The sequence below is a fragment of the Pseudomonas trivialis genome, assembly GCF_036864995.1.
Lineage (GTDB): Bacteria > Pseudomonadota > Gammaproteobacteria > Pseudomonadales > Pseudomonadaceae > Aquipseudomonas > Aquipseudomonas trivialis.
Map to the genome: position 1 here is coordinate 2,925,113 of NZ_CP142151.1, position 230,686 is coordinate 3,155,798.

Consider the following 230,686-nt stretch of genomic DNA (forward strand, 5'->3'; position numbering starts at 1 on the left):
CTTCATGGTGGCGCTCGATCGCCCGCTGCGCGTGCGCAAGGGTGCCCTTGTCGGTTTCGGGGCCCTGCAGGAACCTGCAGTTGCGTCCGATGATTTCGTCCTGTTCAAAGCCGGTCAGGTTCACAAAGGCCTGGTTGGCAAAGATGATCGGGTTGTCGGGCTGCGCGGGGTCGGTCACGATCATCGCGCTGTGGCTGGCTTCCATGGCTGCCAAGAAGAGGTCTTTGCGGTGGGAGGACAGCGTCGCCACAGCGACACTGTCGACCACGGGCGTGTTCTTTTTTGCCAAGGTTCACCTCCGGGGCAGTGGTGCGTTTTCCATGGACCATGAAAACGCCGCGGAGTGCGACCCTGTGCCTGGCCGCTAGGCCGCTAGCCTACCTGCGTGGCAAACCTGCCCACGGCATCCACCACCCGCTTGGCGCCGTCCTGAATCTCGACAATCACCTGGCCCGCCTGCGTGGCCAGCTCCAGGCCCTGCTCGGCCTGGGATTTGCTGTTGGCCATTTCGGCAACCGTCTCATCCACCAGCTTCTGGTTCTGCAACACCACCGAGGCGATCTCTTCGGTGGCCGTGCTGGTGCGTCCGGCCAATTGGCGAACCTCATCGGCCACCACGGCAAAGCCTCGACCCTGCTCGCCCGCGCGCGCCGCTTCGATGGCCGCGTTCAACGCCAGCAGGTTGGTTTGCTGGGCGATGCTGCTGATGGTCTGGATGATCGAGCTGATCAACAGCGACTGCTTGCCAAGGGCTTCGACGCCGCCGGAAGCCGCCTGCATGTCCACCGAAACCTTGCGCATGGTATGCATCGTGTCATTGACCACCACAGCGCCGCGCTGGGCCGTCACATCGGTCTGTCGGGAGATTTCAAAGGCGGTCTGGGCCGCCTCACTGACCTGTTGTTCGCGGGCCACCTGGTCGGTGACCACCGTGGCGAACTTCACCACCTTGCACAGCGTGCCTTCGGTGTCATACACCGGGTTGTAGGTCGCTTCCAGCCATACCGTCTGACCGCGACTGTCGATACGCTCAAAGCGGCCGCCGACAAACTCGCCCTTGTTCAAGGTGGCCCAGAAATCCTTGTACTGCTGCGACGCAACGTCTTGCGGCTTGCAGAAAATACGGTGATGACTGCCTTTGGCCTGGCCCAGGTTGTAGCCCATCGCCTTGAGGAACTGTTCGTTGGCCATCAGCACATGCCCGGAGAGATCAAACTCGATCACCGCCGTCGAGCGCAGCAAGGCATCGATGAAAGAGGTGTTTTCCGAAGCTTTTTCCAGGCGGGAAGTGATGTTGGTCGCGTAGCAAGTGACGTGGCTCAAACTGCCACTCATATCGGTGATGGGCTGCCAATGGGCATGAATCCACACCAGCGAGCCGTCCGCATGCAGGTAGCGGTACTCGTCCGTGATCGACTTGCCGGCGGCAACGGCGGCGCGAAAGTTCTGATAGCACGGCAGCCTGGAAACGTACTGCGGAACGATATCGGTCATCGCCCGCCCCAGAAGCTGCTCCGGGGTGTAGCCCAGGGCATGGGCAAAGTTGTCGTTGCAGGCGGTGATTTTAAACGTCGGATCGATACTCAACGTCAGCATTTCATGGTTCAGGCCGTCGCGCAGTTGGCGCAGTTGGGCCAGCTCGGCAGCCTGGACATTGAGCTGTTGCTTGATTTTGGAGTTGAACATAGGGCAGCGCCTCTTGGGTCATACCCACGCTATCGGCAAGGTCGGCAGCTTATTGAGGCCCCGTGCAAAAGCGGCTGATGGAATGTCGGCGCACGTTGCAAGTACGATTCTTTGCGCCTATCGTGTCAAATAACTTATACAGAGCGATAAATTTTGTACAAGAAAACCCAATGGCCCCTGACCCTTTACTTTGATGGCGATTGCCCACTTTGTGCGCGCGAGATCAAGCTGCTCAGTGCCAGGGCCACGCCGGATCGCCTGCTGTTCGTTGACATCAGCGCTGAGGCGTTCGACGCGACGCGCCTGGGGTTAACCGCGGCGGACATGGCCTCGTCACTGCACGCCAGGTTCGCCGATGGAACCTGGGTCACCGGCCTCGACGCGACGCTCTGGAGCTGGCGGGCAGCGGGCCTGGGTGCCTGGGCCGCACCGTTGTCATGGCGCCTGACCCGGCCGCTGCTCAACATTGGCTATCGCCTGTTCTGCCGCTGGCGCCCGCACCTGGCCTGGCTGCCGCACCCTGACGGCAGCGCTCGCTGTAGCGCGGATGGCTGCACCGTTCCCGGCAGTCGCGTAACCAGGGCGGAAAAAAGACCTAGACGTCCAACAGGTCATCAAGGAACGCGATGACCAGCCGGTTGAACGTCTCGGCCTGATCGTCGTGCACATAGTGGCTGGCGTCCGCGACTTCGGCGGTGCGCACCATCGCGTTGCTGTCGCACATGGCTTGCAGCGTGGCTGCTGGCAGGAAATCCGAGCGCGCGCCGCGAATGAACAGCGTCGGGCAATCCAGGGCGCGCACCGCCGGCCACAGGTCGGTGGGCTCGATACTCAGGCGTGCCTCGGCGATACCTTGCTGATCGTGGCGCCAGGTGATCACGCCGGCACTTTCTTTCATCGAGTGTGCCAGCCGGGAGGCCAGGCCCTGCTCCGACAAGCCGGGGCGTGAGGTCTGCCAGAACGCGCGGGCGGCGTCCCAGTTGTCGAACTGCAGCGGGGTCTGGTTCATCTCGCGACGGATGCGCGCGGCGCCGTCCCCCTGGCTGGAGGAGCCGGGGCCGATGTCTTCGATGATCAGGCCCGTCAGGCGGCCGGGGTTTTGTCGGGCGTACTCGAGGGCGTTGGCGCCGCCCAGGGAGTGGCCCAGCAGGATGAAACGCTGCAGGCCGGCGTGGACGACGAAGTCCTGCAGGTCGTCTACGTAGGACTGTGTGTGGTAGCTGGCGGGCGGTGCCCAGTCGCTCAGGCCGCGGCCGCGTTGGTCCAGGGCGTAGACGCAGTAGGTGGGGCCGAGCGCCTTGACCAGTGATTCCCAGGTTTGTGCGTAGGCGCGCAGGCCGTGGAGCAGGACCAGGGGTGTGCCGCTTGGGTGGCCCCAGCGCAGGATGTGCAGGTTTAGGCCGGTGCGGTTGGTGAAGAAGCTGCTGGTTGGGGGCATTGGGTGGGTCCGCCGTGGGTTTAATGTGGGAGCTGGCTTGCCTGCGATAGCGGGCTGACGGTGTACATATCCGTTTCTGGGGTGACGGCTCAGATTGGTTCCGCCCTTACGGCGGGTCACTTTTGGAAAGAGCCCAAAAGTAACCAAAAGGCTCTTGCCCCACCACTCGGCACCTCGCTCAGGCTCGGTGTGCCCGCACGCAGGCTTGAATCCGTGGGCCGCCGCAATGGGCCATCCATGGCCCAGTGCGGCTAACCCGGCGTCCTGCCGGGTTACCCACGGATTCAAGCCTGCGTGCGGCCAGCGTGGTTGACGGGGCGCCTGAGATCAAGATCAAGATCAAGAGCCAGATCAACGGCTGGATTGGTTAGAAACGGTCGAAGCGGTATGGGCTTGGGTCGATGATGGGGGTGGCCGCTGATGAGGTCGGCGGCCAGTTGGCCGGCGGCCGGTGAGGTGCCGAAGCCGTGGCCGGAGAAACCGGTGGCGACCGTGAGGCCGGGGATTTTTTCGACGGGGCCGATGACCGGGTTGGAGTCCGGGGTGACGTCGATGGTGCCGGCCCAGGCCTGGGCGATTCGGGCTTGCTCGAACACCGGCCAGGCGGCTTTGAGGTTGTTCATCGCGTCGTTGTTAAGGCGTGGGTTGGCGGCCGGGTCCTGGGTGCGCACGCGTTCGAACGGGCTGATGCTGTCGGCCGACCAGCGTCGCGACAGGGCCAGGTCGTTGAAGAAGTATTTGCCCAGGGACACGTTCAACACGCTGCGCTGCGCTCGGAATTGGGGCATGTATTGTTTGGCCAGCAGCAGGTGATCAAGGGTCAGGAACGCATCCAGCTTGCCGCGCTGGGTGATGATGAAGCCGCCGTCCTTGTGTTTGCGAAACGAAAAGTCCGGCGCGCCCACGGCGATTTCGGTGGGGCCTTGCATCGGATGGGTACGCATCACCGAGCAGGTCAGGGCCAGGGTCGGCAATGACAGGCCGAGGTTGCCCAAAAAGCGCCGCGACCACATGCCGCCGGCGAGCAACACCTGGTCGCAGCGGATTTCGCCTTTTTCAGTGACCACGCCGCTCACCTTGCCGGCCGACATCTGCAGCGTGCGCACTGCGCAGTGCTCGATGATCACTACGCCCAGGGCCATGGCCGCCCTGGCGATCGCGCTGCTGGCCAGGGTCGGTTCGGCGCGGGCGTCGGACGCGGTGTAGATCCCGCCGGCCCACTCGCCCTGGCCACCCGGCACGCGCTGCGCGATTTCGCGATGACTGAGCAACTGCGAGTCCAGGGACAGATGCTCGACCGATTTAAGCCAGCCTTCATGCATCGCCATCTGCGTCTCGTTGCGGGCGACGAACATAATGCCCTCTTGCCGATACCCCACATCCGCGCCGACCCGTCCAGGCATTTGCGCCCACAGGCGGTCGGCGGCCAGCGCCAGCGGGATGTCATGGGCGTGACGGCTGGTCTTGCGTACCCAGCCCAGGTTGCGCGAGGACTGCTCGCCGGCGATACGGCCCTTTTCCAGGACCACCACCGCAATATTGCGCTCAGCCAGTGCCAGCGCGGCGGTCAAGCCAATGATCCCGCCGCCGATGATGACAACGCCGGTCGCGGAGGGAAATTCGGTGGACGTGTTCACGGGCGCAATAGTCGGGGCCATGATCAAGACTCGCAAAACAGGAAAGGTCAGCCGCGCGAATGCACGGCCGCATAACGGGTTACTGCGCCAGGCGAATCACTTCGACTTGAGCGTTGGAGGCGTTACGGTAAGCCGTCACCTCCAGTTCCACCTTGTAGACCGTCGAGCCCAGCGGCGGGCAGGTCACGGTACTCGCCGGGTCGACGCCGCGAAACTTCTCGCCGATCAGCCCCATCACCGCCGGCACGTCCCTGGGGTCCTGGATGAACACCCGCGAGCACACCACATCGGCCAGGCTGGCATCGACTGCCTTCAAGGCCGACTCGATGTTGGCAAACACCTGGTGCGTCTGCTCCAGAACGTCTTCGGGGATCAGTTTGGTCTGCGGATTACGGCCGGCGGTATTGGAGACGTAGATCCAGTTGTCCACCACTACCAGGCGCGAATAGCTGGCCTGGTCTTCGAACGGCGAACCAGTCTTGAGCTTGATGATTTTTGTCATGTCGAAGGTCTCTTCAGTTGGGTAAGGAGTGGTTCAGCGCAGCTCAGGGGTTTCCCACAGGTTCAGCTTCACGCCGATGCCCTGTTTGATCGCATTGCGGTACACCACCGTGCCCCACGCCACGTCCTCGACCGGCATGCCGCCGACCGACATGATGATGATCTCGTCATCGTTGCGGCGGCCCTGGGCATGGCCGGCGACGATCTTGCCGATGTCTTCCAGCTCTTCGCGCTGCATCGTGCCTTCGGCGATCATGTCCATGAACCGCACACCAATCACCGGCACGCAGTGGTGCGCAGGCTTGGGCAGTTCGTCGAACCAGGCTTCGTAAAGGCCGGTGTTGTCCAGCACCTTGCGCACGTCGGCGCGCTCCATGCCCTCGTCCAGCGAGCAGGAGGCGGGCATCGCCATGAAGCAGCCTGGCTTGACCCACTCGCGTTTCACAATTGGGTAGTTCGAGGGGTCGCCTGTCTCACCGGAGCTACAATAAGTAACAAGGTCGGAATCACGGACCACCTCTTCAAGGCTGTCGACCACACTAATCGTGGTGATCTGCGGGTAGGTTTGCTTCACCCAGCCCAGAAAGTCATTCAGGCTTTTCTCGCCACGACCCTTGATTTTCAAGGTGTCGATATGCGGGCAAACGGCGATGAACGCGGCGAGCGTGGTCTTGCCCATCACGCCCGGGCCGAGCAGGTCGACCACTTTGGAGTCCTTGCGGGCCAGGTGGCGCGCGCCGACGCCAGGGATCGCACCGGTGCGATACGCCGACAACAGGTTGGCGGACATGTGCGCCAAAGGGGCGCCGGTGTCAGGGTCATTGAGGGTGAACATCAGAATCGAGCGCGGCAGGCCTTTCTCGCGGTTGGCGATGTTGGAGCCGTACCATTTCACGCCTGCGGTGCAGAAGTTGCCGCCCAGGTAGGCCGGCATCGCCATCATGCGACGGTCGGCGGTGGGTTTGGGCATGTTGGGGAACGGCGAATCCTTCGGGAAAATCACCATCGCGCCATGGGAATCGTTGTTCGGCCCGGCCATGCGGTAGTCGCCGCTGTACAGAAGGCCGAACATTTCCTCCATGGTATTCACACAAGCGAGCATGTCGGTCACGCCGGCGCGGATCATGTCCTGCTCGGACAAGTAGATGAAATCTATTTTTGCACTAGTGACCATTATTATTCTCGACTCAAAGAGATACCGCTGCGGTAGGCGCTGCTCCCACGCTATCGAGGTCGAGTATCGGGCTGCGTTGGTCGGCGGTATTGTAAATTTCGGACATCACGGTTCGGCGCACAGTCAGGAGTTGGCGCGATAAGTGCGTGAATATTCCCGCCTATTTCCCTGGTAAGGTCCGGTCATGCTCAACCTGTGTTCACCGCCCGTACGGCGGCACACCGCTTATGAACAACCGTGGTTCGTGCTCAACTCGTCGCGGTATTCGGTAGTGCCTTGCGAACACCCGGCGATTTCGCATTTCTACGCCTTCGACGTCGCCCACTCGGCTGACCTGCTGGCGGTGCCGGATGGCTGCGTGGACATCGTGTTCGACTGCGATGCCACGCGCCCCAGCGTGAAGATCTGCGGTACGCCGCTGCAAGCGCAGCGGGTCGAACTGCTTCAGGGCCATCATTACTTTGGCGTACGCTTTGCGCCGGGGGTCATTCCAGGTTTCATCAATGTCATGGCCGAGGACCTGACCGAACAGGAATGGGATCTGCTGCAAGTGTCGGCATTTGCCCAGAGCATTTTCGAGAACATCGTCAACGCTCCGCTGCTGCAGGACCAGATCAAGCTGTTCAACGACTACCTGGCCCCGCGCCTGATGGGCCGCACCTCGAAGCTGACCGCCATCGTTATCCAGCAGGCGCTGGCCCATCGCGGCGACCTGCGCATCCAGCACCTGGAAGACCTCAGTGGCTACACCAGCCGCACGATTCATCGCCAGTTCAGCCAGGACACCGGCGTGTCGCCCAAGACTTTCTTCCGCATCATTCGCTGCCAGGCCGCCCTGGACACGCTGAACAACCAGCGCGACGTGTCGTTCTCGGACCTGGCGCTGGACCTGGGCTTTTCCGATCAGTCGCACTTCCTGCGCGACTTCAAGAAGCTCGTCAGCACCACGCCCTGCGAGTACCAGCGCAAAATGCTGCAGAACGCCTACAACGAGCGCATCCGTTTCGCCTGAAACCCTGCCCTTCCTCAACATACCCGCTCCCAGAGTTAAACCGGTTCGCGGGCACCCACTAACCTTGTCGGAAATTTCGGTTTTTACCAATACCTAGCCGAACGGCCAGTTGTTTGGCTTTCTCACAGCCCTTAGCATCATTCCTTGCCGCCCTGGCGGCGCGATCCCTTTACACAACTCAACACCACTGCGGTGTGCGAGCCTATACGCTCGCAAAACGTAAGCGTACATGGACCAAATTTAGCGCAGATCTGCCATGCACCTCCCGATGCGGCAGAACTTTTTCAATCTTATCGGCCTTTTGCGTCAGCACATCCTTAAGTACCTTTCCAGGCGATGTTGCAATACCGTTTGCCGGTAATTTATCTAGACCCAAAAGCGGACTATTGCCCCCTCAAGCAGGCAAATTGTCAGGGAGACATTGAATGTTTTTATGGCATATCGTGCCCTCGTGGCAGCAAATTGAAGATCGGATAAGGGACGAGATGGGCTACCAGGGTGGTGCCCAGCATCGAAACCATTGGGGTGAACCTGCCCCCTCCCTTAGCCTCAATATCCGTCGCGTTGCAAGCGTCCGCTCTGCGTTTCATCAGGCTGAATGGAAAGCGAGTGAACTACTTCGCCGACGTTTCGCCGATCTCGACATTTCCATCATCCTCAAAGACCTGATCGATGTCGTTACTCAGATGGCAATGATCGTCGCGGGCAGTACGTTGGCCGGAGGTGCAATCGGTGCCGGCGTGGGCGCATTCTTCGGCGGTGCTGGCGCCGTTCCCATGGGGGCTGCTGGTGCTACCATGGGATTGCAGGTCAGCAGCTGGATACTGGGGATGCTTGGCCTGCAGTCTATTGCAGAGTTCTTCGTCGAAGGATTGCCGCGCATTGGCGGGTATTACTTGACAGGAATTAAAGCTGCATGGGAAGGAACACGAGGTGAGGAAGGTTTAACTCCCTTCAGCCAAGATGATCCCCTGGCGGTTAGCTGCGCGGCCCATAACATCGCGCTAGGCCACGTTGAAGTCGTCATTCTGTTGCTGGGCGCTATTGTTGAATACTTGACTCGTGGTCGAGGTAACGCTGGCAGGTTAGCCCAAGAGATGCGAGCCAGTCCGAAAGGCGCAAGAATTGGCCAGTGGTTGGTTGAGCATGAAGATGCGTTGAAGGGTAGACCGGACTTGCAAAAGGCTGAAGCGCACAAAGGAGCAATGGGTTCACAAGAAAGACCAGCCTCAGCGCCGTCACCTCGCTCGGATACTAGTTCTCCAAAGGATCTCAAGCCGAGGAGATCATATGAGAAACCTGGCAATCTGATTCCAACGCAATCCAAGTCCGAGATGTCCGGGTCACAGATTAAGCGCCTCGCGAAAGATATGGAAATAAATGGCTTCGACCCAAATCATCCAGTTGATGTTTGGAGGAATCCCAGCACAGGGCGAATGGAAATCCAGGACGGACACCATAGGGCAGCAGCAGCAAAAAAAGCGGGTATTGAAAAAATTCCAGTCGAAATTTGGGAGTAATTTAATGACTAAACAATATAAAGCCGCATTTGTAGTCCCAATCGGGGCCACCAAGATCCTTGGAGAGGATGGCTGGGAGTTTGAAAGTTCTGAGCGTCTATCTAAAAATATTGGCAATTACTTAATAGGAACTCTGAAACTTAATTTTCTAGAAGAGCATTCCGGAATAAAGAAATATGCAGGCGAAGACATAAGAATGTCTATATTACTCGACGATACCCAAGAGATAGAAAGTATTTATTTTCAGTTATCAGGCGGGGCATTAGTATCCCTGTCCGAGATATGCCAACGCATGGATGTCTCTTCTGAAGCAGAAATTTTTGTGCCTTGAAAAAGCCAATATTTTTGGCTAGCTCTAGGGATGGCCTGAACTAGCCCCTGTTTTCCGGCACCCTATCACCATGATTGATCGAACGCGAGGGTCGCTGCGCAGTACCTACCCGATAAATCCGTATGTGGCTTAGCGTTCACTTTGGTTGACATGGACCACGATTGACCGCGCCTGATTCCACGCCAGGCACTTTTTTCGGTCATCCGATTGCAGTGGGGCAAGTTCGGCAATCAACCACTACCCAAGTCGGGAAGCTGAGGAGGTGACTTGGCAGAATACAATTATTTCGTTTGCAACTGACTCGGGTGTGCAGCCGTTGTATTTGGTGTTCGCCAAGCCGATGGAGATTGGGCAGGCAGCATGTTTGCGTCCTCCATGCGTTCTCCATGATTCCTTCACTGACCCTGCACGCTTGCCAGGCATCATCGGCACCCGCTGAAATACCCAATGAGCTCCACAGGTGCCCCATGCCCTCCGTCACACCGCCGATCCTGATCGTAGCCAGTGAAAAACTCGCCCAGCAATCCGCCAGCCAGACCCTCAAGGCCATAGCCCGGGCCTACCCCGGCAAGTTGTTCGCAACCTTGTCGCTGGTTGCGCTGGAGAACGCATTGCTGCTGGCCTACCCGCTGTTCGCAGGCTTTGCGGTGGACTCGATCATCCGTGGCGATGCCGCCAGTGCGTTGCTGTATGCCGGCGTGGTGCTCGGGTTCTGGGTGGTGGGCGCGGCGCGCCGGGCACTGGACACGCGCACCTTCACGCGCATCTACGCAGACCTTGCCGTGCCGGTGATTCTCAACCAGCGCCTGCAACGCCACAGCACCTCCAAGGCGGCGGCGCGGGTAGTGCTGGCGCGGGACTTCGTGGATTTCTTCGAAAAGCATGTGCCGATCATCGCCACCGCGCTGGTCTCGATCATCGGCGCAGCCGGCATGCTGTTGGTGATCGAGCCGTGGGTCGGCCTGGCGTGCCTGATGGCGTTACTGCTGTGCCTCGCCGTCATGCCCGGTTTCGCGCGACGCAACCAGCGTCTGCACGAGCGCCTGAACAATCGCCTGGAAAAGGAAATCGGCCTGGTCGAAGCCGTGGGTGAACACACCCTGCACCGTCACTACCATGTGCTTTCGCGCCTGCGCATCCGGCTGTCGGACCGTGAAGCCGTGGCCTTCCTGTGTATCGGCGTGGTCTCGGCGCTGCTGTTCGTGGTCGCCATCAGCCAACTGGCGTTGGCGCCTGCGATAAAGGCCGGGCATATCTACGCGGTGATGACCTACCTGTGGACTTTCGTCAGTTGCCTGGATGAGGCGCCGTCGATGATCGACCAACTGGCGCGCCTCAAGGACATCGGCAAGCGGGTGGACCCAGGACTGGCTTGAGCGCCTGACCAATAACTCAGGCCGAATCCGATCCAAATGTGGGAGCAAGCCCCCTCCCACACTTGATCGGCTGTGTGTCAGTGAGCATTTTTTCAATAGCTATGGCGCAGCATTTCACGGTCAGCTACTGACACAGCACAGTCAAAATGTGGGAGGGGGCTTGCTCCCGATGGCGGCGGGTCAGGTGAACTTCTTTGGCTGATACACCGCTATCGGGAGCAAGCCCTCCCACACTTGATCGGCTGTGTGTCAGTGAGCATTTTTTCAATAGCTATGGCGCAGCATTTCACGGTCAGCTACTGACACAGCACAGTCAAAATGTGGGAGGGGGCTTGCTCCCGATGGCGGCGGGTCAGTTGAGACTTCTTGGGCTGACACACTGCTATCGGGAGCAAGCCCCCTCCCACACTTTGATTGGCGGTGGGTCAGTCAGCATTTTTTCAATGGCCCTGGCGCAGCACTTCACCTTCTGCCACTGACACAACGCAGGCAAAAATGTGGGAGGGGGCTTGCTCCCGATGGCGGCGGGTCAGTTGAGACTTCTTGTGCTGACACACTGCTATCGGGAGCAAGCCCTCTCCCACATCTGGACTGCGGTGCATCGGATCTGTACCGATGGCCGGGCAACACCTCAGCTCGAGGCCCGGCGCGTTTCCGAGGGCGACTCGCCAAACAGCTCGCGGTAATGCGTTGCGAAGTGGCTCAGGTGAAAAAAGCCCATGGCCACGGCAATCTCGCCGACGTTCTTCTCGCTCGCCGACGTCGCGATCAACTGCCGCCGCACTGCGTTGAGGCGCAGGTTGCGCAGGTACTCGACCGGACGCATGTCGGTCACCGCCTGGAAACTGTTCTGCAGGGTGCGGCGGCTCACGCGCAGTTGCTCGCACAGATCCAGAATGCTCAACGGCGTATCGCCGCTGGCGATGATCAATTCCTGGCTGCGCCGGACCAGGTACGCGCTGACCGCGAAATTGCCGCGTCGGCCGCGCACTTCATCGCCGGCGTGGCTGAACAGATCGAGAAACGCACCGAGCAGCTCATCTTCCAGCATCTTCTCCGAGGCCGGGCTGATGGCGTGCGCATGTTCCAGAAAGTGACGAAACAGTGGGTGGATGCGTTGGCGGATGCGCAGCAGTAACGCTTCATCGACACTGAGCGCCGACACGCTGGTCAAACGCCTGAGCTGCTCGGCGGACAACTCGAACGCCGCCAGTTTGGCAAAGCGTACCGCATCGACGTTGAGCGAAAAAAATGCGTGCCCTGGGGCGCATGCAGCACAAACTCTTCGGCATCGCGCAACAGCACCACACTCTGTGCGCTCACCTGCTGCCCCTGCACCACCGGCGGGCTGCCCAACGACATCGCCGCACACAGGCGGCCCTTGGGCGAGCGGCCATGCTGCACGACGCGCTTGTCGAGCACCTCCTGGAAAATCTGAAAACGATCCCCGGAGAGCTGGCGCAGCTCGCTGTTCAGGCAGCCGCGACCGAGCTGGTCGTAGACCTGCTGCCAGCCCTGAATCGAACCGGCGTGCTGTTGGGAGTCATTGAAGGTGCGCACTTCGGCAAACATAAATGTCATTCCTCGGCGGCCTTTTTATTGTTTTTGGCCTGAAGCGGGGCTCAGTCATCCATGACGGCAGCGGACGTTGGCGCGGGCGCGATGCCGGCGTGGAAATCCAAAGCCAGTTCCGTGCCAAGCATGTGCAAACGATACGCTCCCGGTTCTATCGCCAGCGGCGCCAGCAGCGCGCCGGACAACACCACCTGCCCGGCCTCCACCGGATGCCCATCAGCCAACAGGCGTCGCACCAGCCAGCACAGGTTGAACAGCGGGCTGTCCTCCCGCGCCTGGGTGTCGCCGCTGCCCAGCAAGACGCCCCCCTGCTCCAGCCGATAGGCCACGCAGGCATGCCGTGCCACGTCGAACGGCACACGCGCTCCCACACAGTAAAGGCCTGCGGCGGCGTTATCGGCCAGAAACGCGCCAAGCCCGAACTGCCAGCCTTGCCAGCGGCAGTCGGCGATCTCGAACGCTGGAGCCACTTCGGCAATCGACGCCAGAATTTGCGCGTCGCTGTAGTTACCCGGCGCCAGCGTCTGCCCGAAGACGAGTGCCAATTCCACCTCCAGCTTGGGCTGGATCAGTCGCCCGCACGCCACCGCACTGCCCGGCGTCACCACCATGGCCTGGGTAAGCGCGCCGTACACCGGCTCATCGAGACCAAAGCGCGCCTGCGCGGCGCGGCCGGCAAACGCCACTTTCCAGCCGCTCAGGCGCTCGCCGCCTGCCGTGCGTTGTGCCAGGCCCCGGCGCAGCAGCGCGTAGCCTTGCTGCTTGTCGAGCGCCTCGGCCGGCAACGGCGCAATGGCCTGGGCGGTGCGCGCGGCCTGCTGCAAGTGCGCGAGCACCTCGTTAACGCCACTCATGACAGTTGCTCCGCCAGTTTGCGCAGTACGCCGTCGAGTCGTTCAGGCGTGGTGATGGCGGCGACAAAACGGTCCGGACGCACCACCACGATGCAATCACGCACCTTGGAGAACCATTCACCCAGGCGGTTATCCACGTCCTCCACACTCAGGGCATCGCTGGCGGTCAACGGCTGGTTGCGTCCCACACCGCTGCGCGAACGATTGACCTGAATGAAACGCGTGCCCCACCCGGCCCAATACTCGGCCATGGCAGCGCTCAAGTGTTCACGCGGATTCACCCGATACCCGAGCACCGCATAGCCATCGCCGAGCATTTCGTCGAGGCGTCGGCGCTGGCCCTGGGCATCTTCAATGGACGGCTGGATAAACAACTGGCCGACCAGGTCGTCCTCGCGCAACTCGGCGCGCTCGTGGTGGACCAGGCCCTTGGTGATGGTGGCCTTGGGTTTGAACTTGAACTCCAGCAAGTGCGAACGCAGGTTGTCGACGCTGTTGACCGCCTGGAACAGCCAGTCGCGCACACCGGCCATCAGCGGGTTGGTCAAGCCGAGGACGGCGCCCATGTTGTCGGCCAGGGCCACCAGTTCGGTCGCGTGGCCACGGCGCTCCTGATCGTAACTGCCAAGGATCGACGGTGCCGCACGGCCCTGGATGATCGCCGCGAGTTTCCACGCCACGTTGGCCACGTCGCGCAGGCCGGAGTTGAGGCCCTGCCCGGCCCAGGGCGGAGAGATATGCGCCGCATCGCCGACCAGCGCCACACGCCCTTCGACAAAGCGCGCGGCGACCCGCGAGTGGTGGGTGTAGGCGCGAATACGGATGATATCGAGGTCGTTGACCGCATCGCCGATGTGCCCGTGGATCAGCCGGCGAATGGTCGCTTCTTCGCACATCTTCGCCTCATCCTCGCCCTCCATCAGCATGAATTCCCAGCGTCGCTGCTGGTAAGGCAGATAGATACACACGAAGGGCCGCTGCGGGTCGGCATGCAGTGCGGTGAACGGCGCATCGAGGGTATCGTTGGCGGTGTCGACCACCACCCATTTGCGCGGGTGGGTCAACCCGAGCAGCTCGATGCCCAGTTGTTTACGCACCGTGGAGCGCCCGCCATCGGCACCGATCACGTAGTCAGCCTGCAACTGATAGACCTCGCCGTCGGCTCCGCGCACCTGCAGGGTTACGCCCTGTTCATCCTGGGTCAGCTCAAGCAATTCGTGGCCCTGGCGCAGCTCGACGCCGGCGTGCCGGCCCAGGTGTTCACGCAGGGTGCCTTCGAGCAACTGCTGCATGAAGATGTTGCGCATCGGCCAGCCGTAATGCGCGGTACTCGGCTTGACCTCGGCAAAGCACACGCCGCGCGCGTTGTAATAGCGCAGCGGCACGTCGCAGATCATGTCGCGCACCGCCAGGTCGGCCATGCCGATGCCCTGCAACACGCGCAACGCTTCGTCGTCCATGCCCACGGCGCGGGGATACGGCAGGATGCCGTCGGCCAGTTCGAGGACCACGCAGTCGATGCCGTACACCCCCATGTAATGCGCCGCCGTGATCCCGTTGGGGCCACCGCCGACGATGACAACCTGGGTCTTCTCCTGCTTCATCGCTATTCACCGCTGTTCTTGTTGTGGTTGGGGTCCGCCAGCGCTCACGCCTGCGCCGTTATCAGTGCAGCCCGTCAAGGCCCTTGACGTCTTCGGCGCGCAAGCCGCCCAGCCGTGCATGCAGACGCCCACGGGTGGCGAAGGCCCAGATCACCACCAGTTCATCCGGCGAAGGTCCGTCGCCGAACGTTATGGAAAAACTGTCGTAGTGCGAACGCACGTACAGCGCGTCCTTGTGCGCCAGCGGCACGTCGATGGTGGAGCCCGGGCCGCCGCGCTTGCCGGTGGACGGCACCCACGACTTGCCGCCGCCCAACGCCACACGAATCGGGTCGGCCGCCGGGTTGGTCAGAAACGCGTTGCCGTGTTCGTACTCGCCGGCGCTGCCCACCAGGATAGCCTTGCCATAGCTTTCAATCCGGCGAGAACCGGCAAGTGCCAGGATGCGCCGGCCGAACTCTTCACCCAGCAGCGGCGACGGCTCGATCAATTGCGAAAGGTCTTCACTGTAGCGGCCAGCATAGGGGTTGGCGATCACGGCGGCCACGGCGTATTTGAACACCGGCTCGCCATCCGCCAGTTGGCCGGTTTCATTGGCCAGGGTTTCTTCGACGAAGCTGTACCATTTGCGGATGTGATAGCTGGCGAAATTTGCAGTTTTCATCAGGTGAACCTCGGTTCAAATCGGGTCAAGGGGGTCAAGCGTGATATTGCGACTCGGCGCACCGGCGGCCTTGAAGCGGGCCTTGCCGCACGCATCGTCATGCTCGGTCTCGAGAAAGAATTCCATGCGATTGCCATCGGGGTCGTTGAAATACAGACCGTTGCCGATTTCATGATCGGTAATTTTCACCACCTCCACCCCCTTCTCCAGCAACATGCCGTAGAGCTGGCGCAAGGTGGTCATGTCACCGTCGATTTCCAATCCGTAGTGTTGCAGGCCCAGCCCGCCCTGATGGGCGCCGGGCTCTGCACGAATCAAGGCGATGTCGTGATGCTTGGTGCCAAACGCCATCATGACCCAGCTTTCGCCCCGGGCACTTTCGTGCATGCCCAGGATGTCGGCGTACCACCGTGCCGACACATCAGGATCACTCACAAATAGCGATAAGTGGGTCCGAAGGATTTCGACTTTCATCACCGCATACCTCAGTGTTGTTTGACGATGGATTGATGCCCTGCCTTGATCTGCGCCACGGCCGGCGTCCACAGCACATCGGAGATCTCGCTGAACTCGCGCCAGTGCTTCTGCCAGCTGTTGCCGCCGTTGTCAGACGTGAACAAGTGCCCGTACTTGGTGCCGGCGACGATCTGACGCGGGTTGACCGGGTTGAAGGCAATCGCCCAGACGCAGGAATTGGGTTGCTGCGGCAGCGGCAACACTCCCCAGCTGACGGCGGCATCGCGGGAGATCAGGACCTTGCTGGTGGTGCCAGGGGTGCCGTCGGAAATGCTCAGGTACAGCGTGTCCTCGCTGCCCGGAGGCGCGTTCATGGCGCGCAGGTAGTAAAGGCCGAAGGCTTCGCGGCCGACGATGCCGGTCCAGGTCAGGCCTTCATCGACGCTGCGGTACACCGCGTTGACGCACACCACCACGATGACCTTGTGGCCATGGTTGGGCAGCACCACGATGTTGTGGATGTCCGAGTTGAAGTCCCACAGCAGGCGGTCATCGACGCGGGTCCAGCTGTCGCCGCCGTCGCGGGAGTGGAACAGACCACCCTCCTCCAGGCCGAACCACACCTGGTTGCGGTCGGTGGGGTCATAGGCGAAGGCCAGCAGGCGCGGGCGACTGACGCCGTCGCAGAATTCCGGAATTTCCACCGGCGCGCGGTCCCAGCTCGCGCCGCCGTCCAGGGTGCGCCACAGCACGGCGCGCGAGGGCGCACCGGTGCCGACAAAAATCCGCTGGGCGTCCTGCGGGTCCACCGCCACCTTCCACACGGTCTGGCCATTGAACGGTGAATCCACCTGCTGCCAGCGCCCGCCGGTGTCATGGCTGACGCACAAGCCAATGTCGGTGCCGGCGTAGATCACCTCGGGCGTGCCGGGGTGCACGCTCAACGAGCGGGTGATCGCATCGAATTCCAGGTCCTGCCCCAGGCCCAGACGGTGCCAGGTCTTGCCATCGTCGGCGCTGCGGATCACCGCCTGGCCGACGGTGGCGACTAAAAGGGTGCCGTTACTCATCGCATTTGCTCCTCAGATGAAGATGCCACGGGTCAAGCCGCCGTCGATGCCGATGGATTCACCGGTCACCGCGCCTGCCTTGGGAGACGCCAGGAAGCCGATCAGCCAGCCCATTTCAATCGGGGCCAGGGTGCGGCGAATCGGCGTCGCGTCGATGTAGCCTTGCTCGACCTGCTCCGGGGTCTTGCCCTGCTTGATCCCTTCGCGCTCGTACAGCTCGTGGATGTGCGGGGTGTCCACCACGCCCGGATGGATCAGGTTGACCGTGATGCCGAAGGCGCCCAACTGGTCGGACAGGGTCTTGGTCATGTGCGCGATGGCCAGGTTGCGCATGCCAGACAGCACCTTGCTGCTGCGCCCGGTGAGGCCGCCGATATTGATGATGCGTCCGAAACCGCCGGCCTTCATGTGCGGGGTGACCGCCTTGGCACAGCGGAAGTAGCCGATCACCTTGGTGTTGAGGTCCGACAGCAGCTCGTCATCGCCGGCGTGCTCGATGTCATTGCGCACCACGCCGGAGGGCGCCGCCGCGCCGTTGACGAGGATGTCGATACGGCCGAAGTGCTTGTGCGCCGCTTCGACCATGTCCGACACCGCCGACATCTGGTTGGTATCGCAGTACAGCGGCAGTACTTCGTTGCCAGTCTGCGCGGTGATCTCGGCAGCTGCCTGCTCGAGGAACTCCATGCGCCGCGCGCAGATCACCACCTTGCAGCCTTCCTCGGAAAGAAACCGCGCGACTTCCTTGCCGATGCCCATACCGCCGCCGGTGACAATTGCCACGCGGCCTTTCAATTCCAGATCCATTGCCATTTCCTCTTCTGATTATTCGTTTCAGGCCAGATCGACAAAGACGCTTTTGGTCTCGGTGTAGGCGTCGATCACGTTCTTGCCCATTTCCCGGCCCCAGCCGGATTGCTTGTAACCGCCGAACGGCGAGGCCGGATCGACCACATTCCAGCAGTTGATCCACACCGAGCCGGCCTTGAGCTGCGCGGCCACGCGGTGCGCCGAGCGCAGGTCGCGGGTCCACAGGCCGGCGGCGAGGCCATAGGGCGAATCGTTGGCGCGCAGCACCAGCTCGTCGATCTCGTTCCAGCTCATCACCGTCAGCACCGGGCCGAAGATTTCTTCGCGGGCCACGCAGGCCCGCTCGGCGCGGTCGAGGAAGACGCTCGGCTCAATGAAGTGGCCGTGCTCCAGGTGCTCGGGACGGCCACCGCCGCAAATCAGCTCGGCGCCCTCTGCCTGGCCGCGCTGCAGGTAGCCCTTGACCGTGCTCAACTGCCGGCCGGATACCAGCGGGCCCATGCTGCTGGCCGGGTCCAGGCCGTTGCCGAGCACATGGGCGGCGGCATGGCGCTGCAGTTCTTCAAGCACCTGGTCGAGCACGCTGGCGTGCACATACAGGCGTGAGCCGGCGGTGCACACCTGGCCCTGGTTGTAGAAAATGCCGTCGGCGGCACCCTTGGCGGCGCGCACGATGTCGGCGTCGGGCAGGATAATGTTCGGCGACTTGCCGCCCAGTTCCAGCGAAACCTTCTTCATGTTGCCGGTGGCCGCCTGGGCGATCAGCCGACCGACCTGGGTGGAGCCGGTGAAGGCGATCTTGTCCACGTCCGGGTGCTGCGCCAGCGGCGCGCCAGTGTCGGCACCCAGGCCGGTGATCAGGTTGACCACCCCCGCCGGAAAGCCTGCGGCCTCGATCAACTGCACCAGGCGGATCGCCACCAGCGGCGTCTGCTCGGCAGGTTTGAGTATCGCTACACAGCCGGTGGCCAGCGCCGGGCCGAGCTTCCATACGCACATGGTCAGCGGGAAGTTCCACGGCACGATCAGCGCGCACACGCCCACCGGCTCGCGCAGGGTGTAATTGAGCATCGGTGCGCCACTGGCCGGCGATACGGGCAGCGTGCTGCCTTCGATCTTGGTCGGCCAGCCGGCGAAGTAGCGAATGATGTTCGCCGCGCTGGCCGCTTCACCCCGCGCGTTAGCGATGGGCTTGCCGTTTTCCAGGGTGATCAGTTGCGCCAGTTCCTCGCGGTGCTGGTCCAGCAGGTCGGCCAGGTGCGACAGCAACAGGCCGCGCCGCGCAGGTGACTGCAAGGCCCAGGTGCCGGTAAAGGCAGCGCGTGCAGCCGCGACCGCCGCATTCACATCACGCTCATCGCCTTGGGCGACTTCGGTGAGGGTCTGCTCGGTGGCCGGGTTTTCCACGGCAAAGCGACGACCGCTGGCGGCGTCCTGCCAGGTGCCGCCGATGAACAGACGACCGGGCTGGGCGAGGAACGCCTGGACGGCAGGTAACAAGTGGAACGTGTTCATGGTCGGCTCCTTCACAGCGCCATTTCGATCAGGCAAGGCCCGGCGTCGGCGGCGGCGTTGGCCAGCGCCCGTTGCAGTTCGGCATTGGTGTGCACGGTGCAGGACGGCACGCCGTAGCCGGTGGCCAGGGCCTTCCAGTCGATGCGCGGGCTGTCGAGCACGGTCAGCTTGAGCGATTGCGGGTCGAGTTCGGTCATGCCGAAGCGGCGCAGTTCGTTCTGCAGGATCGCGTAGCGGTGGTTGGCAGCGATCAGGATCACCACCGGCAGTTGCTCGCGGGCGATGCTCCACAGGGTCTGGATGGTGTACTGGGCGCTGCCGTCCGATTGCAGGCAGAACACCCGGTTGCCGCGCTCGGCCAATGCAGCGCCGAAACCCACCGGAATGCCCTGGCCGATGGCGCCGCCGGTATTGGTCAAGACGCGGTGGCGCGCAGCCCCGGCAGACGCCGTGAAAAACGGATAGCCGCAGGTGCCGCCCTCCACCGAGACAATGCAGTCGTGGGGCAGCGCGGCAGCCAGCAGTTGCCCGACCGATTGCGCGCTCAATGCCGCTTCGCCCGGCGGCAGCTCGATGTGCTGCGGCGTGGGGACATAGGCCGGTGCGTTCAGCGCGTCGGCCAGCGCAGTCAGTGCACCGGCCACGTCATCACCGACCTCGGCCAGCGACAGCAGACGCTCACGCTCGGCCAGCCGTGACGGAATGCCTTCATAGCCAAAGTAACTGATGGGCTCCAGCACACCGGCGCACACCACCTTGTCATATTGCTCGAGAATCTCGATGGCCACTTCCGGGAAGTACGGCAGGCGGTCAAGGTCGGGCAAGCCGCCGCCGCGATAGCTCAGGCGCGGAAAGGTCTCGGCGAACAGCCGCACGCCGGGCAGTTGCGCCAGGCGCCCCGCCGCTTCCAGGCCGGCCACCGACAGGCCCTGGTCGCCGACGATAAACACCAGCCGCTGGCCATCGCGCAGGGCCTGGGCCACCGCTTCGATGCGGTCGCCGGCAAAGCGTCGCACTGGCGCACGCAGCGGGCTGAACTGGCCGTGATGGGTGACTGAATTGGACTGCAGGTCCATCGGCAGGATCAGGCTGGCGATCTGGCCCTTGGCTTGCCAGGCGGCGCGCATGGCTTCCTGCAGGTCTTCACCGACACCGGAGGCGGTGCGCGAGGTGCGCACCCAGCTGGACACCGTGCCGGCCAGGGCCTGGATGTCGCTGGCCAGCGGCGGATCGTAATTGACGTGCCAGGACGCGTGGTCGCCGATCACGTTGACGATGGGCGTATTGGCGCGTCGTGCGTTGTGCAGGTTGGCAATGCCGTTGGCAAAGCCCGGGCCCAGGTGCGTCAGGGTCATCGCCGGTTTGCCGGCGATGCGGCCATAACCATCGGCGGCTCCGGTGCACACCCCTTCGAACAGCGACAGCACAGGCTTCAGGGCAGGTGCACTGGCCATGGCCGCCACCAGCGGAATCTCGGTGGTGCCCGGGTTGGCAAAGCAGTACTCGATACCGCTTGCTGCTGCCGCATTCACTATCAGTTGCGCGCCATTCATTGTCTGCCCTCTCGGTTGAGCGTTTTCTTTGATGAGATTTATCACACACAAAAACACACCTAACAAGCATTTTTTACTTTTTATCTCTTAATTTGAGATTTATGCAATAATAAACCCTTCAGATATCTATGGGAGCGGGCTTGCTCGCGAAAGCGTTGTGTCAGTCAACACATCCCTTAATGACACACCGCTTTCGCGAGCAAGCCCGCTCCCTCAGTTGAAGTGCACCGTGGGATTTCCCACCTTGGATCCCTGGCGTTTTCGCCTATAGTGCTAACCCGCGAGCCATCCCTTCCCTAGGAACGAAATGAGCAGCCTGAGTAAATTGCTGAGTGTGCTGGACCTGTTCGGTCCGGCGACGTTGAAGATCGACCCGGACACGATTGCCGAGCGCATGGGCCTGTCGCGGGCCACCGCGTATCGCTACGTCAAGGAATTGTGCGAGGCCGGCCTGCTGACCCGTGTGGACGCCGGTCACTACGGCCTGGGGCCGCGCGTGATCGAGCTGGACTGGATGATGCGCCAGTACGACCCCATCCTCCTGGCGGGGCGCGAACTGATGCACGAACTGTCGGCGCAGACCGGCCTGGCCGTATTCGCCAGCGTTTTCTACGACGGACGCATCATCAACACCTACATTGCCGAACCCACCGACACCTACCACTTCTCCTTCGGCCGTGGGCACCCGCTGCCGTTTTTTTGCGGTGCGCAATCCAAGGTGCTGATCGCCTTCCAGAAAGGCCGCCGCCTGCAACGCCTGTTCGAAGAACACCTGGCTGGCGACCCGGACAGCCCCTACGACTGGGCCAGCTTTGCCAAGGCCACGAAAAAGATCCGCAAGGACGGCTACTGTATGACCCACGATGAACTCAACCTGGGCCTCACCGGTATCGCCGCGCCGATCATCCAGCCGGATATCGACGAAGTGATCGGCAGCCTGTCGGCCGTGGGCAGCACCCAGAGCTTCAAGCTGCTGCGTCAGGAGACCGTGATTGAAATGGTGATGGACACCACGCGGCGCATTGCCGACAACCTGCGCAACACGTCGCCGTCAGGCACGGCGGACGCCTGAGTCAGAGTCGTCAGAACGGCACGGCGACGGTCAGCTGGCTGTAAACGTTGGTGCCATTGCCCCCGACCTGATTGCCGCCGGTAGTGGCGTCCTGCTTGGGCTTATAGAGGCCGATCAGCGGCGTGATAATCAGGTGCGGGTTGACGGCCCATTCGGCATACACATCCAGCTCGCGCGCATCGAGGTTCAGCGCGTTGCTTTTGCGTACGGTGTCGAAGTCGAAGTACAGCGCGCCCAGAGTCAGGTTTTCCAGGGGCGTGGCCTTGAGCGCCACATGCTGGATGCTGGTGTTGCTGTTGAACGGCCCCGTGTAGTTGCCGGCGATTTCACCCTGCAGCCAGGTGCCGTAACCGCCGCTCACGCCGGTGAACAGCGAATCCCATTTCTGCGAGTAGCGCGTGTAGCGGTAGCTGACCTTCGGCGTCCAGGCGACGTCGGCAAAGGTGTAGCCGGCTTCGCCGTACCAGGCTTTTTCGGGGCCGCTGTCCTTGTCCTGCCAGGCGTATTCGAACGCCAGGCTGACGTTGGGCAGGCCGGCATCGCCTTCGCCGCGCACGCTGTACACGTTCATGCCCTTGCGCTGGCGCTGCAGATCAGTGGCCCAGCGCTCGTTCACATCGATGCCGTGCACCCAGGTCAGGCCCAGGGTGCCGGGTTTGGCGGTGTAATCAAGGGTGCCGGCGGCCACTTCGGTTTCTGCCTGGGCGCGGTTGTCGGACTTGAGCCACAACAGGCTGCCATGCAGGCCATCCTTGCCGCCCAGGCGCAGCAACGCGGTCTGATCGAAGGCATGCCGCGCGGCCAGGTAATACGCACCGCCACGGTTCATGCTGCCATTGGCCGGGCCCTTGCCCAGGTTGGGCCCGTCGTCGTTGACCAGAAAACCACTGCCAAGCTTGACCACCTGGCGCCCGCCGGATAGGTCCACGCCGTCCTTGCCCAGGGCCGGGAACAAATCGCCGGAACGCCAGCCCAGGTAAGCGTCTTCGATCTTGGTGGTGCGCTCGGAGCCCAGGGTATTGCCGGCCGGATCGCCCTCGCCCCAGGTCGCCGAGCTGACCAGCGCGAAGGCGCCGTAGGCGGTGCCGTTGCCCGCAAGCGTCTGGTCGCCGCTCAGGCCGTATTTGATATAGCCTTCGCGCCAGCTCGATCCACCCGGCCTGCCGTCGTAGTTCTTGCGGCTGTTGAACAGGCCGAACACGGCGGTCATGTCGGCATTCAGGTGCCGGCTGTCGTCGCTGTACAGCTCATAGGCCTGGGCCTGGCTGATGGCGCAGAGCGTCAAGCTACAGGCGAGCGTGCCGCAGAGAAATGAAGGGGATGGATAACGCATGGTCGAAGCTCCTTGGGGTTATTCAGCAGCGCGTTTATTGACGAACAACAATTGCTGGCCGGTGAATTCCAGCAGTCCCTCAAGGCCGAATTCGACGCCGAAACCGGACATCTTGCTGCCGCCGAACGGCGTGTTCGGCTGAATACGCGCATGGCAGTTGACCCACGCCACGCCGCTTTCCAGGCGGCTGGCCAGGGCCTGCGCCTGCTCGCTGTCCGGGCCCCATACCGAGCCTCCAAGACCCATGTCGCCGGCATTGGCGCGGCGCAGCACGTCTTCCACATCCTCATAAGCGATCAGCGGCAATACCGGGCCAAACTGCTCTTCGTCCACCAGACGATGGCCGTCGGTGACGTCCGCGACCAGCGTCGGCGGGTAAAAGAACCCTGGCCGGTCCAGCCGTGCGCCGCCGCACAACACCCGTGCACCCTGGGCGCGCGCATCGGCGACCAGCGCCTGCACCAGCTCCAGTTGATCGAGGTTCTGCACCGGGCCGAAATTAACGCCCGGCTCCAGGCCGTCACCGACCACCTGGCGCTCGGCAATCTGCGTCAGCGCCTCGGCGAACTCTTGGTACTGGGACTGATGCACGTACAGGCGCTTGAGCGCGGCGCAGGTCTGGCCCATGTTGAGGAAAGCGGCCTGGAAGATCTCTTCGGCCACTTCGTCCACGGGCGTGCCGGGCAATACGATTGCCGCGTCGTTGCCGCCCAGCTCCAGGGTCAGGCGCTTGAGGTTGGCGGCGGCGCCGCGCATCACGCTCTGGCCAGTGGCGGTGGAGCCGGTGAACACGATCTTCTGGATGCCCGGGTGCGTGGTGATCGCGCTGCCGAACCCCTGCTCGCCGGTCACGCAGTTGATGACGCCATGGGGCACGTGCCGCGCGATGATCTCCGCCAGACGCAGGGTGCTCAACGGCGTCAGGCTCGACGGCTTGCTGATTACGCAGTTGCCCGCGCGCAGCGCAGGCATGATGTGCCACACGGCAATCATGAACGGCCAGTTCCACGGTGTGATCGACGCCACCACACCCAGCGGCTTGCGATGCAGCTCGACGCGCTGGGTCGGGGTCTCTTCCACCAGTTCCACGGCGATTTCCTGCCCGGCGGCATAGCGCGTCCAGGCGGCGGCGCCCATGACCTCGGAAAACGCCAGTTCCAGCGGCTTGCCCTGCTCCATCACGATCAGCCGGGCCAGTGCGTCGGCGTCCTGCTCGATGTCATTGGCAATCGCGTTCAGATGCTCGCAACGCCGTTCATGGGTGCTGTGGCGCCAGGTTTTGAATGCGGCCTGGGCGGCGGCCACCGCCTCGTCCAGTTGGCCCAGCGAGCCGGCCGGGCATTGCGCGAAGGCGCTGCCAGTGGCCGGATTGATCACCTCGAACTGACCGTTTTCACCGGCAACCTGAACACCGTTGATGAGCATCTTGTAAGCGTGCATGTGCAATTTCCTTTAACGCAGATGAGGCCTGCCGGACACCGGCAGGCGATCAATTCACAGTGGGGATGGCGCGAGCGAGGCCTTAGAGCTTGTGGCTGCCCAGGGCCAGGAAGCGCTGCGGCGCCACCTTGCGCAGGCGCGCGGCGAGGTAAAGGCCGCCCAGCAGTGCAGCGGGAATCACCGCACACAGGCTGTAGGACAGGAGCTGACTGGCACCGGTCAGCACATCAAAATGCGCCACCGCCAGCACCAGCACGCAGAGCAAGGCCACGCACGAAAACACCGGCAAAATGCGCCCGCGCAGCACATTGACCTTGAGCTCCGGATGCCGGTGGAAATACACGCAGATGGCCACCGAGGTGATCGCCATCAGCAGGATCACGCACAGGGTCGCCAGGTTGGAGAACCAGGCGAACAGTTGCAGGATCGGATCGGCGTCCATTGCGGCAAAAATCAGCACCACCACGGCGGCGATCAGGCTCTGCAAGGCCGAGCCCATGTGCGGGCTCTGGTGCACGCGGTGGGTGGTGCCCAACAGGCTGTGCAGCAGGCCGTCACGGCCGATGGCATAGAAGTAGCGCGCCGCTGCATTATGGAACGCCAGCAGCCCGGCATAGATGCTGACGATGAACAGCACACGGATGACCTGGGTCAGGTGCGGGCCGACAAAATGGTCGGACATGCCGTAGATCAGGGTGGTCGGGTCCTGCATGGCTTGCAGCAGCGGCACGATCTTGTCGGCGCCCACGCCCACTATCATCGACCACACCGACAGCGTGTAGAACGCGCCGATCAGCAGCACCGAACAGTAGGTGGCAATCGGGATGGTGCGCTTGGGGTCTTTGGCTTCTTCGCCGTAGATGGTGGTGGCCTCGAAGCCGATGAAGGCGGCGAAGCAGAACAGCAGGCCGATGGACGGCGTACCGCTGGTGAAGTGCTGAGGGGTGAACGAGTCGAGATTGACACCGCTGTCACCGCCAGTCTTCAGAATGGCGAAATCGAGGATGAGGATTGCCAGGTACTCGGCGACCACCACCAGCGACAGCACCTTGGCCGACAGGTCGATCTTGCGATAGCCGAGAAACGCAATGCTGGCCATCGCCATCAGCGAATAGGACCACCAGGGCAACACTACCCCCGCGACACTTTCCATGGTGCCGCTGACCACGCCGCCGAACATGCCATACAGCGCGATCTGCAGAATGTTGTAGGCAAACATCGCCAGCACCGCCGCCGAGCCGCCGGCCAGGCCGCCCAGGCCACGGGAGGTGAACGCGTAAAAACCGCCGGCGTTGGTGACGTGGCGGGACATGGTGGTGTAACCCACCGAAAACGCCAACAGCACCAGCAATGCCAGAATCAGCAAGGCCGGGGTGCCGGCACCGTTGCCCAGCATGATGCCGATGGGAAAGCCACCAGCGATGACACTGAGCGGGCTTGCCGCCGAAATCACGAAGAAGATGATAAAGCCGACACCCAGGGCGCCACGCTTGAGCTCCGTGGAACTGTTGACCGGTAGAGATACGCTCATGTTGTTGACCTTATTGTATGAGGCAGTCGCTGTGGGGTGGCCCCGATCCAGCTGCAATCGGTGCCGGGTTGCGCTTTTATTGTTGAGGTTACACGCTGGTTTCGATGCTATGCCCGGCCGTGAGCACCTCGCTATCCCAAATCGGTAACATCGCGGGCCACGCCCCAAAACAGGTCAATGCCGCGGCACTCCCGGCCGATTCGGGATAGCGGTGCGGGTTCGGCGCCGCGCATGCTAGGGTCAGCCCCCTTTGCCTGCCTGAACCTGGAGTTACTCGTGTTGGCCATTCAATTATCGAGCCCGGCCCATGTCGTCTAAGCGTCGCTGGTTGATCCTGGCGATTATTTCCAGCGCCTTGCTGCTGATCGTCATCGACATGACGGTGTTATACACCGCGCTGCCCACCCTGACCCGCGAGCTCGGCGCGAGCGCCTCGCAGAAGCTGTGGATCATCAATATCTACGCACTGATCGCCGCCGGCCTGCTGCTGGGCATGGGCACGCTGGGCGATCGCCTGGGGCACAAACGCCTGTTTATCGGCGGGCTGAGCGTGTTCGGGGTGTTCTCGCTGATTGCGGCCTTCTCGCCATCGGCCAACGTATTGATCGGCGCCCGGGGTTTTCTGGCGGTCGGCGCGGCGATGATGATGCCCGCCACCCTGGCGCTGATCCGCTTGACGTTCAACGACGAACGCGAACAGGCCATGGCGTTTGGCATCTGGGCATCGGTGGCCTCCGGCGGCGCGGCGCTGGGGCCGGTGGTCGGCGGCCTGCTGCTGGAACACTTCTGGTGGGGCTCGGTGTTTCTGATCAACGTGCCGATTGTGCTGGTGGCCTTACTGCTCGGGGTGACGCTGATTCCCGAGCATCCGGGCAATCCCCGGCGCCACTGGAACTGGCTGGGCTCGCTGCAGGTCATGGTCGGTTTGATCAGCATCGCCTATGCCGTCAAGGAGCTGGGCAAACGCTCGCCCTCCTTCGCCGCCATGCTGGTGGCGATACTGCTGGGTACGTTGTTCCTGGCAATGTTCATCCGGCGCCAGCGCCGTGCCGCGCAGCCCATGCTTGAGCTGTCACTGTTCGCCGAGCCGCTGTTCAGAAATGCGGTGATTGCAGCACTTGCCTCAGCCCTAGCGTTTATCGGCATGGAGCTGGTGTTCAGCCAGCGCCTGCAATTGGTGCTGGGCATGTCGCCGCTCGCGTCGGCGCTGTTCATCCTGCCGTTGCCGCTGGGTTCCTTCGTTGCCGGGCCGCTGGCCGGCTATTACCTGTCGCGCCTGGGCAGCCGGCGCATGCTGTTCTGGACCCTGCTGCTGTCGGCCGCGGCGATGCTCGCGTATCTGTTGCTGTGCAACGCGGCGGTACCGGCGCAGATTGCCAGTCTGGCGCTGTTGGGCATGGCCATGGGCGCGGCCCTGACGGCGGCCTCCAGCACCATCATGCTCAGCGTGCCCACCGACCAGGCCGGCATGGCTGCGTCCATCGAGGAAGTCTCGTTTGAACTGGGCGGTGCCGCCGGGGTGACGCTGGCGGGCAGCCTGCTATCGGCGATATACGCCTGGTCGACGAGCCTGACGATTCCACCCAGACTGGGCCTGAACCCGTTGACGTTCGAGAGCCTGGACGATGCGTTGCTGGTCGCTGCAACGCTGCCGAGCGACGACGCTGCGCTGCTGACGGGGCTGGCACGCGCGGCGTTCGATGCAGGTTTTATTGCCGTGCTGGCGGTGCTGTCGGCCCTGTTGTTGGTAGCGGCGCTGCTGGTCAGGTTCAGTCGGCGCTGAATCGGCCGATGTAATGACATACCCAATAAGAAGTCAGTGGCCCAGGCCAACTGATAATCCACTGGCACGCTGTTCACTTGCGAGATCAACCCATGCTCGACGCCCTCTCCATCCGCATGAAAATCATCCTGCTCTCCGGCCTGTGCCTTTTGGGCGTGATCGGCCTGATCGTCGGCATGAACCTCTACCAGAGCAGCCAGAACAACCGCTTGATCAGCACCTCCAGCGGCAGGATGCTGACCGACAGCGGTGAAAACCTGCTGCAGGCCAAGGCCGCCGAGCAGGCGAGCAACTTGCAGCGGGCCTTCGGCAACAACCTGCTGCTGATCACGGGCCTTGCCGACCAGGCGATCCATTTGCGCAGCATGGCGGTGCAGCGCGGGTTGCCGCCCGCAGCCTTGCGTGAGGAACTGAACCGCAGCCTCAACACCACCTTCGAGCACAACCCCCAGGTGCTGGGGCTGTGGCTGGTGTTCGAGCCGAATGCGCTGGGGGCCGAGGACAGCGAGTTCGTCAACGACGCCGCGCGCGCCTCCAACGAAACCGGACGCTTCGCCAGCGCGTGGAACCGCGGTGCCGGCCCGGCGGTGAACATCCTGATTCCCGAAACCGACCTGCAGAAAACCGAGCTGAGCATCAGTGGCGCCCCCTATAACAGTTGGTACACCTGCCCCCGCGACACGCGGCGCACCTGCCTGATGGCGCCCTACGCCGACACCCAGGCCGGCCAGGTGCAATTGATGACCACCCTGTCGATGCCCTTGATTGTCGACGGCAAAGTCATTGGCACCCTCGGCGTGGACCTTGCCCTCGGCGCGCTGCAAGCGGCCGCCGGCGAGGCCCAGCGCACGCTGTTCAACGGTGCGGGCAGCATGCTGATTGTGTCCGACAGCGGCGTGCTCGCCGCCTACAGCAAGGACGCCGGCCAGATCGGCAAACCAGTCACCGCCGCCCTGGGCGATGCGGGTAAGGCACTGCTCGCGGCATTGGCGCAAAAACAACCGCAGGTGCTGGCCCAGGATGACTTGATCCGCGCGGTCTACCCGGTGGCGCCGATTCCCGACGCGGCGCCGTGGGGCGTGGTCATTGATCTGCCCAAACAGGTGTTGCTGGCCGACTCGGTGGCGTTGCAGGCACTGCTCGACCAGACGCAGACCCGCGACACCCTCATGGCATCGCTGGTGGCCATCAGTGCCGGGCTGCTGGGCCTGCTGCTGATGTGGCTGACCGCCTCCGGCGTGACGCGTCCGATCAACAGCGTCGCGCAGATGCTCAAGGCCATCGCCAGCGGCGACGGCGACCTGACCCAACGCCTGGATTACCGCAGGAAAGACGAACTGGGTGAACTGGTGAGCTGGTTCAACCGCTTCCTCGACAAACTGCAACCGACCATCGCGCAGATCAAGCAGAGCATCACCGACGCACGCGGCACCGCCGACCAGTCTTCCGATATCGCACGGCAGACCAGCGAAGGCATGCAGGTGCAGTTTCGCGAAATCGACCAATTGGCGACCGCGTCCAATGAGATGAGCGCCACCGCCCATGAAGTCGCCCATAGCGCTTCGAGCGCGGCCCAGGCGGCGCGCGGGGCCGATCAGGCGTCCAGGGATGGCATCATGCTGATCGAACGCAGCACCCGCGACATCACCGCCCTGGCCAGCGAAGTCAGCAAAGCCGTCACCGAGGTCGAAGCGCTCGCGGTCAACAGCGAGCAGATCGGCTCGGTGCTGGAGGTGATCCGCAGCATTGCCGAACAGACCAACCTGCTGGCCCTGAACGCTGCCATCGAAGCGGCACGCGCCGGGGAAAGCGGCCGTGGCTTTGCGGTGGTGGCCGATGAAGTGCGCAACCTGGCCAAACGTACGCAGGATTCGGTGGAGGAAATCCGCCTGGTGATCGAGCGCATCCAGAGCGGGACGCGGGGTGTGGTGACCACCATGCATGCCAGCCAGACGCTGGCCCAGGACAACGCCGGGCAGATTCATCAGGCCGTGCAGGCCCTGGGCAGGATCAGCGAAGCGGTGACGGTGATCAGTGACATGAACCTGCAGATCGCCAGTGCGGCAGAGGAGCAGAGCGCGGTGGCCGAGGAAGTCAATCGCAACGTCGCGACCATTCGCGGCGTCACAGAGACCCTCACGGAACAGGCCGCCGAGTCAGCGCAGATCAGCAGCCAACTCAACGCCCGGGCCAATCAGCAGATGAAACTCATGGACCAATTCCGCGTATAGCGCCCGCTGTACCCATGAGGAAGGCTGTGGCGAGCAGGCTTGTTGTGGCAGTTGGACTTGCTGTGGCAGTTGGGCTTGTTGTGGCAGTTGGACTTGTTGTGGCAGTTGGACTTGTTGTGGCAGTTGGACTTGTTGTGGCGAGCGGGCTTGCCCCGCGTTGGGGTGCGAAGCGCCCCCAATCGATGAACATGCGGTATCCCTGACACTACGCAGAGCCTGATTTTGGGGCTGCTGCGCAGCCCAACGCGGGGCAAGCCCGCTCGCCACAACAAGCCCGCTCGCCACAGGTCCGTTCGCCACAGGAATGTCGCTGTCTGAAACGTTGGGTGTTAAATCAACACGCTATTTTGTGTTTGATGAGACGCAGCACGTGAGGTGTGCGACGGCAGCTCGGCGAACAACGCGTGATATTCCGCGGCGAAATGGCTGAGGTGGTAGAACCCCCATTGCGCGGCCGCATCGCCGATGCAGAGCTGCGCGGCAGGGGTGGACATCAGGGTGCGGCGCACGCCGTTGAGCCTGATGGACCGCAAATAATTCAACGGCGTGGTCTCGGCCACGGCGCGAAAGCTGTTCTGCACGGTGCGCCGGCTCACCTGCAGGCGTTCGCACAGGTCGTTGACGCTGGGCACGTCGAACTGCCCGGTGGTCGCCAGGCGATGGCATTTCTCGACGATAAAACTGCGCGTGGAGCTGGGCGTACGCTGTTGCTTGTCACAGGAAGGATCGCTCATCAGTTGCACCAGCTCGTCGAGCAGGGCCTGCTCCAGCAGGCGCGCCTGCGAGTCGCTCAGCTCGCCGGCCATGGCTTGGGCGAACCGTGCGAGCAAACGGCGGCGAGCGTCGGCGAAGCGCTGGGGGGAAACCCGGATCACCGGCTGACGCAGCAATAGACTGAGGTCCCTGGGCGACGCCGTGTGCGCCAGCGCCTGCTCGAACAATTCGCGCTCGAAGGTGATGGACAGCAATTGCATGCCCATCGGCATATGGAACATGAACTCCTCGCCGCCGTGCAGGAAAAACAGGCTGCTGTCGTCGACCTCACGGCCCTGCATCCGCACCGATCCCGGCACATTGATCGGCACCGCAAAGCACATCTTGTTGCGTGGCGCCACGCCGTGCTGCACCACGCGCTGGTTGATCTGTTCGAGGAAAACGTGGCACCCGGCGGTGGTCAGCTGCATCAGCGAACTCTCGGCCGCGCCGGCGGTGAGCTGGCTGTAGTCCTGGTGCCACTGCTGAACATTGGCCGCGTGCACATGCACATCGTGAAAATGGCTGACGCTTTGATTTCTCATCATGCGCGATATTCTCCGCAATTTTTTTATTTTAAAGCCAGCTTCGTGCCAGATAGTCTCACATAGGCCAAATATTGCAATATTTCAACATTATTTCCGGCTCGCAAAAAACCGCTGCGCAGCGCGCCCATGTGCCGATTCGGGATACCCGCCACGGGCAGGTCACGCCGATGATCGGTACACCTGAATAGACCTGCCAGAGACCCATCATGAGTGAAGCCCAGCTTGAAGCCCTCCACTTCGCCGATGCACCGCGCATCATTTCCGGCGCCCTGCCCGGCCCCAGGACCTGCGAGGCCCTGGCGTTGTCGGCGCGCACCGAGTCGATGGCGCGCGGCGGCGGACGCATGCCGATCGCCATGGACCGTGCTTTTGGCGCCACCTTCAAGGACCCGGACGGCAACACCTATATCGACCTCTCCGCCGGCGTCGGCGTGAGCAGCGTCGGCCGCTGCCACCCCAAAGTGGTGCAGGCGATCCGCGACCAGTCCGAAGTGCTGATGCACGCCCTGGAGATCAACAGCACCCGACGCACCGAACTGGCCGCCAAGCTTTCCGAAATTGCGCCGGACGGCCTGCGTGGTGACTGCATCACCTTCTTCACCCAGAGCGGCAGCGATGCGCTGGAAGCGGCGATCAAGTTCGCCAAGCGCATCACCGGGCGCCACCAGATCATCGCCTTCCATGGCGGTTACCACGGTGTATGGAACGCCTCGGGCTCGCTCACCACCGGTACCGCTTACCGCAAGGGCTTCGGCGCGCAGATGGGCGGTGTGATTCATGCGCCCTACCCCTACGCCTATCGCTTCCCGTTCGACACCACGCACAAGAGCGCCGAACAGATCGCCGGCGAGTACGTTGATTACCTCCTGAACACGCCCTACACCGCCGCCGATGACGTGGCTGCGGTGATCGTCGAGCCGGTGCAGGGCGAAGGCGGCTACGTGCCGCCGTCGCCGGAGTTCTTGCAGATTCTGCGCCAGGCGTGCGACCGCAGCGGCACCCTGTTGATCGTCGACGAGGTGCAGTCAGGCGCGGGGCGCACCGGCAAGATGTGGGCAGTGGAGCACTCGGGGGTCAAGCCCGACATGCTCACCTTTGGCAAGGGCATCGGCAGCGACCTGCCGATGGCGGGGTTGATCATGCGTTCGGATCTGGCGGCGCAGATTCCTGATGGGTCGATGCCCAATACCTTCGCGGCAAACTCGCTGTCGGCGGCGGTGGCGCTGACCAATATCGCGATTCTGCAGGACCCGGAGCTGGATCTGCTGAGGCGCGCGCATACGCTGGGGCTGGAGGCGCAGGAGTATATCCGTGGGTTTGGCAGCCGGTTTGTGGGTGAGGTGCGTGGGCGTGGGCTGATGATCGGGATTGAGCTGGTGGAGGATCCGCTGACCAGGGCGCCGCTGGAGCCGCAGAAGATTGGGGCGTTGATGGGGTTTCTGATGAGCCATGGGGTGTTGATGATTCCTTGTGGGCGGTACGGGAATGTGATGCGGGTGATGCCTTCGTTGACGATTACGCGGGGGTTGTTTTTCAGGGCCTTGGATGTGTTTCGGGAGGCTCTGGCGTCGCTTGAGGAGTGAGGTTTTGGACGTGACGCGGGTTTGAGATGTGGGAGTTGGCTTGCCTGCGATAGCGGTTTGACTGGGTACATATCCGGTGCTGCGGTAACGGCGGCTTAGGGTTCCGCCCTTACGGCGGGTCACTTTTGGAAAGAGCCCAAAAGCAGATCAAAAGCAGATCAAGAGCGGATCAAAAACGAATTATTTATGGAGGCTGGTATGGGTCAGCGTTTGAATCACTTTATTAATGGCTTGGCCTCTGAGGCTTCGGCGGGTGGGCGGGTTGAGCTGGTCAATCCGGTGACGGAGCAGGTTTATGGCAGTTTTGCGCGGGGTACGGTCGAGGATGTGGATCGGGCGGTGAACGCGGCGTTTGAACAGCTTGAGCGTGGCGAGTGGAGTCGGTTTGATGGGGCGCAGCGCGCTCGGGTGTTGTTGAAGCTGGCTGATCTGGTGGAACGCGACAGTGAGTTGCTGGCGGATATGGACGCCGATGCTATCGGGCGTTCGCCGATGGAGCCGCGGCGGATGGATTTGCCCAATGTGCTGGCCAATCTGAGGGCGGCGGCGGGTTGGGCCAATCAGTTGGAAGGCCGGACCATTCCCAGCGGTGGATATTTCGGCACCAGAACCCTGTCGTACACCGTGCGTGAGCCGGTGGGTGTGGTCGGGGCCATTGTGCCGTGGAATTCGCCGTTGATGATCACCGTATGGAAGCTCGCGGCGTTGCTGGCCGCAGGCTGCACGGTGGTGATCAAGCCTTCGGAAGAGACTCCACAGTCAGCCCTGCACTTGGCGGTGCTGGCGCAGGAAGCGGGTTTTCCAGACGGTGTGATCAACGTGGTCACCGGTTACGGCAATGAGGTGGGTCGGGCGCTGTGTGAGCATCCGCACATCGCCAAGATCAGCTTCACCGGCAGCCCCGAAGCCGGGCGTGAGATCCAGCGCACCGCCGGGGTGCTGTTCAAGCATGTTGCACTGGAACTGGGCGGCAAGAGCCCACAGATCGTGTTCGACGATGCGTCCTTCGAGGACGCGCTGCGCGGCTGCAGCCTTGGGCTGTTCGCCAACCAGGGGCAAATTTGTGCGGCCGGGTCGCGCATTCTGGTGCAGCGCGGCATCGCCGATCGCTTCGCGGCGGCGCTTGCCGAGGCGGCGCGCGCGGTCAAGGTGGGCGACCCGCGCGAGCCCGGTGTGCAGATGGGGCCGGTCGCGAAGAAAGCGCAATGGGAGCGAGTCAATCGCTATATCCAGCTGGGCATCGACGAAGGCGCCACCCTCCTCGCTGGCGGCGTGTCGAGCCCGGAACAGGGCTGGTTCGTACGCCCGACCATTTTTGCCGACGCGCGCAATGACATGGCGATTGCCCGCGACGAAATCTTCGGCCCGGTGGGCACAATCATTCCTTTCGACAACGAAGTGGATGCCGTCGCCCTGGCCAACGACTCCGCCTACGGCCTGGCAGCCACAGTGTGGACCGCCGACCTGGTGCGCGCCCATCGCGTGGCCGCAGCGGTAAAGGCTGGCGCGGTGGGCATCAACTGCTGGAGCCCGCTGGATGCAAACCTGCCCTGGGGCGGCGTCAAGACCAGCGGCATCGGCCGTGAAGGCGGGTTTGGCGGCGCGTTGGCCTATACCGAAGAAAAGGTCATCACGGTGTTGCTACCCAATTGAGCGCAGCCCTTTATCCATGGAGAGATGTCGATGAACACCGAAACGATTGACCGATATCCAACCTCTTTGCGCATGCTGCACTGGGTGCGCGCGGTGCTGATTGCCGGGCTGCTGTGGGCGGGCTGGCATATGACCGGGCTGGCCGATGAAGTGGCAAGCAAATATGAGCTGTATTACCCGTGGCACAAATCCTTCGGAGTGCTGGCGTTCATGCTGGTGCTGGTGCAGATCGTGTTGCGCTGGCGAACCCCGGTGCTGCCGTCACCGCCCCCAACGTTGGCAGCCCATGAGCGGTTTTTGTCACGGCTGGTGCAGCGGGCGATGTATGTGCTGATCGTGGTGGTGCCGTTGATGGGTTACTCGATGTCGAGCACTTACACGATGAGTGATGGGGTGTTTTTTTTCGGGGTGAATCTGCCGGAGTTGCTGGCGAAGAATGATGAGTGGTTTGTGGTGTTTCAGTGGTTGCACAAGGTGTGCGCTTATACGTTGCTTGGGTTGATTGTGGTGCATGTACTGGGGGCGCTTAAGCATCGGTTTTTTGATAGGGATCCGCGCAATGATGTGTTGCGTCGGATGCTCTGAGGGATTGGTTTTTTGGCTGGGGGGACGCGGGTAAATGTGGGAGGGACTCCCTATGACTTTTTGTCGGTGTACATATCCGTTGCTGCGGTCACGGCGGCTTAGGGTTCCGCCCTTACGGCGGGTCACTTTTGGAAAGAGCCCAAAAGTAACCAAAAGGCTCTTGCCCCACCACTCGGCACCTCGCTAAGGCTCGGTGTGCCCGCACGCAGGCCAGCGTGGTTGACGGGGCGCTTGAGATCAAGATCAAAAGCGGATCAAAAGCGGAGCGGAGCGTTGAGCTGCGGCGAAATGGCGCATGCCTTGTGCTTTCACTTGGGCGGTTAACTGCGGCTAAATAGCGGCCCCTTTGTGTCGACTGCCTTGATGCCCATGTTTTCACGCATCAGTCCCTGGATTGCCTGCCTGGCCTTGCTGCTGAATATGCTGGCCATGCCGCTCAGCCGTGCCATGCAGGCGCCGGATAGCGGCTTGATGCTGTGGGGTGGGTTCTGTTCGTCGCATGCACTGCCACCAGGCTTTGACAAGCTGGTCGTGCCGTTCAAGTCGGCGCCTGCGTCCGGTGAGATGAAGCACGGTGACTGTTGCTGCGGGCATGCCGGTCTGGCGGCGTTGCCGTCCAGTCATTACCGCCATTTTCTGCCGCGTTATGCACCGGATATTGTCCTTGATGATCCGCTGTTGCCCGCGCTGCATCCCAGGATTCGCTGGCCGAGCCTGAGCCCGCGTGCCTCCCCTGTGACCTGATTGCCCGAACTTCATGTTTCAGCCGCGCGATTGCGTGGCTGAACGTCCTTGACGTTTTTCAGGTTTCAGGAAGCGTGCCTTATGCCTGCTCCATTTACTCTGCCGCGCGCAAAGCGTGTGGCTGTGCCCTGCTCACTCTGGCCGATGCTCTCGGTGAGCCTGCTTGCCTTTTCTTCATTGGCCTTGGCGGACGAAAGCTCCGCCCTCACCCTTGGCGCTGTCGCAATCCAGGGCACCAGCGATGACAGTGGCCCGCTCGGCACGCGCGGCGTGCTCGGTTCGGTGGACATCCTCGGCGCCGATGTCGTGGAGAAAATGCCGGTCAACTACAGCTGGGAGCTGTTCAGCCGAGCGCCGGGGGTGATGCTTACCCAGTTCAACCAGGGCACCACCTCCGGCAAGATTTCGTTTCGCGGTTTCAACGGCGAAGGTGAAGTGAACGCGGTGAAGCTGCTGATTGACGGCATTCCCAGTAACAGCAACGACGGCAACATGCCCTTCATGGACATGATTTTCCCGCTGGAACTGGACAGCATCGAAGTGGTGCGCGGCACCAGCGATCCCCGTTACGGCCTGAACAACATCGCCGGTAACGTGAACATGCTCACCCGCACCGGCGGCGACTACACCCGTGCGCGCATCCGTTACGCCAGCGATGACACCCGTGAAACCCAGTTCGCCAAGGGCATCGAGAGCAGCAACTGGACGCAGAATTACTTTTTCGCCTACCAGAAAGCAGACGGCTATCGCGATCACGCCGAGGCAGACAAAGTCTCGCTGTCCGGCAAGTGGTTCTATACCCCGGACGACAATCGCTACCGCATCGGCCTGATCGCCCGCCATTACGAAACCGAGGCCCAGGAACCCGGTTATCTGAGTGCCGACGATGCGCACCAGCATCCCCGCATGAGCAATGCTTACAACGCGAGCGACAAAGGGACGCGGCGCATGAATCAGCTCAGCCTGCACCTTGATACCGAGCTGGCGGAGACGCTTTCGTGGTCGGCCAAAACCTACCTCAACACCTTCGATGATCGACGCTGGACCCAGTACTGGCGCACCAGCGCCCAGCAGGAACGTGACGCTTACGAGACCCAGTACGGCGCCCTCACCTCTCTGACCTGGCGCCCCGCCGTCAGCGGGCTGTACCACTTCGCCCTGGAAGGCGGCACGGATATCCAGCGCCAGCAGAACACCAGCGAGCGCTACCGCACCCTGAACCGCGCGCGCCAGGCGCAGACCCGGGACCAGCAGTTCGACTTCGATACCGTCGGTGCGTACGTGCAGGCCGAGATTCAACCGTTCGAATCGCTGAAGATCATCCCCGCGTACCGCGTCGACCGGATCCAGGGTGACTTCACCAATGAAATGACCGGCACGGACTACGCCATCAACGACTACGGGCTGATCAAGCAACCCAAGCTCAGCGTGGTGTATTCGCCCTGGGACGTGGCCAGCGTCTACGCCAACTGGGGCCGCACCTTCCAGGTGGGCACCGGGGCAGCCGCCTACAAGATCCCGCCGCGTGACACCGACCTTGCGCCATCGATCAACGAAGGTTGGGAGACCGGCATCAAGTTCACCCCTGCCGACTGGGTCGATGGGCGCATTGCCTACTGGCAACAGGAGGCCAGCGGCGAAGTCAGCCGCCGGCTCAACGACCCCAGCGGCGAATCGGACAATGTCGGCCAGACCCGCCGCTGGGGCTACGACGCGCAGCTCAACCTGCACCCGAACGAGCGCACCGAGATCTGGCTGGCCTACGCCTGGCAGTACTCGAAAATCCTCCAGCCCAGCGCGACCCTACCGGGCAGCAAAGGCCGCGAAATCGACCACATTCCCCATCATTTGTACAACGCCGGCATTCGTTACCAGGCCACACCGGCCCTGCAACTCAGCGCGTGGATGAATGGGCAGACTCACTATTATCTGGAGCGGGAGAACACCCAGGGCACTTACGGCGGTTATGTGTTGATGAACCTTGGTGCCGTTTACCGGGTGACGGAGTCGGTCAGTGTTGATCTGCAGTTGAAGAACCTCACTAACCGTTACTACGAATATGCGTGGTATGACCCGGATGGGGCCAGGGCATCGCTGCATTCGCCGGGGGATGGGCGGACGCTGATGAGTGGGGTGACGTTGGATTTTTAGGGCTTGGTGTACATGTCCGTTATTTAGGTAACGGCTGATATTGGTTCCGCCCTTACGGCGGGTCACTTTGGAAAAGAGCCCCAAAGTAACCAAAGGGCTCTTGCCCCACCACTCGGCACCTCGCCCAGGCTCGGTGTGCCCGCACGCAGGCTTGAATCCGTGGGCCGCCGCAATGGGCCATCCTTGGCCCAGTGCGGCTAACCCGGCGTCCTGCCGGGTTACCCACGGATTCAAGCCTGCGTTCGGCCAGCGTGGTTGACGGGGCGCTGAGATCAAGATCAAAAGCTAAAGCAAAGCAGATCAAAAGCAGACAGTGTTCTATCTGATCCATGGAGATCCAAATGTGGGAGGGGGCTTGCTCCCGATGGCGTTGTGTCAGCTACCAACAAGCTGACTGACACTCAGCCATCGGGAGCAAGCCCCCTCCCACATTTTTATAGCGTCCGGCAAAAATCAGTCAGCTTGAAGCTCTAGCAAGCAACTCCAACCCCTCCTGCAACGCCGGAAACAAACTGTTATTAAAGTTGTTCCACCGCAGCTCAAGGATGGTGTCTTCAGGCGAAATCTGCGTCTTGAGCACGTCATGCAACACCTCCCCCGAGTCGATCCCGTTGTCCACGTAATGAAACGACGCCCCGGTGAGATAAAGCGGTTCACACGGCCTGGTTTCCCGGGTCGTCCAGTCCACCACCGCCTCGCCGCGCGCACCATACAGCGCATTCCAGGTCGCATAGGCCCCCCGACGCTCATACGGCGACTCAATACGGGTGATGCCCGGATGAATATTCATGATCCGCCGCGCAAACGGCGCGCCCGGGCGCACCAGTTCATCGAGGATCACCAGCAGACCATCGAGCACCACGATATCGGCTTTCAATTCCACCAGCGTGTCATGCAGGCGACGCTCGAAATCCTGTTTGCCGGCGATGTGTTCGGCGCTGCCCCGGGGTAAACGGCGGTAGGTGGACGGCACACTCAGCAGCAGGTCGTTGACCCGCTTGCCCTGCACCCGCAGGTCCGCCGGGTACAACCACTGGCGGCCCGGCTCGCAGGCAAAGCCGTAATCGGCAACCAGCGCCTGATCCCGCGGGTTGTGTTCGTCATCGTCATACACCACGCCCACCAGGTCATAGGCCTGGCCCAGCGGTGTGTCGTTGAGCGCCCCCACCAGAAACTCCAGCACCGACGTCATGTAGCGCTCGTGGTCCTTGTAGGCCACCGGCTGCCCGGCCTTGTCGGCGGCGGCATTGCGCAGGGACCACACATACACCAGGTTTTTCTTTGTCATGTTTTCGCTCTCGCTGAAGGAACCGCGCACGGCGTCGCTACGCGTGCGCCTGCAGAACAAGAACGAACCAGCGTGCGGGCAATTTATCGCTGCGGCCCACCGCCCGGCACACAGGGCTAAATAGTCGCCCCGGCGCTTCGTTTGTCATGGGTAAGGGTCTGTGTGCCCAGCCCCCTCTTTTTGACTTTCCGGGAAGTATTTATGACCGATGCCACACGCGGCGCCTTCAACGGCTTGCTCGCACTGATCAGGCCCTTTCGCACCATCGTGACGGTGTCCGTTGCGCTGGGCATGGTCGGCGGCCTCGCCATCACCCTGCTGCTGGCCACCATCAACAATGCCCTGCATTCGCCCGACGGCATGACCCAGGGCGTGGTCATGACCTTTGCCGCGCTGTGCGTGGTGGCACTGATCAGCTCGATCATTTCCGACATCGGCACCAACTATGTGGGCCAACGCATCATCGCGGCGCTGCGCAAGGATCTGGGCGAGAAAGTCCTGTCAGCGCCCATCGGCCAGATCGAGCGCTATCGCTCCCACCGCCTGATCCCGGTGCTGACCCATGACGTCGACACCATCAGCGATTTCTCCTTCGCGTTCACCCCGCTGGCCATCGCCGCCACGGTCACCCTCGGCTGCCTGGGCTACCTGGCGTACCTGTCGGTGCCGATGTTCCTGATGATGGTGGTGGCGATCATCATCGGCAGCACCGTGCAATTCATTGCCGGCGGCAAGGGCATCCAGGGCTTCGACCTGGCTCGCGGGCATGAGGATGAGTTGCAGCGTTACTACAACGCCATCGCCTCGGGCGCCAAGGAACTGCGCATGCACCGTCCGCGGCGCTATCGCATGAACACCCACCGCATCCAGGAAACCGCCGACCTGATCAGCGATATCCAGGTGCGGTCGGTGAATATCTACATTCTCGCCAAGACCTTCGGTTCGATGCTGTTCTTCGTGGTCATCGGCCTGGCCCTGGCGATGCAGGCGTACCGGCCCAACCCGGATCCAACCGTGATTACCGGTTTCGTGCTGGTGCTGCTGTACATGAAAGGCCCGCTGGAGCATTTGCTGGGCTACCTGCCGGTGGTGGGCAAGGCGAAGATTGCGTTCGGCCGTATCAGCGAGCTGTCGGAACGCTTCTCGTCGCCGGAGCCTCACCTGCTGATGGACGACAGCGAAGCACCGAAATCGGTGGTCCACAGCCTCGAACTCAAGGGCGTGAGCTACAGCCCGCCGGCGGTCGAAGGCAGCGAGCCGTTCCACCTGGGCCCAATCAACCTGAGCATCAAGCAAGGCGACATCGTATTCATCGTCGGCGAAAACGGCAGCGGCAAGACCACCCTGATCAAACTGCTGCTGGGCCTGTACCCGCCCCAGGCCGGCGAAATCCGCCTCAATGGCGAAGTGGTGACCGCCACCGAGCGCGACGATTATCGACAGTTGTTCACCACGGTGTTCTCCGACTACTACCTGTTCGACGACCTGGTGCAGGGCAGCGCCACCCAGTCGCTGGACAGCGCCAGCAAGTACCTGGAGCGCCTGGAAATCGCGCACAAGGTGAGCGTCAAGGACGGCGTATTCAGCACCACCGACCTCTCTACCGGCCAGCGCAAACGCCTGGCGCTGGTGAACGCCTGGCTTGAAGAACGCCCGGTGCTGGTGTTCGACGAATGGGCCGCCGACCAGGACCCGGCCTTTCGCCGCATCTTCTACACCGAGCTGCTGCCGGACCTCAAACGCCTGGGCAAAACCATCATCGTGATCAGCCACGACGACCGCTATTTCGACATTGCCGACCAGCTGGTGCGCCTGCGCGCCGGCCAGGTGGTGCACGAGATGGAACCGGCGTGAATTTTATTTTCCGGTTTCCTCAGGTAGGAACGTCTCACTAGTGGTAATGAGAATTGACCTCAATAAACACTTAGAATTGCCCACTTAAAAACATAGAAGAGAAAGCATCCATGCCAGCACGACTCGGTCTCAGCCCCCTGAGCAAAGCGCTATCCATGCGCCGGGCCCTGAACATCAACCTTCTTCCGAGCGCCCTTCTGCTTGCGGTATCGCTGCCGATTGCAGGCTATGTACAGGCCCAGGAGGTCGAGTTGAATATTCCCGCACAGCCGCTGGGGAGCGCGCTGCAGGAATTCGGCCGGCAGACCAATGTGCAGGTGTTGTATAGCCCGGGGGATGTGCAGGGCAAGAAGAGTAACTCGGTCAAAGGCAAGCTGGACCCGCAACTGGCAATTGGCACCCTGCTGGCAGGCACCTCGACCCGCCACAGCCTCAGCGGCAACTCGCTGACCATCACCGCCGCGGGGGCCGCGACCGGTCTGGAGCTGAGCCCCACCCAGGTCACCGGCAACATGCTCGGCAACGTCACCGAAAACACCGGCTCCTATACGCCGGGCTCCATCGCGACCTCAACACGCCTGGTCCTGACGCCAAAGGAAACGCCGCAGTCGGTAACCGTCGTTACCCGTCAACACATGGATGACTTCGGCCTGAACAACGTGGATGACGTGATGCGCCACACGCCGGGCATTACGGTTTCCGCCTTCGATACCGAGCGCAGCAACTACTACGCCCGGGGTTTCTCCATCAATAACTTCCAGTACGACGGGATTCCGTCAACCTCGCGCAACGTTGCCTACTCGGCAGGTAACACCCTGAGCGACATGGCGATCTACGACCGGGTCGAAGTGCTCAAGGGCGCCACCGGCCTGCTGACCGGTGCAGGTTCGCTGGGTGCAACCATCAACCTGGTACGTAAAAAACCCACCGCCGACTTCCAGGGCCACGCCTCCCTGGGCGCCGGCTCCTGGGACAACTACCGCAGCGAGCTGGACGTCAGCGGGCCGCTGACCGAAACCGGCAATGTGCGTGGACGCGCCGTCGCCGCCTACCAGGACAAGCACTCGTTCATGGACCGCTATGAGCGCAAAAGCCCGACCTACTACGGCATCATGGAGTTCGACCTGTCGCCCGATACCATGCTGACGGTAGGCGGCGACTATCAGGACAGCCTGCCCAAAGGCTCTTCGTGGTCCGGCAGCTTCCCGCTGATTGACGCCCAGGGCAATCGCAACAAAGTGAAGCGCTCGTTCAACAACGCCGCCGACTGGAGCAGCTGGGAGCAGTACACCCGCACCGCCTTCGCCATGGTCGAGCATGACCTCGGTGGTGGCTGGGTCACCAAGCTGCAACTGGACCACAAGATCAACGGTTACCACGCGCTGATGGGCTCGATTCAGGGCGATACCCCGGCCCTGGACGGCACCTCGCAGCTCACCTCGGGCAAATACACCGGTGAAACCGTCAGTGACTCGGGCGATCTGTATGTAAGCGGTCCCTTCAGCCTGGGTGGCCGCGAGCATGAACTGGTATTTGGAGGTTCCATCAGCGCCTCGGAGTGGAAGGGCAACGGCTACTGGAACCTTGCACCCAACCTGGTCGACTTCAACAACTGGCACGGTAACGCCCGCGAACCGGACTGGGGTCAGTCGCAATCGAAAATCGACGACACCGTACGCCAGACCGGTATGTACATGACCACCCGCCTGAACCTCGCCGACGACCTCAAGCTGTTGCTTGGCGGCCGCGTGGTCAACTACACGGTGACCGGCAATAACCCGACCTACCGGGAGTCGGGACGTTTTGTGCCTTACGTCGGTGCGGTATACGACCTGAACGATACCTACTCGGTCTATGCCAGCTATACCGACATTTTCATGCCGCAGGAAAGCTACAACCGCGACAGGAACGACAAACTGCTTGAGCCGGACGAAGGCCAGAACTGGGAGCTGGGCATCAAGGCCGACTTCCTCGACGGCCGTGTGAACGCCAGCGCCGCCTACTTCGAGATCCATGAAGACAACCGTTCCGTATCGGACGACGACTACAACAACCTCAAGCCTACGCCGTCGAACTATGCGTTCAAGGGCACCCAGGCCGTGACCAAGGGTTACGAGCTGGAAATGTCCGGCGAAATCGCTCCGGGCTGGCAACTCCAGGGCGGTTACACCCACAAGATCGTGCGTGACGACAAGGACGTGAAAATTTCCACGTTCGAACCGGAAGATCAGGTCAGCCTCTACACCACCTACAAGCTCAAGGGCAACCTGGACAAGTTGACCGTCGGCGGTGGCGCTCGCTGGCAGAGCGTTGGCTGGCAGGACATCTACAACAGCCCGCGTGGCGGCTACGAGGAGTTCTCTCAGAAGGCCTACTGGCTGGTGGACGCGATGGCGCGTTATCAATTCACCAAAAACGTGTCGGCCACGTTGAACATCAACAACGTTTTCGACAAGTCCTACTACACCAACATCGGCTTCTATAACTCCGCCGCTTATGGCGAACCTCGTAACTTCATGCTCAGCACTCGCTGGGACTTCTAAGGCGCGTCAATCACCGGATGACGGTATGAATTAAAACGCCCCGGGCCTTCAAGGCCCGGGGCGTTTGTGTGTGTGTGTGTGCCGCCACGCCCAATCTACGACCTAGCGCTGTCACTCAGCAAACTGGAGCCTCTGTGGCGAGCGGGCTTGCCCCGCGTTGGGGTGCGAAGCGCCCCCAGTCGAGGAAAATGCGCTAAACCTGATACCTCTCAGAGCCTGGTTTTAGGGCTGCTGCGCAGCCCGACGCAGGACAAGCCTGCTCGCCACAGGGGATCTGCACTTAACTGAACGGAGTTAGGGCGCGCCCTGCAACATCAGGCCGAAGCCTCTGTGGCGAGCGGGCTTGCCCCGCGTTGGGGTGCGAAGCGCCCCCAATCAAGCAAAACGCGGTGTACCTGATACGGCTCAGCGCCTGGCTTTGGGGCTGCTGCGCAGCCCAACGCAGGACAAGCCTGCTCGCCACAGGGGATCTGCGCTTAACTGAACGGAGTTAGGGCGCGCCCTGCAACATCAGGCCATTGCAGCGGCGAAGCTGCGAACGAACTCGGCGTTATCGATCAACCGATCATGGCTGGTCTCGATCAGCACCGAGCGTTCTATCGCTGATTGCCCGGTGACCTCCAGCATGCTTGCCTCAATCAACTGGCGATGCACCCCGGTACGACTCAGGGCCGCCCACCAGCAACTGATCGGCGCCTTGATCGCCTTGAAGTCGGCATCGTGCAGGCGCTGGCCGAGAATGCGGTCAACTTCCCAGGAAATCTGCGCCTCGTGACCACTGAGCAGCTCATCCTTGAGTTCACGGAAACGCTCCCCCAGGGTCTGCTCTGCCCAGCGGCTGAATTCGGCCCACTGCTCGCCCTCATCAGCCCCTGCCCGTTGCAGTGCTGACCATTGAGCATGAATATGCCGCGATGACTCGGAAAACATCACCTCCAGCAACTCCACGCGCCGGTCATTGGCAGAAAACTCTCGCTCGTCAACCATGACTGCCGTCTCCCAAAACGGCTTGACCCACTGCGGCGGCGAGGCGTCGATCCAACCCACACATTCCACTTGCCGTCCCGCCTGCTCCAGGCAATAGGCAACTTCCATCGCCAGGTTTCCCCCCAGGGACCAACCGGCCAGACGGAATGGGCCCTCGGGCTGGGCCTTCAACAATTGCGCCGTGTAATCCTCAACCATCGCCGCCCAGGCCGGCACCTCGCTGCCCTCCTCGGCCAAGGCACGACACATCACCCCCATCACCGGCCGTTGCTCACGCAAGGCAAGGGCAATCGCCTTGTAGCAATGCACCGAACCGTAGCTGGGATGGAACAGGTACAACGGTGTTCCCTGAGTCTGGCTGTTGAGCCTCACGATCAACGACCGCCCGGCACTTCCCTCAAGGCATGCTGCCTGCCCTGCGACCGTCGGGTTGAGCATCAACTGACTCACCGACAGCTCCACGCCGACCGCCTTGCGAATGCGCTCCTTGAGCATCAACACCAACAACGAATGACCGCCCGACTCAAAGAAATTGTCTTCGACACCAACCTGCTCAACCTCCAGAACCTCGCGCCACACCGCCACCAGCGTTTGCTCAAGCGGATTGCGCGCAGCCACGAAACGTCGCTCATGCACACTGGCGTCCGGCGCGGGCAAGGCCTTGCGGTCCAGCTTGCCATTGGGGCTCAGCGGCATGCGCTCCAGCAGCACCCATTGCGCAGGCACCATGTAGTCCGGCAGATGCGCCAGCAAGTGAGCGCTCAAGGCATCACGCCACGCCTGGGTCGAGTCCTGCAGCACAAGATAACCCACCAGATACTTTCCTTCATGGACCTGCACCGAAGCCTCGCGCACCTGTGGATGCTCGAGCAAGCGTGCTTCAATCTCACCCAGCTCGATGCGCAAACCGCGCAGTTTTACCTGGTGATCAAGACGCCCGATGTAGTCGATTACGCCATCCATACGCTGGCGCACCCGGTCACCGGTACGATACAACCGCTCGCCAGGCTGGAACGGGCATGGCACGAAGCGTTCGGCGGTAAGACCAGGGCGTCGATGATAACTGCGCGCCAGCCCGACGCCGCCCAGGTATAACTCGCCGGCGACACCCGCGGCGACCGGCTGCAACAGCGCATCCAGCACATGCGTGCGCAGATTGGCGATTGGCCGGCCAATCGGCACGCTGTCGCGCTGCTCATCCACGCATGTCCAATGGGTCACATCGATGGCAGCCTCCGTCGGACCATACAGATTGAACAGGCCGGCGTTCGGCAGTTTGGCGAACACCTGCTGCTGGGCGTCCACAGGCAACGCTTCGCCACTGCAGATAATGCGCTGCAAACCCTGACAACGGGCAGCCTGCGGATCCTGGAGGAATGCCTGCAGCATCGAAGGCACGAAATGCAGGGTGGTCACTTGTTGCCGCTTGATCAGCTCCACCAGGCGTGACGGGTCACGATGATCGCCAGGGGCGGCGACCACCAGTCGAGCGCCGGTCATCAAGGGCCAGAAAAACTCCCATACCGAAACGTCGAAACTGAACGGTGTCTTTTGCAGCACCGTATCGTCGGTGTCGAGCGCGTACGCCTGCTGCATCCACAGCAAGCGGTTGGTCAACGCGCAGTGGCGGTTGCCCGCGCCCTTCGGCTGGCCGGTGGAGCCAGAGGTGTAAATGACGTAGGCAAGGTTTTCAGCATCCACGGCCACGTCAGGATTGGTATCGGCATAGGCGCTCAGCCAGCGATCACCCTGCTCCACCAGCAGGCAGCGCTCGGGATCACGGGTCGGCAGGGCCTGCATCAGGTGCGCCTGGGTCAACAGCAGATGCACCTGGCTGTCCTCCAGCATGTAGGCCAGGCGGTCGCGCGGGTAGTCAGGGTCAAGCGGCACATAGGCGCCACCGGCCTTGAGCACGGCCAGAAGTGCCACCACCATTTCGATGGAACGCTCCATCGCTACACCCACCAGCACGTCCGGCCCTACACCCTGCTGTATCAGGCGGTGCGCCAGACGGTTGGCGCGAGCATTCATCTGCGCATAGCTCAGCGACTCTGCGGCAAACACCAAAGCCTGGGCATCCGGTGTACGACTGACCTGCGCTTCGATCAACTGCTGCACGCTGTGCTGCAACGGATAATCCTGCGCCGTGTCGTTCCATTGTTCGATCATCACCTGCTCTTCCACGGACTCCAGCAGCGTCAATTGACTGACCCGCTGGTGTGGATCACCCAGCATGGCCTGCAACAGATTCTGCCAATGGCGCGCCATACGCTTGGGCGTGGCGGCGTCGAACAGATCGGTGGCGTAGGTCAGGGTCGCACCCAGCCCTTCGCCGGTTTCCTGGGTGTCGAGGCTCAGGTCGAATTGCGCGGTCTGTGTCCCCCAATCCAGCCCTTCAATGGTCAGGTCCGGCAGTTGCTGGCCAGTGCTGGCCAGCCGCGCCTGGCTCTGGTGATTGAACATCACCTGGAACAGCGGGTTATGGCTCAGGCTGCGTTCCGGCTGCAGCGCCTCCACCAGTTGCTCGAACGGCAGGTCCTGATGGCTCTGCGCATCCAGCGCCCGGCGCTTGGCCTGCTGCAACAATTGGGTGACCGTCAGTTGGGCATCGATGTCGCCCTTGAGCACCTGCGTATTGACGAAGAAACCCACCAGACGCTCGGTCTCGACACGATTTCGATTGGCGATCGGCACGCCGACACGAATGTCCTGCTGGCCGCTGTAACGGTGCAGCAAGCTCTGGAACGAGGCGAGCAAGACGATGAACAGCGTGACATTTTCGCGCTGGGCCAGGGCCTTGAGCCCCGCCACCAACGCCGGGTCAAGGTTGATCTCCAGGCTGGCGCCACGAAAGCTCTGTACCGCAGGGCGCGGTCGATCAATCGGCAGCTCCAGCACTGGCTGTTCGCCACCCAGCAACGCCTGCCAGTAAGCGAGTTGGCGATCACGCTCACCGGCGGCCATCCAGTCACGCTGCCACTGCGCATAGTCGGCGTACTGAATCGGCAACGCCGGCAGTTGCAGGTCCTCGCCCTGGCTATAAGCGGCATATAACTGCACCATCTCATCCACCATCACTTGCATCGACCAGCCATCGGACACGATGTGATGCTGCACCAGCACCAATACATGGTCGTCTTCGGCCAGGCGCAATAACGTCACGCGCAGCAACGGCCCCTGTTGCAGGTCGAAAGGTCGCGCAATCTCGGCCTCGACCAGACGTTGCAAATCAGCTTCAGTGGCCCGCGCCTGCACAATGTCCACTGCGCCCACTTCACGCACAACTTGCACGGCACGGCCTGCGTCCTGATAAACCTGAGTGCGCAGACTTTCATGCCGGGCAACCAGTGTTGCGAAGCTGCGCTGCAACGCCAGCGGGTCCAGCCAACCACGCAGACGCAATGTGCTGGGCACGTGGTAGGCGGCACTGTGCGGGTCCAATTGCCAGAGGAACCATTGACGTTCCTGGGCATACGAGAGCGCCAACGGCCGTTGACGACTGACCGGCAGGATCGGCGGCGCGCTCGTCAACGATGCTTGCGGGTCGCTCAACGCCTCGACGAATCCCTGCAGGCGCGGTTGCTCGAACAGGGTTCTGAGGGGCACTTCTGTACCCAGCAAATGACGCAGGCGCGAGATCACCTGCATCGCCAGCAGCGAGTGGCCACCGGACTCGAAGAAATGATCGGCCAGGCCGACTTGCTCCACGCCCAGCACCTCAGCCCAGATGGCCGCCACCTGCCGCTCCAGCTCACTCTGCGGCGCCACATACACCTGCTGCATCAGACTCACATCCGGCACGGGCAGGCCCTTGCGGTCGAGCTTGCCGTTGGGGGTCAGCGGCATGCGCTCGAGGAACATCAGGTGGGTGGGCACCATGTAGTCGGGCAAGCGGACTTTCAGGGCGCTGCGCAAGGCTTCGCGTGCGCTCGATTGGGCGACGGCGTCCGTGAGCAGGGTCGTGTCCAGCGGCACCACGTAGGCCACCAGTTGTTTACCGGTCGGGCCTTCCTGGGCCACCACCACGGTTTCGCCGACACTTGGCTGCTCACGCAGACGCGCTTCGATTTCGCCCAGTTCGATACGGAAACCACGGATTTTAACCTGATGGTCAACCCGGCCCAGGTAGTCCACCACCCCGTCCGGGCGGCCTCGGGTCAGGTCGCCGCTACGATAGACGCGGCTGCCGGGCTGGCCGAACGGGTCCGGCACAAAGCGTTCGGCGGTGAGTGCCGGGCGCTCCAGGTAACCGCGCGCCACGCCCTCGCCGCCCAGGTACAACTCACCGGCCACGCCGATGGGTTGCAGATTGAGTTGCGCGTCGAGCACGTAGCCGCTGCGATTGCCCAGCAGCGTGCCGATGGGTGCGTACACGGCGCCGCACGGATCGCCCTGACGCGCTTTCCACAGCAGCGGCGTCACCACAGTCTCGGTGGGGCCGTAGCCGTTGAACAGGTAGGTGGGTTTCAGCGCGCGCCAGGCCAGGTCGTAGCTGGCCTGGGCCACTGCATCGCCGCCGAAGCAGTAGACCCGCACGGCCGGCGGGTTGCCGTCGCGTTCGGCGTGTTCGGCCAGTTGTTGCAGGTACACCGGAGGGAACACCGCCATGGTCACATGATGGCGGTGCATTTGCTGGTAGGTGTATTCAGGCAACCACAGGCTGTCGTCACGGATCAGCACGCTGGCGCCATTGATCAGCGGGTGCATCCAACCCTCATGGGAGCCGTCGAAGGCAAACGACATGAAGTGCAGCTCGCAGTCGGCCGGGCCGGTCTCGTAACGCTCGCCGGTGGCGATGATGTGCGCCACCAGCGGGCCGTGCGCCACCGCCACGCCCTTGGGCATGCCGGTGGAGCCGGAGGTGTAGATCACGTAGGCCAGGTTGTCGCCGTGCAGTGCGACATCCGGTGCGGTGTGGTTGTCGTCGGACCAGACGTGCAACTGGTCCACCGCCAGGGCTTGCAGCCCTTCGGGAATCGGCAAGCGCTGCTGCACTGCCGAGTGCGTCAGCAGCAACCGCGAACGGCTGTCCTGCAGCATGTACAGCAGACGATCACGCGGGTATTCGATGTCCAGCGGCACATACGCGCCGCCGGCCTTCATCACCGCGAGGAACGCCACCATGATCTCGGCGCTGCGCGGCATGGCAATCGCCACCCGCACTTCCGGGCCGACACCACGGGCGATCAGCGCCTGGGCCAGGCGGTTGGCGCGACGGTCGAGTTCGCCATAGGTGAGCTGCTCGTCAGCAAACTTCACTGCCACGGCATGGGGTGTTTCCTGCGCACGGTCGGCGACCAGTTGGTGCACCAGACGCCGGGACGAGAAGCCTGCGGCGCTGCGATCCCACAGTTCAAGAATCTGCCGCTGTTCGGCAGCGTCCAGCAGGTTCAACTCGCCGAGCGCTTGCTGCGGGTTGGCGACCATGCCCTGCAGCACGTTCTGCCAGTGCCGGGCCATGCGGTGCACGGTGCCGGCGTCGAACAGGTCCCTGGCATAGCCGAGGGTAGCCCAGATGCCCTCGGCGGACTCCTGGATATCCAGGTCCAGATCGAAATGCGCGGTCTTGCTTTCCCACGCCAGGCCTTCCACCAACAGCGTCGGCAGTTGCTGCTGGACCTGGGCCTGGCCGACGTCGGTCTGGTGGTTGAACATCACCTGGAACAGCGGGTTATGGCTCAGGCTGCGTTCCGGTTGCAGCGCTTCCACCAGTTGCTCGAACGGCAGGTCCTGATGGGCCTGGGCCTCCAGCGCGCGCTGGCGGGTCTGCTGCACCAGTTGCTCGACGCTCATCTGCCCGTGAAGGTCAGCCTTGAGCACCTGGGTGTTGACGAAGAAGCCGATCAGGCGCTCGGTCTCGCTGCGGTTGCGGTTGGCAATCGGCACACCGACGCGGATTTCTTCCTGGCCGCTGTAGCGATGCAACAAGGTCTGGAAGGACGCCAACAGCAGCATGAACAGGGTCACGCCCTGCTGCCGCGCCAGGGCCTTGAGGCCCTCGGTAAGCTCGGGCGCCAACTCGAACGCCAGCCGCGCGCCTTGATGGCTTTGCACCGCCGGGCGTGGGTGGTCGAACGGCAACTCCAGCACGCTCTGCTCGCCGCCGAGCATCTCGCGCCAGTAGGCCAGCTGGCGTTCCTTCTCACCCGCCTCCATCCAGTTGCGCTGCCACAGCGCATAGTCCGCGTACTGGATCGGCAACGCCGGCAACTGCACGTCCTCTCCCTGGCTGTAGGCGGCATAGAGCTGCACCAGTTCCTCGACCATCAGTTGCATCGACCAGCCATCGGAGACGATGTGATGCTGCACCAGCACCAGCACATGCTCATCGGCGGCCAGGCGCAGCAACGCCACACGCAGCAACGGGCCTTGCTGCAGGTCGAAGGGCTCGGCGATCAGCGCTTCGACGCGCGCCTGGAGTCGGGTTTCGTCGACCTCGGCCAGCGTGATCGGCAGCGCCAGGTGAGGCTCGATCACTTGAACCGTGCGGTCCGGGTCCTGACGCAAGCGCGTGCGCAGGCTCTCGTGGCGGGCCAGCAGGGTGTCGAAACTGCGCTGCAAGGCCGCGCGGTCCAACTGCCCTTTCAGGCGCAAGGCGCTGGGGATATGGTACGCCGCGCTTGACGGCTCCAATTGCCACAGAAACCACTGGCGCTCCTGAGCGTAGGACAGCGGCAAGGGCTGTTCGCGCCCTGCCGGCAGCAACGGCGGCGCCGTGGAGAGCGTAGTGTCCGGGGTGTGCAATGCGGCGACAAACGCGTCCAGCCGAGGGTGCTCGAACAGCACCTTGAGCGGCACTTCCAGGCTGAGCGTGTGGCGAATCCGCGACACCACTTGCATCGCCAGCAGCGAGTGCCCGCCCAGCTCGAAGAAGTGCTGGTTCAGGCCCACACGCTCGGCGCCGAGAATAGCGGCCCAGATCGCCGCCACCTGCTGCTGCAGCGGCGTGACCGGCTCCAGCCAGTCCGGTTGCACCGCACTCGCGTCGGGTTTGGGCAACGCCTGGCGGTCCAGCTTGCCGTTGGGGTTGAGCGGCATGCGGTCGAGGAAGATCAGGTGCGCCGGCACCATGTAATCGGGCAGGTGTTCGCGCAACGTTGCCATCAGCGCCGCGCCGGTCTCGCCGCGTTCGGCTTCGTCCAGCGGTTGCGCGGGCACCAGGTAGGCCAGCAGTTGATTGTCAGCCGCCAGCAGCAATGCTTCGCGCACGCTCTGTTGGGCCAGCAGCAGGGTTTCGATCTCACCCAGTTCGATGCGAAAACCACGCACCTTCACCTGATGGTCGACTCGCCCGACGTACTCGACAATCCCGTCGGCGCGGTAGCGCGCCAGGTCGCCGGTGCGGTAAAGGCGCGCGCCAACATCGCTGAACGGGTTGGCGACAAAGCGCTCGGCCGTCAGGGCTGGCCGCTTCAGATAGGCACTGGCCAGGCCCAGAGCGCCGGCAATGTAGAGTTCGCCCACGGCGCCGGGAGGCAGCAGGTTGAGGTCGCGGTCGAGCACGTACAGCCCGCGCCCGGGCAACGCGCGACCAATGGGGCTGGCGGTCACACCATTGATGACGCCGGGGTCGGTGCAGTCCAGCACACTCGAGACCACCGTGGCTTCGGTGGGCCCGTAGGTATTGAGCAGGCGCACATGGCCCAGCCCCGCCTGTTGCCACAGCTGCGGGCCATCGAGCGGCATGGCTTCACCGCCGATATGGATCTGGCGCAACGCACCATAAGAGCGGGCGCCCGCTTGCAGGCAATCCTGCAGGAACAGTTTCCAATAGGCCGTGGGCAAGTCGGCCAGGGTGATGCCCTGCTCGATGATCTGCCGGTACAACTGCGCGCCATCCCACAACTGCGGGCCACGCAAGACCACGGTGGCACCGACGGTCAGCGCTGGGTAAAGCTGCTCGACAAAACCGTCGAAGTTCAGCGTGGCGAACTGCAACACGCGATCCTGCGGCACCAGCCGTGAGTAATCGGCGGCAATGCCGGCGAATTCGCTCAAGGCCCCATGGCTGATGGCAACGCCCTTGGGTTTGCCGGTGGAGCCGGAGGTGTAGATCACATAGGCCAGCCTCTGCGGCTCGAAATCGGTTGCCGGGTTGTCAGCGCAATTCACTGCCAACTGCGCCTGGATCAGGTCGATTTCCACGGCGGTTACCCGCTCTGGCAGCGGCAGGCGCTCACGCAGGCCGGACTGGGTGAGCACGAGGCTCACACCGCTGTCCTCCAACATGTGCAGCAGGCGTTCACGTGGGTACTCGGGGTCCAAAGGCACGTAGGCCGCGCCGGTCTTGAGCACCGCCAGCAGGCTCACCACCATCGCAAAGGAACGCTCCACCGCGATGCCCACCAGCCCCTGCGGGCCGACGCCCCGGGCCATGAGTAAATGCGCCAGGCGATTGGCCTGCTGGTTCAATTCGCCATAACTGAGGGTCTGGTCATCCAGGGCCAGGGCCTGGCGTTCAGGCTGGCGCTCGGCCTGGGCTTCGAACAACCGGTGCACCGCCTGCGCGGCAACGCCACTGGCCGGGGCATTCCAGTCTTCAAGCATCACGCGTCGCTGCGCCTCGCCGAGCATCGGTAACTGGGCAAGCACGCTGCGCGGGTCATCCACCACCGCCTGCAGCAGGGCCTGCCAGTGGTGCGCCAGGCGCTCGATGGTCGTGCCGTCGAACAAATCGGTGGCGTAGGTGAACGCCGCCCATAGCCCGTCGGCCGATTCGTGGGTGTCCAGGCTCAGGTCGAAATGGGTGGTCTGGCTGTCCCAGTCCAGCTGCGCCACACGCAGGCCCGGCAGTTGCAGGGCTTCCTGCCCGCCCTGAACGTCGGTCTGGTGGTTGAACATCACCTGAAACAGCGGGTTCTGACTCAGGCTGCGCTCGGGCTGCAACGCCACCACCAGTTGCTCGAACGGCAGGTCCTGATGGGCCTGGGCCTCCAGCGCGCGCGCCTTGGTCTGTTGCAGCAGTTGCGCAAAACTCATCTGGCCGTCGAGGTCGGCCTTGAGCACCTGGGTGTTGACGAAGAAGCCGATCAAACGCTCGGTTTCAAGACGGTTGCGGTTGGCCACCGGCACACCGACGCGGATATCCGACTGCCCGCTGTAGCGATACAGCAGGGTCTGGAAGGAAGCGAGCAAGAGCATGAAAGGCGTGACGCCCTCCTGCTGCGCCAGCCGCTTGAGGCCGGCGACCAGCGTCGTCGGCAAATGCACCTGCAAGCTGGCCCCGCGATGGCTTTGCTGCGCCGGCCGTGGACGGTCCAGCGGCAGTTCCAGCACCGGCTGCTCGCCTGCCAGCAGGTTCTGCCAATAGGCCAACTGGCGCGCCTTTTCCCCGGCTTCCATCCAGCGACGTTGCCACAGGGCGTAGTCAGCGTACTGGATCGGCAGCTCGGGCAGTTGCGGCGTGTGCCCCTGACTGTAAGCGGCATACAGGTGCACGAGTTCTTCAACCATCAGTTGCATCGACCAGCCATCGGACACGATGTGGTGCTGCACCATCACCAGCACATGTTCATCATCAGCCAGTTGCAGCAGGCTCACGCGCAACAGCGGCGCCTGGTGCAGATCGAACGGCCGGGCCACCTGCGCCTGTACCTGCGCCATCAGTTGCGACTCGTCGACATGCGCCTGGCGGATCTCGACCCGCGCCTCGGGCAGCACGTGTTGCCACAGCTGCTCACCGTCTTCGACCAGTTGCGTGCGCAAGCTGTCGTGACGGGCCAGCAGCGTGTCGAAACTGCGCTGCAACGCCGCCAGGTCCAGCTGCCCGTGCAGGCGCAGGGCGCCGGGAATATGGTAGGCGGCGCTGTGGGGGTCGAGCTGCCAGAGAAACCACTGGCGTTCCTGAGCGAAGGACAACGGCAGGCTGTGCCCGTCCTCGCGGATCGAGGCAATCGGCAATTGCGCGAAGCTCATGCCACGGCTGTGCAGACGTTGGTAGAACTGCTGGCGCTGTTCCAGCGGCAGGCGAAGAAAGCGCGAAACCAGGTCGATATTAGGGTTGGAAAGCATGGGTCAAATCGCCTCTAGTTCGCTCAAAAAGTCACGAAGGTCATCAAAATCTTCCACGGTACCGGCGCGCAAGGTGGCTGCGGCCTGCACGTAGGCCTGTAAGGATTCGGTCTGGAACAGCTCCATCAACGGCACCTCCAGGCCCAGTTCGGCCTGGACCCGCGAGGTGATCTGGATCGCCAGCAAGGAATGCCCACCCACTTCAAAGAAGTTGTCGTTCAGGCCCACCTGCGGCAGGTGCAGAATGTCGGCCCAGATGGCGGCGATCTGCTGTTCCAGTTCGCTGACCGGCGCCACGTAGCGCTGCTGCATCTGACTGGCGTCCGGCATCGGCAGGGCCTTGCGGTCGAGCTTGCCGTTGGGGGTCAGCGGCATCTGCGCCAGGAACACCAGATGCGCCGGCACCATGTAATCCGGCAGGCGCATCTTCAGGGCGCGGCGCAGGGTATCGCGCCACTCGGCTTCGTCGGCCACAGCCTCTGCCGCCACCACGTAGGCCACCAGTTGCTTGCCGGTCGGGCCGTCCTGGGCGACCACCACGGTTTCACCGACGTTGTCCTGCTCGCGCAGGCGCGCTTCGATTTCGCCCAGCTCGATACGGAAACCGCGGACTTTCACCTGGTGGTCGACACGACCGAGGTAGTCCACCACCCCGTCCGGGCGGCCTCGGGTCAGGTCACCGCTGCGATAGACGCGGCTGCCCGGCGTGCCGAACGGGTCCGGCACAAAGCGTTCGGCGGTCAATGCCGGACGCTCCAGGTAACCACGGGCCACACCCTCCCCACCCAGGTACAACTCACCGGCCACGCCGATGGGTTGCAGGTTCAGCTGCGCATCAAGCACATAGCCGCTGCGGTTGCCGAGCAAGGTGCCGATGGGGGCGTAGACGGCGCCGCACGGGTCGCCCTGGCGCGCCTTCCACAGCAGCGGAGTGACCACGGTTTCGGTAGGGCCATAGCCGTTGAACAGATAGGTAGGCTTGAGCGCGCGCCAGGCCAGGTCATAGCTGGCCTGCGCCACGGCGTCACCGCCAAAGCAATAAACCCGCACCGCCGGTGGGTTGCCGTGGCGCTCGGCGTGTTCGGCCAGTTGCTGCAGGTACACCGGCGGGAACACCGCCATGGTCACGTGATGGCGGTGCATTTGCTGGTAGGTGTATTCGGGCAGCCACAGGCTGTCGTCGCGGATCAGCACGCTGGCGCCGTTGATCAGCGGGTGCATCCAACCCTCATGGGAGCCGTCGAAGGCAAACGACATGAAGTGCAGTTCGCAATCGGCCGGGCCGGTTTCGTAGCGCTCGCCAGTGGCGATGATGTGCGCCACCAACGGTCCGTGGGACACCGCGACGCCCTTGGGCATGCCGGTGGAACCCGAGGTGTAGATGACATAGGCGAGGTTGTCGCCGTGCAGCGCGACAACCGGTGGCGTGTCGCTGTAACCGGCCCAGTCCTCGGTGCGGTCGATGGCCAGCGTCGCGAGCCCTTGCGGAATCGGCAGTTGCTGCAACGCGCAGGTATGCGTCAGCAGCAGCTGTGCGCGGCTGTCCTGCAGCATGTACAGCAAGCGATCACGCGGGTACTCGATATCCAGCGGCACATACACGCCGCCGGCCTTCATCACCGCGAGGAACGCCACCATGATCTCGGCACTGCGCGGCATGGCAATCGCCACCCGCACTTCCGGGCCGACGCCCTGGGCGATCAAGGCATGGGCCAGGCGGTTGGCCTGGATGTCGAGTTCGCCGTAGGTCAGGGTTTGCGCGTCGAACTTTACCGCCAGCGCCTGCGGCGTTTCCCGGGCGCGGTCGGCGAACAGTTCATGCACCAGCCGCTCAGCCGAGAAGCCGGAGTCGGTGCGATCCCATAGCTGAAGAATATGCTGTTGCTCATCCGCATCCAGTAGGTTGAGCGCACCGATGCTCTGCTGCCGGTCAGCGACCATCGCCCGCAACAGGTTCTGCCAGTGGCCGGCCATGCGCTCGATGGTCGCAGGGGCGAACAGGTCGGTGGCGTAACTCAGGGACGCGTGCAACGCGTGCTGGCTTTCCTCCACATCCAGCGCCAGATCAAACTGGGCAATGTCTTCGTCCCAGCTCAACACGTCGATATTCAAGTCATCCAGGCGTTGCAAATGGCTGTCGACGGAGGTCTGGCGATGGTTGAACAACACCTGGAACAGCGGGCTCAGACTCAGGCTGCGCTCGGGCTGCAAGGCCTCCACCAGTTGCTCGAACGGCAGGTCCTGATGAGCCTGGGCCTCCAGCGCGCGCTGGCGGGTTTGCTGCAACAGCTGCTCGACGCTCATCTGCCCGTGGATATCGGCCTTGAGTACCTGGGTGTTGACGAAAAAGCCGATCAACCCTTCGGTTTCCAGGCGATTGCGGTTGGCAATCGGCACGCCGACGCGCACGTCTTCCTGGCCGCTGTAGCGGTGCAGCAAGGCCTGATAAGACGCCAGCAGCAACATCGGCAAGGTCACTTCACAGCGCTGGGCCAGGCTGCGTAAATCGGCCAACAGCGGCGCCGGCAACTCGATGCCCAGGCGTGCGCCGCGGTGGCTTTGCACGGCCGGGCGCAGGTAGTCGAACGGCAATTCCAGCACCGGTTGCGAGCCGCCCAACTGCTCGCGCCAGTACGCCAATTGGCGCGCTTTCTCACCGGCCTGCATCCAGTTGCGCTGCCACACAGCGTAGTCGGCGTACTGGATTGGCAGTGCCGGCAACGCCGGCGTGCGGCCGTGGCTGAACGCGGCGTACATCTGCACCAGTTCCTCGACCATCAATTGCATCGACCAGCCATCGGAGACGATGTGGTGCTGCACCAGCACCAGCACATGCTCGTGGGCCGCCAGACGCAACAGCCTGACCCGCAGCACGGGCCCATGCAGCAAATCGAACGGCTGCCCGATGATCTGCGCAACGTCGGCTTTCAAGCGGGCTTCATCGCTGTCGCTTACCTCGACTTCGATCAGCCCCGATTCCTCGATGACCTGCACCGTCGCGCCACCCTCCTGGCGCACGTGCGTGCGCAGGCTTTCATGGCGCGCCAGCAAGGTGTCGACACTGCGTTGCAGCGCGGCCAGGTCCAGCGGGCCGCGCAAACGCAGGGCGCTGGGGATATGGTACGCGGCGCTTTCGGGATCCAGTTGCCAGAGGAACCACTGGCGTTCCTGGGCGTAGGACAATGGCAACGGCTGGCTGCGGTCAACCGGCATCAGCGGCGGTGCGACCACTGCCTCCTCGCCCAGTGCCCGCACGAAATCACCCAGCAACGGTTGTTCGAACAGGCGCTTGAGCGGCACTTCCAGCGCCAGCGCCTGGCGCACGCGGGACACCACGCGTGTGGCCAGTAACGAATGTCCGCCCAGCTCGAAGAAGTGATCGTCGAGGCCGACCTGCGGCACGCCCAGGACGTCGGCCCAGATCGCCGCAACTTGCTGCTCGCGCACGCTGACCGGCAGCACATGGCCTTTGCTCGGCAGCGCGGCGTCAACCCTGGGCAATGCCTTGCGGTCGAGTTTGCCGTTGGGGGTCAGTGGCAGGCTGTCGAGGAACATCACCTGCGCGGGCACCATGTAGTCCGGCAAGTGTTCACGCAGGGCGGCTTTATAGGACGCCTGGGGTTGCGGTTCGGTGGTCACCAGATACGCGATCAGGCGATCATTATCGGCCAGCACCACGGCCTCGCGCACACCGGCAAGCTCGCGCAGGCAAGCTTCGACTTCGCCCAGCTCGATACGGAAACCGCGCACTTTCACCTGATGGTCGACCCGACCGATATACACCACCACGCCATCGGCGCGGTAGCGCGCCAGGTCGCCGGTGCGGTACAGGCGCTCGCCCGGCGCACCGAAGGGGTTGGGCACAAAACGCTCGGCCGTGAGCCCCGGCCGCGCGTGGTAACCGCGCGCCAGGCCGACGCCGCCGATCAGCAGTTCGCCTGCCGCACCGACCGGGCTTGGCGTCAGCCCGGCGTTGAGAATGAACAACGTGGTATTGGCCACCGGCCTGCCGACAAAAGGCTGCGCGGTGGTCAGGCGATGGGCCGCCGACCAGATGGTGGTTTCGGTGGGGCCATAGAGGTTCCACACCGGGCCTTGCAGATCGAGCATGCGCTGGGCCAGGTCGGCCGGCAGCGCTTCACCGCCGCACAGGCGCTTGATGCCGCTCAACAATTGGGCGCGCGGGCTTTCCAGCAACATGCGCCAGCTGGACGGTGTGGCTTGCAGCACGGTGGCGGCCTGATCGCGGGCCAGGTCGATGATCGCTTCGGGGTCGAGGGCCATTTCCTGGCCACTGATCAGCACCGTCGCACCGACCGTCAACGGCACGTACAACTCCAGGGCAAAGATGTCGAACGAGAAGGTGGTCAGCGACAGCATCCGTGCCTCGCGTCCGATCTCCAGGGTAGCGGCCATGCCGCTGGCAAAGCTGCACAGCGCCTGATGCGGCACCATCACGCCCTTGGGCCTGCCGGTGGAACCGGAGGTGTAGATCACGTAGGCCAGGTGCTGCGGCGCCACCTCGACCTGCGGGTTGTGCTCGGCAGTCTCGGCAGCGTCAATCGTCAGCACCTGCACGCCGTCGGGCAGCGTCAGGCGCCCGACCAGCTGCGACTGGGTCAACAGCACCCGGGCACGGCTGTCGTCGAGCATGAACGCCAGACGGTCAGCGGGGAATTGCGGATCCAGCGGCACATAGGCGCCACCGGCCTTGAGGACCGCCAGCAGGCCGACCACCATCGCAAGCGAGCGCTCGACATGCACGGCCACCAGCACGTCAGGGCCCACGCCCGCCGCGACCAGGCGATGGGCCAGGCCGTTGGCGCGGCGATTGAGTTCGCCGTAGCTCAAGGCGTCGCCGTTGAATTGCACGGCGGTTGCCTCCGGCTGCGCCAGCGCGTGCGCTTCGAACAGCTGGTGCACGCAGCGCTCGCGCGGGTAGTCGACCCGCGTGCGGTTCCAGTCTTCGAGCATTTGCCGGCACTGCGGCGCGCTGAGCAGGGTCAGCTCATCCAGGGCCTGCGACGCATCGCGCACCACCGCATGCAGCAGGGTGTGCCAGTGCTCGGCCATGCGCTCCACGGTCGCGGGCAGGAACAGGTCGGTGGCGTAGGTCAGCGAAGCCCACAGGCCATCGGCGGACTCTTCGGTTTCAAGGTTCAGGTCAAACTGGGTGGTGTGCGCCGCCCAGTCCACCGGCTGCAGGTCCAGCCCGGCCACTTGCAGCGGGGCCGTGCGCAGGGTGTCCTGATGATTGAACATCACCTGGAACAGCGGGTTATGGCTGAGGCTGCGCGCCGGTTGCAGCGCTTCCACCAACTGCTCGAACGGCAAGTCCTGATGGGCCTGGGCTTGCAGGGCGTGCTGCTTGACCTGAGCGAGCAACTGGTCGAAGGGCATCTGCCCGTGCAGGTTGGCCTGGAGCACCTGGGTGTTGACGAAAAAGCCGATCAGGCGCTCGGTTTCCAGGCGGTTGCGGTTGGCAATCGGCACCCCGACGCGCACCTCGGACTGCCCGCTGTAGCGATGCAGCAAGGTCTGGAACGAAGCCAGCAGCAGCATGAAGAGGGTCACGTCCTGGCGCTGAGCGAGTGCCTTGAGTTCGGTCACCAGCGAGGTATCCAGATGAATCTGCCGCCGCGCACCGCGATGGCTTTGCACTGCCGGGCGCGGGTGGTCCAGCGGCAGTTCCAGCAGCGAATGCTCGCTGCCCAGCCGGGCGCGCCAGTAATCGAGCTGGCGCTGCTGCTCGCCGGCGGCCATCCAGTCGCGCTGCCACTGCGCATAGTCGGCGTACTGGATCGGCAACGCCGGCAGTGGCGCGTGGCCCTGATACAGCGCCACCAGCTCATCCACCATTACTTGCATCGACCAGCCGTCGGAGATGATGTGATGCTGGGTGATCACCAGCACCTGGTGCTCAGCGTCGATTTCCAGCAGTTTCACCCGCATCAACGGACCGTTGCGCAGGTCGAAGGGACGCTGGATTTCCTGCGCTACGGCCTGCTCGATGGCCAGGGCGTCGATGGCTTGGCGTTCGATCGGCAGGGCGAGGGACGCGTGAATCATCTGCCAGGTACGCTCGCCCTCCTCCACAAAAGTCGTGCGCAAAGGCTCGTGGCGCTGAACCAGGCACTGCAGCGCGTGCTCAAGGGCCGCCGTATCCAGTTGACCGCGCAGGTGCAGCGCGGTGGGCACATGGTAGGCGGCGCTGGTGGGGTCCAGTTGCCAGAGGAACCACTGGCGCTCCTGGGCGAAAGACAGGGCCAGTGGTTGGTCTCGGCCAATGGCCGTCAGCGCCGGCGCCGTATCGGCCTGCAAGCCGGCGCAGGCCAGGGCGAAGGCTTCCAGGGTCGGCTGTTCGAACAGCGCGCGCAGCGGCACTTCCAGCGCGAATTCATGGCGCACCCGCGAGACCACCTGGGTGGCGAGCAATGAATGGCCGCCGCGCTCGAAAAAGTGGTCATCAAGGCCCACCTGCTCAACCTGCAACACTCTCTGCCAGATCACCGCCAACTGTTGTTGCAGCAGGCTTTGCGGGGCACGGTAAGCCTGCCGCGTCAGGTTCAGGTCCGGAGCCGGCAGTGCGCAGCGATCCAGCTTGCCGTTGATGTTGAGCGGCAAGGCGTCGAGGAGCACCCACTGCGCGGGCACCATGTAGTCCGGCAATGACCGGCGCAGGATCGCCGCCAGCGCCTGGGTGTCCAGGCTGTGGGCCGGGGCCGCCACGACGTAGGCCACCAGTTGCGCACCGGTCGCGCCCGGCAGGGCCAGCACGGCCGCCTCACGCACCTGCGGCAAGGCTTGCAGACCGGCCTCGATTTCGCCCATCTCGATACGGAATCCGCGAATCTTCACTTGATGGTCGATGCGCCCCACGTATTCCAGCGCACCGGCCTCGGTGTAACGGGCCAGGTCGCCGCTGCGGTAGAGCCGCGCGCCGGGGACGCTGGAAAACGGGTCCGGCAGGAAGCGTTCGGCGGTCAGCGCCGGACGCTCGAAATAGCCCTGGGCCAGGCCGGCGTGGGCACCGATGCACAACTCGCCGACGCCGTCGGTGGCCAGCAACTCGAAACCGCTGTCGAGCACATACAGCGCACGGCCCGCAATCGCGCGGCCAATGGGCACGCCAAACGCGTCGCCGGCATCGGCCAACTGGCAGTCATGCACGCTGGACACCACCGTGGCCTCGGTCGGCCCGTAAGTATTGAGCAAGCGCACCGCGCCCAGCCCGGCCGCATGCCAGGCGCGCACGCCTTCCACGGCCATGGCTTCACCGCCCACGTGCACCTGACGCAGGTTGCCCAGGGAGCGCCGACTCTCAGCGCACTCCCTGGCGAGCAAATACCAGTAGGCGGCCGGCAAGTCGGCCAGGGTCACGCCCTGCTCGACGATTTCCCGGGCCAGTTGCCCGGCATCCCACAGTTCATCGCCGCGCATGATCAGCGCCGCGCCCGCGCACAGCGGCGGGTAGCATTGCTCGACAAAGCCGTCGAAGCTGAACGTGGCAAATTGCAGCACGCGGTCTTGTGCAGTCAGTTGGCTGTAGCTGTGGGCGCTGTCGCAGAACTGACCGAGGGCGGCGTGATCGATGGCCACGCCCTTGGGCTGGCCGGTGGAGCCGGAGGTGTAGATCACGTAGGCGAGGTCTGCGGCCTGCGCGTGGTTGGGCGGATTGTTTGACGGATAATCGGCGAGTTCTTCACCGCCGGCGCTGAATGCCAGGCGGGTCAACCCTGGGGGCAGCGGCAACTCGACCAGCAGCCCGGTTTCGCTGAGCAGCAGGTCCAGGCGGCTGTCCGCCAGCATGTAGGCCAGACGGTCGGCCGGATAGCTCGGGTCCAGCGGTACATAAGCGGCGCCACTTTTGAGCACCGCCAGCAGGCTGACAATCAGTTGCGGGCCGCGCCGCGACGCCAATCCCACTCGTTGCCCCGGACCCACGCCCAGTTCCAGCAAGCGGTGCGCCAGGCGGTTGGCCCGCGCATTGAGCGCGGCATAGTCCAGGCGCTCGCTGCCCGCCTGCACCGCAAGGGCGGATGGCGTCGCCAGGGCCTGGGCGGCGATGCGTTCGTGCACCCGCAGAGCACGCGGGGCTGCATCGGGCTGCTGGCTGAGGGCGAGCACCTCGCGCTGCGCGCTGGCGTCCAGCAGTTGCAGGTTGCCCAGGCAGCTGTCGGCATCCGCCATCATTTGCGCCAGCAGATGCTGCAGATTGGCGCCCAATCGCGTCACCTGCGCGGCACTGAAGCGCGCGCGGTCATAGCTGAATTCCAGACGCAGGCGCTCGCCCAGTTCGATGCCAAGGGTCAGCGGGTAGCTGGTGCGCTCGTGGTTGCGCAGCGCCCCAAAGGTCAGGCCGGCAGGCGCGCTCTGCTTGAGTGCTTCGGCGACCGGGAAGTTTTCGAACACCAGCAGCGTGTCGAACAGCGCCGCGCCCTGCTGGCCGGCCCAGCCCTGGATGTTGTAGAGCGGCACCTGTTCGTGGTCACGCAGGCTGAGGTTGAGCGCTTGCAACTCGCCCAGCCACGCGCCTGTCGACTGGGCCGGCGAGGCGGCGCTGATGATCGGCAGGGTGTTGATGAACAGGCCCAGTTGCTGCTCGATGCCCGGCAGCGGCGCGGACCGCCCGGCGACCGTGGCGCCAAACACCACGCAGTCCTGGCCGGTGTAGCGTTGCAGCAACAGGCTCCATGCGCCTTGCAGCACGGTGTTGAGGGTCACTTTGTGCTGGCGGGCGAACGTGCCGAGGGCGGCGGTGAACTCACTGCCAAACGCCACCTGATGGTCGGCCATGCCCACGCCGTCAACCGGCGCACGCAGCGCATCAGCCAGCAGGGTCGGCGCCTGCACGGGGGCCAGGGCGGTTTTCCAGAACGCTTCGCCGGATGCCTGCTGTTGCAGCCAGCCGAGGTAATCGCGGAACTGCCCCAACGGCGCAGGCACGGCGTGGCCCGCGTAATGGGCGATGACTTCGCCGAGCAACTGCGCGTTGCTCCAGCCGTCCATCAGGATGTGGTGACTGGTAAAAACAAGGTGCCAGGCAGCCCCGGCGCCGCGCACCAGCAGCAGACGGAACAGCGGCGCGCGGTCGAGCGCGAAGCCCTGCTCGCGCTCGGCATCGGCCAGCGCATCGACGTCAGCGCCTGGGTCTTCAATTACCTGCAATTGCAGGTCGACCTGGCGCTGGATCAGTTGATGGGCACTGTCCAGGCCCAGCCAGTGGAAGCTGCTGCGCAGGATGTCGTGACGGTCCAGCGCGGCCTGCCAGGCACGCCCGAACTTCAGCAGGTCCAGGCCTTCGATATCCAGGCGCAACTGGTTGATGTAGGCCTGCGCCTCGGGTTCGTAGAGGGTGTGGAACAGCATGCCCTGTTGCATCGGCGACAACGGGTACAGGTCGGCGATGGCCGGCCCCGGCACCGGCAGCGCATCCAACTGCTGCTGGGTGAGGCGCGCCAGCGGGAAGTCCGACGGCGTGACTTGCCCGGCAGGCGTGGCACAGCAATGGGCGATCAAAGCCTTGAGTTCGACGGCGTATTCATCCGCCAGGCGCTGGATGGTTGCCGCGTCGAACATCTCGCGACTGAAGCCCCATTGCAACGCCAGTTCACCGCCGTACACCTGCCCTTCCACCGTCAACCAGTTGGCCAGCGGCGCCTCGGGGTCCTGGGCCAGGCCGCTGCTCTGGGTGGCCGGAACGAACAGCGCCGACTCATCGAACTGGCGATCGAACTGGCCCAGGTAGTTGAAGGTGATGCGCGGCGCGGCCAGGTTTGACAAGGCAGCGCCAGCGTCGGGCGTGCCGAGGTAGCGCAACAAGCCGTAGCCGATGCCTTTATCGGGCACGGCGCGCAGTTGCTCCTTGACCGCCTTGATCGCGCCGGACAACTCACCGCCTGCCTTCAGACGCAGCGGAAACAGGCTGGTGAACCAGCCGACCGTACGGCTCAGGTCGAGGCTGTCGAACAGGTCTTCGCGGCCATGGCCTTCCAGTTGAATCAACGCGGCCGGTTGCGCGCTCCAGCGACTGATGACGCGCGCCAGTGCGGTCAGCAACAGGTCGTTGACCTGGGTGCGGTAGGCCGCCGGGGCGTGCTGCAGCAGTTGGCGCGTGTGTTCGGCGTCAAGGCGCACTTCGATCCTGCTGCCCAGACGGTTCTGCAGACCGCCCTCGGGGTGGTCGCAAGGCAGTTCGGTGTCGACGGTTTGCGCCTGCCAGTACGGCAGTTGCTCGTTGAGGGTTTGCGCGTGGTCGTGCAGATGCTGCGCCCATTGCTGATAGGCGCTGGTCTTCGCCGGCAGCGCGGCATCACGGTAGGCCTGTTGCAGGTCTTCCAGCAGGACGCGCCAGGACACGCCGTCCACCACCAGGTGGTGGATCACCAGCAGCAAACGCTGAGTGCCATCGGCCATGTTCACCAGCGCTGCACGCAGCAGCGGGCCTTGCGCCAGGTCGAGACTGCGCTGGGCCTCATCGCACAACGCGGCCAGTTCAGCATCGCTGTCGGCACGGGACTGCCACAGCGCCGCTTCGGCCACCGGTGCGGCGTGGCTTTGCGTCCATCCTTCGGCCTGCGATACAAAGCGCAGGCGCAAGGCGTCGTGATGGTTGATCAACTGCGTCAGCGCTGCTTCAAGGCGAGCAGGCGCGAGGGTTTCGCGCGGGGTCAGCAGCAGGGACTGGTTCCAGTGGTGACGCGCCGGGATCGCCTGGGCGAAAAAGTGCTGCTGCACCGGGGTCAGGCGCACCTCGCCTTGCACCGGTTCCTGGTCGATCAGGCTGACCTGCTCGACACTTGCCACCAGCGCCAGGCTGCGCACGTTCTGGTACTGGAACAGGTCGCGCGGGCTGAGACGAATCCCCGCCTGACGTGCGCGACTGACTACCTGGATGGAGATGATCGAGTCGCCGCCCAGTTCGAAGAAGTTGTCTTCCAGGCCGACCTGCTCTACGCCGAGCACATCGGCCCAGATCGCGGCCAGGGTCTTTTGCAGGGCATTTTCCGCCGGGACAAAGGCTTGCTGTGGCGCCGCGTCCGGTACAGGCAATGCCTTGCGGTCGAGCTTGCCATTGGCGGTCACTGGCAGTTTGCTCAGGTGCACGAAGTGGGTGGGCACCATGTACTCGGGCAGGCTGCCGAGCAGCCAGGTGTTGAGATCGGTCGGCGCTTCGCCTTCCGCCACCAGCCACGCCACCAGCTGTTTACCGCCATGCACCAGGACCACGGCTTCACGCACCTGCGGGTGCTGCATGAGGCGGGTTTCGATTTCGCCCAGCTCGATGCGCAGGCCGCGCAGCTTGACCTGATGGTCGAGGCGCCCGAGGTAGTCGATCACCCCATCGGCACGCTGGCGCACGCGGTCGCCGGTGCGGTACAGGCGCTCGCCTGCGGTGAACGGGCTGGGCACAAAACGCTCGGCCGTCAACGCCGGGCGCCGATGGTAGCTGCGCGCCAGGCCGATGCCGCCCAGGTACAGCTCACCGGACACGCCGGGAGGCACCGGGTTGAGCTGCGCGTCGAGCACGTAGGTGGCGAGGTTGGCAATCGGACGGCCGATGGGCACGCTGTCGGCGCCCTCGTCGACGCAGGTCCAGTGGGTCACGTCGATGGCGGCTTCGGTGGGGCCGTACAGGTTGTACAAAGCCGTCGCCGGCAGCCTGGCGAACACCTGCTGCTGCGCATCCAGCGCCAGGGCTTCGCCGCTGCACACGATGCGCTTGAGGCTGGCGCAGGCCTGCACGCCGGGCTCATGGATAAATGCCTGCAGCATCGACGGTACGAAATGCAGGGTAGTAATGGCGTGCCGGCCGATGGTCTCGATCAGCCGCGCCGGCTCGCGGTGTTCGCCGGGGGCGGCGACCACCAGGCGTGCGCCGGTCATCAACGGCCAGAAGAATTCCCACACCGAGACGTCGAAGCTGAATGGGGTTTTCTGCAGGACTGCGTCACTGGCGTCCAGCCGATAGGCCTGTTGCATCCAGCACAAGCGGTTGACCAGTGCACGATGGCTGTTGCCGGCGCCCTTGGGCTTGCCGGTGGAACCGGAGGTGTAGATCACGTAGGCGAGGTTCAGCACATCGACGTCGACCTGGGGCGCGTGCGGACTGAAGGCGTCGAACCCGCTCAGCGCAGGGTCGAGCACAATGACCTGCAGGCCGTCCGTTGGCAGCAACGTCAGCAAGGCGTCCTGAGTGAGCAACAGCGCGACGCCGCTGTCTTCGATCATGTAGGCCAGGCGCTCGCGCGGGTACTCAGGGTCCAGCGGCACGTAGGCGCCACCGGCCTTGAGGATCGCCAGCAGGCCCACCACCATTTCGACGGAGCGCTCGACGCAGATGCCCACCAGCACGTCAGGGACGACACCGCGCTCGCACAGGGCGTTGGCCAGTTGGTTGGCGCGGGTGTCGAGTTCGCTGTAGGTCAAGGTGCTGGCGCCGAACACCAGCGCGGGCGCGTGCGGGGTGCGTTGCACCTGTTCGGCGATCAACTGATGCAAGGCGAGTTCGCTGGGGTAATGTTCGACGGTCTGGTTCCAGGCCTGCACCAGCACCTTTTGCTCGTCTTCGTCGAGCATCGGCAACTCGCCGACACGCTGTTCGCCGTCGCTGACCATGGCCTGCAACAGGCTGATCCAGTGCTGCGCCATGCGCTCGATGGTCGGCGCGTCGAACAGGTCGTTGGCGTAGGTCAGCGCGGCATGCAGGGTGCCGGACTTTTCCCAGGTGTCCAGGCTCAGGTCGAACTGGGTGGTACGGCCCTGCCATTCCACCTGGGACAGCGCAAGACCCGAGGCGGTGCTCACCGAGGCAATATCGGCCACCACCGGCTGGTGGTTGTACATCACCTGGAACAACGGCGTGTGGCTGAGGCTGCGTTCCACCTTGAGCGCTTCCACCAGGCGCTCGAACGGCAGTTCCTGATGCGCCTGGGCGCCGAGCGCATGCTCCTTGATGCCCTGCAGCAACTCGCCGATGCGTGTCTGCCCGGTCAGCTCGGTGCGCAGCACCTGGGTGTTGACGAAAAAGCCGATCAGCCCTTCGACCTCACTGCGATTGCGGTTGGCAATCGGCACGCCGATGCGAATATCGCCCTGGCCCGTGTAACGATGCAGCAGCACATTGAACGCACCGAGCAACAGCATGAACAGAGTTACGTTGTGTGTTTGTGCGCAGCGACGCAGTTGAGCGGCCAGCGCGGGGTCGATCGCGAAGTTATGGCGGGTGCCCCGGTAACTCGGCATCGCCGGGCGCGGGCGATCGGTGGGCAACTCCAGTACCGGGTGTTCATCGCCCAGGCGCGCCTGCCAGTAATCGAGCTGACGGGCCTGCTCCCCGGCTTCCAGCCAGCGGCGCTGCCACAGGGCGTAGTCGCTGTACTGGATCGGCAGCGCCGGCAGTTGCGGCGTCTCGTTGCGCTCATGGGCGTCGTAGAAACGGATGAACTCGTCGATCAGCACGTTCATCGACCAGCCATCGGAGACGATATGGTGCAGTGTCAACAGCAGGACGTGCTCGCGGGCGTCGAGCTTGAGCAATTGCACGCGCAGCAGCGGGCCGGTTTCCAGGTTGAATGGCTGCAGCGATTGCGCAGTGGCCGCCGCAGCGACTGCCTGCTCGCGTGCGGCGGCGGGCAGGTTGCTGATATCCGACTGTTCAATAATCAATAATGGCTCGACGGCGACCTGCTGCAGGCGCTCATCGGCCTGACGCTGGAACACCGTGCGCAGGGTTTCGTGGCGCGCGATCAGGCTGGCGAATGCCTGCTCCATCGCGGGCACACTCAGCGCGCCCTTGAGCCGCACCGCACCGGGCAGGTTGTAGGCGCCGCTGGCGGGGTCCAGCTGCCAGAGAAACCACATGCGCTGCTGCGCGTAGGACAGCGCCTGGCGGTCCTGCGCCTCCACGCCTGCCGGGATCGGAAACCGGGAAAAATCCACCCCTTCCTTCTGCAACGCCTGCAGGAACAGCTGGCGTTTTTCCAGGGGCAACCCAATAAACCGGCGAGCAAGTTTCAAGGAGTCTTCAGCATTCATTTCAAAGGGTCCGGAGCAATAGGCAGGAAGCACAAAGGCACGTCGTCCCTATAAAACGAACCGCGAAGGGAAAAATTAGCGAGGGGGAAAGGCGCGAAGCGAGCTGTCATCAGGGGTTACATCAAATTCGGGAAGGCGCAATGAACCCGAGCTAGCATTGACGTACACCACTTTTTGCAACTACATTTAGTTACAGGCAAGGATCGCCGTGTCCAAAAATGAAAAGCTGCTGGCCAAATTGCTCAACGAGCACATGGCCTTTACCTGGCCCGAGCTCGTCACGCTATTGCGTCGTCTCGGTTACACACAACTGGAAGGGGCTGGAAGCCGCGTCAAGTTCGACATCGGCGACCCGACGGCAATGATCACCTTGCACAAGCCTCACCCCGGCAACGAACTGAAGCATTACATTCGGCGCCAGATCATCGAACAATTGAAATCAGGAGACCTGATTCAGTGAACAACCAACTGAAACACAAAGGCTACATCGGCTCTATCGAAGCCAGCCTCGAAGACAACTGCCTGTTCGGCAAAGTGCTGTTCATCAAGGCGTTGGTAAGCTACGAAGGCAAGACAGTCGCGGAGCTGGACGCGGCGTTCCAGGAGGCGGTAGACGATTACCTCGCCACCTGCCAGGCGCTTGGGCAAACACCGGAAAAACCCTGCAAGGGCTCGTTCAATGTGCGAGTCGGGCACGACCTGCACCTGGCGGCTGCGCTTGAGGCCACCCGCAAGAAAGTCACGCTCAACGACCTGACCCGGCAGGCATTGAACGAATTTCTGCAACAGCACGGCAAGACGCCCTGCCCGGCCATTGGTTGACTGGCAGGGCCGCCAGCAGTTGCTGGCGGCCCCCTTGTCAGATCAACCGCTTGATCTGCTTGTGGCGCCACACCAACCGGTAGTACGCGATCTGCAGGACGAGCATCATCAGGTAGGTCACCGGAAACGCCATCCACACGCCTTCGAGGCCGAAGTGCGCATTGAGCAGGTACGCCACCGGCAGCTCGACGAACAGCACACAGACAATCGAGATCACCACCGGTATCAGCACCACGCCGCTGGCGCGCATGATGCCGCCGATCACGGCCTGGAAGCCGAACACCAGGATGCTCCACAGCATGATGTGCAACAGGTGTTCGGCATTGACCCGCGCCGTGTCGTCGGTGATGAACAGCCCCAGCAACCAGTGTGACAGGCCGTAACCCAGCACGATCAGGCCCCCGGTCAGACAGGTATTGATCAACAGCCCGGCACGCAGGATCGGCCCGATGCGCTCCATGCGCCCCGCGCCAATCGCCTGGGCGCCCAGGATCGAGGCGGTGATGGCAATCGACAGCGCCGGAAACTGCACGTAGTTGACGATCTGCGTCACCGCGCCATAGGCCGCGGTGGCCTGGGAACCGTGGCCGTTGACCAGTGCCAGAATCACCAGCTCCGACAACGACAGCACCACCATCTGCAGCCCCGTCGGCAGGCCGATGCGCAGCACCTTGCCGAGGATTACCCGGTCCAGGCGTAACGCCGCGAGCAGTTGGCGATCCGGCGCCATCACGTGCTTTTTATGGCGCAGGCGCAGGATCAAAAACAGCATGGCCAGGGTGTTGCTCACCAGCCCTGCATACACCGCGCTCTGAATGCCCATGGGCGGCAGGCCGATCCAGCCGCGAATCAATGCCGGGGTTAGCAGCAGGCCCGTCAGGGTCGAGACCATCAGCGCCAGCAATGGCGACACCGTGTCGCTGACCCCGCGCAGCAACTGCGTATAAAGGATGAACACCAGCAGCAGCGGCATGATCAACATCATTACCTGCGCGTAACCCACGGCGGCGTCGAGCACGTCCAGCGGTGTACCCAGCGCCTGCAACGCCGGCCGCGCAAACAGGCTACCCAGCACGGCCGCGATCAACCCCACCAGCGCGCCGAGGGTCAGCGTGGCACCGGTGATGACCTTGACCATGCCCGTCTCGCCAGCACCCCACGCCTGGCCGATCAACACCGAAGCGCCCGCCCCCAGGCCGATCACCAGGGCAATGAAGAAGAACACAATGGGAAACATCCCCGACACGGCCGCCAGCGCCTGGGTGCCGAGCATCTGCCCGACATAAATACCGTTTAACGTGCCGGAAAAGCTTTGCAGGAAATTGGACAGCACCATCGGTGCGAGAAAGAACAGGTAGGTCTGCCACAGCGGGCGTTGCACAAGGTTTTGCATGAAAAACGGTGCCTCGAAGAACTAACGCATCCACAAGTTATACCGTATGTGGATCCAATGTTCCCGCGCTTGATCAATTTGCTCAATGACAAGTGCGCGAATTACTGATTGGACGCGCCGGTTGCGGGTGAGTAGATTTCACGCCGGGAATAGCTATTAGCCATCATCTCTCATCCCTCTGGAATCGAGCCTCACATGAAAAAACCTGTCTCGCTGGCGATGCGTATCGGCCTGGGCTTTGCTTCCACCCTGTCACTGTTGGTGCTGATCACTGCCGTGGGTATCCAGCGCGTGGGCTTTATCGACAGCACACTCAAGGACGTCGCCGAAAAAGCCGCCGTGGCCCAACGCTACGCCATCAATTTTCGGGGCAGCGTGCACAACCGCGCCATCGCTATTCGCGATGCGGTACTGGTCACGGATGAGACTGCGCTCAATCGGCACCTGGCCGAGATCGACCAGCTCAAGCGAGATTACCAGGACGCCGCCGTCCCGCTCGACCGCCTGTTCGGCAATGGCGGCGCCAACGTCGAGGAAACCCGCCTGCTGAACGATATCAAGGCTATCGAGACACAGACCCTGGCGTCTTCGGAGCGCGTCATCAGCCTGCGCCGCAATAACGACATCGCCGGCGCACAGGCGCTGTTGCTGGCCCAGAGTTCAGACCTCTATTCCGAGTGGCTCAAACGCGTCAACGCATTGATCGATTTTGAAGAGGCGCAGATCCGGCACCAGCTTGACTCGGTGCAAACCGCAGCGAGCAACTTCGCGGTATTGATGCTCCTGGCCAGCGCCGTGGCGATTGTATTGAGCGTGCTGGTGTCGTTGCTGATCATCCGCAAGGTCAAGGCCACCCTTGGCGCCGAGCCGGAAGAAGTGGCCGAGGCGATCCGTCGCCTGGCTCAGGGTGACTTGAACCAGCGTATCGAGACCCGCCACCCCGACAGCGTAATGGGTATTCTCAAAAACGCCCTGAATCGCCTGGGCGACACCATCACCGAAGTGCGCGCATCGGCCCAGGCCTTGCGTGACTCATCAGTGACCCTGTTGTCTGCGGCCGGCGACAACCGCCAGCAGATAACGCTGCAAACCAGCGAAGCCCAGCATGTGGCCGCCGCCATTACGCAAATGGCCGCGTCGGTCAACGAGGTGTCGGGCTACGCCTCGGCAGCCGCCAAGGCCACCCTGCTGGCCGATGCCGAAGTCAACAGCGGCCACCGCCTGGTGGGCGAAGTGAGCGTGGCGATTGAAGAGCTGGCGCAAATCCTTGAACAGGCCACCACCCGCGTCAATCAGGTGTCCAGCGACAGCGAAAGCATCGAAACGGTGATTGAGGTGATCAACTCGATTGCCGCGCAGACCAACCTGCTCGCCCTGAACGCCGCGATTGAAGCGGCACGCGCCGGTGAACATGGCCGCGGCTTTGCCGTGGTGGCCGACGAAGTGCGCTCGCTTGCAACTCGCACCCAGGAGTCCACCCAGGAGATCCGCGACATGATCGGCAAACTGCAAAGCGGCACCCAGGACGCCGCCGACATCATGCAACGCAGCCGCGCCCTGGCCCAGACCACCGTCGGCCAGACCCGTGACTCGCAAGTGTCACTGGGCAAGATCAGCCAGGAAGTCGGCGCGATCAATACCATGAACGCGCAGATCGCCAGCGCCTCGGTGCAGCAGAGCGCTGCCGCCGAAGAGGTCGCGCAGAACGTCACGCGTATCCACAGTTCCACCGTGCAATCGGCGGCCGGCTCCGAAGTGGTGGAAAACGCCAACCAGGAACTGGCGGAGCTGGCGGATCGACTGAGCACCAAGGTGGCGTTCTTCAGCGTGTCGGCCCGCTAAACCGATCAGGGCGGCTGCCCGGAAATAAAGAGGCCGCAGTAGCCGTCCATTTGGCTCCCTGCGGTCCGAGTGGACGTTACTCTTGCCTGGTCCTGCGATTTTTAGCCTTGAGGTTGTCTGAAAATCTCTTGTACATCACTCTGATCTGCGCTCGTTGAATACGCATTTCCAGGCATTTGTGCCGCATCTCTCGATACAGGTCAGTATTGAGCATGAGCAATCCCAGCAGTGGAAATACAATACCCAGAAAGAACGCCAGGCTGTGCGGGCGGTCGTTCAGAGTGGGGACGACCAGCATCAGGCAAACAACGAAATAGCACGCCAGCCAACTTGAAGCCCAGTTGCGCCCGCGTGCGATCATGAGATTGAGAAACAGCAGAGCGATCGTCAACGAAAGCAGACCCCATCCGTGCATTTCGGTTTTGAGTACCGGCTCAAGCTTGCACAGATAGACCGCTTCATTAAGCATGATGACCGAGGCGCCCGAAAGGACAGCCATGAACAGGGTGCTCACGAACACGGGAAGGTAGCGGATTAGGGCGCTGGCCGTTGAGTCATTCATTGTGGGTCGTGCAACGTTCCCAGGCAGGCCAACGCAATCGCTGCGCTGCTTTGCAGCCGCTCACAGCGGGGCGGAGACTGCCGAGGCACCTATCCTTGAACACACTGGTAATCATTCCTTTACTCCTCAGCTCACGAGAGCACAGAGAGTAAAGAATCGGCCCCGCACAAAAATGTAGGAAAGGTTTCATTTTCCAGGCAGACCCTTCCCGTTATCGTCTTTTTAGCTTGTAATCAATAGTACAAATCGGAAAGTACACCCCCGCACTACCGTTGTAGGACATATTGCAGTTTTGCCGATTGAACGCCTGCCTGTCAGGTAAGATAGCGCCGTTTGTCACAGCCACCCCGTTGTGCCGCCAACCCAAGTCGACTGCCCATGCCCTTCGAACTCAGCGTAGACCTCACCACCCTGGCCATCCTCGCCGTGGTTGCCTTTGTCGCCGGTTTTATCGACGCCATCGCCGGCGGTGGCGGCTTGCTCACCACGCCTGCCCTGCTCACGGCCGGCATGCCGCCGCATCTGGTGCTGGGCACCAATAAGCTCAGCTCGACCTTCGGCTCGGCCACTGCCAGTTTCACCTTCTACCGGCGCAAGCTGTTCCATCCGCGCCAGTGGGTGCACGCCATCGTCGGCACCCTGATTGGTGCGCTGACCGGCGCCGTGGTCGCCCATTACCTGCCCGCCGAAACTCTGAACAAGATGCTCCCGGTGATTGTTTTCGCCTGCGGCGTGTACCTGCTGTTCGGCGGAACGCCCAAGGCGCCGCTGGATGCCGATGCACCGATCAGGAAGAAATGGCAGGCCACTCAGGGTTTCGGCCTGGGTTTCTACGACGGCGTGGCCGGGCCCGGCACTGGCGCGTTCTGGACCGTCAGCACGATGCTGCTGCACCCCATAGACCTGGTCAAAGCCAGCGGTGTGGCGCGCAGCATGAACTTCGTCAGCAACGCGGCAGCGCTGACGGTGTTCATCATCAACGGATCGGTGGACTGGATCGTCGGCCTGGCCATGGGCCTGTCGGTGATGTGCGGCGCGTTCTTTGGCGCACGCAGCGCAATCAGCGGCGGCGCCAGGTTCATTCGCCCGGTGTTCATCACCGTGGTGCTCGGTCTGACGGTTCGACTAGCCTGGCAGCACTGGTTCAGCGTGGCCTAGACGACGGGCCAGGTACAGGTCGATGAGATAGCGCGCAATCGAGCGCGACGCCGGCAACGGCGGCAACGCATGGATATTGAACCATTGCGCGTCCTCTATCTCGTCGGCTTGGGGCACGATCTCGCCGCCGGCATATTCGGCGTGAAAGCCCAGCATCATCGAGTGGGGAAACGGCCAGCATTGGCTGCCCCTGTACTGAATGTTCTTCACCTCCAACCGTACTTCTTCACGCACTTCGCGAATCAGGCACTCCTCGGCCGACTCACCCGGTTCGGCAAACCCTGCCAACGTGCTGTACACCCCCGTGACAAAGCGTGGTGAACGCGCCAGCAGAATCTCGTCGCCACGGGTCACCAGCACAATCATGCTCGGCGAAATGCGCGGGTAGCTACGCAGGTCGCAGGGCTGGCAGAACATTGCGCGCTCGCGCGGCACCTGGACCATGGCCTGGCCGCAACTGCCGCAGAAACGGTGCTCACGCGCCCAGGTGCCGATCTGCGCCGCATAACCCAGCACCTTGTATACCGTGTGATCGCCCTGCAGCATGAAGCCGCGCAAGCCCTGCCAACTGCAGCCTGGCACGGCGGCGGCGCTGTTGAGCTCCAGCAGGTACACCGGCTCGCCATCGAGGTGGCCGATGCCGTGTTCGGCGAATACCGACAGGTCCTGGCGCTTGAGCCATTCACGCGGAAACAGCGGGCCATTGGCGTCCTGCAAAAAGCCCTCGCGGCTGCGCGCAACGGCCCAGCCACCGGGGGTCTCGTTGTCCAGCAGCGTTGTGGTAATCCAGCCTGGGGTCATGTCAGTCAATCCACAAAGTCGGGTTTCTGTTTACTCATATGGGCCGCGATGGCCACGCGCAAATCGCTGGATTGCAACATAGCCGCGTTCCAGGTGGCAACGTATTCCAGACCGTCATTGACGCTGTGGTCACGCATGTAGCTGAGCATGGCCTTGGTGCCGGTCACGGCAATCGGCGATTTGGCGGCAATCTCGCGGGCAATCTCCAGGACCCCGGCCAACAGGCTGGCGTGATCGGGGTACACACGGTTTACCAGGCCAATGCTGCGCGCTTCTTCGGCGCCGAACTGACGGCCGGTGTAGGCCAGCTCGCGCAGCATGCCGTCACCGACAATCCGCGGCAGGCGTTGCAGGGTGCCGACATCGGCGGCCATGCCAATGTCGACTTCCTTGATTGAGAACTGCGCATCCTCGGCGGCGTAACGCATGTCGCAGGCGCTGATCAGGTCAATGGCGCCGCCGATGCAATAACCCTGGATCGCCGCCAGCACTGGCTTGCGGCAATTGTCGACCGCGTTGAACGAGGCCTGCAGCTCGAGAATCTTGCGCCGCAGCAGGCGTGCGTTGCGCCCCACGTCCTTGCCCAGGTCATTGGCCACCTGGGCCAGCAGCATCAAGTCGATACCCGACGAGAAATGCTTGCCGGCACCGCTGAGTACTACAGCGCGCACGGCGTCGGTGTCTTCGATCCATTGAAAGATCTCGACGATTTCACGCCAGAATGCCGCGTTCATCGCGTTGATCTTTTCCGGGCGGTTGATCTGCACATGGGCAACGTTGCCGCTGAGTTCGACGACGAAGGCTTGGTATTCGGACATGGCAGTGATCCCTGACTGACGATTGATAAGAGGCAGACTATAACAAGGCTGCGCAAGGGCGCATCGGCCAAAAGCCGGACGCGTACTCATCGGCGCCATAGGCACCGAGCCGCTGGGAAAACGCTGGATAAAACCCCGCGTACCCGCCATCCTTCGCGCTTTAAGCCGCCCGCTCGCGGCGCTCCGCGCTCAAAGGACATGCCCATGCACAGCCACCCCCTCGCCCTGGCCGATTTCGACTTCATCGACGAAACCCTGCTCAAATACGGCGACGACCATTCGGTACTCAACCTGGCAGAACTCGACGGTTACTTCACCGCGCTGGTATCGAGCCCGACCCGGGTGGATGTCGGCGAGTGGTTCCCGGCGATCTGGGGCGGACACAACCCGGCCTGGGAAAGCGCGGACGAGGCCCAGGGTTTCCTGGAACTGTGCGTACGCCACATGAATACCCTTGCCGCCCAACTGGCTAACGATGCCCGAGGGTTCAAGGCCCGTTTCGATGACACCGAGCATCAGGGCCACACCCTGACCCTCGCCGAAGAGTGGTGCTTTGGCTACATCCGTGGCGCGGCCATCGCCAATTGGCCTGACCTGCCGACCGAGCAGGCCGCGCACCTGGAAAAAATCGCCCAGTGCGCCGAGCAGGACAACTTCGAGCTGCCGGCCGACCTGGATGTACAGATGCACCAGCAGCGCGTCAGCGAGATCGAACCGGCCGCGCGGGCCCTGCACGATTATTGGTTGGCCTTGCGCTAAGCCTCGACAAGCACCGCTGCTTTGGCCGATTATTCGGGTCCGCCCGTCGGCCACTCCGTGCCACCTTGCCCTGATCAGGAGCCTTGCACCTTGAGTTCGCAAAAAACCGTGACCGTTGCCCCGCCCAGTTTCCCCCTGAACGGCAAGGTCGCGCCCCCCGGCTCCAAATCCATCACCAACCGCGCCTTATTGCTGGCCGCCTTGGCCACCGGCACCAGTCGCCTGACCGGCGCGCTGAAAAGCGATGACACCCGGCATATGTCGGTGGCCTTGCGCGAGATGGGCGTGACCATCGATGAGCCGGATGACACCACCTTTGTGGTCACCGGTTCCGGCAAGTTGCAACGGCCCCTGCAACCGCTATTTCTCGGCAATGCCGGCACGGCGATGCGCTTTCTCACCGCCGCTGTGGCCACCGTGCAAGGCAGCGTCGTGCTGGACGGCGACACCTACATGCAAAAACGCCCGATCGGCCCGCTGCTGACCGCCCTCGGGCAGAACGGCATTCAGGTCGACAGCCCCACCGGCTGCCCGCCGGTGACCGTACACGGCGTGGGCAAGGTGCAGGCCAAGCGCTTCGAGATCGACGGCGGCTTGTCCAGCCAGTACGTCTCGGCGCTGCTGATGCTGGCGGCGTGCGGCGAAGCACCGATTGAAGTGGCACTGACCGGCAAGGACATTGGCGCTCGTGGCTATGTGGACCTGACCCTGGACTGCATGCGCGCATTCGGCGCGCAGGTGGAGGTAGTCGACGACACCACCTGGCGCGTCGCCGCGACCGGCTACCGTGCCCATGACTACCTGATCGAGCCGGATGCGTCCGCCGCCACCTACCTGTGGGCGGCCGAAGTGTTGACCGGCGGCCGTATCGATATCGGCGTGGCCGCGCAGGATTTCACCCAGCCGGACGCCAGGGCCCAGGCTGTGATCGCGCAGTTTCCGAACATGCCGGCCACCGTGGTGGGCTCGCAGATGCAGGACGCGATCCCGACCCTGGCGGTATTGGCCGCCTTCAACAACACCCCGGTGCGCTTCACTGAACTGGCCAACCTGCGCGTGAAGGAATGTGACCGTGTGCAGGCGCTGCACGACGGCCTCAACGAAATCCGCCGGGGCCTGGCGACCATCGAGGGCGACGACTTGCTGGTAGCCGCCGACCCGGCGCTGGCCGGCACTTCCTGCAATGCGCTGATCGACACCCACGCCGACCACCGCATCGCCATGTGCTTTGCGCTGGCGGGGCTGAAGGTCGCGGGCATTCGCATCCAGGACCCGGACTGCGTGGCCAAGACCTATCCTGATTACTGGAAAGCCCTGGGCAGCCTGGGCGTTGCGCTGACCTATTAAGTCGGTGGCGCCGCAATGGGGAGGGAATGCACATGACAATTCGCCAACCCTGCCCACCCGGCGCCTGTATTTGCGACCGTGAACAACTGCTGCAGGCGCCGGGTGCGGACCTGCGGGTGCTTGGCCTGACGCGTCAGGAAGAAAAAAGCTGCTTGCCCGGCTGGAAGATCTCAAGAGTCTGCAGGACCTGGAGCACATGCAGCAGCGCATGTATGAGCTGCTGGGGATTCGCGTGCATGTTGCGCCCGGGCATACCGAGGTCAGGAGCATGCGGGGAATTCAGATTGTCATCGATGAACTGCCGGGAATGTGCCGCAAGACACGGCAGGCGATTCCGGCGGCGATTCGCCGGGGCCTGGAGAAACGGCCGGAGATTGCTTATCGGCTGCTTGATGCTCATGACTTGTTTGGCCAGGGGTGAGGGTTGGGGGTATATCCGGTATTTGGGTGATGGCTGCACCTCGCCCAGGCTCGGCCTGATCCATGGACATCCGAATGTGGGAGGGGGCTTGCTCCCGATGGCGTTGTTTCAGCCACAAATAAGCTGAATGACACTCCGCCATCGGGAGCAAGCCCCCTCCCACACTTTGCGCAGTGTTCGGCAGACATTTTCGGTCAGCTTCCAGGCCCACGCCGTCATCACTCCTCCTGCTTATATCATTCCGAATGATAGTCACCTTTGCCTCATTCGATTCGTGACATATCTCCACCCCGCGCATGATCCGCCCATCTCAAATACATTGGCGGATGCACCTCATGGAACAGTCACTCAAACACTTGCGCTTCCCCCTGGCGATATTGGCCGTGGTGGTGATGAGCGCCTGCGGCAAGACCCCCGACCAGGCCGCCGCCATGCCACCGGCGAAAGTCAGCGTGGCCAAGGTGCTGGAACAACCGGTCAACGAGTGGGACGAATTCACCGGCCGTCTCGAAGCCCCGGAAACTGTGCAGATTCGTCCTCGGGTCTCTGGCCAGATTGATCAAGTCGCTTTTACCGAAGGCGCTTTGGTCAAGAAAGGCGACCTGCTGTTCCAGATCGACCCACGTCCGTTCCAGGCGCAAGTGCGCCAGCTTGAAGCTCAGTTGCAACAGACCAAGGCCGCCGCCAACCGCAGCGACAACGAAGCCCAGCGCGGTGACCGTCTGCGTCAGAGCAATGCGATTTCCGCCGAACTGGCCGACTCGCGCACCACCGCCGCCCAGGAAGCCCGCGCAGCTGTCGCCGGGATCCAGGCGCAGCTGGACCTGGCCAAACTGAACCTGAGCTTTACCCGCGTGACCTCGCCGATCAGCGGCCGGGTCAGCCGCGCGGAGATCACCGCCGGCAACCTGGTGACGGCCGATACCACCGCGCTGACCAGCGTGGTCTCCACCGACAAGGTGTATGCCTACTTCGACGCCGACGAGCGCGTGTACCTCAAGTACACCGAGCTGGCGCGCCAGGGTCGTCGTGGCGCGACCACCCCGGTGTACCTGGGCCTGTCCAATGAAGCCGGCAACCCGCACCTGGGCCAGATGAACTTCGTCGACAACCAGGTCAACCCGGCCACCGGCACCATTCGCGGGCGCGCCGTGTTCGATAACAGCAAGGGCGAATACACCCCTGGCCTGTATGCCCGCCTCAAGCTGGTGGGCAGCGGCACCTATTCCGCCGTGCTGATCAACGACGAAGCCGTGGGTACCGACCTTGGCAAGAAGTTCGTGCTGGTGATGGAAGGCGACAAGCCGGCCTATCGCGCGGTGGAACTGGGACCGAAGATCGAAGGCCTGCGCATCGTGCGCAGCGGCCTGGGCAAGGACGACACCATTGTGGTCAAAGGCCTGCAGCGCGTGCGCCCGGGTACGCCGGTTTCCCCTGAGACCATCCCGATGGCCAGCCAGGAAACCCTCGCCGCCCTCGCCCAACAACGACAAGCGCTTGAAGCCAGCAACCTTGAACAGGTGGCGCCGGAAAAAACCGCGCCCAAGCTCGCCGCTGTCGCGACTCCACGCGGTTAAGGGATACGACTCAAGATGAATTTTTCCAAGTTCTTCATTTCGCGGCCGATCTTCGCAGCGGTGCTGTCGCTGTTGATCCTGATCGCGGGCGCAATCTCGCTGTTTCAATTGCCGATCAGCGAATACCCGGAAGTGGTGCCACCCACGGTGGTGGTACGCGCCAACTTCCCCGGCGCCAACCCCAAGGTCATCGGTGAAACCGTAGCCGCGCCGCTGGAGCAGGCAATCACCGGCGTCGAGAACATGCTGTACATGTCCTCGCAATCCACCGCTGACGGCAAGCTGACCCTGACCATCACCTTCGCCCTGGGCACCGACCTGGACAACGCGCAGGTGCAGGTGCAAAACCGCGTGACGCGCACTCAGCCAAAACTGCCCGAGGAAGTGACACGCATCGGCATCACCGTGGACAAGGCCTCCCCGGACCTGACCATGGTTGTGCACGTTACCTCGCCCGATCAGCGCTACGACATGCTCTACCTGTCCAACTACGCGATCCTCAATATCAAGGACGAACTGGCCCGCCTCGGCGGCGTCGGCGACGTGCAGTTGTTCGGCATGGGCGACTACTCCCTGCGTGTATGGCTGGACCCGAACAAGACCGCCTCGCGCAACCTGACCGCCACCGATGTGGTCACCGCCATTCGCGAACAAAACCGCCAGGTGGCAGCCGGCGCCCTGGGCGCGCAGCCTGCGCCCAATGACACCAGCTTCCAGCTGTCGGTGAACACCCAGGGTCGTCTGGTTACCGAGGAAGAGTTCGAGAACATCGTGATCCGTGCCGGTGACAACGGCGAGATCACCCGTCTCAAGGACGTCGCACGGGTTGAACTGGGCTCCAGCCAGTACGCCCTGCGCTCGCTGATCGACAACCAGCCGGCCGTGGCGATCCCGATCTTCCAGCGCCCTGGCTCCAACGCCATCGATATTTCCAACGAAGTACGCGCCAAGATGGCGGAGCTGAAAAAGAGCTTCCCTGAAGGCATGGATTACCGCATCGCCTACGACCCGACGGTGTTCGTGCGCGGCTCCATCGAAGCGGTGGTGCACACCCTGTTCGAAGCGCTGATTCTGGTTGTGCTGGTGGTGATTCTGTTCCTGCAGACCTGGCGCGCGTCGATCATTCCGCTGGTGGCGGTGCCGGTGTCGTTGATCGGGACCTTTGCGGTGATGCACCTGTTCGGCTTTTCGCTCAATGCGCTGTCGCTGTTCGGCTTGGTGTTGGCCATTGGCATCGTGGTGGACGATGCCATCGTGGTAGTGGAGAACGTCGAGCGCAATATCGAACTGGGGCTGGACCCCTACCCGGCCACTGAAAAGGCCATGAGCGAAGTGACCGGCCCGATCATCGCCACTGCGCTGGTGCTGTGTGCAGTGTTCATTCCGGCGGCGTTCATCAGCGGCCTGACCGGGCAGTTCTACAAGCAGTTCGCCCTGACCATTGCGATTTCCACGGTGATCTCGGCGTTCAACTCGCTGACCCTGTCCCCTGCCCTGGCCGCCGTGTTGCTGCGCAGCCATGACGCACCGAAGGACCGCTTCTCCAGGGTGCTCGACAAACTGTTCGGCGGCTGGCTGTTCCGTCCGTTCAACCGCTTCTTCGAGAAAGCCAGCCACGGTTACGTCGGCACAGTGCGCCGGGTGATTCGCGGCAGCGGTATCGCGTTGTTCCTGTACGCAGGGTTGATGGTGCTGACCTGGTTCGGCTTTGCCCACACCCCCACCGGTTTCGTGCCGGCCCAGGACAAGCAATACCTGGTGGCCTTCGCGCAATTGCCGGACGCCGCCAGCCTGGACCGTACTGAAGCGGTGATCAAGCGCATGTCCGACATCGCCTTGAAGCAGCCGGGCGTGGAAAGTGCCATCGCCTTCCCGGGCCTGTCGATCAACGGTTTTACCAACAGCCCGAACAACGGCATCGTGTTCGTGACCTTGAAGCCGTTCGATGAGCGCAAGGACGCGAGCCTGTCCGCCGGTGCGATTGCCGGTGCCTTGAACGGCCAGTACAGCGGTATCCAGGAAGCCTATATGGCGATCTTCCCGCCACCGCCGGTGCAGGGCCTGGGCACCATCGGGGGCTTCCGCCTGCAAGTCGAAGACCGTGGCAACCTGGGCTACGACGAGCTGTACAAGGAAGTGCAGAACATCATCACCAAAAGCCGTGGCGTGCCGGAGCTGTTTGGTCTGTTCACCAGCTACACGGTCAACGTGCCCCAGGTCGACGCCGCCATCGACCGTGAAAAGGCCAAGACCCACGGCGTGGCGATCAGCGACATCTTCGACACCCTGCAGATCTACCTGGGCTCGTTGTACGCCAACGACTTCAACCGCTTTGGCCGCACCTACCAGGTCAACGTGCAGGCTGAACAACAGTTCCGCCAGGACGAAGACCAGATCGGCCAGCTGAAAGTGCGTAACAACAAAGGCGAGATGATCCCGCTGGCGACCTTTATCAAGGTCAGCGACACCTCGGGGCCCGACCGCGTGATGCACTACAACGGCTTTATCACCGCAGAGATCAACGGCAACGCCGCACCGGGCTACAGCTCCGGCCAGGCTCAGGCGGCGATTGAAAAACTGTTGAAGGATGAACTGCCCAACGGCATGACCTACGAGTGGACCGACCTGACCTATCAGCAAATCCTTTCGGGCAACACCGCGCTGTTCGTGTTCCCGCTCTGCGTGCTGCTGGCGTTCCTGGTGCTGGCCGCGCAGTACGAAAGCTGGAGCCTGCCGCTGGCGGTGATCCTGATCGTGCCGATGACCCTGCTGTCGGCGATCACCGGGGTGATCATCTCGGGCAGCGACAACAACATCTTCACCCAGATCGGTCTGATCGTACTGGTGGGCCTGGCGTGCAAGAACGCGATTCTGATCGTCGAGTTCGCCAAGGACAAACAGGCCGAGGGCCTTGACCCGCTGGCTGCGGTGCTCGAAGCCTGCCGCCTGCGTCTGCGGCCGATCCTGATGACCTCGTTCGCCTTCATCATGGGTGTGGTGCCACTGGTGCTGTCCAGCGGTGCCGGTGCCGAGATGCGCCATGCCATGGGCGTGGCGGTGTTCTCCGGGATGATCGGGGTGACCTTCTTCGGCCTGTTGCTGACGCCGGTGTTCTACGTACTGATCCGTCGCTATGTGGAGCGCAGCCAGGCGCGCAAAGCGGCCAGGGCCTTGAAGCTGGAGACACAGCCATGAGCGTGAAAATATTCCTGCCGAGCCTGCTGGTACTGGCGCTAGCCGCCTGTGCCGTCGGCCCGGACTACAAAACCCAGACCCCGGAGGCGGCCAACATCACCGCCGCTGCAGACGCAAAGCAATACGATCACGCCAAGTTCGAAGGCATCTGGTGGCAGCAGTTCGAAGACCCGACCCTCAATCAGTTGGTGACTCAGTCGCTGCAAGGCAACCGTGATCTGCGCGTGGCGTTTGCCCGCCTGCGTGCGGCCCGGGCGATTCGGGATGACGCCAGCAATGACGCCATGCCGACCATCACCAGCCGCGCCAGCAGTGATTTGGCCAAGGGGCAGATCCCTGGCCAGACCACTCGGCGCGTCAACAGCGAGCGTTATGACCTGGGGCTGGACATGGCCTGGGAGCTGGACCTGTTCGGCCGCATCCAGCGCAATCTGGAAGCCAGCGACGCCGACCAGCAGGCAGCCGAGGCCGACCTGTACCAGTTGCAAGTGAGCATGATTGCCGAACTGGTGGACGCCTACGGCCAGTTGCGCGGTGCGCAACTGCGCGAACGCATTGCCCTGGACAACCTGAAGAACCAGCAGGACTCGCGCAGCATCACGGTGAGCCTGCGTGATGCCGGTGTGGGCGACCAGCTCGATGTGGAGCGCGCCGACGCACGCCTGGCCTCGGTGGAAGCCAGCGTGCCGCAGCTGCAGGCCGAACAGGTGCGCGAGCGCAACCGCATCGCCACCCTGCTCGGCCAGCGCCCGGACAAGCTCAGCGTCGACCTGAGCCCCAAAGACCTGCCGGCGATTGCCAAGGCGCTGCCGATTGGCGACCCGGGGCAACTGCTGCAACGGCGTCCGGACATCCTCAGCGCCGAACGCAAGCTGGCCGCCGCCACCGCCCGCATCGGCGTGACCAAGGCCGACCTGTTCCCACGGGTCAGCCTCAGCGGCTTCCTCGGCTTCACCGCCGGGCGCGGTTCGCAAATCGGCTCGTCGGCCGCCAATGCCTGGGCGCTTGGCCCAAGCATTACCTGGGCGGCGTTCGACCTGGGCAGCGTGCGTGCGCGCTTGCGCGGCGCGGACGCCGAGGCCGATGGCGCACTGGCGACCTATGAGCAACAGGTGCTGCTGGCGCTGGAAGAATCGGAAAATGCTTTCAGTGATTACGGCAAACGCCAACAACGATTGCTGTCGTTGATCCGTCAGAGTGAGTCCAGCCGGGCCGCTGCCGATCTCGCGGCGATTCGTTATCGCGAAGGCACCGTGGACTTTTTGGTATTGCTTGATGCCCAACGGGAACGTCTGGCCGCCGAAGACGCGCAGGCTCAGGCCGAAGTGGATCTGTATCGCGGGATTGTAGCGATCTACAAGGCGCTGGGCGGCGGCTGGCAACCGGATACGGTCATCGCGAACGCGAAGTAATGTGAAGAGCTCCTTTGGTTGGTCGCATCCAGCCAATTTTAGCCCCGTGGCCCATTCGGTCACGGGGTTTTTTTGGGTCTAGGGAAAGGAGCTACGTGGCAAACTCCTAAAAGAATGACGCTGTCAGCGACGTTCTGGTCCTACACTGGCACTACTTGCCAGGCATTATTTCGTTCAGGATCAAACTGCGATAGTGGCCCGGATTTGATCCCGACCATTTGCGAAAGGCTTTATAAAACGAACTGGTGTCGGCAAATCCCAACCGAGCTGCAATCTCGGCAAAGCTGATCTGCGGTTCGGCCAGCCATACGATGGCCAACTCCTTACGCACGTTGTCCTTGAGACCCTGGTAGGTCTGCCCTTCTTCAGCCAGACGGCGTCGCAGGGTGGAGGCGGAGACGCACAGCGACGCCGCGAGGCCGTCGGTTTCCGGCCAGGTCTCGGGGGGCATCTGGCGCAGGTCGTGCTTGATGCGCGTGGCCAGGCTTTGCGGGTCGCGGTATTTGACCAGGATATTGGCCGGCGCATGCGCCAGAAACCGCTGCAGCTCCTGCGGGCTGCGCTTGATCGGCAGGTCGAGACAGTCGGCGGAAAAGATCATGCGCGTTCGCGGACGGTCAAAGCGCAGGTTGTCGGAGAACATCACCCGGTAGTCATCGCAGAAATCCGGCGCTGGGCAGCGCAGTTCGATGGCCAGAATCGGGATACGCCGCCCGGCCAGCCAACAGGCCACGCCATGCACGATCATCCAGTAGGTGAAATAGGTAAACGCCCGCCTGGGCTCGGGTTCAGGTTCGAGCAGCACGATTTGCGCCAGGCTCTGCTGGCGCACCAGCTGCGCCGGCAAGCGTTCAAACATCAATGACAGAAACCCAAGGCCCGTCTCCAACCCGGCGGCGAGGCTGGGCTGTGCCATGCTCGCGCGGCAGAGAAACGCCAGGCTGCCGGACTTGAGCTTGCGTGGGTCCATGCCGAAGAACTCATCGTCGCTGCGCCGTGCGAGCAAACGCCACAGGCGCGCATAGGCTGTGGCGGGAACGCGGGCGAGCGGCTGCTCCAGCAGCGCCGGGTCGATGCCGACTTTGCTCAGGGCCTCAAGCGTAGCGGCGCCCGGCGCGCAGCTCTGCAACAAGGCCTCGCGCACAAGGTGGACAGAGATGGTGTCTTTTTCCGACATGGGCTGCGGGGCAATCCGATCACACTGAAGATGGCGAGCATCATAAGGGCGCTTGCGCTTTGCCACCACCGTTCAGCCAGGGTTCAGCAAACGTCAACTTTTCCTGTTTAGCAATGAGTATCATTATGTTACAACTTAGCACCCTATCTAATTACCCTGTGGTGCCGAATGCTTGTCCCCTTTCTCATCATGCTGCGCGAAGGCATTGAGGCCGCATTGATCGTTGGCATCATCGCCAGTTACCTGCAGCAAACCGGCCGTGGCCAGTGGATGCCAGCGGTGTGGATCGGGGTGTTCCTCGCTGCTGCGCTGGCTTTGCTGGTGGGGGGTGGCCTGGAATTGGTCAGCGCCGAATTTCCGCAAAAGCAGCAGGAATTGTTCGAAGGTATCGTCGGACTGGTAGCCGTGGGCATCCTCAGCTCGATGGTGTTCTGGATGCGCAAGGTGGCCCGCTCGATCAAGCACTCGCTGCACGCCTCCCTCGATCACGCCCTGACCGGTTCCCGGCACCAGGTCACGGCCTTGATCCTGATGGTGTTTTTCGCCGTGGCCCGCGAAGGCCTGGAAACCGTGTTTTTCCTGCTGGCGGTGTTCCAGCAGAGCGAAGGCCCTGGCGCGCCGATCGGTGCGCTGCTCGGCCTGATCCTGGCGATCATCGTCGGTTTCCTGATCTACAGCGGCAGCATGCGCCTGAACCTAGGCGCGTTCTTCCGCTGGACCGGCCTGTTCATCCTGGTGGTGGCCGCCGGCATCCTCGCCAACTCGGTGCAGGCCCTGCATGAAGCCGGTGTGTGGAACCACCTGCAAACCGTGCTGTTCGATTTCAGCAGCGCGCTGCCAATGGACAGCCCGCTGGGCTCGGTACTGGCCGGCATGTTCGGCTACCAGGAAGCGCCGACCGTGAGCACCCTCGGCGCCTATCTGATTTACCTGGTGGTCGCACTGGTGATGTTTTTCCTGCCCGCATCGCCCGCTGCGCCTGTCGCACAACCTTCTTCAGCTTCCAGTCAGTAAGGACCGTCTCTTGTCCAGCCCAACGCCTCAACCCTCCCCGCCGTCCCGCGCCCTGCGCTGGGCCGTGGCGGGCTCGGTGGTCGTGATGATCGCCGCCGGTGGTTTGTTCTACTACGCCTCGCAATTGGCCGCGAGTAAACGCCAGGCCAACCACAATGAAATCACCGTGACCATCCACGGCCATGCCTGCGAACCCAATGCGCTCAACGTGCCGGCCGGCCGCGCGAGTTTTCGCATCGTCAACCGTTCGGATCGCGCCGTTGAATGGGAAATCCTCGACGGCGTGTTGGTGGTCGAGGAACGCGAGAATATTGCGCCGGGCCTGAGCCAGGTGATCAACGCCAACCTGCTGCCCGGCGACTACGCGATCACCTGCGGGCTGCTGAGCAACCCGCGCGGAACCTTGCATGTCACGCCGACCGCCGAATCCGACGCCCAGGCCAAGGCCAAACCGTCGATGGTGGCCTTTATCGGCCCATTATCGGAGTTCCGCGTGTACCTGAGCGGCCAGGGCAGCGCGCTGGTCAAGACGACAACGGCGCTGCAACAAGCCATAGATGCCGGCGACCTGGCCCAGGCCCAGGCGCTGTATGTGCCGGCCCGTGAGGCCTACCAGCGACTGGCGCCGGCGTCACAACGCCTGGCTGAACTGGACAACGCGATCAACGCCCGCGCCGACTATTTTGAAAAGCGCGAACAGGACCCGGCCTTCAGCGGCTTCCACCGCCTGGAATACGGGCTCTTCCAGCAACGCAGCCTCGATGGCCTGGCCCCAGTGGCCCAGCGTCTGGTCACCGACGTCACCACCCTCAAGCAGCAGTTGCTGGCCCAGTCTCTGCCACCTGAGCAACTGGTGAGCATTGTGGTGCGCAACCTCAACAGTCTGGCGGATGTCCGCGCAGCCGGCGGTGAAGAGGAACGCTACAGCCATATCGACCTCTACGGCTTTGCCGCCAACCTGGAGGTCGCGCACAAAGTGGTCGACCTGATGCGGCCGTTGCTGACCAAGTCCGCCGACAACCTGCTGCCAAAAATCGATAGCGCCCTCGCCGCCTTCGATACCGAGCTGCAAGGTTTCAAGGTCGAAAAAGGCTACGCCCCGTACGACAGCATCACCGTTGATCAGCGCAAGCAGATCGCCGACAAGGCCAAGGCACTGGCCGCCGCACTCGATGGAATCGACCCCGCCCTTGGCCTTTCCGGCCTGCAGTGAGACGAACGCATACATGAGTGATTCAGAGCAGTTTTCCGCACAACGCCGCCGTGTCCTGCTGGGCATGGCCGCCACCGGCGCTGCAATTGCTGGCAGCAGCCTGAGCTGCCCGGCGATGGCCGCCGCGGGTGAACAGGTCACCACCGCACCGCGCAGTGACAAGACCCAGGACCACCACGATTTTTTCGGCACGCACCAGAGCGGCATCGTCACCCCGCGCCCGACCTGCGGCATGCTGGTGGCATTCGATGTATTGGCCAGCGACCGCGAAGACCTGGAGCGGCTGTTTCGTACCCTCGACGAACGCATCCGTTTTCTGATGACCGGCGGCACCGTGCCCCAGGTCGACCCGAAGCTGCCGCCCACCGATTCCGGCATCCTCGGCCCGGTGGTCACGCCGGACAACCTGACTGTCACCGTGTCGGTCGGCGAGTCGTTGTTCGATGAGCGCTTCGGCCTCGCAGCGGTCAAGCCCAAGCGGTTGAGCCGCATGGTCGGTTTCCCCAACGATGCGCTGGAGCCGGCGCAGTGCCACGGCGACCTGAGCCTGCAGTTCTGCTCCAACACGACCGACACCAATATCCACGCCCTGCGCGACATTGTGAAAAACCTGCCGGACCTGCTGCTGGTGCGCTGGAAACAGGAAGGCAGCGTGCCGCCCCAGGCGCCGACCAAACCCGGCGAGCCGGCGCAGAGCGCGCGCAACTTCCTCGGTTTTCGCGATGGCTCGGCCAACCCCGATTCCAACAATGCCAAGGCCATGGACCAGATCGTCTGGGTCCAGCCCGGCAGCGATGAACCGGCCTGGGCCGCCCATGGCAGCTACCAGGCGGTGCGCATCATCCGCAACTTCGTCGAACGCTGGGATCGCACGCCGTTGCAGGAACAGGAAAGCATCATCGGCCGCGTCAAACCCACCGGTGCACCCATGGGGGGCCACAGCGAATCCCAGGTGCCGGACTACAGCAAGGACCCGGAAGGCAAGCTGACCAAGCTCGATGCGCACATCCGCCTGGCCAATCCGCGCACGCCGCAGACCCAGGCCAACCTGATCCTGCGCCGGCCGTTCAACTACTCCAACGGTGTCAACAAGAACGGTCAGCTGGACATGGGGTTGCTGTTCATCTGCTACCAGGCTGACCTGGAGAAAGGCTTTATCAGCGTGCAGACCCGGCTCAATGGCGAGCCTCTGGAGGAGTACCTCAAGCCGGTGGGCGGCGGGTATTTCTTCACCTTGCCGGGCGTTATCGGGCCCAGGGACTTTATCGGGCGCACGCTGCTGGCGGCCACGCCCCCTCAAACCACTGCCAATACCTAAAAAACCGGAGCGTCCCATGAAGAAGTCGATTATTGCGTTGTCGTTGCTAATGACACTCTCGCCGCTGAGCGTATTTGCCGCCACCGCGCCGCTGGACCTGGTCGGCCCTGTGTCGGACTACAAGATCTACGTCACCGAAGAAATCGCCGAGCTGGTCACCCAGACCCAGGCGTTCACCGCTGCGATCAACAAGGGCGACCTGGCCACGGCGAAAAAGCTCTACGCACCGACCCGTGTGCACTACGAGTCCATCGAGCCGATTGCCGAACTGTTCAGCGACCTGGACGCGTCCATCGACTCACGTGTGGACGACCATGAAAAAGGCGTGACCGCCGAAGACTTCACCGGCTTTCACCGCATCGAATACGCCCTGTTCTCGCAGAACAGCACGCAGGGCCTGGAAGCGCTGACCGCCAAGCTCAACACCGATGTCAATGACCTGAAAACCCGTGTCGACGGCCTGACCTTCCCGCCGGAAAAAGTCGTCGGCGGCGCCGCCGCGCTGCTGGAAGAAGTCGCCGCGACCAAGATCTCCGGTGAGGAAGACCGTTACAGCCATACCGACCTCTACGACTTCCAGGGCAACATCGACGGCGCGAAAAAAATCGTCGACCTGTTCCGCGGCCAGATTGAGAAGCAGGACAAGGCGTTCCTGGCCAAGGTCGACAAGAACTTCGCAACGGTGGACAAGATCCTCGCCAAATACAAAACCCCGGACGGTGGTTTCCAGACCTACGACAAGGTCAAGGAAAACGACCGCAAGGCCCTGGTAGGTCCGGTCAATACGTTGGCCGAAGACCTGTCGACCCTGCGTGGCAAGTTGGGTTTGAACTAAACCTTGCGATACAAAAAGACCCAGGTCCTGTGAAGGACCTGGGTCTTTTTTTGCCGATGGCTTTACAGGATGCGGTAAAGCAACCGCTCGATGCGCACCCGGCTGACCCGGCGCAGGAACTTGCCGACGGCCGCCGGGTAATCCACCAGCGTCTGCAGGTGCTGGTAACCGTCGATACGCGTGGTGTGCCGGAAAATCTGCGCCAGCTCCTGCGCGCGCGGCGCCAGCCATTGGCCTTGCGGGTCGTCGATCAGCAGGGCGTTTTCCAAATCGAGGCGAAATGCCCGTGGGTTTAGGTTGTTGCCGGTGAGCAAGGTGTAGCGCTCGTCCACCCACATGCCCTTGAGGTGGTAGCTGTTGTCGCCGTCGTGCCACAGGTGCAGGTTCAACTGCCCGCTGTCGATCATCGGCTGATGGCGCTTGGCGAAGCGGCGCAGGCTGATCTCATACAGGTACGGCAGCGCCGCAATCACTTTGAACGGCTCGCTGGGCGGGATGTAGAAGTCGTTGGCGGTCTTGTCGCCGACAATGATGTCGATCTTCACCCCACGCGCCAGGGCCCGGTTGATTTCGCGGGTCACCGGCAGCGGCAGGTTGAAGTACGGCGTGCAGATGGTCAGTTGCTGCTGGGCGCTGGCGATCAACTCAAGGATCACCCGGCTCAGGGGATTGTTCTTGCCCACCCCCAATAGCGGGCAGACCGACAGGTGACCGTTGGGCAACTGCCCGGCCGTGGTGTCATACGCGGCGTGCTTGAGGCGGCTGCGCAGGTCGCCGATGTCATTGCGCAGGCTGCGGGTGGTCGGCGGGTTCGGCAGGTCCAGGCGATGCACGGCCCTGGAGGCAACCAGGCCGTGCTCCACCAGGTGCTGCATGGAATCGGCCAGCGGCTGGCTGTGGATCAGGTGATAACGGTCGAAGCGGTACTTGTCGAACTTGTGCAGGTACACGTTATTCAGGCTGGCGCCGCTGTAGAGCACGCTGTCGTCGATCACGAAGCCCTTGAGGTGCAGCACGCCGAACAGCTCGCGGGTCTGCACCGGCACGCCGTACACCGGCACTTCACTGGCATGGGACTGGGTCATCGCCTGGTACCAGGCGCTGTTGCCCGGTTGCTTGCCGGCACCGATCAGGCCGCGCTGGGCACGCAGCGAGTCGACCACCACCACGATCTCAAGCTCGGGCCGCGCAGCCTTGGCGGCGTGCAGCGCGTCGTAGATCTCCTGCCCGGCCTCGTCCTGCTGCAAGTACAGCGCGACGATGTAGATGCGTCGGGTGGCCTGGGGGATTTTTTCCAGCAGGCAGTGCCGAAAGGCCGCGGCGCCGGACAGCACCTCGATCGCCTCGGTGGACAGTGGAAAACCGCGCAGTTTGGGCAACAGGGAGCGTTTGAAGAACGACGGCATAAGGCTCGCAATGGGTCGAATCCGAAGAGGCCCCGAGCTTACACCATGAGGCTGCCGAGGTCTCGAAAGGCGCGCTATCATCGTCGCCGTCAAACACCCGTTAATCTGTCGCCGCCGCTAAGGGCGACGTTCGATCCCGAGGAGTCGCCGATGTCATCAACGCCTGAAGCCCGCCCGCCGCTGCCGCCATTTACCCGCGAGTCGGCCATCGAAAAAGTCCGTCTGGCCGAAGACGGCTGGAACTCCCGGGACCCGCAGCGGGTGTCCCTGGCCTACACCCTGGACACACAGTGGCGCAACCGCACCGAATTCGCCTGCAACCGTGAAGACGCCAGGCAGTTCCTCGCGCGCAAATGGGCAAAGGAACTCGACTATCGGCTGATCAAGGAACTGTGGGCGTTCACCGGTAACCGCATCGCCGTGCGTTATGCCTACGAGTGGCACGACGATTCGGGCAACTGGTTCCGCTCCTACGGGAATGAGAACTGGGAGTTCGATGAAAACGGCCTGATGGCCCATCGGTTTGCCTGCATCAACGACCTGCCGATCAAGGAAAGCGAACGCAAGTTCCATTGGCCGCTGGGCCGGCGCCCGGATGATCATCCGGGGTTGTCCGCGCTGGGCCTGTAGCGTTCTGTAAATTGTGGAAGGGGGCCTGCACCCTTCCACAGCTGGATATCATCGAATCCGTCAGTCCTCGTTCAAACCGACGCGATACAACACGCCTTTGGCTTCATCGGTGAGCACATACAGGTAGCCATCAGGCCCCTGGCGCACATCGCGGATGCGCGCTTTCAATTCCCCGAGCAGGCGCTCTTCATGCACCACCTTGTCGCCGTCGAACTGCAGGCGGATCAGCTCCTGGGTGGCCAGCGCGCCAATGAACACGTTGTGCTGCCAAGGCTTGAAACGGTCGGCGTCGTAGAAGGCCATGCCGCTGATACCCGGGGATTTTTCCCAGACATGGTGCGGCGCCACCGTGCCCTCCACTGTCTTGCCCTTGGCCTCGGGGATCGGCGTCAGCGAATAATCGATACCGTGGGTGGCCAGCGGCCAACCGTAGTTCTTGCCGCGTTCGATGATGTTGATTTCATCGCCACCACGCGGACCGTGTTCGTTTTCCCAGATCGTGCCGCTCCAGGGATTCAGTGCCAGCCCCTGCGGGTTGCGCTGGCCATAGGACCAGATCTCGGGACGCACGCCCGGCTGGCCCACGAACGGGTTATCGTCGGGTACACGTCCGTCGGGGAAGATGCGCACCACCTTGCCCTGCAACTTGTCGAGGTCCTGGGCGGTGGGCCGGTCGTTGTTCTCGCCAAGGGTCACGAACAGATAACCGTCACGGTCAAATGCCAGCCGCGAGCCGAAGTGGTTGCCGGTGGACAGCTTGGGCTCCTGACGCAGGATCACCTTGAAGTCTTTCAACCCGCTCAAGTCGTCCGCCAGGCGCCCGCGTCCTACCGCAGTGCCGGCCGTGCCACCCTTGCCGCCGCCTTCGGCATAAGACAGGTACACCATGCGGTCCTGCTTGAAGTCCGGCGAGAGCACCACATCGAGCAAACCGCCCTGCCCCTTGGCCCAGACCTCGGGCACTCCGCTCAGCGGCGCCGAAAGCTTGCCCTCGGGGCTGACAAACCGCAGATGGCCGGGACGCTCGGTCACCAGGAAACCTTGCTTGTCCGGCAAGAAGGCCACTGCCCACGGGTGATCGAGACCCTTGGCGACGGGCGTGACGGTGACACTGCCCTGTTCGCTGGGAAACTGTTGCTGATCGGCGGCGTGTACCGCCGCGACGGGGAGAAAGGTGGTTGCGCACAGCGCAGCGAGCAGCGTTTTGCGTAAAGACATAAGACACGGTTCCTTAGCGACGATTGCCGTTGGCGTCATAGGTGGGGGCTTTGGTTTCGGTCGAAGGCCGGCTGGGCGCGGCCTCGCGCTGGGGGTAGCGGTTGCCGATGCCACGGTTTTCCAGGGTCGGCGCAGGCGTGGTGGGGCCGGTCTGATTGCCACGGATGGCCGGCGCGTTGGGCTGGGTGCCCTGCATGCTGTTGGGGTTGGCCCGGTGGATCGGGCCCTGATTGACGTTGCTGTTGCCGGGCAGGTTCTGCGCCTGGGCCATGGAAACACACGTAAGGCCCAACGCGAGCGCTGCAAGGTGACGCACACAAGTGTTCATGACAAAGCCTCTCTGAGCGAGTGGTACCTGCTTTCGATAACACGCTACGCCCCGGGTTCGTATTTCGACACTAAATACTTCCTCATCAGGTGTAACACGATCTGTCCGCACATCTGCGTGGCGAAACTTTTGCCGGACCCAGCGAGTCACCAGAAGACCGTCAACTCACAAGGAGCCGCACCCATGCCAAGGTCAATCTGGAAAGGCGCCATCAGTTTCGGCCTGGTCCACATCCCGGTGTCGCTGGTCTCGGCGACCTCCTCCCAAGGCGTCGACTTCGACTGGCTGGACAAGCGCAGCATGGATCCGGTGGGCTACAAGCGCATCAACAAGACCACCGGCAAGGAAGTCACCAAGGAGAATATCGTCAAGGGTGTGGCCTACGAGAAGGGCCGCTATGTGGTATTGAGCGAAGAGGAAATCCGCTCGGCCCACCCCAAATCCACCCAGACCATCGAGATCATCGCGTTTGTCGCCAGCGACCAGATCCCTCTGCAGAATATCGACACCCCCTACTTCCTCGCGCCCGACAAACGCGGCGGCAAGGTCTACGCACTGCTGCGTGAAACCCTGAAGAAAACCGGCAAGGTGGCCCTGGCCAATGTGGTGCTGCACACCAAGCAGCACCTGGCGGCGCTGATGGCGCTCGATTCTGCGCTGGTGCTGGTGATGCTGCGCTGGCCTGCCGAGGTGCGCAGCCTCGATGAGCTGGAACTGGGCAGCGACGTGATCAAGCCCACCCTGGCCAAGGGCGAACTGGACATGGCCAAGCGCCTGGTGGAAGACATGAGCGCGGACTGGAAGCCGGAGCAATACCGCGACAGCTTTCAGGAGAAGATCATGGCGCTGGTGGAGAAGAAGGCCAAGGCCGGCAAGATCGAAGATGTGGAGAGCGCCGAGGGCGTTGAGGAGCGCAAATCCGCCGATGTAATCGACCTGACCGAGCTGCTCAAACGCAGCCTGGCGGGCAAGCCTGAGGCAAAAAAACCGCCGGTGAAAAAATCCGGTAAAAAAGCTTCCTGAGTCACTGTCAGTGGCTGTTCAGTTAAGCCGACGCAATGCTCAAAGCGATGCAGATCAAATGTGGGAGCGGCGGTTCGACTTGCCCGCGAAGACGGTGGGTCAATCAACATCAATGCTTGCTGGACTACCGTCTTCGCAGGCAAGCCAGCTCCCACAAGGGATCTGCGTTTAACTGAGCGGCACCGGGGTAAGCGGGCTCGCCCCAGCGTCGAAGCCTGGCGCCGCTTCAGATCAACAGGAAAACAGCCGCCAGCGCGGCAAATATCGCCCACTTCTCCAGGTAGTAGCGCGTGCGGTTGCGCTTTTTCAGCTCTTTGCCGCGCAAGCGGATCTTGTACAAGCGCGTAAACGCGCGGTTCAGCGCGCCGGTCTTGTCGCCTGCATCATTGGGCGAGCCCGCCGCCGCCATCACATTGCGACTGAACCAACGATTGAATGCCGCCGCCCACCGGTACTTCATCGGCCGCTCGATATCGCAAAAAAGGATGATGCGGTTGTGCTGGGTGGTGTTTTGCGCGTAGTGAATATAAGTCTCGTCGAACATTACCGGCTCGCCATCACGCCAGTAATAACTCTCGCCATCCACATTGATGTAGCAGCCCGGATCGTTGGGCGTATCCAGGCCCAAATGGTAGCGATAGGAGCCGGCGTAAGGGTCGCGATGGCGCACCAGCCTGGAGCCCGGCGGCAGCTCGGCAAACATCGCCGCCTTGATCGAGCCGATACTCTGTACCAGCTCGGTAGTGCGCGGGCACAGCTTCATTGCCGACGGATGGCTGTCGCCGTACCACTTCAGGTAGAAGCGCTTCCAGCCGGACTTGAAGAATGAGTTGAAACCCACATCGTTGTATTGGTCCGACCGTTTGATCTCACCCGCACGCATCAGGTTCTGGCCTTCCTGGCGGATTTCCTCCCAGTGTTCCTGCAAAGGGCTCAGGTCGGGAAAGTCACTGGGCGACAGATATGGCCGGCTCGGCAGCCTGGAAAACAGATAGAGAAAGCAGTTGATCGGCGCCAGGAAGGTGGAGTGATCGCTCAATTGGCGACCCAACTTGTGCCGCACCCGACCGCGCAGGTGGACATACGCAATGGAGACGACGTAGAGAACAACAATGATGAGTTTCAAGGGATTTCGTCACAAGTCAGTAGAGAACAGGCTGCTCCTGCGTGCCCACGACGGCCGAGGATTGGATAGCAGCACCTGATTTCACAATTTACAGACAGGCGATAATCAGCGGTTTGATGGCAAACCGCTTTACGGCCATTGGCCGTTATTTAGCCACACTTTGTAACCAAAGGTTAACCAAGAATTGTGAAAAACTGTCGACGAAGTGTGCATCGAAAAAGAGGGCCCGCCCCGCGGCAAGCCCTGCGTGTCACGCCAACGGCTCGTCGTCCTTGCGCTCGCGACGGGCAAAGCGTCCATCCTCAAGCGACGAATAAGGCACAGGTTGATTGCGCGAGCTGATCAGGTGACGGATCAGTGCAATCAGCATCCCGAGGGCCAGACCTGCGATCAGGCTCACCGCCAGAATGATGGCTTTTTTCGGTTTGATCGGCGCCAAAGGCTCCTGGGCGCGGCGGTCAACCGTGACCAGCTTGAGGTTGCTCATGTCGATGTTCAAATTGCGCAAACGAGCGACCTCGGCACGTAATGGCTCCACATCCTGCAGGAAGATGTCTTCGTTGCCACGCTTGCGCAGCACTTCGACCTCACGATTGGTCTCCAGCAGTTGCAATTCCTTGCCAATCTGGGCGATCCGAGGATTGGTAAAGTCGTCACTGGTACGTTGCTGCAACGCCGTGCGCTCAGCCTCAAGGGCCTCGGTGCCAAGGAAGTACAGCGGAATCTGCTGGTTATTGACCTCGGTACGCATCACCTGACTCGAACCGCTTCGCGACGCGTCAGCCATGGAAGAAGGCGTGGTAGGCGTCTTGATGCCCATGGACTTGGCAATCGAGATCGCCTCCGCCAGTTCGGCGAGGCGGTTAGTACGCTCCATTTTCATCTGCAGGCGCAAGGCGCTCAGCTCATCCTGCAACCGGGCGCGCTTGAGACGGTCATCTTCCAGCAGCTTGGCAATCTTCGATTCTTTCTCGGTCTCATAATTGGCGCGCGCCGCGTCGATCTTGCCCTTCAGCTCGTTCAGGCGGTTGTTGACGATCACCTTGAGGTCGGCACCGACCTGCTCACGCTCGGAGGCAATGGCGTAGTCGACGAACCCGTTAAGAATCGCCACGCCGTCCACGTCCGAGGGGTATTGCAATTCGAGGCGAATGTAGCTGCTCAAAGAGTCGGACTTCTTGGGGTCCGGCAGGATCAAGTTGACCGAGTTGCGGTTGAAGTCTTCAAAACTTTGTTCGAGGCTTTGGCCCGGCTTTTGAAAAGCGGTAAACAACTGTTCGTGGGAGCGAAAGAATCCAAGCCGCGCCTCATATGAATCCAGCTGTGCGCCGACTTTGGCCAAAGCGTCCGCAGGCGGCAGCTTGTAGACCTCGGAACGGTTCAGGGCATCCAGCTCGTTGATCGCGACCGGGCGCAGAACACTGCTGACTTCGTAAGTTTTAGGCGCCAGAAACGCATAACCTGCCCCGAGGACGCCCGTTAGCAGCGCACAACCCAATACCAGCTTTTTCTGTCGCCAAACAGCGTGCATCAATTCAAACAGGTCAATCTCATCTGACGCAGGGGAAGTATTGGACGGGGAAGTTCGATTCAAAATGTATGCACCTTAAAGCCAATATCAAAGAGCCATCACGAAAGCCTCGAATACCCACCAGGGGCAACGCCCTGACGCCGATAACAAGGTTCGCCAATTGAGTTCTGACCACCGGGTCTAGAAGAAAAATCCCATACCGCTGCAGTTTCTTTCCGTCGCATTTGTATGGACGTTAGCAAAGACACACATGACGTAGGATTATTCTAATCACAAGCGTAGTAAAAAGATCGATAAATAGTTGCCGACAAAGGGAAATAAAAGGACCTTACATGCAGACCCTCACCGACCCCGATTACCAAGCCCTCCAGGGCACCTGGGAGCAGACCTCGCTCGAAGACAGCGGCGTGCTCAACCCTGCGGATGCCCACAGCGCCCCCGGTGCAATCACTACAATCGCCGCAGATCAGTTTGAAGTGGTCACCGTTGATGGCGAGGTCTTGCTGGCCGGGCGATTCACTCTGGACAGCAGCCAGCGCCCCAAAAGCATTACCTGGGTAGACGCCATCGGCGATGACGCGGGCAAGCCGCTACCCGCCAGCTATCGCCTTGATGGCGACACTTTCGTGTTTATCGCTGCGGATGCGGGCCAGCCGCGTCCTGCTTTATTCAGTACCGGCCCAGGGCAAACCATGCGCACGTTTGTGCGCAGGTCCTGATCACCACAGCATCCGAATTCACGACAGGATTTTCACGAAGCCTTCACTTTCCTACCTATAGGGTGAGGCCTACCTACTCCAGTGAATCACTTGGCCCGCCTCTCCTCGCGGGCTTTTTTTTGCCTGTGGAAACAGCTTCAGGGCACACGCTTGGTGGCTGTCATCGTGAAACACAGCGGCAACTGCGCAGCCTGGTGCTGATACTGGTCGTAAAGTTCCTCGCGATTGGAGTGCGGGTACTCCTGCAAATGGCCGATCTGCAAGTGCGCAGCCACCGCCGCGCTGATCACGCTGCCCAGGGTGTGCACATACCAGTAGGAAGTCGGCCCCTTCAAGTGCTGAGCACCCTCATAGACAATCGACTCCTGCAACACAAAGGGCTCGCGTTGAAAGTATGAACTGGCAGGCAGCATCGGGTTGGTCGCGCGCGGGTCGAACACTTCCAAAAACGGATGCGTTTCGTACACCACCAGCGTGCCGCCAGGTCTCAAGGTGCTCGCGACATGCCGCATGAACAGCGCCACATCCGGCATCCAGCCCAGTACACCAATGGTCACAAGAGCAATGTCGAAGCCTGCCTGCAAACGCTCGGGCAGTTGGTGGACATCGGATTCGATGAACTCGGGTTCATGAGGCGAGGCACCAGCCAGTTCCCAAGCCTGCGCCAGAAATTCCACAGATTGATCGACACCTACTACAGAACGCGCGCCCAAGCCGAACAATGACAGGCTTTCGCGGCCGTTATTACAGCACAGTTGCACAATGTCCTTGCCCGCGACGCCAATGTCTTGCAGCACAGCCGTGAGGGTCGTATCAAGGCAGGAAAACCCGGGATTCGTCACCGCATCCATTAACGCCCGCCAGGTGTCGGTATTCTTATGCAGCTTGGCGGACGCATTCCAGGCGTCCTTATTGCTGGCAATTGCCTGTAGAGCTGATGGCATCTCCATGTGTCTCCAGATAACGAATACAACAGAAAATAAGCCAATCACCCGTAAGATGAAACCCTAAGCCTCGCGCGAAACTTATAGCAAGTGCCGCAGGTCATTAGCCCAACGAGTGTCCAGCCCCGTGGACGCCGCTCTCGAAGATCCTGCCGTGGCCCGACACTCCGACCTGCGCACTACTCTGTCCCTGGACAGCCTTAACTTCTTCCTGGCCGATGTGCGTGACGGCCTCGGGCCGTACCTGGCCATCTACCTGCTCGCAGTGCACAAGTGGGACCCGGCCAGTATCGGCGTGGTGATGACGCTGGCGGGCATCGCCGGGCTGCTGACCCAGGGCCCCGCGGGGGCACTGCTCGATCGAACCCGCAGCAAGCGCGCAGTCATCGCCATCGCCGCAATCCTGGTGACAGCCAGTTGTCTGATACTGCCGTTTGTCAGCAATTTCAGCCTGGTGGCACTGACCCAGGCCGCCAGCGCCGTGGCGGCTTCCGTATTTGCCCCGGCGATTTCAGCGATTTCCCTGGGGATTACCGGGCCCAAGGCCTTCACGAGGCGCACCGGGCGCAACGAAACCTTCAACCATGCAGGCAATGCCGTGGCTGCGCTATTGGCTGGCGACCTGGCGTACCTGTTCGGGCCGGTGGTGGTGTTTTACCTGATGGCCTTCATGGCGGTCGCCAGTCTTGTCGCGGTCAGTTGCGTGCCCGCCGCGGCTATTGACCACGAAGTCGCACGTGGCTTCGACCCTGCCCACCACACCGACCACGAGCAACCCTCCGGCGTGAAGGTGTTGTTGTCCAACCGTCCGCTTCTGCTGTTCGCCATTTGCTGTGCCCTGTTCCACCTCGCCAACGCCGCCATGCTGCCACTGGTCAGCCAGAAGCTCTCTCAGATCAACCTGCAGATGGCTACGCCGCTGACCTCGGCCTGCATCGTCGCTGCGCAATTGGTGATGGTGCCGGTGGCCTGGCTGGTGGGCGCGAGGGCGGATGTGTGGGGACGCAAACCGTTGCTGCTGGCCGGCTTCATTATTCTGCCGCTGCGCGGGGTGCTCTATACCCTGTCCAGTGACCCATACTGGCTGGTGACCGTGCAATTGCTGGACGGCATTGGTGCAGGCATTTTCGGCGCGCTGTTCCCGGTGATAGTCAAGGATCTGACCCAGGGGACCGGGCGCTTCAATGTCAGCCTGGGTGCAATCTCGACGGTGTTTGGTCTGGGGGCGGCACTGAGCAGCAGCCTGGCCGGTTTTGTGGTGCAGCAGGCGGGCTACAACGCCGCGTTCCTGACCCTGGCCGGCGTCGCCGCCGTGGCACTGGCGCTGGTGTGGCTGGCCGTGCCTGAGACGTTGGCAAAAAAACCGACGTTTGCGGGGGTTGCAACGGTCGCTTGAATAGGGGTGCAAGGTGGGGAGAGCCAGTCAGCTCTCACCCGCTGACTCACTCTGCGGTGCTTGCGAGGAATTCGCCGGCTTTGCGCACAAGCTTCCTCCACTCTCTCCCATCGATGAGGCCGTTGCTCTCCATATCATCGGCCGTCCTCAGCAATTTGAAATATTTGTCCTCAATATTCTGTTCATTTACAACCTGGGTGTAGATCTGCGCCCAGGTTCTTACCGCAGAGCGCCGCAGTGATCGTTGCATTTTTGCACCTGATTATGTCCGCGGACATAGAGCGCCGGCCTGAGAGGATCGTTCAGCGGCGCCGCTGCTGATCCGACGAACGGTGGCACCAGGCCATTATTGATGCTGATCAGCACTCTGCGAGATGCGGCTTTTTCGTCTGCAAATTATTGCGGCACGACCGATGCTTGGGGTTGTGATACCGGGGAAAGACTGACTGCGGTCAGTTTTCCAGTGGCATCATCGGGCAGCGTATACATGGCGCCTGTCAGCGGGTCGACGACCAGCATGCCGATCAAGCCGCCAATCAGCAGATTGCCCCAGTACCAGCCGCTGACCGTGGATTTCAGCGGCACCGTCGTCTCTGTGTAGCCTTCCTTCTGGAAGGTCACGCTGTAGCTCTGACTCTTGAAGTAGCCGCGACTTGTTTCCAGAATCGCCGTACCTGGCGTGACCCCCTTCAAAACCACACTTCCCGCGCTGTCCTTGATGACGTAATTGGCATTTGTCGGAAGGCTATACATCCCGACCTTAGGCTTGCTGTCGCTGACGATGCTGGCACATCCGCCCAAAGTCATCATCGCGCCAATTACTGCGGCGCCCGCCACCTTTCCCATCTTCATACCATCACTCCGTTGCGCCTTCATTGGCATGGCCGAGATACGGCCGGCGCGGAGTGTATCCGAATGATGGCATTTAGACACCTCGCGGATACGTCTGCATTGTGATAATCCCCGGGCAGGCGACGTTTCACAGACGACTTACCGCCAATGCGCCTGCAAACCGCCATACAACTGTCGTCACACCTATGCGACAATGCGCGCCATGTCTGGCATGAACCCCGCCTTCATCTCCCAGCAGCCCGGCCATCACGTCAGGTGCTGCTCTCGACTTATGCGCGTTGGATCAACAAGCTCGGACTGGAGCCAATGGAAAGTCTCCAGATGGCCCCGCCCTGGGTCCAACTCACATAAGCGCACCCCAAGCTATTGATAGGTAAAGTAATTGATCTCCACAGCTAACATCACCATGCAGTTCGGCGCCAAGCCGCTCTTCGAGAATGTCTCGGTCAAGTTCGGCGCCGGCAACCGGTATGGTCTGATCGGTGCCAACGGTTGCGGCAAGTCGACCTTCATGAAAATCCTCGGTGGCGACCTTGAGCCGTCCGGCGGCCAGGTCATGCTGGAGCCGAATGTGCGCCTGGGTAAACTGCGCCAGGATCAGTTCGCCTACGAAGAATTCAACGTGATCGACACCGTGATCATGGGTCACGAAGAGCTGTGGAAGGTCAAAGCCGAGCGCGACCGTATCTATTCGCTGCCGGAAATGAGCGAAGACGACGGCATGGCCGTGGCCGAGCTGGAAACCGAATTCGCCGAGATGGACGGCTACACCGCCGAATCCCGTGCCGGTGAACTGCTGCTGGGTCTGGGCATTCCCCTGGAACAGCATTTCGGCCCGATGAGCGAAGTGTCTCCCGGCTGGAAGCTGCGTGTACTGCTGGCCCAGGCGCTGTTCTCCGACCCGGAAGTGCTGCTGCTCGACGAACCGACCAACCACCTGGACATCAACACCATCCGCTGGCTGGAAAACATCCTGACCCAGCGCTCCAGCCTGATGATCATCATCTCTCACGACCGTCACTTCCTGAACAGCGTGTGCACCCACATGGCTGACCTGGACTACGGCGAGCTGCGCCTGTTCCCGGGCAACTACGACGAGTACATGACCGTGGCGACCCAGTCCCGCGAGCAACTGCTGTCGGACAACGCCAAGAAGAAAGCGCAGATCTCCGAGCTGCAATCCTTCGTCAGCCGCTTCTCGGCCAACGCCTCGAAGGCCAAGCAGGCCACCTCCCGTGCCAAGGCGATCGACAAGATCCAGCTGGCCGAGGTCAAGCCATCGAGCCGTGTGAGCCCGTTCATCCGTTTCGAACAGACCAAGAAGCTGCACCGCCAGGCCGTCATGGTTGATCGCATGGCCAAGGGCTTTGACGGCAAAACGCTGTTCAAGGACTTCAACTTCCAGGTTGAAGCCGGCGAACGCGTGGCAATCATCGGCCCGAACGGCATCGGCAAGACCACCCTGCTGCGCACGCTGGTGGGCGAACTGACCCCGGACGCCGGTTCCGTCAAGTGGACCGACGCCGCTGAGCTGGGCTACTACGCCCAGGACCATGCCCACGACTTTGAAAACGACATGAGCCTGTTCGACTGGATGGGCCAGTGGACCCAGGGCGAGCAGGTTATCCGCGGCACCCTGGGCCGCATGCTGTTCTCCAACGATGAGATCCTCAAGTCGGTCAAGGTGATCTCCGGTGGTGAGCAGGGTCGCATGCTGTTCGGCAAGCTGATCCTGCAAAAACCCAACGTGCTGATCATGGACGAACCGACCAACCACTTGGACATGGAATCCATCGAAGCGCTGAACCTGGCGCTGGAAAACTATCCGGGCACGTTGATTTTCGTCAGCCACGACCGCGAATTCGTCTCGTCCCTGGCCACCCGCATCATCGAGCTGAGCGCCAGCGGCGTGATCGACTTCAGCGGTACGTACGACGATTACCTGCGCAGCCAGGGCGTGGTGTTCTAAGCAGCGATCCTGCTCGAGCCCTCCGTGGCGAGCAGGCTTGCCCTGCGTTGGGCTGCGCAGCAGCCCTAAAACCAGACACCGCGTTCTGCCAGGCAGAACGCGGTGTTTTTGATTGGGGGCCGCTGCGCAGCCCAACGCAGGGCAAGCCTGCTCGCCACAACACACGCTCACTCAATAAGGCAGGCTTCAGACGAAGTAGTTAGCCTGCTTTCATTTCCCGCAAGCCCTTGCCATGATGCAGCCACCGCCCGCACGCGAATGAGTTGCCATGTCCACCGCCCCTTCCTCCCTGTCGATCACCCTGCAGATCGTCTCCATCGTGTTCTACACCTTCATCGCCTTTATCTGCATCGGCCTGCCGATCGCGGTGATCCCGGGCTATGTGCACGAACAACTGGGCTTCAGCGCGGTGGTGGCCGGGTTCGCCATTGCGGCGCAGTACCTGGCCACCCTGCTCAGTCGGCCCTTTGCCGGACGCGTATCGGACAACGTGGGCACCAAACGCGCGATTGTGCTGGGCCTGGGCGGCATTCTGCTCAGCGGCGTGCTGACGTTTTTTGCCACGCTGGCACAGAGCCTGCCGACCCTGAGCCTGGGTATTCTGATTGCCTCACGGCTGCTGCTGGGCGTGGCCCAGGGGCTGATCGGGGTGGGCACTATCAGCTGGTGCATGGGCGCCGTCGGTGCCGAACACACCGCGCGCTCGATTTCCTGGAATGGCATTGCTTCCTACGGCGCCATTGCCATTGGCGCACCGTTGGGGGTGGTGATGGTTGCGCAATATGGCTACACGAGCCTGGGCCTTGCGCTGTCAGTGCTGGCAGCACTCGGTCTGGTGTTAATCCGTAATAAACCGTCGGTGCCGGTGGTGCGCGGCGAGCGGCTGCCCTTCCTGGCCGTATTCGGGCGCATCGCGCCGTTTGGCGCCAGCCTGTGCCTCGCCTCGATTGGCTACGGCACGCTGACCACCTTCATCACGCTGTACTACCTCAATCGCGGCTGGGTCGGTGCGGCGTACTGCCTCACCGTATTTGGGGTGTGTTTTATCCTGTCGCGCCTGCTGTTCATTTCCGCCATCAGCCGTTTTGGCGGTTTTCGCGCCGCCATCGCCTGCATGTTCATCGAAACGTTGGGCCTGATTCTGCTATGGCTGGCGCCAACGACCGGCGTGGCGTTGCTCGGTGCCGGGCTGACCGGTTTCGGGCTGTCGCTGGTGTATCCGGCGCTGGGCGTGGAGGCGATCAGGCAGGTCCCCAACAGCAGTCGCGGCGCGGGCCTGAGTGCGTATGCGGTGTTTTTTGACCTGGCGCTGGCGATTGCCGGCCCGCTGATGGGGGCCATCGCGCTGAACTTGGGTTACGGCTGGATCTTCTTCTGCGCGGCGCTGTTGTCGGTCAGCGCGCTGGGCGTGACCCTGCTGCTCAAGCGTCGCGCTTACTGATCCGCCGTCTGCAAACCGGCACGGCTGGACTGGCCCAGGGTGTGGCTGAAAAAGCGCCCGGCCTCGGAGATCAAATCGCGGTGAATGCCCTCACGGTCAACCCCGTCGGCATCGGTGCACACCGCCGGCATGGCCGCCAGTTGATCGCTGTCGCACGGCGCCATGAACACAAAGTGCCCGGCGCCGACCAACAGTTTGAAGTCCGGCGGTTCGGGCAATTTGCGCGCAAGCGCGGCGGCGTTCTTGTCCACGGCCACCAGCTTGTCGCCGTCACCGCTGTAGAGCAGCACCGGCACATGCACATCCGCCAGGGTATGGCGACCGAACATCAGGCTCAGCGGCGCCATCAGCATCAGCGCGTGGATGCGTGCATCGGCATGGGGCTGCAAATCGTCACGGTCCACCACCAGTTCGCCTTTGGTGGTGCAGGCGTCGTGGTCTTCGGGGCGTTCCTGGCAATAGCGGCGCAGCCGGTCAAAGTCCGGCTTGGCCCCGGCGAGGATCAACGCGGTCTCGCCGCCCGCCGAATAGCCGATCACGCCCACCTGCTCGACGTTGACGAACGGCGCCAGCATCGGGTCGCCAAGGGTGGCGGTGATCGCTTCGGAAATCTGGATCGGCCGCCCGTACAGGTTGCTTACCGTGCCCAGCCGGCTGTGGTCCTTGTAGTTGTCGCCGGGGTGCAGCACCGCCACCACCACAAAGCCCTTGCGCGCCAGCGAGGTGGCCAGATCATGCAGCGCCAGCGGCGTGCCGGTGTTGCCATGGGACAGCATCAGCATCGGGAAACGCCCGATGGCGACTTTGGAATCTTCCGTGGCGCCGACGGTATAGGCCCCCACCTGCGTGGTGTGCTCCATGCCCGTGGAGGGGTAGAACGCGACGGCTTTCATCGGCTGCTGGTCCACCGGATCGAGAAAACTCATGCGATGGAAACCCACACTCCAATGGGGGAGCGACACCGGTGCGGCCTGCACTGAAATCAGGCCGCCGAGCAGGGAAAGAGCCATTACTGCACATAGACGCATCATGGGGATGTCCACCTGTGCCGCGTGAGAACCAACATCGAATGAGAAACCCGGGTTCGTGAAACCTTGTCTGCCTACGATCTGCATAACCCGGGCCACATTGAAAGGACCGCGCGCAAACGAAAAAACTCCGTACTCCGCTCGCGTTCAGGCGATCAGAATACAGAGTTTAAGCGCCGTGCTTCAGATTGATACCGGAGCGCGGCGAATTTTACACAAGCCTTACGCAGCGGCGAACAGCTGCTCATTGATCAACAGGTTGGCCTCGCTCATGGCCTTGCTGCGCACGTCATCGCCGTAGGCCAGGCCTTCGGCCCGCACCACTTCAATATCGGTGATGCCCAGAAAACCGAACAGCAGCTTCAGGTAGCCTTCATGGGCAGCGCCCGACGCCTGGCCCGCATGCAGGCCACCGGAGGTGGAGACGATGATGACTTTCTTGTTGCCGCACAGGCCTTCAGGACCGGCTTCGCTGTAGCGGAACGTCTGGCCGGCCACCGCGATACGGTCGATCCAGGCCTTCAACTGAGTCGGGATGGTGAAGTTGTACATCGGCGCACCCACCACCACGGCATCGGCGGCGAGAAACTCGGCCAGCGACACGGCACTCAGCTCGGCTTCGTGCTTCTGTGCGGCATCGCGCAGTTCTGCAGCGGTGCCCAGGGCGCCCAGGGTGGCGCCGGAGAAGTGATTGATCGCGTCGCTGGCCAAGTCGCGGTACGCCACTTCCACACCCGGCTGCGCGGTCTGCCAGGCCTTGACCACCTCGGCACTGAGCTGACGGGAAGCCGAGTTGTCACCGAGGATGCTGGAATCGATATGCAACAGTTTCATGGTGGATCTCCGTGAGTGGGATCGACAGTGGCGATCAGATGGTGGTGATGCTACGCATGAAACCAATAGCCGATAAGCCCGCTAAAATGCGATAGTTTGTCCCACTGACAGGACAATAGGCGCCCCCATGCAAGACCTCAACGATCTCTACTACTTCGCCAAAGTCGTCGAAGCCGGCGGCTTTGCGGCGGCCGGCCGGCTGCTGGGGATTCCCAAGTCGCGGCTGTCGCGGCGCATCGCCGAGCTGGAAGAACGCCTGAGCGCACGCCTGCTGCAACGCACCACCCGGCAACTGACGCTGACCGCCGTGGGCGAGCGTTACCTGCGCCACTGCCAGGCGATGCTGCTGGAAGCGGAAATGGCCGACGAGGCCGTGGCCAGCATGTCCAGCGAACCCCGTGGCCGCCTGCGGGTGAGCTGCCCGGTGGGCATGGCCCAGCACATGATGCCGGAACTGGTGGCCGGGTTTCTCGCGGCGTACCCGTTGGTGCAACTGGATATGACGCTCGTCAACCGCCGTGTCGACCTGGTGGCCGAAGGCATCGACGTGGCCCTGCGCGTGCGCGAACTGGGCGATGAAGACCCGTTGCTGGTGACCAAGCGCCTGCGCCAGGCCCAGACCGTGCTGGTGGCCAGCCCGGGGTTCATGCGCGAGCGTCGGGTCAATACTCTCGAAGACCTGAAGCAGCTGCCGATACTCGGCGCACTGGAAGCCGACCGCATGGTCCATCAGCGCATTCTCGACCCACAGGGCAATGCCCACGATCTGGTGATGGAGGCGCGACTGGGCATCGACGACTTTATCGTGCGCAAGGCCAGCGCCGTCATGGGCCTGGGCTTTACTGTGCTGCCGATGATGTATTGCGAAGAGGAACTGGCCAGCGGCCGTCTGGTGCAACTGCTGCCGCAATGGTCATTGCCGGGCGGCTGGCTGCAGGCCGTGTACCCGCACAGGCGCGGTGTGCTGCCGGCGATTCGCGCATGGATCGATTACCTGGAGGAAGGCTTCAAGGGCTGTGGAGACCGCTTGCTATGACGATGACCGAAGCGCAAGTCGCGCAGTTCTGCCTGAGCCTGCCCGGCGCGCGGGAAGACTACAAATGGGGCGGCGTACGCGTATTTTCGATTGCCGGCAACAAGATGTTCGCCTTGCAGAACCTGCGCGGTGACTCGCTGGCGTTCAAGGTCGACAAGGACCTGTTCCTCGGTCACGTTGATCGTCCTGGCATCCACCCGGCGCCGTACCTGGCACGGGCGCAGTGGATCATCATGAACGTGCCCTACCCGCTCGGCGCGCAGGAGCTGCAGGCCTTGTTGCAGCGTTCCCACCAGTTGGTGGTGAGCAAGCTGCCCAGGCGCACCCAGGTCGGTTTATTGCTAGAGCACTGACAACAGCGTGCCGCCAAGGAACAACTGGTCAAGCCAGAACACTTGGTGCAGCAGCACAATCACCCAGAACAGCACCTGGTAAGACACCTTGCGCGTCTTGTGCCGGAACACCTGCTGGGCAATCAGCGCGCCCGGCCATCCGCCTGCCAGTTCCACAGCGTGCAGGATGTTTTCCGGGATGCGCCGGCCTTCGCTCTGCGCCTTGCGCTTGTCGCTCCAGTACAAAAAGAACGCCATCACACTGACCACCGCGTAGGCGGCCAATGGCAGCAGGGTTTCGCCGCGCTGCCACACCAGCACCGAACCCAGCAGCGGCGCCGCGCACAACAGCGCGAAAATCAGCGCTTTAAGGCGTGGGTGCTGGATACTCATGCGTTGGCTGCCGACCAGTCGATCCAGCCGAATTGCCAGGTTGCGAGGATCAGCAGGCCGAAGCCGATGCGATACCAGGCAAACGCCGCGTAACTGTGATTGGCGATGAACTTGAGCAGGCCCTTGACCGCGATCATCGCGAAGATGAACGAGGTAACGAAGCCGATGGCGAACACCGGCAGATCGGCCGGCTGAAACAGGTCGCGGTACTTGTAGCCCGAGTACACCGCTGCGCCGACCATGGTCGGCATCGCCAGGAAGAACGAAAACTCGGTGGCGGTCTTGCGCGACAGGCCGAACAGCAGGCCGCCGATGATGGTCGAGCCGGAACGCGAAGTGCCCGGGATCATCGCCAGGCACTGGGCCAGACCCACCTTGAGCGCATCCTTCCAGGTGATCTCGTCGACGGTTTCGGCGTGCACCTGGTGTTCACGGCGTTCGGCCCACAGCATGATGATGCCGCCGACGACCAGCGCTGTGGCCACGGTAATCGGGTTGAACAGATAGTGATGGATCAGGTCGGCGAAAATCACCCCGAGCACCACCGCCGGCAGGAACGCAATCAGCAGGTTGACGGTAAAGCGCTGGGCATTGCGCTGGGTCGGCAGGCCGGTGACCACATCGAGAATCTTGCGCCGGAACTCCCACACCACCGCAAGAATGGCGCCGAGCTGGATGATGATGTTGAACGCCATTGCCCGTTCACCGCCGAAATCGAGCAGGTCGGCAACAATAATCTGGTGGCCGGTGCTGGAGATCGGCAGGAACTCCGTCAGCCCTTCCACGACGCCAAGAATCAATGCCTGAATGGCGGTCCAAAAATCCATACTTCCCCCAAAGGTCATGCGCGACGGCACGCCTCGTTTCTATTTTTAAGTGGTTCATTGACGATACGACCCGGCGCTGACACGCAACGCAGGGCTGCAAAAAATCCGTGAAAAATCAGACAGTACTCAGGTTTTGCGCTGACGGGCCGAAAGCCTATCAGACCCGCCGCAAATGTCGATGCAACACCCACAATTATAAAAAGCCAGGAGTGACAGGACGATGAACAGTTTGCGCACTATGTCGATCAGCCGCCGCCTGTGGCTGATCCTGATCGTCGCCGTACTGATGCTGCTGACCCTCGGCGTATTGATGCTCAAGCAGATCCACGACGACCTCTACCAGGCCAAGCGCCAGCAGACCCAACATGTGGTGCAGACTGCCAGCGGCATCCTCACCTACTACCACACCCTCGAAACCAGCGGCGTGATGACCCGCGACGCCGCGCAGAAACAGGCCCTGAGCGCCGTGCGCGGCCTGCGTTACGACCATGACGACTACTTCTGGATCAACGACCTCACGCCCGTGATGATCATGCACGCGGCCAACCCCAAGCTCGACGGCCAGAACCTCTCGGCGATCCGTGACCCCGACGGCTTTGCAGTGTTCAACGAGTTCGTAAGCCTGGCCAGGGCCAAGGGCGCCGGCATCGTTAATTACCGCTGGCCCAAGCCGGGCGCCGAAGCGCCGGTGCAGAAAACCTCGTACATCCAGCTGTTCGAACCCTGGGGCTGGATCATCGGCTCCGGGGTGTATGTGGACGACGTGCAGGCCGAGTTCAAGGGCCAGGTGTGGAAAGCCTCGCTGATCGGCCTGGGCATCGCGCTGGTGATGGCGCTGCTGGTGCTGTTGATCGCGCGCAGCATCGTGCAGCCGTTACAGGCGGCAGTGAATGCCATGGCCAACATCGCCAGCGGTGAGAGCGACCTGACCCGCAGCCTCGACACCCACGGGCGCGACGAAGTCACCCAGTTGTCCCGACACTTCAATAGCTTTACCGCCAAGCTGCGCCTGGTGGTGGGGCAATTGCAGACCTGCGCCAACGCCCTGGGCCAGTCGTCCCTGGAGCTGGGCACCAACGCCAGCCAGGCCCATGACCGCAGCCAGCAGCAGTCGCAGCAGATGGAGCTGGTGGCCACCGCGATCAACGAAGTCACCTACGGCGTGCAGGACGTGGCGAAAAACGCCGAACACGCCGCCAGTGAGATGCGCGACGCCCAGGCCCAGGCGCAGCAGGGCCAGGTCAATATCGACAGCAGCCTGCAGCAGATCGACCAGCTTTCCAGCACCATCAGCCAGGCCGTGGACGTGATTCGCACCCTCTCCAGCGAAAGCACGCAGATCGGCGGCGTGCTGGAGGTAATCCGTTCGATTGCCGACCAGACCAACCTGCTGGCGCTCAACGCCGCCATCGAAGCGGCGCGCGCCGGCGAGCAAGGCCGCGGCTTTGCCGTCGTTGCCGATGAGGTGCGGCTGCTGGCACAGCGCACGCAGACATCCACCGCCGAAATCCAGACCATGATCGAACGCCTGCAAGGCCACTCGGAAGCGGCGGTCAAAGTCATCAGCGACAGCCACAGCGCTTCGCAACTGACCATCGAGCAGGCCGACCGGGCGGGAGCCAGCCTTACCGCCATCGGCCAGGCGCTGCACAACCTAAACGGCCTGAACGCATCGATCGCCAGCGCGACCCTGCAGCAGGCGCAGGTGGTGGAAGACATCAATCAGAACGTCACCCAGGCAGCGGACCTGTCCCATAGCACCGCGCTGGCGGCCGAGCAGTCCAGCGTAGCCAGTGCGCAGCTACGCGGGTTGAGCGAACAACTCGAGAGCCTGCTGCGCCAATTCAGGATCTAGCGTCACCGTTTAGAGTGGCTGTGTTTTGTAGATCGGTGACCTCTGGGTACAATCACCGCCCTCTTCCACGCTCCCAAGGTACCGCCATGTCCGGGCTTGAATTGTTCGCCGCCGCCCTGGGGGTGATTGCTGTCTGGCTGACGGTCAAGCAGAACCCCTGGTGCTGGCCCATCGGCCTGGTGATGGTGCTGCTCTATACCTGGGTGTTCTACGACGTGAAACTCTATTCCGACATGCTGCTGCAAGTGGTCTACGCCGCACTGCAAGTGTATGGCTGGTGGCAATGGACCCGCGCCGGCGAAGTCAGGCAGGGCCGTCAGGTGACCAGTCTCAAGGCCCCGGCGATCCTGGTCAGCCTCGCGGTTGGCGCACTTGGCAGCCTGCTGCTCGGCGCCGCCATGGCCCACTGGACCGACGCCGCGCAGCCGTGGCTGGATGCCGCCCTCACCGGTTTCAGCCTGGTGGCGCAGATGTGGATGGCGCAGAAACGCGTGCAATGCTGGCCGCTGTGGATAGCGGTGGATGTGATCTTCGTCGGGCTGTTTCTCTATAAAGGGCTCTACCTCACGGCCGCGCTCTACGCGCTGTTCACCGTGATCGCCGTGCAAGGCTGGCGTGAATGGCGGGCCGACCCGGCGTTACGCCCATGAAGGTGGTAGTGTTGGCGGGCCCTGAGTCCAGCGGAAAAAGCTGGCTGGCCAAGGAGTTGCATCGGCATTTTGGCGGGCTGATGGTAGGTGAATACGTGCGCCATTTCATCGACCACCACCAGCGCGACACCACCTTCGCGGACATACCGACCATCGCCCGTGGTCAACTGGCCAGGGAAGACGCCGCTCGCGCCCAGCAGCCGCATCTGCTGATCCTCGACACCAATCTGCTGACCAACCGGCTGTGGAGCCTGACCCTGTTCGGCGACTGCCCCGCCTGGCTGGACGAAGAACTGCTGGCCCGTCACTACGACCTGCACCTGCTGCTGTCCCCCGAAGACGTCGACTGGACTGCCGACGGCCAGCGCTGCCAGCCGGCTCTGGCGGACCGTCGCGCGTTTTTCCAGAGCAGCCTGGACTGGATCGAACGGCACCGGCAGCCCGCCCTGGTAATTCGCGGCCAATGGGCAGCACGCCGAGCCGAGGCGTTTGCCGCCGTCCATCAATTGGTGGATCAGCCACCTCGCCACTAGGCGCTCGTTGCTTCGCCTACCGACCATCGGGCCGACGCAGTCCGCCTGCCACATCGCCAGTCAACCTTCTAAAGGAGACTGGCCCATGAACCTGCGCATCGTTGCCCGCCTGATCAATTTGCCCGAGAACCGAGCCGTGCGTGTGCAAACGGCGGCTCACCCGCTGTTGCTGCTGCGTATTGGCGACCAGGTACGCGCCTTCCAGGCCGATTGCCCCCACGCCGGCGCGCCATTGGAAGACGGCGTGATCTGCAACGGGCACCTGATCTGCCCCTGGCACAAAGCCGCCTTTGCCGTGGACAGCGGCGCCGTCATGGAACCGCCGGCATTGGTCGGACTCAGGCAATACCCGGTGCAGGTGAATGCCGGCGTGGTCAGCGTCGGCGACCAGCCCATCGCACCTGAACCGCCGGCTCCACGCCTCGACGCGCGCTGCTTCGCAGTGATTGGCGCGGGCGCTGCGGGCACGGCGGCCGTGGCCACTCTTAGACGCGAAGGGTTCGCCGGACGCCTGCTGTGGATCGACCGCGAAGCGAATCCCGCCTACGACCGCACCGCCTTGAGCAAATTCGTCATCGCCGGGGAGATGCCCGTTGAAGACACACCGTCGCTGCTGGAGGAAAACAGCTTCGCCGACCATGGCATTCACGGCGAGGTCAAACGCCTGGACGCCGCCGCCAAATGCATCGAACTGGTGGACGGGCGTCGCTTCGACTACGACGCCGCGCTGGTCGCCAGTGGCGGCGAAGCGCAACCGCTGGACATCCCTGGCGCGGTGCTGAGTAACGTGTTCGTGCTGCGCAGCCGCGATGACGCTGCGCGAATCGCCGACGCCGCGCAGTCAGCCGCCTGCGCAGTGATTATCGGCGACAGTTTCATCGGTCTCGAAGCGGCCTCGGCGCTGCGCCAGCGCGGGCTGGTGGTGCAAGTCGTGAGTCGTCACGAGATACCGCTGGCGGCGCAGTTGGGCCGGCGTATCGGCGCAGCCCTGCGCCAACTGCACGAAGACAACGGCGTAATCTTCCACAGCAATACCGAGCCCGAGCGCTTAGACGGCCATGGTGCCGTCAGCACCGTGCTGCTCAAAAACGGCAAGCGACTGGCCGCCGACCTGGTGCTGATGGGCGTCGGCGTCAAGCCTGCCACCGCCTTCGTTCACGGCGTCAGCTATGCGGATGACGATTCACTGAGCGCCGACGCTCACCTGCAACTGGCACCGGGTTTGTGGGCCGCCGGCGACAATGTCACCTTCGCCTGGCAACAGCAGCCGGTGCGCATCGAGCACTGGCGCCTGGCCCAGCAGTTGGGCGAACTGGCGGCACGCAACATGCTCGGCGATACGCAGGCGTTCAGTGACGTGCCGTTCTTCTGGACCTACCACTTCGGCAAGACCTTCGAGGTGCTCGGGCATGCACAGCACTGGAACCGGCTGCACCTGGAAGGCGACCTGCAACGCCACACTTTCATCGCCCTGCTCTGCTGCGACGATCAGGTCGAGGCGGTGATCGCCTGCGAATACCAGCAGGCCATGGCGCGCCTCTCCCGGCGCATGCGGCAACCGCTGGGCAAGGCCGAAGCGCTTGAACTGATCCGTCAGACCCAGCACTGACCTGTGGGAGCGGGCTTGCCCCGCGTCGGGCTGCGCAGCAGCCCCAAAACCATGTTCTGCGTAGTGTCAGGCACACCGCGTTTTCTTTGATTGGGGGCGCCCCGTCAAACACGCTTGCCAAAGGGCTCCCGTCAGTAACCCAGCGACAGCCCGGTATTGCGGCGCGGGTCATTGGCGCCATAGAAGCGGTTTTTCCCCACCGGCTTGCCGTCCAGTGACGGCGCGCCCACCAGGATCGCGGCGAGGTGGTTGGCGTCCTGCGGGCCGGCAAACGTATGACCCCAGCTTTCAAGGATTTTGCGCGTGTCCGGGCTGACCGCGAAAGTCTCAAGGTTGGTGGCCGGCGGCATCCACTGCTGGTGGAAACGCGGCGCGTCCACGGCTTCCTGGATGTTCATCCTGTAGTCGATCACATTCAGGATCGTCAGCAAGGTTGCCGTGATAATGCGGCTGCCACCCGGCGTACCCACCACCATCACAGCCTTGCCGTCCCTGGTCACGATGGTCGGGCTCATCGACGACAGCGGCGCCTTGCCGGGTGCAATGGCATTCGCTTCGCCCTGCACCAGGCCGTACATGTTCGGCACGCCCACCTTGACGGTGAAGTCGTCCATTTCATCGTTGAGAATCACCCCGGTAGTGCTGGCCATCACGCCGGCCCCGAACCAGTCGTTGAGGGTGTAGGTAACGGACACCGCATTGCCCCACTGATCAACGATGGAATAGTGGGTGGTGTTATTGCCTTCGTGGGGCGACACGCCGGGCTTGATCGCCTGGGAGTCTCCGGCCTTTTGCGGCTCGATGGCGGCGCGCAGCTTGGCGGCGTAGTCCTTGTCCAGCAGGTGGGCGATGGGGTTTTTGACGAAATCCGGATCGCCCAGGTAGCTGTTGCGGTCCACGTAGGCGTGGCGCATCGCTTCGATCTGGTAGTGCAGGCCCTGGGCCGAGTGATAGCCCAGCTCGGCCATCGGGTAGCCTTCGAGGATGTTCATGATCTGGCAGATCACCACACCACCCGAGCTTGGCGGCGGCGCCGAGACCACATGGTAGCCGCGGTAATCGCACTCGATGGGCGCCAGTTCGCGAGTTTTGTAATTGTCCAGATCGGCCTGGGTGATGATGCCCTTGCCGGCCTGGCTGGAGTCCACCAGAGCCTTGGCCACCCAGCCCTTGTAGAAACCGTCGTTGCCCTTGGCGGAAATCTCCTTGAGGGTTCTGGCCAGGTCCTTCTGTACCAGCTTCTGCCCAACCTGCAGGGGTTGACCGTTGTGCAGGAAGATGCCGCGCAGGTCCTTGTCCTTTTCGAACTCGCCGGTGGCGGTGTGCAGCAGGTCGATATCACCCTGTTCCAGGGCAAAACCGTTTTCCGCCAGTTTTATCGCCGGGGCAAGCACCTGGGCGCGCTTGAGGGTGCCGTACTTGCTCAACGCCAGTTCCATGCCGGACACGGTGCCGGGCACGCCCACAGCCAGATGGCCCTTGGCACTGAGGCCGTCAATGACGTTGCCGTCCTTGTCCAGGTACATATCGGCGGTGGCCGCCAGAGGCGCTTTTTCACGAAAATCGAGGAAGGTCCTGCGCCCGTCGGCCAGTTGCACGGTCATGAAGCCGCCGCCGCCGAGGTTGCCTGCGGCCGGGTAAACCACCGCCAGCGCATAGCCGACCGCCACGGCCGCGTCCACCGCGTTGCCGCCGGCCTTGAGTACATCCACGCCCACGTGTGTGGCCAGATGCTGGGCCGTGACCACCATGCCGTTTTCACCGCCGACCGGGGCCTGGGACGCGGCCTGCACCGCGCTGACGGTGAAGACGAGGGCGGCAGCGATCAAGGTGCGGCTGAAGGGTTGGTAGTTCATCCATGGATACTCGGCTGATTGAGATGCACCAAATTAGCCCTTCCCGACGCCGATCCCCAGCGCGGTGGCGTTTTTAGTACAGAACCTGTCGGGGATAGAACCTGCGTGCTCGCGCCTGCGCTAGAATCGCCGCCATTGTTTGTCCGCCCCCTGATACGAGCCCGCCCATGAGCTTTGATTTCGATACGATCCATTCCCGCCTTGGCACCGGCAGCACCAAGTGGAACCGCTACCCGCACGACGTTTTACCGATGTGGATCGCCGACATGGACATCGCCGCACCACCGGCCGTGCTGCAGGCCCTGCACGCAAGGCTCGACCAGCAGGTGCTCGGTTACAGCGTGGCCGGCCCGGACGTGCGCGAGGCGATCATCGCCGACCTGTGGGCCAAGTATGCCTGGCGCGTCCAGCCCGAAGAGCTGCTGTTTTTGCCCGGCGTCGAACCCGGTTTCAATATGGCGCTGCACGGCTTTGTGCAACCGGGCCAGCCTGTGGTGCTGCAAACCCCCAATTATCGGCCGATCCGACTGGCGCCCGGCCATTGGAACCTGCCGCGCATCGAAGTGCCGTTCGTGCTGGTCGACGGCGAATACGTCACGCCCATGCGTGCCATGTGCGAGGCGCTGAAGGGAGCCGGCGCCTTGCTGCTGAGCAACCCGCACAACCCGATCGGCAAGGTGTTCCCCCGCGAAGAACTGCTGGCACTGTCTAATGCCTGCCTGGAAAACGGCGCGCTGATCATCTCCGATGAAATCCACGCCGAGCTATGCTTTGACGGCCGCCGCCACATTCCTACCGCCAGCCTCAGCCCCGAGATTGCCCAGCGCACCATTACCCTGATGTCGGCCAGCAAGGCCTACAACGTGGCCGGTCTGAAGACCTGTTTCGCCGTGGTGCAGAACGCCCAGGTACGTGAACACTTCAACAATTCTCGTTGCGGCATGGTCGACAGCGTCAGCCCCCTGGGCCTGGAAGCCACCCGCGCCGCCTACAGCCAATGCGGCGAGTGGCTGGACGCGCTCAAGCAATACCTGCAAGCCAACCGCGACTACCTGCTGGACGCGGTGAACACGCGCTTGCCCGGCGTCAAGATGCACGCACCACAGGGTACTTACCTGGCCTGGCTGGATTGCAGCGCCCTTGGCCTTGAAGACCCGCAGCGGTTCTTCCTGGAACAGGCCAGGGTAGGCTTGAGCGCCGGCATTGAGTTCGGCGATGACAGCCAGCAGTTCGTGCGTCTGAACTTCGGCTGCCCACGGTCAATGCTCGAAGAAGGCCTGCAGCGCATGGAACGTGCCTTGCGCTAAAACCCGTGGACCTCCGTGACCTCCGGTTGTGGTGAGCGCCTGCATCAATGGGTGCAGGCCCTCACAATTTGGCGATGGACACTTCCGTCGATTTCACGAATGCAATCACTTCGCTGCCCACCTTCAATTCCAGGTCGCGCACCGAACGGGTGGTGATCACTGACGTGACGATGCCGGACGCGGTCTGCACGTCGATTTCAGACACCACTTCCCCCAGCAGAATCTCTTTGATAACGCCCTTGAACTGGTTGCGCACGTTGATCGCTTTAATGGTCATGTCGGCTTTCCTGTTGGCTGTTGGGTCAATCCGCACGAATGCGCAGGCCTTCAAAATGCGCTACCGGCCAACAAATCAAAAGGAATATATATCTATTTATTTATTCCATATAGACATATTAAGACTGTTTGTCTGCCAACACCAGATCAACAAACTGCCATGTTTTCGCCTGCCAATGGCTGCTCCGAGCTCCCGAGAACCGCCGACCAAGCGCTTGGCACAGAGACTGCATATTCCGATAAAGCATGACAGAACATACGATTTCTACTTTCTGAATATAAGAAAAGCCTTCTCTAAACGTCTTGTCCGGAGCTGCTCGATGAAACCCCTCACCCACCGACTATTGGTCGCCTGCGCCCTCGCCCTATGCCTGCAAACGCCAGCCCATGCCGCCAACGCCGACCCTGCCCAGGTCAATCTGGATTACGCCTATTACTCACCGGTGAGCCTGGTGCTCAAGCATTTCGGCTGGTTGGAAGAGGCCCTGCCCCACAGCAAAGTCGGCTGGGTACTCAGCCAGGGCAGCAACCGCTCACTGGAATACCTCAATAGCGGCGGCGTGGACTTTGCTTCGTCGGCCAGCCTGTCAGCGGTGCTGAGCCGGGCCAATGGCAGCCCGATCAAATCGGTTTACGTCTATAGCCGTGCGCAATGGACGGCACTGGTGGTGCGCAAGGACTCACCGTTAACCCGCGTCGCGGACCTCAAGGGCAAGAAAATCGCCGCCACCAAAGGCACCGACCCTTACCTGTTCACCCTGCGCAGCCTGCAACTGGCCGGGCTGAAAAAGGACGACGTGGAGCTCGTGCACCTGCAACACCCGGACGGCCGCACCGCGCTGGAGAAAGGTGACGTGGACGCCTGGGCCGGGCTCGACCCGCACATGGCCGCCAGCGAACTCCAGGCCGGCTCGCGCCTGTTGTACCGTAACAAGGACTTCAACAGCTTTGGTGTGGTGAGCGTCACCGAGACATTTGCCAAGGAACATCCGCAGACCATCACCAAGGTGCTCGGCGCTTACGAAAAAGCCCGCGACTGGGCGGTGAAACACCCGGATGAGTTCGCCAGACTGCTCGCCGATGAATCCGGCCTCCCGCTGGAAGTGGCCAGGCTGCAACTGTCGCGCACCGACCTCGGCACACCGCAGCTAAGCAGCAAGGATGTGCAATCGTCCAAGGCGGCGGCGCCCATTCTGGTGTCCGAGGAACTGGTGCGTCGTGGCGTGAACGTGGACCAGGTGATCGATCAGTTGATTGACACCTCATTCGGCCAAACTCTGCCCAAGCCTTGAGGGGTTGCGATGACCAGCGAAACTCGAACGTTGCGCCTGCCCAAGCCCGCCGCCGTGGCGCGCAGGGCCTGGCCACGGCGACTCAAGGGACTGGCGCTGCCGGTGCTGATCCTGTTGCTTCTCGAAGCGGTTGTGCGGGTGGGTTGGCTGCCGTCCTACCAGATGCCGGCGCCCAGTGAGATCGCCCTCACCCTGACCGAACTGGCCGAAGGCGCGCTGTGGAAACACATCAGCGCCAGCCTGCTGCGCGTGTTGCTGGGCTTTGCCATTGGGGCAAGCCTGGCGCTGCTGTTTGCAGCGTGGGTAGGCCTGAGTCGCGAGGCCGAGGCTTACCTGGAGCCGACGTTTGCCGGGCTGCGTTCGATCCCGAGCCTGGCCTGGGTGCCCTTGTTGCTGCTGTGGCTGGGCATCGATGAAACCTCGAAAATCGTGCTGATCGCGATTGGCGCGTTTTTTCCGGTGTACCTCAACGGCGTCGCCGCGATCCGCGACATCGACCGCAAGCTGGTGGAGGTGGCGCACATGTACGGCTTCAGCCGATGGCGCCTGGTGCGGCGGGTGTTGCTGCCCGCCGCCCTGCCCGGCCTGTTCACCGGGTTGCGCAGCGGCTTGAGCCTGGCGTGGATGTTTCTGGTGGCGGCCGAACTGATTGCCGCGACCAAGGGTCTCGGCTACCTGCTCAGCGACGGCCGCGAGACCTCGCGACCCGATATCGTACTGGCGGCAATCATCGTGCTGGCGCTGCTGGGCAAGCTCAGCGACGGCCTGCTCGCCGCCCTGGAAAAACGCTGCCTGACCTGGCGCGATACCTTCACCGGCCAGGAGCAGTAATCATGCAGACGCTATTGGATATTCAGGTGGTGCGCAAAAGCTTTGCCGACGTCACCGTGCTGCACGATGTGCGCCTGAGCCTGCAACCGCGCGAAGCGGTGAGCCTGCTGGGCCCCAGCGGTTGCGGCAAAAGCACCTTGCTGCGCATCGTCGCCGGCCTCGAACAGGACTTCCACGGCACGCTGCACAGCCCCGAGGGTGAAGTGGCGTTTGTGTTCCAGGAGCCTCGGCTGATGCCCTGGCTGACGGTGGAGCAGAACATCGGGTTCAGTGATGACAACGGCTACGACCGCGCCTGGGTCGCGCAATTGATCGAGGAAGTCGGCCTCACGGGCTTTGCCCACGCACTGCCCAAAGCATTGTCGGGAGGCATGGCGCAGCGCGTGGCGATTGCCCGCGGGCTGTACTCGCGCCCGCAGGTGCTGTTGCTCGACGAACCCTTCAGCGCGGTGGATGCTTTCACCCGCATGAAGTTGCAGGACCTGTTACTGCAACTGGCGGCGCACCATGCCATCGCCCTGCTGCTGGTGACCCACGATGTGGACGAGGCGCTGTACCTGAGTGACCGGGTGCTGGTAATGGATAACCGACCGAGCAGCATTCGCCAGGAACTGGCGGTGCAGTTGCCACACCCCAGGGACCGCCGTGACCCGCTGCTGGCCAGGCTCAAGGCGCAGGCCCTGACCGAGTTGCAGCAGGCCCATGTGATCTAGACGGCGGTCAATGTCACCCAGAACCGCGTGCGCGCCTGCACCTCGAACCCCAGGGTTTGCGCCAGCAGATTGAGAATGCGGTCGGTGTCTTCCAGGCGGAAACTGCCGGTGACCCGCAAGGCTTCCAGGCGCGGGTCCCAGCGCAGCACGCCTGGGCGGTAACGCTCAAGCTCACGCAGGAAGTCGCCCAAGGGCTGGTTCTGCGCGGTCAGCACACCGTCGCGCCAGTCCGGCTGCGTCACATCGAACGGGGCCGTGCGCCCCAGGCCAACCGCGCTCAACGGGGCCTGCTCACCCTTGTGCAACGTCGTCATCTGCCCCTTCAGGTCACGCACCTGCACCGCGCCCTGCAGCACCGACACCCGGCAACCACTCGCCAGTTGCCGCACACACACCTCGGCCTGGCTGACCCTCAACTGCCCGTAGCGCGTCTGCACCTGCAAGGCTGACGGCCCCGGCACCTTCAACGCCAGCTCGCCCTCGACAAGGGTGAGATGCCGCCGCGCCAGGTCCACATCCACCGCCGTGGCGGTATTGAGTTGCAGGCTGGCGCCCTCGGCCAGGGGCAGGCGCCTGCGTTCGCCGGTGGCGGTATGCAGGTCGGCGCGCCAGACCTCGATGGGCAGCTGCCGGCTGATCAGCCAGGCGGTCGGCACCAGCACCGCTACCCCCAGGGCGCGCTTGAGCACGGCGCGCCGACCTGGCTGCGCACGGTCGAGGCTGGCCAGCGCCAGCGCCTGGGGCAACTCGCTGAAACGCTGACGCAGAGACTGCGCTTTCTGCCAGGTCTGTTCGTGTTGCGGATGGCTGTCACGCCATTGCTGCAACGCGGCATGATCGCCCTCGGTGGCCGCGCCCGACTCCACCAGCGCCAACCAGTGCGCCGCCGCCCGCGCGACCTCGCGACTCACACGTCCACCAGCAGGCAATGCTCATAGGCCTGGGCCATGTAGCGCTTCACCGTGCGCTCGGACACCTGCAGCCGCTCGGCGATCTCACGATAGCCCAGGCCCTCGAGCTGGCTCCACAGGAAGGCGCGACGCGCCAGCGCAGGCAGCCCGTCGAGCAACTCGTCCAGGGCCTGTAGCGTTTCCAGCAGCAGCCAGCGCTGTTCGGGCGACGGCACGCAGGCTGGCGGCAAACTGGCCAGGGCATTCAGATACGCCTGTTCGAGGCTGCGCCGCTGATGAAAGTTGACCAGCAGCCGCTTGCCGACCGTCACCAGGTACGCGCGCGGCTCCTGCATCTGCGCAATCGGCTGCGCGCTGGCCAATACCCGCAGGAACGTATCCTGGCTCAGGTCCGCAGCATCCCAGGCATTGCCCAGGCGCCGCCGCAGCCAGCCTTCCAGCCAACTGCGATGATCGCGATACAGGCTCGACAAGGTGGGTTCGGGGGCGTGCGTGGGGACAACGGCATCATTCATGGCAAACCACCTGCACGGCGCGATTGAGTCTCAAATGAGATTCATTCTATTTAATATCGTGCTGGCATACCACGATCTTTTAAACAGGCTGTTTAGAAATCGGCCTGGAAAAGTTGTCTTTACTATTTGTCTTGTTGTGGATATTTTATCCAAAAGCTGGATAACCACCTTGATCGGCGAGGCCCCATGAAGACTGTCCACACCCGTGACGCCGCTGCGCCTGCAGGTCATTATGCTCAGGCGGTGAGCCACAACGGCACGCTGTATATCTCCGGCCAATTGCCGGTCAGCCCGGACGGCGGCCATAACTTCTCGGCGTCATTTGCCGACCAGGCGCAGATTGCGCTGGGCAATCTGCTGGCCATCTTGCACGCCAGCGGCGGCACCCCGGCGGATTTGCTCAAGGTCACGGTGTATGTCACCAGCATCGCGCACTGGCCGGAGTTCGATCGCCTCTATGCTGCCGCGCTGGGCGAGCATCGCCCTGCCCGCGCGGTGGTGCCGGTGCCGGAGTTGCATCATGGTTATCTGATCGAGATCGAAGCGGTGGCGCGCTACTTGGCGTAGGTGTAGACCGCCGCGCGCGACACGCCCAGGTGCGACGCTACCGTCTCCATGGCCCGGCGAACGTCCATGCAGCCCGAGTCCTTGAGCTCCTGCATCAGCACGCGGCGATCAGCGGCCTTGAGGGCGCGGGGGGTGGTGGCCAGGCGGGCGGCGAATTGATCGATGCGCGCACGGATGACATCTGCGCCGGAGGGGTCGAGGGATTCGCCCGGTTTGTCATCGCCGACGCTGCTGAACTGTTCGAGCATGCCCTGCAAGCCGCGGAACAGCGACAGGTCGACATTCATGCACAAGGCGGCGACGTACTGGCCGCTGGTGTCCTTGATGCCGATCGAGGTGCTTTTGACCTGGCGCCCGTCGCGAAACTGGTTCTGGTAGTTGGCGATGACTTGCGGGTACTCGGGGTCTGCAATCCGCGCCAGCCCAAGCTCGGTGGCCGGGTCATCGGGCTGGCGCCCGGAGAGGTTGTTATGGATGGCCAGGATCGCGTGCTGTGGGTCGCGCAAGTCGTGCAGCACCACTTCACAGAAGGGGCTGAAGGTCTTGCTCAAGCCGTCGGCAATCTGTTCGAGCTGGCTGATCAGGTGAGTGTGTTCGATAGAGAGGTTTTTCATGCAAGACAACATATCCAGTCCTGGACAGGCCGTCAATTTGGCCGCCGTCCCCCTTTGTGGAGCTGCAACCATGGACACCCCTGCCGCGCTGCTCGATACGGTCAAACTGCAACGCAATATCCAGCGCATGCAGCAGCGCGCCGACAGCCTGGGCGTGCACCTGCGCCCCCATGTGAAAACCCATAAATGCGCGCAAGTCGTGGCCGCGCAGCTTGCCGCCGGCGCTCGCGGTATCACCGTGTCGACGCTCAAGGAAGCCGAGTACTTTTTCGAACTGGGTATCGAGGACATTCTGTACGCCGTGTGCATTGCCCCGCACAAACTGCCCCAGGCGCTGGCATTGTGGCGCCGTGGTTGCGCGCTGACGCTGATCACCGACAGCCTTGCCGGCGCCAGCGCCATCGTCGATTTCGGCAAGGAACACGGCGCGACCTTCGCGGTAATGATCGAGATCGACTGCGACGGCCACCGCTCCGGGGTCAAGCCGCAGGCCCCGCTCTTGCTGGACATTGCCGCCGTGCTCGGCGACAGGCTCGCCGGGGTCATCACCCATGCCGGGGAAAGCTACGGCCTGGACACGCCCGACGCCTTGCAGGCCATCGCCGAACAGGAGCGCGCGCGCTGCGTTGAGGCCGCCGAGCGCATTCGCGCCAGCGGCCAGCCCTGCCCCCAGGTCAGCGTCGGCTCCACGCCCACTGCGCTGTCGGCGGCGCACCTGGACGGCGTCACCGAACTGCGCGCCGGCGTTTACGCGTTTTTCGACCTGGTAATGCACAACATCGGCGTGTGCCGCCTCGACGAGCTGGCCTTGAGCGTGCTCACCACGGTCATCGGCCATCAGCCGGAAAAGGGCTGGATCATCACCGATGGCGGCTGGATGGCCATGAGCCGCGACCGTGGCACTCAATCCCAACAGCACGATTTCGGCTATGGCCAGGTATGTGATGAGCACGGCGAGCCCATCACCGGCTTACTGCTGGGCAGCGCCAACCAGGAACATGGCGTAGCGCAGTTCGCGCACAACGACCTCGACGTGGTCACCCGCTTTCCACTCGGCACACGCCTGCGCATCCTGCCCAACCACGCCTGCGCGACAGGCGCCCAGTTCGGCAGCTACAGCGCACTGCTGGAAAACGGCCAACTCCAGGACTGGCCCCGCCTGCGAGGCTGGTAGAACGACAATCCAATCAATCTGACTCGTTCTTTGTGGAAGCTGGCTTGCCTTAATGCCTGTCAGTTAAGCCCGCGCCTACATTTTTTACAGCGCTCGGCAAACCATTTCGGTCGGCTCTAAGGCCGCCGCGCTCTTGATCTTGATCTGGAAGCGCACCGTTAAACACGCTGGCCGAACGCAGACTTTGGAGCGCGGCTAACCCGGCAGGACGCCGGGTTAGCCGCGCTGGGCCAGGGATGGCCCATCGCGGCGGCCCACGCTCCGAAGCCTGCGGTTACTGCAGAAACGGATACGTACACCGAAAAATCGCCTTCGCGGGCAAGCCCGCTCCAACAATTGATCCAATCCCATCACCCCAAAAACAACCGAACCTTGCGCTCCAGCTGATCCAAATGCCGGTCCCGCTGCTTCTCCGCATCCACCATCGCCCGCTTGCCATGCTTCTGAAGCAGATACGCATGAATCTGCCGCACCTCCAGCGAGCCATAGATGGACGCCACATCCAGCACCCCCATCAACCCATCCGTGCCGTAATCGCGGGTATTCATCACCACCTGCGTTCCGCGCCCGCCCAGCACCTGAAACCCCATGGCCTCAAACACCGCAACCTTCTCAACCGCACATCCAAGCTCCGCGTGGGGATAACGCGCCAGCACCTCACCCATCATCGCGCGCCCCACGCCCTGGCGCCGCCAGCCGGCCTGCACCGCCATAAAGGCCACGCCGCAGGCCTCGGGGTCATTCTTCACCGGCAGGTACAGCAGAAAGCCGATGACCTTTTCCGGCTCGCTATCGTCGGTGGCCACGATCAACTCGACCGCAATGCCCTTCTCACCCGACAAGGCCTCCAGGTACAGATGCACCTCAAAACCGATGGCGTACTGATAGAGGTTGTAGAGCAGATTGCTCGGCGGCAGCGCAACGCTGCTGATATCGGTGAGGTTGTCCACCACCATCTGCAGAATCTGGCTGTTGACCGGCTCGGGGCACGGCGTGGTGTAGCGGGTAAGGCTGAACATGCACATTCCTGGGGCTTGACTTCAAGACTGGCGCGATTGTACCCGTAGCCGCCCGGTCAGTGCCCGCACGCCGTGCGCAAACAACCGCTGACGCAAAAAAACAAAAAAGGCGTTGCACCAGACCGGGTTACATCGCGCATCATGGGCACTTTCAAGTTCAAGGGTAACGTCCATGCGCGTTCTGTCATTGATGATGGGTCTCACGACGCTGGCCGCCAGTACGGTGTTCTGCGCCAGCGCGATGGCAAATGAAGAAAGCCAGCTGGTGCAACAGATCAACGAGTACCGCAGCCAGGTGCAGCGCTGCGGCGACCAGGGTTCCCAGGAACTGCCGCCGCTGGCCAGCGATACGCGGCTGGTGCTGCCGGCCAACAATGTCGGCGATCTGCAGCAGGCCCTGGCCCGCGCGGCCTACCCGATGGTGAATGTGCAGGCCATCAGCCTGTCCGGGCCCAGGGATGCCCAGGCGGCGATGAAGGCGGTGCGTGAGAGTTTCTGCCGGGTGGTGCTGGACCCGCAATTTGTCGATATCGGCGTGAGCAACAGTGGCCAGGACTGGCGCATCGTGCTCGCCCGTCCGCTGCTCACCAGCGGCCTGGGCGACTGGCAGACCGAAGGCCGGCAAGTGCTCAACCTGATCAACACCGCCCGCGAACAGCCGCGCCAGTGCGGCACCCAGGCATTCGCTGCCACCACGCCCCTGTCGTGGAACGACACCCTGGCCAGCGCCGCCAACAGCCATACACGCAACATGGCCAACGGCAACTTCTTCGACCACCTGGACCACGACGGGCGCACGCCTGGCGACCGCGCCGAGCTGGCCGGGTATATCGCAAAAAACATCGGCGAAAACATCGCCGCCGGCCTGGATACGCCGCGCAAGGTGGTCGACGGCTGGCTCGCCAGCCCCGGCCATTGCGCCAACCTGATGAACCCGCAGTTTCGTGAACTGGGCGCCGCCTACGCGATGGACCCGAAGAGCGATGCGGGCATTTACTGGACCGCCGTATTTGCCGCCCAGTGACCCTTGGGCGGCGGCCCAAAAAACCTGATGTTTCTCTATCCGATTGGATAGAGCATCAAAGTGCCATCTAGTAGACAATTGCGCTGAACTGGCGACGATCGTTCAGGTCTGTAATTGGCGACCTGACATTTCAGGCAATACTCGAACCGTGGCAGATAAGGTGTTGACCCGATGATGAATTGGCTGCAAGGCAGCAGCGGCATGGCTGAGCGGGTACGCCAGCATGATTGGGCCAGTACGCCGTTGGGGCCGCTTGATCAATGGCCGGACGTGCTCAAGACCACCGTCGCGCTGTGCTTTGCCTCCAGCTTCCCCCAGGCGATTATCTGGGGCCCCCGGCTGATCACGCTCTACAACGATGCGTTTGCGCCTATCCTCGGCAAAAAGCCCGAGGCCCTGGGCCGGCCGTTCAACGAGATCTGGCATGAAGTCTGGGACGATATCAGCCCCATCGCGGCCGACGCGTTCGAGGGGCATGCCACCTATATCGAAAACTTCCCCCTGGTGATTGAACGTGAAGCCGTGCCGGAGCAAGCGTACTTCACGTTCTGCTACAGCCCGATCCGCGACCCCCAGGGCCGCGTGGTCGGCATGCTCGACACCGTGACCGAAACCACCCCCACGGTATTCCTCGCCCGCCGCCTGGCGGTGCTGGATGTCATCGGCCGCAGCGTCACCGGCGCAACCGATGCCCAGACGATCATGACGGCCACTACGCAGCTGCTGGCCGAACACCTGCAGGTGTCCATCTGCGCCTATGCCGACATGGATGCCGACGAAGACGGCTTCACCATCCGCGGCGAATGGTCGGCGCAGGGCACGCCAAGTATCCTCGGCCGCTACCGCCTGGCCGACTTCGGTGAACGGGCCGTTAGCTGCCTGCGCGCCGGCCAGCCGCTGGTGATCCGCAACAACCTGGAAGAACTGCCGCCCCACGAGTCCGTCAACTTCCAGGCCTTGGGCGTGACCGCCACCATCTGCATGCCGCTGATCAAGGATGGCCGACTCACTGCGCTGATGGCCGTACACGACAGGCAGGCGCGCTTCTGGTCGACCTATGACCTGGCCCTGTTGGGCGAAGTCACCGAACGCTCATGGGCCCATATCGAGCGCGTGCGCGCCGACGTCGCCGTGCGTGAAGGCCTGGCTGCCTACACCGAACTGAACGCGACGCTGGAGCAGCGCGTGGAAGAACGCACCCTGGCGCTGGCCCAGGCCGAAGCCGCGCTGCGCCAATCGCAAAAGCTGGAGGCCATCGGCCAGTTGACCGGCGGCGTGGCCCACGACTTCAACAACCTGCTGACAATCATCCGCTCATCGGTGGATTTTCTGCGCCAGCCCGGCCTGTCGCAAGAGCGTCGCCAGCGCTACATGGGTGCGGTATCCGACACCGTGGAACGCGCCAGCAAGCTGACCAGCCAGTTACTCGCCTTTGCCCGGCGCCAACCGCTCAACCCGGAAGTCTTCGACGTGAGCCAGCGGGTGCGCAGCATCGGCGAGATGCTCGAAAGCGTCACCGGCGCACGCATTCATGTGCATGTCGAGCTGCCTGACCAGCCCTGCTACGCGCGCATCGACCCCAGCCAGTTCGAAACGGCGCTGATCAACATCGCCCTCAACGCCCGCGATGCCATGGACGGCCAGGGCACGCTGAGCCTCAAGGTCGCCTGCGATCAGCCTCTGCCGCGCATCCGCGGGGAGGCCTCATCGGGTCAGCCGCACGTCAGCCTGTCCCTGGTCGACACCGGCGCGGGTATTGCCGGCGATAACTGCGAGCGCATCTTCGAGCCCTTCTTCACCACCAAGGCGGTGGGCAAAGGCACTGGCCTGGGGCTGTCGCAGGTGTTCGGCTTTGCCAAGCAGTCGGGCGGCAATATCGATGTGGCCAGCACGCCGGGTCAAGGCACGGTGTTTACCCTGTACCTGCCGCAGGTGGAAGGCGAAGCGCCAGCGCAGCCGCCTGACGAAGAAGAGCCGCTCACACTGATTCAGAACAACGCCCTGCGCCATGTGCTGATCGTGGAAGACAACCTGGAGGTGGGCCGCTTCGCCAACCAGATCCTCCAGGACCTGGGCTACCAGACCACCTGGGCCACCGACGCTGAACAGGCGCTGGCGCTGGTAGACGCGGACGCCATGGTGTTCGACGCGATCTTCTCGGATGTGGTGATGCCGGGCATCACCGGCGTGGCCATGGCGAAGGTGCTGCGCCAGCAGCGACCGGAGTTGCCGGTGATACTCACCTCGGGTTACAGCGACGAACTGGCGGACAGCGGCTACGAAGGCTTCGAATTCCTGCCCAAGCCCTACTCCGCCGACCAGGTCGCGCGGATATTGGCCAAGGTCATGGCCCAGGAATGAGCTATTCCGCCACAGCCACCTGATTGCGACCCATGGCCTTGGCGCGGTACAGCGCCTTGTCGGCGGTATTCATCAAACCGTGCAGGTCGAGGTCCTGGGCCTGGGTCGAGGCCAGGCCCAGGCTGGCGGTAAGGCCATGCACCGGCTCGGACGCCAGCCCCGCAACCGCCTTTACCAGTTGTTCGGCGATAGCCCGAGCGGTTTCCAGTGACGTGTTGGGCAACAGCACCGCAAATTCCTCGCCGCCCAGGCGCCCGTACACATCGGCCTGGCGAAACGAGGTGCTGATCACCCCGCCGATCTGGCGCAACACCTGATCGCCGGCCTGGTGGCCGTAGGTGTCGTTGATCGCCTTGAAGTGGTCCATGTCCATCATCAGCGCACACAACGGCTGCTGCTGATGACGGCATTGCGCGTACAGCACATGGGCATGTTCAAAAAACGCGCGGCGATTCATCAGGCCGGTGAGTTCGTCGGTCTGTGCAGCTCGCGTGGAGATACTGTGCGCCCGCTCCATCTGGCGGGTCAGGCGGAAGGCTTTTTCCAGAGCGTCGGACAACTTGCGCGTGGCGCTTACCACAAAGGAGGAAAACACCAGTACGGCGACGCCCACACCCACTTGCATGGGCGATGGCTGCAGCAGCAGCCACAGTGTGCAAGGCAGCAACACCAGGCCCATGGAAACCAGCGTCATGGAGCGGTATACCGAGTAACAGGACACTGCGCTCACCGACATGCCCACGGTAAACAGCATGATCAGCACTTGTGACAGGCGGTCGTCGGGGGGCATCAGCGCAAAGGCACCCGCGCCCCACACAGCGGCCGAGAAAATGAGGGTGATCCAGTAACGGCGCTCCCAGCGCTGTGGGGTGCGCTCGCTGTTGGGGCAACGGAACCAGTCGGTGAACATCTTGACCCGCAGCAGCGACGTCAGCGCCAGTACCACCAGCCATACGAGCATGACGCGATGATCAAAACGCTCCCAGCACAGCCAGCAGAGCATGACGGCAGCCAGGTAGCTGCCGAAAATCGCGGAAAAGGATTGGCGAAAAAGCTGATGCAAACGGTCGGTTCGCACCTGCTCTTCGATGAAACCATCCTGGTCCTGCCCACGCCCTAGGCCATTCATGAAAGCTGCCCGCTCCGCCTGCCATGACAAAGGCGCCATTGTGGCACCCTGCCACTAGCGTGGACAACTGAATCCAGCACGGTAGAGCCTTTTAACTCAACTCAGGGCGCAAAATCAGTACGCCCAGCGGTGGCAGATTCAAGGACAGCGACACCGGTTGCCCGTGGCGTGGCTCATCGTGGGTGAACACGCCACCGCCGTTGCCGAAATTGGAACCTGCATAGGTGTCCGCATCGCTGTTGATCACCTCGCTCCAGCGCCCGGCGAACGGCACGCCAACGGTGTAGCCCTCACGGGGCACCGGGGTAAAGTTGGCCACCACCAGCACCGGCCTGCCGTCCTTGCTCCAGCGCAGCCAGGCAAAAACGCTGTTGATGGCGTCGTCGCCGATCAGCCACTGGAAGCCCTGCGGCGCATCGTCCTGCTCGTGCAGCGCTGGTTCCTCGCGGTACAGGCGGTTCAAGTCGCCCACCAGTTTCTGCACGCCCCGGTGTTCCGGGTACTGCAGCAGGTACCAGTCCAGTTGCTGATCGTGGTTCCACTCGCGCCACTGGCCAAACTCGCAGCCCATGAACAGCAGTTTCTTGCCCGGGTGCATCCACATGAAACTCAGATAGGCCCGCAGGTTGGCGAATTTCTGCCAGCGGTCCCCGGGCATCTTGTCGATCAGCGAATGCTTGCCATGCACCACTTCATCGTGAGAAATCGGCAAAATGAAGCGCTCGGACCAGGCATACACCAGGCCGAAACTCAGCTCATTGTGGTGATGGGCGCGGTACACCGGGTCCTGCTGGATGTAATGCAGCGAATCGTGCATCCAGCCCATGTTCCACTTGTAATTGAAGCCCAGGCCGCCCTGCTGGGTCGGCTGGCTGACGCCGGGCCAGGCCGTGGATTCTTCGGCAATCACCAGCGCGCCAGGCGCTTCGAGGGCGACCACGTCGTTCAAGTGACGCAAAAAGTCGATGGCCTCGAGGTTTTCCCGCCCGCCGTGGCGGTTGGGCACCCATTCACCGGCCTTGCGCGAGTAGTCGCGGTAGAGCATCGACGCCACCGCATCCACGCGCAGACCGTCGATGTGGAAATGCTTGAGCCAGTGCAGCGCCGAGGCCAGCATGAAGCCGTGCACTTCGGTGCGGCCCAGGTTGTAGATCAGCGTGTCCCAGTCCTGATGGAAGCCTTCCAGCGGGTTGGCGTATTCGTACAGCGCGGTGCCGTCGAATTGCGCCAGGCCATGGGTGTCGGTTGGGAAATGCGCCGGTACCCAGTCGAGAATCACACCGATATCGGCCTGATGCAGGGCGTTGACGAAGTACGCAAAGTCTTCCGGCGAGCCAAAGCGCGCGCTCGGTGCAAACTGCGACAAGGCCTGGTAGCCCCACGAACCGCCAAACGGGTGCTCCATGATTGGCATCAGTTCGATATGGGTGAAGCCCAACTCCTGCACGTAAGGAATCAACCGCTCGGCCAGTTCACGCCAGCCGTACTGGCGCGACACCTCGCCCGCCTCATCCAGCTCGCACTGCCAGGAGCCCACATGCAGCTCGTAGATCGACAGCGGCGCCGACGGTTTCTGCTTGTCCGTACGCGACTGCATCCAGTCATGGTCCTGCCAATCCACCTGCAACGGTGGCGCCACTTTGGACGCTGTGTCGGGCGGCAGCTGAGTGGCCAGGGCCATGGGATCGGCCTTGAGCGGCAGGATGCCGTGGGCGCCGAGAATCTCGTATTTGTAGGCCGCCCCCGGTTGCAGGCGCGGGATGAAGATTTCCCACACGCCCGACGGATGCCGCAGGCGCATCGGGTGGCGGCGGCCGTCCCAGATATTGAAGTCGCCCACCACCGACACGCGCCGGGCATTCGGCGCCCAGACGGCGAACCGCACGCCCTGCACGCCGTCGACGCTGGTCACCTGGGCGCCCAGGCAGCTGCCGAGGTCACGGTGATTGCCTTCGGCAAACAGGTACAGGTCCATTTCACCCAGCAGCAGCTGGCTGAAGCTGTAGGGGTCTTCGGTGATCTGCTCACCGCCGGCCCACTGGATCTTCAACAGGTAATCCTGACGCGTGGCAAAGTGCCCGATGAACAGACCCGGCACCTGGGTCGCCTCCAGGCTGCCGATCGATTCGCCGCCGTCGCGTGTCAATACCTGCACACTCAGGGCTTCGGGCAGGAACGCGCGGATGAATTGCCCGCCCTGCTCATCATCATGTGGGCCCAGAATCGAGAACGGGTCCGGGTGCTCGGCGCGCACCAGCGCTTCAACGTCTCTGGACGCCGGCATTGCAGTCAACTTGGGCTGCAGCGGTTCTTTATTGATAAAACTCATGACGTCTCCCCACCGCGTGCAGTTTTCGATATAGGTGCAAGCCCGCTCAACAATGCGTGCAAGCCTTGTAATGGCACCGCCAACCAGGTCGGGCGATTTTCCGCTTCGTAAGCCACTTCGTACGCAGCTTTCTCCAGGCTGAACAGCGTCAGTGCGGCGTCCTGGCCCTTGGCGTCCTGCCAGTCATGCGCCAGTGTAGACGCAGCGGCCTCATAGGCCTGGATAAATGCCTGTCGCGCCTCCTTGAGGTAGCGATCGGTCACACGCTTGCGCGCAAGGTCCGCTTCGGGCGAGTGATCCACCCCCTGCACGTTCAGCGCCATGGCGGCCGCGTAATCAAACGAACGCAACACACCGCTCACATCCTTGTAGGGGCTGTGCTTGCCGCGTCGCTCATGCAGCGGCCTTGCCGGCTCGCCTTCGAAGTCGATCAGGTAGGCATCGCCTTTCACCACCAGCACCTGGCCCAGGTGCAAGTCACCGTGCACGCGAATGCGCAGCCCGCCCAGGGTGGCTTTCGCCAACGCCTGGACCTGGCTGCCGATGGCTTTTTTCTGCGCCAGTAGTTCACTGACCAGCGTCTGATCGGCGGGGTTCAACTGATGTTGATTGAGCTTGAGCAATTGCAGGGCGCGCTCGATCTGCGCGCCCACGTCTTTGGCCCAGGCCTGAGTGTCTTTGGCCGAAGTGGCTTCTGGCTTGAAATCCTTATTGGCAGTGGTCGCGCCAAGCACGCCGTGCATCTCGCCCAGACGCTGGCCGAGCAGGCCGGCAAAGTCCGCCAGTTCGCCCAGGGCGTTGTAATGCTGCTCCTGCTCGGACATGGCCTCGGCCAGTTCGTCGCGGATCGCCCGCTCCAGGTTGTTCTGGGTCCAGCTCCACGCGTCACCCTGGTTGCTCAGGTAACCCTGGGCGATCATCAGCAGGTTGTCTTCGCCCTCAGCGTCCTGCCGAATCATCGACCCCATCAGCGGCGAGATATTCGGGTAGCCGGCCTCGGTGAGGTAAGCGCTCATTTCAAGCTCGGGGTGTACCCCGGCGCTGACTTTGCGGATCAGCTTGAGCACCAGGCGTTCACCCACCACCACCGAGCTGTTGGATTGCTCGGCAGAGAGGTAACGAACCGATACGTCATCGCTCAGTTGCAACGCGTCCAGGTGTGGAGTTGCTGCAAAGCGCAGGGCACCGTCGCTGCTGTCAAGCACGGTGCCTGCCTGCAGGGCCTGGATCACCGCACGAATGAAATGCTCGAGGCTGAAAGCATCGGTTACCAACCCCACCTCGCGGGTGCGCCGCACGCGGGCCAGGGCCAATTGCTGGGGCAAGGCGCTGGTGAACTGGTCTTCGCGCAGAAAACCAAACGGCAATTGGTAACGGCTGACCTGCCCGCCGCTGCTCACCTCGATTTCGCTGAGCAATACCGGATGCTCCGGGTCGCCAAACCGCACGCCGTAGGCGATGTGCACGCTGTCGATGGTCGCGTCCTTGCCGGCAAACCAGCGGCGCTTGGGCAGCCACAGCGGCAGTGAGTCGTGTTCGAGGGTGTTGCGGCAAGGTTCTTCGAGCAATTCTTCCATGCGTTTTTTCAGTACCAAAGTGGTGAAGTCGGGAATGCTCTGCGCCGGCTCGACATGCCAGCTGGGCATCTGATTCTCGGCGGCCAGTACAAACCAGTAAAAGCCGTACGGCGCCAGGGTCAGCAGGAAATTGAGCTGGCCAATCGGCGGGAACGCGTTGCCGCCGAGCATCTCCACCGGGACCATGCCGGCGAATGCCGACAGGTCCAGCTCCGCCGCCTGGGCGCTGCGTGACACATTGGCCACGCACAATATGATTTCCGTGCGCCCATCCTCGCCGGTGAACTCACGGGTATAGGCGAGGATGCGACGGTTGCTCGGCGAGAGCATCTTCAGGCTGCCGCGACCGAACGCCTTGGACTGTTTGCGCACCGCGAGCATGCGCCGCGTCCAGTTGAGCAGCGAGTGCGGGTCCTGGGCCTGGGTCTCGACGTTGACCGACTGGTAGCCGTATTGCGGGTCCATGATCGGCGGCAGCACCAGACTCGCCGGGTCGGCGCGAGAGAAGCCGCCGTTGCGGTCGATGGACCACTGCATGGGCGTACGCACGCCGTCGCGGTCGCCCAGATAGATGTTGTCACCCATGCCGATTTCATCGCCGTAATACAGGGTCGGCGTGCCGGGCATCGACAGCAGCAGGCTGTTGAGCAACTCGACACGGCGGCGGTCGCGCTCCATCAACGGCGCCAGGCGCCGCCGAATGCCCAGGTTGATACGCGCGCGGCGGTCGGCGGCGTAGTAGTTCCACAGGTAGTCGCGTTCCTTGTCGGTGACCATTTCCAGGGTCAGCTCGTCGTGGTTGCGCAGGAAAATCGCCCATTGGCAATTGGCCGGAATCTCCGGGGTCTGGCGCAAAATATCGGTGATCGGAAAGCGATCTTCCTGGGCCAGCGCCATGTACATGCGCGGCATCAGCGGGAAGTGAAAGGCCATATGGCATTCGTCGCCGTCGTCGCCCTTTTTGTCACCGCTCTTTGTGTTACCAAAATAGAGTTGCGTGTCTTCCGGCCATTGGTTGGCTTCGGCCAGCAGCATGCGGTCGGGGTAATGTGCGTCGATCTCGGCGCGGATCTGCTTGAGCACGTCGTGAGTCTCAGGCAGGTTTTCGTTGTTGGTACCGTCGCGCTCGATCAGATAAGGGATGGCGTCCAGGCGCAGGCCGTCAATGCCCATGTCCAGCCAGTAGCGCATCACGCTCAGGACGGCCTTCATCACCTGCGGGTTATCGAAATTGAGGTCCGGCTGGTGCGAATAAAAGCGGTGCCAGAAGTATTGACCGGCCACCGGGTCCCAGGTCCAGTTGGACTTTTCGGTGTCGAGGAAAATGATGCGGGTGCCGTCGTACTTCTGGTCGTCATCGGACCAGACATAGAAATCCCGCGCGGCCGAACCGGGCTTGGCCTTGCGCGCCCGCTGGAACCAGGGGTGCTGGTCGGAGGTGTGGTTGATCACAAGCTCTGTGATGACCCGCAACCCACGCTTGTGCGCCTCGGCAATGAAGCGCCGGGCGTCGGCCATGGTCCCGTAGTCGCTGTGCACGCCACGGTACTCGGCAATGTCGTAACCATCGTCGCGCCGTGGCGAGGGGTAGAACGGCAACAGCCAGATGGTGTTGACGCCCAGATCGGCGATGTAATCAAGTTTGGCGATCAGCCCGGGAAAGTCGCCGATCCCGTCATTGTTGGAGTCGAAATAGGATTTGACGTGAACCTGGTAGATCACCGCGTCCTTGTACCAGAGCGGATCCTTGATGAACGTGGCTGCCTTGGGTTTCTTCGCCATTGGAAACTCCTGAAAACTCGAAAAAACGTGCTGACGCAATCCGGTCAATGCGGGAGGGGGCTTACTCCCTATAGCGGTGGTTCAGTTGCTAAATCAGGTGACTGACACCCTGCTATCGGGAGCAAGCTCCCTCCCACCTTTGACCTCGGCAGGCTTAAGACGCGGTAATGCGCCAGATCCCAAACGGCATCTGCGGATCGAGACGGGTCCACTGGCTCTTGCCGTACCAGGTCCAGCGATGGCCGTTCATCAAGTCCTCGCCCTGGGTCTGAGCATCGTCCGGCAGGCCCATTTCCCATAGCGGCAATTCGAAGTGAGCTTCCTGGGCGTTGAACGGATCGAGGTTGACCGCCACCAGAATGAAGTTGCTGCCATCTTCGCTGCGCTTGCCGAAATACAGGATGTTGTCGTTCCAGGCGTTGTAGAGCTTGAGCCCCAGGTGTGTCTGCAGGGCCGGGTTCTGGCGGCGGATGCGGTTGAGCTGGGCGATTTCGGCAATGATGTTGCCGGGCGCGGTGAAGTCGCGGGGGCGAATCTCGTACTTCTCCGAGTCCAGGTACTCTTCTTTGCCGGGCACAGGTGCCGCTTCGCACAGTTCAAAGCCCGAATACATGCCCCACAGGCCCGAACCCATGGTGGCCAGCGCGGCGCGGATTAAAAACCCCGGGCGGCCGGACTCGTGCAGGAAGCCAGGGTTGATGTCCGGCGTGTTGACGAAGAAGTTCGGCCGGTAGCACTCACGCCACGGCGACTGGTTGAGCTGGGTGAAATACTCGCTCAACTCGGCCTTGCTGTTGCGCCAGGTGAAGTAGGTGTAGCTCTGGGAATAGCCGACCTTGCCCAGTCGCGCCATCATCGCCGGCGTGGTAAAGGCTTCCGCAAGGAAGATTACCTCGGGGTATTTGGCGCGCACATCGCTGATCAGCCATTGCCAGAATGGCAGCGGCTTGGTGTGCGGGTTGTCGACGCGAAAAGTCTTCACGCCCTCTTCCACCCAACCCACTACCACGTCGCGCAGCTCTGTCCACAAACCGGGAATGGCATCGGCGGCGTAGAAATCGACGTTGACGATGTCCTGATACTTTTTCGGCGGGTTTTCCGCGTATTTGATCGTGCCGTCCGGGCGCCAGTTGAACCAGCCCGGGTGCTGCTTGAGCCATGGGTGGTCCTGGGAGCACTGGATAGCGAAGTCCAGGGCGATTTCCAGACCATGGTCGGCGGCGGCCTTCACCAGGCGGCGGAAATCATCACGGCTGCCCAGTTGCGGGTGAATGGCCTCGTGACCGCCGTCCTCGCTGCCGATGGCATACGGGCTGCCGGGATCATCGGGGCCGGCATGCAGTGAATTGTTGGGACCTTTGCGGTGGCTGCGGCCGATGGGATGGATGGGCGGGAAATACAACACGTCGAAACCCATGTCATGGATCATCGACAAGCGAGAATGCACATCGTTGAACGTGCCATGGCGCGCCGGGTCGTCGGTGATCGAGCGGGGAAACAGCTCGTACCAGCTGGCGAACTGCGCGCGTTCACGTTCCACATCAATGGGGTAAACGGTACTGATGCTCAGGTAGGCGCGGTGATCGACCTGGGTCATCAGGTGTGCACTGTCTTCGTGCAGGAACTGCGCAACCTGCTCGGTTTCCAGCAGGCCGGAAAGTTCGTGGTGCAGCAGCATCAGGCGGTCACGCAACTCGTTGTCGCTGCGCTCGGCGGCCTGCAGCACCAGGCTGCGGCCTTCCTGCAGCTCGAGGCTGACAGGTACGCCAGCTTCGTGCTTCTTGCGCAATTCATAGCAGAAGCTGGCGAAGGTATCGATCCAGGCTTCGATACAGAACTCATGAGGGCCCTGCTCGGTGACGGTAAACGCGCCTTCCCAGCCGTTGTTGCCAACATCGGCCATCACCACGCTGTGCCAGCTTTCGTCGTGCAACGGCCGCCAGCGAATCAAAACCGCCAGCTTGTCATGGCCGTCGGCAAATACCTTGCTGGTGACATTCACACGCTGATTTACCACGGCCTTTACGGCAAATTCGCCACCGTCGATCACGGGCGTGGTGTCTTCAATGGCGATCCTGGGCAGCAACAATGCCTGGGACAGTGGTAATGCGCAGTTATCTGAAGCCAGTGTTTCAGCAGTCATCGAGCATCTTCCCCTTACGCCCTGTGGACGCTCTTTTGCTTGATCCGAATTCTGATACGGCGGCGCTCTCCCTGAGCAGGGCCGTCATAGGTCCGAGCCTGTGTGCGAGAGAAAAGTTCAGGCGGATATGCCGCCGCTGGGCGGGAATCAAATCTGCCACGCGGTTGTCCACCGATAGAACTAAGCACAAAGGAGGCCACACCGATGACTATTCCGATTCCGGCAGAAACGCCCGATCCCAATATTGACGATCCAACGTTACCGCCCGTTGAACCGCCGCCGATTCCCGAACAGGAGCCGCCGGAAAACCAGCCGCCACCGGTGAAGGAGCCACCTGGAGGTGAACCGCCAGCGGTTCTTTGAGGCGATCCACGCGGCGTTCGGCATTCGCTTGCGCAGACTACGCAACGGGGTTGCGCAAGCGGACCTTGATCGTGGCAATTTCCCACTCGATAAAAAGGGCTAGTCCTAACTCCAACGAACGTGCGGGTTCTCATACTGATTTTTCGCTCGCCTGAACGTCACGCATCAGGCAAGGCGTAATCCGATCTTTTTATGAGGAATCAGCATGACGACCATCAGTGCACCGACGCCCCTTGCGTTCAACGCACCTCAAACTGGCCCGACCAGCACCCACCCGTTCAAGCAACCCGAGGTATCCACGCCTGCGCCCCACCTGGAGCGACACCTTGAGGAAATAAGCGCCCGTGTGGACCGCAAGACCATTGACCACATGATGCGTAACCTGGATTCGAAAGAGTCAAAGGACTACTTCGAGAAAATCGACGCACTGCTGACCCCGGACAACATCAGGCGCCTGGCAAGCGGCCCCAAGGCGAAATCTCACATCAAGGCGCTTGCCCATATCGAAACCCGTTTTAATAACGGCTCGATCGATAAGGTATCAGCCCCCCTCGAGTGGAAGCATGTCGAGGACTATCGCAAAGCCGTGGAAGCAGAACTGTTCGAGTTGACGATCAGCATGCTCAAAGCTCCGTGGGAGAAGGGCTCTGAGTTGGCTCGCGGTTTCTTCCATAATGAGATCGCTCCCCATATCCTGCACGGAATGCATGACCTACAGTCCAAATGCACGCACCTCAGTGAAATCGCCAAGTTGGTGAAAAACATACTGGAGTCGTTGCAGGATGCGCATCTTCAAGAGCGCGCGCAGGATTTGTCGCGAGGGTATGCGGTCAGGTGAAAGAACCGGACCCGTTGCCTCGAATCGGTGGTCACTCGTCCTTCTCGAACGCGCGCACGATCCGCGGCATCACGCTGAACACCGCCAGGGCCAGCAAGGTACTCAATACTGCTGTGGATTCCCGGCCCAGGCCGGCAGCAACGCCAATCGCGGCGGTCATCCACAGGCCTGCGGCGGTGGTCAGCCCTTTGACGTGTCCCGCGTCCTCATCCTTGCCCTTGATGATGGTGCCCGCGCCCAAAAAGCCAATACCGGCGATCACGCCCTGCACCACGCGGCTCATGGCATCGGCCTGGTTACCGGACATCTGCGGCACCAGCACGAACAATGCGGCGCCCAGCGCCACCAGCATGTGCGTGCGTATCCCCGCCGCCTTGCCCTTGCTCTCGCGCTCAAAACCCAGAATTCCGCCCAGAATGGCCGCCATCAACAGCCGTACGGTCATCTGGGTGACCTGTTTTGCATCGCCAATATCGGCGAATTCGGCCTGCAGGGTCAGCCACGCTTCTTGCCACCATGCGTCCATGGATGCGCTCCTTTGTGATTGTTGGTAAAAGATGGACAGCGGCGACCGCCAGTCAGTTGCCTGGAACGCCAGGACATCGGCGAGCCCGCCCCCACCTTCTGTTCCGTTTACCCACTGAACCTGTTTTTAAGGCCCGATGAAACGCTACGAAAAATTTGCCGATGCCATTGCAGAACTGATCCGCTCCGGCGTGCTCGGGCCTGGCCAACGCGTGCCTTCCGTGCGCTATGCCAGCCAGACCTACGGCGTCAGCCCCTCCACGGTATTCCAGGCTTATTACCTGCTCGAGCGCCGTGGCCTGATCCGCGCGCGGCCGCGCTCGGGTTATTTCGTCAACACCCATGCGCCCAGCCCGCTGGCCGAGCCGGCGACGAGCGAGCCGGCGCGCGACTCCACCGAAGTCGATGTGAGTGAGCTGGTGTTTTCGGTGCTCGACTCCATCAAAGACCCCAATACCGTGCCGTTCGGCTCGGCCTTTCCCAGCCCGCTGCTGTTCCCGTTGCCGCGCCTGGCCCGTTCCCTGGCCCGCGCCGCCCGCGAAATGGACCCGCGCCTGGTGGTCACCGACATGTCACCCGGCAACCCGCAACTGCGCCGGCAGATCGCACTGCGCTACAGCGTCGGCGGACTGGTGGTGCCGATGGAAGAACTGCTGATCACCAACGGCGCCCTGGAAGCGCTCAACCTGTGCCTGCAGGCCGTGACCGAGCCGGGCGATCTGGTCGCCATCGAAGCGCCTGCGTTCTACGCCTGCCTGCAAGTGCTTGAGCGTCTGAAACTCAAGGCCGTGGAAATTCCCGTGCACCCACGCGATGGCATCGACCTGGACGCCCTCGCACAAGCCCTCGCGCGCTACCCGGTCAAGGCCTGCTGGACCATGACCAGCTTTCAGAACCCCATGGGCGCCACCTTGCCGCCGGCCAAAAAGCAGGCATTGGTGGAACTGCTGCGCAGCCACCAGGTGCCGTTGATCGAAGACGATGTGTACGCCGAGTTGTATTACGGGCAACACGCACCGAAACCGGCCAAGGCCTTCGATACCGACGGGCTGGTGATGCACTGCGGCTCATTTGCCAAGAGCCTGGCGCCGGGTTATCGGGTGGGCTGGGTAGCGGCCGGGCGCTATGCGCAGAAGGTCGAGCGCCTCAAGCTGATGACATCGTTGTGCCCGTCGATGCCGGCCCAGGCCGCCATCGCCGATTACCTGCAACACGGCGGTTATGACCGCCACCTGCGCAGACTGCGCTATGCCCTGGAAGAACAGCAACACGCTATGCTGGCCGCCATCGCCCGCCACTTTCCGGCGCAGACCCGCGTCAGCCAGCCCACCGGCGGCTATTTCCTGTGGCTGGAACTGCCGGAGCAGACCGACTCGCTGAAACTCTTCCAACTGGCGCTGGCCCAGGGCATCAGCCTGGCGCCGGGGCCGATCTTCTCGGCGACCCGACGCTTTCGTCACTGTATCCGCTTGAATTACGGCAGCCCCTGGACCGAGGCGTCCGAGACAGCGATGCAGACCCTGGGGCGGCTCGTGCGGTCGCTCTAGCGGCCGCCGCCCAGGTCGATAAAGGTGCCGGTGGCATACGAAGCCTTGTCCGACAGCAACCAGATAATCGCCTCGGCCACTTCATCCGGCCGCCCGCCACGGGCCATGGGAATGCCGGGCTCGAGCTTGCTGACGCGGTCCGGGTCGCCGCTCAGGGCGTGGAAGTCGGTGAAGATGTAGCCGGGGCGCACCGCGTTGACCCGGATGCCCTCGCCCGCCACTTCCCGGGACAGGCCCAGGGTGAAGGTGTCGAGCGCGCCCTTGGAGGCGGCATAGTCGACATACTCGCCGGGCGAGCCCAGTCGCGCCGCCAGCGACGACACGTTGACGATACTGCCACCCTGCCCGCCATGGCGTGGCGACATGCGCAGCAGCGCATGTTTGGCACAGAGGATCGGGCCAAGCACGTTGGTCTTGAGGACCTTGAGAATGCGGAACTCGGACATGTCCTCCACCCGCGACTTGTGCCCCACGGTGCCAGCGTTGTTCACCAGCGCGGTGACACGGCCCAGCTCGGCGTCGACCCGGCTGAACAACGCGCTCACTTCATCTTCGATACTGACATCTGCGCGCACCGCAATCGCCTGCGCGCCCAGGTCGCGCACCTGTTCCAGCACCGCCTGGGCGGCAGTTTCGTCAGACTGGTAGTTGATGCAGATGCGATAACCTTCGCGGGCGGCGAGCAAGGCCGTCTCGGCGCCGATTCCGCGGCTGCCCCCGGTAATGATGACGACTTTGTCCATGCAAGCGATCTCCTGAAATACCCTGATGTTTGCGGTTGGATCCAAGAGTAACCGTCACGCCCGGTATTTGTCAGGCATCACGAATGCCTGCGCACGCTGGATATCGGCCATGAAGCCTGCCGCCGGTAACGGATGGCCGAGCAGGTAGCCTTGCAGGGCGTTGCAGCCCAGCCGCGTGAGAAAATGCTGCTGCGCATCGGTCTCCACGCCTTCGGCGACAATACGCAGGCCCAGTGCCTGCCCCAGCGCAACGATGGCGGACACAATGGCAGCGTCGTCGCTGTCGTGCTCAAGGTCGCGCACAAAACCGCGGTCGATCTTCAGTTCGTTGGCCGGCAGGCGCTTGAGGTACATGAGACTTGAGTAGCCGGTGCCGAAATCGTCGATGGACAAGTCGACACCCATCTGCGAGAGCTGCTGCAATACCGTCATGCTCGCATCGGCATCGCTCATGGCCGTGGTCTCGGTGATTTCCAGGGTCAGGCTGTTGGCCGGCAGCTGGTGACGTGCCAGCGCGGCGGCAACGCTCTTGACCAGCCCGGCATGACCGAACTGCAACGCCGACAGGTTGACCGCGATGCGCCAGTCTTCGTAGCCCTGGGCGTACCACGTGCGCATCTGGCGGCAGGCTTCATTGAGCACCCACTCGCCGATCGGGATGATCAGACCGGTCTTTTCCGCCAGTTCGATAAAACTGGCGGGCAGCAGCAGGCCCTGTTGCGGGTGCTCCCAACGCAGCAGCGCCTCGGCGCCGACCGGCATGCCACTGACCGCGTCGAACTTGGGCTGGTAATACAGTTGAAACTGCTCAAGCTCCAAGGCGTTGCGCAGGTCCTGCAACAGTTGCAGTTGCTTGCGCGCGTTGGTGTTCATCGAGGCTTCAAAGAAGCTGTAGCCGTTCTTGCCCAGGCCCTTGGCGTGATACATGGCGGCGTCGGCGTTCATCAACAATTCCTGAGGGCTGTTGCCATTGCCCGGAAACAGGGCGATGCCGACGCTGGCGGAGATTTTCAGGTCATGCTCGGCCACCTGGAATGCGCGATTGATCAACACCACCTGGCGCTCGGCCAGGCCCAGCGCGTCGGCCGGCTGCATCAGCTGCACCAGCAGCACAAATTCATCGCCGCCGATACGCGCCAGGGTGTCCTGGCTGCGCAGGTCCTCGCGCAGGCGCTGGCCGACTTCGCGCAGCAGCAGGTCACCCAGGTGATGGCCGAACGCATCGTTGACCGGTTTGAAACCGTCCAGGTCAATGAACATCAGCGCAAAGCAACCGCCCTGCTCCCTTACTGCCTGCATCGCCTGCGCTATGCGGTCGGCGAGCAAGGTCCGGTTGGGCAGCCCGGTGAGCATGTCGTGCAGGGCCAGGTGGGTCAGCTCCTGGTTGGCCAGGGTCAGGGAATGGGCGAGCACGGCGGTACGCGCCTGCAGACGAGCGTCCAGCAGCGAGGTGAGCAGCGCAATGATCAGCACCGCCAGCGACGTGACCAGCACCAGATTGTCCAGGCCCCTGCCGCTCAGGCCATTCAAGGCTGCGCCGCAGAAACTGTCGTCGGCAAACCGCGCCGCGGCCATGCCGGTGTAGTGCATGCCGACAATCGCGACGCCCATCACCATGGCCGCACCGCCTCGCGCCAGCCGCACATAAGGGGTATTGCGCCGCAGATTGAACGCAATCCACAGCGCCGCGCCGGACGCTATCACCGCGATCAGCAGCGAGGCACCAAACAGCGTGGGGTCGTAATCGATACCGGGCGTCATGCGCATGGCAGCCATGCCGGTGTAGTGCATGCTGGCAATGCCGGCGCCCATGATCAGCGCGCCGAATGCCAATTGCCAGGCGGGCAGACGCGGCTGGCTGACCAGCCATAACGCAAAGCCGCTGGACAGCACCGCGATCAACAGCGACAGCGCGGTAATGCCCACATCGAAGCCCAGGGCAAACGGCAGGCGCAAAGCCAGCATGCCGATAAAATGCATCGACCACACGCCAACCCCCATCGCCAACGCACCGCCGGCAATCCACAGATAAATGGCGCTGCCCCTGGCCGTGGCAATCCGCCCCGTGAGGTCCAGGGCGGTGTAGGACGCAAGGATGGCAACACACAGGGAAATGGCGATAAGCGCGGGTGAATAACTACCGATCAGCATGGGACTTCTCGCGGGCACCGGTTTGACACGACCGTACCAAGTGGAAAAGCGGCGGATTGTAGCGAGAATAATTCTTGAACAGGCGATTAATTATCAAATCGCCACTATCGGTTTTTTGACGTCAATTGCGCGGCTTTTGCGAAGCACATCCGGCTCCATCCGAGCCACGCAAAACCCACTGTGGGAGCGGGCTTGCTCGCGAAAGCGATGGATCAGTCACAGATCCAGTGACTGGGACTGCGCATTCGCGAGCAAGCCTGCTCGCACATTTCGCAATCCGCGCATGTCATTGACCAGCTGGGTTACACACCATATAGTGTGCCCACTAGCAGGCCAGACCACTACATAGTGTGCAGCATCGGCATTTCTCGACCACACTCTGTGCAGTATTTCAAGCGATCAGGAAGGAATATTTCAATGCTGAGTTGGGATGAAGTCGATAACGAGGACACTGGCGAAGCCGTCATCAGGGGCGCAAACGCGGGCCATGCCAGCGAAGCCAACATGGACCGCCTCGATGGCGCCGGCGCTGCGGCTGCCCTTGAAGCGCGCAACGTGACCGCCAACGACTCTGCCGCGATCATCCGCGCCAAGGCAGCGCTGGACAAACTCGACGTCGCCGAAGGCCTCGCCGAACTCGAAGGCTCCGCCGCCCGCGTCGCCGTTGACGAAAAGCGCATGATCAACTGCCGCGCCGACCTCAACCAGCTCGTGCCTTTCAAATACGACTGGGCCTGGCAAAAGTACCTCGACGGCTGCGCCAACCACTGGATGCCGCAAGAGGTCAACATGACCGCCGACATCGCCCTGTGGAAAACACCCGAAGGTCTCACCGACGACGAGCGCCGCATCGTCATGCGCAACCTCGGCTTCTTCTCCACCGCCGACTCGCTGGTCGCCAACAACCTGGTGCTGGCCGTGTACCGCCTGATCACCAACCCGGAATGCCGCCAGTACATCCTGCGCCAGGCCTTCGAAGAAGCGATCCACACCCACGCGTATCAGTACTGCATTGAATCGTTGGCCATGGATGAAGGTGAAATCTTCAACATGTACCACGAGATTCCATCGGTCGCCAAAAAGGCCGCCTGGGGTTTGAAGTACACCCGCTCGATCTCCGATCCGAAGTTCGAAACCGGCACCGTCGACACCGACAAAGAGCTGCTGCGCAACCTGGTCGCCTATTACTGCGTATTGGAAGGCATCTTCTTCTACTGCGGCTTCACCCAGATCCTGTCCATGGGCCGTCGCAACAAAATGACCGGCGTGGCGGAACAGTTCCAGTACATCCTGCGTGACGAGTCGATGCACCTGAACTTCGGTATCGATGTGATCAACCAGATCAAAATCGAAAACCCGCATTTGTGGGATGCCGAGATGAAGGAAGAAGCGACCCAGATGATTCTGCAGGGGACGCAGCTGGAGATTGAATATGCTCGCGACACCATGCCGCGCGGTGTACTCGGCATGAATGCGGCAATGATGGAGGACTACCTCAAGTTCATTGCAAACCGTCGTCTGTCGCAGATTGGGCTTAAAGAAGAGTATCCAGGCACCACCAACCCGTTCCCGTGGATGAGCGAAATCATGGATTTGAAGAAAGAGAAAAACTTCTTCGAAACCCGCGTGATCGAGTACCAGACTGGCGGCGCGCTGAGCTGGGACTGAATCAACATAGCGCCCAAAAATTGTGGGAGGGGTATGCTCCTTCCCACATGAGCCTGTGTTCTTTAAACGTGTGTACACCCTTTTATGCCCAATCAAACCATCAAAACCCCCTGCGTAGGCCTGTGTTCCACCGTTTACGGTGACCTGGTGTGCCGGGGCTGCAAGCGCTATCACCACGAAGTCATCCAGTGGAATGGCTACAACGCCGATGAAAAACAGGCGGTGTGGCTGCGCCTTGAGCAACTGCTGGTGCAGGTAATGACCAGCAAGCTTGAAGTGTTCGACTCCCAGCGCCTGCGCCAGCAGCTGGAAGACCGCAAGATTCGCTATGTGCCGCATCAATCGCCGTATTGCTGGGCCTACCAGTTGATTGCCCGGGGCGCGCGGGTGATTTCCCGGCTGGATGCCTATGGGCTGGCGTTGTTGCCGGAGTTCCGCGAACGCAGCCTCAGCGAGCTGCGCGATGCGATTGACCGCGAGTTTTTCCTGCTCTCGGAGGCCCATTACGAGCGCTATATCGCGCCGGGGTTTCTTCAGGATGCATTCGGGCCCGCGCTGATCGCCAGCGTCTGAACCGCCCCACTCCCCTCGTCATTGTGTTTAAAATGCGGCCCGCTCAAACGCCGACGCTCACCGATGACCCCAGACGTACTCGCCACCCTGCATGCCCATTTGCTGACCGCCCTGGCCGACGCGCCCACTGAAACGCGGCGCCTGTTCCACGGCCGTGGCCGCTGCTGGCCGGGCCTTGAGCAGTTGACGGTGGACTGGTTGCAAGGCGTGGTGCTGGTGGCGCTGTTCAAGCAGACCGAGCAGCTGGACGCCTTGAAACAGCAGCTGTTGCAGATCGACTGGGCCACCCTGGGCGTGCGCGCTGTCGCCCTGCAACACCGCTACCTGCCGCAAAGCACCACCGAGTGGCTGGTGGGCGACCCTATCGACGAACTGACCATCACCGAAGGCGGCCTGCGCTACCTGATCGACCTCGGTAAAAAGCAGAACAGCGGCCTGTTCCTCGATATGCGCTATGGGCGCAACTGGGTGCGCGAACACGCCCGGGATCAAAGGGTGCTCAACCTGTTTGCCTACACCTGCGGGTTTTCGGTGGCGGCTATCGAAGGCGGCGCGGCCCATGTGGTCAACCTGGACATGGCCCGTGGCGCCCTGAGCCGAGGTCGCGACAACCACCGCCTGAACGGTCACGACCTGGGCAAGGTCACCTTTCTGGGCCACGACCTGTTCAAATCCTGGGCCAAGGTCACTCACAGCGGCCCGTACGAGCTGGTGATCATCGACCCGCCGTCCTTCCAGAAAGGCAGCTTCCTGCTGACCAAGGACTATCAACGCGTGCTGCGCCGCCTGCCGGATCTGCTCACGGCGCAAGGTACGGTGCTGGCCTGCATGAACGATCCGGCGTTTGGCGAAGACTTCCTGATCGACGGCGTCACCCGCGAAGCACCGGGCCTGCGCTTTGTGGAGCGCCTGGAAAACCCGCCGGAATTCCCCGATATCGACCCACAGAGTGGTTTGAAGGCCCTGGTGTTTCGCCAAGGCTGATGCCGAAACGTCCTACGCTTGCTAACCTAAGCGATAGATCGGGGTGGTGAACCTTATTCCCCCATTCCCGGTCGATACCTGCATTCCCCCGGCCAGACTCGACGGCGTCACGTTGTCGGCTGCCCTGTTACACCTTTTGGAGAAACGCCCGTGATCTCGACCCTGCATGTAGCCAGACTCAAAGCCTGGGGCGCCCATGGCTTTACCGCCACCGGCGTGGTCCTGGCCTTCCTGGCCACCCTGGCGCTCCTGGAAAACTCGCCCAAGGCCTGCCTGCTGTGGCTGGGTCTGGCGCTGGTGGTGGACGGCGTCGACGGCTCTCTGGCACGCAAACTCAACGTCAGCACGGTATTGCCCAGCTTTGACGGCTCGGTGCTGGACCTGGTCATCGACTACCTCACCTACGTGTTCATTCCCGCACTGTTTATCTATCGCTACATCGACCTGCCGGAATTTACCCACCTGTTCACCGTGTCGGTGATCCTGGTGTCGTCGCTGTTCTGCTTCTGCAACGTCAACATGAAGAGCAAGGACAATTACTTCGTTGGTTTCCCGGCCGCCTGGAACGTGGTCGCGTTGTGCGTCTACATCATCCAGCCGGACGCCTGGGTGACCCTGACCACCGTGATCGGCCTTGCCCTGCTGACCGTCACCCCGATGAAGTTCCTGCACCCGTTCCGCGTGAAGCGCTTCATGCCGATCAACATTGCGGTCACCACCATCTGGCTGCTGTGCAGTTTCCTGATGGTGGTCGACCATCCCAACACCAACCCGTGGACGTTCGGGCTGTGGTCGCTGATGTCGGCGTACTTCCTCGGGATCTGCGTGTGGCGCACCGGGCTTGAGTGGCTCGAAGCACGGCGCTGAGCCGTTCTTGAGCAACGAAGCACGCCTGTACAAGCCCGGTGCCGGATTTAACGCAATAGTGATGGCGTTTTTTCACTCTGGCTTTAATGCACAAGGGAGTTTCAGATGAGCACATTCGTTGCCAAAGACGGCACCCGGATCTACTTCAAGGACTGGGGCAGCGGCAAGCCCGTGTTGTTCAGCCACGGCTGGCCGCTGGATGCCGACATGTGGGAATACCAGATGGAGTACCTGAGCAGCCGTGGCTACCGCACGATTGCCTTTGACCGTCGCGGCTTCGGGCGCTCCGACCAGCCCTGGACCGGCAACGACTACGACACCTTCGCCGACGATATCGCCCAACTGATCGAGCACCTGGACCTTGCGGACGTGACCCTGGTCGGCTTCTCCATGGGTGGCGGTGACGTGGCGCGCTACATCGCGCGCCATGGCAACGCCCGGGTCGCAGGCCTGGTGCTGCTGGGTGCGGTGACGCCGATCTTCGGCCAGCAGCCGGACTACCCGCAAGGCGTGCCGGCTGAGGTATTCGACGGTATCAAGGCTGGCCTGCTGAAGGACCGTGCGCAATTTATCAGCGACTTCAGCACCGCGTTCTTCGGGATCAACAAGGGCCAGCAGGTTTCCCAGGGCGTGCTGGCGCAAACCCTGCAGATCGCCCTGCTGGCGTCGCTCAAGTCCACCGTCGACTGCGTCACCGCATTCTCGCAAACCGATTTCCGCCCGGATATGGCGACGATCGAGGTGCCGACCCTGGTGATCCATGGCGACGGCGACCAGATCGTGCCGTTCGAGACCACCGGCAAGGTGGCGGCGCAGATGATCAAGGGCGCAGAGCTGAAGGTGTACAAGGACGCCCCCCACGGGTTTGCCGCGACCCATACCCAAAAACTCAATGAAGACCTGTTGGCGTTTCTGCAGCGCTGATCAACCGTTTGCACGCAGCGAACAGCCGATGTGCAAGCTCCCGCTTTCACATCGGCCTGCGGATCCCTGGCTGACGCGCGCGGCCCGTTGCTGGACAATGGTTGGAATCAACCGCCGCAAGCTGCGGTCCCAGTACACACGCTCACTGCAACAGGTATCCCTCCATGACACTGCCGCAAACCATGACCCTGATTGAAATCACCGAATTCGGCGGACCTGACGTGCTCAAGCCACGCCAGGAAGCCGTGCCGACTCCAGGCCCCGGTGACATTCTGATTCGCGTGCACGCCGCCGGCGTCAACCGCCCCGACGCCCTGCAACGCGCCGGCAAATACCCGATGAAACCCGGCATGAGCCCGATCCCCGGTCTGGAAGTGGCCGGTGAAGTGGTGGCGCTGGGCGACGGTGTCACCCAGTACAGCCTCGGCGACAGGGTTTGCGCCCTGACCAACGGTGGCGGTTACGCGCAGTTCTGCACGGTGCCGGCCGGCCAGGCGTTGCCGGTCCCCGAGGGCATGGACTGGATTCAGGCCGCTGCCGTCCCGGAAACCTTCTTTACCGTCTGGGCCAACCTGTTCGGCCTGGGCAATGCCCACACCGGCGAGCGTGTGCTGATCCATGGCGGCACCAGCGGCATCGGCACCACCGCGCTGATGCTGTGCCGCGAGTTCGGCATCCAGGCCTTCGCCACCGCCGGCAGTGCCGACAAGTGCGCGGCCATCGCCAAACTAGGCGCCGAACCGATCAATTACCGCGAGCAGGACTTCGCCGACGTGATCGCCAAGAAAACCGATAATCAGGGCGTGGACGTGATTCTCGACATCATGGGCGCCTCCTACCTCAACAATAACCTCAAGGCCCTGGGCATGGACGGCCACCTGGTGATGCTGGGCTTCCTCGGCGGCGGCAAGGCCAACGACGTCGACCTGCTGACCATCCTCAGCAAGCGCGCAGTGATCACCGGCTCGCTGCTGCGGGCACGCACCGCCGATGAAAAGGCCGCGATTGCCGACCAACTGCGCGAATACGTGTGGCCGGTGCTGGCGGCAGGACGCTGCCTGCCGATCATCGACCAGGTGTTCGACTACACCCAGGCCGACCAGGCCCATGCCCGCATGGAAGGTGGCGACCACATCGGCAAGATCGTGCTGCGAGTGATTTAAACCAGTAAGGGAATCCCGCTGCCCCTGTGGCGAGCGGGCCCCTATGGCAAGCGCGCTACCGTGGCGAGCGGGCTTGCCCCGCGTTGGGGTGCGAAGCAGCCCCAAAACCAGGCTCTGCGCAGGGTCAGGTAAACCGTGTTTTCCTTGATAGGGGGCGCTTCGCACCCCAACGCGGGGCAAGCCCGCTCGCCACAGGAGCCCGCTCGCCACAGGGGCGTGTGATTATCCGGAATGGATCACAGCACAGTGAATTGCGCTACCCGGCGTACGCCGGATAATCCACATAGCCCAATTCAGAACCGCCATACATCCCTTCAGCACGCAACGGGTTCAACGGCCAACCGTTGAACAATCGCTGTGGCAGGTCAGGGTTGGCGATGAATGGCCGGCCGAATGCAATCAGGTCCGCCAGCCCCGCTTCGACCAAACGCGCGCCACGCTCGGCGGTGTAGCGGCCGGCGTAGATGATGCGGCCGCTGAACGCACTGCGCACGGCCTGGCGGAAGCTGTCGGGCAGGTCGGGGGCGTTGTCCCAGTCGGCTTCGGCGATGGACACGTAGGCGATACCCGACTGCTCCAGCACCTTGATCGCTTCGATATAGGTGTGGTGCGGATCTTCTTCCACCAGGCCGATGTAGACACGGTCCTGATCGGTGCCGCTGAACAGCGGTGAAAAACGCACGCCCAGGCGCTCGGGCCCGACCACCTGGCTCACCGCCTCGACCACTTCACGCAGGAACCGCAGGCGATTGTCCAACGAGCCGCCGTACTGGTCGTCACGCTGATTGGAATGCGCCGAGATGAACTGGTTGACCAGGTAACCATTGGCCGAGTGAATCTCCACCCCATCGAAGCCCGCGTCCAGCGCATTGCGAGCGGCCTGGGCGTACTGTCCGACCAACTCGTCGATCTCGAGCAGGTTCAGCGCGCGTGGCACCGGTGGCTGCACCAGGTCGCCAGTACCCGGGCCGGTGGCGATAAACGCCTTGGCCTGTTGCGCCTGAATCGCCGACGGCGCCACCGGAGCCGCACCTTCAGGCTGCAAGGCATTGTGGGACACCCGGCCGACGTGCCACAGCTGGGCAAAGATCACCCCGCCCTCGGCATGCACGGCGTTGGTGACCTTGCGCCATCCTTCGATTTGCGCAGGGCTGTAGATGCCCGGCGTCCAGGCATAACCCTGGCCACGGGGTTCGATCTGTGTGCCTTCGCTGACCATAAAACCGGCGGTGGCCCGCTGACGGTAATACTCGGCCATCAAGTCAGTGGCGATATCACCCGGCTGGGCGCTGCGCTGGCGGGTTAGCGGCGGTAATACCACGCGGTTGTTCAAGAGGTGGTGGCCCAGTTTTACCGGGGTGCTTAAAACGTTGGCAGTCATTGCGATATTCCAAATTCGGGACGAACGAAAACGTTGGCGACTCGTGCGAGTCGCCAGCGATAAAACGGTTAATTGAATTAAGCGGTGAGGTTGAGCAGGGCCTGGGCCACTTCGCTCGAACTGCCGGGGTTCTGCCCGGTGACCAGAAGGCCGTCGACAATCACGAAGGACTGCCAGTCAGCGCCCTTCTCATACTTGCCGCCCAGCTTCTTGAACTCGTCCTCGACCAGGAACGGCACCACGTCGGTCAATTGCACCGCCGCCTCTTCGGAGTTGGAGAACCCGGTGACGCGGCGGCCCTTGATCAACGGCTCGCCATTGACCGCCTTGACGTGACGCAGAGCACCCGGCGCATGGCAGACGAAGCCGATAGGCTTGCCGGCACGCTCGAACGCTTCGATCAGCGCAATCGAGGTGGGCGATTCGGCCAGGTCCCACAGCGGTCCGTGGCCACCTGGGTAGAACACGGTGTCGAAATGGTCCGCGTTGAGCGTGTCCAGCTTCACGGTGTTGGCCAGGGCCTGTTGCGCAGCCGGGTCGGCGGCGAAGCGGCGGGTCTGCTCGGTCTGGGCGTCCGGCTGGTCACTGACCGGGTCCAGCGGCGGCTGGCCACCGGCCGGGGATGCCAGCACCACCTCAACGCCGGCGTCCTTGAACACGTAATACGGGGCTGCAAACTCTTCGAGCCAGAAGCCGGTCTTGCGGCCGGTGTCGCCAAGCTGGTCGTGAGAGGTGAGTACCATTAATACTTTCATTTTCCAGTGCCTCGATCGATGTGGATGTCAGGGTGTGCAGGGCTGCCCAATAACTGCTGGGTCAGCGACAGCGCCTCGGCAAACGGCGCGGCATTACGGGTGATCTTGCTCATGACGCTGGTTCCCAGCCACAGCGCATACAGGCGTCGGGCCAGGCTTTCGGGGGATTGCTCGACAGTCAGCGAACCGTCCTCGACCCCGCCGCGTATCGCTTCGGCGAGTACCTCGATGGTGCGCGAGGTGCCGCGTAGCAGGGCCAATCGCATCGGCTCCGATAGGTCTGACACCTCGGCACCGAGTTTGACGGCCAGGCATTTGCCGGAATCGGTGCAGCCGGTCTGGTTGTCGATCCAGGCCTGCCAGTAGCGCATCAACGTGTTTTGCCGGGACAGGTCGGGCTGGCTGAACAACTGCTGCATGCCCTGCACGTAGTTGTCGAAGTAGGTGTCGAGCAACACCACACCGAAAGCGTCCTTGGAGTTGAAGTAGTGATAAAACGAGCCTTTGGGCACCGCAGCGGCCTGCAGTATTTCGTTCAGGCCCACCGCAGAAAATCCCCTGGCGCCGATCAGCGGTTGCGCGCTGTCGAGAATCACTTGCCGGGCACTTCTGGTGTCGTTGCTCATGCTTGCCTCCCTCCGATTAGACCAGTCGTCTAGTTCGTGAAGCCATGGTAGGCAGCATGGCAGAACCTCACAATGTCAGATCCGCAAGGATTTCGGACATGGGTCGAAGTCGGTTGCCGTTTACCCGGCGCCCGCCGACAATCCCCTTCCCGCGCCCCTTGGAGAATAACGATGCACAGCGTTGCGCTGATGGTTTACCCGAACTTCCAGTCCTTGAGCCTCAGCCTGGGCTCGGTGTTCGAGTGCGCGAACCTGCTGCGCGGCGAGCCGGCCTATGAGTTTCACCTGGTGTCGGAGAGCGGCGGTGCGGTAATGACGTCCCAGGGCTTTTCGGTGAACACCTCGCCCCTTCGGCCAGAGGGTTATGACACGTTGATCGTCAGTGGCTACCTGGAGTTTCGCCTGCCGGAAGCGAACCTGCTGGAGCTGGTCAAGGCCGCGTCCGCGCAGTCGCGCCGGGTGGCGTCGCTGTGCATGGGGATTTTCGTGCTGGCCGAAGCCGGGCTGCTGGAGGGCAAGCGCACCACCACCCACTGGATTCACGCACCAGCGTTTCGCAAGCGCTATCCGCACATCCGCCTGGAAGAAGACAAGCTGTTTGTGGTGGACGGCCAGGTATGGACCGGCGCTGGCATGAGCGCCGGGGTCGACCTGGCCCTGGCCATGGTGGAGAACGATTTGGGCAGCGACCTCGCCCGGCGCATCGCGCGCAAGCTGGTGATCGCCCAGCGCCGCGGCAGCGAGCAATCGCAGTTGTCGGCCCTGCTGGAGCTGGACCCCAAGTCCGACCGCGTGCAACTGGCCTTGGCCTACGCCCGCGAGAACCTCACCCATGACCTGTCGGTGGACGCCCTGGCCGAGGTCGCCCGGCTCAGCCCGCGCCAGTTCAGCCGGGTGTTTCGCGAAGAAACCGGGCAGACGCCGGCCAAGGCCATCGAATCGCTGCGGGTGGAAGCCGCGCGGGCGATGATGGAAACCAGCCGGCACCCGGTTGAGGTGGTGGCCCGCGAAACCGGATTCGGCGACCGCGAGCGCATGCGCCAAGCGTTTCTGCGGGCGTTCGGGCAACCGCCTCAAGCGATGCAGCAGGCCTTCAATGCAGCGCCGCCCGCGTAATCAGGTAAGTCACCAGCTGCGGGTCATCGTCCAGCTCAAGGGTCTGCACCGGGCGCGGCAGGTAATCGAGCACCGCGCGCCAGAACGCCTGTGACACTTCATCCTGGTCATAAAAGCGCACCAGCCAGTTGGCGTCGCCGCTGCACAGCACCTGGGTGGCGATCGCACGGCCGATGCCCCTGCGGCGGTAGCGTTTGAGGATGAACAGGTCGGCCAGCTCCAGGGCATCCAGGCCCAGCTCGCTGCCTTCTATCAGCATGAAGCCGGCAATGCAGCCATCCACCAGCAGCAGGTTGGCGCTCCATTGCGGGTCTTGCCAGTAGCGGGACAAGTGTTCGTCATGGATATAGAAACGGCCATCCGCTTCGACATCCTCCTGCTCCCAGTCCGAGGACTCGTAGGCGTAGTACTGGTACAGATTGCGGATCAACTCGGCTTCTTCAGGGCCGGTCTGGATCAATTCGACGGTGGTTTCAGGCATGGGGCTCTCAGTGAAATAACGCAGGGCGCCATTGTTCACAAAACCTCGCATCAAGCCAATGCCGAGTGAATCCTTTCTGTTGGCTGAACGGAATGCAGATAGCGAGGGCGCCGGCCACTATCCTGAAACATTTGGAATAAACTTCGCCGATTCCCGCGCTTCTCAAGGACATGCCTCGTGACCAACGTTTGTACCGCCGGCCTGGATGTCGGCTTTGCCTCCCTGGATTACCTGCAGATCTTCTTTTTAGGCGTGATTCAGGGCATCACCGAGCTGCTGCCTGTGTCGTCCACCGCCCACATGCGCGTGGTCCCCGCCCTGCTCGGCTGGCAGGATCCGGGCTCGGCGTTTTCGGCGGCCATGCAATTGGCGGCGCTGGCGGCCGTGGTCAGTTACTTCTGGCGCGACGTGCGCCAGGTCACCACCGGCAGCATCGACGCGGTGCGCCGGGGCGACTACAACGACCGCTGGTTCAAGCTGGCGGTGGCGATTGTGCTGGCGACCATCCCGATCTGCATTGCCGGGCTGGTGCTGTCTTCGACCCTGAATGCCTGCAACTCGCCGTTGCGCGGGCTGATGGTGATCGGTTTTTCCTGCGTGGTGATGGCGGTATTGATGGCGGTGGCCGAGCTGCGCGCCCGGCATACCCGCGACGTCAGCCAGATGCGCCTGCGTGATGCGCTGATTGTAGGGGTTGCACAGATTGGCGCGCTGATTCCCGGAGTATCGCGCTCGGGCTCCACGCTGACGGCGGCGCTGTTTCTCAACTTCAAGCGCGAGGAAGCGGCACGTTTCTCCTTCCTGCTGGGCCTGCCCGCCATCGCTCTGGCCGGGTTGAAAGAGCTGTGGGTGTTGCTGCATGCCGACTTGCCCGCGCACGCCTGGCCGCACCTGCTGTTCGGGCTGGTGGTGGCGAGCATTTCGGCGTTTTTTGCGATCTGGGGGCTGATGAAGTTTCTGGAGCGATTCTCCACCTGGCCATTTGTGGTCTACCGGGCGCTGCTGGGCGTCTTTTTGATCGTTGCCGTCAGCACCGGTCTCCTAAGCTGACGTGCTGGTGCAGGTCTGCCATAGCGCCTGCACCAGGGTTTTCAGTTTTAACGCCTCGGCCCAGCGGTCACTGATCTCGCGGCCATCCGCGCAGGTAATCGCATACGGCGGCGGGCCGAGTTCGCAGGTGAAAGACAGGCTCTGCGGCGTCTCGGGCCGGGCCAGCCAGTCTTCAATGCCGTAGCGCCACCAGCCGCTAAAGCGCTCGACCCAGGCCTGGTGCTGGGGAAACTCCAGCGACACTTGCACCTGCTCGCTGCTCGCCACACGGCCATGAAAGCCCCAGCTGTGACGCAGGATCGTGTGGATCTGTTCGTCGTCTTCGGCAACCCCGGGCTCAGGCAATTCGCGTCCGACCACGTAGTGGGACAGGTCGGCCAGCAGTTTCAAATCCGGCATCTGCGCCAGCAGGTCGAGGGTAAACGGCAGGTCATTGGTGAGGCGATAACGATGGGTTTCCAGCAGGATCGGAAAGTCCGCCTGTTCGGCCAGGCGCTGCCAGCCTTCGATCAGCCGGCCCGCCTCGGCCTGGGTGCGCGGTCGCACATCGGCTTGCAGGGTGAGGTGATGACAGCCGTGGCGGCCGATCACATCCAATGCGGCCGCCAGGTCATCCACATTCTGCGGGAACAGCTGGCCTTCGATCTGCAAACCGCGCGCAGCGGTGGCGGCGTGTAAACGGGCGACGCCAGCGGCGGTGCAGTAGTGGTCGGTGACGCCATCAAACCCGGCGGCGGCAATCCGGTCCAGTTGCGCATCGAGCGAGCCGGGTTCGGTTTGCATCGCCCACAGGGATTGGAACACCAGAAGTTGGCGCATGTCAGCTCCGCAGCAGTTGTTTGAGGGGTTGCCCTGAGTCGGCCAGGTGCGCCGCCGTCAGCGGGACGCGTGCCGCGATCAGCCGTTCGCACAGCTTGATGTCCCTGGCCACGCTGTTGCCCGGCGCCCAGCCGCAGGCGCCTTGCAGGTGACCATCGCCGTCCAGGTAGAACAGCAAAACGCCGCCGGCGGGCAGATAACGCGTGACCCTCTGCGCAGTCATCGCCCCCACGGTGAGCAAACCCCAATCGAATTGATCGGACCAGAAGCCCGGCAACGCAGCGAACGGTAATTCGCGCCCCAGCAGACTCAACGCCGCGTGCCGCCCCTGGGCCTCGGCGTTGCGCCAGGTTTCCTGGCGCTGGTACACGCCGCCCAGCTGGAACTCACACACGTCGCCTGCAGCAAAGATATTCGCCACGCTGGTGCGCAGTTGCGCGTCCACGCGAATGCCCTGCCCCACGTCCAGCCCGGCCGCTGCGGCCAGTTCGAGATTGGGTTGCATGCCGATACCGACCACCACCAGGTCGCAGGGCAGCACCGGCCCGTCCACCAGTTGCACGGCGTCGGCGTGGATGGATTCCAGCGCCACGTTCAAGCGCACATCCACGCCGTGCTCGCGGTGCAGCGCCAACAACGCCTCGCTGATGATCGGCGGCAGCACCCGGGCCGCCAGTCGCGGCCCGGCTTCGAGCACCGTCACTTCACAGCCCATGCTCCGCGCCGTCGCCGCCACTTCCAGGCCGATAAACCCGCCGCCGACAACCACCAGCCGCGTGCCCGGCCGCAATACCGCGCGCAACGCCACTGCGTCATCATGGGTGCGCAGGTACAGCATGTGCGGCAGATGCTGGGGCAGGCGCCGCGCCCGACCGCCAGTGGCCAGCAGCAGGCCTGAATAGGTGAGCCAATGGCCGTCGGCGAGTTGCAGGCGGTTGTGTGCAGGCTCCAGGCGGCTTACCGGGTTGCCCGCGACATGCTCGATGCCAAGCTCGGCCAGCCGCGCGCTATCGCACAGGCTGCAACTCGCCAGGTCCGTCGCGCCTTGCAGCAGGCCCTTGGACAGTGGCGGGCGCTCATAGGGCAGGTGCGGCTCATCGCCGATCAGCATCACCCGGCCGCGGTAGCCTTCCTCACGCAGGGTGAGCGCCGCACGGCCTCCGGCATGCCCGGCGCCGACAATAATCAGGGGCGCGTTCATCGTCACAGCGCAACGGCGAGCAACACCCGACCGGCCTCCACACGCACCGGGTAGGTTTTGAGATTGACGCACACCGGCGCGCCGAGGGCCTTGCCGGAGCGGTAGTCAAAGCGCCCATTGTGTTTGGGGCATTCGATGACGTGGTCCATCACCAGGCCATCGGCGAGGTGGATTTTTTCGTGGGTGCAGAGGCCTGCGGTGGCAAAAAACTCGTTATCGGCGGAACGGAACACCGCGTAGGTGTTCGCCCCGTGATCGAAGCGCAGCACGTCTTCCTCGTCAATTTCGCCCACGGCGCAGACGTCGATCCATTGATCGTTCATGGCGTTTTCTCTTGTTTTAAGGGGAATGATCAGCCAGCAGCAGTCTCTGCGTGCATCGCAGCGGCGGCCGGTTGCGCCTGCGCGCGAATCGGGCGCTGGACGAAATAGCTCGGGTCACGGCGCTGCCTGAGAATTGTCGGGATGATCTCGCTGTACGCCTCCCGCAGGTTCGCATAGGGCGGCGGGCAGTCGCTGCGGATTTCGTCATGCAGTTGCGCAAGGGCGTGGTAAGGCACCATCGGATACATGTGGTGTTCGAGGTGGTAGTTCATGTTCATGTAGATAAAGCGCAGCACGCGGTTCATGTAGATGGTGCGGCAGTTGCTGCGGTGGTCGAGTACGTCTTCGGCCAGGCCCACGTGCTGGGTAAGGCCGAACAGATAGCCGAGCCAGGCGCCGTAGAGACTCGGCAAACCCACCAGCATCAACGGCAGCCAGCTGTGCAGGTACAACGCGGCGCCGATGATCAGCGCATAAATGATCACCCAGATGCGGGCGGCGCGGAACACTTTGGGCCATTCGGACTCAGGGATGAAGTCCTGTTCCTGGGCACTCATGCGCCCGATGGCATGGCGCCACGCCGCTGAAGGTTTTCCACGCCAGAGGCAGGTTGAACACGCTGAGGGCCATCATCCACAGGCTTGGCGGACGCGGTTCGACGATCTCCGGGTCGCGGCCGACCACGATGGTGTCGGTGTGGTGGCGCGCATGGCTCCAACGCCATACGTGGGGTTCGAAAATGCACATGAAGCTCGCCAACTGGTACAGCGTGTCATTCATCCAGCGGGTCTTGAAGGCGGTGCCGTGGCCGGTTTCGTGCCAGCGCGGGTTGGAGGCGGTGCCGTAGAGTACGCCATAGGCGAGCAAGAATGGCACGCAGGCCCAAGTGCCCCAGAACCAGTAGCCGCCAAAGCCGGTGGCGAACAATGTGGCGAACCAGAGGGTGGTGTCGAGCAGGGCCGAGCCATCGCGGCGCTGCATCAGTTCTTTCATGCGTTTGCGCGCGATGGGCGACTGGTACCAATTGGCCGAGACCAGGCCTTTTTCGAAGGCGCGGGCGGCTTCGGGGCCAGTGAGGCTGTAATCGCGCCGGGGATTGTGGGCGGTGTGTCCAGGCATTGTTATTGTTCTCCGCAAGCTGGTTACAGGGGCTGTGCGAAATCACCATAGAGCGCGGCCAAATCAGCCTCAAGGCCTTGAATCCATTCCCTATCAAGCTATCATCCAGGCCAGGCGCTGCTTGATAGTTTTCTATCAAGGCGCTCAAGGGGCTCGCCATGCACACCACTAAACGTCCGACCATTGCCACCGTTGCCGCCCAGGCCGGATTGAGCGTGGCCACGGTTGACCGGGTGCTCAACGCCCGCGCACCGGTCAGCCCGCAAACCGCCGAACAGGTGTTCCAGGCTGCCGAGGCCGTGGGCTATTTTGCCGCCCGGCTGATCGGCCAGCGTATTCGCGAACGCCGTCCCACATTCCGTTTCGGCATCCTGCTGCTGGGCACCGCGCAGGCGTTCTACGCACACCTCGCCGAATCGATCAGGGAGGCCGCCGCGCAGCATGCCGCTGCCAACCTGACGTGCCAGTTCGACTACATCAACGACCGCACACCGAGCGCCATCGTCACGCAGATCGAGCAATTGGCCGTGCAGTGCGACGGGCTGGCAGTGGTCAGCTTCGCCCATCCGTTGATCAACGCCTGTCTGGCGCAGATTCGCGAAGCCGGCGTGCCGGTGGTCGCGCTGCTGTCGGATATCCATGAACAGGCATTGGAGCCCTATGTGGGCCAGGACAATCGTGTGGTCGGGCGCACCATGGGCTGGCTGCTCGCGCGCACCTGCGGGGCACGTAAAGGCAGCGTCGGGATTCTGCTGGGCGGCCACCGTTTTCTCGGCCATCAGGCCCGGGTCGAAGGTTTGCACAGTTATCTCGACGAACATGCGCCGGGGCTTAAACCGCTGGAGCCGCTGATCAACCTCGACAACTGCGACATCACCGAAGAAGCAACCCTCGACCTCCTCAGCCGCCACGCCGACCTGCGCGGCCTGTGCGTGGTGGGCGGCGGCGGCGACGGCGTCATCAGCGCCCTGGCCCAACTGCCCAGGCGCCCGGCGCTGTGCTGCATCCTGCAGGAGTCCACCGCGCTGTCACGCCAGGCGCTGGGCCAGGGTTTGATCGATGTGGTGATGGACTCCCAGCCCCACCAGACCGCCACCGCGCTGGTGCAGTTGATGGTGCAATTGCAAAGTGCCGAGGGGTTCGACCCGTTGCAGCATCGCGTGCACATACCGCCGCAAATCGTTACCGGCGAGAACAGCTGACACAGGCGAGCACCTTCCCGGCAGCGCTTACCAGCCTTCCTTCAACATGCGCAGCTCAAGATGCTGCAACAGCATGATGGTCTTGCCATCGACAATCTCGCCACTTTGAACCATCGCCAGCGCCTGCTCGAAGCCCAGCTCCAGCACCTCGATGTCTTCGCCCTCTTCTTCCAGGCCGCCGCCTGCGCCGACTTGATCGGCGGGCTGATATTCGCCAAGGAAAAAGTGAATGCGCTCGGTGACCGACCCAGGGCTCATGAACGCCGCGTAGATTTTCTCCACATGGCCGACGCGGTAGCCGGTCTCCTCTTCGGCTTCCAGGCGGATGCGTTCTTCGGGGCGGGCGTTGTCCAGCAAACCGGCGGCGGCTTCGATCAGAAAACCTGGGTAATCATTGACGAAGGTGGGCATGCGAAACTGGCGCACCAGCAGCACGCTGCGCTGCTCGCGGTTGTACAGCAGGATGGTCGCGCCGTTGCCGCGGTCATACACCTCACGGGTCTGGGCTTGCCAGCTGCCGTCCTGGCGGCGCAGGTCGAAGGTGTATTTTTTCAGCAGATACCAATTGTCCGAGAGGGTTTCTTCGGCAGTGATCCGTACGGGGTTGTTGTCCATGGTTGGGCCTTTGTGCGTGAAAGGTGGAGCATGTCGCGGGTGTCTTGCCAGCGTCAAGTTGGAGCAGCTTGCAACACCTTGCAAGCAACCCGTTGCTACGGCTGTCGCATTAATCCCTGCCGTTGCAGACCATCTGGTAAAACCCGTGCTTCACCTCATTTCAGGAATGTTCATGCCTTCACGTTTATTGTCTCGCCTGGGCCTGCGCTGGTTTCCCCTGCTGTGCATGTCTCTGCTGATCGTCGGCCTGCCGGTGGGGTGCGCCGTGCTGCAACACAAGGAGCGCGAGTTGGTGTTCCGCATCGAACCGGGCACCGCCGGCTGGTACAGCGGTTTACCCAAAACCGTGCAGGAATTCGAGCTCAAGCCTGCCAGTTTCAAGGCGGGACAGAATATCCATGGCTGGTGGTACCCGGCAGACCGTCAGGACGCACCCTCGATCCTTTACCTGCACGGCGTGCGCTGGAATCTGACCGGCCAATTGTTTCGCATCGAACAGCTGCACGCCCTGGGTTACTCGGTGCTGGCCATCGACTACCGCGGCTTCGGCCAGAGCCAGGGCGACCTGCCCTCGGAAATCAGCGTCTACGAGGACGCGCGCATCGCCTGGGAGCGTTTCCAGGTGCTGCAACCGGACCCCGGCAAGCGGCTGATCTACGGGCATTCCCTGGGCGGCGCGGTGGCCATCGACCTGGCGGCGCAACTGGGCAAACAGTCCCCCCTGCCCGTGCGCGGACTGGTGATCGAATCCACCTTTACCTCGCTGGCGGATGTCGCCACGGCCGTGGCCAACACCTCGCTGCCGGTGCGCTGGTTGCTCTCGCAGAAATTCGATTCGATCGACAAGATTGCCGACATTCATATGCCGCTGCTGGTGGTGCACGGCCTGGATGACCGCTATGTGCCGCCGCGTTTCAGCGAGCAACTGTTTGACGCCGCGCGCGAGCCCAAGCGGCTGTTGCTGGTACCCGGCGCCAGCCACAACAACAGCCTGAGCCTGGCCGGACGCAATTATCGCCAAGCACTGGATACCTTGATGCGAACCGAGATGCCGGCACAGGTGGTCACACCGTCCACAGGACGCGGCGGCGACTCCTGATTGCGCTTTTCGGCACTGGCTTCGCGCTTGCGTGTCAAGCGCCAACCCTGCCCATGCTGGCCCGCGCCCGAAGTTGATCAAATAATAACCTTGGCTTAAATCGCCAAGCCTGCCGGGCCTTCGCAAAGTTATCCACAGAGATACCCACGGTTTTCGTGGACAACTCTTTTTATATTTTTACGGTTTTTTTCCAGCAGACACAGCGCATCGGCCACGGCATGGCCACTTGCGGTGTTGTCGAAGATGCACCATGTGGGCACGCCGGCGGCAGTGGATTGGCGCAAAGCTTGCGCCTGGAGCGCGACGCGCTCGGGGCCATAGGCACTGTGATAGATCCGCGGCGAACCATGCAGGCGCCAATAGCGCACACCCTGCCAGGCGTAGACAGCATCGATGACCACCGGGTCAGCGGTTACCCAGCCGATCTGGTACGCCTGCAACAACGCCCCGGCCGCCGCCCAACTGGCATGCCGCGGCTCCAGCGCCACATCGCCGGCAAAGCGCTTGCGCAATGCCTCGAAAAAAGCGCCGGCCACTTCGGCCTCGTAGCCCAGCGACGGCGGCAACTGCACCAGCAGGCAGCCGAGTTTCTCGCCCAAGTGCAGGCATTGCGCGAAAAATTCATCGAGTGCCGTTTCGCAGCGCTGCAGCCGCAACTCATGGGTAATGTGCCTGGGCACCTTCACCGAGAAGCGAAATGCCGACGGCACCGATTGCGCCCAGCGCTCATAGGTCTTGGGCAGGTGCGGTCGGTAAAACGAACTGTTGATTTCCACTGCATTGAAACGCGACGCGTAGCGCTGCAAGTGGCTGCCCTCGTCGGCAAACGCCGGCCAGTGCTCACGCGGCAGACTCCAGCCCGCGCAGCCCACAAACAACGGTCCCGTCAAAACAGCACCATCACATCATCGGCTGGCTCAGGCTCGATTCCCGGTTCAGACGCCGTGATGACGCTGGCCATTTCAGTGACCCTTGGCGAGCTGTTCATTGATCGCGTCGGTCTGGCGCTCGAGGTCCTTGATCTCGGTAGGCGTCAGTACTTTATCGACAGTTTCGGTCTTCGCGTTCGGCCGCTCCAGAGTCTGCCCCTTGGCGGGGCCGGCCGTGCCTTTTTGCGCGTCTTCAGAGCTGATCGGATCAGGGGTTTTATCGGCGGTGGTGTGGTCGGTCATGGTGATAGTTCCTGGCAGTTGACGGCCGCCAAATCGGCGGGTGCTTATGCAGCAGAGCCCATCGAAATTCGATGGTTCAAGAAAATTGCCAGGGCCGACCGTTGGGAAAATCACTGTAAAAAAAATTTAAACCTTTTGCCCGGGTACCGGTTCAACAAACAGGTAACGGCATCACCACACTCAAGGAGATTCACCATGACTAATTTGCTGATGAAACAAATGGGCCTGACCTTTGTGCTGGTTGCAGGTTCGATATCCGCCGCAATGGCCGCCACGTCCAATGACTTTGTCGACAATGCTGCGCAAGGGGGTATCACCGAAGTCGAGGCCGGCAAACTGGCCCTGGAAAAAAGCAGCTCGGCTGACGTGAAAACCTTCGCCCAGCACATGGTTACCGACCACACCAAGGCCAATCAGGAACTGATGGCCCTGGCGAAAAAACTCGACATCGAAGTGCCAGATGACGCAGCGCTGACCGACAAGGCCAAGAAAGCCATTCTGGAAATGCGTGATGAATCGTTCGACAAGGCCTATGCCAACAATCAGGTAGACGCCCATGAAAAAACCGTCGAACTGTTCAGAAAAGAAGCCGCTTCCTCGGACAACGCTGAGCTGAAAGCCTTCGCCACCAAGACCCTGCCGACCCTTGAAGCCCACCTGAAAATGGCCAAGGAGCTGCAAGCCAAGCACGCCCATTAATTCATAACTGACTCAAGGAGACACCTGATCATGAGTACGCAACTCAGCGGCAAGAAGATCCTTGTCATCACCTCCAACACCGGCATCGAGCGCGACGAGTTGCTCAAGCCACTGCAAGCCCTGCGCGGTTACGGCGCTACGGTCACCCACGGCTCCAGCAAAGGCGGCACCACGCAGACCTTTGTCGGCGACACCGAGAAAGACCAGACCGTGGAATCCGATGTGCAGCTGTCGGATGTGGTCAGCAGCGATTTCGATGCACTGGTTATCCCCGGCGGCACCGTCAATGCCGATACCCTGCGTCAGGACCGCGCCGCGCTGCGCCTGATCAACGATTTTGCCAAGGCCGGCAAGACCATCGCGGCGATCTGTCACGGCCCATGGACGCTGATCGATGCCGGCGTGATCGAAGGCAAGACGCTGACCTCGTACAAGAGCGTGCGTATCGACCTGGAAAACGCCGGTGCTGCCGGCTGGGTCGATGCCGAGGTCAAGCAGTGCAAGGCCAATGGCTGGACCTTGATCACCTCGCGTACACCGGATGACCTGCCGGCGTTCAACGAGGCGATTGCCACGGCACTCGCAGGCTGATTGTCCGGCACAACGTAAACAGGCGCCATTCGGCGCCTGTTTTATTCAATCCCCAGCACTTCAGCTCTTGCGATGATCTGCCATCTCACGCTTGGGACCGAACATTGCCCATGCAATCAGTCCAAGCAACGGCACAAAGATCAGGATGATCAGCCACAATCCCTTCGTCTCCCAGCCGCCCGTGCTGCGCAGCACCACATTGATTGCCCATAATTCTGCCAGCAGCAGAATCACCGCCAATATGATCCAGATATATTCCAATTGCATGATTCACCTCCTGAGGTCTATGCATTAGGTCAAGCAGATCGCCCAAGGGTTCCATTGAATTCTTGCGAGCGGCACTTGCGCCTGCGTGCGCTGCACGCTCACAAGGCGCTGCCGGTGCAGGCGTTGTGCAATCCCCCAGTGATGCGACCATGCAAGATGCACGACGGCGCCGCTCTGGATTCAAAATAAATAATTGATTCCTATAGGTTTTATTTTTCAAGCAAGCTGGTACGGCTGATGCAACCCCTCTACGGACGAGGCGCGCACTTCGACGCGTCCGAACGTTATCCGTGAGGTTCGACCATGAATGCCATTGACCTTCTCAAAGCCGACCACGAACGCGTCAAAGCCCTGCTGACCCAACTGAGCGAGTCCACCGGGCGCGGCGTAAAAAAACGCACCGAGTTGCTGGCCAAACTGGAAATGGAGATCAGTCTGCACACCAGGCTGGAGGAAGAAATCCTCTACCCGGCCTTTAGAAAAGCCGGCGGCAAAGAGCAGGACATCATGTACCACGAAGCCAAGGAAGAGCACCGCACCGTCGACTCACTGGTGCTGCCTGACCTCAAGCAGACCGAGCCCTCCACCACCGAATTTTCCGGTCGCGTAAAAGTGGTCAAGGAGCTGCTGGAGCACCACATCGAGGAAGAGGAAAGCGAGATGTTCCCCCAGGCTAAAAAACTGCTGGGCAAGGAAATGCTCGAAGAACTCGGTGCCGAGATGGAAGCAATGAAAGCGGCGTACAAGAAAACCATGGGCACCAAGCCGATGGCGGCCTGAGGCGCAATCGCCGCTTGAAGTCGGAGGGTTTCACACTACGCTCTGTATGTAGGTGTTCCCAATCAGGCGACAGCATTGTTTCATCTGGTTGAGATACGATCCGGGCGCTGCATTGGCAGCGTTCGGGTTTCAGTCAATGGATCGAGGGGATTACGTCATGAAGACCATCACATCCCGCAACCTGTTACTGGTAATGGCCTTGTCAGCTGTCCTGGCAACCCCCGCATACGCTGCGTTTGGCGATGATGTCGGACCGGCGGCGACCCCGCTGAACGGCGGTTCTGCCCTGCCACCGGGCTCCGGGCATGGCAGCCGCTCTGACCACGACAAGAAAAAACCTCCCGCGTAAAAACACAGAAGCCTCACGCTACGCAGACCAACACACCCAAATCCTCCGAGCGTTCGCAATCGCCTGACGACGAGAAACCTCGTCCGGCTGATTGAACAGGCAAAATGGTTCCAGATGTTGCCGCACCACGCGCAGCCCAAGCCTGCGGGGGATGATTTTACCCGTGTAATTTTCATGTCACCCAACGCGCAGGCGCGGTCGCGAGGGTGTGCCCGCGCCGCTGACATCTCAAAAAATCATTCGCGCACGCTGCACCTGTGGCAGAACGTCGCAGATTACGCCGGCTGGCCAGGGTTGATAGACTGGGCGTCCTCCACGCTTGTTCTTTCAATGCCTGCTGTTCAAAGCCTGATGTGTCCATTCGGCGCAAGGCGGGCGTTACACAGGATGCACCGTTGATGAGTACGTTATTCACCCGCCGCACAGTGCTGACCGGCATGGGCCTCCTGGGCCTGGGCCTGCTCACTGGCTGTGACAGCAGCCCCAGGCTGAACTTCAAGTACGGCAAGGACCTGAGCGACAAGATCATGGGCCGTACCTTCAAGCTCAAGAACACCGAAGGTGAGACCGTCACCCTCAGCTCCTACCGTGGCCTGATGCCGGTGGTGTTCTTCGGCTTCACCCAATGCCCGGCCGTGTGCCCGACCACCCTGGCCCGCGCCGCCCAGGCCAAAAAGCTGATGGGCCGCGACGGCGAGATCATGCAGGTGATCTTCATCACCCTTGACCCGGAACGTGACACGCCAGAAATCCTCGACAGATACGTCAAGGCGTTCGACCCCAGCTTCGAAGCGCTGTATGGCACCCCGGAAGAAATCGCCGTGGCGGCCAAGGAGTTCGGGATCTTTTATGAAAAGATTCCCGCCGGCGATACCTATACCCTGTCCCACACCGCCACCAGCTTTGTATTCGATACCCGTGGCAACCTGCGCCTTGGGCTGCAGGCGTCCCTTACCGCTAAAGAGTGCGCAGAAGACCTGCTCACCGTCATGGAGGTCTGCTAATGACTGCCGTTCAACACCTCAAACGCCTGACCGCAGGCCTGGCCCTGCTCGGCCTCGCCGCCCACGCCAGTGCCCAGGTCCAGGTGACCGATGCGTGGGTGCGCGCCACCGTGCCCGGCCAGACGTCCAGCGGCGCCTTCATGACCCTCACGGCGGACAGCGACAGCAAGCTGCTGAGCGTGGCGACGCCAGTGGCCAGGGACGTGCAGATCCATGAAATGAGCATGAAGGATGACGTGATGCGCATGGGTCCGGTGGATTCGGTCGCGCTGCCGGCAGGCAAGGCGGTCAAGCTCGACCCCAACGGTTACCACGTGATGCTGATGGGCCTCACCGGGCAGATCAAGGAAGGCGAACAGGTGCCGCTGACCGTCACGGTGGAATCGGCCAAGGGCGAGAAACAAGTGATCCAGCTGCAGGCCCCGGTGCGCGGGCTCGATGGCATGGAGCACATGGACCACAGCAAGATGCATTGATCGCCCGGCGGCTGACCGATACCGCACGTGTCGCCACCGCTCAACGATGGAGCCGCCGCCATGATGCTCACTCCCCCTGATGCCCCTGCACAGGCGCCGCGCTTCTGGCGCGATGCGCGCCTGCCATTCATCGAAGCGCGGACCATCGCCGACGGGCGCAAGGTGACGTACGCCCGTCACGCCCACGAACACTTCTCCATCGGCGCGATCATCACCGGGCGCAGCTATTACCACCATGGCGCGCAGACCTTCCAGATCAGCGCCGGCACCGTGGTGTTGATGAACCCCGGTGACGTGCATGCCTGCAACCCCATCGACAACACGCCGTGGTCCTACCACATGCTCTACCTCGATACGCCGTGGCTGACCGACCTGCAATATCAATTGGGCTTCAGCACGGATCGTGGTTATCGCCCTTTCAGCACGCCCTATTCACGCGATGCTGTGCTCTACAACGGTTTGCTCGCACTCTACCGTCTGCTGGTGGATGAACAGGCCGAACTGCTGCAAAAACAGAGCGCGCTGGTGAGCTACTTCACCGAGGTGCAGCAGCGCCTGAACCCTTCGCGGGTGCCGCTGCGCGAGGCCAATCACAAACTGGAGCGCGCCGCCGATTACATTCGCGCACACTGCACCGAAACCTTGAAGCTGGAGGACATTTGCCTGGCGGCCGAGCTGTCGCCTTCGTACCTGATCCGCGCGTTCAAGCAGTATTGCGGGCTGACGCCCCATGCGTTCCTGGTGAACCAGCGCATCCAGTTTGCCCGCAGCCAATTGCGCAATGGCGAGTTGATCGCCGACGTGGCCCTGGCTGCCGGCTTTGCCGATCAGGCGCATTTCCAGCGCGCATTCAAACAGCACTTCGCGGCCACGCCCGGGCAATACCGCGACGTGCTCAAGTCATCAGCAAATAACCCACACTGGCCACCAGCAACGCGGCCATCACGCGGTTGAACACGCGCACGCCGCGCGGGTTGGCCAGGTAGCGGCGCAAAAAGGTGCCTGCATAGGCCCAGCACGCCACCGACAGGTAGCAGATCACCAGATAGATCGCCGCAAACAGCCATACTTGCGCGGCATCGCCATCCGCCACGAACAACCCCATGCCTGCAACGCAAGCGAGCCAGGCTTTCGGGTTGAGCCACTGCATCACCGCGCCGTAAAGCATCGACGGCGCGCTGGCGCGGCCATCGGCGTCGAGCCGGCCGTCATCCGTCGCGAGTTTCCACGCCATATACAGCAGGAACACCACGCCGCCCCATTGGATCACCTGAGTCAGCAATGGCCAGCGCACCAGCACCTCATGCAGCCCCAGACCGATCAGCACCAACAGCACGGTAAAACCGCTGGCCGCACCGAGCACATGCTTCTGGCTGGCGGCAAAACCGAAGCGCGCCCCGGAGCTGAGAGCGACCACGTTCACTGGGCCTGGCGTAATGGAAGTGGCCAGGGCGAAGGCAGCCATGGAAATGATCAGGCTCATTGCGGTTCCTTTTTGTGAGCGAAGGTGGAGATAGCTCACGGTAAGGCGCTCAACGGCTGCGGTATTGAACAAAATGCCCCTGCGGAAGAATTGCCCGAGACACCAACACTTCCACAGTTTGTACAGCGTTCGGCAGCCAATCCCGCTCGTCTCCAAGGCCGGCGCGGCCAAGATCAAAAGCAGTGTGATCTCCATCAGGCAAATGGAGATCCAAATGTGGGAGGGGGCTTGCTCCCGATAGCAGTGGATCAGCCAAAAAGAAGCTAACTGACACTCCGCCATCGGGAGCAAGCCCCCTCCCACAGTTTGTACAGCGCTCGGCAGCCAATCCCGGTCGGCTCCAAGGCCGGCGCGGCCAAGATCAAAAGCAGTGTGATATCCATCAGGCAAATGGAAATCCAAATGTGGGAGGGGGCTTGCTCCCGATAGCAGTGGATCAGCTAAAAACAAGCTAACTGACACTCCGCCATCGGGAGCAAGCCCCCTCCCACAGTTTGTACAGCGCTCGGCAGCCAGTCCCGGTCGACTCCAAGGCCGGCGCGGCCAAGATCAAAAGCAGTGTGATCTCCATCAGGCAAATGGTGATCCAAATGTGGGAGGGAGCTTGCTCCCGATAGTGGTGGATCAGCTACCAAATAAGCTGCCTGCGCCGCCTCGATCAAAAACGGCGGATCCTCAGCCCGTAAACAGCCACGCACCTGGCGAAATTAACAACGATTAACTCGCCAGCCAGATGGCCGGGCACCATCATCCAGCGCGTCTACACTGCATCCATTCACCGGGAACGCTCCCATCGAAAACGGATATTCGTCATGGCCCGACTTGAGTATTGCGCCCCCCGTACGCCCACCGCCGGTGGCTTGTGCCCGCGACGTGAGCGTATCGCCAAACAGCTGATCCTCGCCCACCTTGGCGAAAGCCTGGCGATTGCCGACCTGGCCCAGGCCTGCGCGCTGTCACGCAGCCATTTTTCCCGCGCGTTCAAATGCACCACCGGGCTCTCGCCCCAGGAATGGATCCGTCGGCAACGCATCCAGCGCGCCAAGGAGCTGATCACCGGGTCGTCCTTGAGCCTCACGCAAATAAGCCTGGAATGCGGTTTTTGCGATCAGGCGCACTTCAGCCACATCTTCACCCGCAGCGAAGGCGTCAACCCCATGACCTGGCGAAATCACCACTCGCGCCCGTTCATCGCCGCCTAGTGGTCGGTGCCGGCCTGGACTATGCTGGGCATCTCCGTCTCCCCGAGCATGGCCGTCCATGAAAGACCTCAGCGACCAGGCCGTGCACTTTGGCCCCTATCAGGTTCACCCGCGCCAGCGCCGGGTGCTCGAGGCCGGCCGGCCGTTGCGCCTGGGCCGGCGCGCGGTGGACATCCTGCTGGTGCTGCTGGAGCACGCAGGCGATGTGGTGAGCAAGCAGGCATTGATCGCGCGGGTCTGGCCCACCAGCGTGGTGGAAGACGGCAACCTGCGCGTGCACATGGCGGCGCTGCGCAAGGCCCTGGGCGACGGCCAGGCCGGACAGCGCTATATCGTGACGGTGGCCCAGCGCGGCTACAGTTTTGTCGCGCCCCTGAGTATCGAGCCCATGACCCTGCCCCATGACGGCCCACGCCCGTGCCACAACCTGCCGCTGCGCCGCACCCGCATGATCGGGCGCCAGGCGCTGATCGACACACTGGTGCAGCAACTGCCCCGGCAGCGCTTTATCACCCTGACCGGCGCCGGCGGCATCGGCAAGACCACCGTGGCGCTACGGGTGGCGGAGCTGCTGATCGGGCACTACCGCGACGGCATTCGCCTGCTGGACCTTGCGCCGCTGAGCGCGCCGTCGATGATCCTGCCCAACCTCGCCACCCTGCTCGACCTCACCCCCAGCGCCGATGAGCCGCTGCCGAGCATTGCCCGCAACCTGCACGAACGCCAGTTGCTGCTGGTGATCGACAACTGCGAGCACCTGCTCGATGACATCGCCCTGATCAGCGAAACCCTGCTGCGCCACGCGCCTGGGCTGCACATTCTCGCCACCAGCCGCGAAGCCCTGCGCGCCGAAGGCGAACAGGTGCAACGCCTCGACCCGCTGGCCTGCCCGCCCGCCACCGGCAACCGCGCCCAGGCCCTGGGTTACCCGGCCATGCAGTTACTGATCGAGCGCGCCATGGCCCATCAGGACAGCTTCGCCTTGAGCGATACCGAACTGCCGCTGGCGATTGAAATTTGCCGGCGCCTGGACGGCATTCCTCTGGCGATCGAACTGGTCGCGGCGCAGGTCGAGCGCTTCGGTCTGCCGGGCCTGCTGGTGCAGATGCAAGACGCCTTCCGCCTGCTGACCCATGGCCGGCGCAGCGCCCTGCCCCGCCAGCAAACCCTGCGGGCCACGCTGGACTGGAGCTTCGACCTGCTCAGCGGCGGCGAACAGAGCTGCCTGCGCCGCCTGGCCGTGTTTCGCGCAGGTTTCAGCCTGGCCAGTGCGGTGGCTGTGATCGCCGGAGCACAGCAGGCGCCGGCCGACGTGCTCGGTTCAATCACGCAACTGGTCGCCAAGTCCCTGCTGAATGTGGAGCCCGGCGAGGACGAAGTGGTGTACCGCCTGCTGGACATCACCCGCACCTACGCCCTGGAAAAACTCACCCTGGCGGCTGAACTCGACGCCACCCACGAACGCCATGCCGCGCGCTGCCTGGTGCTGATGGAGCAGGCCCGCGACGACTGGGAAGTGACCGCAACCCAGACCTGGATCGATCGCTACGCGCCGCTGCGCGAAGACATCCGCGCCGCCCTCGATTGGGGCCTGGGCGATGCCGGCGCGCACGTGCTGGGGATTCGCCTGACGGTCAGCGCCATGCCGCTGTGGCAGGAGCTGTCACTGTTGCGCGAACACGCGCTGTACGTGGGCAAGGCACTGGCCCTGATGCAGCGGGCCAAGGTGCCGTGCACGCAGCTGGCGATGCAACTGCAACTGGCGCTGGGCAGCCTGTCCTACCACGCCATGGGCGGCGCGCCGCAGACCATCGACGCCTTCGTCAACGCCCGTCGGCTGGCCGAAACCCGCGGGGACATTGCCGGCCAGTTGCGCGCGGTGTCCGGGCATATGGCGGTGAGCCTGTGCGCGGGTCGCTACCACGAAGCCCTGAGCATGAGCACTCAGTTCGATCGCCTCGACCCGCGCACCGACCCGCTGCTGGACTTGAGCGCCCAACGCCTGCGCGTGCTGGCGCAGCATTACGCAGGCAACCAGGCGCTGGCCCGACACAACGCCGAGCAGGTGATCCAGCGCATGGCCCAGAGCGGCCATCTCAATCGCTTTACCCACGCTTTTGGCGTGCAATACGACCAGAGCGTCGCCTCGCTCACCGTGCTGGCGCGGGTGCTGTGGCTGCAAGGTTTGCCCGAGCAGGCTTGGCGCACCGCCAGCCAGGCCCTGGAGCTGGCGCTGCAGATCAACCATGGCACCACCCTCTGCTACACCCTGGCGCTGGCCGGCGTGGTGATTGCCCGCTACAACGGCGATGAAGCGTCAGCGCAGTCGTTGCAGACGCTGCTGATGCAGCAGGCGCACAAGCATTCGGCGCAGTTGTTCCAGACCTGGGCGCAGCTGTATGCGCAGCACCTGTCGATCGACGCCGTGCAGGGCCTGGACCTGGTCAAGGACATCCTGATCACCCTGGGCGTGGGGCACGTGGATGATGCCTGGTTCGAACGCGCGCGCAGCGGCGATGGCGGCTGGTGCGCGCCGGAGATTCTGCGCATACGCGCCGAAACGTTGCCCGACAGCGCCGCCGCCGAGGCGTTGCTGCTCGACGCCCTGGGCCTGGCGCACCAGCAAGGCGCTCTGGCCTGGGAATTGCGCTGCGCAACCTCACTGGCGCGGCTATGGCTGCGCCAGGGTCGGCGGCACGCTGCGCACCAGTTGCTGAGTTCGGTCTACGCGCGCTTCACCGAAGGCTTCGCCACCCGGGACCTAATGCGCGTGCGCCGCCTGCTTGACGAGTTGCAGGACAAACGGCTGGCCTGAAAACGGCCCCAGGTAGTGTCCATAGTGCTGCTGCAGACGCGTCACCTGCTGCGGGTTGCGCAACTGCGCCAGGGCGTAGCTGCGCACGCAGTTGAGCAAGCGATAACGCGGTGGGCCGGGGCCCGGCTCCACCCGCAACAGCGAGGTATGGACCAGCCGCGCGAGCAGGTAAGGCAGGTCGGCGTGAGCAAGCTCGGTGCCGGCGATTCGCTCGGTCAATGCGGGCAAGGTCAGCGCCACCCGGAACAACCCCAGTTGCAGGAACAACCAGCGTTCGGGCACGCTCAATCGCTCGTAGCTCCACTCCAGCGCGGCGGTCAGGGACTGATGCCGTGCGACCGCCGTGCGGCGGCCACGGGCCAGGAGTTGCAGGCCATGACGCAACTGCGCCTGCACGCCCTGCATACCCAGCGCATGGACCTGGGCGGCAGCCAGCTCCAGGGCCAGGGGAATCCCGTCCAGCCGCCTGCAGATATCGTGCAGCGCCGGCAAGTCCTGCGCACGCAAGACAAAGCCCTGCTGGGCGGCCTGCACCCGGTCGACAAACAGCTGCACCGCCGTGCACGCCATGGCCTGTTCAACAGAGGCGCAGGCTGAGGGCAGCGCCAGGGCCGGCACGCGCTGCAGCCATTCGTCCGGCAACTGCAAGGCTTCGCGGCTGGTCAACAGCACCGTTACCTGGGGCGCCTGTTCCAGCAGGCAGCGCACCAGGTGACGGCAGGCGCCGAGCAGCAGGTCAGCCCCATCGAGCACCAGCAACAGCTGGCGCGCGGCCAATTGGCGACACAGTTCACCGACGGTGTCACAGGACGACAGCTGCAACGTGCTGCACAACTGGCGCGGCATCGACTGCGGCGCCGCGACTGTGGCCAGGTCCACCCACCACACGCCATCGCGGTAACGCGGCAGCACGCGTTCGGCCAACGCCAGCGCCAGCGTGCTCTTGCCGATACCGGCGCACCCGGTGAGGGTCATCAGGCGTTGCCCGCACAAGCGTCGCCCCAGGGCACCCAACAGCTCGGCGCGACCGATCACTGGGCTGAGCCGGGCTGCGAGATTATGGCGCGCGATTGTGGGGGGATCGACGGTTTGCAGCGGCGCGACAAAACAGTAGCCGCGCTGCGGGTCATTGACGATGCAGCGCTGCCCGTCCAGCACTCGGCGCAGTGCCGCGATGTGCACGCGCAGGTTGTTTTCCTCGACCACGCTGCTCGGCCACACGCGGGCAATCAGCGCCTCCTTGCCGACAAACTGGCCGGGCGCCTCCAGCAGCACCGCCAGGATATCCAGCGCGCGACCGCCCAACGGCACCGGCCAGCCGGCCTTGCTGACCAGGCGCTGGTGCCGGTGAAAGGTGTAAGGGCCGAAACTCAGTGTCGGGGCATTGTTCATCTGTTCACAGCGCTGAAACACCCGACCTTGGGCGTCTGCGCATCCTTTTTCAGGGGCCTGGCGTTATCTTGCCAGCTGGCCGCGAAGGGACAATCCCGGCACGGGGAACCAGACGGACATTGGTGTGCCTGAGACGGACAATCGCGCCTTAACTGAACTGCTGACGGTACTGGGTGGGGTTCAGACCGAGCTTTTCGCTGAACAGAAAGCGCATGTGCCGCACGCTGCCAAAGCCTGCGTGGAAGGCCACGGTCTTGAGCGGCAGGTCAGTGGTTTCCAGCAAGTGCCTGGCGCGGTCGATGCGCGCGCCCTGCAGGAACGCCATGGGTGTCATCTGCACTTCCCTGGCAAACAGCCGCGCAAAATGCCGCGCGCTCATGCCGGCCAGCGCCGCCATCGAGTCGATGCTGAACGGCTGGTCCAACTGCGCGAGCACCTGGTTCTGCACGCGGGTGATCGCGGTTTCGTGGGGGGCCACTGCGGCGGTCATCGGGCTGAACTGGGCCTGGCCGCCCTGGCGTTTCATCACCACCAGCAGCACCTTGGCCACGTCCACCGCCACCTGCTTGCCGTGGTCCTGGGCCACTACCGACAGCGCCAGGTCGATGCCGGCGGTGACCCCGCCCGAGGTGATCAGGCGGCCGTCCTGCAGGTAGATGTGGTCAGTCTCGACAGTGGCCTTGGGAAAGCCCTTGATCAGCCGCTCGGTGTAGTGCCAATGGGTCGTGACGCGACGACCGTCGAGCAGCCCGGCGTGCCCCAGCACAAAGGCGCCGGTGCAGATCGAGCCATAGCGTGTGGCCCGTGGTGCGGCGGCCTTGAGCCAGGGCAACAGCGCGGGATGGCATTCGTTGTAGGCACCGGGGCCGCCGGGCACCAGCAGCAGGTCATAGGCGGCGTCGGCCTGGTGCAACAACAGGTCGGGCTGCACCTTCACGCCATTGGAGGCGATCACCTGGCCCGCATCGATGCCGAGGGTGACGATCCGATAATGGTCCGCCGCCAACAGGTAGCGGTTGGCAATCGAAAACACTTCGAGCGGGCCGGCCATGTCGAGCAGCAGGAAGTCCGGAAACAGCACCATGGCCACGGTTTTCATAGCGTCAATATCCATCACGAGGGAAAGCGGCGGCCATTATGGCATGGCTTTTACTGTCAACTCCGGCGAGACAGTCATTCAGCTTTCATCTTCTTAATGAATACCTGCGTAACCATTAATCTTCTTCTCAACGCCAGCGCCCTGCATGTTGCAGCCCGCGCTCACTTGAGGACACCACCATGCTGACCCTTCGCAACGCTTCTGAACGCGGTGCCGCCAATCACGGTTGGTTGAAGTCGTTCCACACCTTCTCCTTCGCCAGCTACTGGAACCCTGCCGAACAGGGCTTTTCCGACCTGCTGGTGATCAACGATGACCGTGTCGCTGCCGGCAAGGGCTTCGGCCAGCACCCGCACCGCGACATGGAGATTTTCTCCTATGTGCTCGAAGGCGCCCTGGAACACAAGGACACCCTGGGCACCGGCTCGGTGATCCGCCCCGGTGATGTGCAACTGATGAGCGCCGGCAGCGGCGTGGCCCACAGCGAGTTCAACCACAGCCAGCGCCAGGGCGTGCACTTCCTGCAAATCTGGATCGTGCCGAACGTGTCCGGCGCCGAACCGCGCTATCAACAGGAACACTTCAGCGAGGCGCAAAAACGCGGGCAGTTGCAATTGATCATCTCACCGGACGGCGCCGACGGCTCGCTGCATGTACGCCAGGATGCACGGGTGTATGCCGGGCTGTTCAACGGCGACGAAACCGCGACCCTGGACGTGGCAGCCAACCGTCACCTGTATATCCATGTGGCGCGCGGCAGCGTCGAGGTCAACGGCCAACGCTTGCACGAAGGCGACGGCGCCCGGGTGCGTGACGAGCGGCAGATCCATCTGAGCCAGGGCGAGGACGCCGAAGTGCTGGTGTTCGACCTGCGCGCCCATGAACTGCCGCAGATGCCATGATCATCTCTGGCATCAGGCAGCCCCCTGTGGCGGTCGCCTGAGGGTTAGATACCCTGCCCGAACCGCCGAATGGCCAGGCAATACCCCACCAACGCCACGGCCGCCAGCAACCCGCCCGCCGCGCCGATCCAGGCGAAGCCGAAGTGGCTGCCGACCCAACTGCCCATCAGGGCGCCGCCACCGATGCCAATGTTGTAGATGCCGGAGAACATCGCCATGGCCACGTCGGTGGCATCGGGTGCAAGCACCAGCACCTTGGACTGCATGGCCAGGCCAAAACCCATGATCGCCATGCCCCAGAAAATGCTCAGCACCACCAGGTAGGACTCGGCGCCGCTCAGCGGCAGCATCAGGGCCAGGCACGCGGCGAGAATGAATACCGCGCCGACCACGAACAGATGGGGATTGAACCGATGCACCAGGCTGAACAGCAGCGAGCCGATGATGCCCGCGCCGCCGAACACCAGCAGGATCAGGGTGACCGCGCTGCCGCTCATGCCGGCCACGCCTTCGACGAAGGGTTCGATGTAGCTGTAGGCGGTGAATTGCGCCGTCACCGTCAACGCGGTGAGCACGTAGAGCGCCACCAGCGCCGGGCGTTTGAACAGCAGCGGCAGGCTGCGCAGCGAACCGGAGTTCTGGCTCGGCAGCAACGGCAAGGTGCGCGCCAGCCAGAACACCAGCGCGGCGGCAAAGGCGCCGATCACCAGGAAGGTGGTGCGCCAGCCCATGGCTTCACCGAGCAGGCGGCCCAGAGGAATGCCCAAGACCATCGCCAGTGACGTACCGGTGGCGAGCAGGTCGAGGGCCTGCACCTGCTTGCCCTCCGGCGCCAGGCGCACCGCCAGCGAGGCGGTGATCGACCAGAACAGGGCATGGGACAGCGCAATGCCGACGCGACTGACCATCAACAGGCCAAAGCTGGTGGCAACGCTGGAGAGGATATGACTGGCGATAAACATGCCGAACAACACGATCAGCAATTTGCGCCGCTCGATGTTGCGCGTCAGCAGCATCACCGGCAGCGAGGTCAGGGAAACGATCCAGGCATAAATGGTGAGCATCAGGCCGACGTTGGCAATCGGCATGTCGAAGCTGGCGCCGATGGCGCTGAGCAGGCCGACCGGCACGAATTCGGTGGTGTTGAACACAAACGCGGCCAGCGCGAGGGCGATGACCGGCTGCCAGTTGGGCTGGGGTGTTGCGGCTGAAAGGCTCATGGAACGGCGAGGTACTCTGAAGAGGGTCAAAACGGCCACGCAGAACCTGCGTGACCGCCGAGCATTCTATAGGTTTTCTCGCCGGCGCTGTGGCCGCCAGGCCTGCCCAGCTGTCGGGCAAGGGCTCAGGGCGACGTCAGGGTAATCACATAGTTGCCCGATTCGACCGGCTTGCCGGTGGCGTCGACCAGCAGGTAGCGCTGGTCAAAATAGCGCCCATCACGGCTCTGCGACACCAGCTGTGCGCGGGCCGCGCCGCCACCCGTGGCCATGTTGCGCGCCTCCGGGCGGCTACCGCGACTGTCAGTGATACAACCGCTCAACTCCATCACCGCGCCACTGCGCGCATTTGCCGCGCACCCAGCCTCCACGATGCTGCCCCTGAACTCGATCACCCCGTGGCCGGCCGACTGCGCCGCGTTGCACACACCTGCGGCCACACACAACAGGCCCGCCACTACCGAAACGCTCTTGATCTTCATGCTGACTTCCTTCCTGGGCTCTTGAGAAGTAAGTCGTCTGGCGCGGCGTTAACTTGAGCTTATTCGTCGATGCCTGTGACCTGGATCAAGGATCCACCTGCGCCATCAGCTCCGGAATGCTTTCCGGCCGATTCGCATAGCGCTGCGCCAAGCCTGCGCACACCATCAACTGGATCTGGTGAAACAGCATCAACGGCAGGATCAGCACCCCCATGCTCGCCCCGGCAAACAGCACCTGCGCCATCGGTACGCCAGTGGCCAGGCTTTTCTTCGAACCGCAGAACAAAATGGTGATGCGGTCCTCCTGATTGAAGCCGAACAGCTTGCCCAACAGGGTCGACGCCACCAGCACCAGGGCGAGCAGTACGCAGCAGGCCAGCACCAGCCCGCCCAGTTCCCACAGCGGAATCTGATACCAGATACCTTCGTTGACCGCTTCACTGAACGCGCCGTAGACCACCAGCAGGATCGAACCCTGGTCGACGAACTTCAGCCAGGATTTATTGCGCCCGACCCAGTCGCCGATCCAGCGGCGGGCAATCTGCCCGGCAATAAACGGCAGCAACAGTTGCACGCTGATTTTCAGGATCGCATCCACCGTGGAGCCGCCGTCACCGTGCACGTTGAGCAGCAGCGTCACCAGCAGCGGCGTAAGGAAGATGCCGAACAGGCTGGACGCCGCCGCGCTGCAGATCGCCGCCGGGATGTTGCCGCGTGCCAGGGAGGTGAAGGCAATCGCCGACTGCACCGTGGCCGGCAACGCGCACAGGTAGAGCATGCCCATGTACAGGTCTTTACCGATCAGCGGCGACAACACCGGCTTGAGTGCCAGCCCCAGCAGTGGAAACAGCACGAAGGTCAGGCTGAACACCAGCAGGTGCAGGCGCCAATGGCCGGCACCGGCGACGATAGCAGTGCGCGACAGCTTGGCGCCGTGCAGGAAAAACAGCAGCGCAATCGCCAGGTTGGTCACCCAGCCAAAGGCCACCGCCGCCTGGCCGTTGACCGGCAACAGGGAGGCGAGGATCACTGTGGCGATCAGGGTCAGGGTGAAATTGTCGGGGAGAAAACGTGGACGGGTCATAAGCAAATCTTCCAGGGGTTGCCAAGCGCACCGTGGCGACTCTAACGTAACGGCCTGTTACCGACTAACGCCAATGAGCCAGTAAATGCCGCCTAAAGGACATGAAAAGACCGTTCGGCGCAGTGTGCCCGGGCTTTCCAGCCTGCCGCGCCCGGTGTACGGGCGTACTGAATCCCTGCCCAATCGAGCCCTGACACGCCGGCACAGCCACCCGTGGGTGCAATTGTCGTACGCGATTTCCGGGGTATTGGAAATTCAGACCAGCGCCGGACGCTTCGTCGCCCCGCCGCAGCGCGCGGTGTGGATCCCGGCGGGCATGCCGCACCGGGTCTACAGCGCGCCGCACACCGAGATGCGCAGCCTGTACCTCGATTGCAGCGTGACCACCTGGGCGGTCGAGCGCTGCCATGTGCTGGAGGTGAGCAGCCTGTTGCGCGAGCTGATCCGCAGCTTCAGCGCGTTGCCGGTGGCCTACGCCGAGGACGGGCCGCAGGGGCGTCTGGCCCGGGTGCTGCTGGATCAGTTGGCGGCAGCACCGCAGGTGGACTTGATGCTGCCCCTGCCCCACGACCCGCGCTTGCGCCAGATCTACCGCAGCCTGAGCCTGCATCCGGAACAGCAGACGACCCTGGGTGAGTGGAGCCGGAAACTGGCGGTGAGTGAGAAGACGCTCAGCCGCTTGTTTTTGGGGGATACCGGATTGACCTTTCGTGCGTGGCGTCAGCGCTTGCGGTTGCTCAGTGCACTGCCCGCGCTGGAGCACGGGGAGCGCGTGACGGATGTGGCGTTGGGGTGTGGGTATGAGTCGACTTCGGCGTTTATTAATGCGTTTCGGCAGCAGTTTGGGGGGACGCCTGGGGAGTTTTTTCGCTAGCTGACTGGGTACATATCCGTTATTTGGGTAACGGCGGAACCAATACCCGCCATCCCCTAAATAACGGATATGCCCCCCAACCCCAGGATTTTCAACCCCCTCCCCCCCATAAGCCTCTTCAAAAAAGTAATCCTTCCAACTCCCCGCCTTGTTCTTCAACACCCCCAACGCCTGCAATTTCTCGGCATAGATATAGGTGCGCTGCGGCACGATGGTGAAATCAATCTCCGGGTCCTGCACGATTTTCTCCACCAGTTCCAGCGGCAACTTCGACTGTTCTATACGGATATAAGCCTTGGCCGCCGCCGGTTTGTCAGCCTTGATAATCTGCTCGGCCTCAGCCAGCGCCGCATAAAACGCCTTGTAGGTCCGGGGATTCTCATCGTGAAATTTCTGCGTCGTATAAAGCACGTTGAACGTAGCCGGACCGCCCAGAATGTCGTACGAACTGAGCACCTTGTGCACCTTGGGATTCAACAACTCCTGATACTGGAACGGCGGGCTGGAGAAGTGCGCATTGATCTCCGACCCCCCGGCAATCAGCGCTGCCGTGGCGTCGGGGTGGGCCAGGCTGATGGAGATGTCATCGAACTTCTTGTAGTTGGCATCACCGAACTGCCGGGCCGTCTCGATCTGCAGGGTGCGCGACTGGAAACCCACGCCGGCGGCGGGCACGGCGATGCGGTCTTTCTCGGTAAAGTCCTTGAGGGTCTTCACGTCGGGATTGTTGGTGAGCAGGTAGTTGGGCATCGAGCCCAGGGAGGCGATGGCCTTGACGTTCTGTTTGCCTTTGGTACGGTCCCACAGGGTGAGCATCGGCGGTACACCCGCCGAGACCACGTCCAGCGCGCCGGCGAGCAGCGATTCGTTCATGGCGGTGGCGCCGGAAATGCTGTTCCATTCCACCTGGATATCCAGGCCCTGTTCCTTGCCGTGCTTTTCGATCAGGTGCTGATCGCGCACGACGTCGAGGATCAGGTAGCCAATGCCGAACTGCTGGGCGATGCTGATTTTGCCTTCGGCCTGCGCGCCCACGCTGAGCAAGGCGCTCGCGACGGCCAGCAGGGTCAGGGAGGAACGCTTGAAAGTCATTAAGGGCCTGCCGCGTAGTCGTAAAGGTGACTGAGGGTAGCGACGATTTTTAAGACTGGAAAAGAATATCGGGATCTATTGTTATGCAAATAATCCCCAAACCAACGCTCGGCTGTTATTGTGCCGCGCTTTGAAATACTGCCGCCGACCTGCGAGGAAATCGACGTTGAACACTGACGAAAAAATGACTGGGGACCTGTTCGAGGTGGATAAGCGTCTGTCACTCAAGAACGTGGTGGACTTCAACGCCTACCTGCGCAGCGCGTTCGGCGATGGCCCGTGCACCTGCGTGCGCTGCGTTGCCGGCGGCGGTGACGAGAGCGGCTATGAGTTCCAGCACACCTTCAGCTTTGACGCGAAACCCACCCACCGCCGCTTCGCCTCGACGGCAGGCAGCGATGTGCTGATGGCGTTGAAGAAGGCGTGGTTGTCCTACACCAAGGCCGAATTGCCACTCAGCGGCGTGCTGGAGCTGGACACGGTGAAGGCGTTTGTCGAGCCGCAACTTCACAAGCGCGTGGCACCGCTTTTTCTGGCCAGCGGGCTGGTCAAGGATGTAGAAGGCGAACTGCACCTTCAGCCACAGGCGGCCTGAAGCCAGCCTCTAAAGATGAGGGAGGGCGCAATCCCCTCCCCCTTTCAGACTAAAACCCCGGCACGCCCTGCACACGAAACTCCGGTGTCAGCTCTTCCTCCAGCGGCTCCACCAGTGGCCGATCATCGATCCCCGGCATCAGGATCACCTTGCGGCAATCCTCCTCGCCCTTGTCAAACAATTCGTACCCGCGCGCGGCCTGCTCCAGCGACAGCCGATGGGTAACGATCGCCTCGGGATTCAGGTGCCCCAGTTCAATGTGTTCAAGCAGCTCAGGCAAAAAGCGCTGCACATGGGTCTGGCCCATCTTGAACGTGAGGCCCTTGTCGAACGCATCGCCAAACATGAAGCCATGGATAAACCCGGCATACACCCCCGCCACGCTGACCACGCCCCCACGGCGCACGGCCGCAATACATTGGCGCAACGCCTTGCCGCTGCTGCCTTCGATCTTGAGCGTAGTGAGGATAGTTTCGGTGGTACTGCCCTTGGCCTCGAACCCCACCGCGTCCACCACGCCGTCGACGCCGCGCATGCCGGCGGTCTGACGGATGATGGTGTCGGCAGGATCGTCGTCCTCCTCGAAGTTGATCGGGATCACGCCGTACATTTTCTGCGCGTAGGCCAGTCGGTACGGGTGGTCATCGACCATGAAGATCTGCTCGGCGCCCAGCATCTGCGCGCAAGCTGCACTGAGCAGGCCCACCGGGCCCGCGCCATAGATCGCCACGCTGGAGCCCTTGCCGATGCCCGCATTGGTCACGGCCTGCCAGGCGGTGGGCAGGATGTCCGAAAGGAACAGCACCTTCTCGTCCGACAGGGTGCCGGGCACCTTGAACGGGCCGGTGTTGGCCTTGGGCACCCGCACCAACTCGGCCTGCCCACCCGGCACACCGCCATACAGACGGCTGTAACCGAACAACGCGGCGCCCGGTGGAATCGCCTTTTTATTGAGGATCGCTCCACGGCCGTCGTTGGTGGTTTCGCAGGCGGCAAATTGCTGCAACTGGCAGAAGAAGCAATCGCCACAGGCAATCACGAAGGGGATCACCACCCGGTCGCCGCGTTGCACTGCCGTCACTGCCGGGCCGGTTTCTTCGACGATGCCCATGAACTCATGGCCGAAAATATCGCCGTGTTCCACCGTGGGGATCTTGCCCCGGTACAGGTGCAGGTCGGAGCCGCAGATGGCGGTGGCCGTGACCCGCAGGATGATGTCGTCGGGTTGTTCAATGATGGGGTCGGGGACGGTGTCCACCTGCACCTTATGGGCGCCTTGATAGGTCATGGCTCGCATGGGTTGCTCTCCTTTGAGTTGACTGCATCTGAATTAACAGCCCGTCACCGCAAGCGGGTCACGGTGAGGGCGACCACGGCGATTCGCTCCACGCGCTCATAGCCCGGTTTATCGAGTTCTTCGCCGAACACATCGGGGTCCAGTTCGCGGTAGGTCCAGCCGAACGCATCGTTGCTCAGCAACGGGCGCGCGGCCTCCAGAAATGGGTCGGTGCCGGCCACCATCGCCACGCCGGTGTAGAGCACCAGGCTGCCGCCCAGGGACAGGCGTTGCAGCGCCTGCTCAAGGATGCGCAGCGACAACTGTTCGCCCAGCGCACCGCCGCCGTGGCGATAGGCGCGCTGGCCGTCGTCGTTCATGTAGGGCGGGTTGGCGACGATCAGGTCGAAGGTGCCCTCCACGCTTGCCAGGATGTCGCTCTGGTACACGCTGACATTATTCAGCCCGGCCAACTCGGCATTCACCGCCGTCATGCGCAGGGCCTGGGGATTGATGTCCACCGCCAGCACCTCGGCGTCGTGCCGTGCCTGGGCGATCACCAACGCACCGACACCGGCGCCGCAGCCAATGTCCACCGCCCGCTGCAACGGCTCGAAGCGTTGCTGCAAATGGGCGTCGATCACCTGAGCGAATCGGTAGCTGTCGGGGCCGAAGAACACCGCGTCGGCCTCGGTGGTAGGAAACGGCGAATGGGCAAACAGCAGCTCACCCAGGCTCGACCAGCGCACCGTGCTGCGCCACAGGGCGTCGTGCTTTTCGATCACCCCGGCCTGGCACAGTTCGTCGCGAAACGCGTCGGGCATCAGGTCGCTGTCGAACGGCATCGACCAGCCGAACACATCGCGCAGGTTCATCGCCAGCGGCGTGGCCAGGCGTTTGAACACACGTTCGTGGGTCAGAGGCGTTGGTGTGATGAAGCGATAGCCGCTTTCCTTCAGACCCCGACCCAGGTTGAGCAAGGCGCGATCGGCAAGTTGTTGTGCAGACATAAGCAGGCTTCCTCAGCGCAGGCGCGCACGTAGCTGGATAAAGCGGCGAGTGGCATACAGGCCCACCGGCAGGCAGTGGCGTCGCGCGGTCATCCACGGGATCAGGGTGTTGATCTGCTGCTCGTCGGGCAGTTGCCACAGTGATTCCACCAGGGCCTGGGTGTCCGGGTCTGCCGGGCGATGCTGCTCGCGGGAAAAGCGGCTGCCGCGCCCCGGCCGCACCGGCGGCACCCGCTGCGGGCTGACCCAGCTGCCGGCAATCCAATCGTGCAGGACTTGTTTTTCATAGCCGCTGAAAGCCCCGAACATCGCCGCGCCGGCGCCTTCGATCAGCTGCCAGAAGCGGCTTTCGGCGGGATCCTGGTTGCGCCTGATCCAGCCCTTGTCCTGCAGCGCGGTGAGGAAGTCGCCGATCTGACCCGGCTTGGCCAGCCACTGGTTGACGGTCTTGCCCTCGAAACGGCAGTAGTCCGAATGCATGTGCTGACCGAAGCTGCGCTTGCGCTCCAGCATGGCCACCACCTCATCCTGCAGGTTGAAGCCTTCGATCACGGCGGTGGTGTCCGCGCCGAGGTCGTTGAGGCGATAGCCCTGAGCCACGCGCCGGTAGAATTCGTCCCTGCCCTCGCCCAGCGGCAACAGGCTCAACACCGACTGCGCCGCCTTGCAGGCATGGCCGCTGCCAGCGTTGTCGATGGTGACGTGCAGGGTGAAGTAATACGGGTCGATGCCCAGTTCGCTCAGCTCATAGGAGGTGATCAACAGGTGCAGAGGCAACTGCTCGTAGCCGAGGTTGTAGCCAATGATTTCCGGCAGAAACTGCTCGGCACTCAGCCCCAGGGCCAATTGCAGGGCACCTTGCAGGTAGTGCTCGTCCTCGACCCCGGCCTCGCTGTCGGCATCGTGATCGCTCAGCAATTTACGGTAGATCACCACATGGTTCTGCGCGGCTTCGCCGTCGCCCAATTCTTCCAGGTAGGTGGTGAGCAGGCCGTCGAAACGCTGATCATGCCAGTAGCGCAGCAGCCCATAGAGCCAGGCGCCATCGACGTATTTGGTCGGTGCCACGCGCTGCAGCACGTAGAGCGCATGAGCCTTGTTCTGAAAGTAACGGCGTGGCCGGCCCTGCTGGCGCTGTTCAAGGTACTCGGCGTATTGCTCGGCCACGGCGGTGCAGCGTTGCTCCACCCAGGCGGGCAGTTGCTCAGGCGTATCGGGCAATTCGCTGGCGGCGTGTTGCACCTGCGCCAGCTGGCTTTGCAAAAATTCATGGGCCAGCTCGCGGGCATTGGGCGCCTCGTTGTAGAGCTGTTGGTAAACCCGCTGATAGTGGCCGTGGTTTGAGTGATGTACAGAGGCCGGCTGGCCCGACAGCGCCGTTAACAGGGTCATGATGGCAGTTCCCGCAAAGTCCGATGCAATCTGGCCTTCAACCATGAAGACCCCAAACGGGCGCGCGTTAGCAGGCGCCTCTAAAGTGCAGAGCGTCGGGCAGTGCGGAAAATTCAATCGGGGTTGGGACAGTGGGGATCAGTGGTCTATGCGCGCAAGACAGCACCGACAGCTGATGGCGGCTAACGTGCCGAGAGGCTCAAGGGTATTTCTGACGTGAATGCAGGACGTTGACTATTTCAATCCGCTCAAGCGTTATTCGATAAACAAGAACGTAATTGGGATGTACCACGACCTCTCGAGTCCCCGGCACGCGTCCGCCGGGATAGAGGTAAGGATGCTCAGTGAGTGGTAGAGGCGCCACTTCAAGACGGGCTTTAAACGTCTTGCCGCACCAGGATTTTCAGCAGCAATGAAAGTGAGGATATCGATCAGATCGGCAATGGCCTCATCGAGCCAAACAAGCGCCAGCATCAGGCTTTTGACCGCTGCTTGCGTTCTGCCTCCAGAATGATAGCTTCAACCCGCGCCATCACTTCGTCATGAGGAACGCCACTGCCAGGATTGGCCAGACTCTTTTCCACCTTTGCCCGAAACCACAGATCATGGCTGCTTGCCTGCTCTTCGGTCTCAAACTCGGAAACGATTGGTGAAAGCGGAACACCCATGACGTGACCTCCTGTATGAATGCTCAGCAGTCTAGTAGCAACCTCCAGTCTTGTCTCTGGCCTCCGGATGAAATGCAGGCCTGCTTTTCACAGCAAGCCTGCATCCCCGGCATCGTTATTTGCGCGCCGCCTCCCACTGCTTGAGCAGGTCGTTGTAGTTCACGGTTTCGCCTTTGGGTTTTTCGTTGGCCAGTTTCGGCTTGGGCGCGCCCGGTTGGTCGAACCAGTATTGCGCGTCGCGCTCGGGGTTCATTTTCGGGCCGCACACCGGTTGCACCTTGGAGCGTTCCAGGCGGGTCATGATCGCGTCCTGTTCCTTGGCCAGGTTGTCCAGTGCCTGTTGCGGGGTTTTCTCGCCGCTGGCTGCGGCGGCGATGTTGCTCCACCACAACTGCGCCAACCGTGGGTAGTCAGGCACGTTGGTGCCGGTCGGGGTCCACTCGACCCGGGCCGGGCTGCGGTAGAACTCCACCAGGCCGCCAAGTTTGGGCGCCAGGTCGGTCATGGCCTGGGAGTTGATGTCGGACTCACGAATCGGCGTCAGGCCGACGATGGTTTTCTTCAGCGAGACGGTTTTCGAGGTCACGAACTGCGCGTAGAGCCAGGCCGCGAGTTTCTGTTTCTCGGGCGTCGACTTGAGGAAGGTCCAGGAGCCCACGTCCTGGTAGCCCTTCTTCATGCCCTTTTCCCAGTAAGGTCCGACCGGCGACGGCGCCATGCGCCATTTCGGCGTGCCGTCGGCGTTCACCACCGGCAGGCCCGGCTTGGTCATGTCGGCGGTAAACGCGGTGTACCAGAAGATTTGCTGGGCGATGTTGCCCTGGGACGGCACCGGGCCGGATTCGGAGAAGGTCATGCCCGCCGCTTCCGGTGGCGCGTAGGCTTTCATCCAGTCCACGTATTTCTGCGTGGCAAACACGGCGGCCGGGCCGTTGGTGTCGCCGCCCCGGGTGACGCTGGAGCCCACCGGGTGGCAGTCCTCCACGCGAATGCCCCACTCGTCCACCGGCAAGCCGTTGGGCAGTCCCTTGTCGCCGCCGCCGGCCATGGAGAACCAGGCATCGGTAAAGCGCCAGCCCAGGGACGGGTCTTTCTTGCCGTAATCCATGTGCCCGTAGATGCGCTTGCCGTCGATTTCCTTGACGTCTTCGCTGAAGAACTTGGCGATGTCCTCGTAGGCCGACCAGTTCACCGGCACGCCGAGGTCGTAGCCGTATTTTTCCTTGAACCTGGCTTTCAGCTCAGGCCGCTCGAACCAGTCGGCGCGGAACCAGTAAAGGTTGGCGAACTGCTGGTCGGGCAACTGATACAGCTTGCCGTCCGGTGCGGTGGTGAAGGACAGGCCGATGAAGTCCTTGAGGTCCAGGGTCGGCGAGGTGAAGTCCTTGCCTTCGTTGGCCATCAGGTCGGTGATCGATTCGGTCTTGCCATAGCGAAAGTGCGTACCAATCAAGTCGGAATCGTTGACCCAGCCGTCATAGATGTTCTTGTCGGACTGCATCTGGGTCTGCAGCTTCTCCACCACGTCGCCTTCCTGCAGCAGGTCGTGGGTCAGCTTGATGCCGGTGATTTCGCTGAAGGCCTTGGCCAGTACCTTGGACTCATACTCGTGGGTGGTGAGGGTTTCCGACACCACGTTGATCTTCATCCCACGGAACGGTTCGGCGGCCTTGATAAACCACTTCAATTCCTCCAACTGCTGTTCGGCCGTGAGGGTGGACGGTTTGAACTCGCTGCCGATCCATTTTTTCGCGGCGTCTTCATACGCATCGGCCCAGGTCGACGCGCTCAAACCGCTGAGGGCCAGTACGGCGGCCAATGAAATGCTATGTCGCAGCTTATTGTTGTTATTCAACATAGAGACCTCCTGGTTGTTTATTCACAAGGGCACTAGCCCCAACGCATCACACTCAACAGCCATACCAGGGAGAGCGCGGACGCCACCCAGATGCTCCAGTCGGTAACGCCGATCACCAGCAAATGCAGGTAGGCGCTGCCGAGAAGACCGATAAACAAACGATCACCACGGGTGGTGCTGATCGGCAGAAACCCGCGCCGGGGGATGCTCGGCGAGCGCAGTTCCCAGGTGGTCATGCCCGCCAGAATCAGCGCGATGCCGCCAAAGAACAGTGCAGTAGGGGTGGTCCAGGCCATCCATTCCATCATCGACTCCTCAGACCCGGCCCAGGGCAAAGCCCTTGGCCACGTGGTTGCGAACAAACCAGATCACCAGCATGCCCGGCAGGATGGTCAACACCCCCGCCGCTGCCAGCACGCCCCAGTCGATGCCCGACGCCGACACCGTGCGCGTCATCACCGCCGCAATCGGCTTGGCATTGACCGACGTGAGCGTGCGCGCCAGCAGCAGTTCGACCCAGGAAAACATGAAGCAGAAAAACGCCGTGACGCCGATGCCGGAGCCGATCAGCGGGATAAAGATCTTCACGAAGAACTTGGGGAACGAGTAGCCGTCGATATAGGCGGTTTCGTCGATTTCCTTGGGCACCCCGGACATGAAGCCCTCCAGGATCCACACCGCCAGCGGCACGTTGAACAGGCAATGCGCCAGCGCCACCGCGATATGTGTGTCGAACAGGCCAATGGAGGAATACAGCTGGAAAAACGGCAGCAGAAACACCGCCGGTGGCGCCATGCGGTTGGTCAGCAGCCAGAAGAACAGGTGCTTGTCGCCGAGGAACCGGTAGCGTGAAAACGCGTACGCTGCCGGCAGCGCCACGCTCAGGGAGATCACCGTGTTCAGGCTCACGTAGTACAGCGAGTTGAGGTAACCGGTGTACCAGCTCGGGTCGGTGAAGATCACCTTGTAGTTGGCCAGGGTGAAATCCTGCGGAAACAACGTCAGCCCGCCGAGGATCTCGGTATTGCTCTTGAAGGACATGTTCAACAGCCAGTAGATCGGCACCAGCAGGAACAGGATGTAGATCAGCAGCGGTATGACCTTGCGTTTGCTCATGTTGGCGGCCTCAGCGGTTGGCGTCGGAGTGGGTCATGGCGGTGTAGAACAGCCAGGACACCAACAGGATGATCAGGAAGTACACCAGGGAAAACGCCGCCGCCGGGCCCAGGTCGAATTGGCCGACGGCCATCTGGGTCAGGGTCTGACTGAGGAAAGTGGTGGCGTTACCCGGCCCGCCGCCCGTCAACACGAAGGGCTCGGTGTAGATCATGAAGCTGTCCATGAAGCGCAGCATCACCGCGATCAGCAGCACGCTTTTCATCTTGGGCAGTTGGATGTGTCGGAACACCGCCCACGCCGACGCGCGATCAATCCGCGCCGCCTGGTAATACACATCCGGAATCGCGCGCAGGCCGGAGTAGCACAGCAGCGCCACCAGCGATGTCCAGTGCCACACGTCCATCACCAGCACGGTGACCCAGGCGTCCGCGGTATTCGCCGCATAGTTGTAGCTGATGCCCAGGGCGTTGAGGCTGTAGCCGAGCAGGCCGATATCGGCGCGGCCGAAGATCTGCCAGATGGTGCCCACCACGTTCCACGGGATCAGCAAGGGAATCGCCAGGATGATCAGCACCAGCGACGACCAGCGCCCCTTGGTCGGCATGGTCAGGGCGATGGCGATGCCCAGCGGGATTTCGATCAGCAGCACGCAGGCCGAATAGATGAACTGGCGCAGCAGCGAGTCGTGCAGCCGCGGGTCGAGCAGCACCTGTTTGTACCAGTCGGCGCCGACAAAATAGCGGCTGGACTGGTCGAAAATGTCCTGCACCGAGTAGTTGACCACGGTCATCATCGGGATCACCGCACTGAACGCCACCAGCAGGAACACCGGCAACACCAGCCACCAGGCCTTGTTGTTTTGCACCTTGTTCATGGCAGCACCTCCAGCAGGTAATCGTCGGCGTACAGCATCAGCCACTGCGCGGGAAAACTGATCGACACCGTGCCCTCGGGCACCGGTTTGTCTTCGGCCAGGCGTACCTTGAGCACCGCGCCGTCGAGCTTGAGGGTGATGATCTTGTAGGTGCCCAGGTCTTCCAGATGCGTGACATCGGCCTGCAGGGCGTCAGGGTTGTACTCGTCCCACACGTGGATGAATTCCGGGCGAATGCCTACCTGCAACTTCTTGTAGGGCGCAGTGGCAAGGCGCTGTTGCAGCGCCTCGGACAACGGTAAGTGCGTACCGGCAAAGCGTACGCCGCCCGCCTCGGCCTGCACCTCGATCAGGTTCATGCCGGGGCTGCCGATGAAATAGCCGACAAAGGTGTGGCTGGGCCGCTCGAACAAGTCCCGTGGCGTACCAAACTGCACGATCTGCCCGCCGTACATCACCGCGATCTTGTCGGCGAAGGTCGAGGCCTCCAACTGGTCGTGGGTGACGTAGACCATGGTGATGTTGAACTGCTCATGAATCTGCTTGAGCTTGCGCCGCAGTTTCCACTTCAGGTGCGGGTCGATCACCGTCAGCGGTTCGTCGAACAGGATCGCCGACACGTCATCGCGCACCAGGCCACGGCCCATCGAGACCTTCTGTTTTTCGTCGGCGGTGAGGTTGCGCGCCTTCTTGCTCAGCAGGTTTTGCAGGTCAAGGACTTCGGCAATTTCCGCCACCTTGCTGTGAACCTTCGCCTCGGCCATGCCCTGGTTGCGCAGGGGGAACGCCAGGTTGTCGAACACGGTCATGGTGTCGTACACCACCGGGAACTGGAACACCTGGGCGATGTTGCGTTTCTCCGGGGTGAGGTCGTTGACCACCTTGCCGTCGAACAGCACCTGGCCTTCGGACGGGCTGAGCAGCCCGGAGATGATATTGAGCAGGGTCGACTTGCCGCAGCCCGATGGCCCGAGCAAGGCGTAGGCGCCGCCCTGCTCCCAGACGTGGTTCATGGCGCGAATCGCGTAGTCCTCGGGACTGGCGGGCGCTGCGCTGTAGCTGTGCGCCAGGTTCTGCAAATGGATCTCGGCCATCAGGCAACCCTCGCGACACGGCGCCCGGGCGCCTGGACCAGGCGGCCCTCGGCATCGAACACAAACAGTTTATGGGTGGGGATATACACGCGGATCGGCGCGTCGACGTCGTATTCGTGCACCCCCGGCAAATGCAGCACCAGCAGGAAGTGCTCGCTGCGCACATGCAGAAAGGTTTCCGAGCCGCTGATCTCGGCGACTTCCACCGTGACCGCCAGCTCCAGGTCGTCGTCGTTGCTGGGCACCAGGCTGATATGGCTGGGGCGCACACCGAAGCGGAATTCGCCTTCGCCGATGGGGCGCAGGTCGACGTTGAGCGGGAAGTGCACGAAGTTGGCAAAGCTCACTTCATTGCCGCTGATACGCCCGGGCATCAGGTTGATCGGCGGTTCGGAGAACAGTTCGGCGGCAAGTACGCTGTGCGGCTGGTGATAGACCTCGGCGGCCTTGCCGCTCTGGATCACCCGGCCTTCGTGCAGGATGGTGGTGGTGCCGCCCAGGGCCAGAGCCTCGTTGGGCTCGGTGGTGGCATAGATAGCGATGGTGTGGCGCGCCGCGAACAGCTCGCGCATTTCCTGACGCAGCTCTTCGCGCAGTTTGTAGTCCAGGTTCACCAACGGCTCGTCGAACAGAATCAGCTCGGCGTCCTTGACCAGCGCGCGGGCCATGGCCGTGCGTTGCTGCTGGCCACCGGACAATTCCAACGGGTGGCGCTTGAGGAACTTCTCGATGCGCAGCATGCGCGCGGTTTCCAGCACCTTGCTCTGGATCACGTCGTCCGCCACACCGGCCTGACGCAGCGGCGAGGCGATGTTTTCGAACACGGTCATGGTCGGGTAGTTGATGAACTGCTGGTACACCATCGACACGTTGCGCAGGCGTACCGGCTTGTTCGTGACATCCACGCCGTGCATCAGGATGCGACCGCTGTCGGGCTTGTCCAGCCCGGCCATCAGGCGCATCAGGCTGGTCTTGCCGGACAGGGTGCGGCCGAGCAAAACGTTGAAGGAACCGGCTTCGAAACGCAGGTTGGCGTCGTCGATCCAGGTTTGGCCTTCTACGACGCGGGAGACATGTTCCAGGGTCAATGACATGACACGACCTTTTTATTATTGGAATGAATCTGGCCACTCGTCAGAGCGAGTTTCGTGCCAATAACGGCAGGTGGTTGATCCGTAAGGAAATGGAGGAAATGCGGCGTTCAGGCGTGAACAATCGGGCTGAACAACTGAACAGTTCGGGGGTTGACAATGAACAGTGCTGAACAACACTTTATGGGCAATGAAGATCAAATGTGGGAGGGGCTTGCTCCCTCACACATTGGCCTGATTACAACCCTTAGATTGTGCAAGCCCAATAACAATAAAAACAGCAGGTCGCCCCATGGCCGAACCAATGGCTCACGACACCCTCATCCAGGAATCCTGGCGCCGTTGCCGCGCCTTTGGCCTGGACCACCAGAGCACGCCCAGCTTTGATCAACTGCCCGCCGAGGGCATCAGCCAATTGCTGGAAAGCCAGCATTCCCTGGTGCAGACCACCCATCAGGAAGTGCTGCCCTACTACGAGAACATCCTCAGCAATTCCAACTGCCTGATCATGCTGGCCGACAATCAGGGCCAGGTGCTGACGTCGTGGGGCACCCAGCGCTTCATCGAGCCCAAACTGGCTCGCGGCTTCAGCGCCGGCGCCAGTTGGATGGAGCGTTGCAGCGGCACCAACGCCATCGGCACCGCGCTGGCCTGTGCCCAGGCGGTGCACATCGAACACGATGAACACTTTCTCAAGGCCAACCGTTTCATGACCGGCTCCGCGGCGCCGATCTTCGATGCCCAACGGGAAATCATCGCCGTGCTGGACGTCTCGAGCGACAGCTACCTGCCGCCCTCCCACACCCTGGGCATGGTCAAGATGATGAGCCAGACCGTGGAAAACCGTCTGATCCTCAACCTGTTTCGCGGCGAGCACTTTCAGCTGACCTTCAACACCGGCCTGAGCAACCTCGACAGCCAATGGGCCGGCCTGCTGATCTTCGATGAAAGCGGCCAGGTGCTCTCGGCCAACCGCCGCGCCGATAACCTGCTGGGCATCAGCCTGTCGCGGGTGATGATCGACAGCCTGTTCAAGGTGTCGTTGCTGGAGTTGCTCAATCAGCCCGAAGGCCTGCCGTTTTCGCTGCAAGCGGCGGGACGCAACCGCTTCCAGTGTTTACTCAAGCGCCCCAAACAGACACCGGTGCAGGCGCGCGTGTTTACCCAGCCGGCCGTGCCAAAGCCCGCTCCGATTGGCCTCAACACCCTGCATTTTGGCGATGTACGCGTGGAAAAAGCTGTACGCCAGGCCGAGCGCCTGCTGGAGAAGGACATCCCGCTGCTGATTCACGGCGAGACCGGGGTGGGCAAGGAAGTGTTCGTCAAGGCGCTGCACCAGGCCAGTTCCCGCAGCCGGCAGGCGTTTATCGCGGTGAACTGTGCGGCGATTCCCGCTGAGCTGGTGGAGTCGGAGCTGTTTGGCTATGAAAAAGGTGCGTTCACCGGCGCCAGCCAGAAAGGCAGCATCGGCCTGATCCGCAAGGCCGACAAAGGCACGCTGTTTCTCGACGAAATCGGCGACATGCCGCTGCCGACCCAGGCCCGCCTGCTACGTGTGTTGCAGGAGCGCTGCGTGCAGCCGGTGGGCAGCAGCGAGCTGTTCCCGGTGGACCTGCGCATTATCTCGGCGACCAACCGTGCGCTGCGCGAGCGGGTGCAGGCCGGGCGTTTTCGTGAGGATCTGTACTACCGCATCGGCGGCCTGACCCTGGAGCTGCCGGCGCTGCGCGAACGTACCGACAAGCGCGCGTTGTTCCAGCAACTGTGGCAGCAGCATCGCGAGCCGGGCCAATGGGCCGGGCTGAGCGCCGAAGTGCTGGCGCTGTTCGAGCGCCACCCGTGGCCGGGCAACCTGCGCCAGGTGAGCAGCGTGTTGCAGGTGGCATTGGCGATGGCCGAGGAACAGCCGATTCGCGCTGAGCACCTGCCGGATGATTTTTTTGTGGATTTGAACGAGCAAGCGCCGCAGCCCGCCGCCGAGGGCATGGGCGACGACGCCGACCTGAACCAGCGCCTTAAGGCCGCCGGCGGCAATATTTCCCACCTGGCGCGGGAACTCGGGGTGAGCCGCAATACCCTCTACAAACGCCTGCGCCGTAACGAGCGCTGAGCTAGCGCGGCGTCACCACCACCAGCAGGTCGGTGAATGTCTGCACCTGGATCGGCAGGTTATCCGCCAACGCTGCGAGCGCGGCAGTGGTGTCATCGAGCTTGAACACACCGGAGACGCGCAGATCACCCAAGGCCTGGGGGTCGAACCGCACCAGGCCATGGCGATAGCTGGCCAGGGTTTGCAGCACGTCGCTCAGTGGCTGGTCATTGACCTTGAGCAGGCCACGGGTCCAGGCATCCGGGTCGCTGCCAGGGGTGGCTTGTGCGGGGGCGGCGTGGCCGTGATCGAGGACGGCACGCTCGCCGGCCATGACCTTGACGCCCTCCTCGGCCGCGCCTTTGACCGCCACGCTGGACTCGATCACGGTTACCACCGTGGTGCCGTCCGCCGCGCGCTTGACCAGGTAGCGAGTGCCCAGGGCGGTGGCGCTGCCTTGGTCGGTGCGCACCACGAAAGGCCGTTGCGCATCCTTGGCCACGTCCACCCACAGCTCGCCTTGCAGCAGTTCGAGCACTCGTTGATGTCCGTCAAATTTCACATCCACCGCCGAGTTGCTGTTGAGCTGCAACTGGCTGCCGTCTTCCAGCACGATCTGGCGACGCTCGCCGACGGCGGTGCGCTGGTCGGCCATCCACACCGGCGCACGCTCCACGCCCAGCCAGCCGCACAGCAACATCCCCAGCAGGCCCACCACCTGGGCGCCGCGAGCGCGCCGGGGGGCAAATGCACGATTGAGGGCGACACGCGCCGGCCGCGCAGGCAAGGGTTCGAAGCTGCCCCACAACGAACGCATGCGTTCGATGGCCACGACATGGCGTGGATCGGCCTGGCACCAGTGGTTAAACGCCTGGCGCTCGGCGTCGGTGACGTCTTCGTCGTGCAGGCGCGTCAGCCAGTTGGCCGCTTGCTGGATGATCTGCTCGGAACTCACGACAGCGGGTCCGCCCCATGCAGGCTGTGGTAGCAGTGCACCAGCGCGGTGGAGATGTAGTTTTTAACGGTGCTGGCGGACACGTGCAGGCGTTCGGCGATCTCGTGGTAGGTCAGCCCGTCGAGACGGCTCAGCAAAAAGGCTTCGCGGGCCTTGGCAGGCAGCCCGGCGAGCATTTCGGCAATCCGCTCGAGGGCTTGCAGGGCCACATGAATCGCCGCCGGATCAGGCATGCCGGCGTCTTCGCACTGAATGACCAGCGCCTCCATATAGGCTCTTTCAATACGCCGACGCCGCGCGCCATCGATCAACAGCCGACCCGCCGTGGTCGCGAGAAAGGCGCGGGGCTCCTTGATCGCCTGCGGCTCGGCCAGCATCAGGACGCGGATGAACGCATCGTGAGCCAGGTCCGCCGCATGCTGCGAACAGCCCAGTTTGCGGCGCAACCAGCCGTGCAACCAGCCATGATGCTCGCGGTACAGTGCCGTGAGTGTCTGCTGGCGGACAGAGTCGCCCAACGCGGCCGGAATCTCATGCATGCGCAAAAATTTCTCAAATGGGAAATGTTACCAATTGCGCGAACAATGCCAGCAAAACGGTGTGGGAGCAAGGCTCTCGATGGGCCATTCGCGCAGATCCCCTGTGGGAGGGGGCTTGCTCCCGATGGCTGAGTGTCAGTCGGCTTATGGGTAGCTGACCCACTGCTATCGGGAGCAAGCCCCCTCCCACATTTAGTACCGGGTACCTATGCCCCTACAACACACTCCCCATCGCCTTCATCAACACCAGATCCCGCCCATAAATATCCGGCGCATACACCACCCCACCCTGACGATCCACCTCCACCGTCCAGTAACCCAGCAACACCGGCACCGGCGTCGCCAGTCTGAACTCATGGGTCACGCCCGTCGCCAACAGCTCATCGGTGCGCGCACGCTCGGCCGGGCTCACCAGCAAATCGCGCAGCAGCAGCGGCTGCTCGACCCGCACACACCCCGAGCTGAACGCACGCGGGCCCTTGGTGAACAGCGGCTGACTCGGCGTGTCATGCAGGTACACCGAATACGGGTTGGGAAAACGCATCACGATCTTGCCCAGCGGGTTATGCGGCCCGGCCTGCTGACGCAGCAGGATGTTGCCCGGCCGCGCCCAGTCGATCTGCTCGGGCGCCAGCGGGCGGCCTTCCGGGTCGAGCACTTGCAGGTTCTGCTGACGCAGGTATTCGGGGTTCAAACGGATGGCCGGGAGTTTGTCCTCACGCATGATCGTGGGCGGGATGGTCCAGGTGGGGTTGAGGGTGAGCCGCGTGATACGTGACTTGAGCAGCGGCGTCTGACGTTCGGCACGGCCGACCTGCAGGCGCGTCTGCCATACCGGGATGCCGCTCTGATACACGCTCAACTGCGCCGCCGCAACGTTGACCAGCACCCCTTCGGGCTCCAGGTCCTGGGCCAGCCAGCGAAAACGCTCAAGGTTGATGCGCAACTGTTCACGGCGCATCGCCGGGCTGATGTTCAACTCGGCCACGGTGCCGGCGCCGATCACGCCATCGGACTGCAGCGAATGGCTGAGCTGGAACGCCTTGACCGCATCGACCAGCTCCGCGCGGTATTGCTTCGTGCTGCCCTTGGGTTCACTGGCCAGATAACCACCGTGGTACAAGCGCCGCGCCAGTTCGGGCACGCGCGGGTCTTCCATGCCAGGGCGCAGCAGTGCGCCGCTGGCGACCGCGTCCCAGTGCGGCAATGGCTGCTGGCGCACGCTGGAATAGACATTGCGCAGGCTGCGGTAGAGATCGGCGCTGGGCCGTGCCTGGTCGAACGCCTGCGCCATGTCCTGCAGGCCGGTGGCGGCAAACGCCAGCACCTCGAGCGTGGGATCGACGCTCGGCGGCTGGGAATGCCACAGCGGTTCGAAACGCGATTGCTGCAGGCGCCCGTAATGCAGATCCTGCAGGGCTTGCAGGTAGTGACGGCTGGTGTCGATATCGCTGCACAGCACGTTGCTCGTGGCATCGGCAGTGGGCAGGCGGTAGTGATCGGGATCCAGGCCGTCATCGGCCAGCAGCTGCAACTGGGTGTTCAACGCCTGCCGACGTTCTTCCGCGGTCCACAGTGGCGTATCACCTTGTTGCTGGTAAAACGCTTGCAGGCGCGTGAGGCTGGCGGCGTCCACTTGCGCGGCGAAGCCTGGGCAGACGCCGGGCAATTGCACGAGGGCTTGTTGCACGGGGGCCAGCTCCACCGGGGCGGGCTCGACAACCGGTAATGCCTCCAGCGGCAGCTCGTCGGCTGCCGCGACCAGTGGTGCAACGATCAGGCAAAGGCTCAAGTAACATGCGTGTTTTTTGAACAATGACTTTGCTCCAATCCTACAGCGGGGGGTATGTACTGTAGATGCTGACTTTTATATGTCGCCTCGGTTTCATGACGGTGACCATGGGCACTTTGAGCACTGTCGCGCTCGCCGCCAATGGCAACCCTCCCACGTTGTATAGCAGCCTGGCGCGCTCGGCTCCAGAACTCAATCCCACGGTATTGAAAAGCGCCCTGAGCGCGGTGCAATGCGCGGTCAACAACGGCGAGGAACGCTCCGAACGCCTGGCCGTGATTGACTACTCCCAGCCTTCTACCGCCCGTCGGCTGTGGATTTTCGACCTGCGCAAACGCACCCTCGTGCTGCGCGATCTGGTGGCCCACGGCGCCAACTCCGGGGAAAATTTCGCCACGCAGTTTTCCAACCTCGAAGGCAGCCACCAATCCAGCCTGGGCCTGTTCCGCACCCAGGAAAGCTACCTGGGCACCCATGGCTACTCGCTGCGCATGGACGGCCTGGAGCCGGGCTTCAATGACCTGGCCCGTGACCGTGCCCTGGTGATTCACGCCGCCGACTACGTCAGCCCGCTGTGGAGCAAGCGCGAAGGCCGTATCGGCCGCAGCCAGGGCTGCCCGGCGGTGCGTCCGCAGGTGGCGCGCCAGGTAGTCGACAAACTCAAGGATGGGCAGTTCATGTTCTCCTGGTATCCCGACCAGCGCTGGTTGAAGTCCTCGACGTACCTCAATTGCAAGCCCCAACAGGTGGCAACCAGCCGTACAATCCGTGGCGGTTAGCCTGTCCCCACCGAGATAAGAGAGCGTCCCATGCTTCTACACACGTCCACCTGGATCGAGATCGGCCAGTTTCTTGAACGCAGCCGCACGGTGGTCATCCCCATCGGTTCCAACGAGCAGCACGGCCCTACCGGCCTCTTGGGCACCGACTGGATGTGCCCGGAAATCATCGCCCATGAAGCACAAAAGCACGCCGATATGCTGATCGGTCCCACGTTCAATATCGGCATGGCCCAGCATCACCTTGGGTTCCCCGGCACCATCTCACTGCGCCCTTCCACTTTTATCGCCGCCATCGGCGACTGGGTGCGCTCACTGGCCGGGCATGGTTTCGAGAAGATCCTGTTTCTCAACGGCCACGGCGGCAACATCGCGACGATTGAAGCGGCGTTTTCCGAACTGTATGCCGAGGCCAGCTTCGCCCGTCGCCCGGCCGGGTTTGCCCTCAAACTGGTGAACTGGTGGGACCTGGAAGGCGTTACCGACCTGGCTCACCGTCAATTTCCAGTGGGCCACGGCAGCCATGCCACGCCTTCGGAGATTGCCGTGACGCAGTGGGCGTATCCAGAGTCGATCAAGTCAGCCGACTATTCGCCGCAGATCGCCAACACCGGCCCGATCCGCGAAGCGCTGGACTTCCGCGCCCGCTTCCCCGACGGTCGGATGGGCTCGGACCCGGCCCTGGCGACGGTGGAAAAAGGCGGTGAACTGGTGGCATTGGCGGCCCGGGGGCTGGTAAAGACCGTGGACAGTTTCAGCAACGAAGCACGTATTTAAAACTGGAGCCCTTGTGGCGAGCGGACTTGCCCCGCGTTGGGGTGCGAAGCGCCCCCCATCAACGAAAACTCGGTTTACCTGATACTGCTCAGCGCCTGGTTTGGGGGCTGCTGCGCAGCCCAACGCGGGGCAAGCCCGCTCGCCACAGGAAGCGTTCGCCTATGGCAGTAGGGGCAAATCAGAACGTTATTGGCACGCCTTCGCCGCCAGCTCAAGCCGTGACGGCTTGATCGCCGAAACCACCGGCTTGCGCTCATACAACGAGACCTTGGTGCCCTCCTGGGACTTGTACGCCTCCAGCACATCGTCGGCAGCAATCTTGCTGCTCAACAACACCGTGGCATGACGCGAGTTCTGCGTCACGGTGGCGGTAATGCCGTGTTTCTCAAGCTCAGGCAACAGGCACTGCACGTAGGCTTGCGGGGGCTTGGTCGTTTGCAGCGTGAGGGACGGAGCGTTCGGGGCGGAAATACATCCGCCCAGCGCCAACGCCATGACCGGTACGAAAAAAGAGCGCATACACCTTCCTGCATCGATAAAAGAAAAATCCCACTGCAATCCGCGCGCAGAGTTTACGCCAGCGGCGCGCGCCAGCAAATGCCCCGTGCGCTGATCACCGACAGCCGTCGGGGTGGATCACGCGCTGATTTTCCCTGTTCCCTGAAAAAACAGAACTTGCGATGCATGATGGTGACTATTATCTGAACCGATAATGCACCGCCTATAACGATAAGGACCACGCCATGAAGCCGCACCAGAAGACCTTCGACCGCATCCGCGAAGCCGTATTGCCGGAGTTTCGCGAGCGGATCGCCGACTACCTGGTCGAGTATGAAAACGTGCTTCAGAACGCCGCCGCCGATGCCCAACACGTGCACGCCAGCGCCCAGCAGTTGCGTGGCTACCTGCGCGGCCTGAACACTACGCGCGTGCTGGGCATGGCGGACTGGGAAGACCTGGACCGCCGGGTCGCGCACATCATTGAACGCCCTGCGGCCCAGGGCGTTGCAGATTGACCCACGCCTGCACCGATGGGCGCTGCCACTGACGCTGCGCATACGCCACCAGTTCGCCGGGCACGCGGTCACCATTGAGGATCAGGCGGTTGAGCATCACGGCCAGGTCGACATCGGCAATCGACCACTCATCGAACAGGTTCTCCGGGTGCCCCGCCAGCAGCCCCTGAGCCGCGCTGATCAGCTTGCGCGCGGCCGCTTCGGCCACCGGCGACAACGGCGGCATGGTCTGACCGCAAAACACCACCAGCGTCGACCGTTCCTGGCGAATGGGCAGCAAGTCGCTGCGTAACCAGGCCTGCACCTGCCGCGCCCTCGCCCGCTGCTGCAGATCGGATGGGTACACGGTTATTGCAGGATAAGCCTCGTCCAGGTATTCGCAGATCGCCGACGATTCAGACAGTGCAAAGTCGCCCTCAACCAGCGTTGGCACACGCTGGGTCAAGGACAGCCGGGCAAAGTCCGCCGCCTGGTTTTGCGCCGCGTCCAGGTCCAGGGTGAAGGTGTCGAAGGCCAGGCCTTTTTCCCGCAGGGTGACGAACACCGGCATGGCGTAAGGGCTGGTGAACAGCGAGTCGACATACAGACGCAGCGGACCTTGGTGCATGGGCGTTCTCCTTCAGGTGAGTCGCCACGCTACGAGATGTGCCGTGATAAAGACAATGCAGGGTTTTTATGGGGGCATTCCAGGCGGGAATAGCACGCCAACGCTCAGCTTAATGTTATAGGATAACGCGCTCTTTCCGCCCACCCCTGCGATCCTGCCCATGACTGACGCTGTTCCCCTACGCCAACGCCTCTTCTCCATCGACGCCCTGCGTGGCCTGGTGATTCTGTTCATGTTGCTCGACCATGTGCGCGAGACATTCCTGATGCACCGCCAGGTCGGCGACCCCATGAGCATCGACAGCACCGAGCCAGCGCTGTTTGTAAGCCGCACCCTGGCCCATTTGTGCGCGCCGGTGTTTGTATTGCTCACCGGTTTATCGGCCTGGCTTTATGGCCAGAAATACCAGGGCACTCGCGATGTGTCGGCGTTTCTGTTCAAGCGCGGGCTGTTTCTGGTGGTACTGGAGTTCACCCTGGTCAGCTTTGCGTGGACCTTCCAGTTGCCGCCCAGCGTGATCTATCTGCAGGTAATCTGGGCGATCGGCATCAGCATGATCGCCCTCGCTGCGCTGGTATGGTTACCACGACCGCTGCTGATCACCCTGGCACTGCTGATCATTGGCGGGCACAACCTGCTCGACAGCGTGCACTTCGCGCAAGGGTCGGCGCTGCAACATGCCTGGTCCATCCTGCACGAACGCAGTTGGATCGACGTAAGCGACAGCCTGCGCCTGCGCGTCACTTATCCGGTATTGCCGTGGATCGGCGTGATTGCCCTGGGTTACGGGCTGGGGCCGTGGTTTGCTACAGGCATGCCCCCGGCGTTGCGTCAGCGTTATCTGCTGCTGGGTGGCGTTGGCGCGTTGGTGGGGTTCGTGCTGTTGCGGGCCTTCAACGGGTATGGCGAAAAGCCCTGGCACACCTATGACACTGGCGTGCAGACGTTGATGAGTTTTTTCAACATGACCAAGTACCCGCCTTCGCTGCTGTTTCTGGCATTGACCCTGGGGATCGGCTTGCTGCTGTTGCTGGCGTTTGAACGCGCCGGGCACAAGCGCTGGATCGGCGTGCTGGCCGTGTTTGGTTCGGCGCCGATGTTCTTCTACCTGCTGCACCTATACGTGCTGAAAGTGCTGTATATCGCCTGCGTCACCCTGATCGGCCTCAACCACGGCAGCTACTTCGGTTTCGACAGCGTCGGCGCAATCTGGCTCGTCGCCCTGCTGCTGCCGTTGGCGCTGTACCTGCCGGTGCGCTGGTTTGCCGATCTCAAGGCACGCCGTCGCGATCTGGGCTGGCTTAAATACTTGTGACACACAGGGCAGGCTCAGCGAGCGGGCTTTTAGTGGCGAGCAGGCTTGTTTTGCGTTGGGCTGCGCAGCAGCCCCAAAACCAGCCTGCGCGCAGTATCAGGTATACCGAGGAGTCTTGATTGGGGGCGCTTCGCACCCCAACGCGGGGCAAGCCCGCTCGTCACAACAGGCCCGCTCGTCACAGAGGCTGCGGGTTGCTGCGCGACAGCGCCAAGTGCCGATTTAACGGAGGCTCCCACACTTTTTACCGCGTTACGCCAGTTCGGCACGCAGTTGCCGGGCGGCCGTCACCATGTGAATCAACGCCGCTTCCGTCTCCGGCCACGCCCGCGTTTTCAGCCCGCAATCGGGGTTGACCCACAGGCGCTCAGCCGGAATGCGTTTGGCGGCCTTGCGCAGCAGGTTGGCCATTTCCGACGCATCCGGCACCCGCGGTGAGTGAATGTCGTAGACGCCCGGACCAATGTCATTCGGGTAAGCGAACACTTCGAACGCCTCCAGCAACTCCATGTCCGAACGCGAGGTTTCGACGGTAATCACGTCCGCATCCATCGCCGCGATGGACTCGATCACATCATTGAACTCGCTGTAGCACATGTGGGTGTGGATCTGGGTTTCATCCCGTACGCCCGAGGCGCACAGGCGGAACACTTCAGTGGCCCAGTCCAGGTAGCCCTCCCACTGCGCCCGGCGCAGCGGCAAGCCTTCGCGGAAGGCCGCTTCGTCGATCTGCACGATCCTGATGCCGGCCGCTTCCAGGTCGACCACTTCGTCACGGATCGCCAGCGCCAATTGGCGGGCCTGCACTTCGCGGCTCACGTCTTCGCGCGGGAACGACCACATCAGCATGGTCACCGGGCCGGTCAGCATGCCCTTCATGACCTTGCGGGTCAGGCCCTGGGCGTAGCGGATCCACTCCACCGTCATCGCCTTCGGGCGGCTCAGGTCACCGACGATCAGCGCCGGTTTCACGCAGCGCGAACCATAGCTCTGCACCCAGCCAAAACGGGTGAACGCGTAGCCGTCCAGTTGCTCGGCGAAGTACTCGACCATGTCGTTACGCTCGGCCTCGCCGTGTACCAGCACGTCCAGGCCGAGGTTTTCCTGCACTTCAACGGCGTGCCTGATCTCGCTGTGCATCGCGTCGACGTAGTCGGCTTCGCTTAACCGGCCCGCCTTGTACGACTGTCGCGCCAAACGGATCGAGGCGGTTTGCGGGAACGAACCGATGGTGGTGGTCGGGAACAGCGGCAGGTTGAGACCGGCGCGCTGTTTCTCGATACGTTGGGCAAACGGCGAGGGACGCTGGCTGTGCTCGGCGGTTATCGCCGCCACACGGGCCTGGACCGCCGGTTTGTGGATACGCGGCGACGCGGCACGGCTTATCTGCACCGCGCGGCTTTCAGCCAGCGCCGCCAGTACGTTCGGCGCCTCAGGCGCGTGGATGGCCTGGGCCAACACCGCCACCTCCGCGCATTTCTGCACGGCAAAGGCCAGCCAGCTGTTCAGCTCGGCATCCAGCTGGTCTTCGCGGCTCAGGTCGACCGGGCAGTGCAGCAGCGAGCAGGACGGCGCCACCCACAAGCGGTCACCCAGACGTTCATGGGCGTGCTGCAAGGTGGCCAGGGCCTGTTCAAGGTCGCTGCGCCACACGTTACGGCCGTTGACGATGCCCAGGGACAGCACTTTATAACCCGGCACGCGATCAAGAATGGTCGGGTACTGCTCCGGCGCACGCACCAGGTCGATGTGCAGGCCGTCGACCGGCAGGTTCGCGGCCAGGCCAAGATTCTCTTCCAGGCCGCCGAAATAGGTGGCGAGCAGTTTTTTCAGCGGGTCGCGCTGGATCAGGTTATAGGCGCGCTCAAAGGCATTCTTCCACGCCTGCGGCAGGTCGAGCACCAGGATCGGTTCGTCGATCTGCACCCACTCGACGCCCAGGTCCGCCAGGCGTTGAAAAATCTGCCCGTACAACGGCAGCAGGCGATCCAGCAGGTCGAGCTTGTCGAAGTCGGCGCCCTTGGCCTTGCCCAGCCACAGGTAGGTCAGCGGGCCGATCACCACCGGTTTGACGGTGTGACCCAGCTCGCGCGCTTCCTGCACTTCTTCGAACAGCTGCTCCCAACCCAGCTGGAATTGCTGGTCCGCACTGAACTCGGGTACCAGGTAGTGATAGTTGGTATCGAACCATTTGGTCATTTCCTGGGCGTGAGCGCCGCCGCAGCGGTGGTCGCTGACGCCCCGGGCCATGCCGAACAGGGTGTTCAGGGTGGCCTTGCCGTCCGCCGGGCGGAAGCGCTCGGGGATCACGCCGAACATCAGCGAGTGGGTCAGTACCTGGTCGTACCAGGCGAAATCGCCGGCAGGCAGCAGGTCGATTCCGGCGTCTTTCTGCAGTTCCCAGTGCGCCTTGCGCAGGTCACGGCCAACGGCGCGCAGGCCGGCTTCGTCGAGCTCACCCTTCCAGAACGCTTCCTGCGCTTTTTTCAATTCACGATCGCGTCCAATGCGTGGAAACCCGAGGGAATGAGCGACTGCCATGACGTGCAACTCCAATGTCGATAAAGATGGCAGCCATTGTCGACAGACTTTTAGAGTGAAACAAACTCATTAAATTGCAGACCATCACAAGTTTCACTCATGTTGCACTCAGGTGCAGATAGAACCCGTGGAGCATGAACCCGGCACACGCCGCCAGCGCCAAGCCCATGCAGCGGTTGAACCAGATGAATGCCGCCGCCCCGCTGATGCGCCGTCCCAGCAAGGCGCCGAGCAACGCGTAGACCCAGGGCGCCCCCACGGCGCCCAATCCCAGCAAGGCCGAAACGCCAAAGATGGAGGCGCCGGTGATATGCGCCGCCGGCAACATCACGCTGGTGATCGGCAACACCGCCACAATGCCCTTGGGGTTGAGCAGTTGGATCACCAGCCCGTTGCAGAAGGTGAGCGCCTTGATCGGCGCGGTTGAATCCTCTTCAACCACCGTACGCGCGGTGAACACCTGGTACGCGAGGTACAGCGTGTAGGCACCGCCGATCAACGAGATATAGGGCAGCGCCGCCTGGGAAACGATCGCTTCACCGGTGTAGCCAAACAGCACGAACATCAGCAGCATGGCGCAGCCCACGCCCAGGTAGAAACCGCTGGATCGACGCAGTTTGCCGGTGAGCCCGGCGTTCAGGCCCATCAGGTTGACGGGCCCCGGGCTGTACATGACGCTGAAGGCGTAGAGAAAAATGTCCATGGCAGACCTGCAAGATAAGGAATGCGGCGAGTCTATCCAGGCACGTGTCGCTCGATCTTGTACGTTTGTGGTAGATGATCGAGCTGCTGGCCCGCGCTGATCTGCAGTTATAAGACGCAAAAGCGGCAGGCCGTAATCGGGTCGCCCCCGTCAAATAATCTGCCCCGCAAGCCATTTCAGACAATCACCCCTGTGGCGAGCGGGCTTGCCACACCAAACCCGCTCGCCACGACAGGTTCGCTCGCCAAAGGGTTTTAAACCCTCAGTCAATCAATCCCTGGGCGTCATAAAACGGATACGGCCCGGGGTACTCCCCGAACACGCCGTTGTGGCTGACCAACCCCTGCTGCGCCTCCCAGCGATGCAACAGATACCCCGCTGGCTCCAGGTTGAAATGCGCCGGGGCCGCGTCCTGCAGATCCAGCAAAATCTGATGGGACGTGCCGGGGCATACGCAGCTGAGGCTGCCACCGAAACGCCGCTGCATTGGCCGGTGCAGGTGACCGCACAACAGACGCTCCACCTGCGGATGACGGGCAACCACTTGCTCAAGCGCAGCGGCATTGATAAACGGCTCACGGTCCATATGGCCGATGCCGCTGATGAACGGTGGGTGGTGCAGGATCAGCAGCGTCGGCGCATCCGGGCGCAGCGCCAGTTGGGCGTCGAGCCACTGCAACTGGCTGTCGAGCAACTGCCCGCCGTGGCTGCCGGGGATGGTCGAGTCCAGGCCGATCAGGCGCAGCGGATGGTCATCCACCACCCAGTCCAGGGGCGCCTGCGCCGAGCGTGGCAAGTAGGCGTGATCGGCAAACGCGTCCAGCAACGGCCCGCGTGTGTCGTGATTGCCGGGCACCAGATAGCAAGGCATGTGCAGGCGCGCGAGTTCAGGGTGCAGCACCGCGTATTCATCGGCGCGACCGAAGTCCACCAGGTCGCCGCTGATCACCACGATATCGGGGCGCGGGTGGCTGGCGTTCAGGTGGTCGACGGCACGGCGCAGCGCGCCCAGGGTATCGACTACGCCATAGGTCAGGCGCTGACCGGCCTTGAGGTGCAGGTCGCTGATTTGCGCAACCAGAAACGGACTGTTCACAGGCAAACTCTCACGCATTGAGGGTAAACAACATGTTCGGCGTGATCGCCAGGGCAATCGGCGCGCCGACGGCATGCAATTGGTTGTCGCTGCTGTCCACCAGCAACGGTTGCGGGCCGCCCACATCCACCAGCAGACGGCTTTGCGCGCCCTGGAAAAACTGCGCCAGCAGGTGCCCGTGCAAGTGCCCCTCGCCATCCATCACACGCAAGTGCTCGGGACGGCAATAGACAGTTGCGGGCACGTCGGCCGCTTGCCACGGCAATTCGCCGCCGCACACCTTCAGGCCCCGGGGCGATTGCGCGATCACCTGGAACGCATTCAGGTTGCCCACAAAGCCTGCGACGAACGCATTCGCCGGCTGCTGATAAATCTCGCGCGGGCTCGCCAGTTGGGCCACGCGGCCCTGCTCCATTACCAGTATGCGATCGCCCAGGGCCATGGCTTCGCCCTGGTCATGGGTAACGAACACGGCGGTGATGCCCAGCCCGCGCAGCAATAGGTCCAGCTCGCTGCGCAGGCGCTCACGCAACTGGGCATCGAGGGCGGCCAGCGGCTCGTCGAGCAACAGCACCTTGGGACGCGGCGCCAGGGCACGGGCCAGGGCGACGCGTTGGCGCTGCCCGCCCGACAGTTCATGAATGCTGCGCCGGCCGTGATTGTGCAGCCCCACCAATTCCAGCAACTCATCACAGCGCTTGTTGCGCTCCAGCGCAGGCACGCCGCGAATCTTCAGGCCGTAGACGATATTGCCAGCCACATCCAGGTTGGGAAACAGCGCGTAGTTCTGAAACACCATGCCCACATCGCGACGTTCGATGGGCAGGCGGGTGACGTCCTGGTCGCCAAAGAACACCTGCCCCACATCCGGCCGTTCCAGGCCTGCAATCAAACGCAGGGTGGTGGTTTTACCGCAGCCGGACGGGCCGAGAATGGCCAGGGTTTCACCCCCTTCGACGGTCAGATCAAGGTTGTGCACGGCCACGGTGCCGTCGGCGAACGCCTTGCGACAGCCCTTGAGGCGAATAGTGATAGCGGTCATCGACGCTCTCCACGAGACAAACGGGCGCTGATGGCCTGCAACGCGATCAGCAGCGGCACGATCATCAGCAAAAAGATAAGGGTGTAGGCACTGGCGATTTCCAGGCGCGCCGAGGCGTAGCTGTCGGCCAGGCCCACCGGCAGGGTCTTGGTCATCGGCGTGTGCAGCATCCAGGTCAGGTTGAACTCACCCAGCGAAAGGGTCACCACCATCAGCACACCGGCCAGAATCCCCGCCCGGCAGTTGGGCACCACCACGCTGAAAAAGCGCTTGATCGGCCCTGCCCCCAGGCTTGCGGCGGCCTCTTCCAGCACCGGCAATTGCTGGCGCTGCATCACCGCCATCACCGGGCGCACCAGAAACGGCAAGGTGAACAGCACATGGCCGACGAGGATGAACAGCCAACTGCTGCGGAACGCGCCGAACTGGCCATAGGTGAGCAATAACGCCAACGCGCTGGCCAGGCCCGGCATTGCCACCGGCAGCACCATCAATTCCTCGAAGGCACGGCTGAAGCGGTTGTTCATGCGCACCAGCGCGTAGGCCGCCGGCACGCCGACCACGCACACGCACACCGCGCAGGCCAGCGCCAGTTGCAGCGACAGCCACACCGTGGGCGAATAGGCCTGCCACACCTGAATCAACCAGTCGAAGGTCAAACCGCTGGACAACCCGACAAAGAAATTGCGCGTCAGCCCCGCCATTAACGACAACAGCACCGGCACCAGCATGAAGGCGCACACCAGCAGGGTGAACAGCAGTTGCAGCACAAATAACGATGAGCGTTTCACAGAACCGTCCCCGCGTTTTTCACCAGGCGCCGGGTCAGCAGCAACACGGCCCAGGTCACCGCCCCCAGCACCACCGACAAGGCAGCGGCGACGGCGAAGTTGGCGTAGTTGGTAAACACGTTATAGATCGCCACCGGCGTGACGTTCAGGCGCGTGCCCAGGGTAAAGGCGGTACCGAAGGCGCCCATGGAAGTGGCAAAGCAGATCGCGCCACACGAGGCCAGCGCCGGTGCCAGGCCAGGGATGATCACATCGCACACCACCCGCCAGTGCCCTGCCCCCAGCGAATGTGCGGCTTCTTCCAGGCTGCGGTCGAGGCTTTCGCATGCCGCCATCACGGTGAGAATCACCCGTGGAATCGAGAAGTACAGGTAGCCGACAAACAGCCCCGCCAACGAGTAGGCAAAGATCCAGCGTTCACCGGCCAGTTGCAGGCCCAGCGCCGCAAACAGGCCCTGGCGCCCGGCCAGCAGGATCACCAGAAAGCCCACCACCACGCCGGGAAATGCCAGCGGAAAGGTCAGCAGCGCCACCAGCGCCGAGCGCCCGAAAAACTGCTGGCGCGCCAGAAACACACCGCTGATGCCGCCGATCACCAACGCAGTCAGCGTGACGAACACGGCCAGCGCACAGGTCTGCGCCAGGCTGCCCAGGTATTGCGCACTGCTCAGCACCTGCCAGTAGCCGCTGCCGAGGCTGTCGCGGCGTTGGGCCCCGAGCAGCATCAGGTGCGCCAGCGGCAACAGCCAGAACGCCAGCAACAGCGCAAAGGCCGGGGCCAGCGCCCAGGCGGCGCGTGGGGTCGAGGCCACTTACTTGACCTCGTTGAGGTAGCGGGCGGCGAAGGCTTCCTGCACAGCGGCCATTTTCTGGTAGTCCACCACACCGGCGCGGGCATAGTCGCTGTCGGGCAGGAACTGCGCGGCCACGTCGGCCGGCATCTGCACTGGACGCACCGGGCGCAGGTAGGCCTTGGCCCACAACGCCTGGCCCGCATCGGACAGCACGAAGTCGAGCACCTTTTCCCCGTTGGCACGGTGCGGCGCATTCGCCACCAGGCTCATGACGTAGGGCACGCTGATGCTGCCCTCTTTGGGGATCACGAAGGCGACGTTGGCGTTGTCCTTGTAGCGGGCGCGGTAGGCGTTGAAGTCGTAGTCCACCAGGATCGGCAACTCACCGGACAACACCCGCGCATAGGCCGTCTGCTTGGGCACGATGGGGGCGTTTTTCGCCAGCTTCTGGAAGTAGTCGATGGCCGGGGCGAAGTTGTCGAGGTCGCCGCCCATGGCGCGGTTAATGGCGACCGCCGAGACGTAACCGACAAACGCGCTGGACGGGTCCAGGTAGCCGACCATACCTTTGTATTCGGGCTTGAGCAGGTCGGCCCAGCTTTGCGGCACGGGCAGACCGCCGAGGGCGTCGACGTTGACCATGATGCCCAGGGTGCCGGAGTGAATCGCGAACCACTGCCCGGACGGGTCTTTGAGACCTGCGGGAATCTGCTCCCAGCCTTTGGGTTTGTAGCCCTCGACCACGCCAGCCTTTTGCGCCTGCAGGCCGAAGGTCACGCCGTAATAGACCACGTCGGCGACCGGCGCGGCTTTTTCGGCGACCAACTGCGCCAGGGACTGGCCGGAGTTCTTGTTGTCCAGCGGCACCTGCACACCAGTCTGCGCGGCGATGGCCTTGAGCTGGGTGCCCCAGTCGGCCCAGTCCGGCGGGCAGTTGTAGCAAATTGCGCTGTCGGCAGCCTGGGCCAGGCTGGCCATGCCGCACAGCAGCACGGTGGCCAGGGTTTTACGGAGTGTGCGCATCAGGGTCGTCCTCATGGGGTTGAGTGCTTTCGCCCGGCCGGATATGGCAAGGCAGACAATGGGAAATCGGCGCGTTGCCAGCGATCTGCGCCAGCAACTGGTCAATCACGGTACTGGCGAGCAGCGCAATGGGTTGCACCACGCTGCACAACGTGGGGTGCAGTTGGGTACCGAGGGTGATGCCGTCAAAGCCCATCACCGAGAGTTGCTCGGGCACGTTCCAGGCGTTGCGGCGCAGCTCGGCGATCAGGCTGATGGCGAGGAAATCGTTGGAGCACAGCAACGCTGTCGGCGCGTCGGCACCGGTCAGGAACGGCTCGATGGCGGCGAATTCGGCCTGGGTGTGCGCGGGCATTTCGATCACCGGGCGGCTGTTGAGGCCCCAGGCCTTCATCGCATCGCAGTAGCCGGCATGGCGCAGACGCGCACGGTCGGACTGCAACGCGGGGCCGGCGACCATGCTGATGCGCCGGTGTCCCGCGTCCAACAGGTAACGGGTGGCCAGCGCCATGCCGGCGCGGTTGTCCACCGACACGGCGCTATAATCCGGGTTGCTGGGCTGGTGGTACGCCAACACGAACGGCGTTTGCTCGCTGGCCAGGCTGTTGAGCACGCTGTTGCTCTCGGCATCGGTGACGGTCAGCACCAGCCCGTCCACGCGCTGGCGCAACAACTCTTCCACCACGATGCTCTCGCGCTCGCTGCTGTAGTCGGTGGTCGCCAGCAACAGGCTGTAGCCGCGCAATCGCGCGGCGCGCTCCATGGCCTGGAACTGTTCGGCGAACACCGGATTGAGCAGGTTGGGCACCACCACGCCGATCAGTTGTGTGGTTTGCAGGCGCAGCTGACGGCCCAGCAGGTTGGGCCGAAACCCCAACTCACGGGCGGCGGCGAACACCTGTTCACGGGTGGCCGGACGCACCTGGCCGGGGGAGGCAAAGGTGCGCGCGGCGGTGGCACGGGACACGCCGGCCAGGCGCGCAACGTCTTTCAGATCAGGCATGGTCACTCGCTTGAGATCGATCTCATTGGCGAGGACAGTAACGGGGGAATATGGCAGGACGGTGGTGAAGAGATGACGGTTTGATGTCAGTGAACCTGATGTGCAAAAAATGCATATGTGGGAGCGGGCTCAATGTATGCCCATGGATGTTCATAATCGCCGGGTATCGTCAAAAACCGGCGTGGCAAAATCCGCTCGCTAACCTTTCGATCCTGACCAAGTGCGGGCACAATGCGTGTCCTTTTTTGGCAGGCACCGCCGCAGGCTCTCAAAAATGATCAAAACGCCGTATTACCTCATCGACAAACAGAAGCTTCTGGTCAACATGCAGAAGATTGCCTACGTGCGCGAGCAGTCCGGCGCCAAGGCTCTGCTGGCGCTCAAGTGCTTTGCCACCTGGTCGGTGTTCGACCTGATGCAGCAATACATGGACGGCACCACCTCGTCGTCACTGTATGAGCTCAAGCTCGGCCGCCAGAAGTTCGACGGCGAAGCGCACGCCTACAGCGTGGCCTGGGCCGACGATGAAATCGAAGAGATGCTGGAAAACTGCGACAAGATCATCTTCAACTCCATCAGCCAGTTGCAGCGCTTTGCCGCACGCAGCGAAGGCAAGACCCGCGGCCTGCGCGTCAACCCGCAGGTGAGCAGCTCCGACTACCTGCTGGCCGACCCGGCGCGTCCGTTCAGCCGCCTGGGCGAGTGGGACCCGGTGAAGATCGACGGCGTGATCGAGCAGATCTCCGGCTTCATGTTCCACAACAATTGCGAGAACGGCGACTTCAGCCTGTTCGACAAGATGCTCGGTACCATCGAAGAGCGCTTCGGCGCGCTGCTGCACAAGGTCAAGTGGGTCAGCCTCGGCGGCGGCATCCACTTCACCGGTGAAGGCTATGCACTCGACGCATTCTGCGCGCGGCTCAAGGCGTTCTCCGAGAAGTACGGCGTGCAGGTCTATCTGGAACCCGGCGAAGCGGCGATCACCAACAGTGCTTCCCTGGAAGTCACCGTGCTCGACACCCTCTACAACGGCAAGCACCTCGCCGTGGTCGACAGCTCCATCGAAGCCCACCTGCTGGACCTGCTGATCTACCGCCTCAACGCCAAGCTGGCACCGAGCGAGGGTGAACACACCTATATGGTGTGCGGCAAATCCTGCCTGGCCGGGGACATCTTCGGCGAGTATCAATTTGATCGTCCGCTGGCCATCGGCGATCGGCTGTCGTTCATCGACACCGCAGGCTACACCATGGTCAAGAAAAACTGGTTCAACGGCCTGAAAATGCCGTCCATCGTAGTGAAACAACTCGACGGTACAGTCGAAGTGGTTCGTGAATTTGGTTACGACGACTACCTGTCCAGCCTTTCGTAAGCTGGCGGATATAGGAGAAATAAAGCAATTGAAAAAGAACGTTCTTATCATTGGTGCAGGAGGTGTCGCCAAGGTGGTGGCCCACAAGTGCGCGCAGCACAACGACGAACTCGGTCGTATTGCTATCGCGTCGCGCAACATCTCCAAATGCCAGGCCATCATCGACAGCGTCAAGGCCAAGGGTAGCCTCAAGGTTCCCGCCGACATCCAGGCCTTCGCGCTGAACGCTCTGGACGTGGAAGCGACCAAAGCCCTGATCCGCGAGACCGAATCGCAGATCGTCATCAACGTGGGTTCCGCGTTCCTCAACATGTCGGTACTGCGTGCCTGCATCGACACGGGCGTCGCCTACCTCGACACCGCCATTCACGAAGAGCCGGGCAAGGTCTGCGAGACCCCGCCGTGGTACGGCAACTACGAATGGAACCACCTGGAAGAGTGCAAACAGAAGAACATCACCGCCATCCTTGGCGTGGGCTTCGACCCAGGTGTCGTCAACGCGTATGCCGCGCTGGCGCAGCAACAGCATTTCGACCGCATTGATTCGATCGACATTCTCGACGTCAATGCTGGCAGCCATGGCAAATATTTCGCCACCAACTTCGACCCGGAAATCAACTTCCGCGAATTCACCGGGCAGGTGTGGAGCTGGCAGAACAGCCAGTGGACCAGCAACACCATGTTCGAAGTCAAACGCACCGACGACCTGCCGGTGGTCGGTTCGCAGAACCTCTACCTCACCGGCCATGATGAAGTGCACTCACTGTCGAAAAACCTCGACGTGCCCAACGTGCGTTTCTGGATGAGCTTCGGCGAGCACTACATCAACGTGTTCACCGTGCTGAAAAACCTCGGCCTGCTGTCCGAAAAGCCGGTCAAAACCGCCGAAGGCCTGGAAGTGGTGCCGTTGAAAGTGGTCAAGGCCGTACTGCCCGATCCCTCTTCGCTGGCCCCCGGCTACACCGGCAAAACCTGCATCGGCGACCTGGTCAAGGGCACCAAAAATGGCCAGCCGCACGAGATGTTCATCTACAACGTCGCGTGCCATGAAGAAGCCTTCGCCGAGACCGACAGCCAGGGCATTTCCTACACCGCCGGCGTGCCGCCGGTCGCCGCTGCGCTGCTGGTTGCCCGTGGCGAGTGGGATGTGAAACACATGGCCAACGTCGAGGAACTGCCGGCCGAGCCGTTCCTCAAGGCGCTGGACGTGATGGGCCTGCCGACGCGGATCAAGGACGAGAACGGCGACCGTGCGTGGGATGCGATTGCCTGATCGGCGATTGTTGACCGAACAAAAAAATGCGCCCTCAGGGGCGCATTTTTTGTTTGGGGTGGGTTAGCGATTCCCAAAACCAATGAAGATCCAAATGTGGGAGGGGCTTGCCCCCGATGGCTGTGGGTCAGTGACAAATTTATTCACTGACACACCCTCATCGGGGGCAAGCCCCCTCCCACATTTGAATCTCTGTTAGATGTTATTCCAGGTTTCGGGCCGAGTTACTCAACGCCCTTGAACACTGCAACAACGCCGGCGCCAAATGCTTCTCGGCATCCGCCCGGCTCCAGCGACTGGTGGGCGCCACCACATGCACCGCCGCAACGGGCCGGCCATTCGCCCCAAGCACCGGCGCGCCGATGGTCATGTCCCCCAGGAACAGCTCCTGGCCATTCACCGCGTAGCCCTGCTCGCGGACCTGTTGCAACGACTCCAGAATCCGCTCGACCTCCGTCAGCGTCTGGCTGGTGTGTGCAATACGCTGGCTGTTCTCGATCAACACCAACGCCTCATCCTGCGGCAACGCGCTCAAATATGCGCGCCCGGACGCCGTGCAGTACATCGGCACCCGCGAACCAATCGGCATGTGCACCGGCACAAAACCCGAGCTGACAAACCGTGCGATATAGGTCATGTCGTAACCGGCAGGCTCGGTCAGGCACGAAGTTTCCCCGGTCAGGCGGGTCAGTTCCGAGAGGAACGGGTTGGCCACCTCGATCAATGAATGCGCATCCAGGTAACTGAAGCCCAACTCCAACACCCGGGGTGTGAGTTGGTAATGCCGTGTGCGCGAGTGTTTCCGAAGGTAACCCAGGCTTTCAAGGGTAAACACCATGCGCTGGGCCGAACTTTTGGTCATGCCGGCGGCTTCGGCCACCTCTGCAAGGCTCATGCTGCGGCGCTGGGCGCTGAATGCCTTAAGCACCGACAGACCTTTTTCCAGGGATTGGTTGTGCAAACTGTTGCGTTCTTCGGACATGGCGGGCTCACGGCGGCGGTGGGTCAAGCGTGGCGTTATTTCTACTCCAAACCGGAAAAATTGACTACAAAAAATCGCATACCGATACGAAAGGTTCATTTTTTTGATTTTTTATAGCGGAATACGATTTTTATGAATCGAAATGGCACAGAGCTTGCGATTTCATCGCTAACCGCATGCGGTACTGACGATCCGTTTTCCTTCTGGAGTAACCCGATGAACAGTCTTTCGCCCTTGTTTCGCCGCCTTGCCTTCGGCCTGTGTGCCGCGCTTTGCGTTACCGCCGCGCACGCAGAGAGTGCGTCCTCGTACAAAGTCGGTGCAACGGCCAGCGGCTCACCGTTCACCTTTCTGGATATCAAGAGCAACAGCATTCAAGGCGTGATGGTCGACGTGGCCGAGGCCGTGGGCAAGGCCGGTGGTTTTACCAGCCAGATCGAACAGACCAACTTCGCCGCACTGATCCCCTCCCTCACCTCCGGCAAGCTGGACTTCATTTCCGCCGGCATGCTCAAGACCGGGGAACGCACCAAGGTCGTCGACTTCAGCGCCCCGGTGTACGCCTACGGCGAAGGCCTGATCGTCAATGCCGACGACGATACCGCCTACCCCGACCTGATGCCGCTCAAAGACCAGATCGTGGGTGTACAGGCCGGCACCATCTTCTACGATCAACTGAACAAGCTCGGCATCTTCAAGGAAATCCGCACCTACGACTCCATCAGCGAAATGGTTCGCGACCTGTCCCTGGGCCGCATCAAGGCGGCGGTCGGCGACCAACCGGTGGTGGCCTACCAGATCCGCCAGAAGCTGTTCAAAGGCGTAAAACTCGCGCCTGACTACAAGCCCACCAACGTCGGCGAAGTGTGCCTGGTGGTACGCAAAGGCGACGCCGCAACCCTCGAACGCTTGAACAGCGCCATCGCCAGCATCAAGGCCGACGGCAGCCTGGACAGCATCCTCAAGAAGTGGGGGCTCGATACCCAGGTGCGCCCATGAACCTTGCCGAGTTCCTGCAAAACGCCCATGACTTTTTGCCGATCCTGCTGCAAGGGGCCTGGGTGACGATCCAGATCACCGTGCTGTCGTTCCTGCTCAGCAGCGCCATCGGCCTAGTGCTGGCGTTGCTAAAGCTGTCGCCGATCCGCGCGCTGTCGTGGGCGGCCAGCACCATCATCAATGTGATCCGTGGGCTGCCGATCATCGTGCAGCTGTTCTATATCTACTTTGTGCTGCCGGACATGGGCGTGCACCTCACGGCGTTTTATGCGGGCGTGATCGGCATGGGCATCGCCTACTCGGCGTACCAGGCCGAGAACTTTCGCACCGGCATCATCGCCGTTGAACAGGGCCAACGCGAAGCCGCCGAAGCCCTGGGGATGCGCTCGGTGTTGATGATGCGTCGGGTGATCCTGCCGCAAGCGTTTCGCATTGCCCTGCCGCCCTATGGCAACACCCTGGTGATGATGCTCAAGGACTCGTCTTTGGTGTCGACCATCACCGTCGCCGAGATGACGCGCCAGGGCCAGCTGATTGCCTCGTCCACCTTCCAGAACATGACCGTCTACACCCTGGTTGCGCTGCTCTACCTGCTGATGAGCCTGCCGCTGGTGTATGGCCTGCGTCGTATGGAACAGCACCTGGGCCGGAGGAAAAAAGCATGATCGAAGTACGCCAACTGCAAAAACATTACGGCAGCCACCGCGTGCTGCACGGCGTCGACCTCGACGTGGCCAGGGGCGAAGTGGTGTGCCTGATCGGCCCGTCGGGCTCGGGCAAGTCCACCCTGCTGCGCTGCATCAATGCGCTGGAAGCCTACGACGGCGGCGTGATCAATGTGTTCGGCGAAACCGTGCAACGCGGCAGCAAAACCGTTCACGCCCTGCGCAGCCGCATGGGCATGGTGTTCCAGCGTTTCAATTTGTTCCCGCACCGCACCGTGCTGGAAAACGTCATGGAAGGCCCGGTGTATGTCAAACGCGAGCCGTTGCAACACGCGCGCGAAGAAGCCTTGGCCCTGCTGGAAAAAGTCGGCCTCAGCGCCAAGGCCGACGCCTACCCGGAGCAGCTCTCAGGCGGCCAGCAACAACGCGTGGCGATCGCCCGTGCCCTGGCAATGAAACCCGAAGCCATGCTGTTCGACGAACCCACTTCGGCCCTCGACCCGGAACTGGTCGGCGACGTGCTGGAAGTGATGCGCACCTTGGCCGACGAAGGCATGACCATGATCGTGGTCACCCACGAAATGGGCTTTGCCCGCGAGGTGGCCGACCGCGTGTGCTTTCTGCATGGTGGCTACATTGTCGAAAGCGGCCCGGCCGAGCAAGTGCTGGGCAACCCGCAACATGCGCGCACCCAGGATTTCCTGCGGCGTGTGCTGCACCCCACCGGCAATACGCGGAGCCTGTCATGAAGTCGTTGTGGTCGGCGACGGCGCCGTCGGCGGTGCCCACGCCTGGGTTGAGTGAATCGGTGAAGGTCGATGTGGCGATTGTGGGCGCCGGCTACACCGGTTTGTCCACTGCATTGCACCTGGCCGAGCGTGGCGTGAGCGTGTGCGTGCTGGAAGCCAGCGAGCCGGGCTGGGGGGCGTCGGGGCGCAATGGTGGGCAGGTCAATCCGACGCTCAAGTACGACCCGGAGCAGTTGGCGAAAATGTACGGCCCGGAACGTGCCGAACCGTTGATCTGCGCCGTGTCGGATTCGGCCGACTTGGTGTTCAAGTTGATCGAACGCCATGGCATCGATTGCGCGCCGGTGCGCAAAGGTTGGATGCAGGTGTCGTACACCGAGAAAGGCGTGGCCGGGTTGCATGCTCGCGCCGAGCAGTGGGCCCGCCGTGGTGTGCCGGTGCAGCGCCTGGATGTGAATGCCGTGGCGTCGCGCATGGGCAGCGAGGCCTTTGCCGGTGGCTGGTTGGATGGCCGTGCAGGGGCGATCCAGCCGTTGGCGTATGCGCGCGGGTTGGTGGGTGCGGCGTTGGCGGCGGGTGTGCGGATTCATGGTCAAAGCGCGGTTAACGGGTTGCAACGCCATGGCTCGGGCTGGCAATTGCAGACCGCCAATGGCGCGCAAGTCACGGCCGATCAAGTGGTCCTCGCCACCAATGGCTACAGCGGCAACCTATGGCCAGGCATGGCGCAGAGCATTCTGGCGGCGAACAGTTTCATCGTCGCCACCAAGCCGTTGAGCGGGCAAGCGGCCGACAGCATTTTGCCGGGGCAGGAAACCGTGTCCACGGCGCAGCGGCTATTGCTGTATTTCCGTAAGGACAGCCATGGACGCTTGTTGATGGGTGGCCGCGGGCTGTTCAACGATCCCACATCGCCCAATGATTTTGCGCACTTGGAGCGCTCGCTGGCATTGCTGTTTCCACAACTGGGGCCGCTGGAATTCGAGTACCGCTGGGCCGGACGTATCGCAATCACCCGAGACTTCATGCCCCATGTGCATGAGCCTGCACCGGGACTGACCTTGGCGTTGGGCTGCAATGGCCGGGGGATTGCGCTGTGTACCAGCCTGGGCCAGCAATTGGCCGGGCGCTTGTGCGACAACCAGGCGGAGTTTGCCTACCCGGTCACGCCGTTGCAGCGCTTGCCGATGCATGGGTTGCAGCGGTTTTACATTGGGGCGGGGGTGGCATGGTACAGCCTGCTTGACCGACTCAACGTGAGCTGACACCGCCATCACAAACATCACAAAACTCTGTGGGAGGGCTTGCCCCGATTGCGGTGGCCCAGTCCACTTATCATTGGCTGAGACTTGGTCATTGGGAGCAAGCCCACTCTTGTCAGGCACAAAATAAATCGTTGATTTAAAAGATGAAGTTTCAGACAGCCTCATTCCTGTGGCGAGCAGGCTTGTCCTGCGTTGGGCTGCGCAGCAGCCCCAAAACCATGCTCCGGGCAGTGTCAGGCACCCCGTGTTTTCCTTGATTGGGGGCGCTACGCACCCCAACGCGGGGCAAGCCCGCTCGCCACAGGGACTCCAGTTTGCTGCGCGACAGCGCTAAATCGAAGACTTGGCGGAGCCTCCCACACTCAAAACACCGACCAGCCAATCCGCTCACTCAGCAACTCCAGCGCCTTCATCCCCGCCAGCGAGTTCCCGGCGGCGTTCAACTCCGGCGACCACACGCACACCGTAAATTGCCCCGGCACCACCGCGACGATCCCGCCGCCTACCCCGCTCTTGCCGGGCAACCCTACCCGATAGGCAAAATTGCCCGCCTCGTCGTACAGGCCGCTGGTGGCCATGATCGAGTTGACCTGTTTGGTCTGGCGCGCGGTGAGGATCTGTTCGCCGCTGTGGGCGCTCACGCCTTCGTTGGCCAGGAAGCTGAAAGCCTTGGCCAGGTCCAGGCAGCTCATCTGCAAGGCGCAATAGTTGAAGTAGCTGTGCAGCACCGCGTCGACGTCGTTGTGGAAGTTGCCGAAGGATTTCATCAGGTAGGCCATGGCCGCGTTGCGCGCACCATGCTGCGCTTCGGAGTCGGCGACGATGCTGTTGACCAGGATCTGTGGGTTGCCTGACAGGCGCCGGACGAAGTCGCGCATCGACAGAATCGGCACGGCGAAGCGCGACTGGTTGATGTCGCAGATCACCAGAGCGCCAGCGTTGATAAACGGGTTGCGCGGGCGGCCGCGCTCGAATTCCAGTTGCACCATGGAGTTGAACGGTTGCCCCGAGGGCTCGTGGCCCAGGCGCTCCCAGATGGTTTCGCCGCCGTGGTCGATGGCCTGCACCAGGCTGAACACCTTGGAAATGCTCTGCACCGAGAACAACGTGTCGGCATCCCCGGCGCAGTAGGCGGCGCCGTCGTTGCCGTACACCGCGATGCCCAGCTGGTTGGCGGTTACATCGGCCAGCGCGGGGATGTAGCCGGCAACTTTGCCCTGGCCGATCAGTGGACGAACTTCGTCGAGAATCGCGTCCAGCAGCGCCTGCATGTCTTGTCCTGTCATCGTGCCTTGCATCGTGGATAAGCGGGGCGCGGAGGATACCGCAAAGCTGCGGATCAGGCAGGTGCCGCGCTCAGATTAACGCTGCACCGGGATGCGGATATCGCCGCTGCGGCACTGGGTCTTCACGCTTGTGGGGCAACCGGCAAAGCGCAGATCCTTGCTCAGGCACACGCGCACTTCGGACAACACCTTGCCCTTGCAGATCACCGCCACGCTGTGATTGCCCATGGACGGGTTGCTCTGGCGAAACAGCGCTTCGATTTCAGCGGCCTCAAGATAATTGGGCACGTTGAACGGTTGCAGTTGCTGCGCAATCTGCACGGAGGCCAGCGCAGCATCCGTCGCGTCGAGGTAACGCGTGGCGTCCAGGCCGCTGCATGTGCCGTGCTTGCTCCACTCATGCTTGAGCAGTGCCTGCGTGGGGAATATCAACGCGCCCTTGGCCAGCTCGGCGTCCGACAGCCGTGAACGTGGATCACACGCCGACGGCCAGCCACCCTTCGCGTATTGCGGCCAAAGCCCGTGCAGCACAAAGCCATATCCCTTGCCCGAACATTGTTCGTTGGCCGGGTGCGTGAGGCAGAACGTCGGCGACCACGACAACGACAACACATAAAAATCAAAATCCCCGGCAGGACGCTGCTCGCGTGGCGCTGCAGTCACACTTGCGGCCAGGACCAGCCATACGGCCATCCAGTATTTCATGGGTCTATTCCTTGAAAAGGCTGATCCTGGCACGGCTAGCCGGGATGGTTGGGGTTACGTTGTAGCACCTTGTCGAGGATACGATCGGTCTTCAGCGCTTCGATCGCCTGAGAGGGATGCTCGGCCTCACCACGGATGTGTGCATTCATCGCCAGCACGTGATGCCACTGGATGTGTGCATGGCACGGCACTTCCAGCACCTGGTGGGTCTGCCCTTCAAGGTACAGAGGCTGGTCTTCGAACACGGAAAATGTAATGCGACCCAGGCTGCCAATCAGCTCGACCTTGTCTTCACGGCGGTCCGCGACGAAATTCCAGCAGCCCATGCCCAGGGCACCGTTGGCGAAGGTCCAGCAGGCCGTCACCGCGTCTTCGGCGGCATAGTGCCCGGCCTGCCGTGCGGTAAAGCCCGACACCTCGACAATGTCCCCGGCCAGGTACTGGAACAGGTCGAAGCCATGACTGGCCAGGTCGGCAAAATAGCCGCCGCCGGCAATGGCCGGGTCGGTGCGCCAGTTGGCGGCACTGGCGTCATTGGCGGCCGGCGGTTTGCACAGGGTCCAGGTCAGGTGGCGCAGTTCGCCAATGCGGCCCTGTTGCAGCCAGTCGCGTACCTGCTGAAAGCGCGGCAGCGAGCGCCGGTAATAGGACACGAACAGGTGCAGCCCGGCGCGCTCGAAGGTGCGCTGCATCAAGGCGCTCTGTTCGGCATTCAGCGACATGGGTTTCTCGACGCAGCAATGCTTGCCGGCTGCGGCCACCATCAGGCTGTAGTCGAGGTGACTGTCGGGGGGCGTGGCGATGTAGACCGCGTCCACTTCGGGGTCGTCGATCAGCGCCTGGGCGTCGGTGTAATAGCGTGCAATGCCATGGCGCGTCGCATAATCGCGCACGGCCTCCTCGCGACGCCCCATCACGGCCACCAGGGCAGAACCTGGCGCTTTATAGAAAGCGGGTCCACTCTTCAACTCAGTGACGTTGCCACAGCCGATCATGCCCCAACGTACGGTGTTCATCGGTTTTCCTCGTCCTTTTCGTTCAAGCGGGCAGTATCCACATACATACCCCGGCACGCCATAACCACTTAGCATGACAATTGCATTACAATTTTGTGACATTCATTTGCTGCGGGGGCACAGACGATGAAAATCAGAGCCACGGTCATTTGCGAACACGAGGGACACATTCTTTTCGTGCGCAAGGCCAGATCCAAATGGGCCTTGCCGGGTGGCAAGGTCGAACGCGACGAACGCCCGGTAGGCGCGGCAGAACGCGAGCTGGAAGAAGAAACCGGGCTGAACGTGGACGGGTTGCTGTACCTGCAGGAGCTCAAGGCACGCGACACGCTGCACCATGTGTTCGAGGCCTCGGTGGTCAATATCGACCAGGCGCGACCGCGCAACGAGATTGTCGATTGTCGCTGGCATGCCTATGGGGATGTCGATCAGCTCGATACCACCGATGCCACTCGGCATATCGTTAAATCGTTTGTGCGGCGTTTGTAAGGGTCAACTTGCGATCCTCAAGTGCCCGCACTGAATCACCCCTTATCGGTGATCCTGCCCGCTCAGCGTGCAGCAGTTGGACGTCAATCTTACGCCCCGGACAGAGGCCACACTGGCAGCCCTTTCCATTTGTGAACAAAGCAGCCACCGCTCGACGGCCGCTTGCCGCTGCCGATCCACCTTGGCGTTGTACTGCACGAAGTAAACGCCCAGCAGCACCGCGACACCCAGCACTGCGGCGGCGAAGTAGCCGAAGCTATCTGACGATGATGGTTCCGGCGCAGTCAAGAGTGACGGGCGCCCTGCTCTTTCCGGCGTTCGCATACAGGCCTCCAGGGTGAAGTGCGCGATTGTATGCAAATGGAGACACAGCATCTGTCGTGGATTTGTAAGCGCTGCGGCAGGTAACCCCCGGGGATCCTCAGCGCCTCAGCCCTTCATTTGCGCGCGACCCGGTAGCGCAGGCATTCCTGATAGAAGCTTTGGCGAATCGCCTCGGGCTTGAGCCGTGATCGACTGTCGTAGGTTTGCTCGGTGATACCCATGGCCATCATGTGCATCCACGGCTTGTTGAACTTGATGGTCTGGATCTTCTGCCGAGCGGCATAGAGCGACACGCCCGACAGCTTGAGTTCCTGAGCCCTGGCCGCCGTACCGGCCCCCCAACTGCACATGTATTTGTCACCTTCGCGCAGCTCCCGTGCCTGCACGGCAGCCGCGCCGCCGGTCAGGGAGCAGGCGAACAGCATGATTCCAACAGTGCGCATGTGCTTCCTCACCTAACCACCTGAAAATAAAAGCGATTCTGGCGAGGATTTTGTTACATGGGGGCCATCAGATTGCCTTATTTACCACTGATAGGTGGCGCTCGCCTGCACGGTGCGCTGTGAGCCGTACCAGCACCACGAATATGACAGGCACGACGCGACGTATTCTTTATTTGCAAGGTTGGAGGCGTTCACGGCCAGGCGCAGGTTGTCCTTGGGGTTGGCAATGTTGGGAATGTCGTAGTGCACCGCCGCGTCGAACAACGTGTAACCCGGCACCTTCAGGGTATTGGCGGTATCGCCCCATGAAGAGCCGACATAGCGCGCACCGGCTCCCACGCCAAAGCCTTTCATCTGGCCGTCGTGAAAGGTGTAGTCCGCCCACGCCGATGCCGTGTGACGTGGCAGACCGTACGTCGTGGTGCCTTTGACCGGAACCGCCGGGCCGATGCCGATATCGGTGATCGGCGCATACTGCGCGGTGCTGTTGGACTGGCTGGCGCGATTATCCAGATAGGCATAGGCGGCGGTTATATCCAGGTTGTCGTTGAGGCTGGCCTTGCCTTCCAGCTCAAAGCCACGGGATTGCTGTTCGCCATCCTGGATCGAGCAGCGGCCGTTACCGCACATATGGGACGGGTCCGGATCAAGGGTCGGAACGTTACTCTGACGCAGGTCGAAAATGGCTGCGGTGATAAAGCTGTTGCTGCCCGGCGGCTGGTACTTGATGCCGATTTCATACTGCTTGCCTTCGGTCGGCTTGAACACCGAACCGCCGTAGCCGGTGCCCGACTGCGGATTGAACGACTCCGCATAACTGGCATACGGCGCCAGGCCGTTATCGAACAGATACACCAGACCGACTCGACCAGTGAACGCATGGCTGTCCAGGGAGGACTTGCTCTTGGCGCCGTTGCTCAGCGCCTTGGTGGTGCTGTCGGTGCTGGCCCAGTCATAGCGACCGCCGAGCAGCAGCACCCATTTGTCCCACTTCATTTGCTCTTGCAGGTACACCCCGGTCTGTTCACTGCGCGACGTGGCGTCGGTGCCGAAGGCAGGGGTGGCCACGGGCGCGCCGTAGACCGGATCGAAGATATCCAGGTTCGGTCCCTTGCCGTAGCCCGCCTTGGTGTCGGTACTGGTGTTCTGGTAATCCAGGCCCGTGAGGAAGGTGTGCTGCAACGGCCCGGTATCGAATTTGGCCTGCAACTGGTTATCGACGGTGTAGGCGTCCATGTCCACGTCAGTGGCGATGGTCGAGCGCGTGGCGGTGCGGTAATCGGCCTGCAGGTTGCTGCTGTAGATGCTGCGATAGATGCCTTCGGCACGCAGGTAACGGGCGTTCTGGCGCACGGTCCAGACATCGTTGAAGTGATGTTCGAACGCATAGCCGAGGGAGTAGTACTCGCGGTCACTCTTCTCGAAATTCTTCTCGCCATCATAGAAATCCACATCGATCCTGCGCCCGGTCGGGCTGTGCAGCACCGAGCCCCAGGCCGGCACCGAACCGTAGGACGCACCCTTCGGGTCCTTCTGAAAATGCCCCAGCAAGGTCAGCGAAGTGGCGTCATCCGGGCGCCAGGTGAAGGCGCCGGACAGCGATTGGCGACGGGTTTCGGTGTGTTCCACCTGGCCATCGGCGTCGTCGAAAAGTCCGGCAACGCGGTAGGCATATACCCCCTGATCGTCAATCGGCCCGCTCAGGTCGAAGGTGGTGCGTTTTTTGTTGAAGGTGCCGTACTCCACGCCCACTTCATGGAACGGCGTATCCAGCGGGCGTTTGGTGACCATGTTGATCACCCCGCTCGGCGTGCCCTGGCCGTACAGCACCGACGCCGGGCCGCGCAGCACTTCAACGCGCTCCAGGTCGAACGCGTCCTTTTGCGGCAGGGCGTCGCGGCTTGACGGCACGCGCAGGCCGTCCAGGTAAGTGGCCGGGGCGAAGCCACGGATGGTGAGCTGGTCGAGACGCGAAGCGGTGGCGCCCCGGGTTTCCGGAACCACGGCGGCGCTGTAGCGCAGGATCTGATTGAGGCTTTCGGCGTTCTGCGCGCGCATCTGGTCCTTGGTGACCACGGAGATCGACTGCGGGGTTTCGATCAGCGCCGTATCAGTCTTGGTGCCCGACAGGCTGCGGCTGGCCACATAGCCGGTCACCGGCCCGGTCGGGCTTTCGGTCTGGTAAGCCGCGCTGATGGTGGTGGCCTGCAACTCCATGGCGCCGCCGCTATCCGGGACGGCTTCGAGCCGGTAACGGTCGGCGGCAATTTTCAGCGCCTGCAAGCCGCTGCCAGCGAGCAACCGGGCCAGTGCCGCATCCGTCTCGTACTGCCCGCTGAGGCCACCGCTGCGCTTGCCTCGGGTCAGACGCGCATCAAAAGCCAGCACCAGCCCTGCCTGCTCGGCCAGGCTATTGAGTGCCTGACTCAGATCACCGGCCGGAACCTGAAAGCGGCGCAAGGCGCTGCTGCTGTCTTCGGCAAAGACTGGCTGGACCGCCAGCAACGGCATGGCGGCAAAGGCGATCGCCACTGACAGGGCCAGTGGATGCAAGGGACGGGCAAGGCGCGACATGGAAAATCCTGCGTAATGAAGGTTCTATTAACCATGACGGCCAGGTCGCAACATCGGGCAAGGATGAGAGCGATTTTTATTTGAGCGGGTGCTTTGCAAGCAGACGGGTTGCGATATTGTGTGGCTCGTTGGCCTGGTTTTCAGCGGGTTTTCTGCGCGGTGTGTCAGCCTTTTCTGTTTTGTACAACCGTTCATGCGCGGGCTTTTTGCTGGGGCAGAATCCGACGCCTTGACCCCTGCCGAGACGTCACGGATGTCCCACGCTGCCCACATTCCAACTCACCAAAAGGTTCGCAAAGAAATGAGCTATCTTGACGACGAAATAGTCAAAAATTTTAACCAACTGAATATCGAATTCGAAATCTCGCCAGAAGCCGAGCACGATTTAATTGTTGAAAAAATAAATGCAATCGTTCCTTTCTTTGGAAACCAGATAGCTTGGAGCCAATTCAAGGAAAATACTCATATTGGTCCGTCTCCATCACAGGCCACGCTAGCGTTATTAGATAAAAAAATAAAAGAAGCCACTAAGCACAATGTAATTTTTATTGGTGACGCGACCGACAATGCCTATTCAATTTCAGCCACAGACCTAATGCAATCACTGCAAATTTTTTCAAAAACACCCCAGCACACTTACATACTTCAAAAACAGCTGGATTGGATTGCTTGCATTTCATTTGAGGGCGACATTGATTTCGCGATTTTTTAGCTTGGCCCAATAGATAACCAATACTTCTTGAAAAAGCATATATCTTACGCAGCCAGCTAAAGAAACATCGTCTGATCCACCCACTAATCCAAGAACTGGCAAACTTGACAAAGAACGGATCATCTCTAAAGACTCAAAACAAAGTATTCGCTATGGTTCGCACGAAATGAATAGCAAACCGACCAAACATCACTATCATGAGGAAACGTGGACATTTGAGCTAAAAACAAACACTATGAATTTGGACAATACAGTCGTTAGAGTCCATTTAAAGAAGAAGTAACATGCAGGTACGAATAACCGAAACGTTCGAAAATGCGAACGCATCACATGTGAAATTCCAATCACCTGTTGGAGACGGAATTGGAGTATGTACAGATGCCAGTATTAAAACTGGAGCAAGTCTCGACGTGGAACTCGACCTGGACGAGGTCTTTTCATGGGGGCGAAATATCAGACCGTCGCTTTGTAAGACTCCGCAAATCATGGTCATAAACGGCATAACACACATCACCGCAAAGCTCATTCAGAGTTCCGACAATGAGTTCGCAGCCCTGCAGGTTGGCGACTCTATAATCCTAATTGAACTCGACGGGCCTATGCCTCAAGAACACGAATTCGTTGATCTAAAAGCTGCAAAGATCCATCTCTATCCGACGAATATCTGAGCAGGCTTGAATTCCAAACCGCTAACAAACGCCCATCGCCAAACACGACGGCGAATTAAAATACCTATTCAACTTGGCAAACCTCGCCCACCCGCCCTCTTGAAAATCCATCAATTCCAAGACTCAAATCGTCCTCGCAATATCGCCATGACTATCGCGCCAAACCTATTGCAAATCGCAACAGTGGCCCGCAGAGAAATACAACACAGCCCGTAGCTACACCAGCCATGCAATGGCAATAAACCCCATCGCACCCAGAAATATGCCTGGCACCAAGGGCCGAACGCTGGCACTGGTCCGGTGGCAAATTCGCCCGGAAACTGTACTGTGCACCGGCATTGCACAAGGGCTGCTTCGCAGCCCAACGCGGGACAAGCCCGCTCGCCACGAAAGCTCACTCCCTACAACAATTACTCTTTCAAGCCAGCCTCAACCTTCTGCGCCACCTCCGCCGTCAACCAGGCTTTCCACACCTCAGGATGTTCCTTGAGAAACGCCTGGGCCACTTGCCTTGGCGCTGTGTGATTTTCGCTCATGGTTGCCAGGGCCTTGTTCAATGGATCGATAGGGAACTGGACCTTGGTGAAGAACTCGGCGATCTGCGGATGTTGCTGCTGGAATGGCGTGGATACGCCAATGCTCAGCTTGGACGCCAGCGACCGGGTAGGACGAGGGTTGGGATTGTCGGCGTCGGTGAGGGTCTTCCACGCGTCGGCGTCAAACGGTGGTTCTTCCAGCTGAATCAGTTTGTAGCGACCCATTAATGGAGTCGGCGACCAGTAGTAGAACAATACCGGTTTGCCTCGGCGGATCGATGAGGCTATCTCGGCGTCCAATGCCGCGCCCGAGCCGCTGCGGAAGTTCACGTAGCTGTCGTCCAGGCCATAGGCCTTGAGCTTCTGCTTGTTGACCACTTCGGACGTCCAGCCGATGGGGCTGTTGAGAAAGCGGCCCTTGCCGGGCGACTCCGGGTCCTTGAACACGTCCTTGTAGCGCGCCAGGTCCTGCACGGTCTTCAGGTCCGGCGCCAGCGGCTTGAGGCCTTTGGACGGGTCACCCTTGACCACGTATTCCGGCACCCACCAGCCTTCTGTAGCGCCCTTGACCGTATCGCCCAGGCCCACCACTTTGCCTTCTGCTTCAGCCTTGATCCACACCGGGCTGCGGCCGGCCCATTCTTCGCCGATCACCTGGATATCGTTTTTCGCCAGGGCGGTTTCCAGGGTGATGGTGGTGCCGGGCAAGGTGTCGGTGGGCAAGTCATAGCCCTTTTCGACGATAAAACGCAGCACTTCGGTGATCAGGCTGCCGCTTTCCCAGTTCAGGTCGGCAAAATGCACGGGGGCCTGCGCCGCCGACACCGGCAACGACAGACTCAACGTCGTCACAGCCGCAGCCAACAGGGTTCTCAATCCTTTCATGCCTTCCCACCTCGCATCTGTGCAGCCACTGACGGACGGCTTGCTGCCTATGCGCGAAGCCTCTGAATAGTTAAGTCAGCTCAACTGTAGTAGAGGTTCCGCAAAGAGAAAGGAATCAAAGAGCCTGCTGTGGTTACTCGCTGGCCTTGAAGGTCACCAGCTCACCCTTGCGCCACTTGGCGGCTTTGCCGGTTACGGCCTTGAGGGTCTTGGTCAGGCCTTCCTGCAGCTGTTCATGGGCGGCGAATACCAGCATCACGCTGTGGCCTTCCTTGAACACGATGCCCTGGCCTTCGGCTGACGAAACAAAGGCGTAATCGCCCAGGCCGTACACCGTCAACTTGATATCGCGAAACTTCAATTCGAACTTGCCACCCTCGCGACTGGGCAACACGGCGGCGCGAAAATGGTCGCCCACCTTCAGTTCCAGACGTGGCTTGTCGTCGACGACCAGGGCCGCCTCGGTGTCGATTTCGGCAATGTAGATGCCTTCCGGCGTCTGTTCAGTGATGTAAACAAACCGCGATTGAAACTGCTTGACCAACTTTGCGCGCAAATCACCCAGCACGAACAACGCGTGCATATCCAGATTACTGACTGCCAAGGAAACGCCCCCACATTGAAATAGTGCCGCCCGCCGGAGCAGGCAGCACAAAAAAACGGCCCTCAGGCACGATCACATAGTCGTTAAAAAACTGAAGAAAACCCTGCTGCGCCTTAAGACTAGTACAGGCATGCACGATGGACCTTGTGCAAGGTCATCGGCGTCACAGCAAATCACAGGTTCAACGGCCAGGGAATACGGGCCGCGCTACTTCAGAGAATAACCCGGTCCAGCGCGCACAATTCCGACGCACCTACAAAACAAAACACTTGAACACGGAACCAGACGGGTTGCCGGCGACAATACTAAAACAGCACCGCCGTTCAAAACCACTCGAAACGCTGCCGATGAGTGCACAGGATCAATCAAAAGGAGCTGACCATGCAACCACGCCTACACGATGCTACGTCTTCCCGTACCTGTTCATCTGCGCAGGACGGGCGCCAATACTACTGCCTGCCTGACCTCGAGGGGTACTCCAATTCCGTTCTTTACCGCGTTGTACCGGCCGGACGCAACTTCTTCCATATTCTGGAAGTGACCAGCGGCAGAATTCGCGGCTTTCGCAGCCACCACGGCAAGGCCTGCGAACTGGCCCGGCAACTGGAAGCCAGCCTGTACGCCCTTCACGGGACGAGCGGTTCGTCACACCGATGACTTTACTGCGCCACCATCCTTCAACAACTGCCATACTGCCGCGTCCATTGAAGTTTGCCCATGTGGGTGCGGTTTCAGCAGTGCAGTTACCTTGAAGGGAAGGCAATACGTGACGGAATTTGATATTGGCGAGTTTTTCATCCACGGCGATGCAAGGGAAATAGAAGGTGAGTTTCAGGCGGTGATCGTGATGCGCGCCAAACCGCCGCTGACCACCGTTACCACACATCAAGTGGAAAAAGACCGTTGGTTCAAGACATTCGAGACGGCTGCGGTCGCTGGCCGCGAGTCAGCCCAGGCGCTCAAGGCCGCTGTGGATTCAGGCGCCCTGACCTCCTGAGAATCGGATCGAACTCTGGCGGACCACAGGTCTCCCATGCATACGATGGTCAGCCCGCATGGAGAAACCGATGGACACTACTACCCCGACGCTGGAAACCCTGTTCGATCAACTGGGCCTGGATTCAAGCCAGGCAGGGATCGAGCGCTTCACCGCAGAACACCGCCTGCCCAATGACGTAAAGCTGATCGATGCGCCGTTCTGGAGTGAGCAGCAGGCGAGCTTCCTCAAGGAGCAATTGCATGTTGACGCTGAATGGGCGCCGGCCGTGGATGATCTGAATGCGTTGCTGCATGAATCCCCGGAAGCCTGATTCATCCCACAGCCAGATAACCGTGGCGGCGAACTAAACCTTGGCCGCCTCGGGCTTATAGCCCAGACGCAGACCGCCCCAATGCCGGCCTTTGACCCTGATCGGCACAGACAGGTCATGCATCAACTCACCCGTATCGCGGGTATAGGTTTGCAATAACACCGCCTGCTGATGACTGCCGCAGCGGATGCCGGTGCGGTCCTCGAACTTGCGCTTGGTGCGATTTTGCACCGCGTCCACCTGAGCATCTCCCGTCAACGCCTGTGAAAACGCCTGGTTATGCGTCGGCACGTAGCCCTGCGGCGTACAGGCAATCGCAAACACCAGCCCCTCATGGCGCGGCAGCAACGCTTCCTGTATCGCCGGCAGCACCTTGTCGGTGTAACCGTCAAAACGCGTGTGATATTTACTCGGGCTGGTATTGGGTATCAACGTATAGCTGCGGTCGAACAGGTCATCCAGGCTGATTCGGCCCTGCTGCACATCCGCCTCGAACTGTTCGGCGATACGGTTGGCACCCTCGCGGGCCAGATCGTAGACACGCTGGTGATAGTCATCCAGACCGACCTCGGCCAGGCGCTCGCTGATGGTTTCCGCCTGCCCTTCCATCTGCACCGCGGCGTCAGCCAACTGGCGCGTCTGCTGGTCGCTCACCGTGAGGTCACTGCGCATCTGCTCCACCGCATGAAACAGGCTGTCGAGTTGCGCGCGGTTGGTGTCGCTGCCCTGGGCGATTTCGTTGACCTGCCCTTCCACATCCGCCGCCAGGCTGGCGATGGTCTCCAACTGTTCGCCGGCTTCTTCCACCTGCGCAACGCCGGTATTGAGGTCCGCCGACAGTTGGCGAATCTGCTCCACCACCTGGGCCGTGCGCTGCTGGATATCCGCCACCATTACCCCGACCTCATCGGTGGCCTTGGCCGTACGCCCGGTCAGCCCCCGCACTTCATCGGCCACCACCGCAAATCCGCGGCCGTGCTCGCCGGCCCGTGCCGCTTCAATGGCGGCGTTCAAGGCCAGCAGGTTGGTCTGGCTGGCGATGGACTGGATTACCAGGGTCACACGCTGGATTTCTTCGCTGCGCTGGCTCAAGGCTTCGATCAGCTCACGGCTGGCGTTGGCGCGCTGGCTGAGCTGGTGCATGCGTGTGATGGACTGGGCCAGCACCTCGCGGCCCTCGCTGCTGCGCTGATGGGCCTGGCTGGCC

189 protein-coding genes and 10 pseudogenes (2 of these 199 cut by a window edge) are annotated in these 230,686 nt (G+C 62.3%); 94 read left to right on the forward strand and 105 right to left on the reverse strand.

Going from position 1 to position 230,686, the window contains the following annotated elements; all coding sequences use genetic code 11:
- The 3 genes and pseudogenes from VRB54_RS12630 to VRB54_RS24605 form a co-directional block, all read right to left on the reverse strand.
- Window positions 1–289 carry the 5' end (the start) of a histidine kinase famiy protein gene (locus VRB54_RS12630; RefSeq protein ID WP_338477459.1) on the reverse strand. 1,274 nt of this gene lie to the left of the window's left edge, so only the first 289 of its 1,563 coding nucleotides appear in the window; its start codon is at window positions 287–289; its stop codon lies off the left edge, out of view.
- Between the two features lie 83 nt (window positions 290–372).
- A complete protein-coding gene (locus VRB54_RS24600; RefSeq protein WP_373460625.1) occupies window positions 373–810 on the reverse strand; it encodes a methyl-accepting chemotaxis protein in 438 nt (145 codons plus the stop codon).
- 99 nt (window positions 811–909) lie between these two features.
- A pseudogene (locus VRB54_RS24605) lies at window positions 910–1,686 on the reverse strand (PAS domain-containing protein); the annotation flags it as partial.
- Window positions 1,687–1,839: 153 nt separating this feature from the next.
- On the opposite strand from VRB54_RS24605, the gene VRB54_RS12640 reads away from it, so the two are divergent.
- Window positions 1,840–2,316, forward strand: coding sequence for a DUF393 domain-containing protein (locus tag VRB54_RS12640; RefSeq protein WP_338477461.1), 477 nt, complete (start codon window positions 1,840–1,842; stop codon window positions 2,314–2,316).
- Here VRB54_RS12640 and VRB54_RS12645 read toward each other — a convergent pair.
- The 4 genes and pseudogenes from VRB54_RS12645 to VRB54_RS12660 form a co-directional block, all read right to left on the reverse strand.
- A complete protein-coding gene (locus VRB54_RS12645; protein ID WP_338477462.1) occupies window positions 2,282–3,124 on the reverse strand; it encodes an alpha/beta hydrolase in 843 nt (280 codons plus the stop codon). The genes VRB54_RS12640 and VRB54_RS12645 overlap by 35 nt on opposite strands.
- Before the next feature lie 367 nt (window positions 3,125–3,491).
- A pseudogene (locus VRB54_RS12650) lies at window positions 3,492–4,782 on the reverse strand (NAD(P)/FAD-dependent oxidoreductase).
- Between the two features lie 58 nt (window positions 4,783–4,840).
- Window positions 4,841–5,263, reverse strand: a complete 423-nt coding sequence (locus tag VRB54_RS12655; RefSeq protein WP_209982363.1) for a RidA family protein — start codon at window positions 5,261–5,263, stop codon at window positions 4,841–4,843.
- 33 nt (window positions 5,264–5,296) lie between these two features.
- Complete coding sequence (locus VRB54_RS12660) at window positions 5,297–6,436, reverse strand: tyramine oxidase subunit B (protein ID WP_338477464.1); 1,140 nt, start codon at window positions 6,434–6,436, stop codon at window positions 5,297–5,299.
- A gap of 184 nt (window positions 6,437–6,620) precedes the next feature.
- On the opposite strand from VRB54_RS12660, the gene VRB54_RS12665 reads away from it, so the two are divergent.
- The 4 genes from VRB54_RS12665 to VRB54_RS12680 all read left to right on the forward strand — a co-directional run bounded on the left by VRB54_RS12665 (window position 6,621) and on the right by VRB54_RS12680 (window position 10,675).
- Window positions 6,621–7,448: a helix-turn-helix domain-containing protein gene (locus VRB54_RS12665; RefSeq protein WP_338477465.1), complete on the forward strand. Its 828-nt coding sequence runs from the start codon at window positions 6,621–6,623 to the stop codon at window positions 7,446–7,448.
- A 425-nt stretch (window positions 7,449–7,873) separates the two neighbouring features.
- Window positions 7,874–8,968 (forward strand): DUF6861 domain-containing protein, encoded by a 1,095-nt coding sequence (locus VRB54_RS12670; RefSeq protein WP_338477466.1) that lies wholly within the window; start codon window positions 7,874–7,876, stop codon window positions 8,966–8,968.
- Between the two features lie 4 nt (window positions 8,969–8,972).
- Window positions 8,973–9,299, forward strand: a complete 327-nt coding sequence (locus VRB54_RS12675) for a hypothetical protein (RefSeq protein WP_338477467.1) — start codon at window positions 8,973–8,975, stop codon at window positions 9,297–9,299.
- A gap of 467 nt (window positions 9,300–9,766) precedes the next feature.
- Window positions 9,767–10,675 (forward strand): ABC transporter six-transmembrane domain-containing protein, encoded by a 909-nt coding sequence (locus VRB54_RS12680; protein ID WP_338477468.1) that lies wholly within the window; start codon window positions 9,767–9,769, stop codon window positions 10,673–10,675.
- Window positions 10,676–11,306: 631 nt separating this feature from the next.
- Here VRB54_RS12680 and VRB54_RS12685 read toward each other — a convergent pair.
- The 9 genes and pseudogenes from VRB54_RS12685 to VRB54_RS12725 form a co-directional block, all read right to left on the reverse strand.
- Window positions 11,307–12,247: pseudogene (locus VRB54_RS12685) on the reverse strand (helix-turn-helix domain-containing protein).
- Window positions 12,248–12,297: 50 nt separating this feature from the next.
- Window positions 12,298–13,104 (reverse strand): 2-keto-4-pentenoate hydratase, encoded by an 807-nt coding sequence (locus VRB54_RS12690; protein ID WP_338477469.1) that lies wholly within the window; start codon window positions 13,102–13,104, stop codon window positions 12,298–12,300.
- Window positions 13,101–14,708: a bifunctional 3-(3-hydroxy-phenyl)propionate/3-hydroxycinnamic acid hydroxylase gene (locus VRB54_RS12695; RefSeq protein ID WP_338477470.1), complete on the reverse strand. Its 1,608-nt coding sequence runs from the start codon at window positions 14,706–14,708 to the stop codon at window positions 13,101–13,103. The genes VRB54_RS12690 and VRB54_RS12695 overlap by 4 nt, the downstream gene beginning before the upstream one ends.
- 61 nt (window positions 14,709–14,769) lie before the next feature.
- Window positions 14,770–15,372 carry an amino acid synthesis family protein gene (locus VRB54_RS12700; protein WP_209982377.1) on the reverse strand — a complete coding sequence of 201 codons (603 nt, stop codon included), beginning with the start codon at window positions 15,370–15,372 and terminating at the stop codon, window positions 14,770–14,772.
- A 15-nt stretch (window positions 15,373–15,387) separates the two neighbouring features.
- The gene (locus VRB54_RS12705) at window positions 15,388–15,846 is read right to left on the reverse strand and encodes a VOC family protein (protein ID WP_003234957.1); all 459 of its coding nucleotides are present in this window, start codon (window positions 15,844–15,846) and stop codon (window positions 15,388–15,390) included.
- 11 nt (window positions 15,847–15,857) lie between these two features.
- Window positions 15,858–16,898 (reverse strand): VPS10 domain-containing protein, encoded by a 1,041-nt coding sequence (locus VRB54_RS12710; protein WP_338477471.1) that lies wholly within the window; start codon window positions 16,896–16,898, stop codon window positions 15,858–15,860.
- 12 nt (window positions 16,899–16,910) lie between these two features.
- Entirely contained in the window at window positions 16,911–17,705 is a 795-nt protein-coding gene (locus VRB54_RS12715) for an SDR family NAD(P)-dependent oxidoreductase (RefSeq protein ID WP_209982381.1), read from the reverse strand.
- Window positions 17,706–17,732: 27 nt separating this feature from the next.
- Window positions 17,733–19,223, reverse strand: coding sequence for an aldehyde dehydrogenase family protein (locus VRB54_RS12720; protein WP_338477472.1), 1,491 nt, complete (start codon window positions 19,221–19,223; stop codon window positions 17,733–17,735).
- Window positions 19,224–19,234: 11 nt separating this feature from the next.
- Window positions 19,235–20,776 carry an acetolactate synthase large subunit gene (locus VRB54_RS12725; RefSeq protein ID WP_338477473.1) on the reverse strand — a complete coding sequence of 514 codons (1,542 nt, stop codon included), beginning with the start codon at window positions 20,774–20,776 and terminating at the stop codon, window positions 19,235–19,237.
- Window positions 20,777–21,083: 307 nt separating this feature from the next.
- Here VRB54_RS12725 and VRB54_RS12730 point away from each other — a divergent pair, with 307 nt between their 5' ends.
- A complete protein-coding gene (locus tag VRB54_RS12730; RefSeq protein ID WP_338477474.1) occupies window positions 21,084–21,848 on the forward strand; it encodes an IclR family transcriptional regulator in 765 nt (254 codons plus the stop codon).
- 10 nt (window positions 21,849–21,858) lie between these two features.
- Here VRB54_RS12730 and VRB54_RS12735 read toward each other — a convergent pair whose 3' ends face one another.
- From VRB54_RS12735 to VRB54_RS12745, 3 genes are all read right to left on the reverse strand, one after another.
- Complete coding sequence (locus VRB54_RS12735; RefSeq protein ID WP_338477475.1) at window positions 21,859–23,181, reverse strand: hypothetical protein; 1,323 nt, start codon at window positions 23,179–23,181, stop codon at window positions 21,859–21,861.
- Between the two features lie 18 nt (window positions 23,182–23,199).
- Complete coding sequence (locus VRB54_RS12740) at window positions 23,200–24,621, reverse strand: aldehyde dehydrogenase family protein (RefSeq protein ID WP_338477476.1); 1,422 nt, start codon at window positions 24,619–24,621, stop codon at window positions 23,200–23,202.
- 82 nt (window positions 24,622–24,703) lie between these two features.
- Entirely contained in the window at window positions 24,704–26,152 is a 1,449-nt protein-coding gene (locus tag VRB54_RS12745) for an APC family permease (protein WP_057008849.1), read from the reverse strand.
- Window positions 26,153–26,459: 307 nt separating this feature from the next.
- Here VRB54_RS12745 and VRB54_RS12750 point away from each other — a divergent pair, with 307 nt between their 5' ends.
- Both VRB54_RS12750 and VRB54_RS12755 read left to right on the forward strand, forming a co-directional pair.
- Window positions 26,460–27,935 carry an MFS transporter gene (locus tag VRB54_RS12750; RefSeq protein WP_338477477.1) on the forward strand — a complete coding sequence of 492 codons (1,476 nt, stop codon included), beginning with the start codon at window positions 26,460–26,462 and terminating at the stop codon, window positions 27,933–27,935.
- Between the two features lie 92 nt (window positions 27,936–28,027).
- Window positions 28,028–30,166, forward strand: coding sequence for a methyl-accepting chemotaxis protein (locus tag VRB54_RS12755; protein WP_338477478.1), 2,139 nt, complete (start codon window positions 28,028–28,030; stop codon window positions 30,164–30,166).
- A 329-nt stretch (window positions 30,167–30,495) separates the two neighbouring features.
- On the opposite strand, the gene VRB54_RS12760 is transcribed toward VRB54_RS12755, so the two are convergent.
- A complete protein-coding gene (locus tag VRB54_RS12760; protein WP_338481100.1) occupies window positions 30,496–31,464 on the reverse strand; it encodes a helix-turn-helix domain-containing protein in 969 nt (322 codons plus the stop codon).
- Between the two features lie 209 nt (window positions 31,465–31,673).
- On the opposite strand from VRB54_RS12760, the gene VRB54_RS12765 reads away from it, so the two are divergent.
- From VRB54_RS12765 to VRB54_RS12785, 5 genes are all read left to right on the forward strand, one after another.
- Window positions 31,674–33,050 (forward strand): aspartate aminotransferase family protein, encoded by a 1,377-nt coding sequence (locus tag VRB54_RS12765; protein WP_338477479.1) that lies wholly within the window; start codon window positions 31,674–31,676, stop codon window positions 33,048–33,050.
- Window positions 33,051–33,248: 198 nt separating this feature from the next.
- Window positions 33,249–34,703, forward strand: a complete 1,455-nt coding sequence (locus VRB54_RS12770; RefSeq protein WP_338477480.1) for an aldehyde dehydrogenase family protein — start codon at window positions 33,249–33,251, stop codon at window positions 34,701–34,703.
- 30 nt (window positions 34,704–34,733) lie between these two features.
- The gene (locus tag VRB54_RS12775) at window positions 34,734–35,288 is read left to right on the forward strand and encodes a cytochrome b (RefSeq protein WP_338477481.1); all 555 of its coding nucleotides are present in this window, start codon (window positions 34,734–34,736) and stop codon (window positions 35,286–35,288) included.
- Window positions 35,289–35,651: 363 nt separating this feature from the next.
- Window positions 35,652–36,032, forward strand: a complete 381-nt coding sequence (locus VRB54_RS12780) for a DUF2946 family protein (RefSeq protein WP_338477482.1) — start codon at window positions 35,652–35,654, stop codon at window positions 36,030–36,032.
- A 144-nt stretch (window positions 36,033–36,176) separates the two neighbouring features.
- Complete coding sequence (locus tag VRB54_RS12785) at window positions 36,177–38,183, forward strand: TonB-dependent receptor (protein ID WP_338481101.1); 2,007 nt, start codon at window positions 36,177–36,179, stop codon at window positions 38,181–38,183.
- A gap of 457 nt (window positions 38,184–38,640) precedes the next feature.
- On the opposite strand, the gene VRB54_RS12790 is transcribed toward VRB54_RS12785, so the two are convergent.
- Window positions 38,641–39,471, reverse strand: a complete 831-nt coding sequence (locus VRB54_RS12790; RefSeq protein ID WP_338477483.1) for a N(5)-hydroxyornithine transformylase PvdF — start codon at window positions 39,469–39,471, stop codon at window positions 38,641–38,643.
- A 201-nt stretch (window positions 39,472–39,672) separates the two neighbouring features.
- Between VRB54_RS12790 and VRB54_RS12795 the strand changes: the two genes are divergently transcribed.
- Both VRB54_RS12795 and VRB54_RS12800 read left to right on the forward strand, forming a co-directional pair.
- Window positions 39,673–41,325 (forward strand): cyclic peptide export ABC transporter, encoded by a 1,653-nt coding sequence (locus VRB54_RS12795; protein WP_338477484.1) that lies wholly within the window; start codon window positions 39,673–39,675, stop codon window positions 41,323–41,325.
- Between the two features lie 155 nt (window positions 41,326–41,480).
- Window positions 41,481–43,868, forward strand: coding sequence for a TonB-dependent siderophore receptor (locus VRB54_RS12800; protein WP_338477485.1), 2,388 nt, complete (start codon window positions 41,481–41,483; stop codon window positions 43,866–43,868).
- A gap of 510 nt (window positions 43,869–44,378) precedes the next feature.
- Here the strand turns inward: VRB54_RS12800 and VRB54_RS12805 are convergent.
- Together VRB54_RS12805 and VRB54_RS12810 are read right to left on the reverse strand one after the other, a co-directional pair.
- Window positions 44,379–54,866, reverse strand: coding sequence for an amino acid adenylation domain-containing protein (locus VRB54_RS12805; RefSeq protein WP_338477486.1), 10,488 nt, complete (start codon window positions 54,864–54,866; stop codon window positions 44,379–44,381).
- 3 nt (window positions 54,867–54,869) lie between these two features.
- On the reverse strand, window positions 54,870–68,903 hold the full coding sequence (locus tag VRB54_RS12810; RefSeq protein ID WP_338477487.1) for a non-ribosomal peptide synthase/polyketide synthase: 14,034 nt from the start codon (window positions 68,901–68,903) through the stop codon (window positions 54,870–54,872).
- Window positions 68,904–69,111: 208 nt separating this feature from the next.
- Between VRB54_RS12810 and VRB54_RS12815 the strand changes: the two genes are divergently transcribed.
- Both VRB54_RS12815 and VRB54_RS12820 read left to right on the forward strand, forming a co-directional pair.
- Window positions 69,112–69,363: a type II toxin-antitoxin system HicA family toxin gene (locus VRB54_RS12815; protein WP_015372254.1), complete on the forward strand. Its 252-nt coding sequence runs from the start codon at window positions 69,112–69,114 to the stop codon at window positions 69,361–69,363.
- Window positions 69,360–69,725 carry a type II toxin-antitoxin system HicB family antitoxin gene (locus VRB54_RS12820; RefSeq protein WP_338477488.1) on the forward strand — a complete coding sequence of 122 codons (366 nt, stop codon included), beginning with the start codon at window positions 69,360–69,362 and terminating at the stop codon, window positions 69,723–69,725. The genes VRB54_RS12815 and VRB54_RS12820 overlap by 4 nt, the downstream gene beginning before the upstream one ends.
- 37 nt (window positions 69,726–69,762) lie before the next feature.
- Here VRB54_RS12820 and VRB54_RS12825 read toward each other — a convergent pair whose 3' ends face one another.
- Window positions 69,763–71,118, reverse strand: a complete 1,356-nt coding sequence (locus VRB54_RS12825; RefSeq protein WP_338477489.1) for an MATE family efflux transporter — start codon at window positions 71,116–71,118, stop codon at window positions 69,763–69,765.
- Between the two features lie 219 nt (window positions 71,119–71,337).
- Between VRB54_RS12825 and VRB54_RS24610 the strand changes: the two are divergent.
- A pseudogene (locus VRB54_RS24610) lies at window positions 71,338–71,823 on the forward strand (MCP four helix bundle domain-containing protein); the annotation flags it as partial.
- A gap of 423 nt (window positions 71,824–72,246) precedes the next feature.
- On the forward strand, window positions 72,247–72,960 hold the full coding sequence (locus VRB54_RS24615) for a methyl-accepting chemotaxis protein (protein WP_422396106.1): 714 nt from the start codon (window positions 72,247–72,249) through the stop codon (window positions 72,958–72,960).
- Window positions 72,961–73,036: 76 nt separating this feature from the next.
- Here VRB54_RS24615 and VRB54_RS12835 read toward each other — a convergent pair whose 3' ends face one another.
- On the reverse strand, window positions 73,037–73,522 hold the full coding sequence (locus VRB54_RS12835) for a hypothetical protein (RefSeq protein WP_338477492.1): 486 nt from the start codon (window positions 73,520–73,522) through the stop codon (window positions 73,037–73,039).
- A 378-nt stretch (window positions 73,523–73,900) separates the two neighbouring features.
- On the opposite strand from VRB54_RS12835, the gene VRB54_RS12840 reads away from it, so the two are divergent.
- Window positions 73,901–74,680, forward strand: coding sequence for a TSUP family transporter (locus VRB54_RS12840; RefSeq protein ID WP_338477493.1), 780 nt, complete (start codon window positions 73,901–73,903; stop codon window positions 74,678–74,680).
- On the opposite strand, the gene nudC is transcribed toward VRB54_RS12840, so the two are convergent.
- Both nudC and VRB54_RS12850 read right to left on the reverse strand, forming a co-directional pair.
- Window positions 74,648–75,481 (reverse strand): NAD(+) diphosphatase, encoded by an 834-nt coding sequence (gene nudC, locus VRB54_RS12845; protein ID WP_338477494.1) that lies wholly within the window; start codon window positions 75,479–75,481, stop codon window positions 74,648–74,650. The two genes, VRB54_RS12840 and nudC, sit on opposite strands and share 33 nt — an antisense overlap.
- Window positions 75,482–75,486: 5 nt before the next feature.
- Entirely contained in the window at window positions 75,487–76,299 is an 813-nt protein-coding gene (locus tag VRB54_RS12850; RefSeq protein ID WP_338477495.1) for a crotonase/enoyl-CoA hydratase family protein, read from the reverse strand.
- A gap of 204 nt (window positions 76,300–76,503) precedes the next feature.
- Between VRB54_RS12850 and VRB54_RS12855 the strand changes: the two genes are divergently transcribed.
- From VRB54_RS12855 to VRB54_RS12880, 6 genes and pseudogenes are all read left to right on the forward strand, one after another.
- Window positions 76,504–77,058 carry a UPF0149 family protein gene (locus VRB54_RS12855; RefSeq protein WP_338477496.1) on the forward strand — a complete coding sequence of 185 codons (555 nt, stop codon included), beginning with the start codon at window positions 76,504–76,506 and terminating at the stop codon, window positions 77,056–77,058.
- Between the two features lie 90 nt (window positions 77,059–77,148).
- Window positions 77,149–78,405, forward strand: a complete 1,257-nt coding sequence (locus tag VRB54_RS12860) for a 3-phosphoshikimate 1-carboxyvinyltransferase (protein ID WP_338477497.1) — start codon at window positions 77,149–77,151, stop codon at window positions 78,403–78,405.
- A gap of 32 nt (window positions 78,406–78,437) precedes the next feature.
- Window positions 78,438–78,826: pseudogene (locus tag VRB54_RS12865) on the forward strand (hypothetical protein).
- Window positions 78,827–79,161: 335 nt separating this feature from the next.
- Entirely contained in the window at window positions 79,162–80,403 is a 1,242-nt protein-coding gene (gene mexE, locus VRB54_RS12870; RefSeq protein WP_209982446.1) for a multidrug efflux RND transporter periplasmic adaptor subunit MexE, read from the forward strand.
- Between the two features lie 15 nt (window positions 80,404–80,418).
- Entirely contained in the window at window positions 80,419–83,598 is a 3,180-nt protein-coding gene (locus VRB54_RS12875; RefSeq protein WP_338477498.1) for an efflux RND transporter permease subunit, read from the forward strand.
- Window positions 83,595–85,010 carry a TolC family protein gene (locus VRB54_RS12880; RefSeq protein WP_338477499.1) on the forward strand — a complete coding sequence of 472 codons (1,416 nt, stop codon included), beginning with the start codon at window positions 83,595–83,597 and terminating at the stop codon, window positions 85,008–85,010. The genes VRB54_RS12875 and VRB54_RS12880 overlap by 4 nt, the downstream gene beginning before the upstream one ends.
- A 151-nt stretch (window positions 85,011–85,161) precedes the next feature.
- Here VRB54_RS12880 and VRB54_RS12885 read toward each other — a convergent pair whose 3' ends face one another.
- Window positions 85,162–86,187 carry an AraC family transcriptional regulator gene (locus VRB54_RS12885; protein ID WP_338477500.1) on the reverse strand — a complete coding sequence of 342 codons (1,026 nt, stop codon included), beginning with the start codon at window positions 86,185–86,187 and terminating at the stop codon, window positions 85,162–85,164.
- 168 nt (window positions 86,188–86,355) lie between these two features.
- On the opposite strand from VRB54_RS12885, the gene efeU reads away from it, so the two are divergent.
- Genes efeU through efeO (VRB54_RS12905) form a run of 4 tightly spaced genes read left to right on the forward strand, consistent with a single transcriptional unit; the run spans window position 86,356 to window position 90,567 of the window.
- Entirely contained in the window at window positions 86,356–87,201 is an 846-nt protein-coding gene (gene efeU / locus VRB54_RS12890) for an iron uptake transporter permease EfeU (RefSeq protein WP_338477501.1), read from the forward strand.
- A 10-nt stretch (window positions 87,202–87,211) separates the two neighbouring features.
- Entirely contained in the window at window positions 87,212–88,414 is a 1,203-nt protein-coding gene (efeO, locus tag VRB54_RS12895; protein WP_338477502.1) for an iron uptake system protein EfeO, read from the forward strand.
- Window positions 88,415–88,427: 13 nt separating this feature from the next.
- Entirely contained in the window at window positions 88,428–89,732 is a 1,305-nt protein-coding gene (gene efeB, locus VRB54_RS12900) for an iron uptake transporter deferrochelatase/peroxidase subunit (RefSeq protein WP_338477503.1), read from the forward strand.
- 16 nt (window positions 89,733–89,748) lie between these two features.
- Window positions 89,749–90,567 carry an iron uptake system protein EfeO gene (gene efeO, locus VRB54_RS12905; RefSeq protein ID WP_338477504.1) on the forward strand — a complete coding sequence of 273 codons (819 nt, stop codon included), beginning with the start codon at window positions 89,749–89,751 and terminating at the stop codon, window positions 90,565–90,567.
- Window positions 90,568–90,629: 62 nt separating this feature from the next.
- On the opposite strand, the gene pssA is transcribed toward efeO (VRB54_RS12905), so the two are convergent.
- Complete coding sequence (pssA, locus tag VRB54_RS12910) at window positions 90,630–91,973, reverse strand: CDP-diacylglycerol--serine O-phosphatidyltransferase (protein ID WP_338477505.1); 1,344 nt, start codon at window positions 91,971–91,973, stop codon at window positions 90,630–90,632.
- Window positions 91,974–92,123: 150 nt separating this feature from the next.
- On the opposite strand from pssA, the gene VRB54_RS12915 reads away from it, so the two are divergent.
- On the forward strand, window positions 92,124–92,603 hold the full coding sequence (locus VRB54_RS12915; RefSeq protein WP_338477506.1) for a nuclear transport factor 2 family protein: 480 nt from the start codon (window positions 92,124–92,126) through the stop codon (window positions 92,601–92,603).
- 60 nt (window positions 92,604–92,663) lie between these two features.
- Here VRB54_RS12915 and VRB54_RS12920 read toward each other — a convergent pair whose 3' ends face one another.
- The gene (locus VRB54_RS12920) at window positions 92,664–93,821 is read right to left on the reverse strand and encodes a PQQ-dependent sugar dehydrogenase (protein ID WP_338477507.1); all 1,158 of its coding nucleotides are present in this window, start codon (window positions 93,819–93,821) and stop codon (window positions 92,664–92,666) included.
- Between the two features lie 13 nt (window positions 93,822–93,834).
- Window positions 93,835–94,149, reverse strand: coding sequence for a hypothetical protein (locus tag VRB54_RS12925; protein ID WP_338477508.1), 315 nt, complete (start codon window positions 94,147–94,149; stop codon window positions 93,835–93,837).
- 183 nt (window positions 94,150–94,332) lie between these two features.
- On the opposite strand from VRB54_RS12925, the gene VRB54_RS12930 reads away from it, so the two are divergent.
- Window positions 94,333–95,172 (forward strand): Ku protein, encoded by an 840-nt coding sequence (locus VRB54_RS12930; protein ID WP_338477509.1) that lies wholly within the window; start codon window positions 94,333–94,335, stop codon window positions 95,170–95,172.
- A gap of 226 nt (window positions 95,173–95,398) precedes the next feature.
- Here VRB54_RS12930 and lpxO read toward each other — a convergent pair whose 3' ends face one another.
- Together lpxO and VRB54_RS12940 are read right to left on the reverse strand one after the other, a co-directional pair.
- Window positions 95,399–96,298, reverse strand: coding sequence for a lipid A hydroxylase LpxO (gene lpxO / locus VRB54_RS12935; protein WP_338477510.1), 900 nt, complete (start codon window positions 96,296–96,298; stop codon window positions 95,399–95,401).
- 250 nt (window positions 96,299–96,548) lie between these two features.
- Entirely contained in the window at window positions 96,549–97,892 is a 1,344-nt protein-coding gene (locus VRB54_RS12940; RefSeq protein ID WP_338477511.1) for an LPS O-antigen chain length determinant protein WzzB, read from the reverse strand.
- Window positions 97,893–98,161: 269 nt separating this feature from the next.
- Here VRB54_RS12940 and VRB54_RS12945 point away from each other — a divergent pair, with 269 nt between their 5' ends.
- A complete protein-coding gene (locus VRB54_RS12945) occupies window positions 98,162–98,548 on the forward strand; it encodes a TIGR03067 domain-containing protein (protein WP_338477512.1) in 387 nt (128 codons plus the stop codon).
- Window positions 98,549–98,685: 137 nt separating this feature from the next.
- Here the strand turns inward: VRB54_RS12945 and VRB54_RS12950 are convergent, their stop codons facing one another.
- Complete coding sequence (locus tag VRB54_RS12950) at window positions 98,686–99,498, reverse strand: class I SAM-dependent methyltransferase (protein ID WP_338477513.1); 813 nt, start codon at window positions 99,496–99,498, stop codon at window positions 98,686–98,688.
- Between the two features lie 148 nt (window positions 99,499–99,646).
- On the opposite strand from VRB54_RS12950, the gene VRB54_RS12955 reads away from it, so the two are divergent.
- The gene (locus VRB54_RS12955) at window positions 99,647–100,888 is read left to right on the forward strand and encodes an MFS transporter (RefSeq protein WP_338481102.1); all 1,242 of its coding nucleotides are present in this window, start codon (window positions 99,647–99,649) and stop codon (window positions 100,886–100,888) included.
- A 46-nt stretch (window positions 100,889–100,934) separates the two neighbouring features.
- On the opposite strand, the gene VRB54_RS12960 is transcribed toward VRB54_RS12955, so the two are convergent.
- Window positions 100,935–101,138: a hypothetical protein gene (locus tag VRB54_RS12960; protein ID WP_231423387.1), complete on the reverse strand. Its 204-nt coding sequence runs from the start codon at window positions 101,136–101,138 to the stop codon at window positions 100,935–100,937.
- Between the two features lie 146 nt (window positions 101,139–101,284).
- A complete protein-coding gene (locus VRB54_RS12965; protein WP_338477514.1) occupies window positions 101,285–101,740 on the reverse strand; it encodes a hypothetical protein in 456 nt (151 codons plus the stop codon).
- 157 nt (window positions 101,741–101,897) lie between these two features.
- On the opposite strand from VRB54_RS12965, the pseudogene VRB54_RS24620 reads away from it, so the two are divergent.
- The 3 genes and pseudogenes from VRB54_RS24620 to VRB54_RS12975 all read left to right on the forward strand — a co-directional run.
- Window positions 101,898–102,117: pseudogene (locus VRB54_RS24620) on the forward strand (integrase); the annotation flags it as partial.
- A 5-nt stretch (window positions 102,118–102,122) separates the two neighbouring features.
- The gene (locus tag VRB54_RS12970; RefSeq protein ID WP_082638529.1) at window positions 102,123–103,709 is read left to right on the forward strand and encodes an ABC-F family ATPase; all 1,587 of its coding nucleotides are present in this window, start codon (window positions 102,123–102,125) and stop codon (window positions 103,707–103,709) included.
- Between the two features lie 268 nt (window positions 103,710–103,977).
- Entirely contained in the window at window positions 103,978–105,150 is a 1,173-nt protein-coding gene (locus VRB54_RS12975; RefSeq protein ID WP_338477515.1) for an MFS transporter, read from the forward strand.
- Here VRB54_RS12975 and VRB54_RS12980 read toward each other — a convergent pair.
- Together VRB54_RS12980 and VRB54_RS12985 are read right to left on the reverse strand one after the other, a co-directional pair.
- Window positions 105,144–106,181, reverse strand: a complete 1,038-nt coding sequence (locus tag VRB54_RS12980) for a dienelactone hydrolase (protein WP_338477516.1) — start codon at window positions 106,179–106,181, stop codon at window positions 105,144–105,146. The two genes, VRB54_RS12975 and VRB54_RS12980, sit on opposite strands and share 7 nt — an antisense overlap.
- A gap of 219 nt (window positions 106,182–106,400) precedes the next feature.
- A complete protein-coding gene (locus tag VRB54_RS12985) occupies window positions 106,401–107,012 on the reverse strand; it encodes an FMN-dependent NADH-azoreductase (RefSeq protein ID WP_338477517.1) in 612 nt (203 codons plus the stop codon).
- Between the two features lie 127 nt (window positions 107,013–107,139).
- Here VRB54_RS12985 and VRB54_RS12990 point away from each other — a divergent pair, with 127 nt between their 5' ends.
- Window positions 107,140–108,048 carry a LysR substrate-binding domain-containing protein gene (locus tag VRB54_RS12990; protein ID WP_338477518.1) on the forward strand — a complete coding sequence of 303 codons (909 nt, stop codon included), beginning with the start codon at window positions 107,140–107,142 and terminating at the stop codon, window positions 108,046–108,048.
- The gene (locus VRB54_RS12995; RefSeq protein WP_338477519.1) at window positions 108,045–108,401 is read left to right on the forward strand and encodes an MmcQ/YjbR family DNA-binding protein; all 357 of its coding nucleotides are present in this window, start codon (window positions 108,045–108,047) and stop codon (window positions 108,399–108,401) included. Before VRB54_RS12990 ends, VRB54_RS12995 begins: the two co-directional genes overlap by 4 nt.
- Here VRB54_RS12995 and VRB54_RS13000 read toward each other — a convergent pair.
- Together VRB54_RS13000 and VRB54_RS13005 are read right to left on the reverse strand one after the other, a co-directional pair.
- Complete coding sequence (locus tag VRB54_RS13000; RefSeq protein ID WP_209982492.1) at window positions 108,390–108,773, reverse strand: DUF1294 domain-containing protein; 384 nt, start codon at window positions 108,771–108,773, stop codon at window positions 108,390–108,392. The genes VRB54_RS12995 and VRB54_RS13000 overlap by 12 nt on opposite strands.
- Complete coding sequence (locus VRB54_RS13005) at window positions 108,770–109,600, reverse strand: undecaprenyl-diphosphate phosphatase (protein WP_338477520.1); 831 nt, start codon at window positions 109,598–109,600, stop codon at window positions 108,770–108,772. The genes VRB54_RS13000 and VRB54_RS13005 overlap by 4 nt, the downstream gene beginning before the upstream one ends.
- A gap of 310 nt (window positions 109,601–109,910) precedes the next feature.
- Here VRB54_RS13005 and VRB54_RS24625 point away from each other — a divergent pair.
- The 5 genes and pseudogenes from VRB54_RS24625 to VRB54_RS13025 form a co-directional block, all read left to right on the forward strand.
- Window positions 109,911–110,597 (forward strand): annotated as a pseudogene (locus tag VRB54_RS24625) (cache domain-containing protein); the annotation flags it as partial.
- Between the two features lie 123 nt (window positions 110,598–110,720).
- The gene (locus VRB54_RS24630; RefSeq protein WP_422396107.1) at window positions 110,721–111,455 is read left to right on the forward strand and encodes a methyl-accepting chemotaxis protein; all 735 of its coding nucleotides are present in this window, start codon (window positions 110,721–110,723) and stop codon (window positions 111,453–111,455) included.
- An 86-nt stretch (window positions 111,456–111,541) separates the two neighbouring features.
- Window positions 111,542–112,105: a nicotinamide riboside transporter PnuC gene (gene pnuC / locus VRB54_RS13015; protein ID WP_209982497.1), complete on the forward strand. Its 564-nt coding sequence runs from the start codon at window positions 111,542–111,544 to the stop codon at window positions 112,103–112,105.
- On the forward strand, window positions 112,102–112,638 hold the full coding sequence (locus VRB54_RS13020) for an AAA family ATPase (protein ID WP_338477522.1): 537 nt from the start codon (window positions 112,102–112,104) through the stop codon (window positions 112,636–112,638). Before pnuC ends, VRB54_RS13020 begins: the two co-directional genes overlap by 4 nt.
- 85 nt (window positions 112,639–112,723) lie before the next feature.
- Complete coding sequence (locus VRB54_RS13025) at window positions 112,724–114,247, forward strand: FAD-dependent oxidoreductase (RefSeq protein ID WP_338477523.1); 1,524 nt, start codon at window positions 112,724–112,726, stop codon at window positions 114,245–114,247.
- Between the two features lie 131 nt (window positions 114,248–114,378).
- Here VRB54_RS13025 and ggt read toward each other — a convergent pair whose 3' ends face one another.
- Window positions 114,379–116,103: a gamma-glutamyltransferase gene (ggt, locus tag VRB54_RS13030; protein WP_338477524.1), complete on the reverse strand. Its 1,725-nt coding sequence runs from the start codon at window positions 116,101–116,103 to the stop codon at window positions 114,379–114,381.
- A gap of 167 nt (window positions 116,104–116,270) precedes the next feature.
- Here ggt and VRB54_RS13035 point away from each other — a divergent pair, with 167 nt between their 5' ends.
- On the forward strand, window positions 116,271–117,410 hold the full coding sequence (locus VRB54_RS13035; protein ID WP_338477525.1) for a MalY/PatB family protein: 1,140 nt from the start codon (window positions 116,271–116,273) through the stop codon (window positions 117,408–117,410).
- Between the two features lie 61 nt (window positions 117,411–117,471).
- On the opposite strand, the gene VRB54_RS13040 is transcribed toward VRB54_RS13035, so the two are convergent.
- Window positions 117,472–117,687 carry a TOBE domain-containing protein gene (locus tag VRB54_RS13040; protein WP_003173733.1) on the reverse strand — a complete coding sequence of 72 codons (216 nt, stop codon included), beginning with the start codon at window positions 117,685–117,687 and terminating at the stop codon, window positions 117,472–117,474.
- A 319-nt stretch (window positions 117,688–118,006) separates the two neighbouring features.
- Here VRB54_RS13040 and VRB54_RS13045 point away from each other — a divergent pair, with 319 nt between their 5' ends.
- From VRB54_RS13045 to VRB54_RS13055, 3 genes are read left to right on the forward strand one after another with little or no spacing between them, the layout of a single operon-like run.
- Window positions 118,007–118,978, forward strand: a complete 972-nt coding sequence (locus VRB54_RS13045; protein ID WP_338477526.1) for an aliphatic sulfonate ABC transporter substrate-binding protein — start codon at window positions 118,007–118,009, stop codon at window positions 118,976–118,978.
- Window positions 118,979–118,987: 9 nt separating this feature from the next.
- Entirely contained in the window at window positions 118,988–119,809 is an 822-nt protein-coding gene (locus tag VRB54_RS13050) for an ABC transporter permease (protein WP_338477527.1), read from the forward strand.
- On the forward strand, window positions 119,809–120,522 hold the full coding sequence (locus VRB54_RS13055) for an ABC transporter ATP-binding protein (protein WP_338481103.1): 714 nt from the start codon (window positions 119,809–119,811) through the stop codon (window positions 120,520–120,522). The genes VRB54_RS13050 and VRB54_RS13055 overlap by 1 nt, the downstream gene beginning before the upstream one ends.
- On the opposite strand, the gene VRB54_RS13060 is transcribed toward VRB54_RS13055, so the two are convergent.
- Together VRB54_RS13060 and VRB54_RS13065 are read right to left on the reverse strand one after the other, a co-directional pair.
- Entirely contained in the window at window positions 120,519–121,433 is a 915-nt protein-coding gene (locus VRB54_RS13060; protein ID WP_338477528.1) for a FecR domain-containing protein, read from the reverse strand. The genes VRB54_RS13055 and VRB54_RS13060 overlap by 4 nt on opposite strands.
- Window positions 121,430–121,948 (reverse strand): sigma-70 family RNA polymerase sigma factor, encoded by a 519-nt coding sequence (locus VRB54_RS13065; RefSeq protein ID WP_338477529.1) that lies wholly within the window; start codon window positions 121,946–121,948, stop codon window positions 121,430–121,432. Before VRB54_RS13065 ends, VRB54_RS13060 begins: the two co-directional genes overlap by 4 nt.
- 186 nt (window positions 121,949–122,134) lie before the next feature.
- Here VRB54_RS13065 and VRB54_RS13070 point away from each other — a divergent pair, with 186 nt between their 5' ends.
- The gene (locus VRB54_RS13070; protein ID WP_338477530.1) at window positions 122,135–122,515 is read left to right on the forward strand and encodes a RidA family protein; all 381 of its coding nucleotides are present in this window, start codon (window positions 122,135–122,137) and stop codon (window positions 122,513–122,515) included.
- On the opposite strand, the gene VRB54_RS13075 is transcribed toward VRB54_RS13070, so the two are convergent.
- On the reverse strand, window positions 122,503–123,129 hold the full coding sequence (locus VRB54_RS13075; RefSeq protein ID WP_338477531.1) for a helix-turn-helix transcriptional regulator: 627 nt from the start codon (window positions 123,127–123,129) through the stop codon (window positions 122,503–122,505). The two genes, VRB54_RS13070 and VRB54_RS13075, sit on opposite strands and share 13 nt — an antisense overlap.
- Window positions 123,130–123,199: 70 nt before the next feature.
- Between VRB54_RS13075 and VRB54_RS13080 the strand changes: the two genes are divergently transcribed.
- On the forward strand, window positions 123,200–124,303 hold the full coding sequence (locus VRB54_RS13080; RefSeq protein ID WP_338477532.1) for a DSD1 family PLP-dependent enzyme: 1,104 nt from the start codon (window positions 123,200–123,202) through the stop codon (window positions 124,301–124,303).
- Window positions 124,304–124,653: 350 nt separating this feature from the next.
- On the opposite strand, the gene VRB54_RS13085 is transcribed toward VRB54_RS13080, so the two are convergent.
- A complete protein-coding gene (locus tag VRB54_RS13085; protein WP_338477533.1) occupies window positions 124,654–125,322 on the reverse strand; it encodes a GNAT family N-acetyltransferase in 669 nt (222 codons plus the stop codon).
- Window positions 125,323–125,494: 172 nt separating this feature from the next.
- On the opposite strand from VRB54_RS13085, the gene VRB54_RS13090 reads away from it, so the two are divergent.
- Together VRB54_RS13090 and VRB54_RS13095 are read left to right on the forward strand one after the other, a co-directional pair.
- Window positions 125,495–126,346: a CAP domain-containing protein gene (locus VRB54_RS13090; RefSeq protein WP_338477535.1), complete on the forward strand. Its 852-nt coding sequence runs from the start codon at window positions 125,495–125,497 to the stop codon at window positions 126,344–126,346.
- A gap of 171 nt (window positions 126,347–126,517) precedes the next feature.
- The gene (locus VRB54_RS13095; protein WP_338477536.1) at window positions 126,518–128,707 is read left to right on the forward strand and encodes an ATP-binding protein; all 2,190 of its coding nucleotides are present in this window, start codon (window positions 126,518–126,520) and stop codon (window positions 128,705–128,707) included.
- Between the two features lies 1 nt (window position 128,708).
- Here the strand turns inward: VRB54_RS13095 and VRB54_RS13100 are convergent, their stop codons facing one another.
- The 4 genes from VRB54_RS13100 to VRB54_RS13115 form a co-directional block, all read right to left on the reverse strand.
- Window positions 128,709–129,875, reverse strand: coding sequence for a diguanylate cyclase (locus VRB54_RS13100; protein WP_338477537.1), 1,167 nt, complete (start codon window positions 129,873–129,875; stop codon window positions 128,709–128,711).
- Window positions 129,876–129,927: 52 nt separating this feature from the next.
- Window positions 129,928–132,165, reverse strand: coding sequence for a 1,4-alpha-glucan branching protein GlgB (glgB, locus tag VRB54_RS13105; RefSeq protein WP_338477538.1), 2,238 nt, complete (start codon window positions 132,163–132,165; stop codon window positions 129,928–129,930).
- Complete coding sequence (gene treS, locus VRB54_RS13110) at window positions 132,162–135,524, reverse strand: maltose alpha-D-glucosyltransferase (protein WP_338477539.1); 3,363 nt, start codon at window positions 135,522–135,524, stop codon at window positions 132,162–132,164. Before treS ends, glgB begins: the two co-directional genes overlap by 4 nt.
- A gap of 154 nt (window positions 135,525–135,678) precedes the next feature.
- Window positions 135,679–137,667 (reverse strand): alpha-1,4-glucan--maltose-1-phosphate maltosyltransferase, encoded by a 1,989-nt coding sequence (locus tag VRB54_RS13115; protein ID WP_338477540.1) that lies wholly within the window; start codon window positions 137,665–137,667, stop codon window positions 135,679–135,681.
- A gap of 204 nt (window positions 137,668–137,871) precedes the next feature.
- Here VRB54_RS13115 and VRB54_RS13120 point away from each other — a divergent pair, with 204 nt between their 5' ends.
- Both VRB54_RS13120 and VRB54_RS13125 read left to right on the forward strand, forming a co-directional pair.
- A complete protein-coding gene (locus VRB54_RS13120) occupies window positions 137,872–138,030 on the forward strand; it encodes a hypothetical protein (protein WP_338477541.1) in 159 nt (52 codons plus the stop codon).
- A 205-nt stretch (window positions 138,031–138,235) separates the two neighbouring features.
- A complete protein-coding gene (locus VRB54_RS13125; RefSeq protein ID WP_338477542.1) occupies window positions 138,236–138,868 on the forward strand; it encodes a hypothetical protein in 633 nt (210 codons plus the stop codon).
- Between the two features lie 31 nt (window positions 138,869–138,899).
- Here VRB54_RS13125 and VRB54_RS13130 read toward each other — a convergent pair whose 3' ends face one another.
- Window positions 138,900–139,394: an MgtC/SapB family protein gene (locus VRB54_RS13130; RefSeq protein ID WP_057008915.1), complete on the reverse strand. Its 495-nt coding sequence runs from the start codon at window positions 139,392–139,394 to the stop codon at window positions 138,900–138,902.
- A gap of 136 nt (window positions 139,395–139,530) precedes the next feature.
- On the opposite strand from VRB54_RS13130, the gene mapR reads away from it, so the two are divergent.
- On the forward strand, window positions 139,531–140,940 hold the full coding sequence (mapR, locus tag VRB54_RS13135) for a GntR family transcriptional regulator MpaR (protein ID WP_338477543.1): 1,410 nt from the start codon (window positions 139,531–139,533) through the stop codon (window positions 140,938–140,940).
- Here mapR and VRB54_RS13140 read toward each other — a convergent pair.
- Both VRB54_RS13140 and VRB54_RS13145 read right to left on the reverse strand, forming a co-directional pair.
- Window positions 140,937–141,683, reverse strand: a complete 747-nt coding sequence (locus VRB54_RS13140; RefSeq protein ID WP_338477545.1) for an SDR family oxidoreductase — start codon at window positions 141,681–141,683, stop codon at window positions 140,937–140,939. The genes mapR and VRB54_RS13140 overlap by 4 nt on opposite strands.
- Before the next feature lie 54 nt (window positions 141,684–141,737).
- On the reverse strand, window positions 141,738–143,834 hold the full coding sequence (locus VRB54_RS13145) for a putative bifunctional diguanylate cyclase/phosphodiesterase (protein WP_338477546.1): 2,097 nt from the start codon (window positions 143,832–143,834) through the stop codon (window positions 141,738–141,740).
- A gap of 417 nt (window positions 143,835–144,251) precedes the next feature.
- Here VRB54_RS13145 and VRB54_RS13150 point away from each other — a divergent pair, with 417 nt between their 5' ends.
- From VRB54_RS13150 to VRB54_RS13175, 6 genes are all read left to right on the forward strand, one after another.
- A complete protein-coding gene (locus tag VRB54_RS13150) occupies window positions 144,252–145,502 on the forward strand; it encodes a ribonucleotide-diphosphate reductase subunit beta (RefSeq protein ID WP_209982540.1) in 1,251 nt (416 codons plus the stop codon).
- An 84-nt stretch (window positions 145,503–145,586) separates the two neighbouring features.
- The gene (locus tag VRB54_RS13155; RefSeq protein WP_338477547.1) at window positions 145,587–146,075 is read left to right on the forward strand and encodes a DUF1289 domain-containing protein; all 489 of its coding nucleotides are present in this window, start codon (window positions 145,587–145,589) and stop codon (window positions 146,073–146,075) included.
- A 63-nt stretch (window positions 146,076–146,138) separates the two neighbouring features.
- Window positions 146,139–147,059: a class I SAM-dependent methyltransferase gene (locus VRB54_RS13160; RefSeq protein ID WP_338477548.1), complete on the forward strand. Its 921-nt coding sequence runs from the start codon at window positions 146,139–146,141 to the stop codon at window positions 147,057–147,059.
- Window positions 147,060–147,209: 150 nt separating this feature from the next.
- On the forward strand, window positions 147,210–147,926 hold the full coding sequence (gene pcsA, locus VRB54_RS13165; protein ID WP_003239175.1) for a phosphatidylcholine synthase: 717 nt from the start codon (window positions 147,210–147,212) through the stop codon (window positions 147,924–147,926).
- A 105-nt stretch (window positions 147,927–148,031) separates the two neighbouring features.
- The gene (locus VRB54_RS13170) at window positions 148,032–148,850 is read left to right on the forward strand and encodes an alpha/beta hydrolase (RefSeq protein ID WP_338477549.1); all 819 of its coding nucleotides are present in this window, start codon (window positions 148,032–148,034) and stop codon (window positions 148,848–148,850) included.
- Window positions 148,851–149,014: 164 nt separating this feature from the next.
- Window positions 149,015–150,013 carry an NAD(P)H-quinone oxidoreductase gene (locus VRB54_RS13175; RefSeq protein WP_338477550.1) on the forward strand — a complete coding sequence of 333 codons (999 nt, stop codon included), beginning with the start codon at window positions 149,015–149,017 and terminating at the stop codon, window positions 150,011–150,013.
- 256 nt (window positions 150,014–150,269) lie between these two features.
- Here the strand turns inward: VRB54_RS13175 and VRB54_RS13180 are convergent, their stop codons facing one another.
- The 3 genes from VRB54_RS13180 to VRB54_RS13190 form a co-directional block, all read right to left on the reverse strand.
- Window positions 150,270–151,394, reverse strand: coding sequence for an alkene reductase (locus tag VRB54_RS13180; RefSeq protein ID WP_338477551.1), 1,125 nt, complete (start codon window positions 151,392–151,394; stop codon window positions 150,270–150,272).
- A 77-nt stretch (window positions 151,395–151,471) separates the two neighbouring features.
- On the reverse strand, window positions 151,472–152,149 hold the full coding sequence (locus VRB54_RS13185) for a type 1 glutamine amidotransferase domain-containing protein (RefSeq protein ID WP_003239372.1): 678 nt from the start codon (window positions 152,147–152,149) through the stop codon (window positions 151,472–151,474).
- Window positions 152,146–152,775: a TetR/AcrR family transcriptional regulator gene (locus VRB54_RS13190; RefSeq protein ID WP_338477552.1), complete on the reverse strand. Its 630-nt coding sequence runs from the start codon at window positions 152,773–152,775 to the stop codon at window positions 152,146–152,148. The genes VRB54_RS13185 and VRB54_RS13190 overlap by 4 nt, the downstream gene beginning before the upstream one ends.
- A 171-nt stretch (window positions 152,776–152,946) precedes the next feature.
- Between VRB54_RS13190 and VRB54_RS13195 the strand changes: the two genes are divergently transcribed.
- A complete protein-coding gene (locus VRB54_RS13195) occupies window positions 152,947–153,891 on the forward strand; it encodes a GlxA family transcriptional regulator (protein ID WP_338477553.1) in 945 nt (314 codons plus the stop codon).
- Here the strand turns inward: VRB54_RS13195 and VRB54_RS13200 are convergent.
- The gene (locus VRB54_RS13200) at window positions 153,869–154,372 is read right to left on the reverse strand and encodes a GNAT family N-acetyltransferase (RefSeq protein WP_338477554.1); all 504 of its coding nucleotides are present in this window, start codon (window positions 154,370–154,372) and stop codon (window positions 153,869–153,871) included. The genes VRB54_RS13195 and VRB54_RS13200 overlap by 23 nt on opposite strands.
- 177 nt (window positions 154,373–154,549) lie before the next feature.
- Between VRB54_RS13200 and VRB54_RS13205 the strand changes: the two genes are divergently transcribed.
- Complete coding sequence (locus VRB54_RS13205) at window positions 154,550–155,422, forward strand: undecaprenyl-diphosphate phosphatase (RefSeq protein ID WP_209982559.1); 873 nt, start codon at window positions 154,550–154,552, stop codon at window positions 155,420–155,422.
- Here VRB54_RS13205 and VRB54_RS13210 read toward each other — a convergent pair.
- The 4 genes and pseudogenes from VRB54_RS13210 to VRB54_RS13225 all read right to left on the reverse strand — a co-directional run bounded on the left by VRB54_RS13210 (window position 155,414) and on the right by VRB54_RS13225 (window position 158,884).
- Window positions 155,414–156,241 carry a sugar phosphate isomerase/epimerase gene (locus tag VRB54_RS13210; protein ID WP_338477555.1) on the reverse strand — a complete coding sequence of 276 codons (828 nt, stop codon included), beginning with the start codon at window positions 156,239–156,241 and terminating at the stop codon, window positions 155,414–155,416. The two genes, VRB54_RS13205 and VRB54_RS13210, sit on opposite strands and share 9 nt — an antisense overlap.
- 1 nt (window position 156,242) lies before the next feature.
- Window positions 156,243–157,442: an NAD(P)/FAD-dependent oxidoreductase gene (locus VRB54_RS13215; protein WP_338477556.1), complete on the reverse strand. Its 1,200-nt coding sequence runs from the start codon at window positions 157,440–157,442 to the stop codon at window positions 156,243–156,245.
- Between the two features lie 2 nt (window positions 157,443–157,444).
- Window positions 157,445–157,765, reverse strand: coding sequence for a MocE family 2Fe-2S type ferredoxin (locus VRB54_RS13220; protein ID WP_060550255.1), 321 nt, complete (start codon window positions 157,763–157,765; stop codon window positions 157,445–157,447).
- 29 nt (window positions 157,766–157,794) lie between these two features.
- Window positions 157,795–158,884: pseudogene (locus VRB54_RS13225) on the reverse strand (fatty acid desaturase family protein).
- Window positions 158,885–159,042: 158 nt separating this feature from the next.
- Here VRB54_RS13225 and VRB54_RS13230 point away from each other — a divergent pair.
- Window positions 159,043–160,086, forward strand: coding sequence for a LacI family DNA-binding transcriptional regulator (locus VRB54_RS13230; protein ID WP_338477557.1), 1,044 nt, complete (start codon window positions 159,043–159,045; stop codon window positions 160,084–160,086).
- Window positions 160,087–160,113: 27 nt separating this feature from the next.
- Here VRB54_RS13230 and VRB54_RS13235 read toward each other — a convergent pair whose 3' ends face one another.
- On the reverse strand, window positions 160,114–160,701 hold the full coding sequence (locus tag VRB54_RS13235) for an NUDIX domain-containing protein (RefSeq protein ID WP_338477558.1): 588 nt from the start codon (window positions 160,699–160,701) through the stop codon (window positions 160,114–160,116).
- Window positions 160,702–160,873: 172 nt separating this feature from the next.
- On the opposite strand from VRB54_RS13235, the gene VRB54_RS13240 reads away from it, so the two are divergent.
- Window positions 160,874–161,800, forward strand: coding sequence for an alpha/beta hydrolase (locus VRB54_RS13240; protein ID WP_338477559.1), 927 nt, complete (start codon window positions 160,874–160,876; stop codon window positions 161,798–161,800).
- 128 nt (window positions 161,801–161,928) lie between these two features.
- Here VRB54_RS13240 and VRB54_RS13245 read toward each other — a convergent pair whose 3' ends face one another.
- Together VRB54_RS13245 and VRB54_RS13250 are read right to left on the reverse strand one after the other, a co-directional pair.
- The gene (locus tag VRB54_RS13245) at window positions 161,929–162,690 is read right to left on the reverse strand and encodes a DUF72 domain-containing protein (protein ID WP_338477561.1); all 762 of its coding nucleotides are present in this window, start codon (window positions 162,688–162,690) and stop codon (window positions 161,929–161,931) included.
- Between the two features lie 72 nt (window positions 162,691–162,762).
- Complete coding sequence (locus VRB54_RS13250; protein ID WP_209982565.1) at window positions 162,763–162,972, reverse strand: hypothetical protein; 210 nt, start codon at window positions 162,970–162,972, stop codon at window positions 162,763–162,765.
- Between the two features lie 195 nt (window positions 162,973–163,167).
- Here VRB54_RS13250 and VRB54_RS13255 point away from each other — a divergent pair, with 195 nt between their 5' ends.
- Both VRB54_RS13255 and VRB54_RS13260 read left to right on the forward strand, forming a co-directional pair.
- Window positions 163,168–163,671, forward strand: a complete 504-nt coding sequence (locus tag VRB54_RS13255) for a DUF4142 domain-containing protein (RefSeq protein ID WP_338477562.1) — start codon at window positions 163,168–163,170, stop codon at window positions 163,669–163,671.
- Window positions 163,672–163,701: 30 nt separating this feature from the next.
- Window positions 163,702–164,262 (forward strand): type 1 glutamine amidotransferase domain-containing protein, encoded by a 561-nt coding sequence (locus VRB54_RS13260; RefSeq protein WP_338477563.1) that lies wholly within the window; start codon window positions 163,702–163,704, stop codon window positions 164,260–164,262.
- Between the two features lie 60 nt (window positions 164,263–164,322).
- Here VRB54_RS13260 and VRB54_RS13265 read toward each other — a convergent pair whose 3' ends face one another.
- Window positions 164,323–164,529, reverse strand: a complete 207-nt coding sequence (locus VRB54_RS13265) for a hypothetical protein (RefSeq protein ID WP_209982573.1) — start codon at window positions 164,527–164,529, stop codon at window positions 164,323–164,325.
- 303 nt (window positions 164,530–164,832) lie between these two features.
- On the opposite strand from VRB54_RS13265, the gene VRB54_RS13270 reads away from it, so the two are divergent.
- From VRB54_RS13270 to VRB54_RS13290, 5 genes are all read left to right on the forward strand, one after another.
- Complete coding sequence (locus VRB54_RS13270) at window positions 164,833–165,309, forward strand: hemerythrin domain-containing protein (RefSeq protein ID WP_338477564.1); 477 nt, start codon at window positions 164,833–164,835, stop codon at window positions 165,307–165,309.
- 157 nt (window positions 165,310–165,466) lie between these two features.
- Window positions 165,467–165,658 (forward strand): hypothetical protein, encoded by a 192-nt coding sequence (locus VRB54_RS13275; RefSeq protein ID WP_338477565.1) that lies wholly within the window; start codon window positions 165,467–165,469, stop codon window positions 165,656–165,658.
- 398 nt (window positions 165,659–166,056) lie between these two features.
- Complete coding sequence (locus tag VRB54_RS13280; RefSeq protein WP_338477566.1) at window positions 166,057–166,662, forward strand: SCO family protein; 606 nt, start codon at window positions 166,057–166,059, stop codon at window positions 166,660–166,662.
- Window positions 166,662–167,138 carry a copper chaperone PCu(A)C gene (locus tag VRB54_RS13285; protein WP_338477567.1) on the forward strand — a complete coding sequence of 159 codons (477 nt, stop codon included), beginning with the start codon at window positions 166,662–166,664 and terminating at the stop codon, window positions 167,136–167,138. Before VRB54_RS13280 ends, VRB54_RS13285 begins: the two co-directional genes overlap by 1 nt.
- Before the next feature lie 60 nt (window positions 167,139–167,198).
- Window positions 167,199–168,092 (forward strand): AraC family transcriptional regulator, encoded by an 894-nt coding sequence (locus tag VRB54_RS13290; RefSeq protein WP_338477568.1) that lies wholly within the window; start codon window positions 167,199–167,201, stop codon window positions 168,090–168,092.
- Here VRB54_RS13290 and VRB54_RS13295 read toward each other — a convergent pair.
- The gene (locus tag VRB54_RS13295; protein ID WP_338477569.1) at window positions 168,034–168,621 is read right to left on the reverse strand and encodes a LysE family translocator; all 588 of its coding nucleotides are present in this window, start codon (window positions 168,619–168,621) and stop codon (window positions 168,034–168,036) included. The genes VRB54_RS13290 and VRB54_RS13295 overlap by 59 nt on opposite strands.
- An 812-nt stretch (window positions 168,622–169,433) precedes the next feature.
- On the opposite strand from VRB54_RS13295, the gene VRB54_RS13300 reads away from it, so the two are divergent.
- Window positions 169,434–169,823 carry an AraC family transcriptional regulator gene (locus VRB54_RS13300; RefSeq protein ID WP_338477570.1) on the forward strand — a complete coding sequence of 130 codons (390 nt, stop codon included), beginning with the start codon at window positions 169,434–169,436 and terminating at the stop codon, window positions 169,821–169,823.
- A gap of 58 nt (window positions 169,824–169,881) precedes the next feature.
- Window positions 169,882–172,638: an ATP-binding protein gene (locus VRB54_RS13305; RefSeq protein ID WP_338477571.1), complete on the forward strand. Its 2,757-nt coding sequence runs from the start codon at window positions 169,882–169,884 to the stop codon at window positions 172,636–172,638.
- Here the strand turns inward: VRB54_RS13305 and VRB54_RS13310 are convergent.
- Complete coding sequence (locus VRB54_RS13310; protein WP_338477573.1) at window positions 172,585–174,030, reverse strand: winged helix-turn-helix domain-containing protein; 1,446 nt, start codon at window positions 174,028–174,030, stop codon at window positions 172,585–172,587. The genes VRB54_RS13305 and VRB54_RS13310 overlap by 54 nt on opposite strands.
- A gap of 148 nt (window positions 174,031–174,178) precedes the next feature.
- Window positions 174,179–175,129: a GlxA family transcriptional regulator gene (locus VRB54_RS13315; protein WP_338477574.1), complete on the reverse strand. Its 951-nt coding sequence runs from the start codon at window positions 175,127–175,129 to the stop codon at window positions 174,179–174,181.
- 179 nt (window positions 175,130–175,308) lie between these two features.
- Between VRB54_RS13315 and VRB54_RS13320 the strand changes: the two genes are divergently transcribed.
- Window positions 175,309–176,031 carry a pirin family protein gene (locus tag VRB54_RS13320; RefSeq protein WP_338477575.1) on the forward strand — a complete coding sequence of 241 codons (723 nt, stop codon included), beginning with the start codon at window positions 175,309–175,311 and terminating at the stop codon, window positions 176,029–176,031.
- Window positions 176,032–176,075: 44 nt separating this feature from the next.
- Here VRB54_RS13320 and VRB54_RS13325 read toward each other — a convergent pair whose 3' ends face one another.
- The 3 genes from VRB54_RS13325 to VRB54_RS13335 form a co-directional block, all read right to left on the reverse strand.
- Window positions 176,076–177,251: a sugar transporter gene (locus VRB54_RS13325; protein ID WP_338477576.1), complete on the reverse strand. Its 1,176-nt coding sequence runs from the start codon at window positions 177,249–177,251 to the stop codon at window positions 176,076–176,078.
- Between the two features lie 125 nt (window positions 177,252–177,376).
- Entirely contained in the window at window positions 177,377–177,733 is a 357-nt protein-coding gene (locus VRB54_RS13330) for a type 1 fimbrial protein (RefSeq protein ID WP_338477577.1), read from the reverse strand.
- 85 nt (window positions 177,734–177,818) lie between these two features.
- Window positions 177,819–178,817 carry a bile acid:sodium symporter family protein gene (locus VRB54_RS13335; RefSeq protein WP_338477578.1) on the reverse strand — a complete coding sequence of 333 codons (999 nt, stop codon included), beginning with the start codon at window positions 178,815–178,817 and terminating at the stop codon, window positions 177,819–177,821.
- Between the two features lie 85 nt (window positions 178,818–178,902).
- Here VRB54_RS13335 and VRB54_RS13340 point away from each other — a divergent pair, with 85 nt between their 5' ends.
- Complete coding sequence (locus tag VRB54_RS13340; RefSeq protein WP_338481104.1) at window positions 178,903–179,691, forward strand: helix-turn-helix transcriptional regulator; 789 nt, start codon at window positions 178,903–178,905, stop codon at window positions 179,689–179,691.
- A gap of 96 nt (window positions 179,692–179,787) precedes the next feature.
- Here the strand turns inward: VRB54_RS13340 and VRB54_RS13345 are convergent.
- Window positions 179,788–180,783: pseudogene (locus tag VRB54_RS13345) on the reverse strand (ABC transporter substrate-binding protein); the annotation flags it as partial.
- A gap of 166 nt (window positions 180,784–180,949) precedes the next feature.
- Here VRB54_RS13345 and VRB54_RS13350 point away from each other — a divergent pair.
- Complete coding sequence (locus tag VRB54_RS13350; RefSeq protein ID WP_338477579.1) at window positions 180,950–181,378, forward strand: hypothetical protein; 429 nt, start codon at window positions 180,950–180,952, stop codon at window positions 181,376–181,378.
- A gap of 49 nt (window positions 181,379–181,427) precedes the next feature.
- Here the strand turns inward: VRB54_RS13350 and VRB54_RS13355 are convergent, their stop codons facing one another.
- The 11 genes and pseudogenes from VRB54_RS13355 to VRB54_RS13405 form a co-directional block, all read right to left on the reverse strand.
- Window positions 181,428–182,675: a zinc-dependent alcohol dehydrogenase gene (locus VRB54_RS13355; protein ID WP_338477580.1), complete on the reverse strand. Its 1,248-nt coding sequence runs from the start codon at window positions 182,673–182,675 to the stop codon at window positions 181,428–181,430.
- 44 nt (window positions 182,676–182,719) lie between these two features.
- Window positions 182,720–183,664: a class I SAM-dependent methyltransferase gene (locus VRB54_RS13360; RefSeq protein WP_338477581.1), complete on the reverse strand. Its 945-nt coding sequence runs from the start codon at window positions 183,662–183,664 to the stop codon at window positions 182,720–182,722.
- 12 nt (window positions 183,665–183,676) lie between these two features.
- Window positions 183,677–185,056, reverse strand: coding sequence for an iron-containing redox enzyme family protein (locus VRB54_RS13365; RefSeq protein WP_338477582.1), 1,380 nt, complete (start codon window positions 185,054–185,056; stop codon window positions 183,677–183,679).
- A gap of 199 nt (window positions 185,057–185,255) precedes the next feature.
- Window positions 185,256–185,530 (reverse strand): annotated as a pseudogene (locus tag VRB54_RS13370) (type II toxin-antitoxin system RelE/ParE family toxin).
- Window positions 185,530–185,724: a stability determinant gene (locus VRB54_RS13375; RefSeq protein WP_209982614.1), complete on the reverse strand. Its 195-nt coding sequence runs from the start codon at window positions 185,722–185,724 to the stop codon at window positions 185,530–185,532. Before VRB54_RS13375 ends, VRB54_RS13370 begins: the two are co-directional and overlap by 1 nt.
- Before the next feature lie 115 nt (window positions 185,725–185,839).
- On the reverse strand, window positions 185,840–187,582 hold the full coding sequence (locus tag VRB54_RS13380; RefSeq protein WP_338477584.1) for an ABC transporter substrate-binding protein: 1,743 nt from the start codon (window positions 187,580–187,582) through the stop codon (window positions 185,840–185,842).
- Window positions 187,583–187,614: 32 nt separating this feature from the next.
- On the reverse strand, window positions 187,615–187,887 hold the full coding sequence (locus VRB54_RS13385) for a DUF2160 domain-containing protein (RefSeq protein WP_003232363.1): 273 nt from the start codon (window positions 187,885–187,887) through the stop codon (window positions 187,615–187,617).
- A gap of 10 nt (window positions 187,888–187,897) precedes the next feature.
- A complete protein-coding gene (locus VRB54_RS13390) occupies window positions 187,898–188,698 on the reverse strand; it encodes a carbohydrate ABC transporter permease (protein WP_003174634.1) in 801 nt (266 codons plus the stop codon).
- A gap of 10 nt (window positions 188,699–188,708) precedes the next feature.
- Window positions 188,709–189,575, reverse strand: a complete 867-nt coding sequence (locus tag VRB54_RS13395; protein WP_017735078.1) for a carbohydrate ABC transporter permease — start codon at window positions 189,573–189,575, stop codon at window positions 188,709–188,711.
- Window positions 189,572–190,669, reverse strand: a complete 1,098-nt coding sequence (locus tag VRB54_RS13400; RefSeq protein ID WP_338477585.1) for an ABC transporter ATP-binding protein — start codon at window positions 190,667–190,669, stop codon at window positions 189,572–189,574. Before VRB54_RS13400 ends, VRB54_RS13395 begins: the two co-directional genes overlap by 4 nt.
- The gene (locus VRB54_RS13405) at window positions 190,669–191,763 is read right to left on the reverse strand and encodes an ABC transporter ATP-binding protein (protein ID WP_338477586.1); all 1,095 of its coding nucleotides are present in this window, start codon (window positions 191,761–191,763) and stop codon (window positions 190,669–190,671) included. The genes VRB54_RS13400 and VRB54_RS13405 overlap by 1 nt, the downstream gene beginning before the upstream one ends.
- Window positions 191,764–192,052: 289 nt before the next feature.
- Between VRB54_RS13405 and VRB54_RS13410 the strand changes: the two genes are divergently transcribed.
- On the forward strand, window positions 192,053–193,870 hold the full coding sequence (locus VRB54_RS13410; protein WP_338477587.1) for a sigma-54-dependent Fis family transcriptional regulator: 1,818 nt from the start codon (window positions 192,053–192,055) through the stop codon (window positions 193,868–193,870).
- Window position 193,871: 1 nt separating this feature from the next.
- On the opposite strand, the gene VRB54_RS13415 is transcribed toward VRB54_RS13410, so the two are convergent.
- The 3 genes from VRB54_RS13415 to VRB54_RS13425 all read right to left on the reverse strand — a co-directional run bounded on the left by VRB54_RS13415 (window position 193,872) and on the right by VRB54_RS13425 (window position 197,159).
- A complete protein-coding gene (locus VRB54_RS13415) occupies window positions 193,872–194,804 on the reverse strand; it encodes a FecR family protein (RefSeq protein WP_338477588.1) in 933 nt (310 codons plus the stop codon).
- Complete coding sequence (locus tag VRB54_RS13420; RefSeq protein WP_338477589.1) at window positions 194,801–195,343, reverse strand: sigma-70 family RNA polymerase sigma factor; 543 nt, start codon at window positions 195,341–195,343, stop codon at window positions 194,801–194,803. Before VRB54_RS13420 ends, VRB54_RS13415 begins: the two co-directional genes overlap by 4 nt.
- A 214-nt stretch (window positions 195,344–195,557) precedes the next feature.
- Window positions 195,558–197,159, reverse strand: a complete 1,602-nt coding sequence (locus tag VRB54_RS13425) for a L,D-transpeptidase family protein (protein WP_338477590.1) — start codon at window positions 197,157–197,159, stop codon at window positions 195,558–195,560.
- Between the two features lie 41 nt (window positions 197,160–197,200).
- On the opposite strand from VRB54_RS13425, the gene VRB54_RS13430 reads away from it, so the two are divergent.
- Both VRB54_RS13430 and VRB54_RS13435 read left to right on the forward strand, forming a co-directional pair.
- Complete coding sequence (locus VRB54_RS13430) at window positions 197,201–197,914, forward strand: murein L,D-transpeptidase catalytic domain family protein (RefSeq protein ID WP_209982631.1); 714 nt, start codon at window positions 197,201–197,203, stop codon at window positions 197,912–197,914.
- Window positions 197,915–197,944: 30 nt separating this feature from the next.
- Window positions 197,945–198,691: a creatininase family protein gene (locus VRB54_RS13435; protein WP_231423846.1), complete on the forward strand. Its 747-nt coding sequence runs from the start codon at window positions 197,945–197,947 to the stop codon at window positions 198,689–198,691.
- 186 nt (window positions 198,692–198,877) lie between these two features.
- On the opposite strand, the gene VRB54_RS13440 is transcribed toward VRB54_RS13435, so the two are convergent.
- Complete coding sequence (locus VRB54_RS13440; RefSeq protein ID WP_338477592.1) at window positions 198,878–199,210, reverse strand: hypothetical protein; 333 nt, start codon at window positions 199,208–199,210, stop codon at window positions 198,878–198,880.
- Between the two features lie 224 nt (window positions 199,211–199,434).
- On the opposite strand from VRB54_RS13440, the gene VRB54_RS13445 reads away from it, so the two are divergent.
- Window positions 199,435–199,707, forward strand: coding sequence for a hypothetical protein (locus VRB54_RS13445; RefSeq protein WP_209982637.1), 273 nt, complete (start codon window positions 199,435–199,437; stop codon window positions 199,705–199,707).
- Here VRB54_RS13445 and yfcF read toward each other — a convergent pair.
- The gene (yfcF, locus tag VRB54_RS13450; protein WP_338477593.1) at window positions 199,670–200,314 is read right to left on the reverse strand and encodes a glutathione transferase; all 645 of its coding nucleotides are present in this window, start codon (window positions 200,312–200,314) and stop codon (window positions 199,670–199,672) included. The two genes, VRB54_RS13445 and yfcF, sit on opposite strands and share 38 nt — an antisense overlap.
- A gap of 160 nt (window positions 200,315–200,474) precedes the next feature.
- Here yfcF and VRB54_RS13455 point away from each other — a divergent pair, with 160 nt between their 5' ends.
- Window positions 200,475–201,629 carry a DUF1624 domain-containing protein gene (locus tag VRB54_RS13455; RefSeq protein ID WP_338477594.1) on the forward strand — a complete coding sequence of 385 codons (1,155 nt, stop codon included), beginning with the start codon at window positions 200,475–200,477 and terminating at the stop codon, window positions 201,627–201,629.
- 252 nt (window positions 201,630–201,881) lie between these two features.
- Here VRB54_RS13455 and metE read toward each other — a convergent pair whose 3' ends face one another.
- The 8 genes from metE to VRB54_RS13495 all read right to left on the reverse strand — a co-directional run bounded on the left by metE (window position 201,882) and on the right by VRB54_RS13495 (window position 210,622).
- Window positions 201,882–204,170 (reverse strand): 5-methyltetrahydropteroyltriglutamate--homocysteine S-methyltransferase, encoded by a 2,289-nt coding sequence (gene metE / locus VRB54_RS13460; protein ID WP_338477595.1) that lies wholly within the window; start codon window positions 204,168–204,170, stop codon window positions 201,882–201,884.
- A 97-nt stretch (window positions 204,171–204,267) separates the two neighbouring features.
- Entirely contained in the window at window positions 204,268–204,873 is a 606-nt protein-coding gene (locus VRB54_RS13465) for a LysE family translocator (RefSeq protein ID WP_338477596.1), read from the reverse strand.
- Window positions 204,874–205,135: 262 nt separating this feature from the next.
- Entirely contained in the window at window positions 205,136–205,969 is an 834-nt protein-coding gene (locus tag VRB54_RS13470; protein ID WP_338477597.1) for a phosphodiesterase, read from the reverse strand.
- Between the two features lie 10 nt (window positions 205,970–205,979).
- Window positions 205,980–207,011 (reverse strand): ABC transporter ATP-binding protein, encoded by a 1,032-nt coding sequence (locus tag VRB54_RS13475; protein ID WP_057007410.1) that lies wholly within the window; start codon window positions 207,009–207,011, stop codon window positions 205,980–205,982.
- Complete coding sequence (locus VRB54_RS13480) at window positions 207,008–207,802, reverse strand: ABC transporter permease (protein WP_338477598.1); 795 nt, start codon at window positions 207,800–207,802, stop codon at window positions 207,008–207,010. The genes VRB54_RS13475 and VRB54_RS13480 overlap by 4 nt, the downstream gene beginning before the upstream one ends.
- On the reverse strand, window positions 207,799–208,614 hold the full coding sequence (locus VRB54_RS13485; protein ID WP_338477600.1) for an ABC transporter permease: 816 nt from the start codon (window positions 208,612–208,614) through the stop codon (window positions 207,799–207,801). The genes VRB54_RS13480 and VRB54_RS13485 overlap by 4 nt, the downstream gene beginning before the upstream one ends.
- Window positions 208,615–209,619 carry an ABC transporter substrate-binding protein gene (locus tag VRB54_RS13490; RefSeq protein ID WP_338477601.1) on the reverse strand — a complete coding sequence of 335 codons (1,005 nt, stop codon included), beginning with the start codon at window positions 209,617–209,619 and terminating at the stop codon, window positions 208,615–208,617. It abuts the gene before it with no gap.
- Window positions 209,603–210,622, reverse strand: a complete 1,020-nt coding sequence (locus tag VRB54_RS13495) for a LacI family DNA-binding transcriptional regulator (RefSeq protein ID WP_338477602.1) — start codon at window positions 210,620–210,622, stop codon at window positions 209,603–209,605. The genes VRB54_RS13490 and VRB54_RS13495 overlap by 17 nt, the downstream gene beginning before the upstream one ends.
- A 274-nt stretch (window positions 210,623–210,896) precedes the next feature.
- Between VRB54_RS13495 and VRB54_RS13500 the strand changes: the two genes are divergently transcribed.
- Together VRB54_RS13500 and VRB54_RS13505 are read left to right on the forward strand one after the other, a co-directional pair.
- Window positions 210,897–211,994 carry a carboxynorspermidine decarboxylase gene (locus VRB54_RS13500; RefSeq protein WP_338477604.1) on the forward strand — a complete coding sequence of 366 codons (1,098 nt, stop codon included), beginning with the start codon at window positions 210,897–210,899 and terminating at the stop codon, window positions 211,992–211,994.
- A 28-nt stretch (window positions 211,995–212,022) separates the two neighbouring features.
- On the forward strand, window positions 212,023–213,267 hold the full coding sequence (locus tag VRB54_RS13505; protein WP_338477605.1) for a saccharopine dehydrogenase family protein: 1,245 nt from the start codon (window positions 212,023–212,025) through the stop codon (window positions 213,265–213,267).
- A 202-nt stretch (window positions 213,268–213,469) separates the two neighbouring features.
- On the opposite strand, the gene VRB54_RS13510 is transcribed toward VRB54_RS13505, so the two are convergent.
- The gene (locus VRB54_RS13510) at window positions 213,470–214,249 is read right to left on the reverse strand and encodes an IclR family transcriptional regulator (RefSeq protein ID WP_338477606.1); all 780 of its coding nucleotides are present in this window, start codon (window positions 214,247–214,249) and stop codon (window positions 213,470–213,472) included.
- 216 nt (window positions 214,250–214,465) lie between these two features.
- On the opposite strand from VRB54_RS13510, the gene VRB54_RS13515 reads away from it, so the two are divergent.
- From VRB54_RS13515 to VRB54_RS13530, 4 genes are read left to right on the forward strand one after another with little or no spacing between them, the layout of a single operon-like run.
- Complete coding sequence (locus tag VRB54_RS13515; protein ID WP_338477607.1) at window positions 214,466–215,248, forward strand: ABC transporter substrate-binding protein; 783 nt, start codon at window positions 214,466–214,468, stop codon at window positions 215,246–215,248.
- On the forward strand, window positions 215,245–215,913 hold the full coding sequence (locus VRB54_RS13520) for an amino acid ABC transporter permease (RefSeq protein ID WP_338477608.1): 669 nt from the start codon (window positions 215,245–215,247) through the stop codon (window positions 215,911–215,913). The genes VRB54_RS13515 and VRB54_RS13520 overlap by 4 nt, the downstream gene beginning before the upstream one ends.
- Complete coding sequence (locus VRB54_RS13525; RefSeq protein WP_338477609.1) at window positions 215,910–216,662, forward strand: amino acid ABC transporter ATP-binding protein; 753 nt, start codon at window positions 215,910–215,912, stop codon at window positions 216,660–216,662. The genes VRB54_RS13520 and VRB54_RS13525 overlap by 4 nt, the downstream gene beginning before the upstream one ends.
- On the forward strand, window positions 216,659–217,927 hold the full coding sequence (locus VRB54_RS13530) for an FAD-binding oxidoreductase (protein WP_338477610.1): 1,269 nt from the start codon (window positions 216,659–216,661) through the stop codon (window positions 217,925–217,927). The genes VRB54_RS13525 and VRB54_RS13530 overlap by 4 nt, the downstream gene beginning before the upstream one ends.
- Before the next feature lie 362 nt (window positions 217,928–218,289).
- Here the strand turns inward: VRB54_RS13530 and glsB are convergent, their stop codons facing one another.
- The 3 genes from glsB to VRB54_RS13545 form a co-directional block, all read right to left on the reverse strand.
- The gene (gene glsB / locus VRB54_RS13535) at window positions 218,290–219,198 is read right to left on the reverse strand and encodes a glutaminase B (protein ID WP_338477611.1); all 909 of its coding nucleotides are present in this window, start codon (window positions 219,196–219,198) and stop codon (window positions 218,290–218,292) included.
- A gap of 90 nt (window positions 219,199–219,288) precedes the next feature.
- Window positions 219,289–219,918, reverse strand: coding sequence for a ribonuclease T2 (locus VRB54_RS13540; protein ID WP_338477612.1), 630 nt, complete (start codon window positions 219,916–219,918; stop codon window positions 219,289–219,291).
- A 35-nt stretch (window positions 219,919–219,953) separates the two neighbouring features.
- A complete protein-coding gene (locus VRB54_RS13545; protein WP_338477613.1) occupies window positions 219,954–220,934 on the reverse strand; it encodes a Gfo/Idh/MocA family oxidoreductase in 981 nt (326 codons plus the stop codon).
- A 126-nt stretch (window positions 220,935–221,060) separates the two neighbouring features.
- Here VRB54_RS13545 and VRB54_RS13550 point away from each other — a divergent pair, with 126 nt between their 5' ends.
- Window positions 221,061–221,423, forward strand: coding sequence for an NUDIX hydrolase (locus VRB54_RS13550; RefSeq protein WP_338477614.1), 363 nt, complete (start codon window positions 221,061–221,063; stop codon window positions 221,421–221,423).
- A 437-nt stretch (window positions 221,424–221,860) separates the two neighbouring features.
- On the opposite strand, the gene VRB54_RS13555 is transcribed toward VRB54_RS13550, so the two are convergent.
- Both VRB54_RS13555 and VRB54_RS13560 read right to left on the reverse strand, forming a co-directional pair.
- Complete coding sequence (locus VRB54_RS13555) at window positions 221,861–222,190, reverse strand: hypothetical protein (RefSeq protein WP_338477615.1); 330 nt, start codon at window positions 222,188–222,190, stop codon at window positions 221,861–221,863.
- A gap of 81 nt (window positions 222,191–222,271) precedes the next feature.
- A complete protein-coding gene (locus tag VRB54_RS13560; RefSeq protein WP_338477616.1) occupies window positions 222,272–224,764 on the reverse strand; it encodes a TonB-dependent siderophore receptor in 2,493 nt (830 codons plus the stop codon).
- A gap of 253 nt (window positions 224,765–225,017) precedes the next feature.
- Between VRB54_RS13560 and VRB54_RS13565 the strand changes: the two genes are divergently transcribed.
- Both VRB54_RS13565 and VRB54_RS13570 read left to right on the forward strand, forming a co-directional pair.
- Window positions 225,018–225,476 (forward strand): hypothetical protein, encoded by a 459-nt coding sequence (locus VRB54_RS13565; protein ID WP_338477617.1) that lies wholly within the window; start codon window positions 225,018–225,020, stop codon window positions 225,474–225,476.
- Window positions 225,477–225,760: 284 nt separating this feature from the next.
- Window positions 225,761–226,144, forward strand: a complete 384-nt coding sequence (locus VRB54_RS13570; protein WP_082638413.1) for a hypothetical protein — start codon at window positions 225,761–225,763, stop codon at window positions 226,142–226,144.
- Between the two features lie 410 nt (window positions 226,145–226,554).
- Here VRB54_RS13570 and VRB54_RS13575 read toward each other — a convergent pair whose 3' ends face one another.
- Together VRB54_RS13575 and VRB54_RS13580 are read right to left on the reverse strand one after the other, a co-directional pair.
- A complete protein-coding gene (locus VRB54_RS13575; RefSeq protein WP_322213895.1) occupies window positions 226,555–227,565 on the reverse strand; it encodes an ABC transporter substrate-binding protein in 1,011 nt (336 codons plus the stop codon).
- A 133-nt stretch (window positions 227,566–227,698) separates the two neighbouring features.
- A complete protein-coding gene (locus VRB54_RS13580) occupies window positions 227,699–228,169 on the reverse strand; it encodes a hypothetical protein (protein ID WP_422396057.1) in 471 nt (156 codons plus the stop codon).
- A gap of 381 nt (window positions 228,170–228,550) precedes the next feature.
- Here VRB54_RS13580 and VRB54_RS13585 point away from each other — a divergent pair, with 381 nt between their 5' ends.
- The 3 genes from VRB54_RS13585 (at window position 228,551) to VRB54_RS13595 (ending at window position 229,479) form a co-directional block, all read left to right on the forward strand.
- The gene (locus VRB54_RS13585) at window positions 228,551–228,826 is read left to right on the forward strand and encodes a hypothetical protein (protein WP_338477618.1); all 276 of its coding nucleotides are present in this window, start codon (window positions 228,551–228,553) and stop codon (window positions 228,824–228,826) included.
- A gap of 109 nt (window positions 228,827–228,935) precedes the next feature.
- On the forward strand, window positions 228,936–229,166 hold the full coding sequence (locus tag VRB54_RS13590) for a hypothetical protein (RefSeq protein WP_209982675.1): 231 nt from the start codon (window positions 228,936–228,938) through the stop codon (window positions 229,164–229,166).
- A 70-nt stretch (window positions 229,167–229,236) separates the two neighbouring features.
- On the forward strand, window positions 229,237–229,479 hold the full coding sequence (locus VRB54_RS13595; protein WP_209982677.1) for a DUF2789 domain-containing protein: 243 nt from the start codon (window positions 229,237–229,239) through the stop codon (window positions 229,477–229,479).
- Between the two features lie 33 nt (window positions 229,480–229,512).
- Here the strand turns inward: VRB54_RS13595 and VRB54_RS13600 are convergent, their stop codons facing one another.
- Window positions 229,513–230,686, reverse strand: the 3' portion of a protein-coding gene (locus VRB54_RS13600) for a methyl-accepting chemotaxis protein (RefSeq protein ID WP_422396058.1). The gene runs 500 nt beyond the window's last position; the window shows 1,174 of its 1,674 coding nt (coding positions 501–1,674); its start codon lies beyond the right edge, outside the window; it ends in the stop codon at window positions 229,513–229,515.

Excerpts from the sequence above, each read along its gene's own strand:
- VRB54_RS12655 (WP_209982363.1), bottom strand. The coding sequence starts at position 5,263 with ATGACAAAAATCATCAAGCTCAAGACTGGTTCGCCGTTCGAAGACCAG.
- VRB54_RS13380 (WP_338477584.1), bottom strand. The coding sequence starts at position 187,582 with ATGTTGAATAACAACAATAAGCTGCGACATAGCATTTCATTGGCCGCC.
- VRB54_RS13395 (WP_017735078.1), bottom strand. The coding sequence starts at position 189,575 with ATGAACAAGGTGCAAAACAACAAGGCCTGGTGGCTGGTGTTGCCGGTG.
- VRB54_RS13200 (WP_338477554.1), bottom strand. The coding sequence starts at position 154,372 with ATGCCTGAAACCACCGTCGAATTGATCCAGACCGGCCCTGAAGAAGCC.
- VRB54_RS12720 (WP_338477472.1), bottom strand. The coding sequence starts at position 19,223 with ATGAACACGTTCCACTTGTTACCTGCCGTCCAGGCGTTCCTCGCCCAG.
- VRB54_RS13155 (WP_338477547.1), top strand. The coding sequence starts at position 145,587 with ATGCCCAATCAAACCATCAAAACCCCCTGCGTAGGCCTGTGTTCCACC.
- VRB54_RS13365 (WP_338477582.1), bottom strand. The coding sequence starts at position 185,056 with ATGACCCTGTTAACGGCGCTGTCGGGCCAGCCGGCCTCTGTACATCAC.
- VRB54_RS12695 (WP_338477470.1), bottom strand. The coding sequence starts at position 14,708 with ATGAAGCAGGAGAAGACCCAGGTTGTCATCGTCGGCGGTGGCCCCAAC.
- VRB54_RS13255 (WP_338477562.1), top strand. The coding sequence starts at position 163,168 with ATGACTAATTTGCTGATGAAACAAATGGGCCTGACCTTTGTGCTGGTT.
- VRB54_RS12835 (WP_338477492.1), bottom strand. The coding sequence starts at position 73,522 with ATGAATGACTCAACGGCCAGCGCCCTAATCCGCTACCTTCCCGTGTTC.
- VRB54_RS13240 (WP_338477559.1), top strand. The coding sequence starts at position 160,874 with ATGCCTTCACGTTTATTGTCTCGCCTGGGCCTGCGCTGGTTTCCCCTG.
- VRB54_RS12930 (WP_338477509.1), top strand. The coding sequence starts at position 94,333 with ATGCCAAGGTCAATCTGGAAAGGCGCCATCAGTTTCGGCCTGGTCCAC.
- VRB54_RS13430 (WP_209982631.1), top strand. The coding sequence starts at position 197,201 with ATGCTGACTTTTATATGTCGCCTCGGTTTCATGACGGTGACCATGGGC.
- VRB54_RS13435 (WP_231423846.1), top strand. The coding sequence starts at position 197,945 with ATGCTTCTACACACGTCCACCTGGATCGAGATCGGCCAGTTTCTTGAA.
- VRB54_RS13545 (WP_338477613.1), bottom strand. The coding sequence starts at position 220,934 with ATGAACACCGTACGTTGGGGCATGATCGGCTGTGGCAACGTCACTGAG.
- VRB54_RS12755 (WP_338477478.1), top strand. The coding sequence starts at position 28,028 with ATGCTCGACGCCCTCTCCATCCGCATGAAAATCATCCTGCTCTCCGGC.
- VRB54_RS12875 (WP_338477498.1), top strand. The coding sequence starts at position 80,419 with ATGAATTTTTCCAAGTTCTTCATTTCGCGGCCGATCTTCGCAGCGGTG.
- VRB54_RS13400 (WP_338477585.1), bottom strand. The coding sequence starts at position 190,669 with ATGGCCGAGATCCATTTGCAGAACCTGGCGCACAGCTACAGCGCAGCG.
- mexE (WP_209982446.1), top strand. The coding sequence starts at position 79,162 with ATGGAACAGTCACTCAAACACTTGCGCTTCCCCCTGGCGATATTGGCC.
- VRB54_RS12995 (WP_338477519.1), top strand. The coding sequence starts at position 108,045 with ATGACGATGACCGAAGCGCAAGTCGCGCAGTTCTGCCTGAGCCTGCCC.
- VRB54_RS13385 (WP_003232363.1), bottom strand. The coding sequence starts at position 187,887 with ATGGAATGGATGGCCTGGACCACCCCTACTGCACTGTTCTTTGGCGGC.
- VRB54_RS13510 (WP_338477606.1), bottom strand. The coding sequence starts at position 214,249 with ATGTCCGAAGAACGCAACAGTTTGCACAACCAATCCCTGGAAAAAGGT.
- VRB54_RS12980 (WP_338477516.1), bottom strand. The coding sequence starts at position 106,181 with ATGATGCGTCTATGTGCAGTAATGGCTCTTTCCCTGCTCGGCGGCCTG.
- VRB54_RS12770 (WP_338477480.1), top strand. The coding sequence starts at position 33,249 with ATGGGTCAGCGTTTGAATCACTTTATTAATGGCTTGGCCTCTGAGGCT.
- VRB54_RS13410 (WP_338477587.1), top strand. The coding sequence starts at position 192,053 with ATGGCCGAACCAATGGCTCACGACACCCTCATCCAGGAATCCTGGCGC.
- VRB54_RS13170 (WP_338477549.1), top strand. The coding sequence starts at position 148,032 with ATGAGCACATTCGTTGCCAAAGACGGCACCCGGATCTACTTCAAGGAC.
- VRB54_RS13025 (WP_338477523.1), top strand. The coding sequence starts at position 112,724 with ATGAACCTGCGCATCGTTGCCCGCCTGATCAATTTGCCCGAGAACCGA.
- VRB54_RS13175 (WP_338477550.1), top strand. The coding sequence starts at position 149,015 with ATGACACTGCCGCAAACCATGACCCTGATTGAAATCACCGAATTCGGC.
- VRB54_RS13180 (WP_338477551.1), bottom strand. The coding sequence starts at position 151,394 with ATGACTGCCAACGTTTTAAGCACCCCGGTAAAACTGGGCCACCACCTC.
- VRB54_RS13495 (WP_338477602.1), bottom strand. The coding sequence starts at position 210,622 with ATGCCTGATCTGAAAGACGTTGCGCGCCTGGCCGGCGTGTCCCGTGCC.
- VRB54_RS12645 (WP_338477462.1), bottom strand. The coding sequence starts at position 3,124 with ATGCCCCCAACCAGCAGCTTCTTCACCAACCGCACCGGCCTAAACCTG.
- VRB54_RS12785 (WP_338481101.1), top strand. The coding sequence starts at position 36,177 with ATGCTCTCGGTGAGCCTGCTTGCCTTTTCTTCATTGGCCTTGGCGGAC.
- VRB54_RS13390 (WP_003174634.1), bottom strand. The coding sequence starts at position 188,698 with ATGAGCAAACGCAAGGTCATACCGCTGCTGATCTACATCCTGTTCCTG.
- VRB54_RS12700 (WP_209982377.1), bottom strand. The coding sequence starts at position 15,372 with ATGAAAACTGCAAATTTCGCCAGCTATCACATCCGCAAATGGTACAGC.
- VRB54_RS13585 (WP_338477618.1), top strand. The coding sequence starts at position 228,551 with ATGCAACCACGCCTACACGATGCTACGTCTTCCCGTACCTGTTCATCT.
- VRB54_RS13185 (WP_003239372.1), bottom strand. The coding sequence starts at position 152,149 with ATGAAAGTATTAATGGTACTCACCTCTCACGACCAGCTTGGCGACACC.
- VRB54_RS12960 (WP_231423387.1), bottom strand. The coding sequence starts at position 101,138 with ATGCAACGATCACTGCGGCGCTCTGCGGTAAGAACCTGGGCGCAGATC.
- VRB54_RS13325 (WP_338477576.1), bottom strand. The coding sequence starts at position 177,251 with ATGAGCCTTTCAGCCGCAACACCCCAGCCCAACTGGCAGCCGGTCATC.
- VRB54_RS13065 (WP_338477529.1), bottom strand. The coding sequence starts at position 121,948 with ATGAATGATGCCGTTGTCCCCACGCACGCCCCCGAACCCACCTTGTCG.
- VRB54_RS13445 (WP_209982637.1), top strand. The coding sequence starts at position 199,435 with ATGAAGCCGCACCAGAAGACCTTCGACCGCATCCGCGAAGCCGTATTG.
- VRB54_RS12850 (WP_338477495.1), bottom strand. The coding sequence starts at position 76,299 with ATGTCCGAATACCAAGCCTTCGTCGTCGAACTCAGCGGCAACGTTGCC.
- VRB54_RS13515 (WP_338477607.1), top strand. The coding sequence starts at position 214,466 with ATGAACAGTCTTTCGCCCTTGTTTCGCCGCCTTGCCTTCGGCCTGTGT.
- VRB54_RS12840 (WP_338477493.1), top strand. The coding sequence starts at position 73,901 with ATGCCCTTCGAACTCAGCGTAGACCTCACCACCCTGGCCATCCTCGCC.
- VRB54_RS12680 (WP_338477468.1), top strand. The coding sequence starts at position 9,767 with ATGCCCTCCGTCACACCGCCGATCCTGATCGTAGCCAGTGAAAAACTC.
- VRB54_RS12825 (WP_338477489.1), bottom strand. The coding sequence starts at position 71,118 with ATGCAAAACCTTGTGCAACGCCCGCTGTGGCAGACCTACCTGTTCTTT.
- VRB54_RS12665 (WP_338477465.1), top strand. The coding sequence starts at position 6,621 with ATGCTCAACCTGTGTTCACCGCCCGTACGGCGGCACACCGCTTATGAA.
- VRB54_RS13595 (WP_209982677.1), top strand. The coding sequence starts at position 229,237 with ATGGACACTACTACCCCGACGCTGGAAACCCTGTTCGATCAACTGGGC.
- VRB54_RS13300 (WP_338477570.1), top strand. The coding sequence starts at position 169,434 with ATGGCCCGACTTGAGTATTGCGCCCCCCGTACGCCCACCGCCGGTGGC.
- VRB54_RS13040 (WP_003173733.1), bottom strand. The coding sequence starts at position 117,687 with ATGACCATTAAAGCGATCAACGTGCGCAACCAGTTCAAGGGCGTTATC.
- VRB54_RS13570 (WP_082638413.1), top strand. The coding sequence starts at position 225,761 with ATGCAGGTACGAATAACCGAAACGTTCGAAAATGCGAACGCATCACAT.
- efeU (WP_338477501.1), top strand. The coding sequence starts at position 86,356 with ATGCTTGTCCCCTTTCTCATCATGCTGCGCGAAGGCATTGAGGCCGCA.
- VRB54_RS12705 (WP_003234957.1), bottom strand. The coding sequence starts at position 15,846 with ATGAAAGTCGAAATCCTTCGGACCCACTTATCGCTATTTGTGAGTGAT.
- VRB54_RS12745 (WP_057008849.1), bottom strand. The coding sequence starts at position 26,152 with ATGAGCGTATCTCTACCGGTCAACAGTTCCACGGAGCTCAAGCGTGGC.
- VRB54_RS13085 (WP_338477533.1), bottom strand. The coding sequence starts at position 125,322 with ATGTTCAGCCTTACCCGCTACACCACGCCGTGCCCCGAGCCGGTCAAC.
- VRB54_RS12735 (WP_338477475.1), bottom strand. The coding sequence starts at position 23,181 with ATGCGTTATCCATCCCCTTCATTTCTCTGCGGCACGCTCGCCTGTAGC.
- VRB54_RS12760 (WP_338481100.1), bottom strand. The coding sequence starts at position 31,464 with ATGAGAAATCAAAGCGTCAGCCATTTTCACGATGTGCATGTGCACGCG.
- VRB54_RS13465 (WP_338477596.1), bottom strand. The coding sequence starts at position 204,873 with ATGGACATTTTTCTCTACGCCTTCAGCGTCATGTACAGCCCGGGGCCC.
- pssA (WP_338477505.1), bottom strand. The coding sequence starts at position 91,973 with ATGCCGTCGTTCTTCAAACGCTCCCTGTTGCCCAAACTGCGCGGTTTT.
- VRB54_RS13190 (WP_338477552.1), bottom strand. The coding sequence starts at position 152,775 with ATGAGCAACGACACCAGAAGTGCCCGGCAAGTGATTCTCGACAGCGCG.
- VRB54_RS13195 (WP_338477553.1), top strand. The coding sequence starts at position 152,947 with ATGCACAGCGTTGCGCTGATGGTTTACCCGAACTTCCAGTCCTTGAGC.
- VRB54_RS12950 (WP_338477513.1), bottom strand. The coding sequence starts at position 99,498 with ATGGAGATGCCATCAGCTCTACAGGCAATTGCCAGCAATAAGGACGCC.
- VRB54_RS13555 (WP_338477615.1), bottom strand. The coding sequence starts at position 222,190 with ATGCGCACTGTTGGAATCATGCTGTTCGCCTGCTCCCTGACCGGCGGC.
- VRB54_RS12765 (WP_338477479.1), top strand. The coding sequence starts at position 31,674 with ATGAGTGAAGCCCAGCTTGAAGCCCTCCACTTCGCCGATGCACCGCGC.
- VRB54_RS13210 (WP_338477555.1), bottom strand. The coding sequence starts at position 156,241 with ATGCGCCAACTTCTGGTGTTCCAATCCCTGTGGGCGATGCAAACCGAA.
- VRB54_RS13090 (WP_338477535.1), top strand. The coding sequence starts at position 125,495 with ATGCGCGTTCTGTCATTGATGATGGGTCTCACGACGCTGGCCGCCAGT.
- VRB54_RS13095 (WP_338477536.1), top strand. The coding sequence starts at position 126,518 with ATGATGAATTGGCTGCAAGGCAGCAGCGGCATGGCTGAGCGGGTACGC.
- VRB54_RS12920 (WP_338477507.1), bottom strand. The coding sequence starts at position 93,821 with ATGTCTTTACGCAAAACGCTGCTCGCTGCGCTGTGCGCAACCACCTTT.
- VRB54_RS12725 (WP_338477473.1), bottom strand. The coding sequence starts at position 20,776 with ATGAATGGCGCGCAACTGATAGTGAATGCGGCAGCAGCAAGCGGTATC.
- VRB54_RS12710 (WP_338477471.1), bottom strand. The coding sequence starts at position 16,898 with ATGAGTAACGGCACCCTTTTAGTCGCCACCGTCGGCCAGGCGGTGATC.
- VRB54_RS13520 (WP_338477608.1), top strand. The coding sequence starts at position 215,245 with ATGAACCTTGCCGAGTTCCTGCAAAACGCCCATGACTTTTTGCCGATC.
- VRB54_RS12730 (WP_338477474.1), top strand. The coding sequence starts at position 21,084 with ATGAGCAGCCTGAGTAAATTGCTGAGTGTGCTGGACCTGTTCGGTCCG.
- VRB54_RS13420 (WP_338477589.1), bottom strand. The coding sequence starts at position 195,343 with ATGCATGAGATTCCGGCCGCGTTGGGCGACTCTGTCCGCCAGCAGACA.
- VRB54_RS12925 (WP_338477508.1), bottom strand. The coding sequence starts at position 94,149 with ATGAACACTTGTGTGCGTCACCTTGCAGCGCTCGCGTTGGGCCTTACG.
- nudC (WP_338477494.1), bottom strand. The coding sequence starts at position 75,481 with ATGACCCCAGGCTGGATTACCACAACGCTGCTGGACAACGAGACCCCC.
- VRB54_RS13565 (WP_338477617.1), top strand. The coding sequence starts at position 225,018 with ATGTCCCACGCTGCCCACATTCCAACTCACCAAAAGGTTCGCAAAGAA.
- VRB54_RS13140 (WP_338477545.1), bottom strand. The coding sequence starts at position 141,683 with ATGGACAAAGTCGTCATCATTACCGGGGGCAGCCGCGGAATCGGCGCC.
- VRB54_RS13285 (WP_338477567.1), top strand. The coding sequence starts at position 166,662 with ATGACTGCCGTTCAACACCTCAAACGCCTGACCGCAGGCCTGGCCCTG.
- VRB54_RS13270 (WP_338477564.1), top strand. The coding sequence starts at position 164,833 with ATGAATGCCATTGACCTTCTCAAAGCCGACCACGAACGCGTCAAAGCC.
- VRB54_RS12775 (WP_338477481.1), top strand. The coding sequence starts at position 34,734 with ATGAACACCGAAACGATTGACCGATATCCAACCTCTTTGCGCATGCTG.
- VRB54_RS13490 (WP_338477601.1), bottom strand. The coding sequence starts at position 209,619 with ATGCGCACACTCCGTAAAACCCTGGCCACCGTGCTGCTGTGCGGCATG.
- efeO (WP_338477504.1), top strand. The coding sequence starts at position 89,749 with ATGAAGAAGTCGATTATTGCGTTGTCGTTGCTAATGACACTCTCGCCG.
- yfcF (WP_338477593.1), bottom strand. The coding sequence starts at position 200,314 with ATGCACCAAGGTCCGCTGCGTCTGTATGTCGACTCGCTGTTCACCAGC.
- VRB54_RS12690 (WP_338477469.1), bottom strand. The coding sequence starts at position 13,104 with ATGAGTGGCGTTAACGAGGTGCTCGCGCACTTGCAGCAGGCCGCGCGC.
- VRB54_RS13575 (WP_322213895.1), bottom strand. The coding sequence starts at position 227,565 with ATGAAAGGATTGAGAACCCTGTTGGCTGCGGCTGTGACGACGTTGAGT.
- VRB54_RS13290 (WP_338477568.1), top strand. The coding sequence starts at position 167,199 with ATGATGCTCACTCCCCCTGATGCCCCTGCACAGGCGCCGCGCTTCTGG.
- VRB54_RS12985 (WP_338477517.1), bottom strand. The coding sequence starts at position 107,012 with ATGAAACTGTTGCATATCGATTCCAGCATCCTCGGTGACAACTCGGCT.
- VRB54_RS13100 (WP_338477537.1), bottom strand. The coding sequence starts at position 129,875 with ATGGCGCCTTTGTCATGGCAGGCGGAGCGGGCAGCTTTCATGAATGGC.
- VRB54_RS12750 (WP_338477477.1), top strand. The coding sequence starts at position 26,460 with ATGTCGTCTAAGCGTCGCTGGTTGATCCTGGCGATTATTTCCAGCGCC.
- VRB54_RS12780 (WP_338477482.1), top strand. The coding sequence starts at position 35,652 with ATGCCCATGTTTTCACGCATCAGTCCCTGGATTGCCTGCCTGGCCTTG.
- VRB54_RS24615 (WP_422396106.1), top strand. The coding sequence starts at position 72,247 with ATGGCCGCGTCGGTCAACGAGGTGTCGGGCTACGCCTCGGCAGCCGCC.
- VRB54_RS12885 (WP_338477500.1), bottom strand. The coding sequence starts at position 86,187 with ATGTCGGAAAAAGACACCATCTCTGTCCACCTTGTGCGCGAGGCCTTG.
- VRB54_RS13160 (WP_338477548.1), top strand. The coding sequence starts at position 146,139 with ATGACCCCAGACGTACTCGCCACCCTGCATGCCCATTTGCTGACCGCC.
- VRB54_RS12740 (WP_338477476.1), bottom strand. The coding sequence starts at position 24,621 with ATGCACGCTTACAAGATGCTCATCAACGGTGTTCAGGTTGCCGGTGAA.
- VRB54_RS12670 (WP_338477466.1), top strand. The coding sequence starts at position 7,874 with ATGTTTTTATGGCATATCGTGCCCTCGTGGCAGCAAATTGAAGATCGG.
- VRB54_RS13125 (WP_338477542.1), top strand. The coding sequence starts at position 138,236 with ATGACGACCATCAGTGCACCGACGCCCCTTGCGTTCAACGCACCTCAA.
- VRB54_RS13145 (WP_338477546.1), bottom strand. The coding sequence starts at position 143,834 with ATGCTGATCGGTAGTTATTCACCCGCGCTTATCGCCATTTCCCTGTGT.
- VRB54_RS12880 (WP_338477499.1), top strand. The coding sequence starts at position 83,595 with ATGAGCGTGAAAATATTCCTGCCGAGCCTGCTGGTACTGGCGCTAGCC.
- VRB54_RS13330 (WP_338477577.1), bottom strand. The coding sequence starts at position 177,733 with ATGAAGATCAAGAGCGTTTCGGTAGTGGCGGGCCTGTTGTGTGTGGCC.
- VRB54_RS13005 (WP_338477520.1), bottom strand. The coding sequence starts at position 109,600 with ATGGATTTTTGGACCGCCATTCAGGCATTGATTCTTGGCGTCGTGGAA.
- metE (WP_338477595.1), bottom strand. The coding sequence starts at position 204,170 with ATGGCAGTCGCTCATTCCCTCGGGTTTCCACGCATTGGACGCGATCGT.
- VRB54_RS13275 (WP_338477565.1), top strand. The coding sequence starts at position 165,467 with ATGAAGACCATCACATCCCGCAACCTGTTACTGGTAATGGCCTTGTCA.
- VRB54_RS13250 (WP_209982565.1), bottom strand. The coding sequence starts at position 162,972 with ATGACCGACCACACCACCGCCGATAAAACCCCTGATCCGATCAGCTCT.
- VRB54_RS13305 (WP_338477571.1), top strand. The coding sequence starts at position 169,882 with ATGAAAGACCTCAGCGACCAGGCCGTGCACTTTGGCCCCTATCAGGTT.
- VRB54_RS12855 (WP_338477496.1), top strand. The coding sequence starts at position 76,504 with ATGCACAGCCACCCCCTCGCCCTGGCCGATTTCGACTTCATCGACGAA.
- efeB (WP_338477503.1), top strand. The coding sequence starts at position 88,428 with ATGAGTGATTCAGAGCAGTTTTCCGCACAACGCCGCCGTGTCCTGCTG.
- VRB54_RS13560 (WP_338477616.1), bottom strand. The coding sequence starts at position 224,764 with ATGTCGCGCCTTGCCCGTCCCTTGCATCCACTGGCCCTGTCAGTGGCG.
- VRB54_RS13455 (WP_338477594.1), top strand. The coding sequence starts at position 200,475 with ATGACTGACGCTGTTCCCCTACGCCAACGCCTCTTCTCCATCGACGCC.
- VRB54_RS13360 (WP_338477581.1), bottom strand. The coding sequence starts at position 183,664 with ATGTCTGCACAACAACTTGCCGATCGCGCCTTGCTCAACCTGGGTCGG.
- VRB54_RS13355 (WP_338477580.1), bottom strand. The coding sequence starts at position 182,675 with ATGCGAGCCATGACCTATCAAGGCGCCCATAAGGTGCAGGTGGACACC.
- VRB54_RS13340 (WP_338481104.1), top strand. The coding sequence starts at position 178,903 with ATGCCGCCTAAAGGACATGAAAAGACCGTTCGGCGCAGTGTGCCCGGG.
- VRB54_RS12945 (WP_338477512.1), top strand. The coding sequence starts at position 98,162 with ATGCAGACCCTCACCGACCCCGATTACCAAGCCCTCCAGGGCACCTGG.
- VRB54_RS12800 (WP_338477485.1), top strand. The coding sequence starts at position 41,481 with ATGCGCCGGGCCCTGAACATCAACCTTCTTCCGAGCGCCCTTCTGCTT.
- VRB54_RS12795 (WP_338477484.1), top strand. The coding sequence starts at position 39,673 with ATGACCGATGCCACACGCGGCGCCTTCAACGGCTTGCTCGCACTGATC.
- VRB54_RS13035 (WP_338477525.1), top strand. The coding sequence starts at position 116,271 with ATGAGCTTTGATTTCGATACGATCCATTCCCGCCTTGGCACCGGCAGC.
- ggt (WP_338477524.1), bottom strand. The coding sequence starts at position 116,103 with ATGAACTACCAACCCTTCAGCCGCACCTTGATCGCTGCCGCCCTCGTC.
- VRB54_RS13020 (WP_338477522.1), top strand. The coding sequence starts at position 112,102 with ATGAAGGTGGTAGTGTTGGCGGGCCCTGAGTCCAGCGGAAAAAGCTGG.
- VRB54_RS13440 (WP_338477592.1), bottom strand. The coding sequence starts at position 199,210 with ATGCGCTCTTTTTTCGTACCGGTCATGGCGTTGGCGCTGGGCGGATGT.
- VRB54_RS12660 (WP_338477464.1), bottom strand. The coding sequence starts at position 6,436 with ATGGTCACTAGTGCAAAAATAGATTTCATCTACTTGTCCGAGCAGGAC.
- VRB54_RS13540 (WP_338477612.1), bottom strand. The coding sequence starts at position 219,918 with ATGAAATACTGGATGGCCGTATGGCTGGTCCTGGCCGCAAGTGTGACT.
- VRB54_RS13230 (WP_338477557.1), top strand. The coding sequence starts at position 159,043 with ATGCACACCACTAAACGTCCGACCATTGCCACCGTTGCCGCCCAGGCC.
- mapR (WP_338477543.1), top strand. The coding sequence starts at position 139,531 with ATGAAACGCTACGAAAAATTTGCCGATGCCATTGCAGAACTGATCCGC.
- VRB54_RS13130 (WP_057008915.1), bottom strand. The coding sequence starts at position 139,394 with ATGGACGCATGGTGGCAAGAAGCGTGGCTGACCCTGCAGGCCGAATTC.
- VRB54_RS12675 (WP_338477467.1), top strand. The coding sequence starts at position 8,973 with ATGACTAAACAATATAAAGCCGCATTTGTAGTCCCAATCGGGGCCACC.
- VRB54_RS13260 (WP_338477563.1), top strand. The coding sequence starts at position 163,702 with ATGAGTACGCAACTCAGCGGCAAGAAGATCCTTGTCATCACCTCCAAC.
- VRB54_RS13080 (WP_338477532.1), top strand. The coding sequence starts at position 123,200 with ATGGACACCCCTGCCGCGCTGCTCGATACGGTCAAACTGCAACGCAAT.
- VRB54_RS13235 (WP_338477558.1), bottom strand. The coding sequence starts at position 160,701 with ATGGACAACAACCCCGTACGGATCACTGCCGAAGAAACCCTCTCGGAC.
- VRB54_RS12975 (WP_338477515.1), top strand. The coding sequence starts at position 103,978 with ATGTCCACCGCCCCTTCCTCCCTGTCGATCACCCTGCAGATCGTCTCC.
- VRB54_RS13310 (WP_338477573.1), bottom strand. The coding sequence starts at position 174,030 with ATGAACAATGCCCCGACACTGAGTTTCGGCCCTTACACCTTTCACCGG.
- pnuC (WP_209982497.1), top strand. The coding sequence starts at position 111,542 with ATGTCCGGGCTTGAATTGTTCGCCGCCGCCCTGGGGGTGATTGCTGTC.
- VRB54_RS13320 (WP_338477575.1), top strand. The coding sequence starts at position 175,309 with ATGCTGACCCTTCGCAACGCTTCTGAACGCGGTGCCGCCAATCACGGT.
- VRB54_RS13280 (WP_338477566.1), top strand. The coding sequence starts at position 166,057 with ATGAGTACGTTATTCACCCGCCGCACAGTGCTGACCGGCATGGGCCTC.
- VRB54_RS13220 (WP_060550255.1), bottom strand. The coding sequence starts at position 157,765 with ATGAACGATCAATGGATCGACGTCTGCGCCGTGGGCGAAATTGACGAG.
- VRB54_RS12810 (WP_338477487.1), bottom strand. The coding sequence starts at position 68,903 with ATGAATGCTGAAGACTCCTTGAAACTTGCTCGCCGGTTTATTGGGTTG.
- VRB54_RS13075 (WP_338477531.1), bottom strand. The coding sequence starts at position 123,129 with ATGAAAAACCTCTCTATCGAACACACTCACCTGATCAGCCAGCTCGAA.
- VRB54_RS13295 (WP_338477569.1), bottom strand. The coding sequence starts at position 168,621 with ATGAGCCTGATCATTTCCATGGCTGCCTTCGCCCTGGCCACTTCCATT.
- VRB54_RS12790 (WP_338477483.1), bottom strand. The coding sequence starts at position 39,471 with ATGACAAAGAAAAACCTGGTGTATGTGTGGTCCCTGCGCAATGCCGCC.
- glsB (WP_338477611.1), bottom strand. The coding sequence starts at position 219,198 with ATGCAGGCGCTGCTGGACGCGATTCTCGACGAAGTTCGTCCACTGATC.
- VRB54_RS13525 (WP_338477609.1), top strand. The coding sequence starts at position 215,910 with ATGATCGAAGTACGCCAACTGCAAAAACATTACGGCAGCCACCGCGTG.
- VRB54_RS13315 (WP_338477574.1), bottom strand. The coding sequence starts at position 175,129 with ATGAAAACCGTGGCCATGGTGCTGTTTCCGGACTTCCTGCTGCTCGAC.
- VRB54_RS13500 (WP_338477604.1), top strand. The coding sequence starts at position 210,897 with ATGATCAAAACGCCGTATTACCTCATCGACAAACAGAAGCTTCTGGTC.
- treS (WP_338477539.1), bottom strand. The coding sequence starts at position 135,524 with ATGGCGAAGAAACCCAAGGCAGCCACGTTCATCAAGGATCCGCTCTGG.
- VRB54_RS13530 (WP_338477610.1), top strand. The coding sequence starts at position 216,659 with ATGAAGTCGTTGTGGTCGGCGACGGCGCCGTCGGCGGTGCCCACGCCT.
- VRB54_RS13375 (WP_209982614.1), bottom strand. The coding sequence starts at position 185,724 with ATGGGTGTTCCGCTTTCACCAATCGTTTCCGAGTTTGAGACCGAAGAG.
- glgB (WP_338477538.1), bottom strand. The coding sequence starts at position 132,165 with ATGAGTTTTATCAATAAAGAACCGCTGCAGCCCAAGTTGACTGCAATG.
- VRB54_RS13550 (WP_338477614.1), top strand. The coding sequence starts at position 221,061 with ATGAAAATCAGAGCCACGGTCATTTGCGAACACGAGGGACACATTCTT.
- VRB54_RS12965 (WP_338477514.1), bottom strand. The coding sequence starts at position 101,740 with ATGAAGATGGGAAAGGTGGCGGGCGCCGCAGTAATTGGCGCGATGATG.
- VRB54_RS13150 (WP_209982540.1), top strand. The coding sequence starts at position 144,252 with ATGCTGAGTTGGGATGAAGTCGATAACGAGGACACTGGCGAAGCCGTC.
- VRB54_RS13000 (WP_209982492.1), bottom strand. The coding sequence starts at position 108,773 with ATGAGTATCCAGCACCCACGCCTTAAAGCGCTGATTTTCGCGCTGTTG.
- VRB54_RS13070 (WP_338477530.1), top strand. The coding sequence starts at position 122,135 with ATGAAGACTGTCCACACCCGTGACGCCGCTGCGCCTGCAGGTCATTAT.
- VRB54_RS12990 (WP_338477518.1), top strand. The coding sequence starts at position 107,140 with ATGCAAGACCTCAACGATCTCTACTACTTCGCCAAAGTCGTCGAAGCC.
- VRB54_RS13120 (WP_338477541.1), top strand. The coding sequence starts at position 137,872 with ATGACTATTCCGATTCCGGCAGAAACGCCCGATCCCAATATTGACGAT.
- VRB54_RS12915 (WP_338477506.1), top strand. The coding sequence starts at position 92,124 with ATGTCATCAACGCCTGAAGCCCGCCCGCCGCTGCCGCCATTTACCCGC.
- VRB54_RS13335 (WP_338477578.1), bottom strand. The coding sequence starts at position 178,817 with ATGACCCGTCCACGTTTTCTCCCCGACAATTTCACCCTGACCCTGATC.
- VRB54_RS12715 (WP_209982381.1), bottom strand. The coding sequence starts at position 17,705 with ATGGATCTGGAATTGAAAGGCCGCGTGGCAATTGTCACCGGCGGCGGT.
- VRB54_RS13045 (WP_338477526.1), top strand. The coding sequence starts at position 118,007 with ATGAAACCCCTCACCCACCGACTATTGGTCGCCTGCGCCCTCGCCCTA.
- VRB54_RS12805 (WP_338477486.1), bottom strand. The coding sequence starts at position 54,866 with ATGCTTTCCAACCCTAATATCGACCTGGTTTCGCGCTTTCTTCGCCTG.
- VRB54_RS13475 (WP_057007410.1), bottom strand. The coding sequence starts at position 207,011 with ATGACCGCTATCACTATTCGCCTCAAGGGCTGTCGCAAGGCGTTCGCC.
- VRB54_RS13265 (WP_209982573.1), bottom strand. The coding sequence starts at position 164,529 with ATGCAATTGGAATATATCTGGATCATATTGGCGGTGATTCTGCTGCTG.
- VRB54_RS13050 (WP_338477527.1), top strand. The coding sequence starts at position 118,988 with ATGACCAGCGAAACTCGAACGTTGCGCCTGCCCAAGCCCGCCGCCGTG.
- VRB54_RS13405 (WP_338477586.1), bottom strand. The coding sequence starts at position 191,763 with ATGTCATTGACCCTGGAACATGTCTCCCGCGTCGTAGAAGGCCAAACC.
- VRB54_RS13215 (WP_338477556.1), bottom strand. The coding sequence starts at position 157,442 with ATGAACGCGCCCCTGATTATTGTCGGCGCCGGGCATGCCGGAGGCCGT.
- VRB54_RS13115 (WP_338477540.1), bottom strand. The coding sequence starts at position 137,667 with ATGACTGCTGAAACACTGGCTTCAGATAACTGCGCATTACCACTGTCC.
- VRB54_RS24600 (WP_373460625.1), bottom strand. The coding sequence starts at position 810 with ATGCATACCATGCGCAAGGTTTCGGTGGACATGCAGGCGGCTTCCGGC.
- VRB54_RS24630 (WP_422396107.1), top strand. The coding sequence starts at position 110,721 with ATGGAGCTGGTGGCCACCGCGATCAACGAAGTCACCTACGGCGTGCAG.